This window comes from Bacillus sp. AM1(2019), from assembly GCF_009906915.1.
Lineage (GTDB): Bacteria > Bacillota > Bacilli > Bacillales > Bacillaceae > Bacillus > Bacillus velezensis.
This window is the reverse complement of the sequence record NZ_CP047644.1, coordinates 3,916,201-4,146,886: the sequence shown is the minus strand read 5'-3', so window position 1 is coordinate 4,146,886 and position 230,686 is coordinate 3,916,201. Positions and strand designations below refer to the sequence as shown.

The following is a 230,686-nucleotide window of genomic DNA, read 5'->3' as shown; positions in this document are numbered from 1 at the left end:
CCATGAGAAAAGGGCGTAAAAAGCAGATCAAAAAGACAGCGGAATTATTGGATAGAGCGCTTAAAGATGAGCGCACAAAAGATATCGTGAAGCCTCATTATCGGCAAATCACAAACTTGCTTGAGCAGGAGGAGCCGGATTTTTTCCCTGAATTGATACAAAACGGCTCAGCCATCACACACGGTGATCTTCATATGCAGAATATCTGCACCCACGATGCGTCCGGACATGAACCGTGGGATATTCAATTCATCGATTGGGAATCCGCAAAATACGCGCCGGTTTGGTTTGATATGACGGTGCTGGTTGAAATTCTGCTTGGTTTCAGAAAAGATTGGAGCCGGCACGCAGAAGATATTCGAACGTATTGCGTAAAAGTGTATACGAAAGAAATGAAAAAGCGGGGTATTCATTTTCAGACCCCTCCTATGACGCTTTATAAAATGGCTTATTTGCAGAGAACACTTGAGAAAGGGCTTCATACCCAATTGCGGAGAATCTTCGACAATCGGGGAGGAGAACTGCTGCCGTATCATGTTGACAAAGTGTCAAAATGGGGACGGGAATTAGGATTATAAGTTTGAGAGAGGGGGAGCGGATGTGAAAGAAGAGATCGGCAAGCCGAACGGTCTGGTGCCTCTTGCCTTATTGCGCGTCATGGATCAATTTTACGGGATCGAACATCAAAGTGAGCCAGAGATGCTGTATTCGTTCTGTGCGGAAGGAAAAAGCTCCCCCAAACGAAAAAAGCCATTGCGTATTCTGTACGCAACCTTTCTCCGTTACCCGAATGTCGGAGGGTTGGCGAGTTATATCACATCAATTAAGACGGGTTTTGAGCGCATCGGTCATCAGGCGGATGTCATCTCGCCGCTCCAAATGCCGCCATCTTTTTTTCAGGAAGATATCCCGCGGGCCGCTGACGAGATCAGAGCGTTTCTTGTTGGCAGATACGGCGCCGCAAACGAAAAGTTTGTGAAGAATCTCAGCTATTTATATGTCTTTCAAAGATTTTTGAAGGAGAAAGACTTAGAACAATATGACCTGTTTCACGCGCAGGATTTATTTGCGGTATTTTTGCTGGGATACCTTAATCAAACGTATCAGCGTCCTCTTTTTTTCACGCCGCACGGACATTTTACGAAAAGCCGGATGAAGTTTCATAAAATCCAAAAGGGTTCAATAGAAGAGGCATATTTCAGTGAAATAGAAAGGCAGGGTATTCGGGCTTCGGATAAAATCATTACAATCAGCGACTCCTTTCACGAGCCCTTGCTGGAGTACGGAGCGAAGGAGGCTCAGCTGACGACTGTTCATACCGGCATTGACATTCAGGATGCCCCTGAGTCAAAACGTGCTGAAAAGCTCGTGATTGCGTGCGTTTCCCGTCTGACCGAGCGAAAAGGACATGATGTGATGCTGGACGCTCTCGCCCGCATCCGGCACCATTTATCCGGAGTTGATATATGGATCATCGGAGACGGAAACATGAGAGGGTTTCTGGAGGAAAAGAAACGGAAACTGGGCCTCACAAATGTGTTTTTCTTCGGAAAACGACGTGATGTGCCGGCGCTTTTGGCTGAATCATCTATATTTGTCCTGCCGACATTGAATGATAATTTCCCTATAGCGATCATCGAAGCGATGTTCTCAGGTCAAGCCATTGTCGCAACTGACTGCGGAGGAATCCCTGAGATGATCCGGCATGAGGACACAGGGCTTATCTGTCAGCCCGGCAACAGCCGCGAACTTGCTGATGCTCTCGTAATGCTGATTACGGATCAGTCTCTCAGGGAACGGCTTGGAAAAGAAGCGCGCTCCTATGCCGGCCGTCATCTGCGTCAGGAACTGATGGTTTCAAAAATAGAAAGTATTTATCAATCATTTTTCTGAATGATACCGGCGCCGCATGGCAGGTGCTTCCAAGAGCAAAATAAAGAGGCCGGCGTTTAACTATCCAGCCTCTTTGCGAACTATTTTTTCATCTCATACAGAGTCTGCTGACTTTGTCCGCCCGGGCCGCCTGTCATTCCTTGCCGGGCTGAGCTTGTTTTTCCGGTGCTGTATTGGTCAGCTGAGATTTTTGTGCCGTTCTTTTTAATCCATGAGACAAGCTTGGTGTTGCCTGAACTGTTTCCGGATAATAAGAAATACTTCACTTTTCCATCATCAACAAGTTTTTTCAGCTGTGAGACGGTTAAAATCGGATCGGTTCCGTTAAAGCCTCCGAGTGCCATGACTGATTCATTCGTATGGATGATATAAGGCGCCGCAGTCACCGTGGTGAGCGTTGCAAACAGATATTCCTCACCTGTCTGATGTTTTTTCAAATAAGACAGCAGGCCTGTATCCACTTCAGAGGTGAACATATTGCCGCCGTTTGAGCTTTTCAGCTGCGGGCCGGATTCAGGTATGACGCTGTTTCCGCCGTAAAGGATCGGCGTGGCTGACCAGTACAGCGGCGTGAGCATCAACACACACATGGTGATCACGGTCAGTTGTCTGCCGAACGGCTTGTATTTCATCACAATGAGGGCAATGACAGTGCCGAGCCCCAACAGTCCGAGGATGTACATCCAAGCGCTGCCGATCTGGTTTGTATACCCGCTTACGATGAAGACCTGAAAACCGGCGGTGAGAAAGACACCCGCAGGCAGCAGCCAGCCCGTCCAGCCTTTATCATGCTTGTATAAATCATATAAGGCCCGCCAGCCGATTCCGGAAAGGGCTGCGATCGGAGGCGCCAGCATGATTAAGTAGTACGGATGGAAAAAGCTTGCGATGCTGAAGAAACCGGCGGCAGGCACAAGCCATGCTGTCCAAAACATCGTTTCTTTCATTTCCTCCGCTTTTTTCCGGCGGTTTCTGTACCAGCTTATGACGGCGCCGAACAAACCGGTGAGCGCAAAAGGCAGCATCCAGCTGATTTGCCCCGATAATTCAGATTGGAAAAGCCTGAGCGCACCCGGGGTACCGTTGCCGTACATGTTCATACTCATGCTTTTTCCGCCGCCGGGGCCTTGTGAGCCGCCGTTTTGTGCCGGAGGAGTTCCGCTCCCTTGCGGTAAGGCCGCGTTCTGTCCGGATGGCTGCCGGGGCATTTGAACCTGCCCGTTTTTTCCTTGAGGAGCGCTGCCGCCCATTGCCGGGCTGTTCGTTCCCGGAGGCTGCATGCCCATCCCTTCCTGCATCACGCTTTTTCCGCCGGTCATGCTGCCGTGAGAAAGGCCCGTCGTCTGCCCGAGCAGCCGTTCTGTCCCGTTATATCCGAATGCCAGCTCCAGCACGGAGTTTGTCTGGCTGCTGCCGACATAGGGGCGGCTTGATGCGGAAATGGAATCAACGGCTGCCGCCCATGAGACGGAGAGCGCCAGTAGAACGGCTGAAGAAGCGAGAAGGGAGATCAGTTTTTTCTTAATGGATGTGTGTGATGCAATGAGATAAAAAAGCAGAAAAGCCGGAAGCACGATGTAGGCCTGCATCATTTTCATATTAAAGGCAAGACCGACAAGTGCGAATGCGGATAAGAGCCAAATGATTTTGCCGCGTTTCACCGCGCGCATCAAACACCAGGAACCGAGAAGCAGTGTAAAGACGAGCATGCTGTCGAGATTATTCGTCCGGCTGACGGCCGCCGCAATCGGCGTCAGCGCCATGACAAAAGCGGCGATTCTGGCCGCGCCCGTGCCGAACGAAGGCTTTATCATGAAATACAGCAGCAGAACGGAACCGAGCCCCGCCAAGGCCTGAGGAAGAATCACGCTCCATGTATGTACGCCGAAGACCAAAGCGAAAATCGTTTGAATCCATAAAGCGACAGGCGGTTTGTCTACCGTGACAAAGCCGGACGGGTCAAAGGATGCGTAGAAGAAGTTGTGAAAGCTTTGCGTCATGCTTTTGACGGCAGCCAAATAATACTGGTTGGCGGCATCATCCTGCCAAATGCCGTACATATTCAAAGCCGCTGCTGCTGATAAAATACCGATAAGAACGATGTCCAGTCGTTTTGTTTTCAATGGTTTCACCTCTTTTGTGACCCCATTGTAAAAAATAAATATGAAAAAGTTATGAATAAACGATAACGATTCAAAGAATGTTTTACCAAAATTTTCTTCACGAAAAAAAGAGGCGGAAAGCCATCGCTTCCGCCTCCCGCACATATATATGAGAGAGCAGCCTTTATTTGTGATCGTTCTCTTTTTGGATTTCAGCTAATTTGGCAAGCAGAATGTGCTGAGGCATGTGCATGATTCTCTCAAGCGGCATATTCAGTGATTCTGCGAGTTTTTGCGCCGTTTCGGCGGAAATCTGCAGCGGTTTCATGTGATCACTCCTTCCGTTTCTTTATTGTACTAAAATCAGAAATCGATCGTAAGAGGATATGACAAAGGAATGGAGGTTTGAAAAGCGGGGCTTTATAACAGAATGGGGGAGGTTTTTTATGCAATCGCCATTGATGTTATTACAGCTGAAGCTGGCTGATTATCAGAAAAAAGCCGCAGAACTGCGGACAATTGACGAATTTATCATACTGAAACAGACATTGCAGGACATGATGAAAGTATTCGCCGCCTGTGAAGAATGGGAGCTGTATCAAAAAACGGCCGATCTCATGGCGCAGACGGTGCTGCACATCCGTTTCATCGAATAAGAAAAGCCCTCGCTCGGGCGAAGGCTTTTCTTAAAAGGACCGTTCTTCTTCAATGTTTTTATGCTGATCATAAATGACAAGCTTAGACGGGCTGTTCTCTTTAGCCGTCTGCTCCGCTTTCTCGATCGCCGCGTCCTTCGATGTATAAAGAGCCGTCGGCGCCACATTTTCCACCTTCACAAACCATCCGTCCGCATCAACACTGGGTGTTACTGCATATGTTTTCATCCTTCTTACCTCCTGGTTTCGGTTTATTTATCAGTTTCCCGGCATTCAGAATGGCGAAACACGCAGCCGCTGTTTAACAAATACAGGGAAAGCGATATTTTTCTATTCTTTTTCTTGAGAAATGGTAAAATGGAGTTTGGATATTTTTTAAGGAGAGGACGGTGCTTAGCATGACAGACCTTCTGAATGATCGGCTGCCGCCGCAAAACATAGAAGCTGAGCAGGCCGTGTTAGGTGCTGTTTTTTTACAGCCGTCTGCGTTAACACTGGCTTCTGAAGTGTTGATTCCGGATGATTTCTACAGAATGTCACATCAAAAAATTTACAATGCCATGCTCGTGCTCGGAGACCGCGGTGAACCGGTTGATTTGGTCACGGTAACGTCAGAGCTTGCGAATACCGATTTGTTAGAAGAGGTGGGAGGCGTCTCTTACCTGACGGACATCGCGAATTCCGTTCCGACAGCGGCTAATATAGAATATTACGCGAAAATCGTTGAGGAAAAATCCATTCTCCGCCGTTTAATCAGAACGGCGACCTCGATCGCTCAAGACGGGTATACGCGCGAGGATGAAGTTGAAGATTTATTAAGCGATGCGGAAAAAACGATTATGGAGGTCGCGCAGCGAAAAAATTCGGGCGCCTTCCAAAATATTAAAGACGTGCTTGTGCAAACATACGACAACATTGAGCAGCTTCACAACCGGAAAGGCGATATTACCGGGATTCCGACTGGTTTTATCGAGCTTGACCGGATGACAGCGGGGTTTCAGCGGAATGATTTGATTATTGTCGCGGCCCGTCCGTCTGTGGGGAAAACAGCGTTCGCCTTAAATATTGCGCAAAACGTGGCCACCAAAACGGATGAGAGCGTCGCGATATTCAGTCTTGAGATGGGTGCCGAGCAGCTTGTCATGCGTATGCTCTGCGCCGAAGGGAATATTAACGCCCAAAATCTCAGAACGGGAAATCTGACGGAAGAAGATTGGGGCAAGCTGACGATGGCGATGGGAAGCCTGTCAAACAGCGGTATCTTTATAGATGACACCCCCGGCATCCGCGTCAGCGAAATCCGTTCAAAATGCCGCCGGCTGAAGCAGGAAAACGGATTGGGCATGATTTTAATTGACTACTTGCAGCTCATTCAGGGAAGCGGCCGTTCAAGCGACAACCGCCAGCAAGAGGTATCGGAAATTTCACGGGCGCTAAAAGCGCTGGCGCGGGAGCTTGAAGTCCCGGTCATCGCCCTGTCTCAGCTCTCCCGGGGTGTTGAGCAGCGGCAGGATAAACGTCCGATGATGTCAGATATCCGTGAGTCGGGAAGTATTGAGCAGGATGCCGACATCGTCGCCTTCCTGTATCGTGATGATTACTATGATAAAGAATCCGAAAACAAAAACATCATCGAAATCATTATCGCCAAACAGCGTAACGGCCCGGTGGGCACCGTCTCACTGGCTTTTGTGAAAGAATACAATAAGTTCGTAAACCTGGAACGGCGCTTTGATGACGGCGGTGTTCCGGCAGGTGCGTAAAGCCTCAAGCAATGTCTTGAGGCTTTTTTTCATCCGAAAGAATGAGAGAATGCCGTCCGTTCGGCAGACGAAATAAAGAAAGCGCTTTTATATAATGACATTAAGGGAGGAATGATGATGACAATGGAATTTCCGCAATTTCAAGCGGCACAAATCCGGATTGCCCGGCCGACCGGACAGCTCAAAGAAATCATCAGGTTTTATGAAGAGGGCCTCGGACTGAAGAGGATCGGCAGCTTTTCCGGACATGAGGGCTACAGCGGTGTCATGTTCGGCCTGCCCCATACGCAATACCACTTAGAATTCACCGAAGAAACCGGTTCGTCTCAGCCGGCACCCGTTCCGCACGGCGACAGCCTGCTTGTCTTTTACATCCCTGATCAGCAGGAGGTCATTCGCATCAGCACGAAATTAAAGCAGATGGGATATGAGGAGAAAGCACCCGAAAATCCGTACTGGGAAGAAAAAGGCGTGACCATCGAAGATCCTGACGGCTGGCGGGTCGTCCTGATGAATACAAGCGGCATATAAATGACTGTCTGAAGAACCCTGATTACGGGTTCTTTTTCTTGTTAAAGCATGAAAGTTTCGGGAGTAATAGATAGCAAATGAAATAGAAAACGCTTTTAATCATGTTTAAGGCGAACAAATATAGATTGATAAGATTTAAATGTTCGGATTTACGATTGACTTTCTGTTTCGGCACTGATACACTTAATTTGTTTGAATGAGATATCGTTTTGAAAGGTTAACGGAGGTGCACGGATATATGTCTTCAGTAGTCGTAGTAGGTACGCAGTGGGGCGATGAAGGAAAAGGTAAAATTACAGATTTCCTATCAGAAAATGCAGAAGTGATCGCACGTTATCAAGGCGGAAACAATGCAGGACATACCATCAAGTTTGATGGAGTCACGTACAAGCTTCATTTAATCCCATCAGGAATTTTTTATAAAGATAAAGCGTGTGTCATCGGGAACGGAATGGTTGTTGATCCGAAAGCGCTCGTAACGGAGCTTGCGTATCTTCATGAGCGCAATGTGAGCACGGATAACTTGAGAATCAGCAACAGAGCCCACGTCATTCTTCCATACCATCTGAAACTGGATGAAGTAGAGGAAGAACGCAAAGGGGCCAACAAGATCGGCACAACGAAAAAAGGCATCGGACCTGCTTATATGGACAAAGCGGCGCGGATCGGCATCCGGATCGCAGACCTGCTAGATCGTGACGTGTTTGCAGAAAAGCTTGAACGGAACCTTGAAGAGAAAAACCGTCTGCTTGAAAAAATGTATGAAACGGAAGGCTTCAAAATTGAAGATATTCTGGATGAGTATTATGAATACGGCCAGCAGATTAAAAAGTATGTATGCGATACATCCGTCGTCTTAAATGACGCGCTGGATGAAGGCCGCCGCGTTTTATTTGAAGGCGCTCAAGGGGTTATGCTTGATATCGACCAAGGGACATACCCGTTTGTCACTTCATCCAACCCGGTCGCCGGAGGGGTGACGATCGGTTCAGGCGTAGGCCCGACAAAAATCCAGCACGTCGTCGGTGTATCTAAAGCGTACACAACCCGTGTCGGTGACGGTCCTTTCCCGACTGAGCTGAAAGATGAAACCGGAGATCAAATCCGTGAAGTCGGACGCGAATACGGCACAACGACAGGCCGTCCGCGCCGTGTCGGCTGGTTTGACAGCGTTGTTGTCCGCCATGCCCGCCGCGTCAGCGGAATCACAGATCTTTCTCTGAACTCAATCGATGTGCTGACTGGCATTGAAACATTGAAAATCTGTGTCGCTTACCGCTACAAAGGTGAAGTGATTGAAGAATTCCCGGCAAGTCTGAAAGCTCTCGCAGAGTGTGAACCGGTATATGAAGAAATGCCTGGCTGGACGGAAGATATCACAGGTGCAAAAACATTAAGCGATCTTCCTGAAAATGCGCGCCATTATCTGGAACGCGTGTCTCAGCTGACAGGTATTCCGCTTTCTATTTTCTCTGTCGGTCCCGACCGTTCACAAACGAACGTCATCCGCAGTGTATACCGCGCTAACTAAGAATTTGCAGCAAACAAGCCTCCGGTCACGGAGGCTTGTTTTTTTATGTAGGAAAAAAATAATAGTTTTTTTTCAAAAAAGTAGTTGCCACTTTCGAATGTTCTATGATATTATAAATCTCGTTGTTACGGAACAGCTTCAATAGAGTACTGCAAGAAAGCTTTTGTCTGAATGCTCTATGATACATAATCCGACACATCAAGAGCCATTAGCTCAGTTGGTAGAGCATCTGACTTTTAATCAGAGGGTCGAAGGTTCGAGTCCTTCATGGCTCACCACTTTTTATGGCCCGTTGGTCAAGCGGTTAAGACACCGCCCTTTCACGGCGGTAACACGGGTTCGAATCCCGTACGGGTCATTGATTTACTTTAGCGTTATTGCTAACTCCTTATTTGTCCTCGGAGGGCCGCCACGATACGGCTCTCCGGACAAATTACTGTAAGGTCCGGTAGTTCAGTTGGTTAGAATGCCTGCCTGTCACGCAGGAGGTCGCGGGTTCGAGTCCCGTCCGGACCGCCATTTTACTTTACTTTATAGTATAGAAAAGAAACATCTGGCTCGGTAGCTCAGTTGGTAGAGCAACGGACTGAAAATCCGTGTGTCGGCGGTTCGATTCCGTCCCGAGCCACTTACCCAAACGCATCTGCAATAGTAGGTGCGTTTTTTCTTTTGTTATAAAAAAAGGGAGAGCCGGCTTTTCAGCCGGCCCAGAAGAAGACGTCAAACACTAGACGGCGTTTTTTTTCGTGAGGTTTCAAAAAAATATTATTTTTTAAAAGAAAATAAAAAACATGACAAAAGGATGGCAGTTCAATACGTTTTTGCGCTGTTCTCTTTAATTTTTTTATCTTTTGACCTGAAACCGTTATAATAGACGGGGAACGTTTTTCACGATCCGAATTGTGATCATCATGAAACATCAATAGATGAAATGAAGTCATTCTGGCAGGAGGAAAATCAAGATGATGGATAAGAAAATCCTTGTAGTCGATGATGAAAAACCGATTGCAGATATATTAGAGTTTAATTTAAGAAAAGAAGGCTATGACGTGCATTGTGCGTACGACGGAAACGAAGCCGTGGAAATGGTGGAGGAGCTTCAGCCTGATTTAATTCTTTTAGATATTATGCTTCCGAATAAAGACGGAGTTGAAGTGTGCCGGGAAGTCCGGAAAAAATATGATATGCCGATTATTATGCTGACGGCAAAAGACTCGGAGATTGACAAGGTCATCGGGCTTGAAATCGGAGCGGATGACTATGTCACGAAGCCTTTCAGCACGCGTGAGCTTCTGGCCCGCGTCAAAGCGAACCTGCGCCGCCAGCTTACGGTTGCGCCGGCTGAGGAAGAATCAGCTTCTAATGACATTCATATCGGTTCTCTCGTCATCTTCCCTGACGCTTATGTCGTATCAAAAAGAGAAGAAACGATCGAGCTGACCCATCGTGAGTTTGAATTGCTTCATTACTTAGCCAAACATATCGGACAGGTTATGACGCGTGAGCATCTGCTGCAGACTGTGTGGGGCTATGACTATTTCGGTGATGTGAGAACGGTGGATGTAACAGTGCGCCGCCTTCGCGAGAAAATCGAGGATAATCCGAGCCATCCGAACTGGATCGTCACAAGACGGGGTGTCGGTTATTACTTGAGAAACCCTGAACAGGACTAACCGGCGATGAATAAGGTTGGTTTTTTTCGGTCGATTCAGTTTAAGATCACGCTGATCTATGTGCTTCTCATTATCATCGCCATGCAGATTATCGGCGTGTACTTTGTGAAACAGGTGGAGAATTCTCTTCTCAAGTCCTATGAATTATCCTTAAATCAGCGGATTGACAATCTTTCCTATTATATTGAGCAGGAATATAAAGGAGACAATGACAGCACCGTCATTAAAGATGATGTCAAACGGATTTTGAATGATTTTACGAAAAATAATGAAATACGGGAGATTACATTTGTTGATAAAAGCTATGAGGTCGTCGGTTCTTCGAGGCCTTATGGCGAGGAAATAGCGGGAAAACAGACGACTGACCCGATTTTTAAACGGATTTTCTCAACAAAACAGGCCTATTCAAAAAAATATTATGATCCTAAAAGCAAAAACAGAGTGCTGATTTCAGCAAAACCTGTCGTCACAGAGAATCAGGAAGTTGTCGGCGCGATTTATGTCGTGGCCAGTATGGAAGATACCTTTAACCAGATGAAAACCGTCAACTCGATTCTTGCTTCAGGAACAGGCTTAGCCCTTGTTCTGACGGCTCTTCTCGGTATTTTTCTCGCCCGCACCATTACCCATCCGCTGTCAGATATGCGTAAGCAGGCGATGGAACTGGCAAAAGGGAATTTCTCCAGAAAGGTGCGGAAATACGGGCATGATGAAATCGGTCAGCTCGCAACGACGTTCAACCATCTGACGAGAGAGCTTGAAGATGCCCAAGCCATGACGGAAGGGGAGAGAAGAAAGCTTTCTTCCGTTATCGCGTATATGACGGACGGTGTCATTGCAACGAATCGCAACGGGGCTATTATTCTTTTAAACAGCCCTGCGCTTGAGCTGCTGAATGTTTCACGTGAAACGGCTTTAGAGATGCCGATTACGTCTTTATTGGGCATAAAAGAGAACTTTACATTTGAGGATTTAGTAGAACAGCAGGATTCAATGCTGCTGGAGATCGAACGTGACGATGAAACGACTGTACTGCGGGTGAATTTTTCCGTTATTCAGAGAGAGCACGGAAAAATCGACGGTTTAATCGCGGTTCTTTATGATGTCACCGAACAGGAAAAACTCGATCGGGAGCGCAGAGAGTTCGTTGCCAACGTGTCTCATGAGCTGCGGACACCGCTGACGACCATGCGAAGCTATTTAGAGGCGCTTGCAGAAGGCGCGTGGGAAAACAAAGATATCGCTCCGCGTTTCTTAATGGTGACCCAAAATGAGACTGAGCGCATGATCAGATTGGTGAACGACCTGCTTCAGCTTTCTAAATTCGACAGCAAAGATTATCAGTTTAATCGGGAGTGGATTCATATGATCCGCTTTATGTCACTGATTATCGATCGTTTTGAAATGACGAAAGAACAGCATGTCGAATTTATCCGCGAGCTTCCGGACAGAAATCTGTACGTGGAGATTGATCAGGATAAAGTGACGCAGGTTCTCGATAATATCATTTCTAACGCACTGAAATACTCACCGGAAGGCGGACATGTCACTTTCTCAGTCGATGTGAATGAGAAAGAAGAGCTGCTTTATATCAGCGTAAAAGATGAAGGTATCGGCATTCCGAAAAAAGATGTGGAAAAAGTCTTTGACCGTTTCTACAGAGTGGATAAAGCGCGCACGAGAAAACTCGGCGGCACCGGGCTCGGCCTTGCGATTGCAAAAGAGATGGTTCAGGCTCACGGCGGAGACATTTGGGCCGACAGTGTAGAAGGCAAAGGAACGAAGATTACATTTACTCTTCCATATAAAGAAGAGCAAGAGGATGATTGGGATGAGGCGTGAAAATATAAAAACAGTCATACTGTCAGTGCTGGTCGTCATTAGTCTTGTTTTAACATGGGGAATTTGGACATTCCAGCCCAATTTTTCAGAAGGCACGGCCTCAACCAAATCGACTGTCCGGGAAAAGCATAAAATTGACAAAACGAGCCAAAAAGTGTCGCAAACGGTAAAACCCCGGGATATGTTTATTCATACAAACGGCTCTCATTACAAAGTGAATGATGAGACGCTCTTTAATGACCTGTGGGCGGATTTGCCGCAATGGGAAGTAAAAGGGATGAAGGATATTTCCGATCAATACGACAAGCTCGGTTTTAAAAATTGGCTTTACGGCAGAAACGGCAATTCGGCAAAGCTCGATCTGCAATTCAATGACACCATTCCGATTGATTTCTTCCAAACGATGTTTAAATGGTCGAATCCGTCAATGGAATACAGCTCATTTGACCATATTGTCATTCCGTTTAATGAGAATAAGACGAATAAGAAGATTTACATGGTCTCATACAGCAAGCAGCTGATTTTGGAAGTGACTGTGGAATCGGCGAATTACCGCAATCTGATGAATGAGCTGTACAGCAAAAAGTCGAGTATGCCGTTATACCACCTCTATTCGGTCGGAAAAAGCAAAGAATTTCTCATGCCGAATGCGCGATTTAATATGAAGGAAAAAGAATTTATCACTGAAACCATTAAGACGAACCTGTTTAAGCAGACGCTTTTTAATGATCCGAGCACGGTCAGAGAAGACCCGAATTACAATCGGAATGTGCTGACTGACGGAATCAGCCGTCTGGAAATCAATTCGACACAGCGGCAGATTCAATTCCAGCATCGGAACCTGGCACAAAGCGCTTCTTATCAAACAGGCGAGCTGATTAAGAAAAGTTATAAATATTTAGAGGATACGGGAAGCTGGACGGATCATTATCAATTTTTCAATGTGAGTGATAACCAGCAGCTGAGTTTCTACATGTTTAAAGACCAAATGCCTGTCATCAACAGCACGTCTAAGCCTTTCGGATCCGGACCTGTTTTGACCCTGCAATGGGCCAATGACGAGGTTCTCAGCTACAAGCGGCCGAACTATGTTCTCGGACCGAATCCGATTAAAACAAAAGACGTAAAAATGATGAACGGCAATGAGGTTGTGTCTCTGCTGGAGCAGCAGGATAAATACGACGTGAATAAAATCGACCAGATCTTCCTGTCCTATCAAATGGTCTCTTCATCAACGAATGATCTCGTTGAACTGGAACCCGTCTGGAGTATGAAAATCAACGGGAAGATCGTCCCGATTACGAAAGATCTGCTGGGGAAGGAGGAGGACGATAATGGAGTGGAATAAGACAAAAACGATCTTCATCATTGCCTTCCTCATCCTCGATATTTTTCTCGGCTATCAGTTTTTTGAAAAACGCTCGAGCAGTGAATACGAAGTGATTAAAAATTCAAACGTGGAAAAAGACATGGAGATGGATCATATCACATTCGGCAACCTGTCTTCTGATTCCGCGACGGGCTACCGGCTGACGGCGGGCCAAAAGGTATTTACCGCCGAAGATATTGATGCTTTGAAAGATCAAAAGCCTTTAATGGAGATGCCGGCGGATGATCACAAGGTTACGACGCTGAAAATGAAATTTACCGATCCGGTCGGTTTATCGAAGCAAAAAACGCAGGAGGATGCGGAATCGCTCGTCAGCTCTAAAGTAACCGGCGGTGAAAAATATAAACTGTGGAAAGTCGACAAGGATAAAAAACAAATCATTTTTTACCAGATGTATGACGGCCAGTTTATTTATCAGGATTTTGACTCGTCCACGGATGCGATCGGACAGGTGATTCTGCATCTGAACGATAAAAACGAGGTCGTATCTTACGAGCAGACCATGCTGGAGTCATTCAAGCGAATCCAGACGGAGAGCCTGATTCCTGAGCTTGATGCGGTCGAATTATTGTATTCTCAAAATTACTTAAAAGCGAATTGCGCCGTTAAAAGCGTTAAGTTCGGCTATATTGCCCAATATCCGCTGACAAGTACGCAGGTGCTGGCGCCGGTATGGAGAATTACAATTGAAGATAAGTCAAAAGGGACGAAGAAAAAGACACTGCAAACGTACACTGTGAACGCATTGGAAAGCACAGTCATTGATAACAATCAAAATAAATAATGGAGTGAGACACAATGGGCTTGCAATTTAGCGTGCTTGCGAGCGGGAGTACCGGAAACGCGTTTTATCTGGAGACAGAGGAGCACTCTTTTCTGGTGGATGCCGGCCTGAGCGGTAAAGCGATGGACGGGCTGATGGAGAGAATCGGCCGCAAGATAGACGACGTCGACGGCATCTTTGTCACTCACGAGCACAGCGACCATATTAAAGGGCTCGGCGTCATTGCGAGAAAGTACGGACTTCCCGTCTACGCCAATGAAAAGACGTGGAAAGCGATGGAGAATCAGATCGGCAAGCTGGATACCGGACAAAAGTTTTTGTTCCCGATGGAAAGCGTGAAATCCTTCGGCGGGCTTGATGTTGAGTCATTCGGCGTCTCTCATGACGCGGCCGAGCCGATGTTTTATGTTTTCCACTACCAAGGCAGAAAGCTCGCGCTGATGACGGACACCGGGTATGTGAGCGACAGAATGAAAGGCATTATCCGTTCGGCCAATGTGTTTGTGTTTGAAAGCAACCATGATGTCGGCATGCTGCAAATGGGCAGATACCCATGGAGCATTAAGCGGCGGATTTTAAGCGATGTCGGCCACGTCTCGAATGAAGACGCGGCGCTCGCCATGACTGATGTCATCGGCGACGGCACATCGCGCATCTATTTGGCGCATCTGAGCCAGGACAACAATATGAAGGAACTGGCGAGAATGTCCGTGCAGCAGACATTGGCTGCGAAAGGATTTGTCGCCGGGGAAACGTTTCAGTTATTTGATACCGATCCGAAAATCCCGACGCCGCTGTGCGCCGTGTAATTTTTCCAAATGAATCATGATTATTAATCCGCGATCTGACCCACACTATAAGCAAATCGAGTACTCTTGAAAGGATTTGAGATAGGGTGGATTATAATCGCGATGATGAACAGTACGCCTCCGAACAGCCCCGCCGCAGCAAGAGAGGGTACTTTCTATCAAGTCTGATCGGCGTCATCGTCGGGGCCGCGCTCATGGCTTTCCTGCTGCCGTACTGGACAGGCGGAGACCATGGAGAAAGCAGCAAAAGCACCAGCCAGCGTCTCGGCAGCGAACAGGTGAAAACAGTCAACGTAAATGTCAATGACGCTGTCACGAATATGGTCAGCCGTGTATCAGATTCAGTAGTCGGTGTTCTCAATATCCAAAAGACCGATATTTGGGGAGAGGGCGGCGAAGCGGGAAGCGGGTCGGGCGTCATTTACAAAAAGAACGGAAACACTTCTTATATCGTAACCAATCACCATGTCATTGCAGGTGCGACTGAAATTGAGATCAGCCTGAAGGATGGCTCACGCGTGCCTGCTGAGCTGATCGGGAGCGACCGTCTGATGGATCTCGCCGTGCTGAAGGTGAAGTCTGATAAAATCAAATCGGCCGCCCAGTTCGGCAATTCTGATCAAGTCAAAGTCGGAGAACCGGTCATTGCGATCGGAAATCCGCTCGGGCTTGAATTTGCGGGATCAGTGACACAGGGGATCATTTCAGGCACGGAAAGGGCAGTGCCCGTTGACTCAAACGGCGACGGACAGCCGGATTGGAATGCGGAAGTGCTGCAGACCGACGCCGCGATTAATCCCGGCAATAGCGGAGGCGCTTTGATGGATATATCGGGCAAGGTGGTCGGCATCAACTCAATGAAGATCGCTGAATCCGCCGTTGAAGGCATCGGCCTGTCCATCCCGTCAAAGCTTGTCATTCCCGTTATTCAGGATTTAGAAAAATACGGAGAAGTCAGACGGCCTTTCCTCGGTATTGAGATGAAATCCTTAACGGATATTGCGAGCTACCATTGGAGCCAGACGCTGAAACTTCCGAAAGGCATTAAAACCGGGGCGGTCATTATGGGTGTCGACGCGTTTTCACCGGCCGGAAAAGCGGGTTTGAAAAAGCTCGACGTGATTACCGGGTTCGACGGACATAAGGTCAATGACGTTGTGGATCTCCGTGAGCGCCTGTATCGCAAAAAGATCGGCGACCGTGTGAACATCACGTTCTACCGTTCGGGAAAGAAAAAAACAGCGGAAGTCAAACTGACAGAAGCGGATCGATTACAGAAATAAAAAAACAGCCCGGACATCCGGGCTGTTTTTTATTGATTTATTTGTTAATATTATACTATTATGAAAACGGGGAGGTGAAACACATGAAAACGGCTGATGTGATCATCGTATTGAATGAAATTGAAGGTGAATGTGAAGGAAGAATTATTTTAGAATGCAGAATTTAAGAACATGAAACATGTCATATCAAACGTCCTTTTTCAGGGCGCTTTTTTTATGCCTTTTTTCAGAAGCCATAAAAAAGAACTGAACGTGGGTCACAACACGTTCAGTTAAAAATGGGTATATTTAGAAAAAGGTAGACATGAACTTAGAACTTTGTGATTGAAACAGACTGGTGCTGCTGAATTGAAGCGGCAGATGAAACTGCCGGCAGCTTATTTTTTGTTATTTACAGATGGCTCCGTTTTGAGCGTTTACTTTCACCGTTTGTTCCGTATGGTTTTGGGCAGTGATTTTCACGATGTACTTGTAGACGCCGTTTTCTTTCTTCATTTCAGACGATTTAACAGCGCCTTTGCAATGGCTGAGCGCGATGGAATGCGCTTTTTTAGAAGCGATCATCACTTGTTTTTTCTGCACTTCTTCTTTCAGGACTTTTCCGCTTTTGCCGTCCATGTGGAGCGTATGAAGCTTGCCGTCCTGGCCGAATATGCTGACAACATAGACTGATACGCCGTTTTCTTTTTTCATTTGAGCGGATTTCACAGCGCCTTTGCAATGGCTGAGTGCGAACGATTCCGCTTTTGCACGGGTCATGTGTTGCTGGTTATTCTTTATATCATGTTTGACGATTTTGCTGTTTTTACAATTGATATGGAATGTGTGAAGCTTCCCGTCTTGTCCTGACACCTGAACCACGTAAACCATAGCGTTATGTTCGGTCTTCAGCTCAGAAGACTTCACTGTTCCTTTGCAATTCTTCACGGCGATTTTTTCAGCGCCGGATTTTGAGATGAATTGCTGTTTCTTTTCAATTTGGTGTTTCACGACTTTTCCGCTGGAGCTGTTGACATTGACGGTGTGCTGCTTTCCTTTTACGTCAAGGACGTTGACAACATATACGTAAGCGCCGTTGACTTTTTTCATTTGCGCTGATTGAACGGCGCCTTTGCAGCTGCAGTTTTTCAATGCGGTCTCTTTCGCTTTAGAGATAGAAACGGAAGCCTGCTGTTTCGTTTCCACTTTCGTCTGCGCTGCGTCATCCTTATGAATGACAGCCGCATGCGCTGAAGTTAAAGAACTGATTGAAAGTATGGTCCCCAGTGCAGCTCCTGATAAAACTTTTGTAATTCCCATCATATATTCCTCCTTAAACATTTCATTGTTGGCTTCCCAACTAAGGCTTATTGTAAAGACCCAAACTGAAAACAACATGAATCTAAGCTGAAAACTTCCTGAATTCAGCGGATTTTCAGCTTAGATTCAGTTTTGTTTCAGATAAAAGCGAATAATAGAAGGGGAAGCGAAAAAAATAAACACAGGCTGATACATCTAAGGAGAGACTGCATCATGGATAAGTTGAAAGGCATCAAGGTGCTGATTGTAGACGACGAGCCCGCCATCATTGATTTTTTAACGATGGGGCTTGTCAATGAAGGGTTTGAAGTGATATCCGCGGCAGACGGGATGTCGGCGATGAATCTTGTGAAAACATTTCAGCCTCATATTGCCGTTTTGGACGTGATGATGCCGGGAATGGATGGGCTTGAGCTGTCAAGGATGCTTAAGAAAACAAGCAATACCGCCATCATCATGCTGACCGCGAAGGATGAAGTAGAGTTTCGCGAAAAGGCGCTGATTGAAGGCGCTGATGATTACATGATCAAACCGTTCAGCTTTGAGGAGCTGCTTGCCAGAATTTACGCAAGAATCCGCAACCAGTTTCCGCATCTTTTCGATGAGGTGGTGCTCGGCCCCTTCCGAATCGATGACCGGAGCAGAGAGATTTTTTACAATGAACAGCCTTTGAAGCTGTCCGCCACCGAATATGAACTATTGAAATGTTTAGTGCTCCACCACGGAACGGTTCTCAGCAAAACGAGGATTCTCGATCAGGTATGGGGCTATGATTTTTACGGGGAAGACAATATCGTCGAGGTGTACATCCGTTCTTTGCGCGAAAAGCTGAAGGACAAAGAACACAAGGTGATTCGCACGGTTCGGGGCGCCGGGTACAGGGTGGATCTGGCATGAAACGGCTGTACAGAACCCTGCGATTCCAGCTCCTGTTCAGGTCACTGGCGATTTTGGCCTTGCTGTTATGTTTCATCGGCGGCACTCAGTACATGTTTATGACACGGACGATGTATGAAAATCAGGCGATCAGCATTCAGAGTTATATCAATTCAATGGATCAAAGCGTATGGAGGTCAATCAAAACCCTTGCCCGTTCCGAAACATCGGCTCATCCGAATTTGATTTACCCAGGGGTGACGGTTGCTTTTATCAATCAATCATACAAGATGTCTGTTTTATCAGAAGACCCGCACGCGGGGGCCGCTCCTTCTTTCCCGAAAAAAGTGTATCAGGATGCGCTGACAGATACAATGGCGCTTCACTATCAGGTGGCTCACAATAAGGCGGGTGAGGAAATCATCGTCGTGTTTCAGGCGATTTCCGTTGACGGCAGGCAGGCGGGAGTTGTGCAGATGAGCACGCTGACCCAGCCTCTGAATGATTCGCTTTTCCGCCAGATCAGCATTTTCGCGGTGCTTTCCTTTGCGGCTTTGGTCATCGGACTGTTTGTTTTCTTGCCGGTGATCCGGCTCACACTCAAGCCGCTGTCCCGCATTGTGCGTATGATGGGTGACATTAATGCCGGCAGTCTCGATAAACGGCTGCCGATCGATAGGAAGCAGGCCGAAATTGAGTCATTGGGCATTTCCATCAATCAGATGCTGGAACGGATTGAAACCTCTTTTCAGGCGGAAAAAGAAGCGAAAGAACGAATCCGGCAGTTTGTATCAGATGCATCACATGAGCTGAGAACGCCGCTTACCTCCATTCACGGCTTTATCGAAATTTTAATGCGCGGAGCGGCGGAGAAGCCGGAGCAGAAAGAAAAAGCGCTTCAAAGCATGTACGCGGAATCCGCCAGGGCGAATAAGCTGATAGAGGATCTTCTGTTTCTCGCGAAGATTGACCAGGTGCCGAGCTTTGAAATGAAAAAAGGCGCATTGGGAGACGTCATTTTGGAAATGGAGGCTCAACTGAAGCTGCTCGCGAGAAACCGGAAGCTCGAGTTCTTTGTCGATCAAAAGATAGAAGCCGTTTTTGACAAAGACAAAATGAAGCAGGTCATTCTCAATCTATTTTACAATGCGGTGCAGCATACGGATGAAGACACGGGTGTCATCACCGTCTCCCTGCAGAAAGACGGAGGAATCATGCTTATGATTGCAGATAACGGAACGGGAATCGCTCCGGAGCATGTGCCTCATTTGTTTGACCGTTTTTACAGGGCGGAAACCTCCCGATCCCGTCAATCCGGCGGCGCGGGGCTGGGTCTTGCCATTACAAAAACCATTATCGACAGCCATAACGGAACAATTGAAGTGAAAAGTGAGCAGGGAAAAGGCTCCGTGTTCATCATCCGGCTGCCGGGATAAACCGGGAAGCAGGAAGAAAAATCACAATTTATATATAAATTCTAAATTTTCAAAAAATAACTTGTCCTTTTCCAATATTGGTGATAATATCTAGTTATTGGTAAAGGGGGTGTGTACTGATGAAGATTGAAGAACTTGATCTTGATACAGAAACAGCAAGCTTGGTGCATCGCTGCTAGTAAAGCCGTGACTCCCCTCATTGGGGAGTTATTATCTTTCAGGGGGTATGTCATGATGTCAACGGACTGTAAGCGCTGGAAGTTTAAAGACAGCGTGCAGGTGCTGACCTACACGGCGCATATTATCATTCAATATCGAAAGGCGATTAAGCTTGCGCATACGAGTGAGATCAAAGAGGCGGTTGAACGGCTGACCATCGGCTGTGAAAAACAAGAGCTTTCTGATCTTCTGGGAGAAGAAGCGGGAAACCAGTTTTTCGATGCGTTAATGAAATTGGATGCTTTAATAGAGCCATGGCAAAACGGCCGTGAAGGCCGCATCACTGAAAAGCAGCTGTACCATTTTGAGAAATTCAACCAAAACCCCAATCTGATCCAAAACAGATTAGACGGCAGCAGGGCAGCGATCGTGGGTCTGGGAGGCGTCGGAACGATCATTCTTCAAAACCTTTTGGCGGCGGGCATGCAGCATTTTATTCTCATTGATTTCGATGCCGTATCAGTACATAACCTGAACAGACAATTCGTCTATAATCAATCTTCTGTAGGCAAATTAAAGATCTCAGAATGCAGAGATTATATTGCGGGTATCAATCCCCATGCGGACGCAGCACTTTACCATCAGGAAATGACACAGCCGCAGGACCTGCGTGTGTTAGATCCGTACGAAATTGATATCGTCATAAATGCCGCTGACAAACCCCATAACATTTCTGAATGGGTTTACCGGTATTGTAAGGAGCGGAATATCGCGTTTATGACCGGGGGTGTCGGCAGCTTCAGCGGCCAATGGGGGCCTCTGCTCACGCCTGAATCCTATCAATCCGGCGTCGCCTATGAAAAAAACATGCCGGCCGGACTTCTGAACTGTTACCCCGATGAACCGATCAAAGGTTCCTTAGGAGCGACAAACGGTATTATATCCTCGTTTATGTCTCATGACATTATCACATACCTTGCAGGCGGAAGCCCGAGATCCCTGAATACCCGCATCGGCCTGGACTTTGACGGCCTTCATATTACAGAAACGAAGCTTTCTCAAAAGGAAAGCGCTTTATGAAGACGATGCATCGTACGGCGAGAAAACCGGGCGACCCTCTGAAAATAGAAATCGACACAAGCCCGATACGCTTGAACCCATTAGATACGCAGGATTACACAAGCAAGATGATGTGCAGCATTATGTATGAAAGCCTGCAGGACGGCTATAACTGCCGGATCATCCGCAAAGATCCCCGCACCTGTCAGGTGGACATTCACCCGGACTATTTAGGTGACGCCGAGGGTGTGGTTCAAACGATCATCTATCATCTGACGAAAGAAAATCAAAGCCCCCATCTCGGCAGTTTCCTGAACATAAAACAGGCCGTTCCGTATGTAAAAGGCCTCGTCTCATCCGATCAGCTCGGGGTGAACGTAACAGGCGAAAAACGCTTTGAAGTCACCTTGGACGAGCCGTCTGATGAAATAGAAGCCGTTTTGCAGAGCAGCTTTCTGATTCCGGGGACCGCCGGGGGCGATGTGCCGGAAAACGGCCCGTACCGATTCAAGCGCACGTTTGAGAAGGGGCTGGAATTTGAGCGGAATCCGCAATATAAAATGACGCCCGCGGATCACCGCACGGTTCAGACCATCCAATTTATTTTGAATGATGATCTGGAAAAAAGTATCGGGCTGTACGAAGCGAATCAAACAGACGTGACCTGCCACACCCAATTTCATCATTCAAACATGAGGTATCGGCAGTATGCTGATTTTAAAGAAAATCATTTGCCGATGTTATTTACCTTCAAGGTAAAGGACGACATGCTGAGAACTTTCATTCAGCATTATTTTGATAAACAAAAGCTGGCCGGGGATTTGGGGCATATCATCACACCGACTGATTCACTGATCGGTATATGGGAAAGCGGGAGGACACCGCAGAAAGATCCGCCCCTTTTGACAAAAGAAGAACCGATCCGAATCGTTTATGCCGATTATTATCCCAACGGAGAGATCATTGAAAGGCTGGCTGGTCTGTTTCGGCGGGCCGGAGCGGACGTGTCCGTCTCCCGCGTCAGTCATTTCAATGATTATTACCATATGGATAAAAGCGGGTTTGATATTGAGCTCCATTTGTTCCTGCCGGCTTATATGCATGAGCTGAGCTATATCAAATATTTCATCCGCGACATCAGCGATCCAGAGAAGAAAAAAACGATCATTGATGCCATAGGATCTGAAAAAAAGAAGGAACTTTTTGGGTTATTCGAGAATACAACTCATTATTGCCCAATTTGTTTTGGGAAAAGTCTGTATCTGCAAGATCCATGTATAGAGGGTTTTAGTGTAAAGACTGACGGGCTCCTTTCTGTTCATGATGTTAAATGCAGATAGCTGGAAAGGGGTATTCATTTGCGGAATCGAAATTTGCTTTACTTCTCCGGTTTTTTCGGAAACTTCTTTTTCGAACGGGGAATTTGGATTTTATATTTAACAAGCATGAATTATTCATTATTTCTTGTGGGCATCCTGCAATCGGTCCTGAATTTGGCGATGTTTCTGGCGGAAGTGCCGAGCGGCGTCATCTCGGACAGAATCGGGAGAAAAAAATCGCTCTTGCTCGGCCATTTTATGGTCATTATCTATTTGGTGATGTTCCTGAGCTTCCATAACTTCATCGCCCTCTTCATCGCCCATATTATATACGGTATCGGGCTGACGTTTATATCAGGAACGGATCATGCCTTTTTGTTTGATTCACTGAAAGAACAAGGGAAAGAAAAGTGGTACGGCAAATCCATCGGAAATTATAACGGACTTGTCATACTCGGTCTTGCGATCGCCATGGGCATCGGCGGCTACTTGCAGGAAATATCATGGTCGTATGTGTTTATCGCCGGGATTGTGACTCAGCTGATTGCAATGGCGGTCATTACACAGCTGACGGAAATCAAATTTGAAAACAGTGAACACGAAACGCAGACGGTCGGTGACATCTTAAAAGAAGTCAAAGATTTCTTCAGGCTGAACAAAGCCTTTAAATATCTGGTGCTGTCACTCTCCGTTTTCTTTGCGATTACATCGGTTTTTTATATGTACGGACAAGATCTGTTAAGTCAGGAAGGGCTGTCCGTGCGCAATATATCCATTATTTTTGCGGGACTGTCCATCTTGCAGGCGCTGTGCTCCATCTTTTCTTCCAAGCCGGCGGAAAAATTCACGCCGAGGCGCGTGCTTCTGCTGACATTCTGCATCATCGGGGCGGCCTACCTGTTTATACCTTCGGGCAGTCTGTACGTGACGATTGCAGCTTTTGTCGTCATTAACGCGCTCTATGATGTGATAGAACCCGTATCCAGTCAGGTGGTGAATAATGAGATTCCGTCCAGAACGAGAGCCACGCTGCTGTCCATTATCAGTTTGATGACCTCGCTCTTCATGTTCATTGCCTTTCCGTTTATCGGATTCTTAACGGACTATTTTGATTCAGCTTTGCTGCTGACCGCAATCGGGGTATTATCCATCTTATTGTCGCTGTTTATGATGCTCAGCTTTTACAAACTGAAAGCGAGCGTCGCCATCCAGAATAAAGTCGAGCTTTGAACCAGAATGACAAAGGGATGATGTGAGTTGCTGAATATTCATAATCTTACGGTAAATTTAGCGGGAGATACGATTTTCAAACAAGTTTCTTTTTTCATCAATGAAGGTGAAAAAGTGCTTGTGGCCGGGCCGAACGGTTCCGGCAAAAGCACGCTGTTCAGGGTGCTTTCCGGGGAGCTTGAGGCAGATGAAGGAACAATAGCGATCAACAAAGGGGCGAAGGTCGGTTTGCTGAAGCAGATCGCTGATCCCCATGAGGATCTGACGTTGTATCAATATCTGGAAAAATCGTTTGAAGCTCTAGCGGCGATCCAGAAGGAAATGAAGGCCATTGAGCTGCAGCTTTCGGAACCGATGAGTGATGACGAGCTGACTGCTTTATTGGAAAAGTACAGTCAATACACGGAAACATTTGAGCGGAACAACGGCTACCAGATGCATGCGATGATTGACGAGGTATGCAACGGGCTCAGCCTCAGCGAATTAAAGGATCAGCCGTTTTCAAAGCTGAGCGGCGGCGAAAAAACAAAAGCCGGCCTTGCCGAAATTTTAATCCGCAACGACGACGTTATACTGCTGGACGAGCCGACCAACCATTTGGATGTCCATGCGATTGAGTGGCTTGAAGGGTTTATTAAAAAATCGAACAAAACCATTCTGTTTACGACCCACGATAAAACGTTTGCCGACCAAACGGCGATGAAGGTGCTCGAGATTGACGATACCGAGGTGAAGATTTGGCCTTACGGCTTCAGCGAATACTTGAAAAAGCGGGAAGAATTCATCATCGCCCAGTTTGAGAAATATGAAGAACAGCAGAGAAAAATACAGAAGATGAAGGAATCCATCGCCCAGCTGAGAGATTGGGCCAACCGCTCAAATCCGCCGTCTGTCGGCCTGCACAGACGCGCGAATAATATGGAAAAGGCGCTGAAAAGGATCGAGCTGATCAATAAGCCGGTCCGGACGGAGCAAAAATTAAAAAACGCATTTCAGGAAGCGGGCACCGGTTCAAAAGATATTGTGTTCATTGAAAACGGAAAGGTGACCAACGGATCTTCCCTTTTATATCAAAATGTGAACCTGCGCATAAAGCATAAAGACAGAATCGGCATCGTCGGCAGAAACGGCGTCGGCAAAACAACGCTGATCCGCTGTATCATTGGGGAAAGAGAACTGTCGGACGGCACCATTAAAGTGGGAGAAAATCTTAAAATAGGCTACATTGATCAAAAGAGCCACGTCGGAGATTCGAGTCAGACGATTCTGCAATTTTTTAAAGAAAATCTTCTGACTGAAGAGGGCATGGCCCGGAATATGCTGGCCAAGTACGGATTTTACGGGTCGTCTGTCTTTAAAAAACTTTCCGTCCTGTCAGGCGGTGAGAGAATCAGGCTGAAGCTGTCCATCTTAATGGAAAAAAAGCTGAATGTCCTGATCCTGGATGAGCCGACCAACCACTTGGATATTGAATCTCAGGAAATTCTCGAAAACAGCCTGATGCAGTTTCAAGGCACCATCATCTGCGTTTCTCACGACAGAAACCTGCTGGAGAAGTTCAACAAGATTTTCTGGCTTGAGAATCAGAACGTCACCATCTTTTCAGGTCCATACAGTTACGCCAAACAAAAAAAACGGCAGATTGCCGAATAAAAGGGGAATGGATATGACCATTGACAGACTGACAATCAATGAGTTATCGTACGATCTTTTTGTAAGCGAGTATGCTGATAAGAAACCTTTTATTTTGACGGGGGCAATGGATCACTGGGAATGCAGGCCGTGGACGCTTGAATACATTGCCGAACACTATGGGGACAGAATGGTCACCATCCGGAAATCAGATATCGAAGGGGTCAAAACGTTTAAACAAGTAAAGCTTTCCAACTATATCGAGTACATTGATCAGAATGATGACAAATGGTACTGTGACTGGAATTTTACGCAGCTGAACCAAAATGACTTAGACCTTGTCTATTCCGCACCCGAGTATTTTACAAAAGACACATTGAGAGCGGATGAAGAAACGGGACGGGACTGGAAATGGTTCTTTCTCGGTTCTAAGCAGACAGGCACACCGCTGCATCAGGATTTTAACAACACGCACGCGTGGAACGGCGTCATTTTCGGGGAGAAGGAATGGATCTTCTATCATCCGGACGACTCTCCGTATTTGTACGAAGGAAATATCAATGTCTTTGATGAAAAAGACATTGAGCAAAAACCGCTGGTGCAAAAGGCGTCTCCGATCCGTTTCAGACAAAAGGCGGGAGAAATCATTTACGCGCCGCGCCATTGGTGGCATCAAGTCGAGAATACAGAACATACATTGGCAGTGAGTGAGAACTTTTGGTTTACTGGAGAGCGGCTTGCCAATCAGATATAAACGAAAGGCTGAGGAGCATCTCAGCCTTTTTTTGTATGGATTCATTTCATCCGGTCCAGACCGAATTTTTTCAGGCGGTATTGCAGGCTCTGTCTGCTGATTCCGAGCTCGTTTGCCGTTTTGGATATGTTATTGCCGTGTTTTCTCAGGGTTTTTTCGATCATGTATTTTTCGAAGTTTTCCATTTTGTCTTTTAAATCGGTGCCGGGCTGGGTGCTTGCGGCGGCTTTGGTTTCCGTGTCAGCCGGTTTGATTTTCATCCGGTATTGGTAAGGCAGGTGGGCCGCCGTAATCGTCGTTTCATCCGTCATAAAGTTCATGGCGCCTTCAATCATATGTTCAAGCTCGCGGATGTTGCCCGGCCAGTCATATTCCAGGAAGAATCGCTGCACATCGTCACTGATCGAATCGACATGCATTTGGAACAGGTGATTGTTTTTCTGGATAAAGACTTCGGCCAGAGGCAGAATATCCTCCTTGCGCTCCCGGAGCGGGGGAATGATCAACGTGACAACGCTTAAACGGTAGTATAAATCTTTGCGCAGCCGCTCTTCCGAAATGGCGGTGATCGGGTCTTCATTCATCGTGGCGATGATGCGGACGTCAATCGGTTTGTCCTGCGCTGATCCGATGCGCCTGATTTTCTTTTCCTGAAGGGCGCGGAGCAGTTTTGCCTGCAGGCTGAGATTGAGCGAGTTGATCTCATCGAGGAGCAGGGTGCCTCCCTGCGCCTGCTCAAATAAGCCGGGCTGGTCGATGGCTCCGGTAAAGGCGCCTTTTTTCGTGCCGAATAAAATACTTTCGACCAGGCTATCCGGCAGGGCGGCGCAGTTTTGTGAGATGAACGGGGCGCCTGAGCGCTGGCTGCCGTTGTGAATGCTTTGGGCGAACAGTTCCTTGCCCGTTCCCGTCTCGCCGGCCAAAAGCACCGATGATGATGTGCGGGTTGCCCGTTTCGCGTTTTCAATGACTTCCCGAATGACCGGGCTGTTGCCGAGAATACTGTCAAACGTGTAGCTGTTCTGTTCTTTCCTGTGCATGTTCTCCCTGATCAGCCGTTCGAGCTTGGTGACGTCCTTGGCGATTTCCACGGCGCCCTTGATCTCGCCGTTTTGCACAATCGGGAAGGTGTGGTTGATCGTCGTGATTTCCTGGCCTTTGTTATTGAAATAGCTTTGCTTCACGTTTTTAATCGTTTTGCCTTCTTGAAGGGCCTGAACGAGCGTGCTGTCCTGCTGATTGGAAAACATAAATACATCAGTCAGGTTTTTATGCAGGACGTCCCGTTCATCCATATCTTCAATCTGCATCATTTTCTTATTGTAAATGACGGTGCTGCCCTTTTCGTCCACCACATGCAGCCCGACATCAATCTCTTCCAGAATGCTTTGTAACACGAGTGTGTAAAATTCGCTGGTTGTGTGCAGGTCAATTCCCCCTCTCAATCGTCTTAACATTCATTATTTTAAAATAAATCGAATGGGAAACGCAAAAAAATTTTGCGCTTGGACGATGTTTAAAAATAAATGGAAATTGAGGTAATAAAACCATTGACTTTTTTAGGAAAATGGTTGATATTTAGATATATACTTAAATATCTAAATTATGTATGTATGAGAGGGGGAAAGTTTTTGAATAAAGCTTTTAAAGCACTGGCCGATCCTACAAGGAGAAGAATTTTGGATTTATTAAAGAAACAAGACATGACGGCTGGTGAAATTGCGGAACACTTCGACATGTCAAAACCCAGTATTTCTCATCACCTTACCATATTGAAAAATACTGATTTGGTTCACGATGAGAGGAAAGGCCAATTTATTATGTATTCATTAAATACCACTGTATTACAGGATCTTATAGGCTGGTTCTTTTCTCTGACTGATTCAGAACATGATAATAAGAAAGGCGGGGAATCATGAAAAAATATCTCTTTTCAGCAGGAATCATAGTTTTAACTGTTTTCACATGGGTTTGCACATATTCATCTTTACCGGACAATTTGGCGACACACTGGGGATTAAACGGAAGTGCAAATGATTACCAAACGAAAGCTAATGCGATGATGATGCTTATTGGCATCATGATTATTCTATATATTTTAATGGTTATCATCCCTAAGATTGATCCTAAAAATAACTACAAAACATTTATCCGGCCATATATGGCTATATTTAATACAATGTTTGCGGTTCTGTTTGTCATTAATCTGATTACCATCTTGACCGGTCTGGGATATGATCTCCCTATATCTTATTTAGGAAACTTTATAGTGGGAGTCATTTTCATGGTGTTTGGAAACTTCATTCAGATCGTTAAGCCTAATTTCTTTTTAGGGATAAGAACACCTTGGACGCTGAGCAGTGAAAGAGTTTGGAAGGATACACACAGGGTTAGTTCGAAACTTTTTGTCTTAGCGGGCATGCTCATGATGCTTGCAGCTTTTTTGCCGCCGGTGTATAGAGTGTCAGTCATTTTCATGTCTGCGATCGGCTGTATCATATTATCTTTACTATATTCTTACATTGTATATCAGAGACAATTGAATAAATAACTGTTGAGTAGGAGCAATCTAATTGGATTGCTCCTATTTTGTCAGCGGGAAACGCAAAAAATTTTTGCGCTTGGCTGAAGTTTGCACACAAACTGCCGGAAAATTTTGCGGGAAAAGAAAGAATGTTGGCGAAACATCCCGTTTTTTCGGATTGGCACGGAACTTGCTTTATAAAAAGGGAAAGCAAGATCTAATGTTGAATGATTACAAAACAAGGGGGAATCAGATTATGTCAGCTTTCACAAAATCTCAAGAAATTATCAGCCAAACTTCACATTACGGCGCGAACAACTATCATCCTCTGCCGATTGTTATTTCCGAAGCGCAGGGTGTTTGGGTAAAAGACCCTGAAGGTAATCAATATATGGATATGCTGAGTGCTTATTCTGCGGTGAACCAGGGGCACAGACATCCGAAGATCATTCAGGCGCTGAAGGATCAGGCGGATAAAATCACTCTGACGTCACGCGCGTTCCATAATGATCAGCTCGGTCCGTTTTATGAGAAAACAGCCAAGCTGACCGGAAAAGATATGATTCTGCCGATGAATACGGGGGCGGAAGCCGTTGAATCCGCTGTCAAAGCGGCGAGACGCTGGGCATATGAGGTCAAAGGAGTAGCGGATAATCAGGCGGAAATCATTGCGTGTATCGGCAACTTCCACGGCAGAACGATGCTTGCGGTATCCCTTTCTTCAGAAGATGAGTATAAACGCGGTTTCGGACCTATGCTTCCGGGTATAAAATTAATTCCATACGGAGACGCAGAAGCGCTGCGCCGGGCGATCACACCGAACACAGCCGCTTTCTTATTCGAACCGATTCAGGGAGAAGCGGGCATCGTCATTCCGCCGGAAGGATTTTTACAAGAAGCGGCAGCCATTTGTAAGGAAGAAAATGTACTTCTGATCGCTGATGAAATTCAGACGGGACTCGGCCGCACAGGGAAAACATTCGCGGTTGACTGGGAAAATATCGTACCGGATATGTTCATCTTAGGCAAAGCGCTCGGCGGGGGCGTCTTCCCGATTTCGTGCATCGCGGCGAACCGTGACATTCTCGGCGTGTTTAACCCGGGTTCCCACGGCTCGACATTCGGCGGAAACCCGCTCGCTTGCGCGGTATCGCTCGCATCTCTTGAAGTCCTTGAGGAAGAAGGGCTGGCAGAGCGTTCCCTTCAGCTTGGCCGTTATTTTAAAGAAGAGCTTGAGAAAATTGATAACCCGATCATAAAAGACGTGCGCGGACGCGGCCTGTTTATCGGCATTGAACTGACAGAAGCGGCCCGCCCTTATTGTGAAAAGCTGAAAGGCGAAGGGCTTTTATGCAAAGAAACACATGATACCGTGATCCGTTTTGCACCGCCGTTAATGATTTCCAAGGAAGACTTGGACTGGGCGATCCAAAAGATCACAAACGTGCTTCAAAACGCGTAAAACCTTGATGCGGCAATGCTTTCCCTCGGCTTGTATGGAATTTACAAATAAAAAATTCAGCACACTCTATTTGCGCGGCGACAGTATTTTAGTATAATGTATCTTTATGTACGAAAATGAATTTAATATAACATTCATATACAAATAGAGGCTCTTTGGACAGCAAATCGGTTTCAAAGCACCGGCTTGGTTCCAATACAAGTTGCTGAAGGGGTGCAGAATAGTGAATACAAATCAAAAAGAGAATCAGCTTCAGCGCACAATGAAATCACGCCATTTGTTTATGATTTCATTAGGCGGAGTGATCGGCACCGGGTTTTTCCTGAGTACCGGATTTACAATTAACCAGGCGGGACCGCTGGGCGCGGTTCTGTCTTATCTGGTCGGCGGCTTTATTATGTTTTTGACCATGCTCTGCTTAGGCGAGCTTGCGGTTGCCCTTCCCGTATCAGGGTCGTTTCAGACGTACGCAACCAAATTCATCAGCCCCGCTTTCGGTTTCGCATTCGGCTGGCTGTACTGGCTCGGCTGGGCGGTGACATGCGCCATTGAGTTTTTATCTGCGGGACAATTGATGCTCCGCTGGTTTCCGCATGTTCCCGTATGGGTGTGGTGCCTCGTGTTTGTCGGACTGATGTTTCTTTTGAACGCCATTACCACAAAAGCGTTCGCTGAGTCGGAATTTTGGTTTTCCGGTATTAAAATTGTAGTCATTCTGCTGTTTATTATTTTGGGCGGCGCCGCCATGTTCGGCCTGATTGACATGAAACACGGCGAGCAGGCTCCTTTCTTCTCTCATTTTTATGAGGATGGATTGTTTCCGAACGGCATTAAGGCTATGCTTATTACGATGATTACCGTAAACTTCGCGTTCCAGGGAACGGAGCTGATCGGGGTTGCCGCGGGAGAAAGTGAAAATCCCGAGAAAACGATTCCGCGCTCTATCCGGCAGACGGTATGGAGAACGCTTGTCTTTTTCGTTCTCTCCATCATCGTCATTGCCGGGATGATTCCGTGGAGGCAGGCGGGAGTGGTCGAAAGCCCGTTTGTCGTGGTGTTTGAACAAATCGGTATTCCATATGCCGCCGATATTATGAACTTTGTTATCTTAATTGCGCTGCTCTCAGTGGCCAACTCAGGCCTGTTTGCATCGACGCGTATCTTATATGCTATGGCGAACGAAGGACAAGCCTTTAAATCGCTCGGCAAAATAAATAAACGCGGCGTGCCGATGAACGCTCTGATCGTGACGCTGGCCGTCGCATGCCTGTCACTGCTGTCTAAAGTGGCAGCGCCGGAAACCGTTTATATGTTTCTCTTATCATTAGCCGGACTAAGCGCGCAGGTCGGCTGGATTACGATTTCCCTGTCACAGCTGATGTTCAGACGGAAATACATCCGCGAAGGCGGCAAAGTGGAAGACCTGAAGTTTAAAACACCGCTGTACCCGGTGCTGCCTATTATCGGGCTGACGTTAAACACGGTTGTTCTGATCAGCCTCGCATTTGATTCAGAACAGCGGCTCGCCCTTTATTGCGGCATCCCGTTCATGGCGGTGTGCGTTATCGTCTATCATCTGTATGTAAAAAAGCATAAGCAGTCAGAAAAACAGATAGAGCTTTAAATCTTTTCGTGTCCAAGTCATCTTTGAGAAACCCGCACAGGACAACATACAACATGTTGAGGTGGAAAAACGGATGAACAAGAATATCTCAGTTATTGGAATGCCGATGGATTTAGGACAAGCACGACGCGGAGTAGACATGGGCCCGAGTGCCATCCGCTACGCGCATCTCATTGAACGGTTATCTGACATGGGGTATGCGGTGGAAGACTTAGGCGACATCCCCGTCAATCGTGAAAAACTCAAAAATGATGAAGAGCTGAAAAATCTGAACTCTGTGCTCTCGGGGAACGAGCAGCTCGCCCAAAAGGTGGACAGCGTCATTGAGAATGAGCGGTTCCCTCTCGTCTTGGGCGGCGATCACAGCATCGCGATCGGAACGCTGACAGGAACGGCAAAGCACTATAAACAGCTCGGCGTCATCTGGTACGACGCGCACGGCGACTTAAACACGCTGGAAACATCGCCGTCAGGCAATATTCACGGAATGCCGCTGGCCGTCAGCCTCGGCGTCGGGCACGACACGCTGGTGAATCTGGGCGGGTATGCCCCGAAAATCAAGCCGGAGAACGTCGTCATCATCGGCGCGAGATCGCTTGATGAAGGCGAGCGTGAATACATTAAGGAAACAGGCATGAAGGTCTATACGATGCATGAGATTGACCGCCTCGGCATGACAAAGGTCATTGAAGAAACCATTGACTACTTGTCAGACTGTGACGGCGTTCACCTCAGCCTTGACCTCGACGGCCTTGATCCGAGCGACGCACCCGGCGTAGGCACACCTGTCGTCGGCGGCATCAGCTACCGTGAAAGCCATTTGGCAATGGAGATGCTGTACGATGCCGACATCATCACTTCAGCTGAATTTGTCGAAGTCAACCCGATCCTCGATCACAAAAACAAAACCGGCAAAACAGCGGTCGAGCTGGTGGAATCTTTGTTAGGAAAAAAACTATTATAAAATATGCGCCTCCGCACCTGCGGAGGTTTTTTTGTTGCCACGAGGAAACTAGCGGGCTGCCACCCTCTTTTTGAACCTGTAAATATGATATATTTATTACACAAAATGGGAAAGGGAGGTGTCCTGACAGATGGCTGAAGTGATGGCCCACGAAACAGTTGCGAAAAAAATCAGTGACTGGTATGAGGAAATCAAAAAGCACAACACTGAATCGGCTGAGGCGTTAAGAGAACAACTGCTTACGGATCTGCAAAATATGACACAAAATCAAACGGTGCTCCTTTATTTTAATTTAATTGATTCCCGCTATAAGCTTTTGATGGAAGAGTATGAGAAAACAGACGGCATTTTAAAAACGATCCAGCTGAACGCCGATAAAGAAAAAACAGACCAGATGATTCAATACTATTATTATTTCTTTTCCGGAATGCACGAGTTTTACCGTAAACGGTTTATGAACGCCATTAATTTTTACCGGATTGCTGAAAGCAGGCTTCGGCACATACCGAATGAGATTGAAAGAGCCGAGTTTAATTATCAAGTGGCGATTGCCTACTATGAAATCCGCCAAAACTACTTTGCGATGAACCATGCGGAAAAAGCATTAGAGATCTACAAAGCCAATGAAATGTACGCGGTCAGAGAAGCACAGTGTTTAATGGTGATCGGCTGTAACAGAATGGACTTGTTTCACTATCAGAAAGCCGAAGAGCTCCTGCAGACGGCGGTTCATCAAGCCGCCAAAGCGGGCGATCCGCATATTGAGGCGCTTGCCCACTTTAACGCAGGCATTTGCTATGAAAGACAGGAAAAGCTTGAGGAGGCGCGGGTCGAGTTTGAAACGGCTCTCGATCAAAAGGAGCATTTGCAATCAGCGTATTCGGTGCGGAGTCTGTACATGCTGGCCAGAGTGTTATTGAAACAGGAACAGGCGGATGAGGGCCGGTTTTGGCTGCATAAAGCGCTGAATGCCGCTGAAGAGAAAAACGAGCCCGTATACACCGAAAAGCTGCGCATCTTACAGCATGTCTTTATTGACCGCAATGAAGAAGCGCTTGAATCAGCTTTCGCCGAGTTAAGAAGGAAAGAGCTGTGGAGTGACGTTTCCGACTTGTCGTATCAGGCCGCGGCGCATTTTAAAAAACAGGAGAATTACAAACTGGCGGCGAAGTATTTTCAAGAATCAATTGATGCCAATGACCAAATTTTGAGATTAACGGAGGGGATTCGTAATGAAAACATGTAAATTCATTGTACTCTCAGCAGCCTTGGCAAGTCTCATTTCGATTGGATTATTTGCGCAAACTGGTTCAACGGCACAAGCCGAACAAATCATAAAACCGGCGGAAAACGGAGCCTTCGGATAATACTTCATGATCCCGCTTTCAGTCCGTGTTTTGTAAGGAGTGATTCAATGGCTATCACGCTGCGGCCGATGACAGGACAAGAATTTCAGTCCTATCTCGCTCATTCAACCAAGCATTACGGTGAAGAAAAGGTAAAAGCGGGAACGTGGCTGCCTGACGAAGCGCCGGAATTAGCGGAGCTGGCGTTTGAAGACCTGCTTCCTGACGGCTTGGAGACGGCCGATCACTATTTATGGACGCTGACATTGGACGGAAAGGAAAATGCCGGCTGGCTGTGGCTTCACGCCGATCCGGACCACCCGCAGCAGGACGCATTTATTTATGATTTCGGCCTTCATCCGCCTTTCCGCGGCAAAGGCTATGCAAAAGAGGCACTCGCAAGGCTGGAGGACAAAGCCAAAGACCTGGGTGTCCGCAAGATTTCTCTCCATGTGTTCGCTCATAACGAAACGGCGCGGAAGCTGTATGAGAAGACGGGATTTCTGGAGACGGATGTCATCATGAGCAAAAAGCTGTCATGAAAAGAGGCCCGCACGATGGGCCTCTTTTGTTATTCATCTAACAATGTCATCATGTGTTCCGGATAACGCTCGCCGGCCGCCGTGCCGATCGGAAACATCTCATCCAACCGCGCCTTCACATCCTCGGGAAGCACAATGTCGAGAGCGGCGAGGTTCTCTTCCAAGTAGTGTTTCTTTTTTGTACCCGGAATCGGAATGAGATCATCGCCATTTGCGAGAACCCATGCGAGCGCAAGCTGAGGAGCAGTGATATTCATTTCCCGGGCAATGGCGGTAAGTTTTTGGACGAGCCCTATATTCACCGCCAAATTGTCTCCCTGGAATCTCGGCGTTCTTCTTCTGTAATCATCGGCATCCAGCTGATCGGTCGACATCATCTTTCCGGAAAGAAAACCTCTGCCGAGCGGACTGTAAGGCACAAATGAAATGCCAAGCTCACGGCAGGCGGGCAGCACATGCTCCTCTGCTTCCCTGCTCCATAAAGAATATTCTGATTGAAGCGCGGCAATCGGGTGAATACGGACGGCGCGTCTGATCGTTTCTGCGGAAGCCTCTGACAATCCGATATATCTCACCTTTCCTTCGTCTATCAGCTCCTTCATGGCGCCGACGGTTTCTTCAATCGGCACCCGCGGATCAACCCGGTGCAGATAGTAAAGGTCGATATAATCCGTCCCAAGGCGTTTCAGACTGGCGTCACACGCTTTTTTTACATAATCGGGCCGTCCGTTAATTTCGATAAACTCACCCTTTTCGCTTCGGACATAACCGAATTTCGTCGCGAGGTAAAGCTCCTTTCTGAATGGGGCGAGTGCTCTGCCGACAAGCTCTTCATTTGCACCCAATCCATATTGATCAGCCGTATCAAACAAATTCACGCCGAGATGAACGGCATGATGCAGGGTGGAAATCGACTCTTCCTCACTCTGGCTGCCGTAGTATTCCGACATGCCCATACACCCTAACCCCATTGCGGAAACCCGCATCGAACCGATCGTTCTGTCCTTCATATGTCCTCCCCCTTTCTTGTATGATAACCGGATTTCCTGATATTTGAAAATGTTTTATGCATATGATTTACATATTGTTATAAAATTTTTAAAAATCTGTAAATTATCTATTTTTTTATCGCAATTCCGTCATATAATACAAATGTGGAAAAATTATACTCAAAGAAAAGAGGCGAAGTCATGATGTGTAAAAAGCTTTTCAAAGCCATCCTCCCGTTTGCCCTGTCATTCACCATGGTTCTGTCGTTCTCCGGTTTGAATGTAAAAGCGAAAGAAACAGAAACAGCCCGCTACGCAAAAGAAATCGCAGAGCTTCAGCAGGGCACGACTCCTCAAGACGTTCTCCAATCCGCCAAAGAGCTTGCCAAACAGAAGCACGTTTCAACAGAAGCAATTCTCAAGCAGTTTCATCAAGAAATCACGGCAGACAAGGTGCAAGGAAATGTAATCGCTTCCAAAGAAGGGATCTCTGCGATGGGCGGATCGTCAGGAACCAAAAAACTTCCGAAAAGCACAAAAGGCAATATTTATTACACGAACTCATACACGGCTTATTACAACCACGGGCATGTCGGCATGTATTCATCCGCTGATAAAATTGTCGAATCCGTGCCGGGAGACGGCGTCCGCCAGATTGCTTATAACGGCAGAGAAGTCGAAGACAATTCAATCGTCCAGACCGTAAAAGTCACCGACGCCCAAAAACAAGCCGCCGCTGACTGGGCTGTATCAAGAGTCGGTGATGAGTACTCCTTCAACTTCGTCAATAACAGAAATACGGGCCATGAAGGCGCCAAAAACTGCTCAAAACTGCTGTGGTCGGCATTCCTCTTAAAAGCCGGGATTGATATCGACTCTAACGGCGGCTTAGGCGTATACCCGCGCGACATTACAAGTTCGTCCTACACGGCCACGATTCTGACCATTCACTAAGGAGAACAGCGTGAAAAAAATCATCTGGATACCCTTAGTGATCATCGCCGCCGCAGCGGTCTTATGCTTCTTCTATTTCCGCACGGAAGATCCTGCGGAGGTTGCGAGAGACACATTAAATGACCCTGATTTTCTGGAAGATAAAGAGGCGCTGCTGTATTTCTCCACTGCGGCTGACCAAGATACGTTCGGCGGCGGAAAAAGCTACGCCCTCTTCGCCGATGAAAAAGGACGGCTTTCTTCTTATCACATGAAGGGGCTTGAGCTCGGATCGGCCAAAGTGCATGACGGCAGCGTGCTGCTGGAGGACAAAAAAGGAATCTACACCGTTCAGGGCGGCCTTCACACGTATAAAAGAGCGTACCAGCATACGGGAGACAGCGCGGGATATATCGAACGGGCGAAAGGCTTTTACACGCTGTATAATTCGGGCTACGACAAGAGCGGCGGCAGCTACCGCTCAGAGCTGTACCGCCAGATTGACGGCAAGTGGAAGCAAGACGTCATCCCGCACTATATCCGCGCTTCAGGCTTTTTTAAAGATCATCTTTTCGCACTCACGCCGACAGATGACGAAAAAGGCTATCACGTCCAAGACATTCAGGCCGATAAAGAAAAGCTCCATACAAAATCAATCGCGACATGGACGTACAAAGAAGGCACGTCTGTCGAATCCCAGCTCGCCGCCGACGACAGCGCCGTCTGCTTTGTCACCAGAGGGGAAAAAGCAGATCACATCTATCAAATGGTGAAAGTCATGAAAAACAGCGGCGCCATCAAAACGTATGACATCGCCGCTTATAAAAATGACGAACAGACGATCTATGACTCCATGCCGTTCAGCTTCAAAAAAAGCTTTTTCATGGAGCAGCGCAGCTTCTATTTCGTTGACGGCTTCGGAAACGTGTACCGTATCAACCCTGAGACCGGAAAAAGCAAAAAAGCCTTCAAGCTCCCCGCATCACGAATGAAAGCCGACTTCAAGGAGCTGACCCATCAAAACGGAAAGCTGTATCTGTTCACGTACAGCTACAAAAAGCCCGCCAAAATCGAATCCTTCGACCTGAAAACGGGCAAAAAGCTGAACGACCTGACCATCCCAAACTTAAAAAACATCGTCACGCCGAAAAGCCATCTCAAGCTGTATGATGTGCAGGTGATGGGTGGGTTTTGAAGAGTATAAACATTTCGGAAGAGCTTGCCGCTTTTGGTAAGCTTTTTATAATGAAACGTTACTGCAAGAAAGAAGGTGGTCATTTGAAATCATTCAGTATCTTCTTATTGTTGTCCGTCATTTGTATAACCATTGTTTTTGTCATAATGAATATGTTGATTGGATACCCTGATGTGAGTAACGGGGCATTGATTATGATTGTATATATCGTTGTGACCCTCTTAATCAGGCTATATAACAAGAAGACAGTCGGTGAAGGAGGGAGCCGATGAAGAAAAAGCTTGCCGCGGTGACCGTAACCATTCTTCTGGTTTCCGTGATAACCAACTCTTTTTTAAACGGCGGAAAGCCGGACTGGATCGATGTATGCTGTACGCTGCTGGCGTGTCTATTAGGAATTCTGTTCGTCCTTCGCTTAGAAAAAAGAGAAAACACGTAAAGAGCCGGATGCTGCAAACGCCGGCTCTTTTTGCGCGTGATTTGCCGAATTGTGGATAAAACTCAGCCCGAAGCACTACTAACATGTGTATAAATAGGTTATATTGAAAAGAGAACAATTGCTGCGTGCAAAAGAAAATCGGAGGATGTAACAATGAAAACCGCTTATTATTCTTGTGAAGAACATATCGAAACCGTGCTGGACATGTACATAGATGATCATGAGCTTCCGCCCGAAATCAGAAAAATCGAACATACTAACAGTTTATCCACAGCCTGTGAATTATGTGGGGACACTGCAACATATCTAGTAGGGAACGAATGATCCTACACAAAATACAGAAAAGATATCCACAATTGTGGACAATATATATGAATAACTTGTTTCTAAAGTGGGGATGACCTGTGAATATCAATATTGTGACCATCGGAAAACTAAAAGAAAAATACCTCAAGCAAGGCATTGAAGAATACAAAAAACGACTTTCAGCCTACGCAAAAATCGACATCATCGAACTCCCGGACGAAAAAGCCCCGGAAAACCTGAGCGACCAAGACATGAAAATCGTCAAAGACAAAGAAGGCGAACGCATCCTGGCCAAAATCAGCCCGGACACCCACGTCATCGCCCTCGCCATCGAAGGAAAAATGAAAACATCCGAAGAACTGGCCGATACAATAGATAAGCTGGCGACTTATGGAAAAAGCAAAATCACCTTCGTCATCGGCGGCTCACTCGGCCTAAGCGACGCCGTCATGAAACGGGCAGACGACAAACTGTCATTCTCGAAGATGACATTTCCTCATCAGCTCATGCGGCTGATTTTAATGGAGCAGGTTTATCGGGCATTTCGGATTAATCGTGGGGAGCCTTATCATAAGTAAATGAGGTTTTAATTTTTATAGAAAATAGTCTGCCTAAGCTTTTAGTCGGACTATTTTTGCTATAATAGACATACTAGTCTATTGGAGGTTTTGGTAGTGGAAGAAGTTTTTGTAAGTAGTGTTTCTCAATACATAGAAGAAATAAAAAATTTATCATCTAGAGGTTTTTCTTTTTTTAGAGGACAAGGTTCAAATAAACATCAATTGCTTCCTTCACTTTTAAGGAAGAATGAAAGTGGAATTGATGTGTATGGTACAAATTGTGATAAAAATTTTCAAACCAAATTTAAATCAAAAGCGATTCCTTTTTTAAATAATGTTCCTACTGATGAATTTGAATGGTTATTTATAGCACAACATTACGGACTACCTACTAGGCTATTAGACTGGACATCCAATCCGTTAGTTTCTTTATATTTCGCGGTTGAAAAATCACTAGACGAATATACTGTTGAGAATTATCCAGTTATATGGTCTTTAAATCCTATTGATTTAAATAGTAAAGTTGGTTATTTAGGGAATAGAGTTGATGTACCAAATCTTATGGAAAATGATTCAACTCTAAATAATTGTTTACAAACAAATTATAGGGTTGGAATAAGACTTGATGAAGCAATTTATCCTTTGGCTATTAGTGGACCAGTAAACAACTCCCGTATTGAAGCACAGAAAGGTATTTTTACTTTATTTCCATCGAATGCACTACCGTTAGAAGATTATGAGGGAGCTAGTGAATTTCTTTACAAAATTAATATTCATTATGATTATATACACGAAATTAAGAAAGAACTGTTTAGTTTAGGTATTAGTAAATCAAGTATTTACCCAGAATTATCTAGTATTGCAGATGATATTGTTTTCGAATATAAACAATAGGAGGATATTATGGAAAGTAAATGGAAAGTTGATTCTACTCCAAGTACTAAAACAATTTATGATGTTGTTAATGAAATAGATAAAGGAATGGATGGGACTGGAGGAATAAAGTTAGACCCTGAATATCAAAGGGAATATAAATTCACTGTTTCAGATGAAAGTCTGTTAATTGAGTCATTATTGTTAGGAATTCCTATACCTATAATATATTTATCTTCAGACACAACTAAAATTCCTTATATATCTAATGTTATAGATGGACAACATAGATTGAGAGCCATTTATAGGTTTGTTAAAAATGAGTTCGCTTTAAAGGATTTAGAAAAAATAAATGAATTAAATTTTAAGAAATTTTTAGAGTTACCTACAGATATACAAGCTTCAATTTTACATCAATGTAGTTTAACATTTGAAAATATTCATGTACAGAACAACCCGGAATTAGAAATGGAAATCTTCAAAAGATATAATACTGGTTCACATCCTTTAAGTAGACAAGAAATAAGACATGCGGTTTATAGAAGTGAGGTTAATGATTGGTTAAATCAACAGATAGAAACCTATTATAAGTCAGTTTCACCTTTTAAAAACATATATAATATGACTAAGAAAAGGTTTTCAGATAAAACTGCTCACGAAAATATTCAAACCATGCTTTACATACTAGAAGTTGGACTAGAAAGTAAATATGAAACATCCCCAGAGTATGCAGAAGAGTTTATGAAAAAAAATACTATAACTATAAATCAAGAAATTCAAATTGAGAAACTTTCACTTTTACTAGATAAAGTAAATGATTTCTTTGAAAAAATATATTGCGATTATGGTATTAAATATCCTTTTTCAAAGGAAATTTATGGCGTTGAGAGTAGGAATTACAAAGTACAAATACCTATTTTAATGATTATTACAGATTTCTTGAGAAAATTAATTGAAATAGACGTTGATTTAACTAGTACAGTGAACACAGAAATTATTCTCAAAGTAATATCAAATGTTATGAAGGATTCTTATCTGGAGAATAATTATAAAGGTTCTAGTACAAGACCAGAATTATTAATAGAAACTTCAAATAAACTATTTGAAAAGTTTTCTGAAATTAACCTCATTTAGATACATTGTGGTGAGCCTTATCATAAGTGAGTGAGGTTTTACAATTGATAAAAGAAAAACAAATTTAAGTCGAGCCTTTTGATACAAATTAAGCTAAGAAACATTTTCTTTATCATAGTAAATTTTTTCTTGGATAAAGAATGTTGTGAAAATATTAAAAATGTAAAATATTGATATAAAGTTGATGAACTAGTTCAGCCTCATTAAATCCAAACATTATCATTTGTTAAAAAGCTTCTAGTAAATCTAATTTTGTCTATGAGAAACTCTCGATTATTTAAATACACAAATGCAACTTATAATTCAAGTTTTCTATATATGGATGATGATGGGGGATAGTATGAACGGAAGGAAAGACATTTTAAATGCTTGGATTACGATAGAACAACTATCAGAAGGTTCTATTAATAAAAAAGATAAAGCTCTAAAGCCTTTATATACAGTGGAGAAGGACTGGAATAAGTTTTTTTTAGACTTTTTAACTAAACAAAAAGAACAGCAAAATGTATCAGATAAGTTCTTTAAGAAGTCGGGCTTAGTATTATATTTTGATATATTCAATTTTCAAGAGATTGTTGACATATTGAGGGAGAAATATAAGATCGCCAAGACCTGCGAAGAAGTTAGTAACTCTGACAAATTTACCTTCTCTTTATATTTTGATAACCAATTAAATTTCATAGCAGACAAATTGTTCTATACGATGAGCGGTTATATCCGCCGACATGGCGATTTACCGAAAGATATTTTAAAAGTTGAAAACTCATTTAGAGAAGACTTGAACAGAAAATTTGATGAGGATTTTAATACCGCATTTTCTGAACTCTTACAAAATTATAATGTTACTACAGAAAATTTCCGCTATGCATTTATGAAAAACTTGGATAATGGAGATGTGAATCTACATTCGTTTTTTATTGGAGATCTGAACAAGGCAAAGACAATCACTAATAAAAATTTGGATAGATATTTTAATGGCTTTTCTGGATACAGAAAAAATTTAGATGGTAAAAAAGAATCAACTCATTTTAATTCACATGTTTTCGAGATGATTTTGCAACCTAAATTTTATCCGTTGGGACGTTTCCCCAGTAATCCTAAGTTTGCGCTTTCATTCATGCAACAGGTTGCGGTAAATCTTGCTTTAAATGATGAAAATGATATTCGTAGTGTCAATGGACCGCCAGGAACAGGGAAAACAACACTGTTAAAAGATATTTTCGCTGATTTAGTAGTGCAACAGGCAGCGGAAATTTTACAGCTGTCTGATAAAAATATTCAAGGTAGTCTAGTTTATTGGCAGAGTGCCAAACTTGGTGTTTTACCGGATTCCATTTCAGATAAGAATATTATTGTAGCAAGTTCAAACAATGGGGCAGTCCAAAATATTGTTAAGGAATTACCAAAGAAAGAAAAGATTGCTGACGATTTTCAAAAGCAACTAGAGGAAGCAAATTATTTTAAAGATGTTTCTAATTCTAAATTAACTGGTGAAGGTTTCGGAAAGAATCGCAAGATAAAAAGTGAGCTTTTAAATGAGGATAATTGGGGTACATTTTCGTTGGAAGGCGGAGCGTCAACAAACATTAACAAGTTACTTTTAACCATTGAAGTAATTGAAAAAGATTTAGAAGAAAATTATCAAGCGAATACAGATGTAAGTGTATATCAAGAATTCGCGTGTCTCTATGATGAATTAAAAACTGAAAGAGAAAAAATTCAGGAATATAGCAAGAAAATGTATTCTCTTCAAAAATTTAAAACCAAGCATAAGGAGCAAACCATTGCTTTTGAACAAGAAGTAACAGAGAAACGAGCAAATTTGATTTCACAGGAGGAAGAAGCGCAGCGTGAACTTGAAAGGCTGAGACAAGAAAGCGTAAATCTCCAAAAAAAGTTATCGGATTGTTCCATTGAAATCAAAAATTTGAATGATTTACAAGCTCAAGCTGAACGGAATTATGATGTAGTTACTTCACAAAAGCCAAGTTTTTTATGGTTCCAGAAAATATTTAATAAATCAAAAGTTGAGCAGTATTTCAAAAATCTCAATAATACGAATGCTCATTTAAATCATCTTTCTCAACAAAAGACTATATTGTTGAATGAGCGCATGAAATTCGAAAATGAACTAAAGGTAAATTCCGTTAAAATTGAATATACTCGGCAACAAATTCAGGACACAAAAGCTGATTTCGAACAATGGATGACTACTCAACAAAATGATTTGCAGAAATTGGAACAAGAAATTGCGTTATTAGAAAAACTCAAATTTCAAAGTGGAATAGAAGAACTAGATTTCTCACTATCATATGATGAACTTCAAAAGTCTAATCCATGGTTTACCAAGCGCTTTCGTATTTTACAATCAGAATTATTCATTTCAGCCTTAAAGGTTAGAAAGCAATTCCTGTATGAAAACAGAAAGAATTTGAGAGCGGCAAGAATTATTTGGAATAAACAGTCCGAATACATTGGAAAAGAGAATGGACATCAGTTAATTTCAGAATCATGGCAATGGTTGAATTTTGCTATCCCTGTTGTCAGTACTACTTTTGCTAGTTTTGGCAGGATGTTTAAAAACCTTAATGAAAATTCAATAGGTAACCTATTCATAGATGAGGCAGGCCAAGCACTACCGCAGGCAAGTGTTGGCGCAATTTTTAGAAGTAAAAAGGTTATGGTGGTGGGGGATCCATCACAAATAAAACCAGTGTTGACGTTAGATTCAAATGTCCTGACATTGATTGGAAGGTATTATAAAGTTGATGAAAAGTTTGTCTCTGCTGATGCTTCTACTCAAACGATTGTGGATGCTGCAAGTCAGTATGGTTTCCAAAAAAATGAGGATGAATGGATTGGCATACCACTTTGGGTGCACAGACGTTCAAACTATCCGATGTTTACGATTTCAAATGAAATCTCGTATGATGGGTTGATGGTACAAGGTAAATCAGAAGATGAGTCACAAGGAAAATCACAATGGTATGATTCAACCGGAAAAGCAAATGACAAATTTGTTAAAGAACAAGCTGACTTACTGAAAAGTCTGATTGATAAGCGTTTGCAGGAAAATCCAGACTTAGCGGAAGAAATCTATGTTATATCTCCATTTAGAAATGTGGCTTATAAACTTGCACAAGTTTTAGATGAAATTAACTTTACGAAACGCGAAAATGGGAAAAAAACAAACATCGGAACTGTCCATACTTTTCAAGGAAAAGAAGCAAAAATTGTCTATTTTGTTCTTGGAGCGGACACTAATAGCAGTGGGGCAGCAAGATGGGCTGTTTCTGATCCAAATATGATGAATGTTGCAGCTACACGAGCTAAAGAAGAATTTTATGTTATTGGCGATAAGAAATTGTATGCCTCACTTGGGAGTGAAGTGGCAAATAAAACGATTTCGATTATTGAAGACTATAACAGGTAATCAGCGTTAGTATTCCCGTGGAATGTAACTGGCCTAAAGTCCTTAAAATACCCTTTTTATAGTGATATAGAAAAGTTCGGAGAAAAGTATTCTAGTCATCTGCCAAATTAAAATGAAATGGAAATATCATTTCTAATACTAACCAAGAATATAATAAACTCTATTGTTGAACCGCTTTAAATCATAAAGGTAAACATACACTTTTAATAATCGTGAATCCGATTATTACTGTATTGCTGTTTAAGATTCATTTTAAGATTATTTTCTCGCTTAAACTAAACTTCCGCTCAAACATAATGTTCAAAACCTAAGCTTCCTTTACCTGCTCTCAAGGTACAATAGAGAATAATAGCCTGTTTTCTGCTTATACAATTCATTAAGATATGGATTTATTTTCTACACATGGTAAAAGAAGCAACCTACTGTTGCTTCTCTTTCACCATCTTAATAAAGAGAAAGAAGACAATGAATACGATAAAATAATTCAATGGATTCTTAACGATGCTTATCTCCAGCGAAATTTGTAAGAGAATCCAGAGAATGAAGATGGCTAGTATTGAAGGAATGATGATTTTGTACATGTCGACCACCTTCCATAGTTAGTAAAAGAAAGGGGCGCGGGCCCCTTTTTCTTCATGGTTAAAAGCAAGATGCGGCAGCTCCTGTCATTGCACCGCCAACAGCGCCGGTAATTGCTCCAACGGCACCCGCTCCTACTGTTCCGATGCCGGGTATTGTAACTGTTCCTACAGCAGCTCCTGCGAGACCCAGTGTGCCGCCGCCAGTTACCGCACCACCGCCAGTACCTAAAATACATTTCCCGACTGATTGGGTGCTGATTGAACCGCTCGTTTTTCCAGCGTCTTTGTTTACGACTTTGACTAAAATGCCATTTTTGATTTTTTCATATTTCAGTGTAACGGGGTCACCATTTTTGTCAGTAGAGCTTTTCGGAAGAGCCTGCTCCTCGCCCGTTATGTTGTCTTTTAGGGTTGCATTGCCTTTAGCGTCAATATGAACATCTGCATGATTGAACGTCATCTTCAGCTCACTGTCGTTGAGGTTCTCAACTTTGTATGTAGCTTGGGATGCTGCGGCAGCCGCAGCATGGGGTAAAACCGGGAGGGCAAAGGCACCTACTAGGAATACCAAGGCTGCCAGTTTCACTGCGGTTAGCTTCATTTTGCTTTGCATAATTGATCCTCCTCCTTTGGTTGCCATACTAACAAAGGCATTCTGCTTCTTAAACCCTTACCATATAAAATGATAAAAAATTCACCCAATTTCATCACATTAACCAACAAGGTTTGTATGTTTCCCTTCGAAAGTCATAGGAGAGCAGGGTTCATATCTGATGCGAAGTTATCAAGGAGTAGAACCTAGCTTTTACTACTCTTTCCCCAACCCCAAAAAGAAGCTGTGATTCAAGAATTCCCCCTTGAACCACAGCTTCTTTTCGCATTTCTCATATATCAGTATAAATCCCTTTCCGTCACGGAAACCTAGTGGAAAAGGTTTCTGAAAGGAGGGGGCGTATGATGAAGAGTGAAAAAATTCAAAACAAAACATCTTTGGTTTGGAAGATGGCGATTGCATCTGCTGTTTCGTGGGAAGCGGCAAAACTGGCGGGCTCTGATCACCCGTATTTAGCGCCTCTTTCTGTTATTTTATGTTTGCAGCCAACGATAGATCAGTCGATTCGCTTTTCTTTTCATCGTATTGCGGGAACTGCGATTGGGATCATGCTAACATCCTTTCTTGTCAGTCACTTGCCAATGAATGGCTGGATGCTGGGGCTGTTCCTATTAGGCGGTACTTACATTGCCAAGTTGTTGCGAATAGATGTAACGGTTTTACATCAGGTAGCGCTCACCATTTTATTGGTATTTACCTTTGAACGAAACGCTAAAGATTATGAATTCGACCGAATCATCGATACGGTGATCGGCGTCATCATTGCCATTCTGGTTCACATGTTCCTTTTTCCGCCGGACTACACAAAAAAGGCAGCGGACTCTTTTCAAACATTGGCTCGTCAGCTTTCCGGCACACTTTCAGACCTTTCCAAATGGGTGCAATCAGAGTGGGGACAAGGAAAAGGAAACCTCATGGCGTATAGAATGAACAATCTTCTGCAAGAGCTGCATACGGCAAAAGAGATGCTGCAAACAGCCTCTGACAGCTTAAAATTCAACCCCGTCAGAAAAAAACATAAAAACATCATTTCAAGCTATCAAATTGAGATGCAAAAGTTGAACGCCGGATTTGAGTATCTATCAAATATAGTGAAAACGTTAAAAGAATGGGAAAAAGAGGGGGAGTTATCTTCAAGTGACAAAAGGGAGCTGGGGAATGATTTACAAGTGTTAAGTGAATACTTTGCGGGTTTTAAAGGCATACAGCAGGGTGAAACAGACAATTGGAAACAGAAGGAACAGGACATGTTATTGGAATCTCTCCGTTCCGACATGCTGTCGCACCCGCCGCCCGGTCATAAGGTCTATAAAGACTCTTTTTTTTTAGAAACGAAGAAATTGCTGAAGCGTTTGTAATGTTTTCTGGAAAAAAAGAATATGGATTTACAGATGCAGATATGAGCAGGTAAAACGGGGGACATGAAATGGATGATATACACCGGATTTTGGATGTCATCGCCACTTCTAAAAAAGCTAAGGTACTGGCTACCATTATTAAAACAGAGGGGTCCGCTTATAAGAAAGAAGGGGCTTCGATGCTGATTTTAGGGGATAAAACAAGAGTCGGAATGTTATCCGCCGGTTGTCTGGAAGAAGACCTCGTTGAACGGTCGGAACAGGTCTGGGCTGCAGGAGAGCCGGTGATTGTCCGCTTTGATATGAGCGCGGAAGACGATTTATCCTGGGGACAGGGCATTGGCTGTAATGGTGTTTTGACGGTTTTACTTGAGCCTGTAAAAGGGGAATTGGAACGACATCTGATGACAGTCAAGACATGCTTAGATGAAAAAAAGTCTGTGACCCGAATGAAACGATTCACTAAAACGTTAGAGCCGAAGGAAGATCTGTACATAGTGGAAGACGGCGAAGTGTTTGGAACCGGGGATGTTATGGAACAAGGCCGTATTCAAAAACTGAGACAGACGGAAAAGGGAATCAAGAGGGATGAACATACCTCTGATTTATTTTTTATCCATCAGATGGTGCCAAAACCTTGTTTATATGTCTTCGGAGCAGGGGAAGATGCGAAGCCGTTAGTTTCGTTGGCAGCTCATGCGGGCTTTCATGTGACGGTGATTGACTGGCGTCCCGCTTTATGTCATCACGGCCATTTTCCTGAAGCCGGCCATTTGATAACAGGAGCACCGGAAGAAGTCATGGAAGGCCTGAGCATGACCCAAAGAGATTTTGTTGTCATTATGACGCACAGCTTTCAAAAAGATCAGATCATTTTACATACATTAAAAAACGAGAATGTGTTTTATAAAGGTGTATTAGGCCCCAGAAGGCGCACCGAGCGGCTATTAGGCGGAGCTGAGATTCCGGAGGATATTCATTCCCCTATCGGACTTCCCATCGGGGCACAGGGCCCTGAAGAGATTGCTGTAAGCATTGTCGGCGAGATGATTAAAGAAATGCGAACACAAAGGTCTCTCTTATGAAAACAGCAGCCATTTACCTGGCAGCCGGTACAAGCAGACGCATGGGGACGGATAAGCGAAGTTTATTTCTGAATGGAGTTTCCCTTGGAAGTATGGCTCTTAAAAATGCCTTGTTATCTAAATTAGATCATATTTTCGTTATAACAGGAAAGGGAGATCCGCTGCATTGGCTTTCGGATGTTTTCTTTTTAAATCCTTTATCAAATAAGTGGAGTCAGGCAGAATGTGAGCAAGCGGGTAAGGGCCAAGGCCATTCTATACAATGCGGTGTAAAAAAAGCGGCAGAGTACGAGGCTGACGCCGTTATCATTCTCCTTGCAGATCAGCCGTTTGTCACCGCAGATATCATCAATACGTTAATTGATTCCTATCAAAAGGAGCGCCGCTATTTATTTATCGCCGCTGAAAATCAACATCTTCCCATGCCCCCCATTTTATTCTCCAATCAATGTTTTCCGGTATTGCATCAGTTAAAGGGAGATCAGGGCGCCCGGCATGTGATCCGTGAAAGTATGATCAATACGGGAAAAATGATCAGCTTTCAAGACCCTTTGCTTTTTTATGACGTCGATACAGCTGAAGATTATACGCTGCTGCTGAATAAATTCGGGGAGTGAATGAGTTGGAGTATATCGGGAAGAGTGTCATTCGAAAAGAGGCCCTTGAAAAAGTGACGGGTAAAGCGAAATATACGGATGATTTTCAAGAAACAGGCACATTACACGCAAAAATACTGGTCAGTCCATATGCTCATGCCGATATTGTGTCTATGGACTTTTCAGAGGCTTGGAAGATTCCCGGCGTGAGAGCGATATTGGGTGATGAACCTTTTCCGCTTGCAGGTGAGGAAATTAAAGACAGATCGCCGATTGCTTATAAAAGGGTCAGATACCATGGTGAGCCGGTTGCTGTTGTTGTTGCGGAAAATCCGATTACAGCTAAAAAGGCAGCGGATGCCATCAAAGTATCCTATAAACCTCTTCCCGTCGTCAATTCCCCCCGTGAGGCCTTTCAAAAGGATGCGCCGCTCGTCCATGAAAATGCGGACCGCTATGAGAAGACAAAAGGTGTATTCCCGGTTCCGAAGACCAATATCGCAAACTTGGATAAGGTTAGAAAAGGAAATATTGAAGACGGGTTTAGGGAAAGTGATGTGACAGCAGAATTCCAGATTTCCTTTAACCCTTCTGATCACGCTGCGATGGAAACAAGATGCTCGATTGTTGAAATTCGGGCGGATGAGGAGATTATCATTACCACATCCTCTCAAGCTCCTTTTGCCATTAAAAAATTAATGCAGTGGTATTTTGGAATCGAACCCGGAAAGGTTATCGTCAAAACGCCTTTAGTAGGAGGAGCGTACGGGGGAAAAGCAGCCGTTCAGTTAGAGGTGATTGCCTATTTGGCATCCAAAGCGGTTGGAGGCCGGCCCGTCAAATTGTTTAATACGAGAGAAGAGGATCTGATCACATCTCCCGTTCATATCGGGTTGGATGCCATTGTCAAATTAGGGGCTACAAAGGATGGAATCTTAAAGGCGGCAGACATTCAGTTTTTATTTGATGGCGGAGCGTATTCTGATAAAGGAGTGGACATCAGCCGGGCTGCGGTGGTTGATTGTACGGGTCCGTACGCGATCGATCATATACGGTGTGATTCATATTGTATGTATACGAATCATCCATATCCAAGTGCATTCAGGGGCTACAGCCATGCTGAAGTGTTATTTGCCTTTGAGCGGACGATGGATGTATTGGCGGAAAAGCTGAACATGGACCCGTTAGAACTCCGCTATAAAAATGCCATTCGCCCCGGTGACACCACACCGACTCAAGTTCTTCTCAATTCAAGCACGGTCGGAAATGTGCCGAAGTGCATTGAAAGATTAAAGGAATTAATGAATTGGGACGAGGGACAGCGAATTGAAATCAACGGCCGGAAGATACGGGCGAAGGGAATCAGCTGTATTTGGAAAACCTCAACATTTGATACAAATGCAACGTCCGGGGTGATTCTAACCTTTAATCCCGATGGAAGCATTAATTTGATGTCAGGGGTAGTGGAAATTGGAACAGGGACAAAAACAGTGCTAGCCCAAATCCTGGCGGAACGAATGAAAATGGATATAAGCAAAATTCACGTAAAAATGCTTATAGATACACAAACAACACCCGAGCATTGGAAAACCGTAGGGAGCAGAGGGACGTTAATGGCCGGAAATGCCGTACTGAATGCAGCGGAGGAAGCCATTCGAAAGCTGAAGGACGTGGCATCATGTGTGTTGCGGGTTCCTGTCGAGGAATTGGAAGTGGCCGACGGAAAGGTTTATTTTATAGATCATCCTTCTGTACATGTTGAAATAAAAGACATTGCTTACGGATATACCTTTCCAAATGGAAATACCATTGGCGGCCAAATCATTGCGAGCGGCAATTACACATTAACCCGGATGACGAATTTAGACCGGGAAACGGGAAGAGGGAAGCCGGGACCCGAGTGGGCTGTCGGTGCTCAGGGAATTGAAGTTGAGTTGGATAAACGGGATTATACGTATCGAATTACAAAAGCCTATTCTGTTGTGGATATAGGAACTGTACTGAATGAAAAAGCTGCTAGGGGTCAAGTGATGGGGGGGATGAGTATGGGAATCGCATTTGGAGGAAGAGAAACCTTTGTATTTGATTCATATGGCAGAGTATTAAATCCTCAGCTTAGAACATACCGCCCCCTTCACTATGGAGAGCAGCCTGAATATATCATTGAATTTGTTGAAACCCCGCATGTGATTGCGCCTTATGGAGCGCGCGGCGGCGGGGAACACGGACTGTTGGGGATGCCGGCAGCATTGGGAAATTGCCTTTCCGCCGCTTTAGGTGTCCAATTGAATCAACTTCCTCTCATTCCCGAACAATTATGGAGGACGCAAGAGGGGTGGAAAGATGATACCGTTTGATTTCGACTATTTTAAACCGAAGACCATTCAAGAAACAACCCGCCTGTTTCACTCTCTTGCGGCCGAAAAGAAAACACCAATGTATTATTCCGGCGGCACGGAAATTATCACGTTAGGAAGGCTGAATATCGTCTATACGGATGCGGTGATAGATATGAACGCGCTTCCGGAATTTCAAACCATCCGCTTTTATGAAAATGATCTGGTGATCGGAGCAGGCGTGTCATTAACGAAACTGGAGGAAGAAAATCCATTTCCGCTATTAAGTAAAACAGTCAGTGAAATAGCAGATCGGACGACTCGAAATAAGATCAGCCTGGGCGGAAACATTTGCGGGGGCATCTATTACCGTGAGGCCGTGCTGCCGTTGTTGATTTCTGATAGTTTGATAGGGATTGCAGGGAGAGCGGGGATTCATTACCGTCCCATAAATAAAGTATTTAACAAGGAAATACAATTGCAAAAAGGTGATTTTTTATTTCATGTCGTTGTCGATCGAGCGTACGTTGACCTGCCATTTGTCAGTATCAAAAGAAGACAGCAGTGGAATGTCGGGTATCCATTGGTGACAGTCTGTGCGCTGAAAAAAGATGATGAGATCAGAATGGCCTTCAGCGGCGTATGTCCATTTCCGTTTCGTTCTGCTGAAATGGAGGCTGTGCTTAACGATAAAAGCCGATCAGCAGAAGAAAGAGTGCGCAGGTCTTTACAGTATGTACCCAAACCCGTTCTTGATGATGCAGAAGGCTCAAGTGAATACCGAATATTTGTCTTGCAAAATACAATTTTAGATGCCCTACGGGAATTAGAAGGAGGTCCAAATGTCTGATCCTATTACGTTGAAAGTAAATGGCGAGGAAAGACAGATTACGGTCAGGCCGGCTGATACTTTGTTATTTGCTCTTCGTCTTCGTCTCGGATTAACTGGTGCAAAACCGGGCTGCTTAAATGGGGATTGCGGCGCCTGTACGGTATTAACGGACGGGGTGCCGATGAAATCTTGCTTAATGCTTGCGGCAGAAGGGGAAGGAAAGGACATTACGACGATTGAAGGACTGATCAATACGCCGATTCAAAAGGCCTTTATTGAAAAATTCGCGTTTCAATGCGGTTATTGCACACCGGGTTTTCTCATGAATTGTCATGCTTTAGTGAATACTGAGCCGAATGCAAGTGATGACACGATAAAAAATTGGCTGGAGTCCAATATTTGCAGATGTACGGGTTATAGGGAGATTGAAGAAGCGGTTAAATCCGTTTTACATACAGGGAAACCGTAAAAAAAGAGCCCAGAGAATCATCTCTGAACTCCATATTCTTCACTTCATATACCGATACTCCCGCAGCTTCTCCAAAATCGCCACTTCTTTCATCAGTTCTTCACCGACGTTTGTTTCTTTCACTTTCTTCCGCTCCAGCTCTTTGTCGACTAATCGTTTCACTGTTAAGACGTCGGTTCCGGTGCTCAGCACTTCGGCCTTGGAGTTAAAGTGTTTATGGGCGACGAGCTGCATGCCGTAGGAGTTGTATAAGAGCGTGTAGCCGGCGATGCCTGTTGTGGATTGGTAGGCTTTGGAGAAGCCGCCGTCGATGACGATCATTTTTCCGTTTGCCTTGATCGGATCTTCGCCTTCGATTTCTTTTACCGGTGTATGGCCGTTGATGATATGGCCGTGATCCGGGTTGAGGCCGAATTCCTTCAGGATGTTTCGGCAGGCTGCTTCGTCTTCACGCAAATAGTAATACGGATTTTTCTTTTCTTTATGCGTTTCCTTCTCTTTAATGAAGTATCGCTCAAAGGTTGTCATGGCGCGTTTTCCGAAGAGGGAAGAGTATTCGCCTGTCCATAAGTACCAAGTCATATCTGTCGCCAGATCATCGGTTTCTTCCGGATGGGCGAAGGCTTCTCGTAAGAACCGTTCAAATACATCGAGCAGCTCACGGCCCGCATAAGCTTTATCCTCTATCATCATCGTTTCCATGCTGCCGTTTTCATCGACGGGAATACAGCCGTGAATCAGCAGGTTGCCGTTATATTTTAAATAAAGGCTGCCTTTTTTCATCATAAAATTCATATGGCGGCCCAGCTTTTCGGAGTTCTGAACAGAGAACAGCAGCTTGTCCATGACTTCCGCTTCTTCTTCTAACAGCTCGTCAGGCTGTTTAGGATTCACCGTCGCAAAGCAGGTGTTTTCTAGCTGATATGTTTTTCCGTTCAGCGTGATTTCATTGCGATCATAATCAATCTTTTCCAGTAACAGACGTTCCTCCATATTAAAGTTCGGCCGTCTCTTAATAATCGGGCTCTCAAGCTTGAATTGGATCATCGCGATCGCCTGATGAATTTTTGTGATTTGTTTAATCTCATCTTCCGGTCTGTTTTCGTCCGCTTTCGGGCGGAAAGACGGGTTATCATCGTAATATTTTTCGGCAAGGTTCAATAGCGGTCTCAGATTGATGCCGTAAACGTCTTCAATAATATCCAGATTGTCATAGCGGGCACAGATGCGGATAATGTTTGCCAGGCATACTTTTGAGCCGGAATAAGCGCCTATCCAGAGAACATCATGATTCCCCCATTGAATATCCACTGAATGATAGTTGATCAGTTCTTCCATGATTTTATCCGGCTGCGGTCCGCGGTCATAAATATCGCCGACAACATGCAGATGGTCGACCACCAATCGCTGCGTGCTGTAGGCAAGGCCGGTGATCAGCTTATCGGCCTGGCCGAGCGCAATGATCTGTTCTATGATTTCGGAATAGTATTGTTCCTTGTTGGCGGCTTGTTCTGTTTTGTACAGCAGCTCTTCAGAAATATAAGCAAATTGGGCGGGCAGTGCTTTGCGCAATTTGGAGCGGGTGTACTTGGAAGAACAATAAGAAACGAGCTTAATCATCCGATGAATCGTTTCTTTATACCACTCGTTTAGTGCCTCTTTCGTATCAAAGTCATGTTTGATCAGCTTCAGTTTGTCCTCAGGATAATAGACCAAAGCCGCCAGTTCATCAATTTCTCTATCGTAAATGACGCCGCTGAAAATATCGCGGATCTTCTCTTTTACCCTTCCTGAACCGTTCCGCAGCACGTGCTGGAATGCCTGATACTCCCCGTGCAGATCACTGACGAAATGCTCGGTTCCTTTCGGCAGGTTCAGTATCGCTTTCAGATTAATGATTTCCGTGACCACTTTTTCTTCACAATCGTATTTTTGTGCGAGCAGATCTAAATATTTCGTTTCCAATCTCGTCCATCCCCTTTTTATTTACGAGCAATTGTATGATAAGGTGAATTTAAAGTATGACATAATGTTTACATTATTAGACCTTATATGATAGTACCGCATAACGCCTTTTTGAGACAATGAAAACGGAAAATACGGCGCTTCAGGCATCGGAAATTGGACCGGGATAACGCCGTGAGCTCATCCCCCTATTGACAATGAATTCAGCTTCCATTATAATAAAAAGTTAGCTGATAGGTATTTCTATCAGAAACTCAATACGTAGCAGGCTATGATTGCTGTGGGTCGCACTACAGCAGGAGCGGCTTCTGGAGAGACCGCGGGTTTTCCGCGGCGCCGAAGGGTTCACAATCTCAGGCAAAAGGACAGAAGAGTACCGAATATGTATTTGTCATGCTGTTGATTGTCAGCGGCGCAGATATAATTTGATATTCTTATGACCATGAGATTGGAGGGCATCCAATCTCTTTTTTTATTGGCTTTTTTTGCTCGTCGTTCACTAGAGAGGTAAGGAGGAGTCAGATGTGGAGCAGCGAGAGCTAAAGAGGGACTTATCGAATCGGCACGTGCAGCTGATCGCCATTGGCGGCACGATCGGCACCGGATTGTTTTTAGGGTCCGGTAAGGCGATTCAGCTGGCGGGTCCTTCTATCATCTTTGCGTATTTTATTGTAGGTATTGCGCTTTTTTTCGTCATGCGGGCGTTGGGAGAACTGCTGTTATCTAAAGCGGGCTACCAATCATTAACGGATATTGCCGAGGCGTATTTAGGGCCGCGTGCAGCGTTTGTCACCGGCTGGACCTACTGGTTTTGCTGGATTATGACGGCTATGGCGGATGTGATCGCCGTCGGTGTGTATGTGAAATATTGGTTTGATATTCCGCAGTGGATTCCGGCACTTATCTGTTTGCTCATTTTATTAGGGCTTAATCTGTTAACGGTTAAGATTTTTGGAGAATTGGAGTTTTGGTTCGCCTTAATTAAGGTAGTCACGATTCTCGCGTTAATTGTCATCGGTGTGGTTCTGCTGGTGATTGGGTTCAAAACGCATACCGGAACGGTTTCAGCGGCGAATCTGTGGGAGCACGGCGGCTTGTTTCCGAACGGACTTTCAGGTTTTTTGCTTTCGTTCCAGATGGTGATTTTCGCCTATGTCGGTGTGGAATTAGTGGGTGTGTCGGCGGCGGAAACGTCAAATCCGAAAAAAAATATTCCGTCCGCTATCAATAAAATTCCATTGCGGATTTTATTTTTCTACGTCGGGGCATTGCTCATTCTTTTATGTATTAACCCGTGGATGCAGCTGAATGCGGCGGAAAGTCCTTTTGTGAAGACCTTCAGTCTGGTCGGCATCCCGTTAGCCGCGGGAATCATTAATTTTGTCGTATTAACGTCTGCTGCTTCTGCTTGTAACAGCGGGATGTTTTCAACAAGCCGGATTTTGTATAACTTAAGCAAAACGAAACAAGCGCCTGCAAGTTTTGCGAAGCTGAATAAAAATCATGTGCCGAGCCGCGCATTATGGATATCGGTTATTGTGCTGTCAGCCGGCGCTCTTTTAAGCAAATTGATACCGGAAGCGGCCTTTGGCATCGTGACAACCATCAGCGCGATTTGTTTCATTTGGGTGTGGGGCGTGATTCTTGTCTGTCATATCAGATACAGAAAAACCCGTCCGGACTTACATGCAAGCTCGTCTTTCAAGGCGCCGTTTGCGCCGTTTATCAATTACGCCGTGTTGGCGCTGTTTGCCGTCATTCTGGTGATTATGCTGTTTGCGGATGCAACGCGCCCGGCTTTGCTGCTAACGCCGCTGTGGTTTATTGGATTATTTCTTATCTATCGGGCGAGAGGGAGAAAGACAGATTGAATTGCTTCAGACGGTGTACTGCCATGCAGTACGCCGTTTTTTGTTTTGATTGGAAAGCGGGAATATTTGTTAGAAATCAGGCTATAATGATTGTATAATTTTAAAAAAGTGTATAATTTTAAATTAAGCGAGGTGGTAATATGAAGTATGAGAAGTTATCTAAGCTTTTTTATAAAATGGATGCTGATTCATATGAGAAAGAATGTAAAAAGAGAACAAGCAGCTATGGCAGTTATTCAACATCATTAAACATACGGGGGTTCCGAAAAGGCCGACCCACGGGCGATTCATTTGAGCTATTTTATGTGAATACACATAAACTCATGAAGCTGAATAATGAAGTGTTGTTAAACAGTTCCAAAATTTCATCCCTTATCAGTCAGCTCCCCGAATTTGCCGTCAAACCTTATTTTGATAAATTAATTATTAATGAAGCACAGAGTAATAATGAAATTGAAGGAATCCGCAGTACAAAAAAAGAATTGAAAGAGGCTCTTAAAGCGTTAGAACAATCCGAGCCCTCACATAAGCGGTTTGTCGGATTGATGAAAACATATCAATTTATAGACCGAATTCCGTCGTTTACAAGCATTCATGACTTTAGGGAATTATATGACGAGCTGGTCGCAGATGAAATCGGAGCAGAAGAGGCGCCGGATGGTGAGCTATTCAGAAAAGGCTATGTTGAAGTGAACGATGGGAACATGACCACCCATATCGGCGTTAATTCTGAACAGAAGATAACAGAAGCGCTTGAGGCTTTAATTGCTTATCTTCATGATGAAACACATCCCCAGCTGTATCGTTACATGACAGCTCATTACTACTATGAATACATTCACCCTTTTTATGACGGCAATGGAAGAACAGGACGCCTTATCGTTGGGAGTTATTTGTCCCGATACTTAGAAAAATATTCAGCCATCACTTTTTCTTACGCAGTTAATAAGAACAAAGATAAGTATTATAAGGCATTAGAGGAAATTCCCGCACCTTTAAACCGGGGAGAGCTGACTTTTTATTTAATGGATATGCTGGAATTGCTTCTGTCAGGACAAAAAGGGATTATTGAGGATCTTGAATTTAATTTAATGAAACTGAAACGAATTAGGAACTATATTGATAGCGATCAATGGGCTGATTATAAAGATGAACGTGATATTTTTAATATCATTATCACGATTAATGTATTTGTAAATGATCAGGTTACGCTGTCGGTGCAAGACTTAATGGAGCTCTCAAATAAATCGAGACATAAAATTAACAGAGTAATGGATTATTTAGAACAGCAAGGATTTGTTGAGCTGGTAAGCAGAAGGCCAAAATCTTATAAAATCAGGGAGGATTGTTTAGAGGAGATACTGCCTTCTTAATTCATATTTAAAAAAGCCGCCATATGAATGGCGGCTTTCACATTAATTCCGGATCAAATAATCAAATGCGCCTAAAGCGGCAGTTGCACCTGATCCCATGGAGATAATGATTTGGTTGTACGGGCCGTCTGTGCAGTCCCCTGCGGCAAATAGGCCGGGAACGCTTGTCGCGCCGCTCTTATCGACGATGATTTCGCCGATGCGGTTGCGTTCGACAGTTTCGTCTAACCATTCTGTATTAGGCACGAGACCGATTTGGACGAATACACCTTGAAGTTCAACGTGTTTTTCTTCGCCTGTTTCACGGTCAACGAACGTAATGCCGTTTACGTTTTGATCGCCAGTGATTTCTTTCGTTTGTGCATTTTTGTGCACAGTGACGTTTGGCAGGCTGTAAAGACGTTTTTGCAGGACTTCGTCTGCTTTCAGTTCAGGCGCGAATTCCAGCACAGTCACGTGATTGACGATACCTGCAAGGTCAATCGCCGCTTCGATTCCGGAGTTTCCGCCGCCGATAACCGCTACGTCTTTGCCTTCAAACAATGGTCCGTCACAGTGCGGGCAGTATGCAACACCTTTGTTTTTGAACTCTTGCTCACCAGGTACGTTGACATTGCGCCAGCGGGCACCTGTTGAAAGGATCACTGTTTTACTTTTCAGTACAGCGCCGTTTTCAAGTTCAAGTTCGAAGAGGTCTTTTTTCTCAAGGCGTTTCGCACGCTGAAGGTTCATGACGTCAATATCATAATCTTTCACGTGCTCTTCAAGGCTTGCGGCGAGCTTCGGTCCTTCAGTCGCTTTGACGCTGATGAAGTTCTCGATGCTCATGGTGTCGAGTACCTGGCCGCCGAAGCGTTCAGCGACGACACCGGTGCGGATGCCTTTACGCGCCGTGTAGATCGCCGCGCTTGCGCCGGCAGGTCCGCCGCCGACAACAAGAACGTCAAATGGCTCTTTGTCGGCAAACTCAGACGCATCTGCGCCGCTGCCCATTTTCGCGAGAATCTCTTCGATGGTCATACGGCCGCTTCCGAAAGATTCACCGTTTAAGAAAACAGTCGGAACAGCCATAATGTTTTTGCTTTCTACTTCTTCTTTGAATGCCGCGCCGTCAATCATTGTATGTGTGATATTCGGGTTGAGCACGCTCATCATGTTTAATGCTTGGACGACATCAGGGCAGTTGTGGCACGTCAGGCTGATATAAGACTCAAAGCGGTATTCTCCGCTGATGTTCTTAATCTGGTCAATGACCTTTTGATCAGCCTTAGGCGCTCTGCCGCTGACTTGAAGCAATGCCAGCACTAAAGATGTAAATTCGTGGCCGAGAGGAACACCGGCGAATGTAACGCCTGTGTCTTCTCCGGTACGATTAACGCTGAAGCTCGGTGTTCTGTTTAATTCAGTTTTTTCAACTGAAATTTTAGATGACATGGAAGCCAGCTCGTCAACAAGAGCCAGCATGTCCTTAGAAGTGTCATCGTCACCGGCGCTTACTTTGAGAACAATGTCGTTCTCAATTAGCTGCATGTATTGATTTAATTGTGCTTTGATATTTGCATCAAGTACCAATGGAATGCACTCCTTAGATTTTACCTACCAAATCAAGGCTAGGTGTAAGTGTTTCGCCGCCTTCTTCCCATTTAGCCGGACAGACTTCACCTGGGTTTTGACGAACGTATTGAGCTGCTTTGACTTTGTTTACTAGGTTGCTTGCGTCACGGCCGATACCGCCTGCATTGATTTCAACTGTTTGGATCACGCCATCAGGATCGATGATGAATGTTCCGCGGTCAGCAAGACCAGTTTCTTCGTCAAGAACGTCGAAGTTGCGGGAGATCGTTTGAGATGGGTCACCGATCATTGCGTAAGTGATTTTGCCGATTTTTTCAGAGCTGTCATGCCAGCCTTTGTGTACGAAGTGAGTATCTGTAGAAACAGAGTATACTTCAACACCTAATTCTTTCAGTGCAGCGTATTGTCCTTGAAGATCTTCAAGTTCAGTCGGGCAAACGAAAGAGAAATCCGCTGGGTAGAAGCAGAAAACGCTCCATTGACCTTTCAAATCTTCGTTTGTTACATCGATGAATTCACCGTTTTTGAAAGCTTTTGCTTCGAATGGCAGTACTTCTTTTCCGATTAAAGACATAATATCTTCCTCCTGAAATGTGATTTGAAATATATTAAAAAGACAAAGCATTCACTTTATCTTTCAATAATAATTCTAATTATATATAGATTATTAAATAACATTTATTTTTTGTCAAGCTATATGGGGTATTATTTTCTGCTTTTTTTGCTTCAGACGTTAAAAAACGCCTGGTATAAGCGGTTTGGCGCTGTTTGTCATGTTTAGCGCCGGGCGAAAGGGGGATTCTCAATTGGTGCAGAATAATATCAAGAATCCACCCTCTATATGGTAGTATAAACCAAAGAGGGGACGGTCATGCAAATAAAGTAACTTTGTTCAGGAACACTTTTGTGAATGGGTGTTAGGTTTTAAAAAAAATGATGAGTCCGGTGACTGGAATTTAAAGATATATATTTGTTTTGAACTTATTCAATTATGGATAGCGGATGTTCTCATATTAGCTATACCTCATATATCATCATGAGTGATTTTGAAAGAGATTTAAGTGTGAAATGAAGATGGTTTTACGCAGGGGTGTTAGGAACGCAAAAATAATATAAATATCAAGCCGGTTTTAACAAAGACATTAAATAGGAGTGTAGAAGTTGACCATACCAGGATATCAAGAATTTATGTACCCTTTTTTAAAGATTCTTTCAGATAAAAAGGAGCACAGATTACAAGACTTATACGTGAAATTAGCAAAAGAGTTAAACCTGTCAGAGGAAGATGCAGAAAAATTATTACCCAGCGGAAACCAAAAAGTACTTCATAATCGAATCGGTTGGGTAAGAACATATTTAAGTAAAGCCGGTTTAATCGACATTGTCAGACGGGGTGTTTTTCAGATCACCAGCGAAGGCTTAGAAATAATTAATGACCCGAGTGTCGCCAGTATAGATAATAGATTTCTAATGAAGTATAAGAGCTTTCAGAGATTCAAACAGACGGGTAAAGACAGCAATCAACAGGAAAGTGAGCCGTCGATTACTTCAGAGCCCAGAACTCCCAATGAAATCATTGAACAGAATTATAATGCTGTTAAAAATGAGATTAAAGAAGAGTTACTGAACCAAATATACAAATGTTCTCCTGTCTTTTTTGAAAAACTAGTCGTAGAATTGCTTGTTGCTCTTGGATATGGCGGTTCATTAACAGATGCAGGCACGGCTATAGGGAGATCTGGAGATGGCGGCATAGATGGAGTTATCAAAGAAGACATTTTAGGGCTGGATATGATTTATCTTCAAGCCAAGAGGTGGAAAGATTCTGTTTCAAGGCCGGAAATACAAAAATTTGCGGGCAGCCTGGATGGGAAAAAAGCGAAAAAGGGTGTGTTTATTACTACATCTGTATTTACTGATGGCGCAAAAGAATATGTTAAAGTGATCGATAAAAAAATTATATTAATTGATGGAGAGAGGCTGACGGATTTAATGTTCAACTATAATGTCGGCGTTAGTTTAGAGAATACTTTTGTTATCAAGAGAGTTGACCTGGATTATTTTGAAGAGTGATTAAAAAGAGGTGCTGTTAAAAACAGCACCTCTTTTTCGGAAAAAAATGGATGAGCATCTTTACAATGCTATTTTCGAAACCGATAATAAAAAGACAGATTAAGTAGTGGTAAATCATTCAAACATAATAAAAAAAGGGTGATCAAAAATGGAAGTTAGAAAAACAAAGTTCAATTATTTATACATTGTTTGGTCTGGGCTGACAGTTTTGATTTCTATTATGATCTTCAGAACATTATTTCCTTTGGCGCTTTTTCCAACGGTTCTTCTTTTTTTATCCGTTTACGGATTGTTATTCTTTATGAATTACGGACTTTTTGGAGACTGGAGAAATAGAATAAGGGCCGGGTTAAGGCGCCCGGCAACCATTGGAGAAAAGGAGTACCTTGAAAGGTTAAACGATGAAGTTTTTGTAAGCGTACAAAGACATTATCCTCATGTGAAAAAAGCGGATCTTTTTATAATAGATGATGAGGGTATTAATGCATTTGCACTGGGGTTTAAAACGATAGGATTGACTTCGGCGGCTATGAGAAATTTAAGTGATGGTGAGCTAAAAGCGGTACTGGCCCATGAGTATGCGCATCTTGCTTTTAAAGACACATTACACCTTGTAATGTTTAATTCCAGTTTTACTATTTTGAGTATCGCACTGTTGCCGCTGTATGTGATGGGATTCTTTATATGTTTTATTCTGGGGTTTATTGAAGGGCTTCTGAACGGCGGATCAAATCCTTCTGTGTCTGGGGGGTTATTAAATATATTCTTCAGGCTGGTCGGATGGTGTTACATAACGTACTGCCGTTTGGGATTTTATTTTGTGAATATCGGAAGCAGAGATTTTGAATATCGGGCAGATGAAATAGCTGCGAAAGCGGGTTTCGGAGATGAGCTGTTAGAATTTTTCTATCGGATTGAACGTGAACATATTGACGTTCGAAAAGGTTTTATCGCTTTATTAGCTTCAACACACCCATATACTGCTTACCGAATTGAGAATATTGAATCATTTTTAAACGGTGTCAGACAAGAATATTGATATATTCATTGTCTTTATAACCAAAGGGGGTATGATCATGCAAATAAATAACATTACTTTGTACAGTTGTGCGTTGGAGGAGACGAAACACTTCTATGAACGGGTGTTAGGTTTTTCTTTAATTGATGAGTCCGGTGATTCGTTTACCATCAAGGCGGGGGAAAGTGAGTTGGAATTCAGGCGCGCCGATTCTCACTCTCATCCGACGTATCATTTCGCGTTTAACATTCCGAATAATCGTTTTGATGAGGCGAAGGCGTGGATAAAGGATAAAGTCGTTTTTCAAACGGAAGATGGGGAGGATGAGGTGTATTTCTCTCATATTCAGGCGCGTTCCTTTTATTTCAAAGATCCGTCCAACAATCTGGCGGAATTCATCGCGAGAGAAACATCGCCGCCAAGCGCGGAACATTTTTCGATTGAGTCCGTTCTGAATATCGGCGAGGTGAATCTGACGGCTGCCGAAGTCGTATCAACCGGGAGGGAGCTGCAGCGTTTCGGCATTCCGGTGAGAAAGCATGCGCCTCTTAGGGAAAATGGGTTTCATTTTATGGGTGATTACAATGATGGGGCGTTTTTGCTTTTAGGGCCGAGCGGCCGCCGCTGGATTTTTTCTGATCAGCATGCGGAGTTCCATCCGCTGTCTGTCATTGTGAACGGGACGATCCGCATTGAGGCTGACGGAAAGGGCGGCATTGACATCAGGCGGGCACAGCCGTCATAAAAAAGCCCGGGCTCAAAAGGCCCGGACTTGAGGTCATTATTTATAGACAACACGGGTGCTGCACATGATATCGTGCAGCGTTTTTTTCTCTCCGAAGGCGCCCATGATGAATCCGATATAAAGAATGAGCTTAGATATGATATATGCGAAAGCGCGTCCGAAGGCCTGGCCGATGGATATCCGTCCGCCATCCTCATTGACGACCTTAAGGCCGAGCAATGCTTTTCCCAGTGTCCCCTGCATCTTTGAGGCCGTGAGCAGGCTGAAATATAAGATACTGATCACAAAAGAGCTCGCAAGAATCGGGATGACGCCGAACACCAGAAAAGAGATGTTAAACTGATTTTCGGTCATGAAGGGGTCAGCCGCCGCAACGCCTGCCGCAAATAAAAAAGAGACCATAAATTGAATGATAAAAATCGGAATTCCTATGATGATTTGATCAATGACGTAAGCCAGAAACCGAATCCAAAATCCTGCCGGTCTTTCCATGTATCTTTTTCTCTCCCTTGCTTTAATCTGGAATATTATACGTAATCATTCCGGATTTTGCAACGGAGCTTAAGCTTTTGCGAGCAGCCTCTTTCCCCATGCCAAGCGTCCCATGATCAGCCCGAAAGCCAGAAGGGCAAACATGATGCCGCACCACATCAGCTGATGGATTCCCAAATGTGAAATAAACCAGCCGCCCGCCGCCGTTCCGATGGTGATGCCGAGGTTGGAAAAAGAGACAAACAGGCTGTTGCCGAATTCGGGCGCCTCCTTTGCTTCCGCAGTAAGCCATGTCTGGCTGACAATGAGACCGCCGGAATGAACGGCGCCCCATACGAAGACGAGGACGGCCATCGGCGCGAAAGACGTCCCAAACCCGTATATGAGCAAGTAGGCGGCTGTATAAAGAAGCGGAAACAGGATGACGGTCTTTTTCATATTTTTATATAACAAAGCGCCGAAGACGAAATTCCCGGCTATCATAATCACTCCGAAGCTCATCAGCATAAAGCTGACCCATGTGCCGTTCATATGGGACACCCGTCCGAGGTACTCCGCAAAATAGCTGTAGACAGAAAACATGGCCGCAAAGAGACAGGTGACGGCAGCGATATTGAGCCACAAAGCCGGTTTGCGAAGGATGCCGAGCTGGCTTCTGAAAGACATTTTTTCTGTGACCGGCATGGATGGCAAAAAGAGAAGAATGCCCGTGAATGCGATGAGACTGATGTTAGCGCCGAATAAGAAGGCGGCTTCAAGGGAGAGACGCTCCGCCAGATAAGACGTGAAAGGCACGCCGAACGCAAAGCCGGCGGTGATGCCTGAAAAGACTTTCGTTACGGCTTTTCCGGATTGGCCGGCGGGGACAAGCCGGGCCGCGGCCGCAAGCGCTACAGAAAAGAACACCGGGTGGCATAAAGCCGGAATGATCCGAAACGCCAGCATGACACTGAAATGCGCCGTATACGCGTAGACCGCATTTGAAACGGCAAACATCAGCACCGCCAAAAGCAGAATGACTTTCCGGTTTATGCCTGAAGCAAGCAAGGTCAAAAACGGTCCCGACACAGCGACGATGAACGCGAAAATACTGACAAGCCACCCCGCTTTTGAAGCAGAAATATGAAATCTGTCCGCCACTTGCGGAAGGACGCCGATAATGCCCATTTCGGTCGTGATAATTCCGAAAACCCCTAATGCCAAAAACAGAATGAAGATGGAACTGCTTTTTTTCATTGTTATGTATGCCTCCTTTTATAACTACATATACAGAAAAATAGATATGTTATAACAAAAAAAGCCCTCCTTTCATGGTTATAGCTGGTGCAGAACATAGTCAGCAAAAGCTTTAATTTGTTTTTCATTCCTTCTGTAATAGGTCCACTTTCCGATTCGTTCGGATTCCAGCAGGCCGGCTTTTTGCATGGTCAGCAGGTAGCTGGAGATGACGGACTGCGCAAGCCCCGACTTTGCCTGAATATCACCGACACAAATTCCGGTGCGGAAACTGAGTCCCTGATCAAGATAAGGTCTTTCATCAAAATGGTCTTCCGGGTGTTTAAGCCACGTCATAATATCACTTCGTGTTTTGTTAGATAACGCTTTATGAATCAATATCGGTTCCATAACGTTTATTATATCTATTTTTCTGGATTTGTAAATTCGTTTTTAACAAAACATTCTCAAAATAACTAAATATCGTGCTAAAATATAACATATTATCAGATTACCGGTAAAAAAGCCGGGTTATTGTCAGGAGGATATTCACATGAATCAAAAGAAAAAAGGTGCGGTTGCGGTGACCTTGCTTTCCGCTCTGATGTTTTGTTTATTGCCGGTCCTCGTCTCGCTTTCTCCGCTTGCAGAAACGGGGCCGAACGCGAATCGTTTTAATTCCGCGGGCATGTGGGCCGCCGTCGGTCAGATCCTTGTGATATATGCGGTCCCGCTCATTATGTATATTCTCGGTGTTCGTGGCATGAAAATCATCATGGCTGTTTTTTGCGGAATCGGGCTTATCATTTGCGCGGCTGTCTTGTTGGTGGCGTTATTGACCGCAATTTCCTTAGGGCAGGAGCTGTCTCTTTATTACGGCCTTTTCGTTTGGTCAGGCGCGGCTTTCATCGTCAATGTGGTGTGGTATATTGCTGCGTTTCGATCATCCCCGAAGCATCAGCAGGCTATGTGACATTTGTTCTATAAATCTACCGAAAATACAAATATTTCATAGGATGATTATGGTATGATGAAAGCGGTATAGCAGTTTTTAATAGAAACGGGAGGAACTGACATTGAAAAAAAAGACAGCTTCATTGCGAATGAAAACATTGGCGGCCGGCGCTGCGGTTGCTGCGGCTTTATCTGTGGGAGCGGTTTCTGATCTGCCGGGGGCAAAATGGCTGCATCCGGCGGCTGCTCAAGCTGCGGAAACGGTATTTAAACAAAATCATGCGGCATCCGGTTTCTTGGCGGGACGGTATGACGCGCAGGCGATGTCTCCGACGATGTTCAACTGGTCAAGAGAAAGCCGGTTTACAAGCACTGCCGATGGCGCATTAAAATGGGAAAAGAATGTTCCGGCCAATCCTCAAAACGGTGCGGGAGCCGCGGTTGATGGGGACGGCACCGTATTTATTCAATCAAAAGACGGGAAGCTGACGGCGTATCATCCGGACGGTACTGTGAAATGGGTGACGGAAAACCTCGGGACGACCTATACGCTGACTCCGGTGCTCGGAACAAACGGTGTCATTTATCTTCCTTCTCACGATAAAAAACTATATTTCATCGACAAAGAAACCGGAAACATTTTAACATCGGTTCCGTTGAGCGGAGCGCCTAGTTCCGATGCGGCTATCGGCTCTGACGGCACGCTGTATGTGTCGACGCTGGATAACTATATCTATGCGATTAAACCGACGTCGCCTTCGACATGGACGCAAAAGTGGAAGTTTAAAACAAACGGCGTGGTCGGCTCCGCTCCCGTGTTAGCGTCAAACGGCACGCTGTATACGGCAACGTACAATAATATCTTTTACGCGATCAATTCCGGAACGGGCCAAGTGAAATGGTCAAAAACGACGTCCAACGGGTTTAAAGGCTATCCGGTTATTGATAGAGACGGCACCGTTTACGCCGGAAACCAGGACGGCAATTTATACGCCTATACATCAACGGGTGCTGTAAAGTGGACGTTCCCGTTAAACGGTTTCTCCAGCTCTTCATTAGCGATCGACCATAACGGCAATGTGTATATCGGTTCCGGAAGCGGCGAGCTGTTTTCCATCAGCAAAACCGGCAATATGAACTGGTCTTTCTATACGGACGGGCCTGTGAGAACGGCGCCGCTGATTGATGCGGACGGCAATGTGTACTTCGGTTCTGACGATAAAAATGTCTATGCGGTTGACGCTGACGGTAATGAAAAATGGCGCTATCAAACAGACAGCAATGTCATTTCCTCCCCGGTTCTGGCTGAAGACGGCACGCTCTATGTCGGCACTTATACGAAACTGCTCGCATTCGGGGCAAAAAAATAATAAAAAAGAATCCGCGTCATCTGCGCGGATTCTTTTTTTATTTAGAGGATTGAATAAATACGCCTTTTTCATGAGAAAATTCTTTAAAGCCGTACACACCGTGATATGAACCGATCCCGCTCGTATTGACACCGCCGAACGGAAGGTTGACGTCAGTGAAATGAACGACGACATCATTGACAGAAGCATTGCCGGATGTCGTATGCTGCAGCACATAATCGATCAGCTCCTGATTATGGCTGAATACATACAAGGCAAGCGGCTTGTCCCGTTCAGTGATGTAATCAACGGCTTCACTGATATCTTCGTAATTCATAATCGGCAGAATCGGTGCGAAGATTTCTTCCTGCATGATCTTCATATCAGGCGTCACGTTTGTCAGCACGGTCGGAGAAATCGTGCGGTCATGCGCATCGAATACGCCGCCGAACGCCGTTTTCGCCCCTTTTTCAATGGCGTCATCATACAGGGCTTTGACACGGTTAAAGTTGCGGTCGTTGACAATCTGCGTGAATTTGTTGCGGTCAACCGTATGATCATCCTCCATAAAACCTGCATTGACAATGGTTTGCAGGAGATCTGTAAAGGTGCTCTGCACTTCTTTCTTCATAAGGAGATAGTCGGGTGCGATACATGTTTGCCCCGCATTGACAAATTTGCCGACGGCGATTTTTTTCGCCGCGTCCATCAAATCATAGCCGCTGTCGATGATCGTCGGGCTTTTTCCGCCAAGCTCAAGCGTGACGGACGACAAGTGCTTCGCCGCTGCCGTCATGACGATTTTACCGACATTCGTGCTTCCGGTGAAGAAAATGTGGTCAAACGGCTGGTCGAGCAGTTCTGTGGCGACATCGACCTCACCTTCAAAAATGGCGACTTCTTCTTCGTGAAATGCCTCGCGAATAACTGTCGCGGCGATATGGCTCGTCTCCATCGTAAAATCGGACAGCTTCACAATCGCGCTGTTGCCGGCCGCAATGGCAGCCGCAAGCGGAGCCATCGTCAGCATAAACGGATAATTCCATGGGCCGAGAATTAAGGTGACGCCTTTTGGCTCGTACATTAATACGCCGTCAGCGTCGGGGCTGACGGATGAGCCGACGCGTTTCGGCGCCATCCAGGTGTCGAGATTGTTCATATTATCTTTAATCGCCTTGATCGTTCCCTGCGTTTCCGCTCTTTTCACCTCATGATAAGGCTTGCGGACGTCCCGTCTGATCGCCTCGATGATTTCTTCTTCATGTGCGGTGACGGCATCTAAAAAGCGCTGAAGCTTTTCTCTGCGCTGCCCGGCTGTTGAAGCACGCAGCGTTTTTTGATTTTTTTTCTGAAGCTCAAAGACGCGTTTGATGTCTGCTTTTATATGCTGATCCATCGGTCTTCCTCCTCTGGTTGCTTTTTTGTTTCTTCAGGGCCTATTATAATGTGATGTGTTTTTGCGGCAAAGACAGCGTAAACACATCTATACGTTACCGTACAAATTGCGGTGATCTGTCTAATGAAAGGAGTGTCTCTTATGCCGGATTCTGTGACAACTGACATCAAACAAGCGCTTTTGGCCATGCTTGGAGAGCGGGATATCCGCCGTGTGACCATGAAGGACATCGCCGAACGGTCGCATGTGAGCCGGGGGACACTGTACCTTTATTACGAAGATAAATATGCGATTTTAGAGGATATAGAGGAAGAAATGAAAGACGGGCTGAGCGAAGCGCTTTATGATTCGCTGAAGAATAAAGATGTGCTTCATTTACATGGCGGATGGCAAAAAGTGCATCCGACCCTGTCTTTTGTTGACCGGCATCGGGTGTTTTTCCAAACGATGATGGAACGCAATAAAATGCCCTATTTTCACTTTCATGCTTTTTTAAAAGATGTGTTCCGGCATGATGTGCTGCTGTCACCGGTCAATGCGGATTTCTCACCGACTGAACAGGATATGTACATTCATTACCGCGCGTTATACACGTATGCCATTGTGTTGTACTGGCTGAATGAGGAGCCCGGGGCATCCCCGGAAGCGATCAGCGGACAGGTGTGGGATTTGATTTCTCAAAAACGGTTTTACTGGCTGTTCGGCCGCCGGGTGCCGGAACAAGAAGAAAAAAAGCCCGCCGACCGGCGGGTGGCACGGACGAGGCAGGCCTTGCAAGAGGCTATGATCAGCTTAGCAGCGGAAAAAAAGGATTATGCGGCGATTACGATTTCCGATATTGCCCGTGAAAGCAACCTGCGCCGTGCCACTTTTTATGACCATTATGCCAACAAAGAAGCGTTGCTGAAAACGATCATCCATCAATCATGCCGGGAGCTGATCGGATTATTGACGGTAAAGGGAGATCCTGCTGACTGCTCCATGGAAGAAGCGGAAGCTGCGCTCGTCCGGCTTTTTTCCGCACTGTCGGAAGGCATGCCGCTCGTCCATTTTCTGAGAGAGGGTTCCGGAGTGCCTGACGTCATCCCGGAAATGTTCAGAGCGCTGCAATCGTTTTATCTTCATCAGCCTCTGCACATTCAGGCGGGCAAAAAGCTCTATGCATACTATGTCGCGTCCATGCTCGTCGGTCTGATTCAATATCGCCTTCATGAAGGAAAAGACCATGCGCCGGACATGCTGGCCCGGGAGTTTCTGCAGTTTTTGGATGTGAAGAAGTATCGGGTGATTTTGCTGTGAAGATGATGAAAAAGAACTCCCAAAACAGGGACTGACCCCATAAGATGAGACAAATAAAAACACCTTCAAGTTTGAATACGGATGATTGTTATCCGAAATTAGACTTGGAGGTGTTTTTTCTATGGGGACAAGAGTGAGTTATCCGGTTGAAGCGAAACAGAAGGCTGTAGAAATGAGATTGGCAGGCGTACCTATGAAAGAGATCATGCAGGAGTTGAATATTAAGAATAAGACACAGGTTCAGACATGGGTTAGATGGTATAAGGCTGGTGATACACATCGATTCGAACAGCCTGTTGGAAAGCAATACACTTACGGAAAAGGTCCGGAGTATTCTTCCGATTTAGAGAAACTGCAGGCAGAGATTCGTTACCTGAGACAACAGAATGAAGTTTTAAAAAAGTACAACGAATTGGAAAGGAAGTTGATAGCGAAACGTCAGTCGAACTTGTAGAAATATTGCACAGCACAATGACCGTACAGGATATCTGTATTCATTTAGGTATCTCTCGAGCGTCTTATTATCGTTGGAAGAAGAATCTGATGAAGGATCATCCCAAGCGCCATTTGGAAAAACAAATCGGCACGTTGTGCCGAGAGCACAAGTATCGATATGGATATCGAAAAATCACAGCCATACTAAAAAAGAGAATGTGTATTAACCATAAAACGGTTCAACGTATTATGCAGAAAAATCAATGGCAGTGTCGGGTTAAGGTGAAAAAGCGCAAGAAGGATGGGCAGCCATATGCCGTGGTCGATAATATATTGGATCGGAACTTTCAGTCTGATCGTCCTCTTGAAAAACTAGTAACGGACATCACATATTTGCCTTATGGACAGAAACAATTGTACCTTTCCAGTATATTAGATTTATACAATGGAGAAGTGATTGCTTTTACTATTGGGGATAAGCAGGACACAGCCTTTGTCTTAGACACACTTGATCAGCTACCAATGCTGCCTGAGAACTGCGTGTTACATAGTGACCAAGGTTCTGTGTATACATCTTACGAGTATCAAAAAGCTGTTAAAACAAAAGGCATTACCATGAGCATGTCCCGCAAAGGGACGCCCGCTGATAATGCCTCCATCGAATCGTTTCATTCCTCGCTAAAGTCTGAAACGTTCTATCTTAACAGCATTGATCGAACTACGACTGCCATCGTAGAACGCACTGTCATAGAATACATTCATTATTATAACAATATTCGTATTCAAACCAAACTAAACAACCAATCACCGATAAACTATCGGCAATTGGCTGTTTAAAAGGTGTTTTGACCCCTGTCTCAAAAACGGGGGGCAGTCCCACAGGCGGAGTTCTTTTTTGCTGTTTTCTTCGAGAAGTGCCGCTATGAAGTGTCCGGCGTTATCCCTTATAAAAAAGAAACCTTCCATATGACGCCTGATCAGCATTTTGCCGCCAAACATGACAAATGTCATATTCGAGGCATGATGGCTGCTACTACAAAAGCGTCTGGCGCCCCGTTATACTTGGGATCATAATGAAAAAGAAGGGACATGACATTCATGATCAATCACGCCGCAACTCAAAAACAAGCGTCTTTAAAAAAGCAGGTTGCCGCATTTTCCGGCGCCGATACAAAGCATAGTGTCATTCAGCTTTTCAACACGTTTGTGCCGTTTTTTGCCCTTTGGTTTCTTGCTTACTTCAGCCTCGATGTCTCCTATCTTCTGACCCTCGCCTTTACTGTTATAGCAGCGGGATTTTTGACAAGAATCTTTATTATTTTCCACGACTGCTGCCATCAATCCTTTTTCAAACAAAAGAAGCTGAACCGGCTGTTCGGGTTTATTTCAGGTGTGCTGACACTGTTTCCGTTCCTTCAATGGCAGCGCAGCCACTCCATCCATCATGCGACGAGCAGCAACTTAGATAAACGGGGCACCGGCGATATTTGGATGATGACCGTCAAGGAATACAACGAAGCGTCAGCTTGGACAAAAATACGCTACAGACTTTATCGCAATCCGTTTATTATGTTTATTCTCGGCCCGATTTACGTATTTCTGATTAAAAACCGTTTCAATGTAAAAGGCGCCCGCCGCAAGGAGCGCTGGAACACCTATTTCACGAACGCGGCGATTGTCTTATTGGCTGCTGCGACGTGCCTGCTTGTCGGCTGGGAAAACTTTTTGCTTGTTCAGGGTCCGATTTTCCTTATTTCGGGGTCAATCGGCGTCTGGCTCTTTTATGTTCAGCACACGTTTGAGGATTCTTATTTTGAAGCCGATGAGCATTGGGATTATGTGCAGGCCGCGGTAGAAGGAAGCTCCTTTTACAAGCTTCCGAAGCTTTTGCAATGGCTGACAGGCAATATCGGCTACCATCATGTCCACCACTTAAGCCCGAAAGTGCCGAACTACAAGCTGGAAGCCGCTCATGAGGGGCACGAGCCTTTAAAAAACGTACCGACCATTACGCTTAAAACAAGTCTTGAATCCATGAAATTCCGTCTGTGGGATGAGGACGAAAAGCAATTTGTCACCTTTCGGGAGGCGCGGAAAACACCGCTGCCCCAACCGGTGCCGAAAGAACCTTTAAAGAAAAATGCCTGATATGGCGCGCGGCTCTTTCTCTTATCAGAAAGGGCCTTCTCTTCATACGTGAGGATGCAATGAAGGCGGTGTTTTGATAAAGTGATGGTAGACACAAGCAGTAGAAGGTGGAACAAAGATGAAGAAGTATTTTAAATTTCAAAAACTGAATGGGATTTCTCCTTATATATGGACGATTTTTTTCATCTTGCCTTTTTATTTTATTTTTAAAAGCTCTTCTACCTTTGTCATCGTGGCCGGCATCATTTTCACACTTGTTTTCTTTGGCGCATACCGCTTTGCATTTGTTGCAAAAGGCTGGCCGCTTTACTTATGGGCACTTCTTCTGATCGGCATTTCGACCGGCTCAGTTATGCTGTTCAGCTATATTTATTTCGCCTTCTTTATCGCCTACTTCATCGGCCATATCCGAGACAAAGTTCCTTTTTACATCTTATATTACATTCATATCATCAGTGCGGCGGTTGCCGTCAACTTCAGTCTTGTTCTGAAAAAAGGGTGGTTTTTGACACAAATTCCGTTTATCGTCATTACACTGATCAGTGCCATCCTGCTCCCGCTCACCATTCGAAGCAGAAAGGCAAGAGAGCGCCTTGAGGAGAAATTAGAATATGCAAATGAACGAATCGCCGATCTTGTGAAGCTGGAAGAAAGGCAGCGCATCGCCCGGGACCTTCACGATACACTTGGACAAAAGCTCTCCTTAATCGGACTGAAAAGCGACCTCGCCCGAAAGCTGATATATAAGGACCCTGAACAGGCCCGCACTGAGCTGAAAAGCGTGCAGCAGACGGCCCGCACCTCCTTAAATGAGGTCAGACAAATCGTCTCGTCGATGAAAGGCATCCGATTGAAGGATGAGCTCAGCAATGTTCGGCAAATTCTTGAAGCGGCAGGAATTGAATTTGTGTATGAAGAAAAAGAAGCGCCAAAACATATCTCTTTGCTGAACGAAAACATCGTCAGCATGTGCATAAAAGAAGCCGTCACCAATGTCGTGAAACACAGCGGCGCCAAAGTATGCCGCATCACCATTCAGCAGCTTTGGAAAGAGGTTGTCATTACGGTGGAAGATGACGGCAGCTTTCAATGCAAAGAAGACCGCTTTTTTTCAAAGGGGCACGGCCTGCTTGGAATGAGGGAACGTCTTGAATTCGCAAACGGCAGTTTAGCCATCGATACAGCCGCCGGAACAAAGCTGACCATGAGAATCCCGAATGATTCAAAATCAAAAGAAAAGGATGGTAGCAGATGATCAACATCTTCATTGCCGAGGATCAGCAAATGCTGCTCGGCGCACTCGGTTCACTGTTGAATTTAGAAGAGGATATGACGGTTGTCGGCAAAGGCACAAGCGGCCAGGATGCCATCGATTTCGTGGAAAAACATGCGCCCGACATCTGTCTGATGGATATCGAAATGCCCGGGAAATCAGGTCTTGAAGCGGCAGAAGAACTCAAGGACAGCGGTGTGAAAATCATCATTTTGACGACCTTTGCCCGCTCCGGCTATTTTCAGCGGGCGCTAAAAGCAGGCGTCAGCGGGTACATGCTCAAGGACAGCCCGAGCGATGAGCTCGTCAGCGCCATCCGCAGCGTCATGAAAGGAAGACGCGTCTACGCACCTGAATTAATGGAGGACATCTATAGTGAAGAAAACCCGCTGACCGAACGGGAAAAAGAGGTGCTCGAGCTTGTCGCAGACGGAAAAAACACGAAAGAAATCGCAAACGCCCTCAGCATTAAAAGCGGCACAGTCCGCAATTACGTTTCGATGATCCTTGATAAATTAGAAGTGAAAAATCGGATTGAAGCCATTACCCGATCAAAGGAAAAGGGCTGGTTTAAGTAACCCGCCCTCAGCTTGTTCAGCCAGTGTTTTTGCACTGGCTTGTTTCTTTTTTACCGTCACTCCGTCTCTTCCTTCCACTTCTTATCAATCAGCATTTTTCCCGGCCAAGTGTATGCCATGATGCCGCCGTCTGCGGTGATGTCTTCTCCCGTGACGTAAGAACTGTCGTCTGAAGCGAGGAAGAGCGCGACGGCTGCCATTTCTTCCGGTTTTCCGAGCCGGCCGAGCGGCGTGATCCATTTGTTGGCTTCACGGAACGCTTCGCCCATTTCGTCTTCTGTCGTGCCTGCCAATTTATCAATGAGCGGCGTTTCAATCGTCCCCGGCGATAAGGAATTGACGCGGATTCCGCTTCTGGCGTAATCAATGGCCATCGCTCTCGTCAGGTTCGTGATTCCGCCTTTTGCGGCGTTATAGCCGGAGCGGTCAAGGTCTGCGGCCCGGCCGGACATGGAGGAGGTGTTGATGATGGAGCCTCCTTTTTCGAGCATGAGCGGAATCAGGTATTTGCTGCACAGAAATGTGCCGCGCAGATCGACGGCGATGATCCGGTCAAACAGGTCGACCGGGTATTCATGGACTTTTCCGCCCTCTTGGTCAACACCGGCATTGTTAAACAGAATATCAATTGTTCCGTACTTTTGCTGAATGCCGTCCGCAAAAGACTTTACGTTTTCTTCGTCTGATACATCAAGGTGAAAGGCTTCTGCTTCTCCGCCGTTTTTTCTGATGGCGCTGACGGTTTCATTCAGTTCGCTTTCATTGATGTCACCGCAGATCACGCGGGCGCCTTCATCGGCGAAAATCCGTGCCGTCGCTTGTCCGATGCCTGTCGCGGCCCCTGTGATGATTGCGGTTTTGTCTGTTAATCTTCCCATATTGCGATTCCTCCTTTTTTATATCTGTTCCCGCTGAATAGGGGGATAAACATACGGCGGTCTGTTTCTAAATAGCTATTAAATATGTTAATATTATGTATATACATCATTGGAGGTTTGCATATTTTGAAGATCCAGCATAAGAAGGAGATAGCGTTTTATTGTTATGCCATTGTTCCTATGGGATTTGTGATTTACACCGTTATCTCTATTCTATTTCAGGACATCACATTTCCTCTCACTGTAAGAAATGTTCTGCATGAGTCTTTGCGAAACTTGGGATCTCTTATCTTATTTAGTTTGTTTTTCTACCCGTCATACATATGGATGAAGAAGGAATTCGGCCGCCGGAAAGAAGCAGAGAGGAGAGGATGATCAACATTCTCTCTTTTTTATTGATAAAATGGGTGAAATGAATCCATTAACATGTTAAATTTACAATATATGCATCTGCTAATGCTAGTTGACAATTGTCACTGTATATGATAAATAGATGCTGAAAAGATTTTACATAACATCAAAGCATAATTAAAGGAGAGATCTGAAGTGCGGAAAAAAAAGTTTAAAGCAGAATCCAAGCGATTGCTGGACATGATGATTAACTCCATTTACACGCAGAAGGAAATTTTTCTCCGCGAGTTAATTTCCAACGCGAGCGATGCGATTGACAAAATCTATTACAAGGCGTTAACCGATGATTCATTAACGTTTGATCAAGACAATTACTACATAAAAGTGACGGCGGACAAAGAAGCGAGAACGCTCACCGTCACAGACACCGGTATCGGGATGACAAAAGACGAGCTTGAACAGCATCTCGGCACGATTGCGAAAAGCGGTTCACTCGCTTTCAAGCAAGAAAATGACTCGAAAGACGGCCATGACATTATCGGCCAGTTCGGCGTCGGATTTTATGCGGCGTTTATGGTGGCTGATAAAGTCACGGTGAAAAGTAAAGCGCTCGGCAGTGACGAGGCGTATGTGTGGGAGTCGGAAGGGGCTGCCGGCTACACGATCGCGCCGTGTGACAAGGAAACCGTCGGTACGGAAATCACCTTGAAAATAAAAGAAAACACAGAAGATGAAAGCTATGATGAGTTTTTAGAAAACTACCGCATCAAAGCGATCGTGAAAAAGTACTCTGATTTTATCCGCTACCCGATCAAAATGGAAGAGACGGTCAACAAGCCGAAAGAGGGCAGCGAGAACGAATTTGAAGAAGTTCAGGAAGAACAGACGGTCAACAGCATGGTGCCGATCTGGAGAAAAAACAAAAGCGAGCTGACGGATGAGGATTACGAGGCTTTTTACGCCGAGAAGCATTACGGCTTTGATAAACCGCTGACCCATGTGCATATCAGCGTCGATGGAGCGGTGCGTTACAATTCGATTTTGTTTATTCCGGAAAACATGCCGTTTGACTATTATACGAAGGAATTCGAAAAAGGATTGGAGCTGTACTCCAACGGCGTGCTGATCATGAACAAATGCGCCGACCTGCTTCCGGATCATTTCAGCTTTGTAAAAGGCATGGTGGATTCTGAGGATCTGTCGCTGAACATTTCCAGAGAGATGCTGCAGCACGACCGCCAGCTGAAGCTGATTGCAAAAAACATCAATAAAAAAATCAAAGCCGAGCTGAAGAGCCTGCTGAAGAACAAAAGGGAAAAATACGAATCTTTCTATGAATCTTTCGGCAGACAGCTGAAATTCGGCGTCTATAATGATTTCGGCGCGAATAAAGACGTATTAAAAGATCTGCTTCTCTTCTATTCATCTAAGGAGAAAAAGCTCGTCACTCTGGACGAATATGTGTCCAGAATGCCTGAGGATCAAAAATATATCTATTACGCGTCCGGTGATTCATATGAGCGGATTGAAAAGCTGCCGCAAACTGAAATGGTGGCGGACAAAGGCTACGAGATTTTATATTTCACGGAGGATATTGATGAATTCGCGATCAAAATGCTGACAAGCTATGAGGAAAAAGAGTTCAAATCCGTATCCAGCGCCGACTTAGGCATCGACAGTGACGAAGATGAAAAGCAGACTGAAGCCGAAGAGAACGAATATAAAGACCTGTTCGAAAGCATGAAAGAGATTCTTGCGGATAAAGTAAAGAACGTCAGAGCATCGAAACGTTTAAAATCCCATCCGGTCTGCTTTGCGACAGACGGCGAAGTGACGATCGAAATGGAGAAAGTGTTAAACGCCATGCCTGACAGCCAGCAGGTCAAAGCGGAAAAAGTGCTGGAAATCAACCCGAACCACGAAGTGTTTGAGACGTTAAAGAACGCGCACGGACAAGATCGGGAAAAGCTGGCATTATACACAAACCTGCTGTACAATCAGGCGCTTCTGATTGAAGGGCTGCCGATCCATGATCCGGTCGAGTTTACGAATGACATCTGCAAAGTTATGGTATGACGCTAAAAAGGAATCGCCCGGCGGGGGCGATTCCTTTTTTTATTACAGTGTGCGCTGTTTAAGAATTTGATTTTGTTTGCTGCGCTTCTTTAAGGAGAACCGTTTTTTCAAGTGCGTTTCGATTTCTTCTAAACTTCTGCCCTTCGTTTCAGGAACGATGTAAGCGGCGAAGAAGAAGGATGAGAGGCAAATGACTGAGAATATTCCGAATACCCAGCCGATGCCCATGGCGCTCAGCATAAGCGGGAATACCAGTGAAACGATCAGGTTGGTTGCCGACAGAATCAATGTCGTAAATCCGGTTGCGGCTCCGCGTGCGTTTGACGGGAACAGCTCCGGCATCAGGACCCACACAACGGGACCCCATGTCGCCTGGTAGAAAACGATATAGATGCCGAGAAACAGCACGGTCAGCCAAGCCGTTGAAGCTGACAGGCCGGCCAGAAGGAGAATGGCTGATAGTGACGCCAGGCTCAAGGTAATGCCGACACTTCCCCACATCAGCAGTTTTTTCCGGCCGATCCGGTCAATTAAGATCATGGCGGTGATACACATGATGACGTTTAAGACACCGATGCCCATCGTGCCGAGAACGGACGCCGAAGTGCCGAGTCCGGCCTTTGTAAAGATGGTCGGCGCATAGTAAATCACCGTGTTGATACCGACCGCCTGCTGGAAGATGGCGAGGCCGATCCCGATCAGCAGCATAGGGCGGATCCATTTGGCTTTCAGCAAGCCGAGTGTAGATTCTTTTTTCTCAGCTTCACCTTGTTTCATTTCCGCCAATTCAACGGCGATATCCTCTTTGTCGTGGGTCATTTCCATGACTTGTCTGGCTTCCTGCTCACGGCCGCGTTTGACGAGCCATCTCGGAGATTCCGGCATAAACGCGATTCCGATTAATAAAAGCGCCGCCGGTACTGCCGCGAGACCGACCATCCAGCGCCAAGCTTCAAACGGGGTGAATATGTAATTCACGATATATGCGAGTAAAATTCCGGTTACAATCATTAAGTTATTCAATGTGCCGAGCGTTCCGCGTATTTTTGTCGGCGCCATCTCAGATAGATAAACGGGAACCAGCGCCGTTGAGCCGCCGACGGCTAACCCGAGTATGACACGGGAGATAATCAGCATAGTGACGGTTTGCGAAGCCGCACACGCAAGCGCGCCGATAATAAAAATGAGTGAAAGGACGAAAACCACTTTTCTCCGGCCCCATCGGTCAGAGCATGTCCCGCTTAAGGCGGACCCGAAAATCGCACCGAGCAGCAGCATGCTGACGACCAATCCCTCGGTCAGCGTGTTTAAAGGAATATCATTGTTAATAAATAACAAAGCCCCTGAAATCACACCGGTATCATAGCCGTAAAGCAGCCCGCCTAATGCTCCGAAAAAGTAAATCAGGTATTTTTTGGTGTTTTTCTTCACAGATGATCCTCCTCATCTTTTGGAACGCATAATAGTTTATTTAGATAACTATTTCATTCCCCGAAGAGAAAAATATAAACATAAAAAAAACACGCCCCTTTAAAAGGCGTGTTTTTTTTCTTAGGAAAACAGCTTGTCGATAAACGCGATTTCTTCAGCAGATAGCGTAATGGAGGCTGCTTTCATGTTGTCTTTTAATTGATCCGCGCGTTTGGCGCCCGGAATCAGGATATCGATTTCAGGTCTCGCCAAGTACCAGGCAAGCACGATATGCGCCGTATCGGCATTGTGCTTTTCGGCAATCGGTTTGAGCTGGTTGACTTTTTTGATGTTTTCTTTAAACTGCTCCCCTTGGAAATGCGCCTGATCATTGCGCAGGTCGCCTTCAGGGAAGGTTGTGTTCTCGTCGTATTTGCCGGCCAGCAGTCCGGATACGAGCGGGAAGTACGGAATGAATGAGATGCCGTGTTCTGTCGTATAAGGGAAGAAAGTCTTTTCCGCCTCACGGTTCAGCAGGTTGTATTCTCCTTGAATCACGTCGACTAAGCCGTCTTTATTGGCTTCTTTCAGCTGTTCCAAAGAGAAATTGGATACGCCGATGGAACGGATTTTTCCTTCTTTTTTCAGCTCATTCAATGCTTGAACGGCTTCGTCCTTCGGCGTGTGCTCATCCGGGAAATGGATGTAGAATAAATCGATGTAATCAGTCTGCAGGCGTTTCAGGCTGTCTTCGACCGATTGTTTCAAAAAGGCCGGTGAGTTGTCGAAAACAAAGTCATCGCCTTCTTTTCTGTGAGCGGCTTTTGTGGCGATGAAGACATCCTCGCGGTTGCATTCTTTCAGCACCTCGCCGATTAATTCTTCAGAACGGCCCACACCGTAAATATAGGCGGTATCTAACATGGTAACGCCGCTTTTAATCGCTTCCCGGACCAATTCTTTTCCCGTTTCTTCATTCAGATTCGGATAGAGATTGTGTCCGCCGACCGCATTTGTTCCCAAACCGATCGGAAATACCTTTAGGTCAGTTTTGCCGATTGTTACTTTGCTCATGTTTTCGCCCCCTGAAAAAATTGGATATCATAGCGACTGCCGGAAAAATACGGAAGCGTTCTCTATTAACTATAACGCTATGCCAAGTGAATGTCGATTTGATGCTCTTGGCAATACTTCGTATATTCCTCATCCAGCTGCTGAGAAGTGACGATGCTGTGAAGCCGGTCGAAAGGCGCGTATGTCAAAAGCGTGGATTTGCCGAATTTGGAATGATCCGCGAGCAGATACACTTCGTTCGCCTTTTCGGAAATTCTCTTTTTCACCTCGTATTCCAGTAAGTCGGAATTCGTCAGGCCGTGGGTGATCGTTGTCCCGGTAGCGGACATGAACGCCTTGTTAATGTTGTATTTATTGAGTGTGCTTGGATCATCAATGCCGACAAACGACCTTGTCTTCCGTTTGTAGTTATTGCCGATGATGATCAGGTCGATATTTTTCATGGATGAAGCCGCGTTAATAATATCAAGGCTGTTCGTCAAAACCGTTACATTCTTATCGGGATCAAGCGTCTCCAGCATCGATTTGGTCGTCGTGCCGGAATCAATAAACACAAGATCGTGATCCTCGATAAACCGTGACGCATAGCGGGCGATTTTGATTTTTTCATCCTGATGTTGAATGGTGCGGTTCTCAAAAGGGACGAGCACAGATTTTTCGGCTGATGTCACGCCGCCGTATACCTTTTTGATAACCCCTTTTTCCGCAAGCTTATTAATATCGCGTCTGACCGTGTTTTTAGAGACGTTGAATACCTCGCACAGCTCATCCAGCGAAGTGGCTCCGTGTTTGAGAATGTATTCTTCCATCTCCTGAATCCGCATCAGTTTCATAAAAAAACTCCTTCTAGAATTCTTAAAGTAATTAAAATATATAATAAACACCAGAAGTTAATCAATAGTTACTTAACAAATGATAAAAAAGAGGGATCATCCCCTCCAATTCGACACGGTTCTCCAAGTTCCTGTTTTCCCGATCAAAAAAAGTATGATAAAAATAATGAAAAAATTTTGATTTTTTAGATTGACTTGAAGATGTGTTGGGCTTACAATGTAACCAAGAAATGACCAAAACATAACCTGTAAAATCAAAAGTGAAAGATGTAACCGTTTGCTTTTTTCGGTACATGACCAACTTTTACATGGAAAGATTGGGAGTCACCATCATTTTAGCATTTGTAAGCGTTTAATTCATGTCTTTTATATGTAAAAGATGAATATATTCATCCGTTATTATCCAGCTGAACAGGATGTTTACTATTTAAGGAGGCAATGAGAATGGCAGAGATCAGAAAACTGAAAAACTACATCAATGGTGAATGGGTTGAAAGTAAGACAGATCAATATGAAGACGTTGTCAATCCGGCTACAAAAGAAGTGATGTGCCAGGTCCCGATTTCTACGCGGGAGGATGTGGAATACGCCGTCCGCTCAGCGTCAGAGGCGTTTCAAACATGGTCAAAGACGGCAGTGCCGCGCCGTGCGAGAATTCTATTTAACTATCAGCAGCTTCTCCAGCAGAACAAAGAAGAGCTTGCCCGTCTGATTACTTTGGAAAACGGTAAAAACACGACGGAGGCACTCGGTGAAGTGGGACGCGGAATTGAAAACGTCGAATTCGCAGCGGGCGCGCCGTCACTCATGATGGGCGATTCACTTGCCTCCATCGCGACGGATGTAGAGGCGGCGAACTACCGCTATCCGATCGGGGTGGTCGGCGGTATCGCACCGTTCAACTTCCCGATGATGGTCCCGTGCTGGATGTTCCCGATGGCAATTTCGTTAGGAAACACGTTCATTCTGAAGCCGTCTGAGCGCACGCCGCTGTTAACGGAAAAACTGGCAGAGCTGTTTGAACAGGCCGGTCTGCCGAAGGGCGTCTTCAATGTCGTGCACGGCGCGCATGACGTCGTAAACGGCGTTCTTGAACATCCTGATATTAAAGCCATCTCATTCGTCGGTTCAAAACCTGTCGGCGAGTATGTTTTCAAAAAAGGCAGCGAACATTTGAAACGCGTGCAAGCGTTAACGGGCGCGAAAAACCACACGATCGTGCTGAATGACGCCCACCTTGAAGATACGGTGACAAACATTATCGGCGCGGCATTCGGTTCGGCAGGAGAGCGCTGCATGGCATGCGCGGTTGTGACGGTTGAAGAGGGAATCGCCGATGAGTTTATGGCGAAATTACAGGAAAAAGCAGCGGACATCAAGATCGGAAACGGACTGGATGACGGCGTGTTCTTAGGCCCGGTCATCCGCGAGGACAACAAAAAACGCACGCACAGCTATATTGAAAAAGGCATCGAAGAAGGAGCGAGACTTCTTTGTGACGGACGTGAAAACGCAACGGAAGACGGCTATTTCGTCGGACCGACGATTTTTGACAACGTGACGACGGATATGACGATCTGGAAAGATGAAATCTTTGCGCCCGTTCTGTCGGTCATCCGCGTGAAAAACTTAAAAGAAGCGGTGGACATCGCCAACCAGTCTGAATTTGCGAACGGCGCGTGTCTGTTCACTTCAAATGCGAACGCGATCCGCTACTTCCGTGAGAATATTGACGCGGGAATGCTCGGCATCAACCTTGGCGTCCCGGCGCCGATGGCATTCTTCCCGTTCTCTGGCTGGAAGTCTTCTTTCTTCGGCACATTGCACGCAAACGGAAAAGACAGCGTCGACTTCTATACACGTAAAAAAGTCGTGACGGCACGATACCCGTCTCCTGACTTCAATTGATCTGACAGCCGGCCCGGACGGCTTTGTGATTCCGTCCGGGTTTTCTTTTACCATCCATTAAGGAGGAATAAACATGAGTCATTTGCTGCGCAAACCGCAGGCCGATGAGATTTCTCAAGGCGTGAACATCATACATGACGTCACTTCAGCCAATTCAGACCTCAAATACGTCGGATTTAAAGTCGTTGACCTCACTCCCGGTTCCGCATATACAGAAGATTTGAAAAAGACGGAGTGCTGCATCGTTGCGGTAACGGGAAAAATCACCGTCACTGATTATGATCAGACATTTGAAAGCATCGGCACCCGTGAAAGCGTATTTGAAAGAAAACCGACGGACAGCGTTTATGTGTCCAATGACCGCTCTTTTGGAATCACAGCCGTCAGCGGGGCGAGGGTCGCGCTGTGCTATTCTCCGTCCGAACACCAGCTTCCGACAAAGCTGATTAAAGCGGAAGACAACGGTGTGGAACATCGCGGCAAGCTGGCAAACAAACGAACCGTTCATAATATTCTCCCCGATTCAGATCCATCGGCAAACAGCCTTCTCGTTGTTGAAGTTTACACGGACAGCGGCAACTGGTCGAGCTACCCGCCTCATAAACATGACCAAGACAATCTGCCGGCTGAATCCTTTTTAGAAGAAACCTATTACCATGAAACGGACCCGCCGCAGGGGTTTGTCTTCCAGCGTGTGTACACGGACGACCGCTCGATTGACGAGACGATGACCGCAGAAAATGAAAACGTTGTCATCGTGCCGGCGGGCTATCACCCGGTTGGTGTTCCGGACGGGTATACCTCTTACTACCTGAATGTAATGGCGGGACCGACACGAAAATGGAAGTTTCAAAATGATCCGGCCCATGAATGGATCCTGGAACGCTAACAAGTGAGGAGTGGCAGATAACGATGAAATATACATTTAATGAAGAAAAAGAGTTTGATATTGTCGCGATCGGGCGCGCGTGTATTGATTTGAACGCTGCGGAATACAACCGGCCGATGGAAGAAACGATGACGTTTTCTAAATATGTCGGCGGCTCCCCGGCAAATATTGCGATCGGCAGCGCCAAGCTCGGATTAAAAGCCGGTTTTATCGGCAAAATCCCGGATGATCAGCACGGCAGATTCATCGTTTCTTATATGCAGGGAAAGGGCGTTGATACGTCACAAATGACCGTTGACAGAGAAGGGCGCAAAGCCGGGCTCGCTTTTACGGAAATTCTCAGTCCCGAAGAGTGCAGCATTCTGATGTACCGGGATGACGTGGCGGATTTGTATCTTGAGCCGTCCGAAGTCAATGAAGGCTACATCGCAAACGCGAAAATGCTGCTCGTGTCAGGCACGGCGCTTGCAAAAAGCCCGTCGCGCGAAGCCGTCTTAAAAGCGGTGCATATCGCAAAAAAACATGACGTAAAAGTCGTGTTTGAGCTCGACTACCGTCCGTATACATGGCAATCGGCAGAAGAAACAGCCGTGTACTACACGCTGGCGGCGGAACAATCCGATATCGTCATCGGTACGCGTGACGAATTTGACGTAATGGAAAACCACAGCGGCGGAGATAACGATGAAACCGTCCGCCATTTGTTTGCGCACTCTGCTGACCTTGTCGTCATTAAGCACGGCGTTGACGGATCATACGCATACAGCAGATCGGGAGAAGTTTTCCGGGCGCATGCCTATAAAACAAAGGTGCTGAAGACCTTCGGAGCGGGTGATTCCTATGCGTCAGCTTTCATCTACGGACTTGTCAGCGGCCGGGATATTGAAACGGCTTTAAAATACGGGAGCGCTTCCGCTTCCATCGTCGTCAGCAAACACAGCTCCTCAGAAGCAATGCCGGCTGCCGGTGAAATCATCGAACTGATTGAAGCGCAGCACAGTCTTAACGGTAAATAGAACGTATAAAAGGTGGGATCGTTTGTGGGTAAGACAATTCGCTTAACGACAGCACAAGCGCTGATTAAATTCTTGAACCGGCAGTACATTCATGTTGACGGAAAAGAAGAGCCGTTCGTTGAGGGCATCTTCACGATTTTCGGCCACGGAAATGTGTTGGGGATCGGGCAGGCGCTTGAGCAGGACGCCGGGCACCTGAAAGTCTATCAAGGCAAAAACGAACAAGGCATGGCGCATGCCGCGATGGCATACAGCAAGCAGATGCTGAGAAGAAAAATTTACGCGGTATCGACATCAGTCGGTCCGGGTGCCGCTAACTTGACGGCTGCCGCGGGTACGGCGCTGGCCAATAATATCCCGGTGCTGCTGCTTCCGGCCGATACCTTTGCGACGAGGCAGCCTGACCCGGTGCTTCAGCAGGTGGAGCAGGAATACAGTGCCGCCGTCACGACAAACGATGCGTTAAAGCCCGTGTCCCGCTATTGGGACCGCATCACCCGCCCCGAGCAGCTGATGAGCAGCTTAATCCGGGCATTTGAAGTGATGACAGATCCGGCAAAAGCGGGTCCGGCGACCATCTGCATATCTCAGGATGTAGAGGGAGAAGCATTTGATTTTGATGAAAGCTTCTTTGAAAAACGCGTTCATTACATTGACCGGATGCAGCCAAGCGAGCGTGAGCTGAAAGGCGCCGCGGAGAGAATTAAGGAGAGCAGCCGTCCCGTCATTTTAGTGGGCGGCGGCGCGAAGTACTCCGGCGCGCGTGAGGAATTAATCGCGCTTTCTGAAACATACGGCATTCCGCTTGTCGAAACGCAGGCCGGCAAGTCAACGGTTGAAGCCGATTTCGCCAACAATCTGGGCGGCATGGGCATCACGGGCACACTCGCCGCAAACAAAGCCGCCCGCCAGGCTGATCTGATCATCGGTGTCGGCACACGTTACACGGACTTTGCGACATCCTCGAAAACAGCGTTTGATTTTGACAAAGCAAAATTTTTGAATATCAATGTCAGCCGCATGCAGGCTTACAAGCTTGACGCGTTTCAGGTCGTAGCCGATGCGAAAGTGACGCTCGGCAGGCTGCACGGCTTATTAGACGGATATAAAAGTGCATTCGGCACGGCGATTAAAGATTGGAAAGATGAATGGCTGGCTGAACGGGACCGGCTCGGCAAGGTCACTTTTACACGTGACGCGTTCGAACCGGAAATTAAGAACCATTTCTCACAGGATGTGTTAAACGAGTATGCCGACGCGCTCGAGACTGAGCTGCCGCAAACAACGGCGCTGTTGACCATCAATGACACGATTCCTGAAGACAGCGTCGTCATCAGTTCGGCGGGATCTCTTCCGGGAGATTTGCAGCGGCTGTGGCATTCCAACGTCCCGAATACGTACCACCTCGAGTACGGCTATTCCTGCATGGGGTATGAGGTATCGGGCACGCTCGGCCTCAAGCTGGCCCATCCCGACAAAGAAGTCTATTCACTCGTCGGCGACGGAAGCTTTCTGATGCTGCACTCAGAGCTGATTACCGCGCTTCAATATAACAAAAAAATCAATGTCCTGCTCTTTGACAACTCGGGATTCGGCTGTATCAACAACCTGCAGATGGATCACGGGAGCGGCAGTTATTTCTGCGAGTTCCGCACAGAGGACAATCAGATTTTAAACGTTGATTACGCGAAGGTGGCAGAGGGCTACGGCGCTAAAACATACAGAGCCAATACGGTTGAAGAACTGAAAGCGGCGCTTGAAGATGCGAAAACGCAAGACGTATCCACTTTAATTGAAATGAAGGTTCTGCCGAAAACGATGACGGACGGCTATGACAGCTGGTGGCATGTCGGCGTGGCGGAAGTGTCTGAGCAGGAAAGCGTTCAGCGGGCATACGAAGCGAAAGAGATGAAGCTGAAGTCTGCGAAGCAGTACTAGAGGGGAGGCATCACGATGGGCAAACAAGATATTCTGTGGGGCATCGCTCCCATTGGGTGGCGCAATGACGATATGCCGGAAATCGGAGCCGGGAATACGCTGCAGCATTTGTTAAGCGATATTGTTGTCGCCGGCTTTCAAGGTACGGAAGTGGGAGGGTTTTTCCCTGAACCCTCCGTCCTGAATAAGGAGCTGGCTCTCCGGAACTTACGGATTGCGGGGAAATGGTTCAGCAGCTTTATCATTCAAGACGGTATTGAAAAAACGGCTGAACAATTTACAGAACACTGTGATTATTTGCAGAAAGTCGGAGCGGATGTCGCCACCGTTTCTGAACAGACGTACAGTGTTCAAGGCTTGGACATTGATGTATTTAAGAAAAAACCGCACTTCACAGATGAAGAATGGGATACGCTGTGCCAGGGCTTGAACCGTCTCGGGAAAATCGCTGACGAATACGGGCTGGACATGGTTTTTCATCATCATCTCGGCACAGGCGTCCAGACGGCGGAAGAAGTTGACCGGCTGATGGATGGAACGGACCCGCAGTATGTCCATTTACTTTATGATACCGGGCATGCCTATATCTCGGACGGAGACTATATGACAATTCTCAACAAGCATATGGATCGGATCAGACACGTTCATTTCAAGGACGCGCGGTTTGACATTATGGAGCGGTGCAGACAGGAAGGCAAGTCATTTAGGCAGTCGTTTTTACAGGGCATTTTTACGGTTCCCGGAGACGGATGCATCGATTTTACCGAAGTGTACCGAACGCTCGTCCGTCATGATTATTCAGGCTGGATCGTCATCGAAGCCGAACAAGACCCGGCAGTCGCCAATCCGCTTGAGTACGCGCTGATTGCGAGAAAGTACATCGACAGTGAACTGCTTGATCCTGCAAATTAGAGGGGGACTTATATGAATAGTGCCAAGGCGGAATCAGCTTTCAGCAAAAGGACCATCGCCGCAGCATTAGCAAATTACATTGATGCAGGTTCCATCGTGGCAGGATCAGCGGGTTTATCTATGTGGGTCAGCTACTTGAAGCTGTCCGACAGTCAGATCGGATTGCTCGGCGCCTTCAGCGCAAACGCGATATCAGCGGCCATCGGAGCGCTGCTCGGCGGGTATTTGGCTGATAAGGTCGGCCGAAAAGCTGTATACACAAACAGTATGCTCGTCTACGCCTTAGGAATTTGTTTGGTTTTGTTTGGATTCAACTTTCCCATGCTGTTATGCGGATACATGATTATCGGGATTTCTGTAGGCGCGGATATTACGGCTTCATGGACCATTATCGCGGAAAACGCCCCCGAGAAAAACCGGGCGAGGCATTGCGGAGTGGCGCAGGTGGCGTGGGCCGCAGGAGCCGTTGTGGTTCTGCTGTTATCCGTTTTGGTCGGTGACCTCGGGCTTTTAGGAAATAAAATTGTCTTTGCGCATCTATTGGTGATCGCCCTGATCACATATGTGATAAGAAAGCGTTTACCTGAGTCGGATGCCTGGAAAAACAGTGAAGAGCGGCCTGCCGCCGTGAAAAAAACATCTTATTTTGACCTGCTTCAGCCGAAATTTTTCAAGAACATTTTGTTTTTAATGGGTGTGTTTCTCGTATGGAATCTCGCAGCGGGCGTCATGGGATTCTTCATGCCGTACATCTACCAGCAGGTCGGCGGCGTATCCGCAAATACGGCCAACATTCTGCAGATGGCCCTGTTTATCTTCACCGGGCTCGGCGTCGCCTGTATCTTCATGCCTTTTGCAGATAAATATCGGAAAACGGTGTTCGGAATCTGCGCATTTATGGCCGTTGTCGGCTGGTCGCTGTTTTTACTGCCGTTTCAGGGGCTCCCGATGCTGCTTTTGTTTGTTTTAGCGATCGGCATCAATAACGGAGCCGGCCAGCAGGCGAACTACCAGCTGTGGGCAAGCGAGCTGTTCCCGACAGAATACAGAGCGTCAGCACAAGGGCTCATGTTCTTTCTCGTCCGTATTTCAATCGGCATTTGGAGTTTATTTGTGCCGGTCATCATGTCACAATTCGGCATCGGTTTTATGGCCGGTATTCTGCTCATATGTGTGACGGCCAGTATGATCATCGGGCTTGTCTTCGCGCCGAATACGTCCGGCAAGTCGCTTGAACAGATACAGGAGGAACTTTACGGCGCTCCTCAGGACGGCAGCGAGAAAAGAAAGACGAGAACCATTATTTGATTATCAGAAGGAGTGGCGATCAATGAATTTACGTATAGGTGTTATCGGAACCGGTGCTATCGGAAAAGAGCACATCAACCGCATCACAAATAAGCTGTCCGGAGCGGAAATTACCGCTGTCACAGATGTGAATCAGGAGGCCGCGCAGCAGACCGTTCAGGATTTCAATTTGAACGCCTCCGTTTATCCTGATGACGACAGCCTCCTCGCTGCTGAAAATGTGGATGCCGTCTTAGTGACAAGCTGGGGCCCGGCTCACGAGTCCAGCGTTTTGAAAGCGATTCAGCACGGCAAGCACGTGTTTTGTGAAAAGCCGCTTGCGACAACGGCAGAAGGCTGTATGCGCATTGTCGAGGAAGAAATGAAGACGGGAAAACGATTGGTGCAGGTAGGTTTCATGCGCAGATATGACAGCGGTTACGTTCAGCTGAAAGAAGCGATCGATAACCGCGTGGTCGGCGAGCCGCTGATGATTCACTGTGCGCACCGCAACCCGACAGTCGCATCGAATTATTCAACGGACATGGCCGTCGTCGATACGCTCGTTCATGAAATTGATGTCCTCCACTGGCTCGTCAATGACGACTATGAATCCGTACAGGTCATCTATCCGAAGAAATCAAAAAATGCGCTGCCGCATCTGAAAGATCCGCAGATGGTCATCATCGAAACAAAAGGCGGCATCGTCATCAATGCCGAAATCTACGTGAACTGTAAATACGGCTATGACATTCAATGTGAGATCGTCGGGGAAGTTGGCGTCATCAAGCTTCCGGAACCGTCAAGCATCAGTTTGAGAAAAGAAGGGAAATTCAGCACCGATATCCTGATGGATTGGCAGCGCCGATTTGTGGCTGCGTATGATGTGGAAATTCAAGACTTCATTGATTCGATCCGGAAAAAAGGCGAAGTCAGCGGTCCGACGGCATGGGACGGTTATATTGCCGCGGTGACAACTGACGCGTGCGTAAAAGCTCAGGAATCCGGGCAGAAAGAGCCTGTGGCGCTGCAAGAGAAACCGGCATTCTACCAATCATTTACGACTGTGAACAAATAATAGATCGGGAGTGAAAGAAATGAAACTGGCCTTAGATCCATCCATGTACCGCGATGATTTAACGTTAGAAGAAATGGTCTATAAAACGGCGGAACTCGGATACGAATATATCGAACTGTCCCCGCGCGAGGATTTTTGTCCTTTCTACAAATATCCGAAAGTCGATTCAGCAAAAATCAAACAATTGAAGCGCCTTTTAAAGGATACAGGTGTGAAGCTGTCCTCTCTTCTTCCGCTTTACCACTGGGCGGGTCCTGATGAAGACCGTCGACAGGCCGCCGTGCGCAACTGGAAACGGGCGATCGAAATTGCGGTTGAACTTGAAGTGGATTTGATGAACAGTGAATTCAGCGGTTCAAAATATGATCCTTTGACAAGTGAAGAAAAATTTATCAAATCCATGGATGAACTGCTGCCCGTTTTTGAAAAAGAAGGCGTTAAACTCAATCTTCAGGCTCACCCGTATGATTTTATCGAAACGCACAAAGGTGCGATGGATATGATCCGCGCGCTTGATAAGGATTGGATCAATCTTGTCTACTCGACTGCGCATACGTTCTTCTATGATGACGGAAAAGGCGATATTGCGACCATGTTTGATGAAGCCGGCGACCGCCTTACACATGTTTTATTTGCAGATACTTTTAATCATAAAGCGGCGCACGGCCTGCGCTACATCGTCAACCCGCCTGATGCGAAAGTAACGGTTCACCAGCATTTGGACATCGGGCAAGGCGAGGTTGATTTTGAGACGATTTTCAGAAAGATGAGAGAGATGAAATTCGACGGAATTGCGACGAACGCCGTTTTTGCTTGGGTCGGCGAAAGAGCGGATGAATCAAGCCGGACCACGCTTAAGAAATTAAAGGAAGAACTGGGTATGGCATAAGCTGAGTACGGAGTTCGGCGGAGCGGGGCAAAAAAGCCCTCCAGCCGGACTCCCTTCATATCGAAAACGCGGATGGGAGAGGCTGACATGAAACTTTGCTTTAATGAAGCGACTACGCTGGAGAATTCAAACCTGAAACAGGATTTAGAACTGTGCGAAAAGCACGGCTATGATTATATTGAAATCCGCACAATGGATAAGCTGCCGGAATACTTAAAAGACCATTCACTGTCCGATCTGGCGGAATATTTTCGAACCCATCACATTAAACCGCTTGCCCTGAACGCACTGGTTTTCTTCAACAACCGTGATGAGAAGGGCTATAGGGAGATCATTTCGGAATTCAAAAGCATGATGGAAACATGCAGGACGCTCGGCGTGAAATACGTAGTGGCCGTGCCGCTTGTGACAGAGCGGAAAATCTTGAAAGAAGAGATCAAAAAGAGCAGCATAGAGGTGCTGACTGAGCTTTCGGACATCGCGGAGCCGTACGGCGTAAACATTGCCCTTGAATTTGTCGGCCATCCGCAATGCACGGTCAATACATTTGAACAGGCGTATGACATCGTGAACGCTGTCGGCCGCGATAATGTCGGACTGGTGTTTGACAGCTTCCATTTCCACGCGATGGGCTCCAATATTGAGAGTTTGAAGCAGGCGGACGGAAAGAAAATTTTCATCTATCATATCGACGATACAGAGGACTTCCCGATCGGCTTTTTAACGGATGAAGACCGCGTCTGGCCTGGACAGGGTGCGATTGACTTAGACGCCCATCTGTCAGCGTTAAAAGAAATCGGATTCAATGATGTTGTCTCCGTAGAGCTGTTCAGACCTGAATATTATAAGCTGACTGCGGAGGAAACGATCAAAACGGCAAAGGAAACAACGGAAGCCGTCGTATCAAAATACTTCATGAAGGAGGCGTGAACATGGCTTTTGTCACCATGAAACATCTTCTTGCAGAAGCGAAACGGGAGCATTATGCAGTCGGCCAGTTTAATATCAACGGCCTCCAATGGACGAAGGCGATTCTGCAAGCGGCGCAAAAGGAGCAATCGCCGGTCATCGCCGCGGCTTCCGATCGTCTGGTCGACTATTTAGGCGGATTTAAAACGATTTCCGCCATGGTCGGCGCGTTAATAGAAGAAATGGCGATTACCGTTCCCGTTGTGCTCCATCTTGATCACGGAAGCAGTGCGGAACGCTGCAGACAGGCCATTGACGCCGGATTCAGCTCAGTGATGATTGACGGCTCCCATCATCCGATTGATGAGAACATCGCGATGACAAAAGAAGTCGCCGATTATGCGGCAAAGCAAGGCGTCTCAGTAGAAGCAGAAGTCGGCACGGTCGGCGGCATGGAAGACGGGCTGGTCGGCGGGGTCCGCTATGCCGATATCGCCGAATGTGAGCGGATCGTCAAAGAAACCAATATCGACGCGCTGGCCGCCGCCCTCGGCTCCGTCCACGGCAAATATCAAGGTGAACCGAATCTCGGATTTAAAGAAATGGAGGCTATCTCCCGCATGACTGATATTCCCCTCGTTCTCCACGGAGCATCCGGGATTCCGCAGGATCAGGTCAAAAAAGCCATCACGCTCGGCCACGCGAAAATCAATATCAACACGGAATGTATGGTAGCCTGGACAGACGAAACACGCCGCATGTTTCAGGAAAACGGCGATCTGTACGAACCGCGCGGCTACATGACACCCGGCATTGAAGCCGTGGAAGAGACAGTGCGAAGCAAAATGAGAGAGTTCGGATCAGCCGGTAAAGCCGTAAAACAGCAGGTCGGCTGATGAAAAAGCACTCACAACATCGTGAGTGCTTTCGTATTTCCGTTTATTTCCTTCTTGCGTTTCACCAAAGTATCACAATCAAATCAACCTGTTCAACCTGTTCAACCTGTTCAACCTTTACAGGCCCTTTCAATCCAAGCGAATTGTATACAGCTTGCCCCCTCGTTTACTATAGTTATGAAAACTAGAATTCGTTATTATCCTTTTCTTTATCGATGATGTCGGTAACTTTCTTTTTTGTTGAAATAATCTATAAGACATAAGTTTATACCGCATATACCCTACGTAAGGTCTCGTTTAGTAAAACTTCTTATTCCGTAAACCAGGAGACCGAGACACGTTATTACCATAATTGAGTAAAACAGGAAATTTGATTGAATCGGTGATTCATCTTCGGGTGACATTGCTAACATAGGCTGTGTCCATGGATATACTTGACCTAATGGTGTACTGGCAATAATAATGGCCGGTAATGTAAAAACAATGCTAACAGCGAGTGGTATGCCAAATGTTTTAGACCTGATTGAAACAATAAGCTGCAATAAAATTAATGGTAAACAAGCTAAGATCCCTCTAATTCCATAACCTAGAATTGTAAGTAAAGGAAGACTCCCGCTTATGCCTAACATATAACCGAATCCAATAAATAAGAGGATTAAAATGGACATACTAATGAATATCATGCGGACCACTGTTAGAAACTTTCCCAGAAAGATATCTGAGTGTTTGACTGGTAAGGCTAGAAGCTGTTTCCAACCGCCTCCTGCATGTTCCCCCCTGCAAACAAGGGCGGCGAAAATTCCCACTACGATAGGCAATACAAAAGGGCCCATAAATAAGGCAACTTGTGTCCAAGCCTCTACCCAGGGATTGTCTCCGGGATTCATAAAAAGGTTATAGTTTTTAATAAAGTTAGTGTATGCCAGGGATACACCTAACAAAGGCCCTAATAAGTAGATGATCCATAACTTTGATCGCTTAAGCTTTAAACGTTCTACAAATAAAATGTTTTTCAAGTATTTCGCCTCCTTTTTACAAAGCATCCCGTTTAGCAAAATGAATAGAGCCTAGAAATAATATAATTATCCCTAAGAAAAGGCTAATGCAAAGGTAAGATGAAAGATCTGGGTTATATCCTATACCTTCATACTGCAGAATGACTGTCGAAGATTGACTAGGATAAGCCAGCGGAAACCATCTCGTTGATTGAGCAGCTGCCAAAAACAAACCCATTATAGATGATACTGATCCTACAAGAATTGAGAATGCTTGGTTGCTAAACACCATAGATAACCATATCTGGAATGCCGTTATAGGCAGTACTGTAACTAACATGCTGTAACTATCTCCAAACAAAAGTCCCCAAGGTACACTACCTTCGAATCCTACCAGTTTGCCCAGCAGTACCATGCCGAGCAAGAAGATTGTTGACGAAATAAATAAACTGACTACTAAGCAAATAAATTTACTTACATAAATTCGCGTTCTAGATACAGGAAAAGAAAGGGTTTGCTTCCATCCGTTTGCTTGATGCTCTATATTTGCTATTATTGACGCAGAAAGTGTGGCGGCTAATGGAAAACCCAGACCAAATAACAAACTGTTATCATACAGTAAATACATCCACATTGATCCAGCATGGAACATTTCAGCTTGTTTTTCCACGTATTCAGATCGATAAGTAAGATTTACCAACTCATATGCTATAATGAGTAAGGGAACCAATAAGACTACAATCAATAACGACGAACGTTTCAGTTTTAATTGATCTGCCCATAATAACTTTTTCATAGACTTCCCTCTGTACCGGTTAATTCTAAAAAAATATCCTCAAGTGATCGTGTCTTTTCTTCAAGTCGAAATACAGACAGCCCTGAATGAAGAAGTATGGAATTGATTTCTGAAACGAATTCCGGTTCTGTTTGAGACAGCCACAAATAATTTTTTTGTAAATCAACCTTTAATCCTTTCCTGTTTAATATTGTTTTTGCTTCGATTACGTCACTAACACCGACTTTTAATAGTGGTTTTCTTTTTTGATGTAAACTTGCAATTGAGTCCTGAAAAATCATTTTTCCATTGTTGATAATTCCCACTTGAGTAGCCATTTGATCTATTTCACTCAATAAGTGGCTGGATACAATAACACTCATTCCCGATTTAGGCAATTCTTTAATTAGCTCTCTTATTTCTTGGATACCGGATGGATCTAAACCATTTGTCGGTTCATCCAGAATTAATAAATCAGGACTGCTTAACAGGGCAACTGCAATTCCCAAACGTTGTTTCATTCCAAGGGAATACTCCTTAGTCAGTCGATTTGCTACTTTAGATAACCTTACAGTTTCCAATACTTCATTGACCCGTTGTTCCGGAAGTCCTCGTAACCTCCTAACAGCTTCTAAGTTTTCGTAACCTGTTAAATTACCATAATAAGTTGGAGATTCTACCAGTGACCCGATTCTTTGCAATATCTGCAAACGATTCTTGTTTAGGTTTTGGCCAAAGATTTCGATGTTTCCTTTTGTTGGTTTAATTAAACCTAATAACATTCGGATGGTTGTTGTTTTACCAGCACCATTCGGTCCAAGAAAACCATAAATTTCGCCGCGCCTAATCCTTAAGTTTAATCCATCAACAGAAGTATGCTTTTTATACTTTTTAGTCAGATCGTGTGTTACCACTATTTGATCATTCATTTGTCTCTCACCTCACTTTTATCATAAGCGATGTTCTTTAAACACAAATGAAACTCTTCCTAAACATTCACTTAACGACATCCATGGTTTATTGACTGCATATAGTAAAATTGATTATTTGATAAGAATATTCTGAAATCTAAACAAAAGCTAAATTCTTTCCTTTTCCAACTCTTATGTATTCGATTTCATTTAAAATGAGAAAAAAAGGAGGGTAACTTATGACGTTAGAAGAGAACAAAATCCTCATGGTGGATGATGACGAACATATCTTAAACTTATTAATAACTTGCTTTGAAAAGGAAGGTTTCAGCAATATTTCCACAGCTATGACAGGGAGCGAAACCCTTCTGAAAATCGATCAGAAACTTCCAAATATTATTTTATTAGATGTCATGCTTCCGGACACTGATGGCTTCACCTTATGCAGCAAAATACGCTCGCATACAAATGTGCCGATACTCTTCTTAACGGCAAAAACAACAGATTTAGATAAATTGCAAGGGTTTAGTTTTGGGGGAGATGACTATATTACTAAACCATTTAATCCACTAGAAATTGTAGCTCGTGTAAAAGCCCAATTAAAGAGAACGACTCAACTCTCTTCTTCTTACCCTCTAAAACAGGTATACGATTATGAATATTTTAAAATAGATCCCAATACCGGAAGACTTGTTGTTAACGGGACAAGAATAGATTGCCCTGCTCAGGAAATGAAACTTCTGATTTATTTCTGTGAACATCCCAATCAAATTTTAAGTAAACACCAAATTTATAAAGATGTGTGGGGGGAGTTTTATGGCGGAGATAGTACTGTAATGGTACATGTAAGACGATTACGTGAAAAATTAGAGGAAGACCCGAGCAGACCAAGATGGATTAAAACGGTTCGAGGACAGGGCTATATATTTGAAGCAGAGCTTATAGATGAGGATTTATTTTGAAGCTGAGAAATAGGATAGCATTTTACTTCGTATCGAGACTTTTTTTACTCATGTTTATTTGGGGTCTGCTCATTGTGGGCAGTATCATATTTTTCAGCCTCGTCTTAGGTCAGAATAAAATGGAAACGCCGCACTTATCCTTAAAAAAAATTGTTGACCAAACAGTTGTTGCAGATAAACAATTTTCAATAAATACGAAAGCAAAAGAAGATTTATTAGAGAACCGGATGTGGATTCAAATTTTAGATGAACAAGGAGATGAGGTTTTTTCTTTTAATAAACCTAAAAATATACCTAAGCATTATATTCTTGGAGAGTTAATATCAGATTACATGTATCCTGCCAAAAAAGGTTATCAATTATCTACGTGGTATGAAACGAAAAACAATCAGGATTTAACATGGGTATTGGGAAAGCCGATGGAAAAAAATAACCCTTTTTTCTATTGGGTGAATAACTTGTGGATAGTTTCTATTATTATGGCAGGGATTGTCATTGCAATATTTTACGGAAAAAAACTAGGTGCTCCCCTGCTGTTTATTGTATCTTGGATTGAGAATTTGTCTAAAGAAAAATATGAAGAACCTTATGATTGGAAGTTTCATTCAAGCAAATATAGACATAATAAATCTGGATATAAGACCTATCAAGAATTAATGCAGGCTCTGTCTGAACTTACCTCAACGCTTCAAAGGAATAAGGCTGAGCGAGAATTATTGGAAAAGACACGAGAAGAGTGGATGGCCGGTGTCTCACATGATTTAAAAACCCCTCTTTCGGTTATTAAGGGATATACGGTTCTTTTATCTTCAAATGAATATGAGTGGGAAAATCAGCAAGTGCGTGATTTTTCCTTAATAATGGAAGAACGTGTCGAATATATGGAAAAGCTGATTGAAGATTTCAACTTAACTTTTCAATTGAAAAATGAGTCGCTTCCAATCCATCTTGAAGAAAAAAACGTAGTGAAAGTAATTCATGACACTTTAGAAAAAATGAAGCTGCTACCGGAGTCAGAAAATAAGAGATTCGCTTTAGAATCCAGTCACAATAAGATACTTTTTAATATGGATGAAAGGTACCTAAAGCGCGCAGTTGAAAACTTGATTGCTAATTGTATTAAACATAATCCTCCGGGCACTAAAATAAAGGTCATATTATATCAGGACGTGTTACATGACAATGAAATACAAATTATAATAGAAGACGATGGGATAGGAATGGACGAAGAGACGGTTGAATGTTTATTTGATCGGTATTTCAGAGGGATAAGCGCTTCGTCAAATAACTCAGGGACTGGATTAGGAATGGCTATTGCTCAACAAATTATCAAGGCACATGGGGGAAATATTGATATATATAGTCAGCCGGGAGTTGGCACAAGATTTAAAATGACCTTTCCGAGTCCGCCATCTAAGTATAACAATGTCAATTAGAAATAATCGATCTTACATTGAGAAAGGGAGAAGCGGGTCTTTTATAAAGGCCCGCTTTCTCATGTTGCAGAGAACCGATGAAAGCATTATGATGGGGGCATCAAATAATGAGGGCTCCGAAAAGCCGTATCCTTTTGGAGGATGGTTGCATGAATAAAATCATGATTGTGGAAGATAGTGAAGACATTCGCGGACTATTGCAGAATTACCTTGAAAAATACGGATATCAAACCGTGGCCGCCGCGGATTTCACGGCTGTTCTTGATGTTTTTTTGCGGGAAAAGCCTGATGTGGTGCTGCTTGATATCAACCTGCCGTCTTATGACGGCTATTATTGGTGCCGCCAGATCCGCCAGCATTCTACAAGCCCGATCATTTTTATCTCAGCCAGAAGCGGGGAAATGGATCAGGTGATGGCGATTGAAAACGGCGGAGATGATTATATCGAAAAACCGTTTTCTTATGATATTGTGCTGGCGAAAATCAAAAGCCAGATCCGCAGGGCATACGGAGAGTACGCCGCCAAGCAGGGAGAGAAAGTGGTTGAATATGCCGGTGTGCAGCTATTTGTGGAACGGTTTGAACTGCGCTTTCAGGACGAAAAAAGCGAGCTTTCTAAGAAAGAAAGCAAGCTTTTGGAAGTGCTGCTGGAGCGGGGAGAAAAGGTGACGAGTCGGGACCGTCTCATGGAAAAGACGTGGGACACCGACGTTTTCGTCGATGATAATACGCTTAACGTGTATATCACGCGGCTCAGAAAAAAACTGCGGGAGCTGAATGCGCCTGTTTCCATTGAATCGGTGCGGGGCGAAGGCTACCAGCTGAGGGCGCTGTCATGAAGCTGTTTCTCCGGTCTCATGCCGTGCTGATTCTGCTTTTTCTCCTTCAAGGGCTGTTTGTCTTCTTTTATTACTGGTTTGCGGGTCTTCATTCTTTTTCCCACCTGTTTTACATATTGGGCGTGCAGCTTCTTATTTTGGCGGGTTATCTTGCCTACCGCTGGTACAAAGACCGCGGCGTGTATCATTGGCTCAGCTCGGAGCAGGAAGGGACGGACATCCCGTATCTCGGTTCTTCGGTGTTTTGTTCAGAGCTGTATGAAAAGCAGATGGAGCTGATCCGGCTGCAGCACCAGAAGCTTCATGAGACCGAAGCCAAGCTTGACGCGCGGGTGACGTATATGAATCAATGGGTGCACCAAGTAAAGACGCCGCTGTCGGTCATTAATTTAATCATTCAGGAAGAGGATGAGCCCGTCTTTGAACAAATCAAAAAAGAGGTTCGGCAGATTGAATTCGGGCTGGAGACGCTTCTTTATTCATCAAGGCTTGACCTGTTTGAGCGGGATTTTAAAGTCGAAGCGGTTTCCTTATCAGAGCTTCTCCAATCAGTTATTCAAAGTTATAAACGATTTTTTATTCAATACCGCGTTTATCCGAAAATGGACATTCGCGATGATCATCAGATTTACACCGATGCGAAATGGCTCAAATTTGCGATCGGCCAAGTGGTCACAAATGCGGTCAAGTATTCGGCAGGCAAGAGTGACAGACTTGAGCTGAATGTCTTCCGCGATGAAGACAGGACGGTGCTTGAAGTCAAAGATAACGGTGTCGGGATTCCCTCGCAAGACATCAAGCGGGTGTTTGACCCTTATTACACCGGTGAAAACGGGCGGCGTTTCCAAGAATCTACGGGAATTGGCCTCCATCTCGTCAAAGAAATTACAGATAAGCTCAATCATACGGTGGACATCAGCTCGTCTCCCGGTGAAGGGACTTCAGTTCGATTTTCATTTCTTACAAAAATGTAAGGCTGCGTTAAGAAAACAACATAGCCCGCTTTGTTTCCCCTTGATAACATGGATTTATGTCAAGGGGATTTTTATGTTGAACGTCCCGGCACTACATGAAAGCATCCCAGATCAACAAGAATAAAACCATAAGGAGGATTTTCATGGCGAATATGCTTGAAGTCAAACATATAAATAAAACCTATAAAGGACAAGTGTCCTATCAGGCCTTAAAGCAAATTTCATTTTCAATAGAAGAAGGCGGGTTCACGGCGGTGATGGGACCGTCCGGCTCCGGAAAAACAACGCTTTTGAATATCATTTCAACGATTGACCGTCCGGATTCAGGCGATATCCTGATTCACGGAGAAAACCCGCACCGCCTGAAGCGGACAAAGCTCGCTCATTTCCGCCGCAAGCAGCTCGGATTTGTGTTTCAGGATTTCAACCTTCTGGACACACTGACAATCGGTGAAAATATCATGCTTCCGTTAACGCTTGAAAAAGAAGCGCCGTCTGTCATGGAAGAAAAACTGCACGGCATCGCGGCAAAGCTCGGAATCGAAGACCTGCTCAACAAACGGACGTTTGAAGTATCCGGCGGACAGCGCCAGCGGGCCGCCATCGCAAGAGCGGTCATTCATAAGCCGTCACTCATTCTGGCCGATGAACCGACGGGAAACCTTGATTCCAAAGCGTCAAAAGACGTCATGGAAACGATGCAGAGTCTGAATCAGGATGATCATATCACGGCTTTGATGGTGACCCATGATCCGGTTGCTGCAAGCTACTGCCGCCGCGTCATCTTTATAAAAGACGGCGAACTGTTTAATGAGATTTACCGCGGGGAAAACCGCCAAGTCTTTTATGAGCAGATTCTTGATGTGCTGTCTATGCTGGGGGGAAACGCAAATGACCTTTCTTCAGTTCGCTTATAAAAACGTCACGAGAAACAAAAGGGCCTATCTTGCTTTCTTTTTAAGCAGCGCTTTTTCCGTTTTGATTTTCTTTACCTTTGCGATGTTCCTGTTTCATCCGGCACTAAAGGAAGGCTACCTGAATAATATCGCCAAAAAAGGCTTAACCGCTGCGGAATGGATGATCTTTGTTTTTTCTTTCTTATTTGTTCTGTATTCGGTTAACGCATTTTTGAAATCGAGAAATAAAGAATTCGGCATCCTGCTGATGCAGGGCATCACGCCGGTGCAGCTGAGAAAGCTCATTACGGCGGAAAACATGATCATCGGCGTCATGTCGATCGCAGCGGGGATTATCGGAGGCTTCATTTTTTCGAAAACGTTCTTTACGGTCGGCGCTTATATTTTAGAAATGGACGCGCTGCCTCTGTACATGCCTTGGAAAGCGCTCGGCATTACGGCCGGCGGATTTCTGCTCTTATTTTTCCTTTTATCGCAGTTTACGATCCTTTTTGTCAGATCAAATACGGTGATCAAATTAATAAAGGGCACTGACAAGATCAAGCCGGAGCCGAAGCCGTCCGTGCTTCTGTCTATATTCGGCATCGCCTGCCTGTGCGGCGGGTACGGCATGGTCCTTAAAGGCAATGTCCACGGGACTCAACCGTTCATCATTTTACTGCTTACCGTCATCGGCACGTATTTCTTTTTCAGCCAAAGCAGCATCTGGATTCTGCGCGCGCTGAAGAAGTGGAAAACCTTTTATCTGCGCGGGAAAAATGTCATTTGGGTTTCTGATCTTGTTTATCGTTTAAAAGACAACGCCCGCCTGTTCTTTATTGTCAGCATTATTTCCGCGGTAGCGTTTACGGCGACGGGCGTGCTCGCGATGTACAAATCGACCGTCGGGGCGGAAGAGTCCGCTTATGAGATGGAGTATTTATCTTACAGCGGCAACCCAAAAGAACAGACTCATTTGAAAAAAATTGACCATGAACTGAAAACACACGGCTTTACGTATAAGAAAGACAAAATAAATGTTTCCTATATTCGCTATCAGGAAGGGGATACTGTTCCGCCTGTTTACATGATCAGCGAATCGGATGTGTCAACATACTTCCATGTCAAGCTGAACGGCCTGAAACATGATGAGGCTGTCTATTTCCCGGGTACGTATGACCGGAATTTCAAAAACAAAGCACCGGATCAGCTGAAGCTGCTGAACCAAAAAGGCAAGCCGTCTGACCAAAAACTGACGGTAAAAGAAGTCGAAAAACCGCTGATTTCATTAAATGCCATCATCGCGGTGAACGATCAAACCTTTGATCAGCTTAAATCACTCGGTGAAAAAGCGTCATTATACGGCTACAGCTATGATCATTGGAAAGACAGTCTTGGGATCAGCCAATCCTTGAAAAATGAGATTTACGGCAACTATATCGACGTGCATTCTGATTTTGTGGCAAAAGCCGGCACCTACTATGATACGGTGCAGCTGCCGAGCCTGAGTTTATTTATCGGCCTGTTTATCGCAATTGTATTCTTTGTCGCGGCAGCAAGTTTCTTATATTTCAGGCTGTTCACCGATGTAGATGAGGACCGGGAGCGCTACCGGTCATTAGCCAAAATCGGTCTGAGTGAGCGTGAAATGTCACAAAGCGTGACGATACAATTGGCGATTCTCTTCTTCTTTCCATTTGTCATCGCCGTCATGCATACGCTGTTTGCCTTGAGAACATTGGCCGTGGAAGGCTATTCCGATGTAGCGGGGCCGCTCAGTTTCACTATCGGAGGGTTTTTCATTTTTCAGCTTCTGTTCTTCCTCACAGTGCGGTCAAGCTATTTGAAAAAAATGAACAAGTAAGGGGAGTGTACAGATGAAAAAAGCATTGGCAATCCTGGCCGTCTTGGCGGCCGCTGCCGTCATATTCGGACTTCTCTTTTTTCATAACGATGTTACAGACAGATTTAATCCGTTTATTCACCAGCAAGATGTTTATGTACAGATTGATCGAGATGGCAAACATCTTAGCCCGGGCGGTACTGAGTATACATTAGACGGATACAACGCATCCGGGAAAAAAGAAGAAGTGACCTTTTACGCCGCGAAAGACCTTCGGAAGAACGCGTATTTGAAGGTGAAGGCGAAAGGAAAGTATGTCGAGACCTGGGAAGAAGTCAGGTTTGAAGATATGCCGGGCTCCGTACAGTCAAAATTAAAGTGAACAGGAAAAACGGCACAGTGTCATGACTGTGCCGTTTTTTTTATTTTTTATTTTCTTCAGCCCGTTTGATCAGCATGTCGGTGATGATATCCATCTGTTTGCTGACGGCAATCGGGTCATAAGGATAGAAGGTGTTGAAATCGTTGATAAAGACACGATTGTTTTTTACAGCATCGAGATTTTTCCAAACGGATGAATCTTTCAGACGCTCAAATGTTTTGCTTTCTCCATTCGGATTGTAATCGGTAATGAACATATAATCAGCCGCATATTGAGGGATGACCTCTTGGGAAACCTGTTTCATGGCGCCCGTTTTCATGATGTCTTTTTCAATTTTGGCCGGCGCTTTCAATCCGAGCGCGTTATAAACGGCTTGGCCGCCGCGGCCGGAATTGTCATTGAAAATCCAGATTTCGCCTTTATCCGTCGTTTCATAAAGGCCGACTGTCTCGTCTTTGCCGATCACGTTTTTGAGGCGCTTTTGATTCGCTTCGGCTTTTTTGTTGAAGTCTGCCATAAAGCTTTTGGCTTTATCCTTCGCCCCGGCAATGTCGCCGAATAGGCTGACCGTATCTTTCGTATTCTTTGCGGTGTTAAAAGGAATGACAATCGTCGGTGCGATTTTCGATAGTTTCTCGTATTGGTCATCCTTCATCAGCACAATTAAATCAGGCTTCAGCTGCATCACTTTCTCCACATTGACGGGATTGCCGATGTCTGTGATGTTTTTCAGCTGTTTTTTGATAAACGGATTTTTGAAAGCCCATGAGCCCGCCCCCACGACATTTGCGTCAACGGACAGCAGCTCACCTGCATAAAAGTCAGTGACGATCCGTTTCGGATGTGCGGGTATGTCAATATTTCCTTTTGTTGATTCATATGTACGCATGTCTGTCTTTCCTTTGCCTGATGCCGATCCGTTGTTTTCCTTCGCGCCGCTGCAAGCGCTTAAAGCGAAAACAAGCAGAAGTGCCAGGCCGATCAGCCATGATTGTTTCTTCATAATGATCCCCCTATTCCAGTGATAATGATTATCATTATTAATATAGCAGGAAGACGTCATTCCGTCTATGTTTTTTATAGAAAACCTTCCTTGATTATCCATGTTATAGTAGTAAAGGAGGAGGAATGAATGTTGATTACGAAAAGAGGGACTTGGTGGGAAGTGCTGCACAGCTGGTGGCTGCTGCTGACTTTTGCGCCGTTTGCGCTGACCGCTTTCTTGGCCTTTTTCTATATCGGCTACCGGGCCAAGAACAAAAAATGGCTGAAATACGGACTTATCTATTTTATTATTTTAGCAATTGCTTTTGTGCTGCCGAGCACGCCGGGCGTGTATATCGTGCTGCCTTTATGGGTCATCTCCATCATCCACGGGCTGAAAGTGCGGGCGGCTTATTTGATACAGCTTGATGTGTTTAAACAAAACGTCGAAGCAAGAGCGTTTGAAGCGGTAAGGCATGAGGCGGAAGCAAAATTCGGCGGAAAACCCGCTCATCGCATTGATCTGACAAAACAGAGATAAAAACAAATGACAAAGCCGGTATCTTGCGCTTTGTCATTTGCATGACCGGCCTATTGCTGGTATGAATGCTGCTGAAACGGTGTGTGATGCTGTGTTTGCGGGAATGAAGAAACATTAGCGTTTGCCATCGGTGCAGGCATGTGTCCGCTTACTTCCTGCTGAAGCTGATTGCACACATTTACGATTTGCTGGCATTTCTGAATGGCCGCTTCATGCCCCTGCAGCGCTTGCTGAATGGTATGAACGGCATGCTGTTCATGGTTAAGCATCTGCTGAAGCATTTGAATGTTTTGCTGTTCCTGCTGGAGCATTTGCTTGTACTGCTGACTGCTTTGCTGTGTCTGCTGAATAAGCTGCTGTGCTGTTTGGCGGCATTGCTGCAGCTGATTTCCGCTGTATTGGTTTTGATACATCATGAAGACCTCCCGGAGTGATTGATTTTACACATTTATCATGTGAAAGAATAGGAGAGGCATTCATGCAAGAAAAGGATTCAAATATTTACCTGTTATGTACAGAGCGGAATACAAGGCTCGGGATGGCCTGTCGAGCTTTGTATTCCGGCCCTTTTTCTCAGAAGCCGCCTTCTGTAGCGTGAAAAGGAATATTGAGTCTGTTTTCGACTGCGCGCAGGCGCTGATTCAAACGGTTTAAGCGGCGGGTATGGATTTCAATGGACTGGCTCAGCCGTCTGATCTGCTCATTCATACGCGTGATTTCCCGGTTTTGGCGCTGGTCTTCTTGTGAGAGGCGGGTGAGCTCTCTCGTTTGCTGGGCGTTTTGTCTTTCAAGCTGGGCAACTCTCCGTTCTAAACCTGTCGGCTGCCGCTCTTCGGACTGAGGGGGCGCATAATAATAGCTTTCCTGCTGCTGATACGGCTCATACTCAACGCGGCTCACTTCGTATTCCTGCTGCTGAGGGAAATAGGCAGATGGGGTGTAGTACTGATATGGGTTCATTCATCATTCTCCTTATCTAGTGAAGTCTTTATACACTATGTAGTCAATTGCACAGTGCCACGGCATCCGCCTAAGTTACAGGCGTAAAAAGCTTCAAAGGAAGGTGATCATGTTGCGGAACATACGGATTTTCATCATGACGGTTCTTGTTTTCGGATGCGTCATGATAACAGGCTGCTCGCAAAAGAAAGCAGACGATACCCCTTTTTATTACGGGACATGGGATGCGGGGCTGAAACCGGGCCCGATGGACGGGGTCAGATCTGAAACCGTCACGTTTACGAAAGACAGCGTGCTGACTAAGCAGGTCATTCAAGGCCGCGGCGAGGTTGCCATGCCCTCAGATGTGTACAAGGTGATCGCACAAAACACGGACGGGACGATCGAGATTGAATACCTCGGCCATCCGCACCCCGTCAAAAGCACGTTGAAAAGAGGAAAAAACGGTACGCTCATTTGGAAGATATACGGAGAAACAAAAACAATGACAAGAATAAAAACCGGCGGGGAGGATGCACATGAGAAATAAGGCTGCCGACAGACTCGTTTTGACGGGTGTCATCGTACATATCATTCAATGGTTTTCACTGTTATGGTTATTTTTTATGCTTTTTGATCAGTTCGGGCGTTTTACCATTTACAATCCCAATGTCGTCAACGGCAGCATGCAGTCTTTTTCATTCTTTGATATGATGCGCGCTCTTCTGTTTTCCGGCACGCTGCGGAATACGCTTCTGCTGTTTCTGTTTGCGGCAATGCTCATTTACTTGTGGGTGAACGCTCTGTTTATCCTGCTGGAAATCGTTTCTTATATCATGATCAGGCGGAACAGCCGTTCATTATGGGCATACTTTCCCGCAGCGATGGGAATAAAGCTTGCCCTTCTGGACATAGCGGCCGTCCCTTTCTTTGCGGCGGGGCTGATGCTCTTGAAGCAGAAAACAGATGACGGCGGCGAACAAGCTGACAAGGGGAAAAGACGGCCCCGCATCCGGAGGCAGGCCCGGTATACGAAGAGAAGGCGGAGAAACTCGTCCGTTTGATTTTTCATTGAAACGAAAAAACGATATGATGAAAGCATAAGAAGAAAAGGATACAAAGGAGATGCAGGATGTACAAGTTAATCGCAATAGATATGGACGGAACACTACTAAACGATCATCATGAAGTGACGGCTGAAGTCCGCGGGGCGCTTGATGCCGCCAAAGCGGAAGGGGTCAATATCGTCCTGTGCACGGGCCGGCCGATCGGCGGCGTGCGTCGGTATTTGGAAGAGCTGAACTTACAGGAAGAAGGCGACTTTGTGATTGCCTATAACGGCGCACTCGTCCAAAATACGTATACAAACGGTGTCGTGGCCGAGCAGTCATTAGGTTATGAGGATTTGAAGTCGCTTTACGAGCTGAGCTTACAGCTGGATACTCCGATGCATTACTTTGACACAGCCAATCTGTACACGCCGAACCGGGATATCAGTGAATACACGGTATACGAATCATACATTACGAAAGTGCCGCTTCATTTCCGCACGATCGATGAAGTGCCGAAGGATATTCTGATTCCGAAAGTCATGTTCATTGACGATCCGGACAAGCTGGAGAAAGCGATCGCTTCCATTCCGGAATCATTCAAAGAAACATACACAATGGTCAAAAGTGCGCCATTCTTCCATGAGATTCTTCACCCGAAAGTCAGTAAAGGAAACGCGGTTAAGCTGCTGGCCGAAAAACTCGGCATTGAACAGAAAGACGTCATGGCAATCGGCGATAACGGCAACGACATGTCCATGATTCAGTGGGCCGGCTGCGGTGTGGCAATGGCCAATGCCATCCCGGAAGTAAGGGAGATTGCCGATTTTGAAACAAAATCAAATAACGAACACGGCGTGGCGCATGCGATTCAGGAGCTTGTGCTGAAAAAATAGGCACCCCATCAGAGGGTGCTTTTTTACCGCGTGTTTTGGTGATATGATAAGCGGAGAGGGGAGGCGCGACATGGATCGTGAAAAACAGCAGCTCAGCATAGAAGCGGCAAAACTATATTATCAATCAGATTACAGCCAGCAGCAGATCGCCGAACGGCTTGATCTGTCACGCCCCACCGTTTCAAGGCTGCTTCAGTACGCAAAGGAAAAAGGGTATGTGCAAATTCGCGTCATGGACCCGTTTGAGGACCTGGACGAACTCGGCGCGAAGCTGGAAGAAAAATACGGGCTGCTTGAGGCGCACGTCGTCTTTTCTCCAAGCGACGATTACCAGGCCATTACACATTACTTAAGCCGCTATGGCGCAGACTATATGCATAAAACCGTAAAGGACGGCGATATACTCGGCGTAAGCTGGGGGACGACGATGTACCAGATCGCAAGCCGCATGGAGCCGAAGCAGGTAAAGAGCGTTGAAGTCGTACAGCTGAAAGGCGGCATCAGTCATTCCAATGTCAATACGTATTCGTCAGAAACGATTCAGCTGTTCGCCGAAGCATTTCAGACCATGCCGAGGTATTTGCCGCTGCCGGTTATATTTGACAGCGCCGATGTGAAACAGATGGTCGAGCGGGACAGACATATTAAGCGGATCATTGAAATGGGCAGACAAGCCAATATCGCCCTGTTTACGGTCGGAACCGTCCGGGATGAGGCGCTGCTTTTCAGACTCGGCTATTTCCGGGAAGAAGAGAAACAATTGCTGAAAGCACGCGGAGTCGGCGATATTTGTTCGCGCTTTTTTGACGAGGAAGGCAGGATTTGCAGCAGCAGCATTAACGGCAGGACGATCGGAGTCGAGCTCAGCGACTTGAAAATGAAAGAGCGTTCGATTCTGGTGGCGGGCGGCAGCAGAAAATGCAAGGCCATTCACGGTGCCCTGAAAGGAAAGTACGCCAACGTTTTGATTACCGATCAGCATACGGCCAAAAAACTCATTCAAGAATTGTGACAATTCATGAACATAATTTCAATTACCAATTTACATATGTTCAAAATTCGGTTATTCTAAACGTATCCTAGGAAAAAGGAAGTGCATACAATGTCAATTGCAAGTCAAATAGACCATACTGCTTTGAAACCGCATACACAAAAAGCGGATATTTTACAACTGATAAAAGAAGCAAAAGAATATAAATTCGTTTCCGTTTGTGTAAACCCGACTTGGGTCAAACTCGCAGCGGAGGAACTGAAAGGCACTGGAGTTGACGTTTGCACCGTTATCGGATTTCCTCTCGGCGCAACGACATCGGAAACAAAAGCATTTGAAACGAAGGATGCCATCTCAAAAGGGGCAACTGAGGTTGACATGGTCATCAATATCGGCGCATTAAAAGACGGCGATGATGAAGCGGTTGAAGCTGATATCCGCGCGGTAGTTGAAGCAGCTGATAAAAAAGCGCTCGTCAAAGTGATCATCGAAACATGCCTTTTGACAGATGAAGAAAAAGAGCGCGCGTGCCGCTTGGCGGTATCCGCAGGCGCAGATTTCGTCAAAACGTCTACCGGTTTTTCTACAGGCGGGGCAACGGCTGAAGACATTGCTCTCATGAGAAAAACAGTCGGACCGGACATCGGGGTCAAAGCATCAGGCGGCATCAGAACAAAAGCTGATGTTGACAGCATGATCGCTGCGGGCGCGAGCCGGATCGGCGCAAGTGCGGGCGTCTCTATCGTGAGCGGCGGAGACAGCGGCAGCAGCGACTATTAATCAGCAGTGCGGAAGCTGAAAGCTTCCGCCATCCTCTTTCTTTGTTGATGCATAAAAAATTGTAAGCGAATACAAATAAAAGGAGAACACATATGAAGTATCTCATCGGAATTATCGGAATCATTGTGTTTTTAGGTCTTGCCTGGCTTGCCAGCAACGGCAAAAAAAGAATCAGAATCCGGCCGATCGCCGTCATGCTCGTGCTGCAGCTGATTCTCGGTTATATTCTCCTCAACACCGGTATCGGGAATTTTCTTGTCGGCGGTTTTGCAAAAGGATTTAACTACTTGCTGGAATATGCATCAGAAGGGATTAACTTTGTATTCGGCGGGCTTGTGAATGCGAAACAGACGACGTTCTTCATGAGCGTGCTTCTGCCGATCGTTTTTATATCCGCTCTAATCGGAATTCTGCAGCATTGGAAGGTCCTCCCCTTCATCACGAAGTATATCGGTCTTGCGTTAAGCAAGGTGAACGGAATGGGGAAAATCGAATCTTACAACGCTGTTGCATCCGCGATTTTAGGGCAATCAGAAGTCTTTATCAGTTTGAAAAAACAGCTCGGTTATCTTACTGAACAGCGCTTATATACGCTTTGCGCGTCCGCAATGTCGACGGTCTCAATGTCGATCGTCGGTTCTTACATGATGATGCTGAAGCCTGAATACGTCGTGACGGCGCTTGTGCTGAACTTATTCGGCGGATTTATCATCGCTTCTATCATCAACCCGTACACCGTCAGCAAAGAAGAGGATTTGATCGTCGTTCCTGAAGAAGAAAAGCAATCCTTTTTTGAAGTGCTCGGTGAGTATATAATGGATGGATTCAGAGTCGCCGTCGTCGTAGCGGCGATGCTGATCGGATTTGTCGCACTCATTGCCCTGGTCAACGGCGTTTTTAACGCGGTCTTCGGCATTACATTCCAGGCGCTGCTCGGATATGTATTCGCGCCGTTTGCGTTTTTAACCGGTATTCCGTGGAATGAAGCGGTGAGCGCCGGAAGCATTATGGCGACGAAAATGGTATCGAATGAATTTGTGGCGATGCAGACACTCTCATCCGGCGATTTCCATTTCAGTGCGCATACACAGGCAGTGGTATCTGTATTCCTTGTCTCATTCGCGAATTTCTCCTCTATCGGAATCATTACCGGTGCGGTGAAAGGGCTGCATGAAAAACAAGGAAACGTCGTCGCGCGGTTCGGGCTGAAGCTGCTGTACGGCGCAACACTCGTCAGCTTCTTGACAGCGGCGATCGTCGGATTGATTCACTGAACATAAATGAAGGACAGGTGATAGATCATGAGAATGGTAGATCTTATTGTAAAAAAACAAAATGGAAAAGAACTGACAACAGAAGAAATTGAATTTTTCGTAAAAGGATACACGGACGGAAGCATCCCTGATTATCAGGCAAGCGCACTGGCTATGGCGATTTACTTTCAGGATATGACAGATCAGGAGCGCGCAGATCTGACAATGGCGATGGTGAATTCAGGAGAAACGATTGATCTCTCCGCCATTGAAGGCATTAAGGTCGACAAGCACTCTACGGGCGGGGTCGGCGACACGACAACTCTCGTACTCGCACCGCTCGTCGCGGCGCTCGGCGTTCCCGTTGCTAAAATGTCCGGCCGCGGTCTCGGCCATACGGGGGGAACCATTGATAAGCTGGAAGCGATCGAAGGCTTCCACGTGGAATTATCAAAAGATGAATTCATCAAGCTTGTGAACCGCGACAAAGTAGCCGTCATCGGACAAAGCGGCAATTTGACGCCTGCCGATAAAAAGCTGTATGCGCTGCGTGATGTAACGGGTACGGTGAACTCCATCCCGCTGATCGCAAGCTCAATTATGAGTAAAAAAATCGCCGCCGGAGCAGATGCCATCGTGCTTGACGTCAAAACGGGAGCCGGCGCGTTTATGAAAACGGATGAAGACGCCGTGAACCTCGCCAAAGCAATGGTCCGCATCGGAAACAACGTCGGCCGCCAGACGATGGCCGTGATTTCTGACATGTCGCAGCCGCTCGGCTTTGCGATCGGGAATGCCCTGGAAGTACAGGAAGCCATTGATACATTAAGAGGGGAAGGCCCTGAAGACTTAAACGAACTCGTCCTCACGCTCGGCAGCCAAATGGTCGTATTGGCGAAAAAAGCTGAGACATTGGAAGAAGCGAGAACGAAGCTGCAGGAAGTCATGAAAAACGGCAAAGCGCTTGAAAAGTTCAAAGAGTTCCTGAGCAATCAGGGAGGAGACGCTTCTGTCGTTGACGATCCGTCCAAACTTCCGCAGGCGGCGTACAAAATTGACGTTCCGGCAAAAGAAGCGGGTGTCGTTTCAGAAATCGTCGCTGACGAAATCGGCGTCGCAGCGATGCTGTTGGGCGCGGGACGTGCGACAAAAGAGGACGAAATCGATCTTGCCGTCGGCATTATGCTCCGCAAAAAAGTCGGTGACAACGTCGAAAAAGGCGAGCCGCTCGTCACCCTTTACGCCAACCGCGAAAACGTTGACGACGTGACCGCCAAAGTCTATGACAACATCCGCATCTCAGAAAAAGCGGAAGCGCCGAAACTGATTCATACGCTGATTACGGAATAAGAGAAGAAAGGCACATACCTCATCAGTATGTGCCTTTTTTTATGGCATGGTTTTATCCAAATGAATGTCACGGACGGATTGTTTCGGCTGTTTCTTTCTCAAAAAACGAATGAGATAGCACAGGATCATACAAGGAATTCCGCAGAAGAGGGCGATTCTTTGATTGGGATCAAATGCAAGGCCTACGCATGAAGCGAAACATAAGATCACAGCGGCGATCGGAACGAGAGGGTATAACGGTGTGCGGAAGGTCAGATCCGAGACGCGTCCGCCGTTTTTCACATAATGTTTTCGAAATAACAGCTGAGACAGGGCGATGCTCATCCATACCACGACGCCAGCAAATCCGGCTATTGCCACAAGCACCACGTAGACCGTGCCCGGGGCGGCGATGCTTGAGATCAAGGATATGCAGGAAACGGCCATGCTGGCGAGCAGAGCATTCAGCGGAATGCCTTTCGGCGTGACTTTTTTGAACCGGGCGCTGATCATGTTTTCATTCGCAAGAGACCACAGCATCCGGGTGGAAGCATACAGTCCGGAGTTGGCGACCGAAAGCAAAGCCGTTAAAATCACGAAGTTCATGATATCTGCGGCGTATGGGATACCGATTTGGGAAAAGACCGCGACAAACGGACTTTCAATCACACCGGCTTCCCTCCAGGAGATCAGTCCGGACAGCACAAAAATGGCGCCGATAAAAAAGATGACCGTTCTCCAGGCGACATTTCGGATCGAACGCGGAATATCTTTTGCCGGATTGGCGGTTTCACCCGCGGTAATTCCGATCAGCTCCGTCCCTGAAAAGGCGAAACTTACGGAAATCATTGCGATGAAAACCGCAAGAAAGCCGTTCGGAAACAGCCCGCCGTGTGAGGTGAAATTTGACAGCATCGGAGCTTCACCCGAACCGTGCAATGAAATCAAACCGAACATCGCGGCGCCGCCTAAGATGATAAATAAAAGGATGGTAACGATTTTGACGCTGGAAAACCAAAACTCTGTTTCTGCAAACAATTTAACGGAGAATGCATTGGCGGCAAAAAGGAGAGCCGCGAAAATCGCGCTCCACATCCAGACGCTGCTGTGGGGAAACCAGCGCTGCATGAGGATACCGGAAGCTGTAAACTCCGATCCCACCGTCACCACCCAATTCACCCAATACATGATACCGACCATAAAACCCGTGGACGGCCCGATAAACGTTGTCGCATACGTTTGAAATGAACCGGTCACAGGCATGGCTACTGACAATTCTCCGAGACACTGCATGACAAGATACATCATCAAGCCGCCGATCAGGTAAGCGGCGATCGTCCCGCCCGGCCCGGCCTGGCTCAATGTATACCCTGTGCTCAAAAACAGCCCCGTGCCGATGACCCCTCCCAATGAAATCATAAATAAGTGCCTGCTTTTCATCGTGCGCTTTAGTTGATTGCCGCCTTGATCAACATCCATCGTGATCTCCCCCTTTTGCGTGGCGTGAGAATCTTCCGGCAGCCGAGAGCACGCGTGCCGGATTTGACTTTAACGTGACAATTTAAATCCCTTTAATGCATGTAAAATGACGTGTGCGGCTGCCCGGCTTGTCATATCGCGAAAATCAAGTGTCGGATCAACCTCAACGATCTCAATACCTGAGATGTCAGCCTCCTGGGCTAAAAACCTGACCGCCTGAAGCAGTTCTTCGGTATACAGACCTCCGGGGCCGATCGCAGGACAGCCGGGCGCATGAGCTTGATCCAGCACATCCATATCAACCGAAATAAAAATGGCGTCGGCTCTTTTTTGAACGGCCGGCAAGACCTCTTGTATCGTTCGGAGGAGCCCTTTCTCCCGGATCATCTCCATTGTATGCACGTCTGCCTGCCGCTCTTTTACATATTGTTCATATGCCAAGCTGTTGCTGAACTCCCTGATTCCAAGCTGAATCAGGTTTTGTCCGCTTATGATATTTTCATCTAACAGCCGGCGGAATGGCGTGCCGTTTGTCGGCCCTCCGTCTTCTGTGTTGCGGACGTCGTGGTGGGCGTCGAATTGAAAGACGGCCGTTGTTCCTTTCGTTTCCGCAATGGCTTTAATGGTGGAATAACTGATGGAGTTGTCGCCGCCGAGAATGAAGGGCACCCAGTCAGGCTGATCCGTCAGAATATCATAAATGGTCCGATAAATGTGTTCGTGAGATGTGACGACATCCGTGACGTGAATCTGAATATCGCCGATATCGTACAGATGGTCAATGACATGCTCCCGCAGCTCCGCGGAATATGCGGAAATGCCGCCGAGCGCCCGGCGGATCGCACCGGGTGCAAAGCAGGCGCCGGAATGGCTGATTGACGACTTAGAAAGCGGAACGCCGATCAAAGCCGGCCCTTTGATCGTTTGTCCCGCCCACGCTTCCGTCACATCGCCGATCCTTGTCACATGGCGGTCGTTGAAGAGGGAGCCGGCTTTTTGCAGAAACGGATACTTATCCAAGAGCGGCTCCCTCCCTTGAAACGACCGTCTTTCCGTTCTTGATGACACGGCGGACATGATTGACGCCGTAATGATACGGGATATACATGTAATTCGGCGCTTCCCAAATGACAATGTCAGCCGCCCGTCCGGCTTTAATTTGTCCGGCCTCTTCGCCTTTTCCGATCGCATACGCGGCATTAACGGTGACAGCGTGCCAGATTTCTTCTGCGGTCATTTTTAAATGAAGCGCGGCAATCGACATAATGAGCTGGAGATTTTCCGTCGGTGAGCTGCCCGGGTTGAAGTCAGTCGCCAAACTGACCCGTACGCCCGCATCAATCATCTTCCGGGCTCTCGCATAAGTGTGTTTGCCGAGATAGAAAGTCGTGCCCGGCAGCAGGACGGCGATCGTTCCGGACTCCGCTAGCTTTTCGATGCCTTCGTCAGACGCCCCCACCAAATGATCGGCAGAAACAGCATGCAGTTCTGCCGCCAATTCCGCGCCGCCGAGCGGGTCAATCTCATCAGCATGGATTTTCAGGCCGAAACCAGCTTCAGACGCCTTTTTCAGGTAGTTCCGCGACTGGCTGACGGTAAAGACGCCTGTTTCTGTGAAAATATCGGCAAATTGCGCGAGGCCTTTTTCTTTTATGTCAGGCAAAAGCTGCAGCATGCGATTCAGAAATTCGTCAGGGCTGTTCCGGTACTCAGGCGGAATGGCGTGTGCTCCCATAAAGGTCGTGACGAGGTCGACCGGCTGGCGCTCACCCAGTTTTTTCGCCGCGGTCAGCTGTTTCAGCTCCGTGTCTTTGTCGAGTCCGTACCCGCTTTTTACTTCCGCGGTTGTGATGCCGTATGACAGCATGCGTCCGAGGTGAAAAAGCCCTTTTTCAATCAGTTCTTCTTCGGAGGCGGCTTTCGTGTCTTTGACCGTTGACAAAATACCGCCGCCTTGCGCCAGAATATCCAAATAAGACATGCCCTGAATTTTTAAATTCAGTTCTTTTTCGCGGGACCCTCCGAATACAAGATGGGTATGGGGATCGACGAGGCCGGGGGTGACGAGCCGTCCCCCGCAGTCGATAATGTCTCTTGCCTCGTATCCTTTCTCCGCTCCTTGATGTCCGGCAAAAACAATGCGCTCGTCGTGAACGCCGATGACGGCATCTTCCGTGACATGAAGATCCTGCATGCTCCCGCCGGATCGGGGGCCGCCGGATTCCATCGTCAGCAGCTGGCCGATGTTGGTGAGTATGGTATCTATTTGTTTCGGCATGTTACCGCTCCTTTTTCATCGGTATCATAATGTCTTGTTCCTCGGCGACTTGAACCGCTTTTTCATAACCTGCGTCCGCATGGCGGATGATGCCCATACCCGGATCGCTTGTCAGAACGCGGGAAAGCCGTTGTTCCGCAAGGATGCTGCCGTCAGCGACCGCGACCATTCCCGCGTGAAGGGAATACCCCATGCCGACGCCCCCGCCGTGGTGAAAAGAAACCCAGCTTGCGCCTGATGCCGTGTTGATCAGCGCGTTCAGCACCGCCCAATCGCCGACCGCGTCGCTTCCGTCTTTCATCGCTTCTGTTTCCCGATTCGGAGAGGCGACAGATCCGCAGTCTAAATGGTCTCTTCCGATGACAATCGGGGCTTTCAGCTCGCCGTTTCTGACCAATTCATTGATGGCGAGCCCCATCTTTTCCCGTTCACCGTAGCCGAGCCAGCAAATACGGGACGGCAGGCCTTGGAACGTGACTTTTTTCTGCGCCATGTCAATCCAGCGGTGAAGGGCTTGATTTTCTGGAAACAGCTCTTTTAATAAAGCGTCCGTGCGGTAGATATCTTCAGGGTCGCCGGACAGCGCAGCCCAGCGGAACGGCCCTTTTCCTTCACAAAATAAAGGCCGGATGTAGGCGGGAACGAATCCCGGAAAATCAAAAGCATCGGCGAGCCCCTCATCTTTGGCAGCCTGGCGGATATTGTTGCCGTAATCAAAGACGATAGCCCCTTTTTTCTTGAAGGCGAGCATGGCTTCCACATGCTTTTTCATACTCTGCCTGGAAAGCATTACGTATAATTCAGGCTGATCCCGGCGCAGGCGGTCGGCCTCTTCAAGTGAGTATCCTGCCGGAATATAGCCGATCAGCGGGTCGTGAGCGGAAGTCTGATCGGTCACGATGTCAATATGGACGCCGCGGTTCAAAAGCTCATGATGCACCTCTGCCGCATTGCCGAGAAGGCCGATCGATAAAGGCTCTCCGGCTTCTCTGGCAGCTTCGGCCCAGCGCAGCGCTTCGTCAATTGATGCGGTTTTCCGGTCGCAATAGTTTGTTTCTATCCGTTTATCAATCCGTGTTTCATCCGCTTCAACGGCGATGACGACGCCATCATTCATCGTGACGGACAGCGGCTGGGCGCCTCCCATTCCGCCAAGTCCGGCCGTCAGCGTAAGGGTTCCTTTCAGACTGCCGCCGAAATGCTGTCTCGCAAGCTCCGCAAAGGTTTCATAGGTGCCTTGCAAAATACCTTGTGAACCGATATAAATCCAGCTGCCGGCCGTCATTTGCCCGTACATCATCAGTCCTTTTTTCTCAAGGTCATGGAAATGCTCCCAATCCGCCCATTTCGGCACGAGGACCGAATTAGCCAGCAGGACGCGGGGCGCGCGGCTGTGCGTGCGGAACAGTCCGACCGGTTTTCCGGATTGGATCAGCAGTGTTTCATCATCTTTTAACGTTTTGAGGGAGCGCTCAATTGTGTGAAAAGCTTCCCAGTTTCGCGCGGCCTTGCCTATGCCGCCGTATACGATCAGATCCTCCGGCTTTTCGGCAACCTCCGGGTCAAGGTTGTTTCGGAGCATGCGAAGCACGGCTTCCTGCTCCCATCCTAAGCATTCAAGTTCGGTGCCGCGGCCGGCGCGGATTGATTTCTTTACATCAGTCATCTTGTAAGTCCCCCTTCATTGGTCATCAGTTTTTGGTGATGCTCATTCGGCAGAAAAGACTCCTTTTTCAGCCAGTCACTCAGATGTTCGATGTCATAAGAAAACACGCGGTCTTCTTGTATGGACGGCACGATGTTTCTCATTTCGAGATAGAGCTGTTTTGTGTACGAGGCGCAATATTCCGCACCCCGGTATTCCACGGCCTGCAGCGCGCAAATGGCTTCAACGGCAAGCACCCGTCTCGTATTCGCGATGATCTGGTAGGCGTGCCTTGAGGCGATGGTTCCCATGCTGACGTGATCCTCCTGGTTTGCCGATGAAGGAATGGAATCGACACTGGCGGGATGGGCCAGGGTTTTATTTTCTGACACGAGGGAGGCCGCCGCATATTGCATGATCATCGCTCCGGATTGTAAGCCGGGCTGAGGGCTCAGAAAGGGCGGCAGGTCATTCAGCTGCGGATTCACAAGCCGTTCAATACGGCGTTCAGAAATATTCGCAAGCTCGGCCGCCGCTACTTTGAGAAAATCCATGGCAAAGGCGATCGGCTGTCCGTGAAAGTTTCCGCCTGAGATGATTTTGGCGCCGTCTTCGAAAATGAGCGGGTTATCTGTCGCGGCATTCATCTCAATTTCTAATTTTTCTTTTACATACGCTAATGTCTGCCATGATGCGCCGTGGACCTGAGGAATACAGCGGATCGAATAGGCGTCCTGGACACGCAGCTCCCCTTGGACGGTCGTCAGTCTGCTGTCTGACAAGTAATAGCGGATTCGCTCTGCGACATCCATCTGTTCCTGATATCCGCGGGCGGCATGAATGTCCTCGTCGAACGCATCGATAATGCCCTGAAGGCCTTCGATCGTTAAGCTCGCGATCCGTTCCGACTGATAGGCCAGCTTTTCGGCCTCGAGGTAAGCGATCAGCCCCATCGCGGTCATGGCCTGCGTTCCGTTGATCAGCGCGAGTCCTTCCTTAGAGGTCAGGACGGCCGGCTGAAGGTTTGTCTGTTCTAAAGCATGAGCTGTCGGCATCCGGGCCCCTTCGTAAAAGACTTCGCCTTGACCGATAAGCGCCAGTGCGAGATGAGAAAGCGGCGCCAAATCCCCGCTCGCCCCCAGTGACCCTTGCTGCGGGATGACCGGGTGAATGCGTTGATTGAGATACGCGAGCAGTTGATCAATCAGCTCAGTCCGCACGCCGGAAAAGCCTTTCAGCAAGGCATTGGCTCGCAAAAGCAGCATGGCCCGCGATACAGATTCCGGAAATGGATCACCGACGCCGCACGCGTGAGAAAGAATCAGATTCAGCTGCAGATCCGCAGCGTCTTCTTTTTGAATCAGCACATCGCTGAACTTGCCGAATCCCGTCGTAATCCCGTAAATGGTCTTCTCTTCTTGAACGATCCGTTCAACCGCCGCCCTGCTTTTTTTCACACGTTCCATGCTTTCGGCAGATGCTTGAACCTTCTCAAAATCAAACAGCACACGCTGGGCATCTGCGGTTGTCAGTGAGGAACCGTCTAACGTCACCATCATTTCAACCCCTTTTCCTTTACTTTGGTAAAGCGCCCATACAAAAAGGAGCTATGCCATGAAAATGATGTTTCACGCATAGCCCCCTATCATCTGAATCTATGGGCTGATTCATATGTGATTAATTCCGACTCCGAATGTTTCGTGCTCTAGCCCCTTAATCGGAGCTCCGATCGTGCCGTAAAGTGAAACGGCGATCCAATCGCCTTCCGCCTCGCTTTCATACGGATTTCCCCGCAAGACGGCAAACTTCAGGCCCACAGTACGAAGCAGCGAGCCAAGCAGCATTTCGCCCCGCGTCACTCCGTGCAAAGCTTCCATTGTGGCATGATACAGCGCATGTGATTCGCGATAACCCTCAGATTGAATGACGCCGCTCTTTTTGGAAGCGGTTTCAATTGCAGCTACCACCTTATGCGCATCCATTGAACCCACCCTGCCGAGACAGACTTTCCAGCCGTCCCGTTCCAGCCGGCTGATCTGCTGGTTTTCTTCAGTCTCATGAAGCAGAAGAAGGACGGACAGTCGCCCGATGCGGCGGTCTTTGTGTAAGGTCATATATGCTTCACTCAATTCTTAAATATTCTGATAACTAGTAACTGTTTTTTATATTAAGTGTTTGCGAATCAGAAGTCAAAACTTTTTTTCCAGTCTTTCACAAATCAGATTGCTATCGAAGTAAAGCGGTACATCGTGAAGCCGGCGCTGTTGATCACATATTTCCGCCATCCGCGTCATAAAATGGAGCGTTGTCTTGAAAGCGTTTTAAGAAAAGAAGAGAGCGAGGAGATTTCAGAAAATGAAAACCAGTTTCTTTCGTGTGTGCCTGGTCTCGGCAGCGGTCATCGGGTTCACTCTGCCGCAGGCAAAAGCCCAGCATCCGGTTTTTTCAGAGGTCAGCGTGCATGATCCGTCCGTCATCAAAACAGGCGATACATATTATGTATTCGGCTCGCATTTGGCTTCCGCCAAGTCGAAAAACCTGATGCAGTGGCAGCAGATATCTTCAAGCGTCAATCCCAATAATCCCCTGATCCCGAACGTCTACACCGAATTAAAAGAGACATTCGACTGGGCCCAGTCTGATACGCTGTGGGCGCCGGACGTCGCCCAGCTGGCTGACGGGAAATATTACATGTACTATAACGCCTGTAAAGGAGACTCGCCGCGATCCGCTCTCGGTGTCGCCGTGAGTGACAAAATCGAAGGACCCTACAAAAACAAAGGCATCTTTTTGAAATCAGGCATGGAAGGAAAAAGCGAAGACGGCACGACGTATCATGCAAACGTTCACCCGAACGTCGTAGATCCGCAAACGTTTTTTGACCATAAAGGCAAGCTCTGGATGGTGTACGGCTCTTACTCCGGCGGAATTTTCATACTGGAAATGAATCCGAAAACCGGTTTCCCGCTCCCTAACCAAGGCTACGGAAAAAAACTGCTCGGCGGAAATCACAGCAGAATCGAAGGCCCGTACATCAGCTACAATCCGGAAACGAAATATTACTATCTGTATCTGTCATTCGGCGGACTTGACACAGCCGGCGGTTACAATATGCGTGTGGCGCGCTCTAAAAATCCGGACGGTCCGTACTATGACGCCGCAGGTCATAACATGCTTGATGCTAAAGGAAAAGACGGCAGTTTCTTCGACGACAAAGCAATTGAACCGTACGGGGTTAAACTCATGGGCGGCTATAGCTTCGCCTCACAATCTGAAAAAGGCACGGGCTACGTATCGCCGGGACACAACTCCGTGTTTTACGACGGGAAAACGAAACGATCATACCTCATTTTCCACACCCGTTTCCCGAACAGAGGAGAAGAGCATGAAGTCAGAGTGCATCGGCTGTACATGAACAAAGACGGATGGCCCGTTGCAGCGCCATACCGCTATGCGGGAGAACCGGATTCACACATATCGGCGGCCGCTGCATCCGGAATCTACAAACTCATCCAGCACGGAAAAGACATCACAGCTACGATCAAAACCCCAAAAAACATCCGGCTTAACAACGACGGCACCATTTCCGGGGAAATGACCGGAACCTGGACAATAACGGACAGCAGCAAAGCCCGAATCAACCTGAACGGCACAAATTATGACGGCGTCTTCCTGAAAGAATGGGACTCAGCGAGAGAGAAGGAAGTTGTGACGTTTAGTGTGCTGAGCGGTGATGGGGAGGCTGTTTGGGGAGTGAAGTGACTTTGCAATGCATTTGTAAGTACTAGACTAGTTTTATCCAAAAGAGATATAATAAGTATGTATATGCAATTAACGCAAATCTAATTCTTAAACTTTAGTCCTTGAATAATGTTTTTAAAATAGGAGGGAAGTTCTATTCTTGTATACAAAGATCGTTTGTTTAATAATATTATACTAAATCCATATAACAAAGGAAGAAGAAAGCTAAAAGTGATTACTGCTTATGCTTCCCCTGCTTTTTTACATCATGTACTATATGCACTTAATGAAATTGAAATTGAAATGTACATCGGTATGACTAAATATCAGCCAATAACAGTATGGGATCACAAAGAATACTTAAAAATGGCGAGTGAAACTAATAGATTAAGTGTAAATTATTTTTATGGAGAGAGACCTGTCCACTCTAAAATTATTTATTGGGAGCAGGAGGGATTATTTGCATCAGAACTAGCTTTTGTTGGATCTGCAAACTTTACTAGAAATGGCTATGTTAATTATAGCGAAATAATGACAGAGGCTGATCCCATAGAAATAGGCAATATTTTTGAAGATATTGGAGAGTATATAGATTTTAAGCATCCTAATATTGAAGAGTATATTACATTTACATATCAGTCTGATTTAAAAAGCTCAGAAAAAGAAGGGTCTGGGTTAGGGAAAATAGTAAAAGAAAAAGAATATAAACATTTTGATTTTCCGTTAACTATTAAAAGTGATAGAAGGAAGATTCATCAAAAATCAGGGTTGAATTGGGGACAGCGTCCGGATAGAGAGTCGAACCAAGCCTATATCCCTATTCCTAAAGAAGTTTATACAACTGACTTTTTTCCAGATAAGAAAATGCAATTCAATTTGATAACAGATGATGGAGAGAGTTTTACATGTGTAGTAGCGCAAGAAAACAATAAAGCTCTTGAGACACCAGAGGATAATAGCATACTGGGAAAATACTTCAGAAAAAGACTCAACGTACCATTAGGCAGTTTTGTTAGGGTTGAAGATTTAGATAGGTATGGGAGACATCATGTCACCATATATAAAATAAATAATGAAACTTATTTTATGGATTTTAGCTAAGGGAGAAATATAATGATTCGATCTGGAATAAGTAAGGTTGAGAAGTTCAGCAGAGTCCTAAAGAGAGAATTAGCAGAAGAGGAAATCAATAAGATAAAAAAAACAGCTGAAGATATGAATGAAAAGATAGGGTTTCCTAATAATGAAACCCGTCAAGGTTTACTGTTTGGACAAGTACAAAGCGGTAAAACAAATAATATGTTGATGACAATTGCTCAAGCCTCGGATAATGGCCATCGTTTATTTATCATACTGACATCTGACAACCTGTGGTTGTATGACCAGACCTTAGAGCGTGTTCAAGAAGCGCTCCCCGGGTTACTTACTCTTGGAAAGGATTCATGGGGAATTGAATCAATGACCTCTAGAATTCAAACAGCGTTAAACCATAACGGAGGAGTTGTTTTAGTTACCACTAAGAATAAAAAAATATTACCTAAAATGCAGGAGTTTATTAAAGAGCACATACCCCCGAATACAAGATCAGTTATATTTGATGATGAAGCAGATCAAGCGAGCTTAAATACGTTTGCCAATACTGAAGTGCAGGATAAATTAAGTGAAGTAAGTGCTGCTATTGTTAACCTTAGAGATTTTTTTAACAATCATGTCTATGTTCAAGTAACCGCTACGCCTCAAGCACTGTTATTACAAGGCGCAAACAAAGAATTCCGACCGGATTTTATTGTGAAATTCAGTCCCGGCGCAGGTTATATAGGGGGAGAAGCGTTCTTTGAAGAAGGTGCTGGTGCTCTCAAGACATTTGCAGACTCAGAGATTGATGACATAATGAACGAAGAATCAGATATTGCTCCCCATACAAAGGGGCTTGCTATCCCTACCGGTTTAAGACAAGCTCTATGCACTTTTTTTATTGGAGCTTCAATTAAAATTTGCAATGGAGAAGGGGCAAATTATACATTTCTTTGTCACGTCAGTCATAAACAGGACGACCATCGAAGGTTAGAGACGATGGTTAATGGTTTTATTACAAGTCTATCTAAGGCTTTGCACGAAGAGAACCATGAAACAGAAAAAAATATTGTATATACTTATTTAAATGAAGCTTATCAAGATTTGGTGCAAACTAACAGCAGGACGCCTTCATTTGAATTAGTTATAGCGGAGCTAGCTGATAATATAACCAGCACGCAGTCACAATTAATTATTTCGGGGAGTCATTTTAAAAAACCCAGATACAGTTCCCCATTTAATATTCTAATAGGAGGAAATAAATTAGGCAGGGGAGTAACAGTTAAAAGGCTATTAGTTACTTATTATGGACGTTCCAGTCAAGCGCCAAAAGTTGATACAATTCTTCAACATGCCAGAATGTATGGTTATAGAGAACGAGATTTAGGTGTGCTAAGATTTTTCACATCGTACTCAATAGCTGAGATTTTTACAGAAGCCTATCTTTCTGAAAAAAGATTAAGAACAGTAATTAATAAGGCTGATTCTAGTGACCTTCAAGCATTAGTTCTATCAAGGACAAAACACTCTTTGCTCAGGCCGACAAGATCAAATGTTATCTATCTGGATTCTGTATTATTTTATATGTCAGGAAAACGCTATTTTCCTAGAAATCCATTGGTAAGTAATGTGGGTTTGCTAGATCAGTTATTAGAAGATTATAAAGATGAGCAAGGGCTGGAAATGATAACGATTCAAAGATTGATAGAAATCGTCAATCTAACTAAGTCTAAGAATATTGAGGGCGGCAGCTGGGATGATGAAGCAATTTTAGCTTGTTTGAAAAATATGAAAGAGATGTATAATAACCGTGGCTATATTGCCGTACGCAGAAACAGAGACATAAAAAAGAATGCCAGAACAATGCTGTCATCTGATGATAATTTATTATTCAATCCGCATGGTCCGACTTTAATTATGTATAAGTACACTGGATCTGCGAATAAAGGGTGGTCTGATGACAAACCTTTATGGGTGCCTAATTTAAGGTTCCCAGATGGAAATACCTATTTTATGTTTTCAACTAATGACATACCGAACGATTAAAAATGCTATAAAAGGACGGGACTGATCTTAACGATCGAACATTGATTAAAAAAGGGGGTCAGTCCCATTTTTTTATTTTTAAACAAATGAAAAACTTGCAAATGTTGTCATTTGCAAGTAACGATTGTATTTTAGATGAGAAATGGAACTTTTTCCTCTTTAACTAACTCTTTAAAAGTCCATTTTGGCTCAATGGAGTCATATTCAATTCCAGCAAACGTTTTTAGTATCGCTTCTGCAATAATTTGAGCAGCTTTTGGAGGGACAGCCATACCGATTTGCTGTCTTACCTTTTCTTTCTTTCCTTCAAATACAAAATGATCAGGAAAGGTTTGCAAGCGTGCCCGTTCTCTATTTGTTAAGGCGCGGGGCTCTTCCCAATGGTACACGTGAGTGCCGCCGCCGCCACTTCCAGTCACCGTATAAGATGGTTCATCCGGATGAAGACGTTTATAAATCTGACTCATTCGGGCACCTTTCACTTTAAGTCGTAATTCTTCCGGGATGCCCTCATACCAGGCGTTCTTTCCGGGAGGAATATAGTTCAGCATCTCAATAGTTTTTTGATTATGTTTCGTAGGCTCATGATTTTCAGTAAAATCAAGAATAGGCGGATTATTGAGTGCATCGTATGCAGTAACATACTGATTTGGAGTAGTAGGAGCAGGAATTTTAAATTCTAAATTCTGGTCTTTTCTGATACCTACTATAATAATACGGTGTCTTTTTTGCGGTACGCCGTATTCCTCAAATTTATATAAGTGAGGAGTGATTGTATAACCCATCCCCGCTTCTCCCAGTTCCCTCAATATCTGAATAAAAGCTTTACCTTCATTTGCACTTTGCAGACCGCCCACATTTTCAGCAATGAAAAATTTCGGGTTATGATAATTGAGCACCTTTACACCATATGAGTAAAGAGGGCCGTAATCGCCGCTCATTCCTTTATGTTCTCCAACTATACTGTAATCATTGCAAGGGAATCCAAAGGCTAATGCATCTATAGGAGGGAGGCTTTCTATATCCAATTCTTGTACAGGACCCTCAATTACTGACGGATCATCAATATTTTTGCAGATATTTTTTCTGTATGTTTTACATGCAGATTCGTCATAATCATTAGACCACTCATGTTTTATGCTGTATTCATTACCGGAACTGTCAACGACACGGGCACTTGTAATTCCTAAAGACAGTCCTCCTGGTCCGCTGAACAATTCTCCTTTTCGGAAGATCATATAAAAACCTCCATTTGTTGATCTCATACACATTATAAACTATAACACATCTTAACGCTAAAAAGAGAACGTTTGTTTCGCGAATTTAAAAGGAGAAAACTTTTGTTTTAATAGAAGATTTAAATGTTTTCATTGAGGGAAAACTTTTACAAATCGGGAGGGGAATCGTATGGCTGACACTCATACAAAAGAACAAAGAAGAAAGAATATGCAGGCGATTAAAGCAAAATCAAAATTAGAAGATAAAGTATCCGCAGCCTTATGGAACAGGGGGCTGCGATTCAGAAGAAATGTTTCATCTCTTTTTGGTAAGCCAGATATAGCTATTAAAAAATACAAAATTGTTATCTTTGTTGATTCTTGCTTTTGGCACGGATGCAGCTCTCACGGAAATCAGCCAAAAAGCAACAAAGTGTATTGGGAGAAAAAACTGAAGCGGAATAAGGAAAGAGATCAAAAGGTTACTTCCTACTATATAAAACATGGCTGGCATATATTAAGGGTTTGGGAACATGCTTTTAAAGAGAATTTTGAAAGAACAATAGATGAGATAGAAACTTTTATAAAAACGAATATGTAAATAACTGATTATAAATTTTTCCGGTGATAAATAATTCCTTTTTCTTATTCATCCAAATAAACCCATAGTGTAACATGAAAATAGTCTATAATGCCCGAAATTTACAAGCGAGGTGTTTACTTATACTAGCAGAGATGAACGCATTACATTCGGCAAGAGCCGACTTTGATATAAAACAAGAGCACATTCATGCCTTGAAACAAGTCAGACATGAAATAACAAATTTGCAGATATCAACCATTTGATCAGTCAGCCTCATTTATCCCTGCATACGTGGAAAGGGAGCCATGCAAAGGCCTTTGAAGAGTGTCGCGAAGATATGGCACATGCCTGGGCTGATATCAAAAAGGACCAGGTGAACGGGATAATTGAACGCATTAATGAAAAGATTTCTATATTAGAGGGTGACGTGCATACACTTCAGCACAGAATACGATCAATTGAGAATGAGATCCGAAAACAAAAAGAGAAGAGATGAGGTGCGATATGGGACAGGAGATCAAGATGGATTTCCATATGATAAAGCAGGGGACAAACTGAAGCTGTATCAAGCCCATTTAATAAATTAATTGTAGAAGAAGCTAACCGGCAGTACAGTTGCGGGTGGATTTTTCTCACGCTGACTGTCAGAAATGTAGCAGGAGAAGAGCCGAAGTCTAAGATTTCTGACATGATGAAAGGGTTTAATCGTCTCATGAAATACAAAAGGGTCGATACAGCGGTACTTGGCTATTTTAGAGCTTTAGAGATTACTAAAAATCATGAAGAAGATACATATCATCCGCTTTTTCATGTGTTATTGCCTGTGAAGAGAAGTTATTTTGGCAAAAATTATATCAAGCAGGCAGAATGGACAAGTCTTTGGAAAAGGGCGATGAAACTGGACTATACGCCGATTGTTGACATTCGAAGAGTCAAGGGAAGAGCTAAAATTGATGCTGAGCAAATTGAGAGCGATGTGCGGGAAGTCATGATGGAGCAAAAAGCAGTTCTCGAAATTTCTAAATATCCTGTTAAGGACACGGATGTGGTGCGTGGCAGCAAGGTGACGGATGATAACTTAAATACTGTGTTTTACTTGGATGATGCGCTTTCTGCGCGAAGGCTGATCGGGTACGGCGGCATTTTGAAGGAGATAGGAGATACATAAAGATCTGAGATCTGAACCTTGAAGATGCGGAAGACGGCGATCTGGTTAAGATTGATGAGGAAGACGATGAGGTGGCAAACAGCGCTTTTGAGGTCATGGCTTATTGGCATCCCGGCATCAAAAATTACATAATCAAGTGAAAGGGAGCAGGCCATGTGGCTTGCTCTCTTACTTTGTGGAACCGTTATTCAATACAAGCAGAAACGATGGCCGTAATGCCAAAGAAGTCCATTATCGCCTCTTTTATTTCAGGGCTGGCTTTTGAAGCTGCTTTGGAGACTGCTTTGTTCCAAGCGGTTTTTTTACTGCGGTATTTTTTCTTGTAATAATTGTAGTACTGATATGTTTTAGTGACGAATGTCTTTACTCCACCCAAGGCTTTTATTGCCTTTTTGATCTTTAACAATTTTGCAGGAGCGAAAGCTAGGCTGGCAAGTGCGGTACCAACAGCACTTATACAACCTAGGACACCTTGAGTCTTGAATGGTTTGTCCGATTGATGAAGCTCAGTTGCAGCGGCGTTCATATCATTGATTAGCGATTGATCATCGATGTTATTTCTGAACCAATCTAAAATTGCATCAGAACCTTGGTTGACCACTGAGTCAGGTATGTTTTCAATTGCGTATAATGCTTTTTGACTAGAAAGCAAACTTGAAAATTCTTTTTCGAGATTAGTGTCTCGAACTAATGATTGATTATTCGGTGATTCAGCGGCTTCAGCGGCTGTCGTTCCAAGGATTGAAAATAAAAACACTGAAACAACTGCCAAAATAATTTTACTTCTGTACTTTAGAACAAATTTCATATTATCCCCCTTTTTTACTTGAAAATACCTTGTAAATTATAAACCATTTTACCGCTTGATTCCATTGCGGAAATTGTGTCATGATGGATTTAGGTATATAAAGTGTTTAACAGAAAGAGTGAGGGGATCAGCAATGAGTGACAAAAAATATGAATCTATACACTGGTTTGCGTCAGTACTAGCGTTTTTATTAATAATTTTGAATAGCTTTTTTACAAAAATTGAGGGTGTAACTGTTGGTATTGCGATTGTATACATAGTGATCATGGGAATTGTTAGGAGTACATGGAAAAAAGCTAAAATAGATTAAGCAGGCCTTCAGGCCTGTTTTTTTATTGCGGTGCAAAAGAGAGAAAATTGTTATGCATGAGTGAAAAAATAAAAAAGTGGACTCGGTGAAAGTCTCCTTTTTTGTAACACGCCTGACGGAAATCGAGAGATTTAGCATGTACACAGGGTTGTGTGTATAAGTGCGCCATTTTCCGTGTGTTCTATTTCCAAAATTGCCACTACTTTTTTTGTTTAGTGGCTGCGATCATTCTTTGTGTCTCTAGCGACTTCCGTAATGCCGCAGTGAGTGTCTCGTGTCTTTCATGCTGTCTTTTTTCGAATTGTTCCATCCGTTCCGCCATTCTTTGGTTGAATTCTTCCTGTCGCTTCATGAATTCCACCAAAGGATTGTCCTTTAGCGATGTAGCGGTATCCGATATGGTCAGTTTTGAACGATACAGGCTTGCTATATGCTTTACCGTTTCGTCGAGTGAGTGTCCATTGATCTTAGTCATTGTACATAGATACTCTAAAGTCTTTACGTCATCTTCGGTATAGAGTCGCCATCCTTTCGAATCTTTATTGAACGAGTAGCCTTGTTCTTCAAGCATACTGGCATACTTGCGGACAGTCACCGGCTCTATACCGAGGTGTTTTGCGACGTCCTTGGACGATAATTTGACTCCCATATCCATCACGAATCACCTCGTAAAATAGGTTCGCTATGGCGAGGTCAGACACCTTTAAGTGTTGCACCCTTTATTATGATTTGAGTTGTTTTGAAAAGGGTGCATTTTAAAAGGCGCTGCATACCTAAACGAGAGGAAAAATCCAGTTATGACAGGGGACTGACTGGGTTCTTTTGTGTTTGAGTTTGTTTTGGAATTTAGGAGCGGTCACGGAGTGCCCAGTTATACGCACCAAATAAATTGGGGCGTACTGGCGAAAATGACCCGCAGGGCCTTTTGATAAAGAGGAGGGGGTAGTAATGCAAGAGATTGATTTTGAAACAGGGATGAAATATGTAAGAGCAACCCTTGGCTTTGAGGGCTTAGTGCTGACGGAAGAAGAGGAAAAGCTCTTAGAAAGGCGGTTTCATGGAGAAATCACAGAAGAAGAATACATACGAAAAGCGCTAGAGCTGTCTTATTCCGGTAGTTCAAAATAAGGGATGTGAAGTTTTCGAGGGGTTGGGAAGGAGCCGAAAAAATGAATGTTGATAAGAAGAGGGAAATCCAAAGAAAATATAAAGAGCAAATGCGAAAGAAAAAAGTGACCTACACTGTAGAAGCAGTGGTTGTTACTGCGATTGTTGTTGTGTTAATTATTTTTTTGAATTGCGTTATTAAAGGATTTTAGGGAAGCAAGCGAATAGGGCGTGAGTCAACGGTAACCGGACCGTAGGGAGGATTAAGGAGTTGACTCACTCAGCGCCACCCGAACCCTTTTAGAATGAAAAAACGCTACGGCTATATCTATGTCGACCGCGGCAATGACGGAAAAGGCACGTTTGAAAGAAAGAAGAAGAAAAGTTTGGTTTGGTATAAAGACGTCATCGCCACAAACGGAGAAAGTCTGTAAGCGCAATGTTCCGGAGAAAGCCGGCAAAATTGACATTCAGCAAAGAGAGGAGGACAATAAAAGCAGAAAGGCGGGATTCATATGTTTAAAAAAATTCTTGCAGCAGTAGACGGTTCAGACATGAGCGGCAAAGCTTTGGACGCAGCGATCCATCTGGCGAAAGAACAGCAGGCTGAACTCACCATTCTCTATGCGGGACGTGAAGCCGTTGTCTCCACATCAGCCTTAACAGGGATTGTCTATGTTCCGGAAAACTTCATTGAAGACATCAAACATGAAGTCGAGCAAAAAGGAGCGGCCATTCTGGAAGATGCCAAGCAGAAAGCGGCAGAAAGCGGAGTAAACGCGGAAAGCCTGTACGTCCAAGGCGAACCTGCGCATCAAATTTTAAACATAGCGAAAGAACAGCATTTCAATCTGATTGTCGTCGGAAGCCGCGGAATCAGCGGATTTAAAGAAATGATGCTCGGAAGCGTGAGCCATAAGGTCTCACAATTGTCTCCTTGTCCTGTACTGATCGTTCATTAAACGGAAGACCCTGCTGATGCGGGGTTTTTTTAATGAGAAGAGACCGCCGGCTTTCGAAAAATAGGATGAAATCTTCCTCTGAATCAAGTAAAATGGCTGTTAGTATTTGTCTGAATAAACAGTCAATGATATGGGGGAAGCAAAACAATGCAAGCTGAACAAACATCAAATGCCGTCATCAAAATGGTCATTTCCATGGTCATTTTCGGATCAATCGGCTTTTTCTCGGAACATACGAATGTGCCTTCAATTGAACTGGTCTTTGTGAGATGTCTGTGCGCCTCATTGTTTCTGGGCGTTTGCTGGTTTGGTTCCGGACGGTACCGGACCGAACAATGGAACCGGCGTGAGGTACTGCAGACACTGGCCTGCGGATTTTTTCTCGTGCTGAACTGGGTGTTTTTATTTAAATCATTTGAGGAGACATCAGTGACGATAGCGATTTCCGTTTATCATTTGGCTCCGGTTCTCGTCCTTCTTCTAGGGAGCCTTATATACCGGGAGAAACTGCATATTGTGTCCGTCAGTTCCATCGTGATTTGTTTTCTGGGCACCGCCCTGATTTCCGGCATCAACGGAAGTACATCATTTTCTCAGCTGATGGGATCGGGTATTATTTGGGCCGTGCTGGCCGCCCTTTTTTATGCTTTTACGACACTGGCCGGGAAAGGCATCAACAGCCTCAGCCCATACGCCGTCACCTGTTTGCAGACCGGATTGGGCGTTATCATTCTTCTTCCGTTCGTCCGTTTCGGCGCTTTTTCTGATTTGTCGCATGTGAACTGGATCATGATTGTGTCGACCGGTATCATTCATACGGGAATTGTGTATTTGCTCTTTTTTGACAGCTTGCGGTTTTTATCCACCCGGTTTATTTCAATCATCGTATTTCTTGATCCGGCGGTGGCGATTGTGCTTGACACCGTATTTACGGGATTTCGCCCCGACCTTTATCAATCTTTGGGGATTGTATTGATTTTTGCGGGAATGGCGCTGTCCCTGATTCGAAAGCAAAAAGCCGTGCCGGCGGAAACTCAGGCAGACAGCACCCGTATATAGGCGGCCGTACCGGCTGTTTTTTTTGTTTTGGGGCTTTTCAGCTATAACGAAAAAGCAGACAAACAGATCATGGAAAAAGAGGATAGTAATTGTATAATACTTCTTGTGTTTACAATTTAAGAAATTAAAGGAGTGAAGGGCATGATAAAGAAGACGCGTCATCTCGCTTTCTTGGCTGCACTCGGCTTTGCGCTTTGTCTGGCCATCGTATGTTCCGCATCAAAGCAGGCAGAAGCGGCAGCGGCTTATCCGGATGTGATGCAGGGACTTACCGGATTCGCGGGCAATGCGAAGGATCATAACGGAAAAGCAAAATCCGCCGTAACGGGAGGCCAGGGCGGCCCCGTCGTCTACGTCAGCAATCTCAATGATTTGAAAAACAATGCGGGCGGAACGGATCGCAAAACCATCGTCATCACAAGTGATATTTCTTCCCCGGGTAAAGCCGTTGTGACAGTCGGCGCCAATAAAACCATCGTCGGCTCTTATACCAGCCACAGGCTGACCAACATCTATCTGACCACCGGCTCCGGCTCAAACAATGTGATTTTCAAAAATCTCATTATCAGCCATAGTGCCGCCATTACGGGCAACAACGACATTCCGATGTACATAGCGAACGGACAGAATTACTGGATTGACCACGTGTGGTTTGAAGGACACAGCTACAATCCGAACAGCCACAGTGATTTGGGAAAGCTTCTGTATGTCGGCGCCAAAGCGGATTTTGTGACGCTGTCTAACTCTAAATTCACAGACCATCTGTACGGGCTGATTCTCGGTTATCCGAATGATGATAACGAAGGACGCAATTATATCGGCTATCCGCATATGACGATCACCAACAACTATTTTAATAACGTCTATGTGCGTTCACCGGGCCTGATGAGATACGGCTATTTTCACGCGAAAAACAACTATGTGACCAATTTCAATTTAGGATTCACCATTCATACAAACGCGACTGTCTTCTCAGAAGCCAACTATTTCGGTAACGGAAATGAAAAAGGCGGAATGATAGACGACTACGGGACGGCCCAATTCACCGACACCGGTTCATTCCCGTCGCTCAAGGCCCCGAAATCACCGCGCACCGGCTGGAATCCGAGATCAAATTACAGCTACGGCACCCTTTCAGCCCAGGACGCCAAAAACTTCGCCCAATCTTACGCGGGAGCGCAAAATACAAATCTCCGCTATCCATAATACGAAAAACCGCCGGCTGCCGGCGGTTTTTTTATATGAATAAAAGGTTCAAAATCCCTATAATCCTTAAAATAACCTTAAATACCTAGGAAAATATTGATAAACAATTTCAATAATATTACTATTGTTAAGCCTATATTACAAAAGAAGGAGGAGAACCTATGAAAATAGGAAAAAAGAACAAGTGGAAAAAATGGCTGGCCGGCACTCTTGCGGCAACGCTGATGATTTCCATTGCGCCTGCCGATGTATTTGCGGCAGAAACGCGTGAAAAACAAGATCAAGCGAAAACCGCCGCCATTCCGGCCGCAGACCCGGAAAAAGATCTTCCGGCGGAAAAAGCAACTGAGCAGATGCCTTTTGATCAAAAAGATATCAATCAAGACGGTGAGATCACGTCTGAAAGAACTGAGAATTCAAAGCTTTACTATGAAGGCGAGGGTGTGTACAAACAGGAAATCTACACAGACCCCATTCATACGAAAGAAACCGCCAATGCGGACTGGGAAGACGTTTCTCCTGAATTGAAAACCGGCTCAAAGGAAGTCGGAACGGAGAATACAGTGCTGAATTCCGATTTTCTGAAGCAAATGAAAAACGGATTATACGCTACATTTGAACACGATGATCATAAGCTCACATACTCATTAACCGGCGCAAAAGGCCCCGATCAGGCTGCAATCACTCCGACAGATGCCTCAGCAAAAGTAAGGGAAGACAGCAACGAGCTTACGTATCAGCAAGTGTTTCCTGCAATTGATTTACAAACCTACACATTTAACGAAAACATAAAAGAAGACCTTGTGCTTCATAAATATGAAGGCTACAATTCCTTCACCTTTCAAATCAAAACCGATCTTCAGGCTAAAGAACAGGAAGACGGCTCGATCGCGTTTTCTGATGATAAAGACAATGTCGTCTACACCGTGCCGAAGCCCTTTATGACCGACTCAGATCTCGACGAAAAGTCAGGTGAAGTCAACAGGTCAGAAGATGTCAGCTTTAAGCTTGAAAGAAACAGCGAAGGCTACTTGCTTCATGTAACGGCCGATGAAAAATGGCTGAAAGATCCCAAGCGGGTTTATCCGGTATCTATTGACCCTTCAACATCAGTATCTGTGTCATCCGATACCTTTGTCATGAGCGCGTACCCGACGACAAACTACTCTGCCGCATCGCAGAAATGGGATGCCGGATTGAAAGCGTACGTGCTGAAAACTGGATATTATGACGGCACAACCGGAACGAACTACGCTTTTATGAAGTTTGATAATCTAAAGCCGATCAAAAACATGACGGTGACGAAAGCGACGCTCAAAGCGTACACAGCCCACTCCTATTACGGATCAAAAGCGACGGGGCTTTGGCTCGACACCGTTAACAGCAATTACGACAATGCCAAGATTACGTGGAAGAACAAGCCGGGCTCCAAAAACATCGGCAAAGCCGAGGTCTATAAAGGCCAATGGGCAAGCTTCGATGTCACCTCCGCAGTCAAGTCGTGGAACAGCGGCGGCGCCAATTACGGCTTTAAGCTTCACGCAAACGGCAACGGAAAAGAATATTGGAAGAAGCTGATGTCATCAGCAAACTCTGCTAAAAAACCATACATTGAAGTGACATACACAATTCCGAAGGCGGACACGCCGTCTGTCAAAGCGTATCATAACGGAGATTCGACAGGATTTTTCAATATCAGCTGGAAAAAAGCTGAAGGCGCCAAAAGCTATAAAGTCTGGCTTTATAACGGGAAAGAATATCAGGCCATTCCGGTCGGCAATGCAACCTCTTGGAGCACAAAAGGAAAAAACATCTGGCCGACAAAAGCGGAAATCGACTCCGGCAAATATAAGCTGCATACAGACGGAAAAGGCGGAAGTGAATTAGCGCTTAATCCTTCGCCGGTCTATAAAAACGCCGGCGGCAGCTATCCGGCAAGTAAAAATTACTGGGTCGCGGTCAGCGCGGTGTTTGACCAGGGAGAAGGCGCCATGTCTGCGGCCGCCAAGCCCGTCATTCCGAATATTGGAAGAGTTCAGAAACCGAGCACGAAAGGCTTTAATAACAACAACGCCACAGGCTGGTTTGATCTTTCCTGGAAAGCCGTATCAGGCGCAGCCGGGTATAAAATGCAAGTCTTTAACGGCAAAGGCTTTGAAACGCTTGACCTCGGAAATAAAACATCCTGGTCCACAAAAGATCAAAACATCTGGCCGACAAAGGCGGAAATCAGCGCCGGAAAATATGCGCTTCACCTGAAAGACAAAAAAGGCGCGGAATTGCCGATCAACCCGGGCCCCGTTTATAAAAACGCCGGAGGAGATGCGAACCGGAAAACCTACGGATTTAAAGTCATTGCTTATAACAAAGACGGAGAAGCGATCGCCTCACCGGAAGCGAGTCCGGCGCTGCCTGATATCGCAAAGCCGAAAAACCTGACAGGCTATGTCTATACGAACACGAAATCGAGCCAAACGGGTTATGTCAATCTCATATGGGATAAGGTCAAAAACGCCAAAGGCTACAAAATCAACATTTACAACGGAAAAGACTATCAATCATTCGATGTCGGGGATACCGATCATTGGACGACCCAAAACAAACGCATCTGGCCGTCAGCTGATGAAGTGAAAGCGGGAAGATTCCAGCTTCACACGGACGGAAAGGGCGGCGAACTGGCGCTTGACCCTTCACCTGTTTACGATAACGCAAACGGCAATTACAAAGGGAAGAAGAACTATTCCTTCACGCTGACCGCCTATGACGCAAACGGTGACAGCCTACCGACGGCACCTTTTAACCCTGTTTTCCATGAAGGGGCGGAATTCCTCGGAACGGAAGAATTCTGGTCTATTATCGACATTCCGGACGGACAGCTGAACGGCGCGACGGGAAATGTCATCGTCAATGAGGAAGATATGTCAATCGACGGACGCGGGCCGGGGCTCGGGCTCTCCCGGACATTCAACAGCCTTGACAGCTCTGACCATATGTTCGGCCAAGGCTGGTATGCCGATGCGGAAACGTCGATCCTTTCTGAAGACGGCAGAGCCGTTTATATTGATGAGGACGCGACAACACATGTCTTCACGAAAAAATCTGACGGCACGTATCAGCCGCCGACGGGCGTTTATCTCGAACTGACGGAAACAAGCGATCAATTTGTATTAAAAACAAAAGATCAGACGAACGCTTATTTCAGCAAAAAAGGCGGCAAGCTCCAAAAAATCGTTGACGGACACAACAACACAACCGTATACGAATATAACGACAGCAATCAGCTGACCGCCATAACAGACGCATCAGGGCGCAAGCTGACATTTACCTATGATGAAAACGGCCATGTCACATCTCTTACAGGGCCGAAAAACAAAAAGATTTCATATTCATATGACAAAGACCTTCTCAAAAAGGTGACGGATACTGACGGCAGCGTCACAAGCTACGACTATGATGCCGAAGGGCGCCTCGTCAAGCAGTATTCCGCAAACAGCACGGGTGATAAACCGCTGTTCACTGAATACCAATACAGCGGCCACCGTCTGACCAAAGCCGTCAATGCGAAAAAAGAAACGTACGACTACAGCTATGACGCGGACAAAAAAACGCTGCTCATGACGCAGCCGAACGGCCGCAAAGTGCAGTACGGCTATAATGAGGCGGGCAACCCGATTCAGATGATCGATGATGCCGAAGGGCTGAAAATCACGACCAACACTGTATACGAAGGCAACAACGTCATTCAGGACACCGATCCGAACGACGCAGATGCGGGCAAAGCGACAGAAAGCTATCAATATGATAAAGACGGCAACGTCACAGCCGTAAAAGACAACTACGGCACCGAAACGTATCAGTACAACAAAAACAATGACGTAACGAAAATGAAGGATACCGAGGGGAACATCACTGATATTGCGTACGACGGACTTGATGCCGTTTCTGAAACGGATCAAAGCGGAAAATCCTCATCCGCCGCCGTGTATGACAAGTACGGAAATCTCATTCAATCAAGCAAAGAGCTGGCAGCTTCGGCGAGCCTGCTGAAAGACGGCAGCTTTGAAGGAACAAAGCTGGGCTGGAATCTCACTGTTACGAGAGACAGCGGAAGCATCGCGTCTGTAAAAGCAAGAAGCGGCGCGCTGTCCGGACAAAAAGCATTGGAGATCTCGTCACAATCCGCTTCAGCCGGAACAGAGCACGGCCATGCGTCCGCAACGCAGGAAGTGCAGCTAGAGCCGAATACGACGTATACACTCAGCGGCCAGATCAAAACGGATCTGACAAAGGCAAGAGCGTATTTCAACATTGATCTGCGTGACAAAGACCAAAAACGCATTCAATGGATTCACAATGAATCAGGCGCATTAGCCGGAAAGAATGACTGGACGAAACGGCAGATCACCTTTACAACACCGGCCAATGCAGGAAAAGCCATCGTCTATATGGAAGTGGATCATAACGACAAGGACGGTAAAGGAAAAGCGTGGTTTGATCAGGTTCAGCTGGAAAAAGGCGAAGTCTCTTCAAGCTATAACCCGGTGCAAAACAGCAGTTTCACGGCCAAAACAGATGGCTGGAGCACAAGCGGAGCCGCCGCTGACCTTGATGAAGGCTTCGATGATGACAGCTCATTAAAAGCGTCCCGCACAAATGCATCACAAGCCAATGCGGCCGCAAAACAAACCGTTACGCTAGGCCAAAGCGCGGACGATAAGCCGGTATATATCACGCTGACGGGGATGTCCAAGGCTGACGGCGTAAAATTAACGAACGACAATGATTACGCTCTTCAGGCTGACGTCACTTATGCGGACGGCACGACGGGCGTATACACCGCCAAATTCCCGCAGGGGACACAGGAATGGAACCGGGCGGCGGCAGTCATTCCGAAAACAAAGCCGATCAATAAAATCGAACTCAGCATTCTGTTCCAAAAAAGCGCCACAGGAACGGCGTGGTTTGATGATATCCGTTTAATCGAAGGAAGCATCCTGACGAAAAACACCTATGACGAAAAAGGAAACTACGTCACAAAAGAAGAAGACGAACTAGGGTATGCAAGCACTGCTTCATATGACGAGACTGGAAAGAAAATGTCTGAAACCGACGCGAAAGGCGAAACAACCGCCTACGAATACGATCAGGCCGACCAGCTGACAAAGCTGACCCTGTCAAACGGCACATCCATCCTTCACAGCTATGACAAGGAAGGAAATGAGCTGACAAAAACGATTCGGGCCGGCGCGGACCAGACCTATCAATATGAATATGACGTCATGGGCAAGCTCGTCAAAACAACCGACCCGCTTGGCAATGTACTGAAGAGTGAATATGACGCCAACAGCAACTTGACGAAAACCGTTTCCGCCAACGGCAATGAAGTGTCGCTGACCTATGACGGCACCGACCGGGTTAAGTCAAAAGCGTATAACGGCACTGAAAAATACAACTTTACCTATGACAAAAACGGCAATGAAACGTCGGTCACGAACAAAGAACAAAATACAACGAAAAAACGCACCTTTGACAACAAAAACCGCCTGACCGAATTAACCGACCGCGGCGGCAGCCAAAGCTGGACGTATCCGGCTGATTCGGATAAGCTGAAAACTTTCTCATGGAGCCACGGCGGCCAAAAAGGAACAAACAGCTTTACGTACAACAAACTTGATCAAATGATTGAAATGAAAGACGGCACTTCAGCCTATACATTTGATTATGATGAAAACGGCAATGTCCAGACATTCATCAGCGGAAATGAAGTCGGCACGAGCTTCTCATATGATGAGCGGAATCTTGTCAGCTCTCTTCATATCGGAGCGAAAAACGGCGGCAGCATCTTCCGGGAAAGCTATGAATACGACGCCAACGGCAACCGCACGGTCATCGACAGCTCAGCGGGCGGAAAGGTGCAGTACGAATACGGCAAGCTCAACCAGCTCGTCAAAGAAACTCATGAAGACGGCACCGTCATTCAATATACGTACGACGGCTTCGGCAACCGGACAAATGTTACTACCACAAAGGACGGCGCAAGCAAATCAGTCAACGCATCCTTCAACATCATGAATCAGCTGACGAAGGTGAATGACGAAGACCTGTCCTATGATAAAAACGGCAACCGCACATCCGACGGCAAATTCACATATACGTGGGACGCGGAAGACAACCTGACAGCCGTAACGAAAAAAGGCGAAGACAAGCCGTTCGCAACATACAAATATGATGAAAAAGGAAACAGAATCCAAAAAACCGTCAACGGAAACGTCACAAACTACTTCTACGACGGAGACAGCTTGAATGTCCTGTATGAAACAGACGCAGACAACAACGTCACAAAATCATACACGTACGGTGACAGCGGCCAGCTGTTATCCTATACAAAGAACGGCAAGAAATATTTCTATCACTACAACGCACACGGCGACGTCATCGCCATCACAGACAGCACCGGAAAAACCGTTGCCAAATATCAATACGATGCATGGGGAAATCCGACAAAAACCGAAGCGAGCGACGAAGTAAAAGACAACCGCTACCGCTACGCAGGCTACCAATACGACGAAGAAACCGGCCTGTACTATCTCATGGCCCGCTACTACGAGCCAAGAAACGGCGTATTCTTATCACTAGACCCAGACCCGGGCAGTGACGGCGATTCTTTAGATCAGAATGGATATGCATACGGAAACAACAACCCGGTGATGAACGTCGATCCTGACGGGCATTGGGTGTGGCTAGCCATTAACGCCGGCTTTGCGGCTTATGATGGATATAAAGCATATAAATCAGGTAAAGGATGGAGAGGTGCAGCCTGGGCTGCGGCTTCGAACTTTGGTCCTGGGAAGTTATTTAAGGGTGCTAAAAGGGTTTACAGGTTTGCAAAATCTGGTAAAAACTTCAATTGGAAACATATCAAAAAAGATCATGGACCTAAGTCAAAAGCCCGAATGCCAAATGGCCAACCGAAAAGCAAGTTTAGAAGTGCTAAAACTCTTAGAAGAACAACAAAGGCAACAGCTAGAACTAAACCTGCATACACTCAGAAAGATGGTAGGACAGTACATTATAAAAAGTTTAAAAAGCCTATAGGAAGAAAAACGAATGGTCGGCATACTTATACTGTAAAGGTTGTTAAGTCCGGAAGGTATGTTGTAACAAGCTATCCTTATTGAAATTTATAAAAGGAGAGACAGATTCTATCTGTCTTCCTTTTCAGATACAGGAGAGGATGTCATCCATGGATGAATTAAAATTTAGAGATTTGAATGTAAAAGTAAATGAGGAAGACTCAGTTCTGCTAACGTTGACTGAATCAGAAATAATTGTCCTAACAAAAAAAGAAATTGATTATGGCAACAAATATATTAATCAAATTGATCTGTATTGTAATACGAATGGACAATTCCTGAATAGCTTTAGCATACAAACAAATGAACAAGTTATAAACGTGCAAAAAGTTAGCGATACTTTTTTACTTTTAATAGATAAAGAGTACGAGGACGGAGTTCGAAATGTTGATCCCAACATATATTTGTGGAGTCCACTTAAAGGTTTCTACCAATCTTTTTATGCTGGAAGATACGTTAATTCAATGATAATAGATCAAAATAAGAATCTATGGGTCGGATATGATGAAGCGGGCATATTTTCTTGCGTTGATTCCGAATTAAGCACGAAAGGAATTAATAAATTCGTTTTTAAAAATGGACTATATGAATTATGTGCTCGTGACGTTAATCCATATATTGTTGACCAGTACTATTCTACATTTGTAGATAAAGATGCAATCTATTTGTATTACAGATCAATGAGTGAAAATTACTTGCAAAAATTAAACTTTCTTGGAGAAACATTGGAACGAATTGAGATTGAAATAGAGTGTGCTTCATGCGTAATATCCGAAACATCTAGTTATTTTTTCATTCGTGATGAGGATTCTTATAATATTGAGATAGCTCTGAAGACAAATAATATGCAAAGCTATACAAAACAAATAATAATGGATGAGAATACTGCAGAAAGTATCAGTTTTACACATGTAGCATCATATAAAGATAAATGTGCAGGGATTGATATTAACAACAACCTTTTTCTGTTAAGTAGTTTCTGATACCTTCCATGGGATTCTTCGAGAACTGGTAAGCTAAAGGAATACTATTAAAAATTTAAATACTACTAATATATCTAATAAAGTCCGAGGATATATAATCTTAAGAAGCGGTATAAAAGAAAGAAGGCCGTTCTATTGGGATATTGGGAAGAAGAATATAAAAACAAGAAAGTTTTACTTAGTGATGAAGGCTTAGATATATGTTTTGATGCTGTAGAAAAATTTTGTGAACGATATAAGAGAGAGATGGGCAGAGAACCGATATTAGAAGAATTCTTAGCAACTTTAGTTACCGTAATGAATACAAATGGAGATTCTTCTTTCACAGAGTTAGTTGATAAGCGAATAGTAGAAATAAAGCCAACGACCAGGAAAGTGAAACCAATAGCTAAAGTAACACCGGGAGCTGTTATTCAAATACCTTTGGATAAGATCGGGAAGTATACTTATGCTTGGGTCATTGAAGGTGATCTATCAAAAAATAAAGACGATGACATTCTTATTCAGTATTATAATATTTTCACTGAAAATACACTTAGCAGAGAAGAAACCGTTCGTCTAATGAAAGAAGAAAATAAGAAAATATTTGCGGCTAATACCGGGCACACAGGTTTTCTGCAAGGAGATTGGAAAGTAATATCCAAGATGCCTCAAGAGATAATAGAGAAAAACAGTCATTCTCAATTAAAATTTGTTTTATATGAAGACGGTAAATATCTCATAAGTGAAGGCGATTCATTTGCATCAGAAGATGAATTAGCAGAGGCAGATGAGAAAACAGGCAAGGACATCCCTAACCCATTAGGTATATTTGGACATTCATCTGTAGAATCTATTCTCTATAAATATTTTGCAGGAATGTCAATGGAAGAAATCATAAAGAATGAATTGTAAAAGACTGATTCCTTACATTCTTGCAATTAATGTTAAAGGATACTTACTGTACAGATACTGACAGTAGTAAATGTTTTGAATGCTGAACGAGACATAATATGAAAAAAATCAACCTGAATTCTATTGCACAGAAAGAGATCTTACAAATAGAAAAACAATTTGAACGAATCACATTAAACAAAAATAGAAAACAATCAAGAAAAGTTTAGAAAAATGGGATTGAAAATTGAAGCTGCTTTTGGAAGAGTCGGAGATGAAAAAGAATTAGGAAACGAAGTACAGCCCTCAGATTGTTTTGAGAATAGTTATAACTCATTAATATTTTTTTCTATAGCTTATTTGGATGGTAATGACTTTCATGATAATGAAGACGGCTATTGTATAGACCATTTAGACATATGGATTTGTGAAAGAAGGTTGTTTTCGGGGAAAGTGGGATATTTAACAGATTTAGAAAGTGAAGAGGAAATAGCAAAAGAAATCCAAGATAAGATAAATCAATTGTTTTTAGAAGCTACAGATATAATAAAAATATTAAAAGAGTAATTTATGGCTTCTTTTAGTTATTTTTAGAGAAGAGATTTAGAGAGGTTACCAACCTCTCTTATCTTATATGATAAAAACCAAACTACACACGGAACACGTGGGAATAACATATCGCTGAGACGAAGTAAAAGACAAGCGCTACCGCTAACAGGCTACCAATACGACGAAGGAACTTATTCTATCTCATACGGTTTACAGTGTATAAAAGATAGAAGGAGAGAATTAAATGTACTATTTTTATGAAATATCAACTCTCAATGACTATGATTCGGTTGAAAAAGAGTATAAAACAATAGAGGATTTAATATTTGTTATATTAAAAAATATGGAAAATAAACAATACGCAATGTATTCTTACTCTGTTTCAAATAAAGATAGTGATACTTGTATATTCTCAGCGAGCTTAAAAACAAATACTTTGTTTAATAAAAAAATCTCTTTTATGAAAACCTCAGCAGAAGAGTACAAAAATACAATAGTTGCGCATGAAAATATAATCTTATTGGAAAAAGATGTTGAGTTAAAAGATATATTAAATGGAGCCCCTTTAGCAGAGAAAACAATTATTAAAGATTTACTGCATTATGTTCTTTATCATATAGAAATAACAGATTCCGAGACAATCAGAATAGGATCTAGACATAAGGAAAATATTATAAACATTATCAAATGATGGCATTAAATAAAAAAAGATGAGCCTGTTGATCATCTTTTGGTTAACAGGCTTTTTAAAAAAAATTATAGATAATAAGTGGGTAGGTGATTAGAACTGAGAAAGTAAAAGGTGACAATCGATTTAAACTTAGCTTGAATTCCAGAGCGTCATTCAAATCATTTACTACTAAATTAAAGCTATTAAGTAGAGAACGAGGAGACAGCATGGCCAAAATCGGAGACGGTTGTCTGGAACTTGAAATAACACCGAGAAGGTATCATGAGGCGAAGGATGATCCATTTATCTCAACAACGTTTGAACTGTTGGAACATAATAAAGCAATCGCCCGCGATTACTCTGCCGTTTTATTAGAAAGTGAATATAAAATGCTGATATCAGATATTGAAGCATTATCAGCAGGCAATCAAGACAGGATACGTTTAGAAACAATTGAACCATTTTTTATACTAAGTATTGATAAAGAAAACGAACATTACAGATTTATCATTAGATTTATGGAAAATCATTCAAATATAACCTTCTATAAATTGAACTGTAATGAAGAAAAGCTAGAAATTTTCGTGAAGACTTTAAAATCAGATCTCAAAGACTCCAAAACTTTATTAGGGAGATAAACGATGTACAAGACAATTAATGAATGGGTAGATTATATAGACGGAGGGTGCGCTGTCCTTCATTTTGACTTTCATGTGTTTAAAAAAGAGCTTTCACTTAAGATTCAGGTCGTTGAAAATAAAGCCGAATGTACGCATAACATTCTTTTTCAAAATGCAGCATCTGTTTATTTTAGTGCAGATATTGGTGATATGAGATTAGAAAAAATAGATCCGGAAGAATACAATTGGAAAGTATTTGAGATGAGTTACCACCCGGAAGGAATCGGTAATCTATCAAATGCTGTAATTCCGGAGTATCAATCAAATGCTAATTTTCTCATTGACATGAACAGAATGCTGATTGCTATAGAAGCTGAAACAGTTCGCTTTGATGATCAATCATTTTATGCGTATCATTCGAAATCATAAATAAACAAATAAGAGAGGTCCCCAGCCTCTCTTTTCTTACATAACGAAACCGTTTACGGAGGTAAACATGAACACTCCTTTAAATATACAAAAAGAATCATTGAGGGCTATAGGGAATCTGGGTGTGATTAATCCGCTTAAATACAATTCGATTTATTCATGTGATCTAGTGAGTAAAGATACTTTTTCTCAATTAATGAATGACTTAGAGTTCGAAACAGCTCTAATAGAAGTAATGGCATTTCCTTCTTTTATTGAAGAGTGGAAGAAGAAGGTTGAAAAGAAAATGATAAATATGAATACTGTATCGAAAAAGTTCATTCATATTGAATGTGCCCTAACCAAAGAACAATTGATGGCAGATCACTTATTAGATGAATTATATTTTTTATCATCGATCAATGATTTTGTTGTTATAATAGCAAACCCTGCCAAAAATAAGTCCTACATGAACCTGAACACTCAAAAGGTTGATGTAACTACTGAAAATAATGAAAAAATCATTTGGTTTGAATACGATGCAGCAAATTTATATATCATTGATTAATTTAATATAAATTCCTGATTCTTAATCTATGGAGTGTTGCTGATGTTAGAACTTATCGCGGAGCGGGTTGGGTCATATAAAAGAGAGCACATCATTTATTTCAATGCGGGCCGGGATGATCAAGTATTTATTGTGTCGGTGCACGATCACAAAGTAATATTGGAGGTTATGAAAGACAGCTCTCTTTTAATCAAAAAAGAGTTACACGGATTTTCTGAAGATGCCCATTTCTATCTGGTTGATTCGTATGATAACACAATCGTGATCGTTTACCTGGAAAATCATACGTGTCAATTGGCTGCATACTGCGTAAACAGTAATAAAATCAATCCTATTTGTTCTTTTCTATTAAGCGCTAATGTATTTCTTCTGGGTGAGGATGGATTACTATGGATCGGATTAACGGACGAGGGTATGTATGATGAGAGAAATCCTCAAGGAAAAGCGATATTTGCTTTTCATGCAGAAGACAGAACGTTTTATTTTGAAGACGATTTTAAAGAAATGATGCATGAATGCTATGCCGTACAATCGATCAAATCTGATTTGTATGTATGTTTCGAGGGAGAGGATTGCTGTATCATCGGGCATTATCAGATTGGACGGGACAGAATTCGTACTGTTGCAGAATATGTGCTGGACGGCGATCAATACTCCTATTGTGACCAGATGTCCGTTTCGAAAAATAGGGTGCTGCTGATACAGAATCACGAGGATAACCTATTTGCATTTCATGAAGAGAGCAAAGGGTTATCAGAGGCTGACGTCATGATACACGGTATTGATAGAAAAGGAAAAACAACGTACAGAGCCGTACAGGACCGCATGTTTATCTTTCATGATAACGATTTATATCTGGTAAAGTTTTGATCAATCCTATACAGATGGCTTTTTACAGCCATCTGTATATCAATTTACAGAGTGCGATCGATAAAAATATCACCCAAGACTCAAGGGGCAATGACATGAAAATAAAAATGAATAAGATAGTCGAAGAATCAGTAAAAGGATGTTTTTGTCATTTTGATAACTGCGGGCATCTGTATCTCGGACGGCATCAGAATGACGGGCTTTCGTTTACGATCATCGATGAATCAGGTGATATTCGAGTGATTCTGAGATGTTAAGATCCAACAGATATTCTTTAAATGCTGACGTCATCCGAAACCTGAAATTATACAAAAAAGAATTAGAGGGTCCGCTGCCTTCAGATACAGGGAGATTCGAAGAAGACTTTGAGGGGGTTGCCTGCGCGGGGGATTTTTATGAGTATTTCGCGCTTGTCTGCGGCAGCTTAGATTTTGTTTTGGCGAATAAACAAATGCCTAAGCGCCAGCGTAAAGCCTTATATAAATCCTTTTTTGAGCTGTATCCTCAATATGCGCATCTGGAAAATGCTTTAACGGATTATCCGGAGCTCAGCCGGGAAATCGGGCGGCATGAACGGGTGAGAGGGCTGTTGGTCAGCATTTTAAACAAGAAAGGCAGGCTTCTGACGTGAAAGAACCAACAATAGCAGAATGTCTGAAGAAGGCTGATCTGATCCTGAACGGTCAATCGACGAGGGGAGAAGTGTCGGATTGGGCGTCTGAGTATGTGAGTGCAGATGATCCGGCGGTTGAGGATGAAAACGTTTGGGAGATGCTCGTGTATTTGAGCGGGTTTGATCTGAAAGATTCGCCTGATTCGTATCTGCATACGATTGAAGAATTAAAAGATTTGATGCAGACATATAAAGAAATTCATGGGGGCTTGTAAAGAAAATTCATTTGAGTCAGACATGCCAATTCAGCTGAAAAAAAGGAGGCACAAAATGGAGTGGCACAAACATGAGAAAGCAGTTATGCTTCGGCCGGATTCGCCGGGTTGTTTTGAATTGACGGAGTTTACGTTCTCTACCGGGTATAACGAGTATTATGATAAAATCCCGGTGTTTGAGCTGAAGCTGACTGATGGGCAGTATGATGCCGTGCTGCGTTTTGAGGGTGTGAGGGCTGCCCGGCTGGATGATCTTGAAAGCATCACCGACATCCATCTGGATATCAGCCCGGTCGACGGCGGCTGGGAATCGATCCGCTACTATGTCGATGACGGGGAAGGAAGCATGAGCTTTTATTGCGCCAAATGGGTCGTGCTTGACATGAAGAAAAAGCAGTCCCCGAATGTTCCGGCAAAACGTCAGGGTAAAGCAGCGGCGTTTCGCGTATAATGAGGGGAGCCGGACAGAGAAGGAGTTTAGTCATGAATGAGTTTAATGAATACGCGATCAGCCCCGATATCCAACGGGCGCTGAAAGGATTGCAATACACCGAGCCGACTGAAGTGCAGCGGCGCGTCATCCCCGCCGCGCTGCAAAAAAAAGACCTCGTCGTCAAATCGCAGACGGGCAGCGGCAAAACCGCGGCTTTCGGCATTCCGATCTGTGAGCTTGCGGAATGGGAGGAAAACAAACCGCAGGCGCTGATTTTAACGCCGACCCGCGAGCTTGCGGCGCAGATTAAAGAAGATATCACGAATATCGGCCGTTTCAAACGGATAAAAGCCACGGCGGTTTTCGGAAAAGCTTCTTTTGACAAACAGAAAACCGAACTGAAGCAAAAAAGCCACGTCGTTGCCGGAACGCCGGGGCGTGTGCTTGATCATATAGAGAAAGGGACGCTGCCGCTTGAACGGCTGGCGTATGTGGTGATTGACGAAGCGGATGAAATGCTGAATATGGGATTTATTGAACAGGTGGAAGCCATCATTCAGCATCTGCCGAAAAACAGAGTCACCATGCTGTTTTCAGCGACGCTGCCGGATGACGTCGAGAAGCTGAGCCGCACATATATGAAAGACCCTGAATTGATTGAAGTAAAAGCGGAAGGCCTGACGACAAAAGACATTGAGCATTTTGTCACCAGAACAGAAGAAGAGGACAAAACATCTTTGCTGCGTGATGTCCTGATCACCGAAAACCCGGACAGCTGCATCATATTCTGCCGGACAAAAGAAAGAGTCATCCAGTTAACCGATGAACTGGACAGGCTGGGCTACCCTTGCGATAAAATTCACGGCGGCATGGTGCAGGAAGACCGCTTTGACGTCATGAATGAATTCAAGCGCGGCGAGTTCCGCTATCTCATTGCGACCGATGTTGCCGCCAGAGGAATTGATATTGAAAACATCAGCCTCGTCATCAATTATGATATTCCGCTTGAAAAAGAAAGCTATGTGCACCGCACCGGCAGAACGGGGCGCGCCGGACACCGCGGACGGGCCGTCACGTTTGTGACACCGTCTGAATCGCGGTTTCTGAATGACATTGAGACATATATCGGTTTCCGCATCCAGAAGCGGGAGGCGCCGTCTGAGAAAGAAACAGCGGAACGGAAAGCGGCTTTTGCGGAAAAATTGAACGCCCGCCCCGATGTCAAAACAGACAAAAGCGAACAGTTAAACAAAGACATCATGAAGCTGTACTTTAACGGCGGGAAAAAGAAAAAACTCAGAGCGGTCGATTTTGTCGGAACAATTGCGAAAATCGACGGCGTTTCAGCTGATGATATCGGGATTATCACGATTCTGGACAACGCATCGTACGTCGAAATTCTGAACGGCAAAGGCCCGCACGTTCTTGACATCATGAAAAATACGACGGTCAAAGGCAAAAAACTGAAAGTCCATAAAGCCAAGAAATAAAAAAGAAAGCCTGCCGCGTGCAGGCTTTTTTTACGTCGTCTCCTCGGGGACGAACGCAAGGATGCCAATCCCGATTACAAACAAAATGATCAGGCTGAACACGGCGGCTGACGAATTTCCGGTCAGCTGGGCGGTGACGGCAATCAAAAGCGGGCCGATAATCGAAGCGAACTTGCCGAAAATATTATAAAAGCCGAAAAACTCATTGGCGTTCTGTTTGGGGAGAAGCTTGGCAAAGTAAGAGCGGCTCAGCGCCTGAATACCTCCTTGGGAAGTGGCGACAAGCATAGCCAAAACCCAGAAATCAAAAGCGGAATCCATAAAATAAGCATACGTGCAGACAATTATATACACGCCGATTCCGGCATAAAGCATCGTTTTTCCTTTAAACCGTTCGGCCAGCCGTCCGTACAAAATCGAAAAAGGCGCGGCGACGACCTGTGTGACAAATAAAACAATCAGCAGATTTGCCGCGCTGATGCCGAGGTCAGCCCCGTATGACGTGGACATCGTAATGATGGTGCCGACCCCGTCGATGTAGAAGAAATAGGCGAGCAGAAACAAAAACAGCGCCCGGTGCTTCCTGATCTGCTTCAGCGTGCCGGCCAGCCGTATAAAACTGCTGAGTACAAGCCGCGGCTCCCTCTCGATATAATAGCGCTGGCGGACGCGGAAAAGGAGCGGGATCGAAAACAACCCCCACCATGCCGCCGTAATCAAAAAGGCAATGCGGCCGGCAGCCTGGGCGGACAGCGGAATCACCTCCGCTTGTGCTGAAAGAATGACGGCAATGCTGAGGAGAAAAGGTATCGTGCTGCCAATATAGCCCAGTCCAAATCCCCTGGCGGACACCATATTCATCCGCTCCTTTGCGGCCACATCAACGAGAAACGCATCATAAAACACATTAGACCCGGCAAAGCCGATCGTGGAAATCGTATAACAAATTAATAACAGCATCCAAGATTCGCCGGGAATCAAAGCCAGCGCGGCTGTGCCCGCCACACCGATCAGAAGAAAGAAGGCAAAAAACCGTTTCTTGCATCCTTTGTAGTCGGCAATCGTACCTAAGACGGGGCCGAGCATCGCCAAAATAAAAGTCGCGGTTGCAATCGTATAGCCCAAATAAGCGGTAGAATCAGCCGCGCTGACACCGTTTTCCGCTGCCGCGGCTTTAAAAAACAAGGGGAACACCGCCGTCATAATAATGACCGAATAAGCTGAATTGGCCCAATCATACAGCATCCAGCTGCTTTCTTCTTTCGAAAACCGTTTCATCACACACGCTCCTTCCCAAAAACCGGTTCTCTGCATTATATGCGCCGCTGCCTCATCGTTGGACAAAGATTTCTGAACGGCGTTTTCTGATTGACATGGAGATATTGACCTAGTTCAAAAAGAATGTACAATCAAGGTGCAGCAGGTAAATGGTCAGGCGGGAGGGAGACAGAATTGAAGATTGCGAAAGTCATTAATAATAATGTCGTCAGTGTGCTCAAAGAAGGCAATCAGGAATTGGTCATCATGGGCCGGGGCATTGCTTTTCAAAAGAAAACGGGAGACCCGGTAGATGAAGCCCGCATTGAGAAAGTGTTCACGCTCGATAACAAAGATGTATCCGAAAAGTTCAAAACCCTTTTGTATGATATCCCGATCGAATGTATGGAAGTATCCGAAGAGATTATCAGCTATGCGAAATTACAGCTCGGCAAAAAGCTCAATGACAGCATCTATGTGTCGCTGACCGACCATATTAACTTTGCCATCCAGCGCAACCGAAAAGGGCTGGATATCAAAAATGCCTTACTGTGGGAAACGAAACGGCTGTACAAAGACGAATTTGCAATCGGCAAACAAGCGTTGGCCATGGTAAAAAACAAGACTGGCGTGTCTCTGCCGGAGGATGAAGCAGGCTTTATTGCGCTGCATATTGTCAATGCCGAGCTGAATGAAGAGATGCCCAATATCATCAACATTACAAAAGTCATGCAAGAGATTTTGAGAATCGTAAAATACCATTTTAAGATTGACTTCAACGAGGAATCACTTCACTATTATCGGTTTGTCACCCACTTAAAGTTTTTCGCGCAGCGTCTTTTTAACGGCACACATATGGAAAGCCAGGACGACTTTTTGCTGGAGACAGTGAAAGAAAAGTACCATCGGGCGTATGAATGCACGAAGAAAATCCAAACATGCATTGAGAGGACGTATGAACACAAGCTCACCAGTGACGAGCTGCTGTATTTAACGATTCACATAGAAAGGGTAGTCAAATAAGCATAATGAAAGCGTTGGCATTTTTTTCTTCATTCACATATGATCTTGCTAGGATTGATACTGATAAGCAGGCAAAACCTAAATTACAATGAGCGCTGATCATTTCTGTTTGTGCTGATGGTAATTTAGGTTTTTTTAAGATTCATTATTATCATTATTCTGACCGATGTCCCCTTTTAACAGAATCATGTATGATCAATAAAGAAATCGCTTTCAAAGAAAGGGGAATGCCGACATGTTTTATCGTATGAAACGAGTGCTGCTGCTTCTTGTCACTGGATTGTTTTTGAGTTTGTGTGCCATCACTTCTACTGCATCAGCTCAAACAGGCGGATCGTTTTTTGAACCTTTTAACAGCTATAACTCCGGATTATGGCAAAAAGCAAATGGTTACTCCAATGGAGATATGTTCAACTGCACGTGGCGTGCAAATAATGTATCCATGACGTCATCAGGTGAAATGCGTTTGGCGCTGACAAGCCCGTCTTATAACAAGTTTGACTGCGGGGAGAACCGCTCCGTTCAAACCTATGGCTATGGACTTTATGAAGTCAGAATGAAACCGGCTAAAAACACAGGGATCGTTTCATCGTTCTTCACTTATACAGGTCCAACGGATGGCACTCCTTGGGATGAGATTGATATCGAATTTTTAGGAAAAGACACGACAAAGGTTCAATTTAATTATTATACAAATGGCGCGGGAAACCATGAGAAGGTTGCGGATCTCGGATTTGACGCGGCCAATGCCTATCATACGTATGCGTTCGATTGGCAGCCAAACTCTATTAAATGGTATGTCGATGGGCAATTAAAACATACTGCGACAAGCCAAATCCCGACAACACCGGGAAAGATCATGATGAACTTGTGGAATGGGATAGGTGTCGATGACTGGCTCGGTTCCTACAATGGTGTAAATCCGCTATACGCTCATTATGACTGGGTGCGCTATACAAAAAAATAATGTGCAGAAAAGGATTTCCGCCAACGGAAATCCTTTTTTAATTAAAACGAAATAATCCCAATCAAAAGCGCCGCAATCGTCATCACAATCGTTGTTCCCACGGCCCATTTAATAGTGAATTTTTGATGATCGCCAAAGCTGACACCCGCCATTCCGACCAATAGATAGGTGGATGGCACAAGCGGGCTGAGCAGATGCACCGGCTGGCCCAGCAAGGAGGCTCTTCCGATTTCAGCGGCGTCTATTCCGTAAGCGGAAGCGGCTTCGGCGATGATGGGAAGGACACCGAAGTAAAAGGCGTCATTCGACATGAAAAAGGTGAAAGGCATGCTGGCAATCGCAGTGATCAACGGCAGATGCGGGCCCATGGCATCAGGGATGAGGGAAACGAGAGAATGCGCCATCGCATCGACCATTTTTGTGCCGGAGAGAATGCCTGTGAATATGCCTGCCGCAAACACCATTGAGACAACGTTTAACGCATTACCCGCATGCGCTGAGATCCGTTTCTGCTGCTCTTTGACATTTGGATAGTTGACCATCAAGGCGATGGCGAACGCGATCATAAAAAGAACAGGGATGGGAAGCAGGCTGGTGATCAGCGCGGCCATCAGAGCGACAGTCAGCAGCAGGTTGAACCATTGGAGAGCGGGACGCTTCAGCGGTGTCGCCTCCGGATCAGAAGACGGCGCGTGTTCAATCGAAATGATGCCGAGCCGCTTCCGTTCTTTTTTTCCGAGGAGATAAGCAACGGCGATCACCCAGAGAACGCCGGCGATCATAGCGGGAATCAGCGGCGTAAAGACTTCCGACGTGTCCAATTTCAAGGAAGCCAAAACCCTCGCCGTCGGCCCGCCCCACGGAATAATATTCATGACCCCCGAACCGAGCATCGCAATTCCCGCCAGCACCAAACGGTTCATGCCGAGCCGTTTGTAAAGGGGCAGCATTGCCGCAATCGTAATCATATACGTTGTTGTCCCATCTCCGTCCAGCGAAATGGTCATCGTCAGAACCGCTGTGCCGATGGCGATTTTTAACGGGTCCCCTTTGACAAGCGATAGGATTTTGGCAATGAGGGGATCAAACAGACCTGAGTCAATCATAATGCCGAAATACAGGATGGCGAATAACAGCATGATCCCGGTAGGAGCGAGGTCTGTAACGCCTTGAATCATCATCTCGCCGAGATCTTTGCCAAATCCGCTGATCAGGGCAAACACAACAGGAACGACAATCAAAGCAATAAGAGCGGAAAGCCGGTTAGACATAATAAGATACATAAAGACAATCATCATCACAAAACCGAGTATGGCAAGCACGATATGACCTCCCCTGTTCAACAGCTGTATTAGTAAGCGCTTTCACGATTTATTTCTGTGAAAATGGCTTATTTCAAAATGTGTATGACCGCATATGTAAATACAGACCTAAAATCCTAATGAGCGGATCAGCAGTTTATATGAAGAACGCCGCGGGTAAATGTGCTGTAGAATGTTTCGTTTTAAAAGGGGGAACTGACATGAGTGATGATCAAAACAAACGAGTAAATGAACACTCAAAGGACGAACAGCTGGAGCAGTACCGGTCTGATAACAGCGGCAAAAAAATGACGACCAATCAGGGGCTTCGCGTGTCTGAGGATGAGCATTCTTTAAAAGCGGGCGTCCGCGGCCCCACGCTGATGGAGGATTTTCATTTTCGTGAAAAAATGACGCACTTTGACCACGAGCGGATTCCGGAACGGGTCGTTCATGCGCGCGGGTACGGCGTTCATGGGCATTTTCAGGTGTACGAACCGATGACGGAATATACACGGGCGAAATTTTTGCAGGACCCGTCCGTCAAAACGCCTGTTTTCGTCCGTTTCTCAACAGTGGCGGGCTCCAAGGGGTCAGCCGACACCGTCCGTGACGCCAGGGGATTTGCGACGAAGTTTTATACTGAAGAAGGGAACTATGACCTCGTCGGAAACAATATTCCGGTGTTCTTCATTCAGGACGCAATCAAATTCCCGGATCTCGTTCACGCCATAAAACCGGAACCGCACAATGAAATGCCGCAGGCCGCGACGGCTCATGATACGTTCTGGGATTTTGTCGCAAACAATCCTGAATCCGCGCACATGGTCATGTGGACGATGTCTGACCGCGGCATCCCGCGAAGCTATCGGATGATGGAGGGCTTCGGCGTGCATACGTTCCGTTTCGTCAACGAGAAAGGAAAAGCGCGCTTTGTCAAATTCCACTGGAAACCCGTGCTCGGCGTTCATTCCCTCGTATGGGATGAAGCGCAGAAAATTGCCGGGAAAGATCCCGATTTCAACCGCCGTGACCTGTGGGAAACGATTGAAAACGGCGGCAAAGTCGAGTATGAGCTCGGTGTTCAGATGATTGACGAAGAAGATGAATTTAAGTTTGATTTCGATATCCTTGATCCGACGAAGCTGTGGCCGGAGGAGTTGGTTCCCGTCAAGCTGATCGGAAAAATGACCCTTGACCGCAATCAGGACAATGTCTTTGCGGAAACGGAACAGGTCGCCTTTCACCCGGGAAATGTCGTGCCGGGCATTGATTTCACCAATGATCCGCTTCTTCAAGGCCGGCTTTTCTCTTATACAGATACACAGCTCATCCGTCTTGGCGGGCCGAATTTTCACGAGATTCCGATCAACCGGCCGGTCTGCCCGTTCCATAACAACCAATACGACGGCTACCACCGGATGACGATTAATAAGGGCCCTGTCGCCTATCATAAAAATTCCCTGCAGAACAATGATCCGTCGCCGGCCTCAGAAGAAGAAGGCGGATACGTTCATTACCAGGAAAAAGTAGAAGGCAGAAAAATCCGCCAGCGCAGTGAGAGCTTCAATGATTATTTTTCTCAGGCCAAGATGTTCTGGAACAGCATGTCTACCGCCGAGAAAGAACATATCATCTCCGCGTTCTGTTTTGAAGTCGGAAAAGTGAACAGCAAGGGTGTGCAGCAGCAGGTGGTTGATGTCTTCAGTCACGTCGACGCCGGGCTAGCCGAGCGTGTTGCGAAAGGAATCGGCGTGAACCCGCCGCCGAAGGATCGTGAATCTGATGAAACGTTCACTTCCCCGGCCTTAAGCCAGGAAAACACGGTGAAGACGGCAGCGACAAGGCAGGTTGCGGTTTTAACCGACCACGGGTTTTCTGATGAGAAAGTCAAACAAGTGCTTGATGCATGCAAACAGGCGGGAGTCAGAGCCGATATCATCAGCCCCGCGCTTGGGACCGTGAAGGGAGAAAACGGCACGGAGCTCGAAGCGTCAGCCACTTTCCTGACAGCGGATTCCGTCCTGTACGACGCTGTTTTCATTCCGGGCGGAAAACAAAGCACAGACAGCCTCAAAGCCCAAAAATCGGCCAGAGACTTCGTTAACGAAGCCTTCAGCCATTACAAAGCGATCGGCGCCTCCGGTGAAGGAAAAGAACTTCTCGCCCTCGCCGCCGGAACCGAAAACGGCCCCGGCCTTGTTCCGGACGGAAACTGCGAACAATTTCTGAAAGCCGTGGCTGAGCATCGGCATTGGGACAGAAACATATAAGAATAGTCAAAAGTACCCTGTTAAGGGTGCTTTTTTTTTAGTTTATCAGAAATGAGAAAATTAAGATCACTCCGCCTAGTAATAACTCATTAGTTGAGTCTATTATGGGGTACTTCGGCATATCCAACCCCTTAAAAACTAAAAAGAATGAAGTCTTAATATAAATATGATAAAGTAATAAAAAAAGATAATAGCGGAGCTAAACATATGAATCAAAAACAACTCGAAGAATATTACCGGCGTGACGAAAACATGATGATTTTGGTGTTTGCCCAATGGTGCGTCAATCATGACCTTGATCCGATGGCCATTTACAGCAAGGCTTACCCCGGACAGCCTTTAAACGAAGAGCTGCGAAAAACGGCTGAAGAACTTGTCGTGCCGAAGGAGGAATCAGAACGGATTCCTGATCAAACCGTTATCGGCGTTTTGGAGATGTTCGGCAACTCCGATTTGGCGGAAGCCGTTTATGAAGCCATTGCGCAAAGACCTTCACGGTAAAAGAGGCGTGGATTTTCCATGTCTCTTTTTTTATGGAGAAAATGTGAAAGAAGGCCCAGAAACAATTTGCTGATCTGCGCTGTCTATAGAGTGTAATCCGTTTTCAAAAAGGGAACGGTAATGAAAAGGAGGAGTTGTGATGAAAAAGGCATTCAAAATGATGGCGGCTGTGCTCTTAACCGTGCTGACAGCCGCGCCGTTCGGAGGTTTCGCGCCTTCAGCCGAAGCCGCGCAAACCGCAAAGCCCGTTGTCAAAAGCCATACGTATAAGCATGTAAAGCAGCTGACATACCCCGAGGTCACAAATACGGGAAACGCATCTTTTGAAAAGAAAATCAATCAGGACTTTAAACGTTATATTGAACAATCGTACAAAGAATATGTGAAAAACAAAAAAGACGGTGAGAAACAAGGCTACAAAGCGGAATACCAGGCAGATTTCAAGGTGAAGTATAATCAAGACGGCAAGCTCAGCATTCAGACGGAAGACTACAGTTACACAGGCGGCGCACACGGGCTGACATCCGTTCAGACCTTTAATTACGACTTGGCCGCAAAAAAACGGGTCACACTCGATAATGTGCTGAATACAAAAACGAAAGCTAACAAGACGAGAGACTATCTTTACGGTTACATCAAGAAACATGATGATCTGTTCGATCAGGACGTTAAAAAACAGGAGATCATCCTGAATAACGAAAGACCTTTCTTCTTTACGAAAAACGGCATTGCCGTTGTGTTCGGACAATATGATCTCGGACCGTACGCGGCAGGAATCCGGGACGTTTTCGTACCTGCATCCGTCTATCAATAAAAAAAAGCGATATCACTCCAAAACGGAGCGGTATCGCTTTTTTTCTATTACCAGACAAACAATCCGACAATCGCCGCGCTCAATAAGGAAACGGCAATTCCGCTGACAAGCAGCTTCCAGACGTTTTTTCCGATGATGGCTGATTTTTCACCATCAAGCAGAGATTGATAAGATCCGTAGATCATACCGATGGTGCTGAAGTTTGCGAATGATGTCAGGAATGTCGTAGCCACGGCAATCGTGTGCGGCGGAAGTGAATTCAGCTGCCCTTTCAGATCGGCCATTGCCACAAATTCATTCGTCGCGAGCTTGATGCCCATCAGCTGTGCGACATACATCGCGTCATGTCCGCCTAATCCGAGAAGGAAGGCAAACGGACTGAAGATGTATGAGAAAATCTTTTGAATGGTCAAACCGTGCATGAACAATCCGAGTACGCCGTTTAACGCGGCCGTTAACGCCACATATCCGATCACCATCGCTAAAATGACAATGACCATGTTCATGCCGACAAGCATACTGTTAGAGATTGTGGAGAAGAAGTCTTTTTTCTCCGCTTTTGAAGGAACGTAAATAATATCATCCTCTTTAGAAACGTCCACGGGATTCAGCATATTGGCGATTAAAAGGGCGTTTAAGCAATTCAGCGGGATGGCTGTAAACACATAAGTGGACGGAACCATCGTCAAGTACGATCCGATGATCGAGCCGCTGATGCTGCTCATGCTCATCAGCCCGAATGTCAGAAGCCGATTGTTGCTGACGGCGGCAAGCTGCTGGCGGATGACGGCTAAAGCTTCCGTATTTCCTAAAAACATCATCTGGATGGAGAAAAAGCTCTCCAGCTTCGGCAGACGGGATATTTTAGAAATCAGCCAGCCGATTTTATCAATGAGCCACGGCAGAATACCGAAATACGACAGCATATCAAAGAAGGTCACGACGAAGATAATCGGCAGCAATGCGCTGAAGAAAAAATCAACCGTCGGATTGGCCATAACAGACGGAAAAGCGAACGCAATCCCTTGACTGGCGCAGGAAATCAGCCATGTAAAGAACGCGCCGATCTTCCCGATGACAAAGCCGCCGACTTTTGTCCCTAACATAAACCAAGTAATCAGAAACTCAAAGACGAGGAGCATGACAATCGGACGCCATTTAATCTTCTTCTTGTTGGGAGAGCATAAGAAAACAACAGCCATGACAACAATGAGACCGACAATGTTCAATAAAAAGTACATGTGAGCAACTCCTATAAGGGTATTATGGAAATAAAAAAAGCTCTTATTCGTCACAAATTCCTGAAAGCCAGAAAGTGTGATAAATAAGAGCCAAAAGAAAAGAATAGACAGCGTCATATGCTTTTCACTCGTTCAAATTTATGCAAACTTTCTTGTAGTCTAGTCTTTTACGGCACTAGGTAGAAACAATCAGACCATATTACTGATCATATACAAGAATAACGATATTACATGAGATAGCAGTATTTTATCGTTTCAATTTTTGAAAATCAACCTTTTTAGATATTTTCAAAATAATAAATTTATATTATAAATAAAGAAAATAAAGGATGTTCATAAGTAATTGGATAATAAAGGTTTAAAATACCCCCAAAAACCGTTCCGGTTCATTGTAAAGACGGGATGCAGCTGATAAAATGGATCTGAGGGCACAGCCTTCAAAAGACGGCAGAAAAGGGGTCATTTTCGTGATCATTCAGTTCATTCGTTACAGATAATGAGAGGTATAGATAAATAGGTTAAACCTTCCAATTTGGCGAGGTTTATTTGTCTATGCCTTTTTCATTTCATCGGAATAACGAATGAATGAGGTGTTTTTTTTGACGTCTATAAAAAGAAAACGCGCGGAATTACTGCAATCATGCCAGTCCGTGTTCAGGTGTCCGCTATGCCGGTCGGCCATGGCGGTCTCACAATACAAAAGCTTGATTTGCGGACAGGGGCATACATTTGATATATCAAAACAAGGATATGTGAATTTCCTCAATAAATCGGTCAAAACCCGCTATGACAGGCAGCTGTTCGAAGCGAGACGCGAGCTTTTTGACAGCCGGGAATTTTTTGGGCCGGTTCAAAAGGAGATCGCCGCCGTCATCAGCCGTAAGCAATCTCCGCATAAACCGGCGGCGATATTGGATGCGGGGTGCGGAGAAGGCTCTCATTTAGCCGCCGTATGCAAATTGCTTCAGCCCGCTTTTTCCGTGACGGGAATCGGCATTGATCTCTCGAAAGAAGGTGTGCTGCACGCCGCAAAGGCCTTCGGGAATCATATGGTGTTTGCCGTCGCTGATGTGGCGGATGCGCCGTTTGCCGACAGCTGTTTTGATGTCGTAATGTCCGTTTTATCACCTTGGAATTACAAGGAATGCAGCAGGCTTTTAAAAAAGGGCGGCACAGTCATTAAAGCGGTGCCGCGGCGTGATTATTTGAAGGAAGTAAGGGAATTCTTCTTCGGAGACAGTCCTCGGCGGAATGACACCGCCGATTCTGCGGCCGGACGATTCCAAGCGGGCTTTCAAACCTTTGAGCGCAAACCGCTGTGTTACACGAAGACCTTATCGCAGCCTGACCTCGAGCGGCTTGTGAAAATGACGCCCTTAACATGGAAATGTAATGATGACAGCATCCGGCGGTTTATCAGCCGGAAAGAGGCTGCTGTCACGATAGATATCGATATTTTAATCGGAACCGGTCCGCTGTAAAACAGAAAAGACACGCTAAACGCGTGTCTTTTTTTATTTCCAGACTTCACCGGCAATGTTGACGACATGGCGCAGTTTCGCCCATTGCTGTTCTTCTGTGATCAGGTTTCCTTCCTCAGTGGAGGCGAATCCGCATTGCGGGCTGAGGCAAAGCTGATCCAGGCTGACATATTGTGAAGCTTCTTCAATCCGGCGTTTAATCGCGTCCTTGTCTTCAAGTTCGCCATGTTTCGACGTAATCAATCCAAGCACAAGCTGAAGATCAGAGCGTTTGACATAGCGGAGCGGTTCAAAGCCGCCGGAGCGGGAATCATCATATTCCAGGAACAATCCGTCAAGGTCAAGCCCGTCAAAAATCGTTTCAGCCGCTGCATCATAGCCGCCTTCAGCCGTCCATGTGGATTGGAAGTTGCCGCGGCAGATATGCATCGTAACCTTCAGATCGTCAGGGCGGTCCTTGATGGCGTCATTAATGGAAGCGGCAAACAGCTTGCGCAGCTCATCCGGCGTTGTGCCGAAAGCTTCAATCTGACGAAGCCCCGCTTCCGATAAGAAAACGGCCCATGCGGTGTCATCGAGCTGAAGGTAGCGGCACCCGGCGTCATAGAAAGCTTGAATCGCTTTTTTATACGCCTTTGACACATCGTGCTGAAATTGTTTGTAATCATTCTGGTAGGACGCTTTTTCCAATTTTCCGCGGAAAAACAGCATATTCGGACTTGGGATGGTCATTTTCGGAACAGCATCGCCGGCAATGCTGTGCAGGAATTTATAATCTTCGAGCATCGGATGCTGAGAAAAATCAATATCTCCCGTTACTTTAATGCCGCGCGCTTTCGTCTGTACGTTGTGAAACTGAATGCCGCTTTCAGGCGTAAATGCTTCGACGCCGTCTAAGTTTTCGAGAAAATCAAAATGCCACCAGGCACGGCGGAATTCGCCGTCAGTCACGACATTGAGGCCGGTTTCTTTCTGCTTTTCCACACTGCGGATGATTTCTCTGTTTTCGATTTCGCGCAGCTGTTCTGCCGAAATCTCACCCGCCGCTCTTTGCAGGCGGGCTTGCTTCACAGCCGCCGGCCGCAGCAGGCTTCCGACCTGATCCGCGCGAAACGGCGGGTTTTTTCTTAGAAGCGTATGCAATGGTTGTTCTGTGTTTTGCTGTGACATGAACGATTCCTTCTTTCCTGATGAAATATAAAAAGCTCTTCCCTCGGATAGGGAAGAGCTTGCGTCCGCAAATCTCAACCTTATCTTCAGGATTTAGCACCATTCTGCTGAACAGCGGTTGCCGGGTATCATAGGGCCAGTCCCTCCACCTCTCTTGATAAGGAAATATGCTATTTTTCAGAATAAACTGTAATACTCTTAATCTTAGTATATTATCTTATATTGTCAATATATTTCGATAAATATTTTTATTTGTCACCCTCAAATAGAATCATATCTATCACAATGGCGATCGCGAGACAAAGAACGATATCCTCTTCCTTTTCAATCTGCAAATGATAGGAATCGCCCCAGCTCATCCATGATTTGGTGACGGTCATCCGGTTTGATTTTCCGTCTGTCACTTGAAAATTCCGGCCCCACACATCGCCGGTAAGATCCCAGCCGAGTCCGGAAATTTCAAATTTCGGTTTGAATAACGTGACTTTCTTGATGACTTGGCAGACGGGTTTGCCGCTGACGGAAATCTCGTAACGGGGAACGAGCGACATCAGTTTCTGATTGACGCTGGCGAGCGTGCGGCCGTCCAAATCAGTCAGCTTCAGTTCATCACCGAATGAAAACAGCTTTCCTTCAACATTGTAGACTTCTTTCCCGCTTTCAAGAAACACTTGAAAACGATTCTTAAACGTAAACATCCGCTCTTTGATATAAAAATGGTACATAAAAAAACTCCTTTTTTATGTTGTACGAAAAAAGGAGGCGGATGGTTTCATATCGGCCGGGTGCATAAAAAAAAGGCTGCCGATTTTGCGGCAGCTGTCGTTTTTATGATAGCGGCATCCGGCGTTTTTGACGGATCGCATTTAAATCAATGATGTTATTCGTGTCGGCAGCTGTCACCAGCGGGCTTGTCTTTGGCGTTTTCCGGCGGTTGTCCTTACTGAAAGAGAAAACAAGATACCCTGTCAAAGCAGCAAAAATAAGTAGCATCATTTTACATACCTCCCAAAAAAAGTTTTGGTATTATTATTGTACGAAAAAACAAACGAAAAGTATTCAAATAATTGTCACTTTTTTAAAAAATAACGTCATTTTCCGTAAAAATGACTAGGGGTTGAAGAAAATTTGCTCTTGTTGTGGTTCTATAGATTGTATCGGCTGATGAATGATGATCGTTTATATAACTTTTTCACTATTTTTTGTAAGAGTCTAATTAACCACTTCGTTGTTTTCGTTTGCCTTGTGTTATTCAGTACCCTAAAAAACCTTATCATATGCAAAATAACTGCTTCTAACAGATGACTGCGGAATGACAGCGCTTTCTTTATTTTTTTAAAGAAAACGAGATGTTATCTTAAAAAAATCGTTTGAACATTTTCCGCAGCTTTTTAAAAGGGTTTGATTTCGTCTCCAGAACACGCGGGTCTTTTAAGGTTTTTTTCAATTCTTTCGCTACAGTCCCTCTTGCCATAGTCTTCACTCCTTCTTTCCATTTCATACCTTATATACGGAAAGAAAGAAGGAAAGGTTTCATGTGAAAGAAAAAAACCAAAGCAGGGGGCTTTGGTTTTAAGCGCGCTCTTCAAAGAGCCTGGCGATTTCAACAATGACGTTTACCGCCTTTTCCATATGATCGACGGAAATGTATTCATATTTTCCGTGGAAGTTTTGGCCGCCCGTAAAAATGTTCGGTGTCGGCAGCCCCATGTAAGAGAGCTGTGATCCGTCGGTTCCGCCCCGGATCGGTTCGATAATCGGTTCGATGTCGAGGTTTTTCATGGCTTGATAGGCGACATCGACTATCTCTTTGACCGGTTCGATTTTTTCTCTCATGTTGTAATATTGATCACGCAGTTCAAGCTTGATGCTTTCCTTGCCGTATTTGGCCGCCAGCGCATCGGCGGTTTTCTGCATATATTCTTTTCGTTCTGCAAAGCGGTCTCTGTCAAAGTCTCTGATGATGTACGACAGGGCGGCTTCAGAAACGTCTCCGTTCATGGAAAGTAAATGATAGAAGCCTTCATACCCTTCCGTATATTCCGGCGCTTCTTCTTTCGGCAGCGCGTGATGAAATTCCATCGCGATTTTTGAAGCGTTGACCATTTTGTTTTTCGCCGTTCCCGGGTGGACGCTTTTTCCGTAACAAGTCAGCTTTGCGGCGGCTGCGTTAAAGCTTTCATATTGCAGTTCGCCGAGGGGGCCTCCGTCTATCGTGTAGGCGAATGCGGCGTTGAAGCGGCCGACATCGAATTTGTGAGGGCCTCTGCCGATTTCTTCATCGGGCGTGAACGCAACCCGGATCGTTCCGTGTTTGATGTCCGGATGTTTGATCAAGTACGCCATTGCCGTCATGATTTCGGCAATGCCCGCTTTGTTGTCGGCTCCGAGCAGCGTCGTGCCGTCTGTTGTGATCAGCGTCTGGCCTTTATAGCGGGAGAGCTCCGGGAATTGCTCAGGCGACAGGACGACATTGAGTTTGTCATTCAAAACGATATCATGTCCGTCGTAGCTCTCAATAATCTGAGGATTCACATTTTTTCCGGTAAAATCGGTCGCGGTGTCCACGTGAGCCAGAAAACCGACAGTCGGCACGTCTTTATCCGTATTTGCCGGCAGAGTCGCCATGACGTACCCATTGTCATCGACTGTGATTTCTGTCATGCCGATCGACTTTAATTCATCTGCCAGCATGTTGGCCAATGTCAGCTGGCCGGGGGTTGAAGGGCAGTTTTCATTGTTTTCGTCAGACTGTGTATCGACTTTTACGTAAGAGGTAAAGCGTTCAATGATTTCATTTTTCATACCGTCATCTCCTTTGTCTTATCTTACCATGCGCGGGGGAGGGATTTCTATTTCACAACCGGTTTGATTCGAGGGCTCTCTGTTTTACGCGAATGAAAACAAATTATGAAGAAACGATGACTAAACGATTAAACTTTTTGGAAATGGATGTTTGAGAAAGAAAAAACCGATATAATATGGTCAATTCATTCAATAGAGGAGGCTTTCTTCATGGCGATTTTAGTGACAGGCGGAGCGGGTTATATCGGAAGCCACACATGTGTCGAGCTGTTAAACGGCGGCTATGACATCGTGGTTCTGGATAATCTGTCAAATAGTTCACCGGAAGCATTGGAGCGTGTGAAAGACATTACCGGAAAAGGGCTTGTGTTTTATGAAGCGGATCTCCTTGACCGTGATGCCGTTCACCGGGTGTTTGCTGAAAATGAGATTGAAGCCGTCATTCATTTTGCGGGATTAAAAGCGGTCGGTGAGTCTGTGGCTGTTCCGCTCCGTTATTATCATAATAATCTGACGGGGACGTTTATTTTATGTGAAGCCATGCAGGCACACGGTGTGAAAAAAATCGTCTTCAGTTCTTCAGCGACGGTTTACGGCGTTCCGGAAACAACGCCGATCACTGAGGATTTTCCATTAAGCGCGACCAATCCTTACGGGCAGACAAAGCTGATGCTGGAACAGATTTTACGCGATCTGCATAAAGCGGACTCTGAATGGAGCATTGCGCTGCTCCGCTACTTTAATCCGTTCGGCGCGCACCCGAGCGGCCGGATCGGAGAAGACCCGAACGGCATCCCGAATAATTTAATGCCGTACGTCGCCCAAGTCGCTGTCGGCAAGCTTGAGCAATTGCAGGTGTTCGGCAATGATTATCCGACAAAGGACGGCACCGGCGTGCGGGATTACATCCATGTCGTTGATCTTGCCGAGGGCCACGTCAGAGCGCTTGAGAAGGTGCTGAACACAACAGGCGCGGATGCCTATAATCTCGGCACGGGAAGAGGCTACAGCGTTCTTGAGATGGTCAAAGCGTTTGAAAAAGTATCAGGAAAAGAAGTGCCGTACCGTTTTGCCGCCCGGCGCCCGGGAGACATCGCCGCATGCTTCGCAGACCCGGCAAAAGCGAAGGCTGAATTAGGCTGGGAAGCAAAGCGCGGGCTTGAAGAAATGTGCGCCGACTCTTGGAAGTGGCAGTCCTCCAATGTGAACGGGTACCAAAAGGTGTAAAAGAAAGAGACCTTCAAATGGTGAAGGTCTCTTTTATTACGGTCATTATTTAATTTTCACTTCAACATCGTTGCTGAACTTTAATTTCCAAGTGCCTTTAGAGTATGCGTTTTTATCAACTTCAAAAGCTTTTACGTCAGTAACTTTAATGTTCGGGTTCAAGTCACTTAAAATTTTACTGTTGTCTACTTTTGTTTCTGTTGCATAGCTTGAAGAAGCATCAATATCTGAATCATAGGATGTTCCTTTAGAATCTACTAATTTCGCTCTTGGAATGGAGAAAGAGCTTAACGGCTTGTTTGAAACATTTTTAACTGTGTATTGAACAGCTACGATAACGCCGCCGTCAGACGCTTTTTTCTCGACAAATTGAGAGCCTACTGAATCTCTTTTTTCCACTTTGGTAACAGTAACTTCAGTTTTCTCAGTCTTAACAGTGTCACCGATGTTATACAGTTTTTCCTTGGATTCCGCAGCTTTTGAAGACGCGGTTTTAGATGATGAAGATCCGCCTCCGCCGCCGATGTTTACGAGAATGATAATAACCACTACTGCCAGAAGCAATGTGATAATTTTATGTCTCATAAAAAAGTTTCTCTGATCTTTACCGCAGTTTGGGCATTTTTTAACGCCTTTAGCGATTTCTTTGCCGCATGCCTTACAAGACACCAGGTTGCCTGCCATAATATTTCCTCCTATGTAAACTATTTCTTAAAAACTACATACTATAATGCCTGTAAAATAACCTATAGTCAATAATATTTTGAGAAAAAAAGTATTTTAATGGTTTTTTAGTCATGTATTTTAAAGGCCTTTTTTAGTATCGGCAGATCGTTCGAATTTTTTATAGGTTTATTGAAAAAAGAGTGGTTGAACATGTTCGTGATTTCCCGTATAATCTTGAAAGATATACAAAAACTGAACATAAAAAACAGTGGTTTTCTAGGGTTCCGCAATGCTGAATTGGTCTGGACCGAGAGAAAACACACAGCAGGTTCCTGCTGTGACACGTTGGGATAAAAGCCCGGGAGTTTCTGCTCTTTTAATGAAGAGTGCTCTCCCGGGCTTTTTTGATTTTATATAAAGGGAGTGTCTGGGATGAAAAAGAGATTGCTGGATGTGCTGATGCTGATTATTGGGGCTTTTATCTTTGCTTTGGCCGTTAATTTATTCGCCATTCCGAATGATCTTGGAGAGGGCGGGGTAACGGGAATCACCCTGATTTTGTACTATGTGTTTGAATGGTCGCCCGGGGTGACGAATATCATTTTGAACGGGATCTTATTGATAATCGGATACAAATTTTTAGACGGAAAAACAACGCTTTATACGATCATTACCGTTGTCGCCAACTCACTGTTTCTGCATCTGACGCATGATTGGCACTCGCCTTCACATGAACTCATTATTAATACTATTTTTGCGGGTGTGTTTGCCGGTGTCGGAATCGGGATCATTATTCGAGTCGGAGGCACGACTGCGGGTTCTGCCATTTTGGCGAGGATTGCGAACAAATATCTCGATTGGAATATCAGCTATGCGCTTTTGTTCTTTGATCTGATTGTCGTCTTCAGTTCTTATTTCATCATCGGTGCGGAAAAAATGATGTTTACCATTGTCATGCTGTACATCGGAACGAAGGTGATGGACTTTATCATTGAAGGCCTGAATACGAAAAAAGCGGTGACGATTATATCTGAGCATAAGCACGAAATCGCTGAACAGGTTAATACGCTTATGGACAGAGGGGTTACGCTGCTGTCGGGTAAAGGAAATTACACGGGGCAGTCGAAGGAAATTTTATATATCGTCATCCAGAAACAAGAGCTTTCCATGCTCAAAAAAATTATTAAAAGCTGTGATACAAAAGCGTTTGTCATTGTTCATGATGTGCGTGACGTCTTTGGTGAAGGCTTCGTCGATATCTCTAAATAAAAAGGATCCCTCTGCCGGCGCGGAGGGTTTTTTTCTTATGCCGGCAGAAGCTGTTATGATCCGTTTCCCGGGAAATAGCCTGAAAGCTGTTTCTTAAAACGAAGTGGATACAATCGGCCGGACGTTTTATACTGAAAATATGATAGAGCGATAGAGAGGAGCGCATATGAACCCGTTATTGGCAATTTACCCGAGGGCTGTGTTGTCTGATACGTGCTGTACGGCGGAGGATGTCTTTTGCTTTTATGATGAGAAAAGGCGGGTCTATGTCGCCATTCCGAAGGAGGATATCACCCCGAAGGAGAAACTGCTTCTGGAATCACTTTTGGCGCCCGCTGAAGAAAAAGGCGTTTTTTTTCCGGAGACGGCGGCAGCAAAGAGGTGGCGGCGGTTTCTGCTGGAAGAAGGCCCGGTGCCTGATGTCAAGGAGCTGCGTGTCCGTTTTATCCATTATGACTTATTGGGAGAACGGGACTGGGGGGCATTTACAGAAGCGCTGCGCCATTTCTGGCCGGTTTCATATACAGTTGTCCGGACGGGAAGGGATCAGGGCGTGATTGTGGAGGAAGAAAAGCTGGAAGCGCCAGATTCGGATGACATCGCATCTTTTGTGAAGATTCTCGAAGGCGATTTTTATTTCAGTGTCCGTTTTTTCATCGGAAGGTATTATGGCGCGGGAGAACGTCTGCGCCTTCATTATCGGAGAGAACAGCAATATTGTCAGATTGGCCGGCGTCATCTCCCGCAGCTGAGCACGCTGACCGCGGAAACGGTATTTCCGGCTATGCTCATGGAAGAAAGCAGAGAAAAGCTCTCAGCCTTGCTTCACGAAGAAGCGGTGCTGCTGTTTCAGAAAGAACCGGAGCTGAAGCATACGATTCAGACTTTTATTGAACATAACTCGAACATGTCGCTCACATCGAAAAGACTGCATTTGCACCGCAACAGTCTTCAATATCGGATTGATAAATTTGCGGAACGCTCGGGTATTGATATTAAGACATATCGGGGCGCCCTGCTGGCTTATTTCATTTGTCTGCAGTATGAAAAATCACATTAAATGGGAAATGTGCACGAAGGCAGCGGACTTTTTTTATGAACATTGCCTATATCCGCCTCCGTCTGACGCTGTTACAATCCTATTAAAGAAAGCGTTTACAAAAAGGAGGAGATGACATGGCGGAACTTCGGCTGGAGCATATTTATAAGTATTACGATCAAAAAGAAGCGGCTGTCGATGATTTTAACCTTCATATTAAAGATAAAGAGTTTATTGTGTTTGTCGGTCCGTCGGGGTGCGGCAAGTCGACAACATTACGGATGGTTGCCGGGCTGGAAGACATTACGAAGGGCGATTTCTATATCGGTGACACGAGAGTGAATGACATCGCTCCTAAAGACAGGGATATCGCCATGGTGTTTCAAAACTATGCGTTATATCCGCACATGACGGTCTATGATAATATCGCTTTCGGTCTGAAGCTGAGGAAGATGCCGAAACCTGAGATAAAAAAACGGGTCGAAGAAGCGGCGAAAATGCTGGGGCTCACAGAGTATCTGCACCGCAAACCGAAGGCGCTCTCCGGCGGGCAGCGGCAGCGGGTTGCATTAGGCCGGGCGATTGTCAGGGACGCCAAAGTGTTTCTAATGGATGAGCCGCTGTCAAATCTGGACGCAAAGCTTCGGGTGCAGATGCGGGCAGAAATTATTAAGCTGCATCAAAGGCTGCAAACAACCACAATCTATGTGACGCACGACCAAACAGAAGCACTGACGATGGCGACACGCATCGTCGTCATGAAGGACGGAAAAATTCAGCAGATCGGCACCCCGAAAGACGTGTATGAATATCCCGAAAACGTATTTGTCGGCGGGTTTATCGGCTCCCCAGCGATGAACTTTTTCAAAGGAAAGCTGACGGACGGCGCCATTCAGATCGGTTCAGCCGCTCTCAGCGTGCCGGAAGGGAAAATGAAAATGCTCCGGGAAAAAGGGTATGCCGGCAAAGATGTTATCTTCGGCATCCGCCCGGAAGACATACATGACGAGCTGATTGTGGTAGAATCCTATAAGAATTCATCCATCACAGCTAAAATCAATGTCGCGGAATTGCTCGGGTCAGAAATTATGGTTTATTCCCGGATCGGGGATCAGGATTTTATCGCCCGGATTGACGCCCGCCATGACATTCATGCCGGTGAAGAATTGACCGTCGCTTTCGACATGAATAAAGCTCACTTTTTTGACAGTGAAACAGAAATCAGAATCCGCTCATAACGCAAAGCCGGACAGCTGGATGTCCGGCTTTTTTGATGTAACAATTTATGACGCATAACCGATATAAAAAGTAAATAGAAGACAGAAAGCAGGAAAACGATGAAACGCATGATCATGTGCGTGTGCCTTTTGGCTGCCGTGTTTACGCTTGCCGCCTGCTCGGGCCATGAGGCAAGCGCCGAACAAAGCATTCCGAAGGCAGAAGCGCACCACGATAAAAAGTCTGTAAAGCGCCAAATCAAAAAAGAGCCGGATACGTCCGCCTGGGTTCAAACGAAAGGAACGGCAAGACTGCCGATTCTGATGTACCACAGCATTTCTGAGGGAAACAGCCTGCGTGTGCCGAAGGAAGAATTCCGGCAGCATATGAAGTGGCTTCATGATCACGGCTATTATACGATGACTCCTGAAGAGGCCTATCTGATGCTGACGGAGGATAAGGAGCCGCGTGAAAAATGTGTTCTGATCACATTTGATGACGGCTATACCGACAATATGAAAGCGGCCTATCCCATTTTAAAGAAATACAAGATGAAAGCGACAATCTTTATGATCGGAAACTATATCGGGCATAAGAATCATCTGACGGAGAAGCAGATGAAGGAGATGGCCGCCCACGGCATTTCCATTCAGAGCCATACGATGAACCATCTCGAATTGAACGGGCTCACACCGCAGCAGCAGCGACGTGAAATGAAGGACTCTAAGCGTTTATTTGATCAAATGTTCGGGCAGCGGACGTCTATGATCAGCTACCCTGTCGGACGATATAATAAGGAAACATTAAAAGCCGCCGCCGCGTCAGGCTACCGTATGGCGGTCACGACGGAGCCGGGAGCGGCGTCAAGAGATCAGGGGCTTTACGGGCTTCACCGCGTCCGTGTATCGCCGGGCATGTCCGGGGCGGCATTCGGCTCTTATATTCAAAATGTGATGAAATAACAGAGCCTCCGCATATGCGGAGGCTTTTTTCAGTTTAATAGAATTGATGAAGCAGCAGAAGGGTGACACTCACGGTAATCGCTCCGCCGATTCTGGTCGACACTTGGGCGAACGGCATAAGCTCAAGCCGTTCAGCGGCGCTCAAGATCGCGACGTCGCCGGTGCCGCCCTGGCCGGAATGGCAGGCATTAATAATCGCCGTCTCAATCGGGTACAGATTCAGCCATTTTCCGGTCAGAAAACCGACGGCCATCATCGTGACGACGATTGATAAAATGGTAATGATGTTGCTGATCGTAAACGCCGCAATCAGCTTGTCCCACGGTGTCATTGAAACGCCGATCGCAAATAAGAGCGGATAGGTCACAGCTGTCGAGAAAAAGCGCGAGACGCCGAAGGCTCCGTTTTCAATCGAAGCCGGCGCCAGCCTGAACAGCTTAATGAGAACGGCAAGGACGAGCATCACGACAGGAGCCGGAAGCTGAAAGAAATCATGCGCCAGCATGCCGACCAAATAGAGGGATACCGCTAAAATACCGCCCGAAGCGAAAAAGGACAAATCAAACGTTTTATCATTGGCCGGCTGTTCCAATGCGGGAGCGGAATGATCAGACTTATCAACCTTCCCGTTGCCCGTCCATTCCGGTTTGCGTTTCCCGATGACATTCAGCAAACCCGATAACATAATGGCGCACAGGCTGCCGAGCATGATGGACGGCAGCACAAGCGCAAAGGCGTCTCCCTGGGACATCGGCATAATATCGGAGTAGCCGATGGATAAAGGAATCGCGCCTTCACCGACACCCCCCGCCATAATCGGAACGACAATATAAAGCAGCGTGTGCTGAAAGCCGAGCCCGAGCAGCGTCCCGACGCATAAGCCGACGATGGCGGCCGCGATCGAGCCGGCGATCAGCGGAATAAAAATCTTGACGAAAGCTTTGACGAGCGTCTCTCTTTTCATCCCGAGAATACTGCCGACGACGATACCGGCAATAAATAGATAGAGAAAGTTGGAGCTTTCTGTGAATTCTGTTGTTGAAGTAATAATGTCTTTCGGAAGCAGGTGGTAGTAGACGACAGCGGATGGAATAAAGGTTGCGAGAATCGCAGGGCCGCCGATGGACCGCACGATCGGAATGGATTTTCCGATCTGGCCGAAGGTAAATCCGAAAAAACTCATGACGGCAATTGATGTCAGAATGTCGCTTTTTACATCACGGCTCATGACAAACACCGTAATAAGCAAGAAAAGCAGGATATAGATAGGAAGAGGAATAATGCCGATTCTTATATTCATTGCTCTGGCAAACCAGTTATCAGTCCGTTCCTGTTTTTGGATTGAATCCGTTTGCAATTTTGGTTGAAGTTCTCCCATGCTTGTTCCCCCAGTCGTTATGTAGTGAAAAAATATCCCCATTTAAAGTATACTAAAAAATTTAAATTGTTCATATATTATGAATTTACTAGAGGACATGCTTTCTTCACATTTTCTTTCTCAAAATGGCGATTTGGCGGGCTTTTTCGCCGAGAAAAGCATTTTGTTCGCCACACGAATAAAAAAGAGGTACGATATCAAAGGGACAAATATCCTAGGCGCTGACATAAAATCTCTACAAATCCGACAATAATCGGTCACAATTTCAGCCTTATTTTAGGTATATTGATCTTTTTTTTTAGGCTGAATCGTTGTAAAGTAATGATATTGAATCATTTCTATGACAGCCGCTGTCCCCCAGGGTGTACAGGCTGATATTTCAATAGTTTTGACGAATTTGTGAAACATTGAGCAAATATATCATTTTTTGTGAAATACCGAGCAATGATCTCGTTATGTTTGTGAAATGTTGAGCAATTTACCAGATTGGAGGAAAAACATCATGAGTGAGTTGGTATTAGCCCGCATTCAATTTGCATCTACAACATTGTTTCACTTCTTGTTTGTGCCTTTGTCTATCGGGCTTGTGTTTATGGTTGCTTTGATGGAGACGCTTTATGTTGTCAAAAAACAAGAGACCTATCTCAAAATGGCTAAATTTTGGGGGCATCTCTTTTTAATTAACTTTGCTGTCGGCGTCGTCACAGGGATTCTTCAGGAATTCCAGTTCGGTCTGAACTGGTCTGATTATTCCCGTTTTGTCGGAGACGTATTTGGAGCTCCGCTTGCGGTTGAAGCGCTTTTGGCGTTTTTTATGGAGTCTATTTTTATCGGATTATGGATTTTCGGCTGGGACCGTTTATCTAAAAAAGTGCATTTGCTTTGCATTTGGCTTGTGTCCTTCGGAACGATTATGTCATCTTTCTGGATTTTGACGGCAAACTCATTCATGCAGGAGCCGGTCGGCTTTGCGATTAAAAACGGCCGCGCGGAAATGAATGATTTCGGGGCGCTTTTGACAAATCCTCAGCTTTGGGTTGAATTCCCTCACGTCATTTTCGGGGCGCTTGCGACGGGTGCTTTCTTTATCGCCGGTGTCAGCGCATTTAAATTATTGAAGAAAAAAGAAGTGCCTTTCTTCCATAAATCTTTCAAGCTTTCGATGATTGTCGGTCTGATCGCCGGTATCGGCGTTGCGTTCAGCGGACATATGCAGGCTGAGCATTTAATGGAATCGCAGCCGATGAAAATGGCCGCCAGTGAAGCGCTATGGGATGACAGCGGTGATCCTGCCGCGTGGACGGCTTTTGCGAATATTGATACGAATAAAGAAAAAAACACATCAGAAATTTCAATTCCTTACGCACTCAGCTACTTGGCTTACCAGAAGTTCAGCGGCAGTGTGAAAGGGATGAAAACACTTCAAAAAGAATACGAAAAAACGTACGGAAAAGGCGACTATATCCCGCCTGTTAAAACGACGTTCTGGAGTTTCCGCATTATGGCGGGAGCGGGCGCGCTTATGATTTTTGCCGCGATTGCCGGCTTTATTCTGAACCGCCGCAAAAAGCTTCATACGAGCAAGTGGTATTTACGGGGCATGATCGCACTGATCGCATTCCCATTCATTGCGAACTCTGCCGGTTGGATTATGACTGAAATCGGCCGCCAGCCGTGGACGGTCATGGGACAATTGACGACCGCACAATCCGTTTCTCCTAACGTAACGACGGGATCTCTGCTGTTTTCAATTATCAGCTTCGGCGTCATGTACTTGATTTTAGGCGCTCTGCTTGTTTTCCTATTCGTTCGTGAAATTAAAAAAGGTGCGGACCATGATGATCATAAGGATGTTCCTGTATCAACGGATCCGTTCAGTCAGGAGGTCTACCATGGGGTCACTTCATGATCTTTGGTTTATACTCGTTTCAGTTTTGTTTGTCGGATTTTTCTTTTTAGAGGGTTTTGATTTCGGTGTCGGCATTTCGACCCGATTTCTTGGCCATAATGAATTAGAACGCAGAGTGCTGGTTAACACCATCGGCCCGTTCTGGGATGCGAATGAGGTGTGGCTTATCACAGGTACGGGAGCGATCTTCGCGGCATTCCCGAACTGGTATGCGACGATGCTGAGCGGATATTACATTCCGTTTATCATCATTCTTCTTGCCTTGATGGGGCGCGGCGTGGCATTTGAATTCCGCGGCCAAGTGAATAATCTGAAATGGGTCAAAACATGGGACTGGGTGATTTTCTTCGGCAGCCTTATCCCGCCATTTGTATTCGGACTTATTTTCACAAGCTTGTTCCGCGGTGTGCCGATTGACGGACATATGAACATTCACGCAGGTTTTTCAGATATTGTGAACGTGTATTCCGTTCTTGGCGGAGCAGCCGTCACCCTTCTTTCATTCCTGCACGGTTTAATGTTTATCACCCTGCGCACGATCGGTGATTTACAAGAGCGTGCGAGAAAAATGGCAAAACGCGTAATCGGTGTTATCTTTCTTGTTGTACTTGCTTTCTTTGCGATGTCTGCATACGATACGGATATGTTTACACGCCGGGCAAACATCACGATTCCGGTATTCGTGCTGATTGTCATCTGCAACGTTCTTGCCGTTGTGTTCATGAGCAAGAAAAAAGACGGCTGGGCATTCGGTATGACCGGCGCGGGTCTTGCTTTGACAGTTGCGATGATTTTTATCTCTCTGTTCCCGCGCGTCATGGTCAGCTCGCTGAAAAGCGCGTATGACTTAACAGTAGCTAACGCGTCTTCCGGTGATTATTCACTTAAGGTCATGACAATTGTCGCACTGACTCTGCTGCCGTTTGTTATCGGCAGTCAGATCTGGAGCTATTATGTCTTCCGGAAACGCGTCAGCCATAAGGAGCCTATGACTTATTAATGGGAAAAGACCTGTTTCTTTATAAAGGAATGAAGCGGATTCTTGCGATCATTACGGGATTAACGATTATACAAACGGCCGCCATCATCTTGCAGGCGGAATGGCTGAGCCAGGCGGTAACCGGATTATTTAACGGGAAGCGGATTGCTTCTCTTTATCCGGTTATCGGCTTTTTCCTGCTTGCGTTTTTGGTCCGGCATGCGGTGACAACGGTCCGGCAGAAAATCGTGTACCAATATGCCGCACAAACCGGCGCAGACTTAAGAAAAAGATTTCTTGAGCAATTGTTCCGTCTCGGCCCCCGCTTTGCGAAAAAAGAGGGGACGGGCCGGATGGTGACGCTGGCGATGGAAGGCATCAGCCAGTTCCGCCGTTATTTAGAGCTGTTTCTGCCGAAAATGGTCAGCATGGCGATTGTACCGGCGGCCGTTGTTATTTACGTGTTTTTTCAGGATAAAACATCGGCATTGATTCTGATTCTTGCGCTTCCGATTTTGATTGTATTTATGATTCTGCTCGGACTTGTCGCACAGAAAAAAGCCGATCGCCAATGGAAGTCCTATCAGACGCTTTCCAATCATTTCGTGGATTCGCTTCGCGGACTGGAGACATTGCGGTTTTTAGGATTAAGCAAATCACACAGCAAAAACATCTTTCATGTCAGTGAGAGATACCGTAAGGCGACGATGAGCACGCTCCGGGTCGCGTTTTTATCATCATTCGCCCTGGATTTCTTTACGATGCTGTCGGTGGCGACAGTGGCGGTGTTTCTCGGCTTGCGGCTGATAGACGGACAAATTCTGCTCGGACCGGCACTGACCGCGCTCATTCTCGCGCCTGAATATTTTCTCCCGGTCCGCGAAGTGGGAAATGATTACCACGCGACGTTAAACGGGCAGGAGGCGGGGAAAACCATTCAAACGATTTTGGCGCAGCCCGGTTTTAAAGAAGAAAAGCCGCTCGAACTTGATACGTGGACTGACGGGGATGAATTACAGCTTACGCGTTTGTCCGTCCGAGAATCGATGTCTGAATTTCATCTGTCCTTTAAAGGGAAGAAGAAAATCGGAATTATCGGGGAAAGCGGTTCGGGAAAATCGACACTCATTGATGTGCTGGGCGGCTTTTTAGAGCCTGCGTCCGGTGAGATCAAGGTAAACGGTGAATCCCGCTCGCATCTGCAGTCGGACGGCTGGCAGAAGCAGCTGCTTTATATTCCGCAGCATCCGTACATTTTTGATGACACGCTTTTGAATAATATCCGGTTTTATCATCCTGATGCTTCCCGTGAGGAAACGGCGCGCGCCGCTGATTCAGCGGGTCTTTCCGGACTGATCCGTGATCTGCCCGGCGGCCTTGACGGCCGGATCGGCGAGGGCGGACGGGCGCTTAGCGGAGGGCAGGCTCAGCGTGTCGCGCTGGCCAGAGCCTTTTTAGGAAACCGGCCGATTCTCCTTTTGGATGAGCCGACCGCTCACCTTGATATTGAAACAGAATATGAAATAAAAGAAACGATGAAAGACCTGTTTGAAAACAAACTTGTTTTTCTGGCCACTCACCGTCTTCACTGGATGCTTGAGATGGACGAAATTATCGTGCTTGATGACGGCGCGGTGGCGGAAATCGGCACCCACGACGAATTGATGGCGAAACAAGGCGTATACGCCAAACTTGTAAAGGCGCAACTGGGGGAAAGAACATGAGAAAAGAAGAATGGATTCTGCCGTATATAAAGCAAAATGCCCGTTTGTTTGTTCTTGTGATTTTTTTAGGCGCGGTGACGATTTTTTCGGCGGCCTTTCTCATGTTCACTTCCGGTTTTTTAATCTCTAAGTCGGCGACAAGGCCTGAGAATATCCTGCTGGTGTACGTTCCGATTGTGGCCGTGCGCACCTTCGGGATTGCCCGTTCAGTCTCACGGTACGCCGAGCGTCTGACGGGGCACCATATCATTTTGAAAATCGTGTCCGACATGAGGGTGCGGCTTTACAATATGCTGGAGCCGGCCTCGCTCATGCTTTCATCCCGTTTTCGGACGGGCGACATGCTCGGCATTTTGGCTGAGGATATTGAGCATTTGCAGGATGCGTTTTTAAAAACGATTTTCCCGGCGGTTTCCGCTTTGCTGCTGTATGCGGCCTCCGTTATCGGACTCGGCTTTTTTTCCTGGCCGTTTGCCGCTTTTGCGGCGATTTACCTGTTTATATTGGTTGTATTGTTTCCGGTTGTGTCGCTTCTTGTGACGAGAGCGAAAAACATGAGGCTGAAAAGCGGCCGGAATATGCTCTACAGCCGGCTGACAGATGCCGTGCTCGGCGTGAGCGACTGGATGTTTTCGGGACGCCAGGCGGCCTTTATTTCCTCTTATGAAGAGAAAGAGAAGGCATGGTTTGACCTTGAAAGCAAACGTCAGCGGTTTACAAGATGGCGTGATCTCGCCGCGCAATGTCTTGTCGGCGGCTTCATATTGATCATGCTGTTCTGGACGGCGGGTCAGTATGCGGACGGCAGCATCGCCAACACGATGATCGCGGCCTTTGTGCTTGTCGTATTTCCATTGACGGAGGCGTTTCTGCCCTTTTCGGATGCGCTGACGGAAGTGCCTTCTTATCAGGATTCCATCAAAAGAATGAGTAAGGCGGCTCCGGAGCTGCGAAGTCGTGAGGTGAAGCAGACAGATGAGAAACTGGATGTATCTGATGTGACACTTACATTTGATAACGTGACGTTTTCTTATGATCAGCACAGTCATGTGCTTGACCGTTTTTCCTTCACTCTCCGCCAAGGTGAAAAAATGGCGCTGCTCGGCAGGAGCGGTTCCGGTAAGTCGACCTCTCTCGCTTTAATTGAAGGCGCCTTAGTTCCCGATTCGGGCAAAGTGATGCTGAACGGGCTGGAAACTGCGGCCGTGCAGGAGCAGATTTCCTCAGCGGTGGCCGTTTTGAATCAGAAACCTCATCTCTTTAACACGAGCATTATGAACAATATCCGGCTCGGAAACGGTAAGGCGAGTGATGAAGATGTTAAGCGTGCGGCGCGGCAAGTGAAGCTGCATGATTATATTGAATCACTGCCTGACGGATATGAAACGTCCGTGCAGGAGACGGGGATTCGTTTCTCAGGCGGGGAACGGCAGCGGATCGCGCTTGCCCGTATTCTGCTCCAAGACACGCCGGTCATTATCCTTGATGAACCGACGGTCGGCCTTGATGCGGTCACTGAACGCGAATTGCTTGATACGATTTTTGATGTCTTTAAAGAGAAAACGATCCTCTGGATTACACACCATTTAGCGGGTGTGGAAACAGCTGATAAAATCGTCTTTTTAGAAAATGGAAAAGCAGAAATGGAAGGAACCCATCAAGAGCTGCTTGCAGAAAACGAACGGTACCGGAAGCTTTACCGTCTTGATGTTCCGATCAGAACATAAACAGCCGCAAACGAGCGGCTGTTTTTTTGTGCGGTTTAAAATCTCTTCTTGTTTGGAATATAAATAGGAGACAGAAGAGGAGGTACAGAGATGAATATAATGGATTGGACGGAACAGGATGTGAAAGATACGCTGCCGAAACGGGAGGCAGACAGCCATAAAGGAACGTTCGGGACGGCGTTATTGCTGGCCGGGAGCGAAGACATGCCGGGAGCCGCCCTTCTGGCCGGATTGGGTGCGATGAGAAGCGGCGTCGGCAAGCTTGTCATCGGTACATCGGCAGGCGTCATCCCGCTTATCGTCCCGGTGCTGCCGGAAGCGACGTACTGGCGGGACGGCTGGAAAAAAGCCGCGGCGGGCCAGCCCGGGGAAACCATCCGGGCCGCTGCCATCGGGCCGGGCCTTCCTCAAACAGACGAAGTGCAGCAGGCGGCTGATCAGCTGCTTTCTGCCGATTATCCCGTCATACTGGACGCGGGCGCCATTACGAAAAGAACCTATCCAAAGAGGAAAGCCCCCGTGATCTTGACGCCTCATCCCGGCGAATTTTCCAGAATGACAGGCCTTCCGATTCAAGAGATTCAGCAGAACAGAGCGGGATATGCCGCGGAATGGGCGGAGCGGCTTCATGCCACGATTGTCCTGAAAGGAAACGAAACCATTATCGCTTTTCCCGACGGGGAATGCCGCAGGAATACAACCGGAAACGGCGCGCTTGCAAAAGGCGGGACCGGCGACACGCTGACGGGAATGATTCTCGGCATGCTGTGCTGTCATCAAGACCCGAAGCATGCCGTATTGAACGCCGTCCGCCTTCACGGCGAATGTGCGGAATTATGGACGAAAGAGCGCTCCGCCCATACCTTATTGGCGCACGAACTTTCTGAACTGCTGCCGCGTGTATGGAAGGAATATGAATAAAGAAAAGGCGTCTTCATAAGGAAGGCGCCTCTTTTTGTTTTACCCTTGATTTCATCAGGACATAATACAGCAGCGACGGAACGGCCAGGCCGACGACCCAGGCAATGTCGCCTCCGCCGAATATTTCAGCGAGCGGTCCGATGTAAAAGGATGTATTGATGAACGGGATTTCTAATATAATCGACAAAACGAAGGCGGCCGCTGTAATCCAATTGACCCTGCCGTATTGCCCGTTGACGTCAAACATCGATTTGACGTGGTATTTTCCGCGGCGGATAAAATAGTAATCCACGAGGTTGATCGCCGTCCATGGAATTAAGAAATAACTGATGAAAAAGATGAAATTTAAAAACAGTTCCATGAAATTGCTTTGGCCCAAGAGACTTAATACAGTACCCGCTGCCGTCACACAAAGGATCATTACCACTCTCGTTTTCGGCGTCACCTTCAGTTTTAAAAACGGCTCCAAAGTAGTCGTGGTTGACATAAAGGCTCCGTATAAATTAAAGACGTTGATCGCCATTTGTCCGAACAGGACGATGATCAGCATAATAAAGGAAAACGGACCGAACAATCGGACAATCTCATTTCCCGCATTAGCGGTAAAGTCCGGGAGCGCTGTCGTCAAAATGGCGCCGAGAAGCATCATCCAGATGGAACTGACTGACGTACCTGCGTAGCTGTACCAAAAGGTATGCGATGCCGGTGTTTTGACCGGCAGATAACGGGAATAATCTGCGACATATGGCGCATATGCCAGCTGCCATGTGGCCACCGCGCTGACCGCCACTAGGAAAACAGGCAGGTCTAATGAGCCGGGCACCCAGCTTCCTGAAGGAATCGGCAGTTGAAAAATAAGAATCGTTGCAGCAAAAAAAACGGCAAAGGAGGTCCAAGAGAGGATTTTCTGCATTTTGTGAATCAGATCATGACCGTAGATCGTGAGTAAAAAACAGATGGCGCTTAAGCCGATAATACACCATGAAGCCGGAATCGGTACAAAGCTGCTCAATGTACCGGCTGCGAGAATCGTACTGCTCGCAAAGAAGCCCAGGTAGATAAACATGACCAAAAAGAGGGGCAGAATCGCTCCGATCACGCCGAATTGCGCGCGGCTTTGAATCATTTGCGGAATTCCGAGCTGAGGTCCTTGTGCGGAATGAGACGCCATAAAGATTGCGCCGATAAAGGTCCCGATAATAATGGCGGCGATACTCCAAAAGAGATCGAGTCCCATTGTAACGGGCAGTGTGCCTGTGACTAACGTCGTAATATGCATATTAGCCCCGAACCAGACGGGGAATAAATCTTTAGCCTTTCCGTGTCTTTCGTCATGCGGAATATGTTCAATCGTTCGCCTTTCTACTTTCAATAGATAATCTCCTCCGTATGTTCTTCTTTAACATAAAAACATAGCTTAACAGATTGACCTGCCGTTTACAAATTCCAGCATGCAGGAAAAACATTGTAAAGCCTCGCTGACAGCCGTTCAAAAGTTTTTTTGGAAAACGGAACAAACACTGCCGCCAAAGCGATTTGCCAGGGTTTAAAAGGCATGGATATGCTTACGGACTAATATGTATTAAGGAGAAATGTGTCAATCTTTTGACGAATGGAGCCATTATTCGTTAAGCTGAAAGAATAGTTTACTTTGTGTAAATTTCATTAATGAAAAGGGGATGGATGATATGTGTACAAGTCTTACATTGAAAACGACAGACGGTAATCACCTATTGGCGCGAACGATGGATTTTGCATTTCAGCTCGGTACGGACGTCGTGCTTTACCCTCGTCAGTACAGCTGGAAAAGCGAAGCTGACGGCAGGATGCATAAGACGAAATACGCATTTATCGGCATGGGGAGAAATCTCGGCAATGTTCTGTTTGCCGATGGCGTAAATGAAAAGGGGCTGTCGTGTGCGACGCTGTATTTTCCGGGCTTTGCGGGATACGAGAAAGCGGAACGGGAGGGCACCTGTCACATCGCTCCTCATGAGTTTGTCACCTGGGCCTTATCAAACTGTGAATCTCTTGAAGACATAAAGGAAAAGCTCTCAATGCTGACGATTGTAGAGAAGAAGTTAATGTTATTGGATACGGTGCTGCCTCTTCATTGGATTTTATCAGACCGCACGGGCGGCTGCATTGTCATCGAGCCGACACCGGAGGGAATGAAAGTATATGACAACAAACCCGGAGTGATGACCAACAGTCCGGAATTTCCTTGGCATGTGACCAATCTGCGCCATTATATCGGAATCAGGCCGCAGCAGTCAGAAAGCAAAACATTGGGCGGAATGACATTAACCGCTTTCGGCCAAGGATCTGGAACGATCGGGCTTCCCGGTGATTACACGCCGCCATCCCGATTCATCAGAGCTGCTTATCTGAAAGAGCATTTAGAGCCTGCCGCTCATGAAACGGATGGCGTTACAGCCGCTTTTCACGTGCTGTCCAATGTGAATATTCCAAAAGGCGCGGTGATCACAGAGGAGAATGAAATTGATTATACGCAGTATACGTCGGTCATGTGCTGTGACAGCGGTAACTACTACTTTCATCTGTACGACAACCGGCAGATTCACAAAGTAAGTTTATTCCATGAAGATCTTGAACGTCCGGAGCCGAAAGTATTTGCGGCCGCGGCGGAGCAGAATATACAGGAGCTGAATTAGCCCAAAAAAAAACAGGACGCGATTGTCCTGTTTTTTTATTTAATACGGATCAGACGGATGGCTTTCCTGTTCAGCCTGCTTTGCAGCCTGTTCCGTATCAGTAGTGCCGATCGGCCCGTTGCTGTTGTTTTCGGAAACCTTTTTCAGCCCTTCCGCAACACGTTTTCCGTAGTCCGGATCAGCTTTTGTGAAATTCTCAATCATTTGATCCTGAATGTCTTTCCGGCAGGAAGAAAGCGTATTGACCAAGTTTGTGATCAATTCGTTCCGTTCAAATTCCGAAAATCTGCGGTATGTTTCTCCGGCTTGGCCGAAATGATTCGACCGGTCGATCGCTTCCCGCTTCACATCGCCTTCGACATGAGGTGTATGGTCTTTCCCATCCTGCTTTGCTTCGTTGAGTCCTCCCATAATGGACGGCTCATAGTTGACATGCGGGTTTTGTCCTTCTGCCCGATCGACCCGATACTGCATTTGCCCGCCTTCCTGGTTGGTGGCGACATGCTTTTTCGGCGAGTTGATCGGAAGCTGCAGGTAATTTGCGCCGACCCGGTACCGCTGGGTATCTGAATAGGCGAATGTCCGCCCCTGAAGTAATTTGTCATCTGAAAAATCAAGGCCGTCCACAAGCACGCCCGTTCCGAATGAGGCCTGTTCCACCTCGGCATGGTAGTTTTCCGGGTTTTTGTTCAGAACCAATTTACCGATCGGCTTCCAAGGGAAATCGTCTTTATACCACAGCTTGGTCGGATCAAGCGGATCAAAATCCAGCTCGGGGTGTTCGTCATCAGTCATGATTTGCGCATACACTTCCCATTCAGGGTAATCGCCTTTTTCAATCGCTTCATACAAATCCTGTGTCGCATGGTTAAAGTTTTTCCCCTGAATCTCTTCCGCTTCCTTCTGTGTCAGGTTGCGGATGCCTTGTTTCGGTTCAAAGTGATATTTGACGAGCACGGCTTTTCCTTCTTCATTGACCCATTTGTAGGCATGGACGCCTGAGCCCTGCATCTGCCGGTAGTTGGCCGGGATGCCCCACGGCGAAAACAAGAAAGTGATCATATGAGTCGCTTCAGGTGATTGGGAAATGAAGTCGAAAATACGCTCGCCGTCCTGAATGTTCGTAACGGGATCAGGCTGAAATGCGTGCACAAGATCCGGGAACTTCAGCGGATCACGGATAAAAAAGATTTTCAGGTTGTTGCCGACCAGATCCCAGTTGCCGTCTTCGGTATAAAGCTTAACGGCAAAACCCCGGGGATCACGCAATGTTTCCGGGGAATGCTTTCCGTGGTTGACGGTAGAAAACCGCACAAACGCCGGAGTTTTCGTTCCTTTCTTTTGAAACACTTTCGCTCTTGTGTATTTAGAAATCTCCTCGTCTCCAAAACTTCCGTAGGCCTCAAAGTATCCGTGTGCGCCGGCGCCGCGCGCGTGAACGACGCGCTCGGGAATCCGTTCGCGGTCAAAGTGGCTGATTTTCTCCAAAAAATCATAATTCTCCAATGTCGTCGGTCCTCTATTGCCGACTGTCCTGACATTCTGGTTGTCAGTGACCGGATGGCCCTGCCGGTTTGTCAGCGTGTCTTCTGACTCGCCTTTACCGGTCGTCTTACTGGAAAGCGTTTCTTCGCTGTTTTTGTTATTTTCCATTGTTGAACCCTCCTTTTTGAACGGTAACAATATGCCCAGCAGAGCCGTTTTTTAAAACCGATTTTCAAAAGAAGCGGTTATTCCGCGATCGGCGTCAAAGATCCGCCGTTCCATATTTCGCCCTTGTTCAGTGTCCAGCTGTTTTGATAAAGGCTTTGCGCGCCTTGATTGGCCGCCGGACTTAATTGTTCATCCCATGTCAAAAAGTACGTGGTCTCGGGATACTTTTGCCTGATCGCATTGATAAAAGCAGCATAATCAAAGCTTCCGATATTGCCGGACGGACCGGTTTCGGCAAAGGCAAACGGTTTTTTCAGAGACAGCATTTCATCATAGCCTGATATCGCATACGGATCAGTGAAGTAAGCGTCCAGACCGGTAATATCCACATAAGATGAGCCTGGGTAGAAGTCTGTTTTAAAGTCTCTGTTGGCATCCGGCGAATACACCCACAAAAGGTTATCCAATCCTCTTGTCTCTGTCATATAGCGGTATATCTTCTTGTAAAGCTCTTTGTACAGCGAGATTCTTTCCGTGTCTTTTTGGTTGTAGCCTGTCAGCCCCCACCAGAACCACTCGCCGTTCATTTCGTGAAGCGGCCTGAACAGAACGGTGACGCCTTGATTTTTCAGCTGAGTAAGGCCGTCGGCGATTTTGCTGAGCAGCGCCTCAAGCCGTTTTCCTTCAACAGTTGAAGGGTCCAGGATGTTTTTGTACTGGCTGTTTGAGATGGCCGTTTTATAGTTTCCGGATGGAAAAGCCGGATTTGCGAGATGCAGGCTGACCTGAGGGAGGCCGCCGCTTTTCCAGTATGAGATTAAGCTGCTGTTGCAGCTGTAATCGATAGAATCGGTGATATCCGCTGTTTCCAGCCATCCTCTCCCATAGTCACAGCCGTAGATGGCGGGAGACTGTCCCGTCGCGTTTTTCAAGCGGTTTTCCTCTGTCATTGAAAAAGTGACATCGCTGTACCCGCCGAACGCACCGGACATGACCCTGTTTTCTGAACGGTTGGGCAGGTGCGCCAGCCAGTTCATGATATCTTTTGTCGTCTGCTGGGCATTTGGGTTGACGGGATAAACGGTGTGAGCCGATATCGGACTGGCGGCTCCTAAGAGTAATAAAACGATAGACAGGCAGACTGCTAACTTTTTGAGCATAAAAAAGACCTCCTGATTTTTAAGATGATGAAGGATGTGAAACGATAACCTCACAATCTCCTTCTATAACAAAATCTCCGGAATCCGCCGGCACGATAAAGTGATCGCCTTTGTGAATGGGGCATCCATCCAGTTCTCCGCGTCCTTTAATGACGCTTGCGAGTAAATAACGGCCGGGTGCGGGGAATGATGCTTTCCCGCTCACATCCCATTGATAAACTGAAAAGAAAGGTGTTTCGGCAAGTGTTGTAATAAGAGCATTTCCGATCCGATGCTTTGTGCTTTTTACATTTTCATCGGTATGCGGAATACTTGTTACGTCAATTGCTTTCTGAAGATGAAGCTCGCGTTTATTCCCGTTCCCATCCGTCCGGTCATAGTCGTAAAGCCGGTAGGTGGCATCAGAGCTTTGCTGGATTTCAAGAACGAGCGTACCTTCACATAAAGCGTGCAGTGTGCCGCTCGGGACATAGAAAAAGTCGCCGGGCTTAATGGGGATGCGGCGGAGCAGGTGATCCCACTCGTTTCGTTCAATGTGCCGAACGAAGTCTTCTCTCGTTTGGGCGCGGTGCCCTAAAATGAGCTCCGCCTCTTTTTTGCAGTCCAATATGTACCAGCATTCCGTTTTTCCGAGTTCTCCGTTTTCATGCCGATGTGCATATACGTCATCCGGATGAACCTGTACGGATAAGTCCATATTTGCGTCGAGAATTTTTGTGAGCAGGGGAAAGGCTTCTTCTTTCGGATGTCCGAACAGGTCAGGGTGTTCATTCCAGAGACGATGTAATGATGTTCCGGAAAAAGGCCCGTTCCGCAAGATGGATGTGCCGTGCGGATGAGCTGAAATCGCCCAGCACTCTCCCGTCCGCTCAGAAGGAATTTCATACCCGAATGTATCGCGCAGCTTCGTCCCGCCCCATAATCTTTCTTTAAAAACCGGTTCCAAAAATAAGAGTTTCGTCATTTTTCCGCCTCCCGGTTTGCCGCCTCTAATGCGCGCTCCGCCAATACGAGCGAACCGGCCGCTCCGGAGTGAATGCCTAATTGAGGGGGGACGATGCGGTTTTCAATGTCGGGCAGATCAATATATTGATTCAGCCGCTTTTTTACGTGCTGACGGATAGAAGAGAACAGCTGCCGCTGCTTCATGACGCCTCCGCCGAGAATAATCTTTTCCGGCGAAAGTATGAGAATATACTGCACAAGCGCTTCGGCAATATAATAGCCCTCAAGCTCCCACACTTCCTGCTGATCCGTGAGCAGAACTGCTTTTTTCCCCCAGCGTTTCTCAATGGCGGGGCCTGCCGCGAGGCCTTCCAGGCAATCTGTATGGTAAGGGCAATTGCCTTTGTAGCCGTCGTCCGGATGTCTTCTGACGTAAATGTGACCCATTTCAGGATGAGACAGCCCTTGAACAAATCTTCCGTTCATAATGGCGCCCGCGCCGATGCCTGTGCCGACCGTCAAATAGAGGCAGCTGTCCGCGTTTTTGGCCGCGCCGAAAGAAGCTTCTCCGAGCGCCGCCGCATTAACGTCGGTGGTGAAGCCTGCGGGAATATCAAGAGCGCTTTTGATCGTTTGAAGAATAGGGCAGTTCCGCCAGGCTGTCTTCGGCGTCGCGGTGATGCACCCGTATGTTTGACTGTCGGGACGGATATCAATCGGTCCGAACGACCCGATGCCGATGGCTTCTATCGGGAAATCTTTAAAGTAACGGATGACCTGTCTGAGTGTGTCATCCGGTTCTCCCGTCGGAAACTCTGCTCTGTCCAGAATGGTGCCGTCTCTTTGTCCGGCGGCACAGACAAATTTCGTGCCGCCGGCTTCAATACCTCCAAGCATGGCTGTACCTCCTCATCTGTTAAAATCCGTTTTGATCGGAAACGGCTTTGAACCAGCGGCCGCTTTTTTTGACGGTCCGTTCGCCCCCGTTTTCCAGATTGACAGATACAAAGCCGTAGCGGTTTTTATAAGCATTTGTCCAAGACCAGTTGTCCATAAAAGTCCACAGATGATAGCCTTTTACATTTGAACCTTCTCCGATGGCCCGATGCACCCATTTGAGATGTTCCCGAATAAATTCAATCCTGTAATCATCCTGAATGATGCCGTTTTCATCGCGGAAGCGTTCCTCGCCTTCAACTCCCATGCCGTTCTCGGAAATAAAACATTCGATATTTCCGTAATGTTCTCTGAGATTGGTGAGAATGTCATAGATTCCTTTTTCGTATATTTCCCACCCGCGGTGAGGGTTCATTTTCCGTCCGGGCATAACATACGGATCGAAGAAACGCTCAGGCAGGAAAGGGGCGTGCGGATTCGGAACATGTTCTTTTGCCTTGACGCGTCTCGGCTGGTAGTAGTTCACGCCTAAGAGGTCAACCGTATGCTCCTGAATGAGGCGGAGATCTTCTTTCTCGTAACGCGGGAGAAAGCCTTCCGCCTTGAGAATCTCGACAAGCTCCTCAGGAAATTCGCCCTTTACGGCGGGATCTAAAAATGAGCGGTTGAAAAAGGCGTCGGCAATCCGGGATGCTTTCAGATCTTCAGGGTGTGAGCTTCTCGGATAAGAAGGCGTCAGATTCAGAATGATTCCGATTTGTCCGTCCTGTTTCAATTCTCTGTAGGCTTTGACAGCCCTTGCATTCGACAGCAGGGTATGGAAGCCGGCCTGCACCGCTTCTTGAAAATTAACGTGATTCGGATAGTGAAAGTCGTATAAGTAGCCGCCTTCAATCGGCACAATCGGCTCGTTGTGAGTGAACCATTTTTTCACTTTGTCACCGAATAGCGAAAAGCATGTTTTGGCGTAATGTTCAAACGCGTCAACGGTGTCCCGGCTGACCCAGCCCCCCTTACGCTGAAGGGCGAGAGGCATGTCAAAGTGAAACAAATTGACAAACGGCTCAATGCGATGGGCAAGCATTTCATCGATGACGTCCTGATAAAACGCGACCGCTTTCTGATTGACCTCTCCAGTTCCGTCCGGAATCAATCTTGACCAGGAAATAGACAGCCGGAAGGAGTTGTGGCCGATTTCTTTCATCAGCCGGATATCCTCCTTATATTGATCGTAAAAACGTGACGTGTCGCCGGGGCCGACGCCGTTAAAAAAACGGCTCGGCTCTTTTTCATACCAGTAATCCCATATGTTTTGGCTTTTTCCGTCTCTGTCAGCGGCGCCTTCTGTTTGGGTGGCGGAGGCGGAAGACCCCCACCAGAATCCTTCCGGAAAACGATATTGAATATTTGAATCAGTCAATTGATTTCTCTCCCTTACTGCGATTTTGATTACATACTCATGCTGTCATCCCGGGCATGCTGCTCGGTCTCAGCTTCTTTTTCCTTTGCCATGTTTAATTTGTCCAGCGCTTTAAGAAACGGGAACCAGATGACAAACACAATACAGAGGTTGACCAGCTGCATAATGCCGCCCATGACGGAATTGGTCGCCATAATCCCGTTAATGAAAAGGGGGACGGTCCAAGGCACGGTCACGCCGGTAGGAGGGGGCACGATCCCCGCCGACATGGCCAGGTAGGTGACAAGGGTGACAACCATCGGTGCGATGACCCACGGAATGATAATGATCGGGTTCATCACGATCGGCAAACCGAAAATAACCGGCTCATTGACGTTGAAAATGCCCGGCGCGAGACCGAGTTTGGATATCTGTTTCATCTGTTTGCTTTTCATAAAAAGCAAGATGGCGATCACTATGGCCAATGTCATTCCGGTTCCGCCCATTCCGACGGTGTAAATCTCCATAAACGGCTTAGAAATAATATGGGGAATCTCTTTTCCCGCTGTATACGCAGCCAAATTTTCGACCTGTAATGTATTCCAAATCGGGTCCATCACGGAATTGATAATGATTTGTCCGTGAAGTCCGAAAAACCATAAAATCTGAATAAAGAAAACAGCGATTAATGTAGGAATGATGCCGCTTCCAAGTCCGACAAGCGGGGCTTGAACCGTATGATAAATGACATCATGCAGATTGGTGTGAAAGATCTGGGTGACAGCCGCATTGATCAAGAGGAAGACGGTAAGCGTGATAAAAGCCGGAATCAATGCGGCGAACGATTTAGCAACAGCCGGAGGAACACCGGCAGGCATCTTAATCGTTAAGTTTCTCTGGACGATTCTTCTGTAGATTTCACCTGACAAAAAAGCGGTAATCATGCCGAGAAACATTCCTTTTGCTCCAAGCCGGTCAACCGGAATGACGCCTGCGACCGCTTTGCCCGTTTCCGGCTCTAAAACGAACGGGGTGAGCAGCAGAAAAGAAACCAATGCGATCGCTCCGCCGAATACGGCCTCCACATCGTAGCTTTTGGAAAGGTAATAGCCGATCCCGAAGACGACAAAAATGGACATGATCCCCATCGTCGCCGTCGAAGCGCCGCCAAATCCGGATTGAAAGACAGACAGTGCGGAGCTGCTCATGATTTTGTTTAAAAACGGCAGGTTCGTCAGCACGACGAACACCGAACCGAAAATGGTCAGCGGAAACGCCAGCATAAAAGCATCCCGTAAGACTTGCAAGTAGCGGTTATTGTTTAATTTGCCCGCGATCGGAACAAGGAATTGGCTGATTTTCTCAAACACGTCTTCACCCCCGGCTTTCTATAAATTTTTCGATTGAAATAAGTCGAGCATTTCTTTAACGAGCTCTTTCATAGAAAGCGCTGACATTAAGTGGTCTTCGGCATGCATAAAAAGCAGAGAGACATCCGTCTTGGCGCCGCCGGCTTCTTTTTGAATCATCTGAAAATGGATGTCGTGCGCTTTCCCCAGTTCTTCTTCAGCCTTTGTCAGAAAGGTGTCTGACTCATCTGGCCGGCCGTCTTTATAAGCGCGTATCGATTGAATAATACAGCTGCGGGCATTACCGCTGTGAAGAATCAGCTGAAAACTGATCTGTTCATCCGTGTACGTTTCCATGCTTATCGCCTCCTTTATTTGTTCTCAATCAAGGCAACGGCCTGTTCGTATGCTTTTTTGCCGTCTCCCATGCCGTAAGCCATCATGTCAATCACATCAATGGTGATGTGAAGCGGGTCCGCCTCTTTTTGAAGCTCACCTTTTAAAAAACTCATCTGCGGGCCGATCAGTACGACGTCTGCATCTTTCATCGCTTCTTTTGCTTTATCCTGTCCGACTGCCCAAATCTCGGCTTCCTCACCGATGGAGCGGGCGTAATTCTGCATTTTCGTAACAAGAAGGCTGGTGGACATGCCTGAGCTGCAGGCTAATAAAATTCTTTTCATGAGAATCCCTTCTTTCATAAAGTTAAAACGTTTTCATGAATATTATAATCTTTTGAAATTAAATGTCTATACTTTTAAAATATAAAAGTTTTACTTTTCGGATTTTTGACACAAAAAAACCTTTTAAGATTCAACTTAAAAGGTTTTTCATCTCAAGCGAGCCATAACAGCCATAAATAAAGTCCGATCAGGGTGATGAATAACGTCGGAATGGTTAATATCAGACCTGTCTTGAAATACATTCCCCAGGAAATTTTCACGTTTTTCCGGCTTAGCACGTGGAGCCATAACAATGTCGCCAGCGATCCGATCGGCGTGATTTTCGGCCCGAGGTCCGAACCGATAACATTCGCGTAAATCAATGCTTCTCTCATCAGCCCGTGAGTGTCCGTTCCGCTGATGGCTATGGCGTCAATCATCACCGTCGGCAGGTTATTCATAACGGAGGACAGGATCGCAGCGATAAAACCCATTCCGAGTGTGCCCGCAAACAGTCCGTGATCCGCCGCTTTCTGAATAAGCTGAGAAAGAAAATCCGTCAGTCCGGCATTCCGCAAGCCGTACACGACAACATACATGCCGACAGAAAAAAACACGATGGCCCACGGGGCGTCCTTGATGACTTGTTTTGCAGGGACGGCGGGGCTTCGCTGCGCCAGAATGAGAAAAATAACCGCGATGGAGCCGGCAACGAAGGACACAGGGATCGACAGCAGCGCACTGACGAAATACCCAATCAATAAAACGGCCAGGACACCCCATGATAACCGGAAAAGGCGTTCATCCTTAATCGCGGATGCCGGATGTTTCACAAGACCGGTGTCATACCGTTTCGGAATGTTTTTTCTGAAATAGAGATACAGCACCAAAATGCTTGCCGCCAGAGAAAAAAGGTTGGGCACCAGCATGCGTGATGCATATTCAATGTACCCGATATGAAAGTAATCGGCGGATACAATATTGACCAAATTGCTTACAACGAGCGGAAGCGAGGTGGTGTCGGCGATGAATCCTCCGGCGATAATAAACGGAAAAACCAGCTTTTCAGGTAAATTCAAAGCCCGCACCATCGCCAGTACGATCGGCGTCAAAATGAGCGCCGCTCCGTCATTGGCAAACAGGGCGGAGACAACAGCCCCTAAGACCGACACATAGAGAAACATCCGCAGCCCGCTGCCTTTGGCCGCCATGGCCATATGCAGCGCGGCCCACTCAAAAAAACCGATGCTGTCAAGAATCAATGAAATGATAATAATGGCGATAAAGGCAAGTGTCGCATTCCAGACGATTCCCGTCACTTCCGCGATATCGTGCAGGCTGACTGCTCCGGCGATCAAAGCGAGGACCGCTCCGCCGCAGGCAGACCAGCCGATTGATACATGTTTCGGCTGCCATATGACAAACACAAGTGTCAGCACAAAAATCAGCGCTGATAAAACCGCAACTCCCAAGAATATATCCCCCTTACCGGCATGTAACAGTGACTTCTTTTTGCCGCAATGTCTGTAAAACTTCGTCCTTTTCATCTATCTGCTGCAAAATCGAGCAAACCAGCGCGTATTCCGGACCGGACGGATGAATGGCATAGTACCGCCACTGGCCCTCGCGTCTTTCCCGCACAAGGCCGGCGTTCTTTAATTTCCGCAAGTGCTGGCTGATGCCGGGCTGACTTATATCAAAAATAGCCGTCAGCTCGCAGACACAATATTCCTTATCCTCCAGAAGCTTCAGCATCAAAAGCCTCGTCGGGTCGCTTAGAAGCTTGAGGCACTGGCTGATCCCTCCGGAACTTAAAGCATGATGCCGCCGTTCCATGCGCTCACTCCTTTTTCACACTATTATATAAGCGGTTGTTTATATAAGTAAACGACAATATAAAAAAGCCGGCCTTGCACTTTTTGCAAAACCGGCTCATGTTTATTTTTGGAACATTTTTTTCGCTTCATCCATTGCTAATTTATTTCCCAGTGCTGAATAATCAAGCCAAGGCTGATCGGCAATTTTATAGACGTGGTTTGCTTTCACGGCCTTCAGCCCTTTCCATACAGCGCTTTTTTGCAATTCTTTATAGGCTTGCTGTGACTTGTCGTCTCTGTTAACGACGACGAAAATCGCATCTGCGTTGTAATCAGGCAGCACTTCTTGAGAAATGACTTCATAAGGGCGGGAGGTGTTCATTTCTTTAATGCCGTCAGCCGGTTTCAGCTTCAGATCGTCAAACAGAATCGGTCCCATCGGGCGGCGTGTGCTGAAGACGCGAAGCTCTTTTGCGTTCACGCGGATCGCCATGACTTTGGCGTTTTTCCCTAATTCCTTATTTATCATGGATTTGACTTGTTTTGTTTCATCTTCGTAATCTTGAATAAACGTTTTCGCTTCTTTTTCACGCTTGACGATTTTTCCGATGTCTTTTAAATGATCGCGCCATGTGCCTTTATCAAGGTCGAAAACGTGTGTGTTTCCGATTTTCTTGTATTTTGACACATCTTTTCCCGCAAATTCTTTATCAAGATAAATGTTGTCAGGGTTCAGCTCAAGTAAAGCTTCCATATCCGGATCTGAGGCAGGGCCGAGTTTTTTCGTGTCTTTCAGCTGATTTTTCACATGAGGGAGAAAATCTTTTAATTCTCCGCCCACGACGGAACCGGCAGGTGTAACGCCGAGAGCCAGCAGATCATTTGTCAGGTGAATGGACATCGAAGCGATTTTATGATCGCCGGATTTCTTTTTTGACTCCGGCTGTGTTGAATCGGATTGGCAGGCAGCCAGTAAGAAAATACACATGAAACTGACGAGCGCAATTATTTTTTTCATGGGAATACTCCTTGTTTTATGATTTGATTTTCATGACGAGATAGAGAAAATACGGCGCGCCGATGGCTGCCGCAACCACGCCGGCCGGAATGGCGTTCGGCTGAAACAAAGACCGGCCGATGGTGTCTGCCGCGACAAGAATGACAAGTCCGATTAATCCCGCAATCGGAATAATATGCTGATGCATGGTACCGACGAGCCGTCTTGCCAAGTGAGGGGCGGCAAAGCCGATAAAGCCGATTCCGCCGGCCATCGCGACGCTCGCGCAGGACAAGCCGACCGCTATGGCGATCAGCATGATCCTTTTTCTCTGCACGTGTGCGCCGAGCCCCGCGGCTGCCTGGTCACCGAGCATTAAAATATTCAAAGAGCGGGCGTTCAGCCATGCAAGCGGTGCGAGAATGCCGATCCAGGGCAATAGCGACCACACGTGAATCCAATCCCTGCCCCAGACGTTTCCCACCAGCCAGCGGGAAGCGAATGTATAAGTTTCTTCATTCAGGCGCAGCGACATAAACAATGTAACGGCGCTGAAGCCCGCGGAAACGGCGATCCCGACTAACAGCATACGGATCGTTAAAAAACCGTTCAGCCTGTCGTACGTAAGCACTACAATCAGCAGGGCGGCGAGTGTTCCGCCCGCAAACGTAAACAGCGGGATGAACATCGACGCCTGCGCCTCCAGGGAATGAAAGAATGTGATATACATCATCAAACCGAAGGAAGCGCCGGCATGCAGTCCGAGAATGCCCGGATCGGCAAGCGGATTTCGGGATACACCCTGCAAAATAGCGCCCGACACTCCTAAACCGATGCCGGCCAGCATCGTCACCAGAATCCGGGGAAGCCGGTAATCGAATAAAACGGTTGTGCTTTGAAACGTGCCGTATCCGAACAGCGTTTTTCCCACGGTGAGAGGAGAAAGCCGGAATGAGCCCGTATGCAGCCCGATCAGAATCATGCAAACGGCGATGACCAGCAGAATGAGTCCTGCCGCCGCCGCTTTTTTTGTTTCTTTCTGTACTTTCATTTATAAGTCTCTCCCTTCCTTGCGGGCAATATAAAGAAAGAAAGGGACACCGACAAGTGCGACCATAATGCCTATCGCCAATTCCCTCGGGGGACTGACCGTGCGCGAGGCCAGGTCGGCCAAAATCAATAGAATCGCGCCGAGTAACGCGGACATCGGAATAATCAGCCTGTACGTAACGCCGACGATCTTTCGCGCGATATGGGGAATGACCAGCCCGACGAAGCCGATCGCGCCGGCAGCGGAAACAGACACACCGGCAAGAACGACGGCGATCATTAATCCGGCGGCACGCGTCAGCGCCGTGTTCACCCCTAAATTCGCCGCCACGTCATTTCCCATTGAGAGAAGGGTGACGGACCGGCCCATGAATGTCGCGAGAATGATGAAGACCGCAATCACGGGAACAAGGACTTGTAAATGAGCCCACTTGATCCCTGACACCCCGCCGGCGTACCAGAAGGCCAAATCCTGGCTTAAATCGTAATAAATCGCCACACCGGTACTGAGTGAATGTAAAAGAGCGGCCACGACCGCCCCGGCAAGCGTCACCTTTAAAGGCGTCATGCTGCCTTTTCCCGCCGCACTGATAAAGAAAATCAAGCCGGTGCTTGCCAGTGCTCCCAAAAATGACATCACCATCAGCAGGGCGTATGACAAATGAGGGAAAAAAGCAAAGCTGAGCGCAACAACAAACATGGCGCCCGCGTTTACGCCTAAGACACCCGAATCGGCAAGCGGGTTTCTCGTGACACCCTGCATGAGGGCGCCGGCTGCAGCAAAAGCGGCTCCTGTAACGGCCGCCCCGAGCACCCTCGGAAGACGCAATTCATGAATGATCTGCTGGCCCGTTATGTTCGGATTATAATCAGCAACAGCCGACCAAACCGTATGTAAAGTAATGTCTTTCGCGCCGAATGAGACAGCAAAAAAAATAGATACAAGCAGCCCGATCACCGCGATCAGGAAGAAAACCCCGTTTTTTAAGATGCTGATCAGACGGTTTGCGGACGTGACAGAATCGCTCAAAAATCAATTCACCTACTTTTATGATCATTGTCCGGTATTTATTGAATATGAGAATCATTTTCATTTGAACCATCATATTATACCGAGCTGATTTTCAAAACGCAATAGAGCGTTCAACAATGATGTCCTTTTTTTCTCTCATGTTTATATTGTAAAAAAGAAGTGAAAAACGTGAAAGAGGAAATCGCTATATTCAGAAAGGAGGGAGGCAAATGGCGGGAGAACGAAAGCCTTTGCCGATTGAATTTTACCAGAGACCGTCAGTGGAGCTTGCCCCTTTATTGCTCGGCTGTCTCTTGGTGAAGGAGACGGACGAGGGAACGGCTTCAGGTTTTATCGTGGAAACGGAAGCTTATATGGGAGCGGATGACCGGGCGGCGCACAGCTTCGGCAACCGGCGCACGAAACGGACGGAAATTATGTTCCATGAGGCGGGCCGCATTTATACATACGTCATGCACACTCATACATTAATGAACGTCGTCGCCGCGGACATCGGCATTCCGCAGGCCGTGTTAATCAGGGCGGCGGAGCCTCATGAAGGACAGTTCCTGATGGAGAGCAGGAGACCGGGCAGACCCCCGAGAGAGCGGACAAACGGCCCGGGAAAACTGACGAAGGCGATGGGCATTTCAATGAACGACTACGGCGGCATGATCACGGAACCGCCGCTGTATATTACGGAGGGCTTTGCGCCCGAGCATATATCAACAGGCCCGAGAATCGGGATTGACAACAGCGGAGAAGCCCGGGATTATCCGTGGCGCTATTGGGTGACGGGGAACCGGTATGTCTCACGCTGACCATGTTTATAAACGCTGATAAGAGGGGAAAGACAAGGTAAAAGAAAGGGGATTCAGACATTGAAAAAATTTTTCAAAACGATTATCAAATGGGCGCCCGTCATCTATCCGATCATCAGAAAAATCATAAAAGAACGGAAGGCATCTAAGCGGAACCGCATGTCCGCATCCCGAACAGCCGGCTGATCCGGCTGTTTTTTTACGGGCCTGGCATCGGATTGCCGCATTGACTTGAAATCCTCCCCATTATAGAATTTACATACATTTACCCTTCCTCATTCTTTTTGCCCATTTTTCACGTCTGCATCTGATCTGATAGGAGGTTTTTCTCATGCTTCATGGGCGGCTTCGTGAACTTCTGCGCTTGCTTTTAGCTGCTGAAACACCGGTTACAAGCTCAGTCATCGCTGCAAATGTAAAGGTAACGACGCGGACGGTCCGCAATGACATAAAGGAACTGCAAACCATTGTAGAAAAACACGGCGCATCCATTCAATCTGTCAGAGGGAGCGGCTATAAGCTGCTGATCCGGAATGAGCAGCCGTTTAAAAACTGGCTTCAGGACAATTTCCAGCAGAACAGCACCGTGCCGATTTTTCCCGGTGAACGGTTAGATTACCTTATGAAAAGAATGCTTCTGGCCGACGGCTACCTCAAGCTGGATGACTTGGCGGAAGAACTGTTCATCAGTAAATCCACACTTCAATCTGATTTAAAAGAAGTCAAAAAACGGCTCCGCCCCTATGACATCATTTTGGAAACAAGGCCGAACTACGGCTTTAAGCTGCGCGGCGAAGAGCTCCGCCTCCGTTATTGTATGGCGGAATACTTAGTGGACGACCGCGAGCCAGAGCCTGATCTCCTGAGTGAAAAGGCCGGTATTCTGCCGAAAGACGACATTCACGTGATCCGCACAGCCATTATGAAGCAGGTTCGAAACCATAAGATCCCGCTTTCTTTCTTCGGCCTGAACAATCTCATCATCCATATCGCCATTGCCTGCAAACGAATCCGGACAGAAAACTATGTATCTCTCATCCCGGAAGATCTTCATGATATTAAGCTTGAAACAGAATATCAGTCAGCGGAAGCCATCGTAAAAGAGCTTGAATCTGCGCTTTCGGTCACCTTTCCCGAACAGGAAACCGCCTATATCGCCATTCACCTGCTCGGGACAAAGCGCATGACCCAGTCACAACTGGAAGGAAAAGAGCTTACAAGGCTGATAGACGGGGAAACCAGCCGTTTGACGGAGGCCATGATCGAAGCCATTGAGCGGGAGCTGAAGCTCGGAATCACGGACGACAATGAGCTGAAAGCTGGTCTTGCGCTCCACATCAAGCCGGCGATTAACCGAAACCGGTACGGAATGAACCTGAGAAACCCGATGCTCTCCGCCATAAAGGAAAATTATCCGCTCGCATTTGAAGCGGGAGTGATTGCGGGAATCGTGATCAAGGAGCAAACCGGCATTGATATTCATGAAAATGAGATCGGATATTTGGCGCTTCATTTCGGAGCCGCCATTGAAAGGAGAAAGACGGAACGGCCGCCTAAACGCTGTCTGATTGTCTGTGCGTCCGGCGCCGGAAGCGCGCAGCTTTTAAGAGAAAAGCTCCGTTCCCGGTTCGCAAAGCGTCTTGAAATCGTCGGAACGGCTGATTACTGCAGCCTTGACCAGCTTTCCTTTGAGTCGATTGATTTTGTGGTCAGCACAGTGCCGATCAAAAAAGACCTGCCCGTTCCCGTATTGAAGGTTCATACGCTGTTGGGCGGCGGGGATTTTACAAAAATCGACGCCATGCTGGAAGAAAAGCGGGAACAATTGAACTTTCTGAAACCGGAGCTGGTATTTTTGCAGCAGGATCTGGAGACGAAGGAGGACGTCATCCGTTTTCTCGGACAGAAGGTTGCAGAAGCCGGCCTCGCTTCTGATTCTCTGACCGATTCTATTTTTGAAAGGGAAGCGATTTCTCCTACGAGTTTCGGCAATCTTACGGCGATTCCGCACCCGCTCGTTCCGCAGACAGACACGACGTTTTGGGCGGTATGCACGCTGAAGAAACCGATTGACTGGGCGGATAAGCGTGTCCAATTTGTCTGCCTGCTCTGCGTCGAGAAAGAAAGCAAAGCCGACCTCCAGCATATGTACAAATGGCTCGGCGGCATGTTAGATGATCCGGCCGCGGTAAGCCGTCTCTTAAAATGCACAACCTATCAGGAGGTTTTACGAGTATTCAGAGACAAACGATCAGAGAAAGACCGGGATACACCTTTTTTCCGTTAGCAGCGGAAAAAGCCTGAGTAGTTATGAAAGCGATTTCATAATATGATGGTACTAACATCGAGACATACAAAATACCAAACTTTCAGGAGGTCTTTTACATGAATATATTACTCGTTTGTGCAGCAGGGATGTCAACAAGCTTACTCGTCACCAAGATGGAAAAAAGCGCGCAGGAACAAGGAAAAGAATATAAAATCTGGGCGGTGTCAGGCGATTCAGTCAACCAGCATATTGATAAAGCGGACGTATTGCTGCTTGGGCCTCAAGTCCGTTATTTGCTTCCGCAGCTGAAAAAATTGGGTGAATCAAAAGGAGTGCCGGTTGAAGTCATCAATACCGTCCATTACGGCACTTGCAACGGAGCGGAGGTTCTGAAATCAGCGGAACAGCTCGGAAACGCATCGTAGAAAGGGGCGGGCCGTGTGAATAAGGTGAACCAGTTTTTAGAAGAGAAAGTCATGCCCATTGCCGGAAAAATTGCCTCCCAGCGGCATCTGCAAGCATTGCGTGACGGGATCATCCTCACCATGCCGCTTATCATCATCGGTTCGTTTTTTCTGATCATCGGCAACCTGCCGATTCCGGGATATGCGGATTTCATGGCAAAGACGTTCGGAAGCGCCTGGTCTCAAAAACTGCAATATCCGGTTGATGCGACCTTTGAAATCATGGGTCTTGTCGCCGCTTTCGGAATCGCCTACCGCCTGGCCGAAAAATACGGGGTGGACGCATTATCGGCCGGTGCGATATCTTTGGCGGCGTTTCTCTTGGCAACGCCGTACAAAGTTCCGTTTCTGCCTTCCGGCGCCAAAGAGGAAATCATGGTCGGCGGCGGCATCCCGCTGTCTCTCATGGGAAGCAAAGGGCTGTTTGTCGCGATGATCATCGCCATGCTGTCGACGGAAATTTACCGCTTGATCATCCAGCGGAATTTCGTCTTCAAAATGCCGGACGGCGTGCCTCCGGCGGTCAGCAAATCGTTTGTCGCCTTAATTCCCGGCTTTGCCGTCATCTTTCTGATCTGGGGTGCGCGTTTAATTGTCGAAGCGACGCCGTTTGAAAGCCTTCATAACATTGTAAGCGTTGTACTGGGGACGCCGCTCTCGATTCTTGGGCGAAGTCTCGGCGGAAGCCTGATAGCCGAAGCGGTTCAAATGCTCTTGTGGGCGTGCGGATTACACGGGGCGAACATAGTCGGCGGCGTCATGGCGCCGATCTGGTTCGGAGCGATGGATGCCAACCGGATTGCGTTTCAGGCGGGCGATGCGCTTCCGAATATTTTCACCCAGCAGTTCTTTGAAATCTGGATCAACATCGGCGGAAGCGGCGCGACACTGGCGCTCGTGGTCACCATGTTTCTCCGTTCGCGAAGCAAGCAGATGAAGCAGCTTGGGAAACTCGCCATCGGGCCGGCCGTCTTTAATATTAATGAGCCGATTATTTTCGGAATGCCGATCGTCATGAACCCGATGCTTCTCATTCCGTTCATTATCACACCGCTTGTCACACTGGTCCTTACCTATATCGGCATGAGCACCGGCCTCGTCGCCAAACCTGCCGGCATTGCCGTCCCATGGACGATGCCGCCGATTTTCTCCGGCTATCTTGCCACGGGCGGAAAAATATCAGGGGCTGTCATGCAGGCGATTAACATCATCACAGCCTTTATCGTGTACTATCCGTTCTTCAGAATGTGGGATTCGCAAAAGCTGAAAGAAGAAAACGAACTTGAACAATCGCAGGCGCCAGCCGTACAGGGAGACGAAAAAGCCGTGCTGTAGAGAAAGGGAGTGAAACACATGAATGAAAAAATGGAACAGACCATTTTTCAGATCATCCTGCATGGCGGCAACGGCAGAAGTGCATCAATGGAAGCCATTGCCGCCGCAAAGCGGGGGGACAGAGCCATGGCGGAGGAAAAGCTTCAGGAAGCCGCAAGGGAACTGACCGAAGCTCATCATTACCAGACAGAATTGATCCAAAATGAAGCCGGCGGAGAAAAAACAGACATGACGCTTTTGATGGTGCATGCGCAAGATCATTTAATGAATGCCATGACCGTGAAAGACTTGGCCGCTGAGTTAGTCGAGATTTACGAAAAAGTGAGTCTGCAAGGGGGAGCAAAAATATGACAAAAGGAATTAAAATTGTAACGATCGGCGGAGGTTCAAGCTATACACCGGAGCTTGTGGAAGGCATCATTAAGCGCTATGAGGAACTGCCTGTCAGAGAATTATGGCTCGTCGACATTCCTGAAGGCGAGAAAAAACTCAATATCGTCGGCACGCTTGCAAAACGCATGGTCGAAAAAGCGGGTGTTCCGATAGAGATTCACCTGACGCTTGACCGGAGAGAAGCCTTGAAGGATGCGGATTTCGTAACGACTCAATTCCGCGTCGGCCTTCTTGAGGCCCGCGCCAAAGACGAACGGATTCCGTTAAAATACGGCGTAATCGGCCAGGAGACAAACGGTCCGGGCGGTTTATTCAAAGGGCTGCGCACCATCCCGGTTATTCTGGAAATCGCGAAAGACATCGAAGAGCTTTGTCCGAATGCATGGCTCGTGAATTTCACAAACCCTGCCGGCATGGTTACCGAGGCCTTGCTCCGCTACTCGAATCTCACAAAAGTCGTCGGCCTCTGCAATGTGCCGATCGGCATTAAAATGGGCGTCGCAAAAGCATTGGACGTGGATGTCAGCCGGATCGAAGTGCAATTTGCCGGGCTGAATCACATGGTCTTCGGATTAGATGTTTTCTTAGACGGCGTCAGCGTGAAAGATCAAGTCATTGAAGCCATGGGAGACCCGAAAAACGCCATGACGATGAAAAATATTTCAGGAGCGGAATGGGAGCCTGAATTCCTGAAGGCGCTCGATCTGATTCCTTGCGGTTACCACCGCTATTATTTCAAAACGAAAGAAATGCTCGAGCAAGAAATAGAAGCGTCACAGACGGAGGGCACACGCGCCGAGGTCGTGCAGAAGGTTGAGAAAGAACTGTTCGAACTGTACAAAGATCCGAATCTCGCCATCAAACCGCCGCAGCTTGAAAAACGGGGCGGAGCGTACTACAGTGACGCGGCCTGCAACCTGATCAGCTCCATCTATAATGACAAACATGATATCCAGCCCGTCAATACGATAAACAACGGCGCGATCGCCAGCATTCCGAATGACTCAGCGGTCGAAGTGAACTGTGTCATGACGAAAGACGGTCCGAAACCGATCGCCGTCGGTGATCTGCCGGTGTCTGTCCGCGGACTCGTCCAGCAAATCAAATCATTTGAGCGCGTCGCCGCTGAAGCAGCCGTCACGGGAGATTATCAAACGGCGCTACTTGCGATGACGATCAACCCTCTCGTCCCGTCAGACTCCGTGGCAAAGGCCATTCTGGATGAAATGCTTGAGGCCCACAAAGAACATCTGCCTCATTTCTTTAAGTCGATTGAAGCATAAGAGCAGTAAAAAAAAACCCGGATTCGCTTCCGGGTTTTTTGCTTATTTTGATTCGCTTAGTGAGGCGACTTCCGTCGTCCAGCCGAACACGTCGGCTTCCGCGCCTTTTTGAATGCCTGTAATGGTATCGTACAATTTCTTCGAGATCTCTCCGGTTTCACCGCTGCCGATGACAAGACTTTCATCATTCCAGATCAGTTCGCCGACCGGAGAAATGACCGCCGCCGTACCGGTTCCGAATGTTTCTTCCAATCGGCCGTCACGATGCGCCTGGATGATTTCATCGATCGAAATCTTCCGCTCAGACACAGTCAGTCCCCAATGTTTGAGAAGGGTGATGACAGAATTTCTCGTAATTCCTTCAAGAATGCTTCCGTTCAGCTCCGGCGTCACGATCTCGCCGCTGATTTTGAAGAAGATGTTCATGCTGCCGACTTCTTCGATGTATTTTTTCTCAATGCCGTCAAGCCATAAAACCTGGGAAAATCCCTTTTCTTCCGCAACCTGCTGCGCTTTCAGACTTGATGCGTAGTTGCCGGCGGTTTTCGCGTTTCCGGTGCCGCCTTTGACGGCGCGCACGAATTCGTTTTCCACGGCGATTTTCACCGGTTTAATGCCTTCTTTGTAATAAGAGCCGACCGGGGAAAGAATGATAAACAGCTTGTACGTATGGGATGCCGCTACACCGAGGAAAGGCTCAGTCGCAATAATAAACGGACGGATATAAAGGGAAGTGCCTTCCGCTTTCGGAATCCAGTCTTTGTCGATGGCTACGAGCTGTTTCAGGCCTTCAAGAACAAGCTCTTCATCAATGAGCGGGATGCAAAGGCGGTCATTTGACTGGTTCAGGCGCTCCATATTTTTCTCCGGTCTGAACAGAAGCACTTCCTGATCCTTCGTTACATACGCTTTAAGCCCTTCAAAAACGGTTTGGCCGTAATGATAAACCATGGCCGCAGGATCCATTGAGATGGACTGATAAGGGATAATTCTCGGATCGTACCAGCCTTGATCAGCATCGTAATCCATAACAAACATATGGTCGGTGAAAATTCTGCCGAACGCAAGGTCATGGGGGTCCGGTTTCGGTTTTTTGGCTGAAGTCAATTCAACACGAATGTCTTGTTTCATAATGTTCTGTCTCCCTATTGGTGTTATTGTCAAACTTATTTGAAAATAATTTATATTCTATTGTATACCTTCAACAAATATTCGCAATAGTTTTCCTCAAATTTGTGAAAAAATCAAATCACATAAAAAGCAGGGGAGAGAATGCCCCCTGCGTGTTCGTTTTTACGTATTCTGTCATCACCGTGCTCAGTGAACCGTCACCTTGCCGGTTTTGTAAAACTGCTCCATTGCTTTATCGACGTACACCCAGCCTTTCCAGGCGATATGGATGGTGTCTTTCATAAAGTACGGATCATATTCGTGCCCGGATAAGTCGGCAACCTGAAAGCCCTTCGCTTTAATTTGCTTAGTGACTTTTTTGTAGTAATCAGTCCGGCCTTTTTTCGGGAAGCCGGTGTAGTCATACCATTTTCCGTTGACCGGAATAACCACGAACATCGGTTCAGCGCCGGCATCTTTCAGAATGTCCAGCATATCCTCAAAGTCGTGATATTCGACTGATTTGGCGTACGTTCTTCCTTTGTTGATCCCTTTCACTCTCTTTACTTTCTTCTTAATCTTTTTATAAGAAGCGTCATCGATATAGAAAGGATTGGACTTGGAGCTCCGTTCTCCTAATTGCGCGGCGGCTGTTTTTAACTCTGACCACGATTTCCCTTTCAGGTTTTCAGAGATCGTCCGTTCAGGGCCCTTGGTTTCTCCCATTGAATAATAAAGATCTTTTTTCTCAAGCAGAGAATAATAAGCTTTGGCAGCCGGCATGACCGCTTTCACTTTCCATGATTGTCCGTTGACCATTCCCTTGTACAATTCAGAAAGGACGGCATCATGCTGAACGACTTTAAAACGGAGCATGCGCTTCATCATGTTCTTTTTGACCGCGGGATCAATCTGGTTATTAAATGCTAAATCCAATGCCTGAAGTGATGAAAAATTCGGCGCAAAGTGCTGTTCATCAGAACCTTTTTTGATAAACCATTGCGGAGAAACAATGAATACCAGCTTTTTGCCTTTCAGCTGCTGATAATGCGCCGCAAAGTTCACGGCGTGTATCAAGGATTGGTCCCCGCCTTTTCCGACAAGATAAGGCGTAAAGCCTTGGTTGTTTACTTGGAAATAGTTGGACGGATGAAACTCATCCAGTCTTGAAAGCTCGGAAGAACCGAAAATCGGCAGATACTTCGAGTCTTCGAACATTTTATTTTGCAGATAGAGCCCCTGGAACATATTCGGATTTAAGGCTGCCGCCGACTCTTCGACACGTTTTTCAGGAATGAAGCGCGTAAGCCATGAAGCCGGAACTGCGATAGCTCCGACAAACAGGACGAACGCTAAAATAATTGGTCCAAAGAAACGCTTTTTCATTTACTTCAACTCAGTCAGTTTGTTTACAATGTTGTTTGGCGTATTCCACTCGTCACGGTCAAATTCAGTGATCGGCACTGTAATGCCGAAGCGGTTTTCGATGGCGACAAGCAGCTCTACAGTTCCGAAAGAATCAAGCAGTCCTTCTTCAAAGATTTCAATATCAGGATTTTCTTTCACAGCGTCCTCCTGACAAACTTCAGCTAATACGTCTAATACTTCCTGTTTAAATTCCATGTGTTTTCAATCTCCTTTAGTGATGAAATGGTTTTCCTGAGAAAATATAAAATCCGAAACATACGAAATGGAATGTGATGACGATGGCTAAAAAGGCCGTAAAACGATTGGCGGGCAGCCACTTGTATTTCTTATTCCATTTCTCAAAAAAGTTATACCCGGTCATTAATACGGCGTGGTACAGGCCGTATACAATATATTGCAGGGCGAGTCCGTGCCAGACGCCCATCAGCATGAACAGCAGGAAATACCCGATGTTCGAGACGGCCATCCGGTTCTTTATCCATTTTTTCTTTGTCATCCAGAAAACAAAGCGCATAAATACGTAGTCTCTGAACCAGAAGGATAAGGACATGTGCCAGCGGTTCCAGAAGTCTTTAATGTTTTTGCTGATAAACGGCTTATTAAAGTTTTCCGGAGATTTGATGCCCATGATATAGCTTACACCGACGGCAAACATCGTGTAACCCGCAAAATCAAAAAACAGGTACAAGCTGTATCCGTACATGTACAGCACATTACCCCACAGTTTGCTGTGGGTGATATGGGACAGATTCATAATGAAATACGTGTTAATCGCATATCCGATAATGAATTTGTATAAGAAACCGATAAAAATTTTATGAATGCCGGTATACAGTAAATCAGCGTATTCTCCCTTTGTCCATACTTTCTGTTCGTCCTTGGCAAATCTGCGGTATCTGTCGATCGGACCGGAAGAAATGGTCGGGAAAAACATAATAAAGTACAAAAGGCGGTGAAGCGGCATTTTTTCTTTAATCAGCCCGTCTCTCGTTTCCATGATCAGCTGGACGCCTTTAAATGTCAAATAAGAAATTCCTAAGAAACTGATCAGGTTATGAACCGGGTGATGAGGCACCGGCGGAAAGAAAAACGGCCATAATTTAGATAAAAACAGGGGTAAAATGGACGCGATCACGGCCATACTGAAGACAAAGCCGCTGTTGGCTTTCAGTCTGTAAGCGAGATAACCCCTGATTAAAAGCACCTGCCACAGCGTAAAGATACATAGTGCGATCACGCCGTGCAGATCATGCGCGAAAATCAAAGCCAATACGATGATGGATATAAACATGTTGTATCCTTGGAATCTCTTGCCGTTCAGCCCTAAAATAATCGTCGGCAAAAGAAGGATTCCAAGTAAGATAAAGAAGAAAAACGAGCTGTAAGGCGTCATACAAGAACCTCTTCGCCAATGCGTTTACGGTCGATTTTTCCGTTCGCAGTCATTTGAATGTGATCCTGATAAATGAATTTTCTCGGAATCATGTAGGCCGGAAGCGAAGCGGCCAGTTCTTTCTTAATGGCGCTTGTCAGCTGGAATTCTTTTTCAAAATCATGTTTTTCAGGTACGATGGCGGCAATTAAATATTCGACAGGTCCGTTAGGCTGATACGGGATGACAACCGCCGTGCGCACATATTGAGACTGCCTTACATGTACTTCGATTTCCTCCAGCTCCATGCGGTAGCCGTGAAGCTTAATCTGGAAATCAAGGCGTCCTTGGCAGAAAATCTGACCATCCTGAACATAACCGGCATCACCCGTGTGATATGCCCACTGGCCGTCGATCGGGAAAAACGCTTTTTCCGTCAGAGAAGGCTCTCCGAGATAGCCTTTGCTCACGCTCGGGCCCGCGATGATGATTTCCCCTTTTTCTCCGTCCGGAAGCTTATTCCCGTTTTCATCCATGATGAAGATATTCATATCGGGTTTTGCAAAACCGACGGGCAGAGATTCATGTTCATCGATGATCTGCTGCGTAATTTCAACGGAGGTGACGGCAACCGTTGTTTCAGTCGGGCCGTATGTATTGAATACGCGGGCCTTCGGAAAACGGTTTAACAGTTCCTGTGCCACGGCAGCCGGAAGCGCTTCTCCGCAAAACATAAATACTTCTGTCTCAGGCAGGAGCTCCTGCGTAAAGCCGGGGTCCATCAGACACATTTGGACGAAAGACGGCGTCGATGTCCAGACGTTCAGTTTGGATTTCTCCAGCTCTTCAAATAGTACTTTCGGTTTATTGATTTTGTCTTTCGTTACGCAATGCAGCGTACCTCCCGTTTGAAGCGAAGGGAAAATGTCCATGACAGATAAATCAAAAGAAAACGGCGCTTGGTTTAAGAATGTCTTACCATCGCCCACAGGAAAATCCCTGCAGATCCAGTCAGTGAAGCTTTGCAGGTTATCAGCCGATATCTGCACGCCCTTCGGATTTCCCGTGCTGCCGGACGTGTAAATAATGTAAAATGTGTCCAGCTCTTTTACCCAGTTCTCACGGCTGAGGTCTGCATCTCCGTCAGCTGCAAGCTCTTCGGGCGTAACGGTTTTAATCAGATTGCTTCCCGTATCGACTGCATCGCCCGATACGCTGATAAGCAGCTCTGCGCCTGAGCTTTCAATGATTTTGACGATCCGCTCCGCCGGAATGGAAACATCGACAGGGATGTAAGGGCGGCCCGCTTTGACGCTTCCTAAGAAAGAAACGATCATATTCGGCTCCATATGTCCGTAAACCAGGACAGGCGCTTTCGAACCGTCAGCTGTATGTTTTTGAATGCCGGACGCAACCCGCTCCGACAAATCCCATAATTCCCCGTAAGTGAGGGAATGATCTAAGGAACGAAACGCTTCGGCCTGCGGCTTGGCGTCTGCGTATGTTTTTATAGCATCAAGTAGTTTCATAGTTATCCTCCCCGATTAGAAATCGTTGTAAATATAAGTGCCGGTATTCGCTGTATGAAATCCATACATCCAAAAGAGCAATACTAATATCAGAAAATAAAAGCCCGTATGAAACGTCCATTTGATCAATGTATTTTCATAAGCACGTTTTAATTTTTGCATCATATTCAAAATTCCTTCCCCGCGTATTCAATAATTACACCAGTATATGACGATTAGATTAACAAAAAGTTTCAAAATATGTCTAATATCCTAAGCTTAAAATTTCCTTAAAAATGAATGAGAAACAAAAGGATGGAAAACACGCATGTATAAATTGGCAAATGATCATACTAAAAAGGCGCTGTTCAGGCGGGATTTTTAACTTATCGTAAATATAAACGAGGTAAAAAAATTTTGGCGGCTTTTTCTTACGCAGGCTTGAGCCGAACCCCAATGGAGAAGGGCGAAAAGCCGTTTCCGGCAGGATAGCCGATAAAGCGCCGCATCTTGTGAAATGAGGAAGAAATTATTATGATAGATAAGGTAGCAGAAAACGTGAAAACCCCAATTCAACACTACTGTTATCGGCTGACTGTGAAAGCCTTTTAATAGAAAGGAAGAGGAAAATGAATCAAAACAATATGGGGGGCAGCCAAAAGACGCCCGAGAAAGAAAGCATGGGCCGCATTTTGTGGCAGCTAACCCGCCCTCATACATTGACGGCATCGTTTGTGCCCGTACTTCTCGGCACCGTATTGGCGATGTTTTACGTAAAGGTTGATTTCCTGCTGTTTTTGGCCATGCTGTTTTCCTGCCTTTGGATTCAGATCGCCACGAACTTATTCAATGAATATTACGATTTTAAACGCGGTTTAGATACGGAGGATTCCGTCGGTATCGGCGGAGCGATCGTCCGCCACGGCATGAAGCCGAAAACAATTCTGCAGCTGGCGCTCGGCTCTTATGCGATTGCCCTCGTGCTCGGTGTTTATATCTGCATAAGCAGCAGCTGGTGGCTTGCGGTTATCGGCCTTGCCGGCATGCTGATCGGCTATCTGTATACGGGCGGCCCGCTGCCGATTGCGTATACACCGTTCGGGGAACTGTTCTCCGGCATTTGCATGGGCTCTGTATTTGTCCTTATTTCTTTCTTCATTCAGACAGGCAGAATTAATGAACAGAGCATTTTGATTTCCATCCCGATTGCCATCTTGGTCGGAGCGATTAACCTGTCCAACAATATCCGTGATATTGAGGAAGATAAAAAGGGCGGACGTAAAACGCTGGCCATTTTGATGGGGCATAGAGGAGCCGTCATGATACTGGCCGCATCTTTTGCCATCGCTTACATCTGGATCGTCGGTCTTGTCATCATGGGTTACACAAGCCCGTGGCTGTTCCTGGTCTTCCTGAGCGTGCCGAAACCCGTTCAGGCCGTGAAAGGCTTTGTGAAAAACGAAATGCCGATGAACATGATTATTGCGATGAAATCAACGGCGCAAACCAATACATTTTTCGGATTCCTGCTTTCAATCGGACTCCTGATCAGTTATTTCCGCTGATCAAATGAAAAGGCAAATGCCATAACCGGCATTTGCTTTTTTTTATGAAATAATCTTCATGATTTTGTAAAGAACCTGACTGAGGACTGACCCGTCTTATATACGGACAGCAAAGCAAGGAGATGAAAAAAATGGACTTGTCAACAGCCCATATGGATGATTTGAAAACGGTCATGGAAGATTGGAAAAATGAATTATTAGTTTATAAATTCGCTTTAGATGAGCTGGATACGAAGTTTTCGATCATCAGCCAGGAATATAATTTGATTCACGGGCATAACCCGATCGAGCATACAAAATCACGCGTAAAAAGTTTCGAGAGTATCGTCAATAAACTGATGCGCAAAGGCTGCGATGTGACGACGCAGGAAATGAAAGAGCATATTCATGATATTGCGGGTGTCAGGATTATCTGTTCCTTTATTTCCGATATTTATAATGTCGCTGAGGTTTTGAAGCAGCATAAGGACCTGAAGATCGTAAAGGTGAAGGATTATATCAAACATCCGAAGCCGAACGGCTACCGCAGCCTGCATTTGATTATTGAAATTCCCGTTTATTTGACGAATCGTGTGGAATATGTGAAGGCGGAAATTCAAATCCGCACCATCGCCATGGATTTTTGGGCGAGTCTTGAACATAAAATTTATTACAAATTAAATAACGAAGTCCCAAAGCATCTGACCGACGAGCTGAAGGAAGCGGCGGACATCGCCCATTATTTAGACGAAAAGATGCTTGGGATTAAGAAAGAAGTCGATTAAACGATTGACGCATCACAAACAGCCGGACCGCTTTTATGTGCAGTCCGGCTGTTTATTTATCCGTTTACGCGCAGCTGTACAAATTTTCGCTTGCCCACCTGAATCGTCATGCCGTCTTCTGCGGTAATGACGGTATGAAGGGCATCCGTTTTCTCCCCGTTCACTTTGACTCCGCCGTTTTGAATCATACGGCGTGCTTCGCTTTTTGAAGAAAAGAGTCCAATCGTGACGAGCAGCTCAATAAGGGGCACGGTCTTTTCTCCGTCCCATATGACGGTTTTCATATCTTCAGGCAGGCTGTTTTGCTGGAAGACACGTTTGAAATGCTGTTCTGCCGCATCCGCCGCTTTCCTGCCGTGGTACATTCTGACGATTGTACCCGCTAAGATCATTTTGGCATCTCTCGGATGAAGCTTTCCTGATTCCAAATCCTTCTCCATCTGTTTTTTCTCCGCAGGCTCTAAGTCTGTCGCTAAATGAATATATGTTTTCATCAGGCTGTCCGGCAATGACATCGTTTTGCCGTACATGTCGTTCGGATGCTCGTCAATACCGATGTAGTTGTTTTTTGATTTAGACATTTTTTCAACGCCGTCAAGACCCTCCAAAAGCGGCATGAGGATGACGACCTGCTTTTCTTTTTTGTAGCGTTCTTGGAAATGGCGGCCCATCAGCACGTTAAAATGCTGGTCCGTACCGCCGAGTTCGATATCGCTTTCGAGAACGACAGAATCGTAACCCTGCATCAGCGGGTAAAAGAATTCGTGAAGTGAGATCGGTTTTTGCATGGCGATGCGCTCCTCAAAGTCGTCGCGCTCCATCAGACGGGCGACAGTAATTTTCCCCGCTAATTCAATCACATCTTCCAGATTCAATGTCTTCAGCCATTTTGAGTTGCAGTGAAGTTCAACTTTGTCTTGATCCAGCACCTTGCCAAACTGTTCAAAGTAGGTTTTGGCATTGTGCTGGACTTCTTCATCAGTCAGCTGTTTTCTGGCTTGCGACTTCCCCGTCGGATCACCGATTTTTCCGGTAAAGTCCCCGATAACAAGCTGTATGATATGGCCGTTTTCTTGAAATTGGCGCAGTTTGTTTAACACGACGGTATGGCCCAAGTGGACGTCGGGTGCGGACGGATCAAGGCCGAGTTTAATGTTCAGCGGCTTGCCGGATGTCACTGATTTGGCGATTTTATTTCTCAATTCTTCAGGCGGTATGACGTCCGCGGCGCCGGTCATGTACAAATCCAGCTGCCTTTGCACTTCTTTTTCCTGATCATTCGTTAAAGTGATTGATTCCATCTTTTACATCCTCCTTTTTTTAGCCAAACAAAAAAGCCGCATCCCAAAAGGGACGTGGCTGTATGCACGCGGTACCACCCTGATTGAAGACGACGTCTTCCGCTCATTCGAATAACGGTTTCCCGTTCTTTGCTGCTGAAGTTCACAAAGAAAGCTCAGGGAGGTAATTCACGTTTGTCTTTGTGCCGGCTTGCACCATCCGCCGGCTCTCTGAAACAGGGAGACAATCCGTTACTGATTCCCGTCATAGCTGCTATGTTATGAAATTGTCAGCGATTTTTTGCAGCAGGGCGGACAGCGTTTTTTGTTCCTGTTTATCCAGACAGGCCGTCAGTTCAATTTCCCCCTGATGAAAGTCGGGGTAAAGGTCTTCAATAACCTTTCTGCCCTCATCGGTAATACTGACGAATACAAGCCTGCGGTCTCTTTTGTTCGTTTGTCTGCTGCATAAGCCCTTCTTCTCCAAAGTGTTCAGGACATTGCTCGCCGTCGCCGCGGTAATTCCGGATAGAGCGGCTATCCTTCTTGTATCAAGCGTTTCCCATTCACAAAGGTCATACAGAATGGAAAACGCCGTCCATGATAATTTGTGTGCCGACAGCACCTCTTTCTCCATTTTTACACGGAGCTGCTGGGCGGACCGATAGAGTGCAGCGGCAATATAGGCCGCCTCTTTGTTTCGGTCGGATAGATCGGAAAAAGGCCTGTTCGGCTTCTTATTGTCTGATCCGGCATCGTTGCGATTCGTCAATGGCGTCTTGCTCCTTATTATTGTCAGAATCATTAGCTATGAAATGAATTTTAACAGAGAATGCAAAAGATATCAAATCGCAAACAGCACATTCCCGCAGAAAAAATGTGTAAGATCGAGGTTTACTTTTTAAAAAAAGGGAAAGACATTTGTACAACAAAAAGGGAGATGAATATCAGTGGGAAAGAATGAAACAATGCATATCGTATCATGTGCCGATGATCATTATGCTCGTCATTTGGGTGGGATGTTCGCTTCTTTATTGATGAATATGGATAAAACAAGGGATGCGAAATTATATGTGATCGACGGCGGAATTACTTCCGAAAACAAGGACAAGCTTGAACAGACCGCGATGTCATTCGGGACACCGCTTGAATTTTTAGAAGTAGACGCTGATCAATACAAGCATGCAGTCGAAAGCAGCCACATTACAAAAGCGGCTTATTACCGCATTTCCATCCCTGATTTAATTAAGGATGAGTCCGTAAAGCGGATGATTTACATTGATTGCGATGCAATTGTGATGGAAGATATTTCGGTTTTATGGGACTTGGATATTTCCCCGGCAATAGTTGCGGCGGTAGAAGACGCCGGACAGCATGAAAGACTGAAAAAAATGAATATCAGCGACACTGCCAAGTATTTTAATTCCGGCATTATGATTATAGATTTCGAACCTTGGAGAAGACAGAATATTTCCGAAAAGGTGATTGATTTTATCAACGAAAACAGCTCGGAGGATTTTCTCGTGTTTCATGATCAGGACGCGCTTAACGCGATCTTATATGATCAATGGCATGAACTGCATCCGCGCTGGAACGCGCAGACGCATATTATCATGAATGAGAAAACGCCTCCTGAACTGATCGACCGTATCCGTTACAGAGAAACACGTGCCGAACCGGCCATCGTCCATTTCTGCGGCAGCGACAAGCCTTGGAATACAGGCACCTCGCACCCGTATCGTGATCATTATTTCCGATATATGTCCTTTACGAAATGGAACACGATTGACCGCCCGGCCATGAACCAATAGGCAGGTGTGATGAAAACGCTTGTGAAGCCGCTATCCGGCTCTCAAGCGTTTTTTTTATTATTTCACCCGAATCGCACGCACGCGTTTTTGCAGACTGGTCTTTTCGGCAGACGGCTTCAACCGGCTGACTGCCGTTTGCGCCGCTGATTTTGCTTTTTTCGTCTTGGTTTTTTCAGCCGCTTTTACTTTGTCTCTAGCCTGTTGCCGGTTGAGTTTATCTTTTATCCGGTCAAGCCGTTTTTCCAGAGCGGTTTTTTCTTTTCCCGGCTGGATTTCGCTGACTGCTTTTTGGGCTTTTGCGGTGCTGGCCTCAGAGGTCTTTTTTTCCGCCTGCTTGACGCTGGCCTCAGCTGTTTTCAAAAGGCTTGAGTTGACAGCGTTAAGCCGCTTTTGCAGCCCTTTTTTCTCTGAACCGGCCGGTAATTTGCGGATGGCGCTTTGTGCGGCATTGACGGCGGTTTTTTTCTTTTGTTTTTCGGCAGTCCGGACTTTGTCTCTTGCGTCCGTCACATTTCTTGCCGTCTGGACTTTATTGATCCGCGCCTCGAGAGCGGTTTTTCCCTTTGACTTGGACAGCTTGCTGACTGCCGTTTTTGCTTGATTGATATCTGCCTGTTTTTTCGTCTTTTCCGCTTTTATTACGGCCCGTTCGGCGAAACTCTTTTGCTTTACGTGATATTGCACCAGGCCGTACCCGAATCGGCTGTCACGTCCGGGAGCGCCCAGATCTTTGATGTTTTGCTGCATCTGCTGCCGGAGCTGTGTATTTGTTTCCTCGGGATATTTCTGCCTGAGCAGCGCGAACATGCCGGTGACGTGCGGCGCGGCTTGAGATGTGCCGTCAGCCGCGGCGTACATTTGATTCAGATACGTGCTCGTAATATTGGTGCCGGGTGCGGCAAATTCAATTTGTTTTCCGGTCGTGGAAAAAGCCGCGAGACCGTTTTTTTCAGTTGACGCTGAGACTGCCGTTACGCTGCTGTAGGCACCCGGATAATTGACGGGTTTTTTGTTGCCGTCGTTTCCTGCGGCGGCTACGATCACGATTCCTTTTTTGTATGCTTTGTCTACGGCGTCGTGAAGAATTTTGCTGTCTGCGTTAGTTCCGAGGCTCATATTGATGATGTCCATTTTGTTGGCGATCGACCAGTCGATCGCTTTAAGAAGGCTTTTAAGATCGCCTGCACCCTTTCTGTCTAATGCCTTAACCGCATATAACCGGACATCCGGCGCGATGCCGTCAATGCCGTATCCGTCATGTTTGGCCGCAATGATTCCGGCGACATGCGTCCCGTGTCCGTTGTCATCTTTGTATGAGGAAGTATAGCTGACTGCGGAATAGCCTCCGGCAATGGAAAGGTCATCATGAGGGTAAATGCCGCTGTCAATGACAGCCACTTTCACCTTTTTTCCCGTCAAGCCTTCTTTCCACGCCTGCTTGACCTGAGTCGGTTCTATATCCCATTGCGGCAGCGCGTAACTGCTGCTTTGGGCCGCTGATAACGGGCGGATATCAGAACCGCCTGCTGCCTGAAAGGATACATTGTCTTCTACATATAAGATGTCAGGGTCCTGTTTCAGGTCTTTCACCGTTTGTGAATCGGCTGACACGGCGACTGCCGGGAGATGCTGATAGGTCTGTTCCACATCCGCTCCGCTGTCTATGGCGGATTCCTTGCCGTTTTGATTTTTGTACACCACGATAACGTCCCGGTCGTGCGTCTCGGCGTGCGCGGGCGCCGCGGCAGAAAACAGGCCGACGCACAAGGCCGCGGCCATTATCGGTTTCAGGATGTGATACATTGTGATTCCCCCTTTTTCTTTATATATCGGCAGTGCGGAATTCTTTTTTTCCTGAGGGATAAGGAAAATTTCTGTATGCAAATGTAAGCGTTTCCAAAATATGATGGAGAAAATGCTTTAAGACATCTGCGCAATGAACTCAAAAAGGGGGTTTTTGATAAATGAGTACGTTCAATCGGGTCATGGAAGAAAAAATCATGCCTGTCGCCGGAAAAGTCGCCGGTCAAAGGCACTTAAGAGCTTTGCGGGACGGCATTATTTTGACTATGCCGCTTATCATCATCGGATCGGTTTTTCTGATTCTGACGAGTCTTCCGATTCCCGGTTATGCCGATTTTATGGCTGGTCTTTTCGGTGAAAATTGGGTTGAAAAGCTCGGGTATCCCGTGAATGCGTCCTTTGACATTATGGCGCTTGTCGCCGCCTTTGGGATTGCCTACCGGCTTGCGGAAAGCTATGAAGTGGATGCCCTGTCGTCGGGAGCCATTGCCCTTGCCGCCTTTTTATTGGCGACGCCGTATCAGATTCCGTTTATTCCTGACGGCTCGGCAACAGAGATTATGGTGGGAGGCGGCATTCCGATTTCGCTGCTCGGAAGCAAAGGTCTGTTTGTCGCGATGATCATTGCAATGCTGTCAACGGAAGTGTACCGGTTTATCATACAAAGAAATATCGTTATTAAGATGCCTGACGGAGTGCCGCCTGCGGTCAGCAAATCGTTCGTTGCGCTCATCCCCGGTTTCATTATTATTACGCTTGTATGGCTGGCCCGTCTGTTTATTGAAATAACTCCTTTTAAAAGCCTCCACAATGTCGTAGGCGATCTGCTGGGCACCCCGCTGTCTATTCTGGGCGGGAGTCTCGGCGGAAGTCTTATCGCCGAATTCGTGCAAATGCTGCTTTGGTCGTGCGGCATACACGGCGCGTCCATTATCGGCGGCGTCATGTCGCCGATCTGGTACGGGGCGATGGACGCCAACCGTTTGGCTTTTCAGGCGGGAGAAGCGCTGCCGAGCATTTTTACGACACAGTTCTTTCAAATATGGATTAATGTCGGCGGAAGCGGAGCGACGCTTGCCCTTGTGCTGACCATGCTTGTGCGCTCCAGAAGCAAACAGATGAAACAGCTCGGCCGACTCGGCATCGGACCCGCGATCTTTAACATTAACGAGCCGATTATTTTCGGGATGCCGCTCGTCATGAATCCGCTGTTAATCGTGCCTTTTATCATCGCACCGCTCTTGACCATTACGGCGACGTACATCGGGATGAGCACGGGAATGGTGGCAAAACCGGCGGGAATCGCCGTGCCGTGGACGATGCCGCCGCTGATATCCGGTTATTTGGCGACGGGCGGGAAAATCTCCGGTTCAGTCATGCAGCTGATCAATCTCCTGATTACATTTATCATCTATTATCCGTTTTTCCGAATTTGGGATCTTCAAAAATGGAGAGAGGAACGGGCGGCGGAACAAAACGTCACAGAAGAAACATAAAAAAACGGGCGCTTTCGCCCGTTTTTTTTAACGCTGGAAAAATTCGATCCATTCGCCGTCAGGTCCTTCAATGTAAAAGTAGCGATATCCGTTCGGAAGCGTCGTGATTTCTTCATCAATGAATACGGCGCCCTGACGCTTTGCATGTGTGAACTCCGCCGCGATATCTTCAGTTAATAAAGCGACATGGTGAACTTTTCCTTCTGCGGGAAGCTCGCTGCTGTAGCCCTGGATCAGCTCAATTTCTGTCTCCGGCCCTTCTTGAAAGCCGAGAAAGGCAAGTTCAATAATGCCGTTCGTATGAGTGATACGATCCTTTAACGTCATACCGAGAACGTCTTGGTAAAAGGCGATGGATGTTTCAATATCTTTGACCATAATGCCTGTATGGTCGATTCTTTTGGCTGTCATGGTTTTCCCCCTGTTTTGAATTTTTCGGGACAATGCGGTGTTGATCATGTTTTATGGTACGATAAGAGAAAGCAAAACGAAAGAGGAATGCACAATGAAGCTACTTACAGTGAAAGATACATTTGCCGGAAAGCTGAAAAAAGGATTCCCCCTGATTGAAAAAGACGCTCTGTCCGGAAGCTCGGCTCATTTAACAGAGGGCGATCTTTTTGATGTGACATCCGAGAAGGGTGAATTTATCGGAAAAGGCTATTACGGTTTGCAGAATAAAGGAGTCGGCTGGGTGCTGTCCCGCGCGAGAGATGAACGGATCGACGGACGTTTCTTTCTGGACAAGCTGAAAAAAGCGGCTGAAGCAAGAGCCCATCTGTTTAAGGCGCCCGATACGACGGCGTTCCGGCTTTTCAACGGTGAGGGCGACGGCATCGGCGGCGTCACGATTGACTTTTATGACGGTGATCTGCTGATTCAATGGTACAGTAAAGGCATTTACGCTTATAAGGACAGCATGATTGAGGCGATTGACGGACTGGAGCTTTCTTATAAAGCGATCTATGAAAAGAAACGATTCGATACGGCCGGGCAATACGTGGAAGACGACGATTTTGTCAAAGGCGAAAGAGGAGATTTTCCGGTCATTGTTCAAGAAAACGGCATACAGTACGCGGTGGATTTAAACGATGGGGCGATGACGGGCATTTTCTTAGACCAGCGTCATGTGCGCAAAGCGATTCGGGATAAGTATGCAAACGGCAGACGGGTGCTGAATACGTTCTCTTATACGGGGGCATTTTCCATCGCGGCGGCGCTTGGCGGAGCTGAGAAAACGACCAGCGTCGATGTCGCCAACCGCAGTCTCGCAAAAACGATTGAACAGTTCAGCGCCAACGGAATTGATTATGAGGCGCATGACATTAAGGTCATGGATGTTTTCAAATACTTCGGCTATGCGGCGAAAAAAGGGCTGGAGTTTGACCTCATCATCCTTGATCCGCCTTCTTTCGCCCGCACAAAAAAACGGACGTTCAGCGCGGCGAAAGATTATAAAAACCTGCTGAAGGAAACGATCGCCATCACTGCAAAAAACGGCATCATCATCGCTTCGACAAACAGCAGCGCCTTCAATATGAAGAAATTTAAAGGCTTTATAGAGACCGCCTTTAAAGAAACAAATGAGCGTTACGACATTTTGGAAGAATATACGCTTCCGGAAGATTTCAAAACGATTCCCGCGTTTAAAGAAGGGAATTATTTGAAGGTTGTTTTCTTGCGGAAAAAATAGGATGATCATTTATAGCGTGGAAAGAGGGGAAAAGAAAACCCTCTTCCATCGCTTTAATACGGGATAAAATAATCTTCATATCTTACTGTTTAAAGAAACAACCCGCTATTACTTAGTATCTCATCTGTGCCAAGTAAAGTGGCCTCACTAATGCCCACATTGTTGGTTTTCATGAAGGATTGCACCGCTTGGTAGCCAACCGCATAACCTGCAAACGGTGATAAGCCGACAGGCTGATAACCTTGTTCGGCTGCAAAGGTGTCACCAAACATGTAACTGCTGACCTCAGCAAACCCTTTCACATTTAATGAGTCTTTGATAATTTCTTTTGAGTATTCTAAGTCTTCTTTTTCAAAAGAAGTAACCCAGGGACCTAACAGAGCTTCTCCGTAAAGTTCTTTGGCAAACGATTCTGCCAGCCCCTCTATAATTAAGTAATCCCCAACCGTTACGTTCCCATAATCCCAATTGAAATACGAAAAACGAATATTATGATGAAATTCATGTGCGATTACAGCAGGCAGTCTCGGTATGTTATATGAATTGGGGAATATTGAAACTTGAATAAATCCCGGAATTCCTCCGAATCCACAATACCCTCTATGTAACTCAAGCTTTTTTTGATTAGCCAGATACATCCCAAACCTTATTTCATCAGCATTTATTTTTAAGCGGTTTTGTTTGATAAATTCTACACAATGAGTTAAAGTGCCATATGCAATTTGAAGAGCTTGAATTTCTTTTAGATTCTCTAATGCTTTTCTTCCGGTTTCCGTATCAAATATGCTCAGATAGCCCAGCATATTTGCAGCCATGATTACATCATATCCGTTAGGCTGCTTTGCCTTTAAGGGAACATTCATCTTTTTCCACATATCTTCAAAAGGTTTCATCATTGAATACCGATAATAATCTTCTCTATTTTCAATCATTGAAAATAACGTTTCGTATTGCCCAATTGTATCCTCGATAATGATTTTAATGGGTACCACCCTTTTTTTGGTTATCTATATAAATTGTAATGGCATCACTCATGAGCTTCGCCAACCCTTCACCATACCGGTCGATGTTCTTAGTGAAGCGTTTATCTTCGATATAGAGTTGACCTAATCCGTAAAAGGCATCAAAAGAATATTCACCAAAATTTTCATTGAGAAAATCAAACCACTCTTTGATAGCTGTTTGTACGTCTGGGGACTTGGGAGATTGGTTAATAAGGAGTGCAAATTTATTGAACATTGCAGTCCACTTATCAGATAAATCTTTTTGCTCACCATCAGTCATGTTTTTCAATCTAATATTTACCTTATCGACAGGATGATCACCCCACCGTTTGCGAGCTTCTTGTTCATAAAGATTATGATTGAAGTTCATTCCCTCAAACCGCTCTTTGTTCGTCATGCAAATCTCTCCCATCATATGTTTGATTGATTTATCGATGGTTGCAATCATCTTATCGACTCTATTCCGTTTCTCAATCAACATTTTCTTTTGTAAAATTAATGCCTCCCTCCGGTTAAATGAAGGACTATTAATGATTTCTTTAATCTCTTTTAAGGAGAAATCGAGCTCCTTGAAAAATAGTATCTGCTGCAGCTGTTCAAGATTCTCTTCAGAATAAAGCCGATAACCGGAATCGGTCGTTTCCTGAGGAGTCAATAATCCAATTTGATCGTAATGATGGAGAGTCCGTATGCTTACTCCAATCAGTTCAGCTACTTCTTTTACTTTCATACCCATCACGTTTGCCGCCTCCTTAATGGCTACTCTAAAGTATTACGCAGCGTAAGAGTCAATAGTTGGATAAAGATTTTTTGTATATAAAGGGAGAACATATGAGGATTTCATTGCTGAAATTAAAGAAAAAAAGCCGGGCGTGAAGCTCCGGCTTTTTTCTATTCAATAATGTGCTGGACCCGGCCGATTCGCCCGTCTTCAAGGCGGACCTTAATGCCGCGCGGGTGGAAGCTTGAGTTCGTCAAAATATCCTTCACGATTCCTCTTGTCAGCTTTCCTGAACGCTGATCGGCTTTCAGGACGATATCGACTTCAAGTCCTTTTCTGATGCTGCTTCGCTGCTGGCCGTTCATATGACACATCCGTTCTTCAGTCTTTTCACTTCATATCTTATCATATCGTGTTTTCGTCTTTTTATGAAGGACAGACAAATCAATCCTTCATAGCAAATAAAAAAAGACCGCTCTGTAAGGAGCAGTCTTTTATGACATAAACGAAAGCAAAATCGGGGCCGCGCACAGTGTCATAATCGCGGCGAGAATCATGGACACGCTTGAGATCGTTCCTGATACGGAGCTGAGCTCAAATGCTTTAGATGTTCCCGCTCCGTGCGCGCTGGTTCCGAGCAGCACGCCCCGGGCAATTTCGTTATCAATGCGGAAATAGCGGATGACCATCGGCCCGATGATCGTTCCCAATAAAGCCGTTAAAATGACGAAAACCGCTGTAACGGCCGGCATCCCGCCGATCATTTCTGAAACGTTCATGGCAATCGGCGTCGTCACGGATCGCGGCACGAGACTGTCGACTAAGCTGCTGCCGAGATGGAACCATTTGGCGATAAAGGCCGTTGACAGAATGGCGATACATGAACCGACCGCTACGTTCAAAATAATTTCCACGGCGTATTTCTTTAAAATCGGGAAATATTTATAAAGCGGGATGGCGAACGCCACTGTTGCCGGCTGAAGCATATCGGTCAGCAGTCCGCCGCCGAGATTGTATGTCTGATACGGGACATTGACAAGAAGCAGCAGTACGACCAAAACAGCGGGCGTAATCAGAAGCGGCGACGTATACACCCGCGGAAAACGAGTGTAGAGTTTTTTCGCGCCCAAATATACTAAGACAGTTAAGAATAAACTTATGATTCCGATGAACACGTTTGTTTTTTCTCCTTTCTTTTTGCTATCAGCTGTGTAAGCGAACCTGTTGAAACCATCACGACAAATGTGCTGATGACGACGACAAGTAAAATGCTTACGCCGAATTTAGACATAATATCTCCGTATTCAATCACTCCGACGGCAGACGGGATGAAAAACAGCAGCAGCTCACCGAGGAGCCATGCTGCGCCAAGCTCAATCCATTCAAGTTTGATAATCTTGAAATGCAATAATGTGAAAAGAATCACAATCCCGATTATACTGCCGGGAATATTTATATGAAGAGCCGCCGTGACCCAATTGATCAGACGCGCAAATATAAACAGCAGAGCGATTTGAATAACGGTAAGCAGCAATTTTTTCATAATGATGCCTCCCTTATATTTATATTGTACAGAAGGTTTTGCTATAGGTAAAATACATATAAAGAATAATGTGTATTCCTTTTGTCTATAGAAAGGATGAAATGTAATGGATATCCGGCACTTAACGTATTTCTTGGAAGTGGCCCGTTTGAAAAGCTTTACGAAGGCTTCACAGTCGCTGTATGTTTCACAGCCGACAATCTCAAAAATGATTAAAAACCTGGAGACGGAGCTCGGCATTAAGCTGTTTTACCGCAATGGCCGGCAAGTTGAACTGACTGACGCCGGGCAGAGCATGTATGTGCAGGCGCAGGAAATCACAAAGTCATTCCAAAACCTGACGTCAGAGCTGAATGATATTATGGAAGTGAAGAAAGGGCACGTCCGCATCGGTCTTCCGCCGATGATCGGGTCCGGCTTTTTCCCGAGAGTGCTCGGTGACTTCCGCGTCACATATCCCGATGTGACGTTTCAGCTTGTTGAGGACGGCTCTATTAAAGTGCAGCAAGGGGTGGAGGACGGCTCGCTTGATATCGGGGTCGTCGTGCTTCCCGCGAATGAAGAAATTTTTCATACGTTCACAATCGTCAAGGAAACCCTTATGCTCGTCGTCCATCCGTCACATCGGCTCGCTGACGAGAAAGAATGCAGTCTTCACGAATTGAAAGAAGAGCCGTTCATATTTTTCAGGGAGGATTTTGTCCTTCATAATCGAATTATGACGGAATGCGTGAAAGCCGGATTCAGGCCGCACGTCATTTATGAAACGTCACAGTGGGACTTTATCAGCGAAATGGTATCGGCCAATCTCGGCATCGGCCTCTTGCCGGAAAGAATCTGCCGCGGTCTTGATCCTGACAAAGTCAGAACCATTCCGCTCGTTCATCCGGTCATTCCGTGGCATTTAGCCATCATTTGGCGGAAAGACCGCTATATGTCCTTTGCCGCCAGAGCCTGGCTGGAGCATACGAAATCGTATTTATGGAATCCGAAAAAGAGAAAAAAGGATGATTAAGCATGGACGCACAAACCGCAGCTCAACACTTGAGTAAAGTGCGGGATCAAAACCCGCTCGTTCACAGTATCACCAATAATGTCGTCACGAACTTCACCGCTAACGGACTGCTCGCGCTCGGCGCATCGCCCGTTATGGCTTATGCAATTGAGGAGGCCGCCGACATGGCGAAAATCGCAGGAGCGCTCGTCCTGAATATAGGCACCCTCAGTTCGGCGTCGGTTGAAGCTATGATCGCAGCCGGAAAATCGGCCAATGAAAACGGTGTTCCGGTCATTTTTGATCCGGTAGGCGCCGGCGCCACGCCGTTTCGGACGGCATCAGCCCGCAAGATCATACAGGAGGTCCGCTTGTCCGTCATTCGCGGAAATGCCGCGGAAATCGCCAATATTGCCGGCGCCCCTGATTGGAAGATAAAAGGCGTGGATGCGGGGGAAGCCGGAGGAGATGTGGTTCAGCTCGCTAAGACGGCTGCAAGCAGGATGAAGACGGTCATTGCAATTACCGGAAAAACCGACGTCATCTCCGACGGCACCGGCACATATGCCGTACATAACGGTGATAAACTGCTGACGAAGGTGACGGGGGCGGGATGCCTGCTGACGTCTGTAATCGGAGCCTTCTGCGCAGCGGAGAAGGACGTTCTGCAAGCGGCCGTTTCAGCCGTTTCTGTATACGGAAGCGCCGCTCAGCTTGCCGCTCTGGACACCTCCCATAAGGGGCCGGGCAGCTTCCAGATTGAGCTTTTAAACAAGCTGGCAAGCATCTCCGAACAAGAAGCGGCCGAGCTTGCTGCAATTGAAAGGGTGACAGAAAAATGACGCGTATTTCTCGGGAAATGATGAAGGATATGTTATCGGTTTATTTTATTATGGGATCAAACAATACAAGCGCAGACCCCGTTTCCGTGGTGAAAAAAGCCATTGAGGGCGGCGCTACGCTTTTTCAATTTCGGGAAAAGGGGAGCGGTTCTTTAACAGGGGATGAACGTGTCCTGTTCGCGAAGCAGGTGCAGGATGTCTGCAGGCAGGCCGGGATTCCTTTCATCATTAATGATGATGTCGAATTGGCCTTGCGCCTTGAGGCGGACGGAGTGCATATCGGACAGGATGACGCAGACGCCGAAGAAACGAGAGCGGCAATCGGCGATATGATTCTCGGTGTGTCAGCACATAACGTCTCCGAGGTGAAGCGGGCGGAAGAAGCCGGAGCCGATTACGTCGGAATGGGCCCGGTCTATCCGACTGAAACAAAAAAAGATGCTGAAGCTGTGCAGGGCGTTACATTGATTGAAGAGGTGCGGCGTCAGGGCATCACCATTCCGATTGTAGGAATCGGCGGCATTACGGCTGACAACGCGGCGCCCGTCATTGAAGCGGGTGCAGACGGCGTCAGCATGATCAGCGCCATCAGCCAAGCCGAAGATCCAAAAGCGGCGGCGCGCAAGTTTTCAGAGGAAATTCAGCACTCCAAAGCAGGGCTGTCCCGATAGGGCGGCCCTTTTCTTGTGTGCGCAAAAAGGCAGTGACGGACCTTGGAGAATATAAGCCGTATGTCAAGAACAGGGCAATCAGCTTGCAATATCGACCGAAGCGTTTGACGGCTCTATCGCTTCTCTTAAAGTGACGCCTGAACCAATCACCACCGGCGCCGAAGGCTTAAAAGCCCTCTATAAAACAGTGAAAAGCGCGCAGTGAGAGATCATTTCGAGGTCACGGAAAAACTTAATGCGGAATTCAGCGAATTTGAAGTTTTGATGTCGAAATACAAAACGTGCGATCAATCGTATACGTCCTGTGATACATTAAGTACAGATCAAATCAGAGAGATAAGCACGAAGCTGACGGCCCTTTCTGAAACCATGTCGAAGATTGCCGATGTGCTTTAAAAGGAGTTAAGACACAGCATGAGTGATGAACATAACAAGGAAAAACAGATCCACAGACGGGATGTCCTGAAGTGGGGCGCCATCGCGGGCGCCGCCGTTGCTGTCGGAGCGAGCGGCCTCGGAGGACTCGCGCCGCTCTTCAAACCGGCGGCCACCGCTTCAAAGAAGAATGATGAAAAAAGGGATCGTGATCAAATCGTTCCTTTTTACGGAAAGCACCAAGCAGGAATCACAACGGCGCATCAGACGTATGTGTATTTTGCGGCGCTTGATGTCATGTCAAGCGACAAAGCCGATGTCATCTCCCTTTTCAAACATTGGACAAGCCTGACGCAGCTGCTGACTTCAGGCGCCGTCCCGTCAGGCGAACAGAAAAATAAAGATATGCCTCCGCAGGATACCGGGGAGTCGCAGGATCTGGCACCGGCGAATTTGACCGTTACCTTCGGCTTCGGCCCCGGGTTTTTCGAGAAAGACGGGAAAGACCGCTTCGGACTGAAGGATAAAAAACCGAAGCACCTCGCCGATATTCCGCCGATGCCTAACGACAAGCTCGATAAGAAACAAGGCGGCGGTGATATCGTCATACAGGTCTGCGCGGATAATGAACAAACGGCGTTTCACGCGGTGCGAAACCTGATGAAACTGGCATCCGGCGTGTGCGAAGTCCGCTTCCTCAATAAAGGTTTCTTAAGCGGCGGGAAAAACGGAGAAACACCGCGCAACCTCTTCGGATTCAAAGACGGCACCGGCAACCAAAGCACGAAGGATGAAAACATGATGAATTCGATCGTTTGGGTTCAATCAGGGGAGCCGGACTGGATGACGGGCGGCACGTACATGGCGTTTAGGAAAATTAAGATGTTTTTAGATATATGGGACCGTTCATCCTTGAAGGAACAAGAGGACACGTTCGGGCGGGTGAAAAGCTCGGGCGCGCCTTTCGGACAAAAAAAGGAAACCGATCCCGTGAAGCTGAATCAAATTCCCGCCGACTCGCATGTCAGCGTGGCAAAATCAACCGGCAGACAGATTCTGCGCCGGGCATTTTCCTATACGGACGGAATTGATCCGAAGACGGGCTATGTTGACGCAGGCCTGCTGTTTATCTGCTTTCAAAAAGACCCGGACCGCCAATTTGTCCCGATGCTGAAGGCTTTGGCGGCAAAGGATGCGCTGAATGAATACACACAAACGATCGGCTCTTCCTTATTCGCCTGTCCCGGCGGCTGTAAAAAAGGAGAATATATCGCCCAAAGGCTGCTGGAATCGTGACACCTTCCATATGGAGGGTGTTTTAAAAAAAACACTTGTAACTATATATGTTACAACTTAGAATGAATAGGAAAGGAGACTTACAATGACACTGCAGATTAAAGTATATTCTGATTATGTATGTCCGTTTTGCTTTGTCGGCAAAGCGGCGTTTGAAGAAGCAATCAAGGACAAGGACGTACAGGTGGAATGGATGCCGTTTGAATTGCGTCCGAGCCCCTCGCCGAAACTTGATCCGGTGAATGATCCCGCCAAGCGGCAGATGTGGAAAAACTCCATTGAGCCGATGGCGCAGTCGTTAGGCGTTGACATCACGTTCCCCCGCGTGTCACCGCATCCTTACACGGATTTGGCATTTGAAGGCTTGCATTTCGCAAAGGAACATGGGAAAGGAAGCGAATACCATACACGCGTTTTTCAGGCGTTCTTTCAGGAAGAACAAAATATCGGTGACGTTGGCGTGCTGACAAAGCTTGCGGAAGAAGCAGGACTTGACGGCGCTGCCTTCAAAGAGGCGCTTGAGACAAGATCGTACAGACACGTACAGCGGGAAGCGCTCCGCCATGCTTATGAGGAAGCCGGCATTACGGCAGTGCCGACGTTTATCATCGGCGATGAGAGAATCCCTGGCGCGGCGGGAAAGGAAACCTTTGAACAAATCATTGAGCGGGAACTGAATAAACGTTAACCCGTAAAAAGCCCTCTCGATCAGCGAGAGGGCTTTGCCATATAGTGTTTGACAAATGTTTGTCTGTCCGCTTCATATGCCGCGGCGTCAAATGAGTCGCCGCAAAAATGAAGGCACCAAGGGTCTTTTTGGCAGGCGACGCCGACTTGATAGCCGTGTTTTTGAAATTCAAGCGACTGTGATGTGTCGTAAAAATGAAAGCCGCGGAACAAATCCTCCCGCCACTCCACGTCATATTGAGCCGCCATTAACAAGCCGTCAATGGCGTCAGCGGGCGTAAACAGGCCGTCTTCATCACCGTGCTCAAAGTCCAAGGGGTGATAAGCATTCCCCCGGTATTCAATCACTTTTCCCATCCGCTCTCCGCTTTCCCACCAAATGCCGTTCGGCGGCAGGGTTTTGCAGCCGGCGACACCGAGAAGGCCGAGCTCCTGATGAGATTGAAAGATATGAAGCATGTCATGAAGGAAATGCTGATGAATGATAAAAGTATCCTGATGCAGATAAATTTTATATTTGGAGGGGTGTTTAAGCGCTTTGTTGTAGGACGAGGCCATGCTTGCTGAATCGTATATCGGCATGATATCAACGGAGTATGAAGGGGGGACGGTAAGCTGCATGATATGGCTTTTGCACCGGGAGTACAGCGACTCGTCATTCACACAGACGACAAACAGAAATGAATGTGAATCCATTACATGCTCCTCTCGGCCTCAATCACATATTGATACGCCGATGCTTCTGTCATAAAGTCATGCCTTATGCCAAGCTGTACGCATACTTCGTGCAATGATGCGATGGCTTTGTGGTAAGTGGGGTGATCAACGCGGATCGCCTCAATGCGTTTCACCTCATAGCCGGCGGCTTTAAATAATGAAAGCATCTCTTCACGGGTAAAAAAACGCAGGTGGGTCTGATCCATTAATCCGGCGTCACTGTAAGTCCATTTGCCGGCTAAAAGCTCCAGCACCACTGAGATGTGGCCGACATTCGGTATGCATGCAAGCACCGTGCCGTCTTTTTTTACATAAGGACGAAGCTTTTTCAGCACGGACCACGGGTCGATAAGATGCTCAAGAACGTCTCCGAACAGCATGCAGTCGAATTGCTCTGATTCGTACGGAAGAATGGCGGATTCAATGTCGCCGCAAAGCACGTGGCTCAATTTGCTTTCCGCCTTTTTTGCGGCTTCGGGATACGCTTCAATGCCGTAAACCGTTATTCCGCGGTCTTCGATCGCCGCTCCTAAATTGCCTGTGCCGCAGCCGACATCAAGCACTGTCCGCCAGTTTTCGTCTATTTTGTTCAATAAATAAGGATTCAGGCCTTCGTAGTAGTTCTGTTGTTTTTCATCATAATAGGGATTCGTATCCATCTGTGTATCACCTCATAAATGGGCATATACACAAGATATGCAGCGGGGGGATCTCATATCACCATGTTTGGCTGTTCAATTGCGGAATGCGGACGGGAATGGTTGTCCGGTATACGGTTTGTTCTCTGATTCCCCTCTTATTGCGGATGTTCCTTTGAAAACTCGGGTGCGGGCGGACTGTGGCAGGTCATATAGTAAAAGGATCCGCCTGTAAATCTTACCGCTGGCGGATGGTGTTTTTCATTGGTGTTTTTTTCTTCACCGCTTTTTCAGTATTTAAGAAGCGCCTCACATCGTCAATGTGCAAACCCATGATTCTAGCCTCTTGAATTAACAATTGCCAATCTTGATCTATATCTTTCATTACATGAGTTTTCATAAGAACCTCCAATTGAAAAATTGATTTGCCCAGCTACAGCAGCCAATGTATAACAAATATCACACATAGTTGGCCGGTAATCCCAAATTGAAGATGAATTCACCTACCTATTCCCTAAGAAAATGACTGAAATAACCAAAATCCTTCAAGAATTCTTACATATAATAATAAACAAATAAATACTGACTGGATAGTATGCAAATAAAAATAAATCATATGACCTATTAACATTTACCCTCAAAGCGTCGACTAGCATATTCTTTTTGCATAAAAAATACCGCAAAAGAATGATTCGGTGTAAGATAAAGTGAATGATCAAACAGCTGGGGTAAAAAATGAAAAAAAACAAATTTCAAATTAAGAGAGAAGAAACATTTGAAAGTTTTATTGACGCAGGCCTTCATCTCCTGATTGAAAGAGCTTACGATTCAGTCTCAATCGATGACATCAGTAAAGCGGCGGGTTTCAGCAAAGGCGCGTTTTACGTTCATTTTGAAAGCAAGGAAGATTTTCTGAAGCATTTATTAGACAGGCGTCAGATTAAAAAAAGGATCATCACCGGCTATCTCGACGAATTAGAAAAGCAAACCGCGCGGCCGTTGACGCTTTGTGAAGCTGCGGCAAGCGCGGCCAGCCTGTTGATGCGGTTTGTAAACAGCAAGCCTGCCTGGAATGTTGTGTCTTTTGCCGTTCATATGCCTACTTACAAAGTCGTCAGTGAATATGAAGCTTATATCCGTCTTTATAAGTTATGGATAGAAGAAAGCACCATGTACATAAATTGGCTCAAATCGAGAAATTTAATAGAAGACCATATAGATACCGAGCATACCGCTAAAATGATGTGCGCGCTCATCGACGGGATGATTAAGCAATCCAATGTGCTGGGAAGGCCGGTTACTTTCCGCAGCATGTTTGACGCGCTTTATGTTTTTGTCAGCGGCAGAAAATCAGGGTAACGTTCTTCTTGATTTGACAAAAGGTTTAGAAAAGTCTTTCAGAAAGCGAGGAACTGCCATGCGCTACAGAGAAATTATGATGTATATCATTATGGGGATATTCACGACCATCGTGAATATCGTCAGTTTTTACATTCTGACGTCGGCATTTGAGATGGATTACAAGGCGGCGACTGTCGCTGCTTGGGTTCTGTCCGTTCTATTTGCATATGTCACGAATAAACTGTATGTATTTCAGCAAAAGACCGCGGGGATGCGGAGTCTGATGAAAGAATTGACGGCCTTTTTCAGCGTGCGGGTATTGTCTCTCGCCATCGATCTCGCCATGATGATTCTTCTGGTCAGTCAATTTTATATGAACGAAACGTTGGCGAAAATCGCCGATAACGTCATTATCGTAGTCGTCAACTATGCGGCCAGCAAGTGGATTGTCTTCAGAAAAGCAAAAGAAGAGGGCGTGTCATAACGGTTTCTTTCCGCGCCCCGGGGGAAAGTGTAATGGTGAAAGGGGATGCGTATGAAGCACAAAATAAAGAAAGCGTTTGCTGATGTATTCGGGGAATCGGAGGACCTGCGCATTTTCTTTGCGCCCGGCAGAGTGAATCTCATCGGAGAGCATACGGATTATAACGGGGGCCACGTCTTTCCGTGCGCGCTGACGATCGGTACATATGCAGCTGTCCGGGAGAGAGGGGACAGGCTCGTCAGAATGTACTCTCATCATTTTAAAGAAGCGGGCATAAAGGAATGCAGTCTCGATGATATCCGCTATCAAAAAGAGGACGGGTGGGCCAACTATCCGAAAGGGGTCATGGCGGAATGTCTCAGCAGCGGTTTTTCCCTTCCGCACGGCTTCGATATTGTGTTCTGGGGAAACATCCCGAACGGCGCGGGGCTGTCATCTTCGGCTTCCATTGAACTTGTTACGGCGGTCATTCTCAAGGAATGCCATGAGCTTGAGGCGGATATGCTCGACTTGGTGAAGCTCGCTCAGACGGCGGAAAATTCCTTTATCGGCGTCAGCTGCGGAATGATGGATCAATTCGCCATCGGAATGGGAAAGAAACATCATGCGATTCTGCTGAATTGCGGGACGCTCAGCTTTGAATATACAAAACTCGGGCTGTCGGGGCTGTCGATCGTTATTGCAAATACCAATAAAAAACGAACGCTTGCAGACTCAGGCTATAATACGAGGCTCAAGGAGTGCGGGGAAGCGCTTTGTGATCTTCAGAAGCATCTTTCCGTTCAATCACTGGGAGAGCTGACCCCTTCCGCTTTTGACGCCCATGCGGAGCTGATTCAGAATGAAGTGAACAGACGCCGGGCGAAACACGCCGTCTATGAAAATCACCGCACAATAGAGGCCGCCGACATGTTCAGTAACAATCAGCTTCATCATATCGGTGAATTAATGAGGGATTCGCATCTCTCTTTACGCGATGATTACGAGGTGACGAGTCATGAGCTGGATACACTGGCTGAAGCGGCCTGGCGCCACGGCGGGGTGATCGGATCAAGGATGACGGGAGCCGGTTTCGGCGGCTGTACAGTCAGTATCGTCAAGGACGATGCGGTTTCGGATTTTATTGAAACGGCAGGGGCCCGCTATGAGGAGAAGACAGGGAGAAAAGCTGACTTTTACACGGCGGATGTCGGAGCCGGAGCGAGAGAACTAAAGGGGGATGACGATGGCAATTGAGCGGCACGTGGAACGTTTAATCCGGTACGGATTGCAAAAAGAGCTGATTTCCTATCTTGATATTGAATATACAAGAAACCGTTTATATGAAGCTTTGCATATCACCCATCCGGAGGTTTCAGAACAGAAAGAAAATGAATCGGCGGCATCATTGCCGGACATATTGGCCCCGATTTATGAATGGGCGGCAGAAACGGGCCGGATTGCAGCCGGTACAGACACCTATCGCGACCTGCTGAGCGCGAAGATCATGGGCTGCTTTGCCCCGCAGCCGTCCGAGATTGTCCGTCGTTTTGAAGAAACAAAGGCGGTGCACGGGCCGGAGCAGGCGACAAAGGCGTTTTACCGATTTTCAGAGGATATGTATTATATCCGTTCGGACAGAATACAGCGGAATGTCGGGTGGGCGGCTGAGACGGCTTACGGAAAGCTGGACATCACGATCAACCTTTCAAAACCGGAAAAAGATCCGAAAGCAATTGCCGCTGCCAAAGAGCAGCCTCAATCCGATTATCCGAGATGTGTTCTTTGTAAAGAAAATGTCGGGTACGAGGGGAGACCGGATCACCCGGCGCGTCAAAACCTTCGTGTCATTCCGGTAATTCTTGGCGATGAGCAGTGGTTTCTGCAATTTTCTCCGTATGTGTATTACCGGGAGCATTGCATCGTTTTGAAAGACCGGCACGAACCGATGAAGATCAGCAAAAAAACGTTTGACCGGCTGCTGTCGTTCGTCAGCCAGTATCCTCATTATTTTCTCGGTTCCAATGCTGACTTGCCGATTGTCGGCGGCAGTATTTTAAGCCACGACCATTTTCAGGGGGGCAATTATGAATTCCCGATGGCGCGGGCGGAGACAGAAAGCCGGTACAGGCTGCCTGACTATCCGAAAACGATGTTGGGAATTGTGAAGTGGCCGATGTCGGTCATCCGCCTGCAAAGCGGGAGCGCGTCTGAGCTTTCCGGCGCGGCGGATGCCATCCTGCGGGCGTGGCGCGGTTATTCCGATGAGGCGGCTGATCTCCTCGCCTTTTCAGGAGAAACACCGCACAATACAATTACGCCGATTGCCCGGCGGAGAAACGGTTTATTCGAATTAGATCTCGTCCTCAGAAATAACCGCACCTCTGATGAGCATCCGCTGGGAATTTTTCATCCCCATCAGGAAGTTCATCACCTGAAAAAAGAAAATATCGGACTGATTGAGGTAATGGGGCTTGCGATTCTGCCGGGCCGCCTTGAACAAGAAATGAAATACACGGCTGAAGCGCTGTGCTCACCGGACCCGGAAGCGGTCTTAACGGCAGGCCCTTCTGCGGCAAAGCATAAAGATTGGGCGCTCAGTGTGCTGCATAAGCGGAAGATAACGAAAGAAAACGCGGAACAGATTCTGAAAGAGGAAATCGGCCATGCCTTTGCGCGGATACTGGAGCATGCCGGCGTCTTTAAACAGACAGAAGAAGGCAGAGCGGCTTTCCGGCGGTTTATCCGCCATTTGGGCGCTCTACCGGAAAAAAGCCTCATCCCATAAGGGGGACTGACCCCATAAGATGAGACAAATAAAAACACCTTCAAGTTTGAATACGGATGATTGTTATCCGAAATTAGACTTGGAGGTGTTTTTTCTATGGGGACAAGAGTGAGTTATCCGGTTGAAGCGAAACAGAAGGCTGTAGAAATGAGATTGGCAGGCGTACCTATGAAAGAGATCATGCAGGAGTTGAATATTAAGAATAAGACACAGGTTCAGACATGGGTTAGATGGTATAAGGCTGGTGATACACATCGATTCGAACAGCCTGTTGGAAAGCAATACACTTACGGAAAAGGTCCGGAGTATTCTTCCGATTTAGAGAAACTGCAGGCAGAGATTCGTTACCTGAGACAACAGAATGAAGTTTTAAAAAAGTACAACGAATTGGAAAGGAAGTTGATAGCGAAACGTCAGTCGAACTTGTAGAAATATTGCACAGCACAATGACCGTACAGGATATCTGTATTCATTTAGGTATCTCTCGAGCGTCTTATTATCGTTGGAAGAAGAATCTGATGAAGGATCATCCCAAGCGCCATTTGGAAAAACAAATCGGCACGTTGTGCCGAGAGCACAAGTATCGATATGGATATCGAAAAATCACAGCCATACTAAAAAAGAGAATGTGTATTAACCATAAAACGGTTCAACGTATTATGCAGAAAAATCAATGGCAGTGTCGGGTTAAGGTGAAAAAGCGCAAGAAGGATGGGCAGCCATATGCCGTGGTCGATAATATATTGGATCGGAACTTTCAGTCTGATCGTCCTCTTGAAAAACTAGTAACGGACATCACATATTTGCCTTATGGACAGAAACAATTGTACCTTTCCAGTATATTAGATTTATACAATGGAGAAGTGATTGCTTTTACTATTGGGGATAAGCAGGACACAGCCTTTGTCTTAGACACACTTGATCAGCTACCAATGCTGCCTGAGAACTGCGTGTTACATAGTGACCAAGGTTCTGTGTATACATCTTACGAGTATCAAAAAGCTGTTAAAACAAAAGGCATTACCATGAGCATGTCCCGCAAAGGGACGCCCGCTGATAATGCCTCCATCGAATCGTTTCATTCCTCGCTAAAGTCTGAAACGTTCTATCTTAACAGCATTGATCGAACTACGACTGCCATCGTAGAACGCACTGTCATAGAATACATTCATTATTATAACAATATTCGTATTCAAACCAAACTAAACAACCAATCACCGATAAACTATCGGCAATTGGCTGTTTAAAAGGTGTTTTGACCCCTGTCTCAAAAACGGGGGGCAGTCCCAAGGGACGAGGCTTTTTTTTATCCTCTGCTTCTGGCGATCAGGCTGAATAAGAATACCACGATCGCAGCTCCGATGATTGCCGGAATGATGGCAAAGCCGGCAAGGTGAGGACCCCATGTGCCGAGCAGTCCGTGCCCGATCCATGCGCCGATCAGACCGGCGATCATGGACCCGATGATTCCTCCGGGCATAC

The 230,686-nt window shown here is 46.0% G+C and carries 219 protein-coding genes, 4 tRNA genes, 3 pseudogenes, 4 riboswitches and 1 other annotated feature (2 of these 231 running past the window's edge); of the genes and pseudogenes, 150 read left to right on the top strand and 76 right to left on the bottom strand.

Annotated features, from left to right (window positions below; all coding sequences use genetic code 11):
• On the top strand, nucleotides 1-578 hold the 3' portion of the coding sequence (locus GNE05_RS20600) for a phosphotransferase (RefSeq protein WP_103526414.1). 478 nt of this gene lie to the left of the window's left edge; the window shows 578 of its 1,056 coding nt (coding positions 479-1,056); its start codon lies off the left edge, out of view; its stop codon occupies nucleotides 576-578.
• Nucleotides 579-600: 22 nt separating this feature from the next.
• Nucleotides 601-1,893 carry a glycosyltransferase family 4 protein gene (locus GNE05_RS20595; RefSeq protein ID WP_021494625.1) on the top strand — a complete coding sequence of 431 codons (1,293 nt, stop codon included), beginning with the start codon at nucleotides 601-603 and terminating at the stop codon, nucleotides 1,891-1,893.
• Nucleotides 1,894-1,973: 80 nt separating this feature from the next.
• Here the strand turns inward: GNE05_RS20595 and GNE05_RS20590 are convergent, their stop codons facing one another.
• On the bottom strand, nucleotides 1,974-4,016 hold the full coding sequence (locus tag GNE05_RS20590; protein ID WP_160183171.1) for an ArnT family glycosyltransferase: 2,043 nt from the start codon (nucleotides 4,014-4,016) through the stop codon (nucleotides 1,974-1,976).
• A gap of 163 nt (nucleotides 4,017-4,179) precedes the next feature.
• Entirely contained in the window at nucleotides 4,180-4,323 is a 144-nt protein-coding gene (locus tag GNE05_RS20585; protein WP_014306172.1) for a YycC family protein, read from the bottom strand.
• Between the two features lie 118 nt (nucleotides 4,324-4,441).
• Here GNE05_RS20585 and GNE05_RS20580 point away from each other — a divergent pair, with 118 nt between their 5' ends.
• Nucleotides 4,442-4,651: a hypothetical protein gene (locus GNE05_RS20580; protein WP_015418617.1), complete on the top strand. Its 210-nt coding sequence runs from the start codon at nucleotides 4,442-4,444 to the stop codon at nucleotides 4,649-4,651.
• Nucleotides 4,652-4,681: 30 nt separating this feature from the next.
• On the opposite strand, the gene GNE05_RS20575 is transcribed toward GNE05_RS20580, so the two are convergent.
• Nucleotides 4,682-4,879: a DUF2188 domain-containing protein gene (locus tag GNE05_RS20575; protein WP_007407900.1), complete on the bottom strand. Its 198-nt coding sequence runs from the start codon at nucleotides 4,877-4,879 to the stop codon at nucleotides 4,682-4,684.
• Nucleotides 4,880-5,049: 170 nt separating this feature from the next.
• Between GNE05_RS20575 and dnaB the strand changes: the two genes are divergently transcribed.
• The 13 genes from dnaB to GNE05_RS20510 all read left to right on the top strand — a co-directional run bounded on the left by dnaB (nucleotide 5,050) and on the right by GNE05_RS20510 (nucleotide 16,257).
• Nucleotides 5,050-6,414, top strand: a complete 1,365-nt coding sequence (gene dnaB / locus GNE05_RS20570) for a replicative DNA helicase (RefSeq protein ID WP_004393100.1) — start codon at nucleotides 5,050-5,052, stop codon at nucleotides 6,412-6,414.
• A gap of 117 nt (nucleotides 6,415-6,531) precedes the next feature.
• Nucleotides 6,532-6,945: a VOC family protein gene (locus GNE05_RS20565; protein ID WP_154817803.1), complete on the top strand. Its 414-nt coding sequence runs from the start codon at nucleotides 6,532-6,534 to the stop codon at nucleotides 6,943-6,945.
• A 238-nt stretch (nucleotides 6,946-7,183) separates the two neighbouring features.
• On the top strand, nucleotides 7,184-8,476 hold the full coding sequence (gene purA / locus GNE05_RS20560) for an adenylosuccinate synthase (protein ID WP_014419343.1): 1,293 nt from the start codon (nucleotides 7,184-7,186) through the stop codon (nucleotides 8,474-8,476).
• 202 nt (nucleotides 8,477-8,678) lie between these two features.
• Nucleotides 8,679-8,754 (top strand) — tRNA-Lys (locus GNE05_RS20555).
• Between the two features lie 8 nt (nucleotides 8,755-8,762).
• Nucleotides 8,763-8,834 (top strand) — tRNA-Glu (locus GNE05_RS20550).
• Between the two features lie 84 nt (nucleotides 8,835-8,918).
• Nucleotides 8,919-8,995 (top strand) — tRNA-Asp (locus GNE05_RS20545).
• A gap of 36 nt (nucleotides 8,996-9,031) precedes the next feature.
• Nucleotides 9,032-9,104: transfer RNA gene (locus GNE05_RS20540), tRNA-Phe, on the top strand.
• A 337-nt stretch (nucleotides 9,105-9,441) separates the two neighbouring features.
• A complete protein-coding gene (gene walR, locus GNE05_RS20535; RefSeq protein WP_004393104.1) occupies nucleotides 9,442-10,149 on the top strand; it encodes a cell wall metabolism DNA-binding response regulator WalR in 708 nt (235 codons plus the stop codon).
• A gap of 6 nt (nucleotides 10,150-10,155) precedes the next feature.
• On the top strand, nucleotides 10,156-11,991 hold the full coding sequence (walK, locus tag GNE05_RS20530) for a cell wall metabolism sensor histidine kinase WalK (protein ID WP_004393106.1): 1,836 nt from the start codon (nucleotides 10,156-10,158) through the stop codon (nucleotides 11,989-11,991).
• Nucleotides 11,981-13,339, top strand: a complete 1,359-nt coding sequence (yycH, locus tag GNE05_RS20525) for a two-component system activity regulator YycH (protein WP_014419341.1) — start codon at nucleotides 11,981-11,983, stop codon at nucleotides 13,337-13,339. The genes walK and yycH overlap by 11 nt, the downstream gene beginning before the upstream one ends.
• Nucleotides 13,326-14,165 carry a two-component system regulatory protein YycI gene (locus GNE05_RS20520; RefSeq protein WP_014419340.1) on the top strand — a complete coding sequence of 280 codons (840 nt, stop codon included), beginning with the start codon at nucleotides 13,326-13,328 and terminating at the stop codon, nucleotides 14,163-14,165. The genes yycH and GNE05_RS20520 overlap by 14 nt, the downstream gene beginning before the upstream one ends.
• 14 nt (nucleotides 14,166-14,179) lie before the next feature.
• Nucleotides 14,180-14,974, top strand: coding sequence for an MBL fold metallo-hydrolase (locus tag GNE05_RS20515; RefSeq protein ID WP_004393110.1), 795 nt, complete (start codon nucleotides 14,180-14,182; stop codon nucleotides 14,972-14,974).
• Between the two features lie 86 nt (nucleotides 14,975-15,060).
• On the top strand, nucleotides 15,061-16,257 hold the full coding sequence (locus tag GNE05_RS20510) for a S1C family serine protease (RefSeq protein ID WP_022554034.1): 1,197 nt from the start codon (nucleotides 15,061-15,063) through the stop codon (nucleotides 16,255-16,257).
• A 387-nt stretch (nucleotides 16,258-16,644) separates the two neighbouring features.
• Here GNE05_RS20510 and GNE05_RS20505 read toward each other — a convergent pair whose 3' ends face one another.
• Nucleotides 16,645-17,556, bottom strand: coding sequence for a PepSY domain-containing protein (locus tag GNE05_RS20505; RefSeq protein ID WP_021494633.1), 912 nt, complete (start codon nucleotides 17,554-17,556; stop codon nucleotides 16,645-16,647).
• Between the two features lie 213 nt (nucleotides 17,557-17,769).
• Here GNE05_RS20505 and GNE05_RS20500 point away from each other — a divergent pair, with 213 nt between their 5' ends.
• The 7 genes from GNE05_RS20500 (at nucleotide 17,770) to GNE05_RS20470 (ending at nucleotide 26,021) form a co-directional block, all read left to right on the top strand.
• Nucleotides 17,770-18,453, top strand: a complete 684-nt coding sequence (locus GNE05_RS20500) for a response regulator transcription factor (protein ID WP_160183170.1) — start codon at nucleotides 17,770-17,772, stop codon at nucleotides 18,451-18,453.
• Nucleotides 18,450-19,868: a sensor histidine kinase gene (locus GNE05_RS20495; protein ID WP_115941202.1), complete on the top strand. Its 1,419-nt coding sequence runs from the start codon at nucleotides 18,450-18,452 to the stop codon at nucleotides 19,866-19,868. The genes GNE05_RS20500 and GNE05_RS20495 overlap by 4 nt, the downstream gene beginning before the upstream one ends.
• 231 nt (nucleotides 19,869-20,099) lie before the next feature.
• Nucleotides 20,100-21,107 (top strand): ThiF family adenylyltransferase, encoded by a 1,008-nt coding sequence (locus GNE05_RS20490; protein WP_160183169.1) that lies wholly within the window; start codon nucleotides 20,100-20,102, stop codon nucleotides 21,105-21,107.
• A complete protein-coding gene (locus GNE05_RS20485) occupies nucleotides 21,104-22,426 on the top strand; it encodes a periplasmic substrate-binding domain-containing protein (protein WP_160183168.1) in 1,323 nt (440 codons plus the stop codon). Before GNE05_RS20490 ends, GNE05_RS20485 begins: the two co-directional genes overlap by 4 nt.
• A gap of 18 nt (nucleotides 22,427-22,444) precedes the next feature.
• Complete coding sequence (locus GNE05_RS20480; protein ID WP_012118887.1) at nucleotides 22,445-23,635, top strand: MFS transporter; 1,191 nt, start codon at nucleotides 22,445-22,447, stop codon at nucleotides 23,633-23,635.
• Nucleotides 23,636-23,662: 27 nt separating this feature from the next.
• Nucleotides 23,663-25,288, top strand: coding sequence for an ABC-F family ATP-binding cassette domain-containing protein (locus GNE05_RS20475; RefSeq protein WP_160183167.1), 1,626 nt, complete (start codon nucleotides 23,663-23,665; stop codon nucleotides 25,286-25,288).
• A gap of 13 nt (nucleotides 25,289-25,301) precedes the next feature.
• A complete protein-coding gene (locus tag GNE05_RS20470) occupies nucleotides 25,302-26,021 on the top strand; it encodes a cupin-like domain-containing protein (RefSeq protein WP_160183166.1) in 720 nt (239 codons plus the stop codon).
• A 41-nt stretch (nucleotides 26,022-26,062) separates the two neighbouring features.
• Here GNE05_RS20470 and GNE05_RS20465 read toward each other — a convergent pair whose 3' ends face one another.
• On the bottom strand, nucleotides 26,063-27,478 hold the full coding sequence (locus tag GNE05_RS20465; protein WP_050556574.1) for a sigma-54 interaction domain-containing protein: 1,416 nt from the start codon (nucleotides 27,476-27,478) through the stop codon (nucleotides 26,063-26,065).
• A 174-nt stretch (nucleotides 27,479-27,652) separates the two neighbouring features.
• On the opposite strand from GNE05_RS20465, the gene GNE05_RS20460 reads away from it, so the two are divergent.
• The 8 genes from GNE05_RS20460 to GNE05_RS20430 all read left to right on the top strand — a co-directional run bounded on the left by GNE05_RS20460 (nucleotide 27,653) and on the right by GNE05_RS20430 (nucleotide 34,483).
• Nucleotides 27,653-27,940, top strand: a complete 288-nt coding sequence (locus tag GNE05_RS20460; RefSeq protein WP_015240946.1) for an autorepressor SdpR family transcription factor — start codon at nucleotides 27,653-27,655, stop codon at nucleotides 27,938-27,940.
• Nucleotides 27,937-28,572, top strand: coding sequence for an SdpI family protein (locus GNE05_RS20455; protein WP_063093748.1), 636 nt, complete (start codon nucleotides 27,937-27,939; stop codon nucleotides 28,570-28,572). Before GNE05_RS20460 ends, GNE05_RS20455 begins: the two co-directional genes overlap by 4 nt.
• Nucleotides 28,573-28,801: 229 nt before the next feature.
• Nucleotides 28,802-30,007, top strand: coding sequence for an ornithine--oxo-acid transaminase (locus tag GNE05_RS20450; RefSeq protein WP_160183165.1), 1,206 nt, complete (start codon nucleotides 28,802-28,804; stop codon nucleotides 30,005-30,007).
• A gap of 223 nt (nucleotides 30,008-30,230) precedes the next feature.
• Nucleotides 30,231-31,631: an amino acid permease gene (locus GNE05_RS20445; protein WP_160183164.1), complete on the top strand. Its 1,401-nt coding sequence runs from the start codon at nucleotides 30,231-30,233 to the stop codon at nucleotides 31,629-31,631.
• Between the two features lie 73 nt (nucleotides 31,632-31,704).
• Complete coding sequence (gene rocF / locus GNE05_RS20440; protein ID WP_007407883.1) at nucleotides 31,705-32,595, top strand: arginase; 891 nt, start codon at nucleotides 31,705-31,707, stop codon at nucleotides 32,593-32,595.
• Between the two features lie 130 nt (nucleotides 32,596-32,725).
• Complete coding sequence (locus GNE05_RS20435) at nucleotides 32,726-33,841, top strand: response regulator aspartate phosphatase (RefSeq protein ID WP_053104163.1); 1,116 nt, start codon at nucleotides 32,726-32,728, stop codon at nucleotides 33,839-33,841.
• Nucleotides 33,828-33,962: a hypothetical protein gene (locus tag GNE05_RS21440; protein ID WP_007407881.1), complete on the top strand. Its 135-nt coding sequence runs from the start codon at nucleotides 33,828-33,830 to the stop codon at nucleotides 33,960-33,962. The genes GNE05_RS20435 and GNE05_RS21440 overlap by 14 nt, the downstream gene beginning before the upstream one ends.
• A gap of 47 nt (nucleotides 33,963-34,009) precedes the next feature.
• Entirely contained in the window at nucleotides 34,010-34,483 is a 474-nt protein-coding gene (locus tag GNE05_RS20430) for a GNAT family N-acetyltransferase (protein WP_012118883.1), read from the top strand.
• A gap of 29 nt (nucleotides 34,484-34,512) precedes the next feature.
• Here the strand turns inward: GNE05_RS20430 and GNE05_RS20425 are convergent, their stop codons facing one another.
• Nucleotides 34,513-35,493, bottom strand: coding sequence for an aldo/keto reductase (locus tag GNE05_RS20425; protein ID WP_053573864.1), 981 nt, complete (start codon nucleotides 35,491-35,493; stop codon nucleotides 34,513-34,515).
• 183 nt (nucleotides 35,494-35,676) lie between these two features.
• Here GNE05_RS20425 and GNE05_RS20420 point away from each other — a divergent pair, with 183 nt between their 5' ends.
• The 8 genes from GNE05_RS20420 to GNE05_RS21335 all read left to right on the top strand — a co-directional run bounded on the left by GNE05_RS20420 (nucleotide 35,677) and on the right by GNE05_RS21335 (nucleotide 44,345).
• Nucleotides 35,677-36,426 (top strand): YiiX/YebB-like N1pC/P60 family cysteine hydrolase, encoded by a 750-nt coding sequence (locus GNE05_RS20420; protein WP_160183223.1) that lies wholly within the window; start codon nucleotides 35,677-35,679, stop codon nucleotides 36,424-36,426.
• 10 nt (nucleotides 36,427-36,436) lie between these two features.
• Entirely contained in the window at nucleotides 36,437-37,600 is a 1,164-nt protein-coding gene (locus GNE05_RS20415) for a hypothetical protein (RefSeq protein ID WP_160183163.1), read from the top strand.
• A 268-nt stretch (nucleotides 37,601-37,868) separates the two neighbouring features.
• Nucleotides 37,869-38,039 (top strand): hypothetical protein, encoded by a 171-nt coding sequence (locus GNE05_RS21095; protein WP_004393146.1) that lies wholly within the window; start codon nucleotides 37,869-37,871, stop codon nucleotides 38,037-38,039.
• Nucleotides 38,040-38,192: 153 nt separating this feature from the next.
• Nucleotides 38,193-38,363 carry a CxxH/CxxC protein gene (locus tag GNE05_RS20410; RefSeq protein WP_004393147.1) on the top strand — a complete coding sequence of 57 codons (171 nt, stop codon included), beginning with the start codon at nucleotides 38,193-38,195 and terminating at the stop codon, nucleotides 38,361-38,363.
• Nucleotides 38,364-38,443: 80 nt separating this feature from the next.
• Nucleotides 38,444-38,923 (top strand): 23S rRNA (pseudouridine(1915)-N(3))-methyltransferase RlmH, encoded by a 480-nt coding sequence (rlmH, locus tag GNE05_RS20405; RefSeq protein WP_160183162.1) that lies wholly within the window; start codon nucleotides 38,444-38,446, stop codon nucleotides 38,921-38,923.
• A 96-nt stretch (nucleotides 38,924-39,019) separates the two neighbouring features.
• The gene (locus GNE05_RS20400; protein WP_014722065.1) at nucleotides 39,020-39,799 is read left to right on the top strand and encodes an FRG domain-containing protein; all 780 of its coding nucleotides are present in this window, start codon (nucleotides 39,020-39,022) and stop codon (nucleotides 39,797-39,799) included.
• A gap of 9 nt (nucleotides 39,800-39,808) precedes the next feature.
• Complete coding sequence (locus GNE05_RS20395; protein WP_014419324.1) at nucleotides 39,809-40,912, top strand: DUF262 domain-containing protein; 1,104 nt, start codon at nucleotides 39,809-39,811, stop codon at nucleotides 40,910-40,912.
• Nucleotides 40,913-41,252: 340 nt separating this feature from the next.
• Nucleotides 41,253-44,345: an AAA domain-containing protein gene (locus GNE05_RS21335; RefSeq protein ID WP_021494649.1), complete on the top strand. Its 3,093-nt coding sequence runs from the start codon at nucleotides 41,253-41,255 to the stop codon at nucleotides 44,343-44,345.
• Between the two features lie 419 nt (nucleotides 44,346-44,764).
• On the opposite strand, the gene GNE05_RS20380 is transcribed toward GNE05_RS21335, so the two are convergent.
• Both GNE05_RS20380 and GNE05_RS20375 read right to left on the bottom strand, forming a co-directional pair.
• The gene (locus GNE05_RS20380; protein WP_004393168.1) at nucleotides 44,765-44,926 is read right to left on the bottom strand and encodes a hypothetical protein; all 162 of its coding nucleotides are present in this window, start codon (nucleotides 44,924-44,926) and stop codon (nucleotides 44,765-44,767) included.
• Between the two features lie 58 nt (nucleotides 44,927-44,984).
• Nucleotides 44,985-45,539, bottom strand: a complete 555-nt coding sequence (locus tag GNE05_RS20375; RefSeq protein ID WP_064108051.1) for a hypothetical protein — start codon at nucleotides 45,537-45,539, stop codon at nucleotides 44,985-44,987.
• A 341-nt stretch (nucleotides 45,540-45,880) separates the two neighbouring features.
• Here GNE05_RS20375 and GNE05_RS20370 point away from each other — a divergent pair, with 341 nt between their 5' ends.
• The 6 genes from GNE05_RS20370 (at nucleotide 45,881) to GNE05_RS20345 (ending at nucleotide 52,215) form a co-directional block, all read left to right on the top strand.
• Nucleotides 45,881-46,897 carry an FUSC family protein gene (locus GNE05_RS20370; protein WP_160183161.1) on the top strand — a complete coding sequence of 339 codons (1,017 nt, stop codon included), beginning with the start codon at nucleotides 45,881-45,883 and terminating at the stop codon, nucleotides 46,895-46,897.
• A gap of 68 nt (nucleotides 46,898-46,965) precedes the next feature.
• Nucleotides 46,966-47,982 (top strand): XdhC family protein, encoded by a 1,017-nt coding sequence (locus tag GNE05_RS20365; RefSeq protein ID WP_160183160.1) that lies wholly within the window; start codon nucleotides 46,966-46,968, stop codon nucleotides 47,980-47,982.
• Nucleotides 47,979-48,599: an NTP transferase domain-containing protein gene (locus tag GNE05_RS20360; RefSeq protein WP_160183159.1), complete on the top strand. Its 621-nt coding sequence runs from the start codon at nucleotides 47,979-47,981 to the stop codon at nucleotides 48,597-48,599. The genes GNE05_RS20365 and GNE05_RS20360 overlap by 4 nt, the downstream gene beginning before the upstream one ends.
• Nucleotides 48,600-48,604: 5 nt before the next feature.
• A complete protein-coding gene (locus GNE05_RS20355) occupies nucleotides 48,605-50,935 on the top strand; it encodes a xanthine dehydrogenase family protein molybdopterin-binding subunit (protein ID WP_160183158.1) in 2,331 nt (776 codons plus the stop codon).
• Nucleotides 50,922-51,764: an FAD binding domain-containing protein gene (locus tag GNE05_RS20350; protein WP_160183157.1), complete on the top strand. Its 843-nt coding sequence runs from the start codon at nucleotides 50,922-50,924 to the stop codon at nucleotides 51,762-51,764. Before GNE05_RS20355 ends, GNE05_RS20350 begins: the two co-directional genes overlap by 14 nt.
• Nucleotides 51,757-52,215 (top strand): (2Fe-2S)-binding protein, encoded by a 459-nt coding sequence (locus GNE05_RS20345; protein ID WP_015418586.1) that lies wholly within the window; start codon nucleotides 51,757-51,759, stop codon nucleotides 52,213-52,215. Before GNE05_RS20350 ends, GNE05_RS20345 begins: the two co-directional genes overlap by 8 nt.
• A gap of 39 nt (nucleotides 52,216-52,254) precedes the next feature.
• Here GNE05_RS20345 and fbp read toward each other — a convergent pair whose 3' ends face one another.
• Nucleotides 52,255-54,180, bottom strand: coding sequence for a fructose-1,6-bisphosphatase (gene fbp, locus GNE05_RS20340; protein ID WP_014419314.1), 1,926 nt, complete (start codon nucleotides 54,178-54,180; stop codon nucleotides 52,255-52,257).
• A gap of 298 nt (nucleotides 54,181-54,478) precedes the next feature.
• Nucleotides 54,479-54,559: riboswitch (glycine riboswitch) on the top strand.
• 145 nt (nucleotides 54,560-54,704) lie between these two features.
• Between fbp and GNE05_RS20335 the strand changes: the two genes are divergently transcribed.
• Together GNE05_RS20335 and GNE05_RS20330 are read left to right on the top strand one after the other, a co-directional pair.
• Entirely contained in the window at nucleotides 54,705-56,051 is a 1,347-nt protein-coding gene (locus tag GNE05_RS20335) for an amino acid permease (RefSeq protein WP_014419313.1), read from the top strand.
• 140 nt (nucleotides 56,052-56,191) lie between these two features.
• Nucleotides 56,192-57,424, top strand: a complete 1,233-nt coding sequence (locus GNE05_RS20330; protein ID WP_160183156.1) for a Fic family protein — start codon at nucleotides 56,192-56,194, stop codon at nucleotides 57,422-57,424.
• Nucleotides 57,425-57,466: 42 nt separating this feature from the next.
• Here the strand turns inward: GNE05_RS20330 and ahpF are convergent, their stop codons facing one another.
• Complete coding sequence (gene ahpF / locus GNE05_RS20325) at nucleotides 57,467-58,996, bottom strand: alkyl hydroperoxide reductase subunit F (RefSeq protein ID WP_007614902.1); 1,530 nt, start codon at nucleotides 58,994-58,996, stop codon at nucleotides 57,467-57,469.
• 13 nt (nucleotides 58,997-59,009) lie between these two features.
• Entirely contained in the window at nucleotides 59,010-59,573 is a 564-nt protein-coding gene (gene ahpC / locus GNE05_RS20320; protein WP_004393188.1) for an alkyl hydroperoxide reductase subunit C, read from the bottom strand.
• Between the two features lie 587 nt (nucleotides 59,574-60,160).
• On the opposite strand from ahpC, the gene GNE05_RS20315 reads away from it, so the two are divergent.
• The 3 genes from GNE05_RS20315 (at nucleotide 60,161) to GNE05_RS20305 (ending at nucleotide 62,835) form a co-directional block, all read left to right on the top strand.
• Complete coding sequence (locus GNE05_RS20315) at nucleotides 60,161-61,072, top strand: restriction endonuclease (RefSeq protein ID WP_061861690.1); 912 nt, start codon at nucleotides 60,161-60,163, stop codon at nucleotides 61,070-61,072.
• A gap of 148 nt (nucleotides 61,073-61,220) precedes the next feature.
• The gene (locus GNE05_RS20310; RefSeq protein WP_061861689.1) at nucleotides 61,221-62,111 is read left to right on the top strand and encodes a M48 family metalloprotease; all 891 of its coding nucleotides are present in this window, start codon (nucleotides 61,221-61,223) and stop codon (nucleotides 62,109-62,111) included.
• A gap of 37 nt (nucleotides 62,112-62,148) precedes the next feature.
• Nucleotides 62,149-62,835, top strand: a complete 687-nt coding sequence (locus tag GNE05_RS20305) for a VOC family protein (protein ID WP_114354736.1) — start codon at nucleotides 62,149-62,151, stop codon at nucleotides 62,833-62,835.
• 36 nt (nucleotides 62,836-62,871) lie between these two features.
• Here GNE05_RS20305 and GNE05_RS20300 read toward each other — a convergent pair whose 3' ends face one another.
• From GNE05_RS20300 to GNE05_RS20290, 3 genes are all read right to left on the bottom strand, one after another.
• On the bottom strand, nucleotides 62,872-63,327 hold the full coding sequence (locus tag GNE05_RS20300) for an RDD family protein (protein ID WP_014419310.1): 456 nt from the start codon (nucleotides 63,325-63,327) through the stop codon (nucleotides 62,872-62,874).
• 69 nt (nucleotides 63,328-63,396) lie between these two features.
• The gene (locus GNE05_RS20295) at nucleotides 63,397-64,563 is read right to left on the bottom strand and encodes an MFS transporter (protein ID WP_160183155.1); all 1,167 of its coding nucleotides are present in this window, start codon (nucleotides 64,561-64,563) and stop codon (nucleotides 63,397-63,399) included.
• A 78-nt stretch (nucleotides 64,564-64,641) separates the two neighbouring features.
• Nucleotides 64,642-64,953: an ArsR/SmtB family transcription factor gene (locus GNE05_RS20290; RefSeq protein WP_160183154.1), complete on the bottom strand. Its 312-nt coding sequence runs from the start codon at nucleotides 64,951-64,953 to the stop codon at nucleotides 64,642-64,644.
• 142 nt (nucleotides 64,954-65,095) lie between these two features.
• On the opposite strand from GNE05_RS20290, the gene GNE05_RS20285 reads away from it, so the two are divergent.
• Both GNE05_RS20285 and GNE05_RS20280 read left to right on the top strand, forming a co-directional pair.
• The gene (locus tag GNE05_RS20285; protein ID WP_004393203.1) at nucleotides 65,096-65,515 is read left to right on the top strand and encodes a DUF5391 family protein; all 420 of its coding nucleotides are present in this window, start codon (nucleotides 65,096-65,098) and stop codon (nucleotides 65,513-65,515) included.
• 130 nt (nucleotides 65,516-65,645) lie between these two features.
• Nucleotides 65,646-66,866, top strand: coding sequence for an outer membrane protein assembly factor BamB family protein (locus GNE05_RS20280; RefSeq protein WP_089072494.1), 1,221 nt, complete (start codon nucleotides 65,646-65,648; stop codon nucleotides 66,864-66,866).
• Nucleotides 66,867-66,903: 37 nt separating this feature from the next.
• Here GNE05_RS20280 and GNE05_RS20275 read toward each other — a convergent pair whose 3' ends face one another.
• Entirely contained in the window at nucleotides 66,904-68,241 is a 1,338-nt protein-coding gene (locus GNE05_RS20275) for an aldehyde dehydrogenase family protein (protein ID WP_160183153.1), read from the bottom strand.
• A gap of 141 nt (nucleotides 68,242-68,382) precedes the next feature.
• Between GNE05_RS20275 and GNE05_RS20270 the strand changes: the two genes are divergently transcribed.
• The 5 genes from GNE05_RS20270 to GNE05_RS20250 all read left to right on the top strand — a co-directional run bounded on the left by GNE05_RS20270 (nucleotide 68,383) and on the right by GNE05_RS20250 (nucleotide 73,974).
• On the top strand, nucleotides 68,383-69,540 hold the full coding sequence (locus tag GNE05_RS20270) for a TetR/AcrR family transcriptional regulator (RefSeq protein WP_160183152.1): 1,158 nt from the start codon (nucleotides 68,383-68,385) through the stop codon (nucleotides 69,538-69,540).
• 121 nt (nucleotides 69,541-69,661) lie between these two features.
• Nucleotides 69,662-70,812 (top strand): IS3 family transposase gene (locus GNE05_RS20265; RefSeq protein WP_099566475.1). Its coding sequence is split into 2 segments (ribosomal slippage): nucleotides 69,662-69,935 and nucleotides 69,935-70,812, totalling 1,152 coding nucleotides; the frame shifts between segments, so codons are not numbered across the junction.
• 261 nt (nucleotides 70,813-71,073) lie between these two features.
• Entirely contained in the window at nucleotides 71,074-72,123 is a 1,050-nt protein-coding gene (locus GNE05_RS20260; RefSeq protein ID WP_061862603.1) for a Delta(5) desaturase DesA, read from the top strand.
• 118 nt (nucleotides 72,124-72,241) lie between these two features.
• A complete protein-coding gene (locus GNE05_RS20255; protein ID WP_021494663.1) occupies nucleotides 72,242-73,378 on the top strand; it encodes a sensor histidine kinase in 1,137 nt (378 codons plus the stop codon).
• Nucleotides 73,375-73,974, top strand: a complete 600-nt coding sequence (locus tag GNE05_RS20250; protein ID WP_007407848.1) for a response regulator transcription factor — start codon at nucleotides 73,375-73,377, stop codon at nucleotides 73,972-73,974. The genes GNE05_RS20255 and GNE05_RS20250 overlap by 4 nt, the downstream gene beginning before the upstream one ends.
• A 56-nt stretch (nucleotides 73,975-74,030) precedes the next feature.
• Here GNE05_RS20250 and GNE05_RS20245 read toward each other — a convergent pair whose 3' ends face one another.
• The gene (locus GNE05_RS20245) at nucleotides 74,031-74,852 is read right to left on the bottom strand and encodes an SDR family oxidoreductase (protein WP_022554010.1); all 822 of its coding nucleotides are present in this window, start codon (nucleotides 74,850-74,852) and stop codon (nucleotides 74,031-74,033) included.
• 126 nt (nucleotides 74,853-74,978) lie between these two features.
• Between GNE05_RS20245 and GNE05_RS21330 the strand changes: the two genes are divergently transcribed.
• Nucleotides 74,979-75,227, top strand: a complete 249-nt coding sequence (locus GNE05_RS21330) for a hypothetical protein (RefSeq protein WP_014306134.1) — start codon at nucleotides 74,979-74,981, stop codon at nucleotides 75,225-75,227.
• Between the two features lie 171 nt (nucleotides 75,228-75,398).
• Complete coding sequence (gene htpG / locus GNE05_RS20235; RefSeq protein ID WP_007614881.1) at nucleotides 75,399-77,279, top strand: molecular chaperone HtpG; 1,881 nt, start codon at nucleotides 75,399-75,401, stop codon at nucleotides 77,277-77,279.
• Nucleotides 77,280-77,321: 42 nt separating this feature from the next.
• Here htpG and GNE05_RS20230 read toward each other — a convergent pair whose 3' ends face one another.
• The 3 genes from GNE05_RS20230 to GNE05_RS20220 all read right to left on the bottom strand — a co-directional run bounded on the left by GNE05_RS20230 (nucleotide 77,322) and on the right by GNE05_RS20220 (nucleotide 80,596).
• A complete protein-coding gene (locus GNE05_RS20230) occupies nucleotides 77,322-78,710 on the bottom strand; it encodes a sugar porter family MFS transporter (protein WP_007407844.1) in 1,389 nt (462 codons plus the stop codon).
• 120 nt (nucleotides 78,711-78,830) lie between these two features.
• Nucleotides 78,831-79,763 carry an aldo/keto reductase gene (locus tag GNE05_RS20225; RefSeq protein WP_007407843.1) on the bottom strand — a complete coding sequence of 311 codons (933 nt, stop codon included), beginning with the start codon at nucleotides 79,761-79,763 and terminating at the stop codon, nucleotides 78,831-78,833.
• A 77-nt stretch (nucleotides 79,764-79,840) separates the two neighbouring features.
• Entirely contained in the window at nucleotides 79,841-80,596 is a 756-nt protein-coding gene (locus GNE05_RS20220) for a DeoR/GlpR family DNA-binding transcription regulator (RefSeq protein WP_007614879.1), read from the bottom strand.
• Between the two features lie 444 nt (nucleotides 80,597-81,040).
• Here GNE05_RS20220 and iolA point away from each other — a divergent pair, with 444 nt between their 5' ends.
• The 10 genes from iolA to iolJ all read left to right on the top strand — a co-directional run bounded on the left by iolA (nucleotide 81,041) and on the right by iolJ (nucleotide 92,318).
• Nucleotides 81,041-82,504: a methylmalonate-semialdehyde dehydrogenase gene (gene iolA / locus GNE05_RS20215; RefSeq protein ID WP_014419295.1), complete on the top strand. Its 1,464-nt coding sequence runs from the start codon at nucleotides 81,041-81,043 to the stop codon at nucleotides 82,502-82,504.
• 73 nt (nucleotides 82,505-82,577) lie between these two features.
• The gene (gene iolB, locus GNE05_RS20210; protein WP_160183151.1) at nucleotides 82,578-83,393 is read left to right on the top strand and encodes a 5-deoxy-glucuronate isomerase; all 816 of its coding nucleotides are present in this window, start codon (nucleotides 82,578-82,580) and stop codon (nucleotides 83,391-83,393) included.
• Between the two features lie 23 nt (nucleotides 83,394-83,416).
• Nucleotides 83,417-84,409 carry a 5-dehydro-2-deoxygluconokinase gene (iolC, locus tag GNE05_RS20205; RefSeq protein ID WP_014419293.1) on the top strand — a complete coding sequence of 331 codons (993 nt, stop codon included), beginning with the start codon at nucleotides 83,417-83,419 and terminating at the stop codon, nucleotides 84,407-84,409.
• Nucleotides 84,410-84,433: 24 nt separating this feature from the next.
• On the top strand, nucleotides 84,434-86,347 hold the full coding sequence (gene iolD / locus GNE05_RS20200; protein WP_014419292.1) for a 3D-(3,5/4)-trihydroxycyclohexane-1,2-dione acylhydrolase (decyclizing): 1,914 nt from the start codon (nucleotides 84,434-84,436) through the stop codon (nucleotides 86,345-86,347).
• Nucleotides 86,348-86,362: 15 nt separating this feature from the next.
• Nucleotides 86,363-87,259, top strand: coding sequence for a myo-inosose-2 dehydratase (iolE, locus tag GNE05_RS20195; protein WP_022554006.1), 897 nt, complete (start codon nucleotides 86,363-86,365; stop codon nucleotides 87,257-87,259).
• Nucleotides 87,260-87,271: 12 nt separating this feature from the next.
• Entirely contained in the window at nucleotides 87,272-88,567 is a 1,296-nt protein-coding gene (locus GNE05_RS20190) for an MFS transporter (protein ID WP_160183150.1), read from the top strand.
• Nucleotides 88,568-88,589: 22 nt separating this feature from the next.
• Nucleotides 88,590-89,624, top strand: coding sequence for a bifunctional inositol 2-dehydrogenase/D-chiro-inositol 1-dehydrogenase (locus GNE05_RS20185; protein ID WP_160183149.1), 1,035 nt, complete (start codon nucleotides 88,590-88,592; stop codon nucleotides 89,622-89,624).
• Between the two features lie 19 nt (nucleotides 89,625-89,643).
• Complete coding sequence (locus GNE05_RS20180; RefSeq protein ID WP_007407833.1) at nucleotides 89,644-90,513, top strand: sugar phosphate isomerase/epimerase family protein; 870 nt, start codon at nucleotides 89,644-89,646, stop codon at nucleotides 90,511-90,513.
• A gap of 87 nt (nucleotides 90,514-90,600) precedes the next feature.
• Nucleotides 90,601-91,443 (top strand): 2-keto-myo-inositol isomerase, encoded by an 843-nt coding sequence (gene iolI / locus GNE05_RS20175; RefSeq protein ID WP_160183148.1) that lies wholly within the window; start codon nucleotides 90,601-90,603, stop codon nucleotides 91,441-91,443.
• 2 nt (nucleotides 91,444-91,445) lie between these two features.
• Nucleotides 91,446-92,318: a 6-phospho-5-dehydro-2-deoxy-D-gluconate aldolase gene (gene iolJ, locus GNE05_RS20170; protein ID WP_160183147.1), complete on the top strand. Its 873-nt coding sequence runs from the start codon at nucleotides 91,446-91,448 to the stop codon at nucleotides 92,316-92,318.
• A 281-nt stretch (nucleotides 92,319-92,599) separates the two neighbouring features.
• On the opposite strand, the gene GNE05_RS20165 is transcribed toward iolJ, so the two are convergent.
• Genes GNE05_RS20165 through GNE05_RS20155 form a run of 3 tightly spaced genes read right to left on the bottom strand, consistent with a single transcriptional unit; the run spans nucleotide 92,600 to nucleotide 95,017 of the window.
• Complete coding sequence (locus tag GNE05_RS20165) at nucleotides 92,600-93,334, bottom strand: ABC transporter permease (protein ID WP_021494674.1); 735 nt, start codon at nucleotides 93,332-93,334, stop codon at nucleotides 92,600-92,602.
• A 16-nt stretch (nucleotides 93,335-93,350) separates the two neighbouring features.
• Complete coding sequence (locus GNE05_RS20160; RefSeq protein WP_160183146.1) at nucleotides 93,351-94,109, bottom strand: ABC transporter permease; 759 nt, start codon at nucleotides 94,107-94,109, stop codon at nucleotides 93,351-93,353.
• Nucleotides 94,106-95,017: an ABC transporter ATP-binding protein gene (locus GNE05_RS20155; RefSeq protein ID WP_160183145.1), complete on the bottom strand. Its 912-nt coding sequence runs from the start codon at nucleotides 95,015-95,017 to the stop codon at nucleotides 94,106-94,108. The genes GNE05_RS20160 and GNE05_RS20155 overlap by 4 nt, the downstream gene beginning before the upstream one ends.
• Before the next feature lie 221 nt (nucleotides 95,018-95,238).
• Between GNE05_RS20155 and GNE05_RS20150 the strand changes: the two genes are divergently transcribed.
• The 7 genes from GNE05_RS20150 to GNE05_RS20120 all read left to right on the top strand — a co-directional run bounded on the left by GNE05_RS20150 (nucleotide 95,239) and on the right by GNE05_RS20120 (nucleotide 102,331).
• Nucleotides 95,239-95,961: a response regulator transcription factor gene (locus tag GNE05_RS20150; protein WP_160183144.1), complete on the top strand. Its 723-nt coding sequence runs from the start codon at nucleotides 95,239-95,241 to the stop codon at nucleotides 95,959-95,961.
• Complete coding sequence (locus GNE05_RS20145; protein WP_061861686.1) at nucleotides 95,958-97,397, top strand: sensor histidine kinase; 1,440 nt, start codon at nucleotides 95,958-95,960, stop codon at nucleotides 97,395-97,397. Before GNE05_RS20150 ends, GNE05_RS20145 begins: the two co-directional genes overlap by 4 nt.
• A 149-nt stretch (nucleotides 97,398-97,546) precedes the next feature.
• Nucleotides 97,547-98,236, top strand: a complete 690-nt coding sequence (gene yxdJ / locus GNE05_RS20140) for a two-component system response regulator YxdJ (RefSeq protein WP_021494677.1) — start codon at nucleotides 97,547-97,549, stop codon at nucleotides 98,234-98,236.
• Nucleotides 98,233-99,210: a two-component system sensor histidine kinase YxdK gene (gene yxdK / locus GNE05_RS20135; RefSeq protein WP_061861685.1), complete on the top strand. Its 978-nt coding sequence runs from the start codon at nucleotides 98,233-98,235 to the stop codon at nucleotides 99,208-99,210. The genes yxdJ and yxdK overlap by 4 nt, the downstream gene beginning before the upstream one ends.
• Before the next feature lie 143 nt (nucleotides 99,211-99,353).
• Nucleotides 99,354-100,127, top strand: coding sequence for an ABC transporter ATP-binding protein YxdL (gene yxdL, locus GNE05_RS20130; RefSeq protein WP_007614823.1), 774 nt, complete (start codon nucleotides 99,354-99,356; stop codon nucleotides 100,125-100,127).
• Nucleotides 100,102-101,970, top strand: coding sequence for an ABC transporter permease YxdM (gene yxdM, locus GNE05_RS20125; protein ID WP_160183143.1), 1,869 nt, complete (start codon nucleotides 100,102-100,104; stop codon nucleotides 101,968-101,970). Before yxdL ends, yxdM begins: the two co-directional genes overlap by 26 nt.
• A 13-nt stretch (nucleotides 101,971-101,983) precedes the next feature.
• Nucleotides 101,984-102,331 (top strand): YxeA family protein, encoded by a 348-nt coding sequence (locus GNE05_RS20120; RefSeq protein WP_060562329.1) that lies wholly within the window; start codon nucleotides 101,984-101,986, stop codon nucleotides 102,329-102,331.
• A gap of 40 nt (nucleotides 102,332-102,371) precedes the next feature.
• Here GNE05_RS20120 and GNE05_RS20115 read toward each other — a convergent pair whose 3' ends face one another.
• Entirely contained in the window at nucleotides 102,372-103,334 is a 963-nt protein-coding gene (locus tag GNE05_RS20115) for an iron-hydroxamate ABC transporter substrate-binding protein (protein ID WP_043020879.1), read from the bottom strand.
• A gap of 129 nt (nucleotides 103,335-103,463) precedes the next feature.
• Here GNE05_RS20115 and GNE05_RS20110 point away from each other — a divergent pair, with 129 nt between their 5' ends.
• Nucleotides 103,464-103,856, top strand: a complete 393-nt coding sequence (locus tag GNE05_RS20110) for a hypothetical protein (RefSeq protein ID WP_007407824.1) — start codon at nucleotides 103,464-103,466, stop codon at nucleotides 103,854-103,856.
• A gap of 50 nt (nucleotides 103,857-103,906) precedes the next feature.
• Here GNE05_RS20110 and GNE05_RS20105 read toward each other — a convergent pair whose 3' ends face one another.
• Entirely contained in the window at nucleotides 103,907-104,269 is a 363-nt protein-coding gene (locus GNE05_RS20105) for a hypothetical protein (RefSeq protein ID WP_007407823.1), read from the bottom strand.
• Between the two features lie 160 nt (nucleotides 104,270-104,429).
• Entirely contained in the window at nucleotides 104,430-104,816 is a 387-nt protein-coding gene (locus tag GNE05_RS20100; protein ID WP_061861682.1) for a hypothetical protein, read from the bottom strand.
• Between the two features lie 109 nt (nucleotides 104,817-104,925).
• On the opposite strand from GNE05_RS20100, the gene GNE05_RS20095 reads away from it, so the two are divergent.
• The 7 genes from GNE05_RS20095 (at nucleotide 104,926) to GNE05_RS20065 (ending at nucleotide 111,114) form a co-directional block, all read left to right on the top strand.
• Nucleotides 104,926-105,345 carry a lipocalin family protein gene (locus tag GNE05_RS20095; protein ID WP_021494681.1) on the top strand — a complete coding sequence of 140 codons (420 nt, stop codon included), beginning with the start codon at nucleotides 104,926-104,928 and terminating at the stop codon, nucleotides 105,343-105,345.
• On the top strand, nucleotides 105,335-105,859 hold the full coding sequence (locus GNE05_RS20090; RefSeq protein WP_015240896.1) for a hypothetical protein: 525 nt from the start codon (nucleotides 105,335-105,337) through the stop codon (nucleotides 105,857-105,859). The genes GNE05_RS20095 and GNE05_RS20090 overlap by 11 nt, the downstream gene beginning before the upstream one ends.
• 68 nt (nucleotides 105,860-105,927) lie before the next feature.
• Nucleotides 105,928-106,740, top strand: a complete 813-nt coding sequence (yidA, locus tag GNE05_RS20085; protein ID WP_015240895.1) for a sugar-phosphatase — start codon at nucleotides 105,928-105,930, stop codon at nucleotides 106,738-106,740.
• Between the two features lie 70 nt (nucleotides 106,741-106,810).
• The gene (locus GNE05_RS20080) at nucleotides 106,811-107,752 is read left to right on the top strand and encodes a DNA-binding transcriptional repressor DeoR (RefSeq protein ID WP_007407818.1); all 942 of its coding nucleotides are present in this window, start codon (nucleotides 106,811-106,813) and stop codon (nucleotides 107,750-107,752) included.
• 90 nt (nucleotides 107,753-107,842) lie between these two features.
• Nucleotides 107,843-108,511 carry a deoxyribose-phosphate aldolase gene (deoC, locus tag GNE05_RS20075; protein WP_160183142.1) on the top strand — a complete coding sequence of 223 codons (669 nt, stop codon included), beginning with the start codon at nucleotides 107,843-107,845 and terminating at the stop codon, nucleotides 108,509-108,511.
• A 92-nt stretch (nucleotides 108,512-108,603) separates the two neighbouring features.
• A complete protein-coding gene (locus GNE05_RS20070; RefSeq protein WP_004393280.1) occupies nucleotides 108,604-109,785 on the top strand; it encodes a NupC/NupG family nucleoside CNT transporter in 1,182 nt (393 codons plus the stop codon).
• A gap of 27 nt (nucleotides 109,786-109,812) precedes the next feature.
• Nucleotides 109,813-111,114, top strand: a complete 1,302-nt coding sequence (locus GNE05_RS20065) for a pyrimidine-nucleoside phosphorylase (protein ID WP_071182079.1) — start codon at nucleotides 109,813-109,815, stop codon at nucleotides 111,112-111,114.
• A 39-nt stretch (nucleotides 111,115-111,153) separates the two neighbouring features.
• Here the strand turns inward: GNE05_RS20065 and GNE05_RS20060 are convergent, their stop codons facing one another.
• The 6 genes from GNE05_RS20060 to hutP form a co-directional block, all read right to left on the bottom strand.
• Nucleotides 111,154-112,572 carry an amino acid permease gene (locus tag GNE05_RS20060; protein ID WP_014419271.1) on the bottom strand — a complete coding sequence of 473 codons (1,419 nt, stop codon included), beginning with the start codon at nucleotides 112,570-112,572 and terminating at the stop codon, nucleotides 111,154-111,156.
• Nucleotides 112,573-112,641: 69 nt separating this feature from the next.
• Nucleotides 112,642-113,592, bottom strand: a complete 951-nt coding sequence (gene hutG / locus GNE05_RS20055) for a formimidoylglutamase (RefSeq protein ID WP_072176812.1) — start codon at nucleotides 113,590-113,592, stop codon at nucleotides 112,642-112,644.
• A complete protein-coding gene (gene hutI / locus GNE05_RS20050; RefSeq protein ID WP_160183141.1) occupies nucleotides 113,585-114,850 on the bottom strand; it encodes an imidazolonepropionase in 1,266 nt (421 codons plus the stop codon). Before hutI ends, hutG begins: the two co-directional genes overlap by 8 nt.
• 1 nt (nucleotide 114,851) lies before the next feature.
• On the bottom strand, nucleotides 114,852-116,516 hold the full coding sequence (gene hutU, locus GNE05_RS20045) for a urocanate hydratase (RefSeq protein ID WP_156735370.1): 1,665 nt from the start codon (nucleotides 116,514-116,516) through the stop codon (nucleotides 114,852-114,854).
• A complete protein-coding gene (hutH, locus tag GNE05_RS20040; RefSeq protein ID WP_160183222.1) occupies nucleotides 116,513-118,051 on the bottom strand; it encodes a histidine ammonia-lyase in 1,539 nt (512 codons plus the stop codon). Before hutH ends, hutU begins: the two co-directional genes overlap by 4 nt.
• Nucleotides 118,052-118,162: 111 nt before the next feature.
• Nucleotides 118,163-118,609: a histidine utilization transcription antiterminator HutP gene (gene hutP / locus GNE05_RS20035; protein WP_004393292.1), complete on the bottom strand. Its 447-nt coding sequence runs from the start codon at nucleotides 118,607-118,609 to the stop codon at nucleotides 118,163-118,165.
• Between the two features lie 241 nt (nucleotides 118,610-118,850).
• Here hutP and GNE05_RS20030 point away from each other — a divergent pair, with 241 nt between their 5' ends.
• From GNE05_RS20030 to GNE05_RS20020, 3 genes are all read left to right on the top strand, one after another.
• Nucleotides 118,851-120,257: an arabinan endo-1,5-alpha-L-arabinosidase AbnB gene (locus tag GNE05_RS20030; RefSeq protein ID WP_160183140.1), complete on the top strand. Its 1,407-nt coding sequence runs from the start codon at nucleotides 118,851-118,853 to the stop codon at nucleotides 120,255-120,257.
• A gap of 156 nt (nucleotides 120,258-120,413) precedes the next feature.
• Nucleotides 120,414-121,337 carry a restriction endonuclease PLD domain-containing protein gene (locus GNE05_RS20025; RefSeq protein ID WP_053285303.1) on the top strand — a complete coding sequence of 308 codons (924 nt, stop codon included), beginning with the start codon at nucleotides 120,414-120,416 and terminating at the stop codon, nucleotides 121,335-121,337.
• 12 nt (nucleotides 121,338-121,349) lie between these two features.
• Entirely contained in the window at nucleotides 121,350-123,356 is a 2,007-nt protein-coding gene (locus tag GNE05_RS20020) for a Z1 domain-containing protein (RefSeq protein ID WP_053285304.1), read from the top strand.
• Nucleotides 123,357-123,487: 131 nt separating this feature from the next.
• On the opposite strand, the gene GNE05_RS20015 is transcribed toward GNE05_RS20020, so the two are convergent.
• A complete protein-coding gene (locus tag GNE05_RS20015; protein WP_053285305.1) occupies nucleotides 123,488-124,594 on the bottom strand; it encodes a DNA cytosine methyltransferase in 1,107 nt (368 codons plus the stop codon).
• 169 nt (nucleotides 124,595-124,763) lie between these two features.
• Here GNE05_RS20015 and GNE05_RS20010 point away from each other — a divergent pair, with 169 nt between their 5' ends.
• Both GNE05_RS20010 and GNE05_RS20000 read left to right on the top strand, forming a co-directional pair.
• On the top strand, nucleotides 124,764-125,174 hold the full coding sequence (locus tag GNE05_RS20010; RefSeq protein WP_032875610.1) for a very short patch repair endonuclease: 411 nt from the start codon (nucleotides 124,764-124,766) through the stop codon (nucleotides 125,172-125,174).
• A 559-nt stretch (nucleotides 125,175-125,733) separates the two neighbouring features.
• Nucleotides 125,734-126,464, top strand: a pseudogene (locus tag GNE05_RS20000) (protein rep); the annotation flags it as partial.
• A gap of 44 nt (nucleotides 126,465-126,508) precedes the next feature.
• On the opposite strand, the gene GNE05_RS19995 reads toward GNE05_RS20000, so the two are convergent.
• On the bottom strand, nucleotides 126,509-127,132 hold the full coding sequence (locus GNE05_RS19995; RefSeq protein ID WP_032875613.1) for a hypothetical protein: 624 nt from the start codon (nucleotides 127,130-127,132) through the stop codon (nucleotides 126,509-126,511).
• A 133-nt stretch (nucleotides 127,133-127,265) separates the two neighbouring features.
• Between GNE05_RS19995 and GNE05_RS19990 the strand changes: the two genes are divergently transcribed.
• On the top strand, nucleotides 127,266-127,442 hold the full coding sequence (locus GNE05_RS19990) for a hypothetical protein (protein WP_024085988.1): 177 nt from the start codon (nucleotides 127,266-127,268) through the stop codon (nucleotides 127,440-127,442).
• Between the two features lie 199 nt (nucleotides 127,443-127,641).
• Here GNE05_RS19990 and GNE05_RS19985 read toward each other — a convergent pair whose 3' ends face one another.
• Nucleotides 127,642-128,097 carry a MerR family transcriptional regulator gene (locus GNE05_RS19985; protein WP_053285306.1) on the bottom strand — a complete coding sequence of 152 codons (456 nt, stop codon included), beginning with the start codon at nucleotides 128,095-128,097 and terminating at the stop codon, nucleotides 127,642-127,644.
• Between the two features lie 293 nt (nucleotides 128,098-128,390).
• Between GNE05_RS19985 and GNE05_RS19980 the strand changes: the two genes are divergently transcribed.
• The 20 genes and pseudogenes from GNE05_RS19980 (at nucleotide 128,391) to GNE05_RS19900 (ending at nucleotide 147,261) form a co-directional block, all read left to right on the top strand.
• Nucleotides 128,391-128,570 (top strand): hypothetical protein, encoded by a 180-nt coding sequence (locus GNE05_RS19980; protein ID WP_042635622.1) that lies wholly within the window; start codon nucleotides 128,391-128,393, stop codon nucleotides 128,568-128,570.
• A 41-nt stretch (nucleotides 128,571-128,611) separates the two neighbouring features.
• On the top strand, nucleotides 128,612-128,761 hold the full coding sequence (locus GNE05_RS21090) for a hypothetical protein (RefSeq protein WP_201741790.1): 150 nt from the start codon (nucleotides 128,612-128,614) through the stop codon (nucleotides 128,759-128,761).
• A gap of 93 nt (nucleotides 128,762-128,854) precedes the next feature.
• A pseudogene (locus GNE05_RS19975) lies at nucleotides 128,855-128,983 on the top strand (family 1 glycosylhydrolase); the annotation flags it as partial.
• 81 nt (nucleotides 128,984-129,064) lie between these two features.
• Complete coding sequence (locus tag GNE05_RS19970) at nucleotides 129,065-129,511, top strand: universal stress protein (protein WP_021494690.1); 447 nt, start codon at nucleotides 129,065-129,067, stop codon at nucleotides 129,509-129,511.
• Between the two features lie 147 nt (nucleotides 129,512-129,658).
• Nucleotides 129,659-130,570 (top strand): DMT family transporter, encoded by a 912-nt coding sequence (locus tag GNE05_RS19965; RefSeq protein ID WP_032867892.1) that lies wholly within the window; start codon nucleotides 129,659-129,661, stop codon nucleotides 130,568-130,570.
• 141 nt (nucleotides 130,571-130,711) lie between these two features.
• Nucleotides 130,712-131,776 (top strand): polysaccharide lyase family 1 protein, encoded by a 1,065-nt coding sequence (locus GNE05_RS19960; RefSeq protein WP_061046551.1) that lies wholly within the window; start codon nucleotides 130,712-130,714, stop codon nucleotides 131,774-131,776.
• A 161-nt stretch (nucleotides 131,777-131,937) separates the two neighbouring features.
• A complete protein-coding gene (locus tag GNE05_RS19955; RefSeq protein WP_160183139.1) occupies nucleotides 131,938-138,954 on the top strand; it encodes a DNRLRE domain-containing protein in 7,017 nt (2,338 codons plus the stop codon).
• A gap of 65 nt (nucleotides 138,955-139,019) precedes the next feature.
• Nucleotides 139,020-139,892, top strand: a complete 873-nt coding sequence (locus tag GNE05_RS19950) for a hypothetical protein (RefSeq protein WP_099567206.1) — start codon at nucleotides 139,020-139,022, stop codon at nucleotides 139,890-139,892.
• Nucleotides 139,893-140,027: 135 nt separating this feature from the next.
• Nucleotides 140,028-140,786, top strand: a complete 759-nt coding sequence (locus GNE05_RS19945; protein WP_160183138.1) for an Imm26 family immunity protein — start codon at nucleotides 140,028-140,030, stop codon at nucleotides 140,784-140,786.
• Nucleotides 140,787-140,999: 213 nt separating this feature from the next.
• The gene (locus GNE05_RS21085) at nucleotides 141,000-141,332 is read left to right on the top strand and encodes a hypothetical protein (RefSeq protein ID WP_201741800.1); all 333 of its coding nucleotides are present in this window, start codon (nucleotides 141,000-141,002) and stop codon (nucleotides 141,330-141,332) included.
• Between the two features lie 226 nt (nucleotides 141,333-141,558).
• Nucleotides 141,559-142,005, top strand: coding sequence for a hypothetical protein (locus GNE05_RS19940; RefSeq protein ID WP_160183137.1), 447 nt, complete (start codon nucleotides 141,559-141,561; stop codon nucleotides 142,003-142,005).
• Between the two features lie 206 nt (nucleotides 142,006-142,211).
• Nucleotides 142,212-142,622, top strand: coding sequence for a WapI family immunity protein (locus tag GNE05_RS19935; RefSeq protein ID WP_160183136.1), 411 nt, complete (start codon nucleotides 142,212-142,214; stop codon nucleotides 142,620-142,622).
• A gap of 3 nt (nucleotides 142,623-142,625) precedes the next feature.
• Nucleotides 142,626-143,033 carry a YxiG family protein gene (locus GNE05_RS19930; protein ID WP_160183135.1) on the top strand — a complete coding sequence of 136 codons (408 nt, stop codon included), beginning with the start codon at nucleotides 142,626-142,628 and terminating at the stop codon, nucleotides 143,031-143,033.
• A 67-nt stretch (nucleotides 143,034-143,100) separates the two neighbouring features.
• Nucleotides 143,101-143,580: a hypothetical protein gene (locus GNE05_RS19925; RefSeq protein WP_160183134.1), complete on the top strand. Its 480-nt coding sequence runs from the start codon at nucleotides 143,101-143,103 to the stop codon at nucleotides 143,578-143,580.
• Between the two features lie 42 nt (nucleotides 143,581-143,622).
• Complete coding sequence (locus GNE05_RS19920) at nucleotides 143,623-144,450, top strand: hypothetical protein (protein ID WP_160183133.1); 828 nt, start codon at nucleotides 143,623-143,625, stop codon at nucleotides 144,448-144,450.
• A gap of 95 nt (nucleotides 144,451-144,545) precedes the next feature.
• A complete protein-coding gene (locus tag GNE05_RS21080) occupies nucleotides 144,546-144,707 on the top strand; it encodes a hypothetical protein (RefSeq protein ID WP_172869695.1) in 162 nt (53 codons plus the stop codon).
• Nucleotides 144,701-145,081 carry a YxiJ family protein gene (locus GNE05_RS19915; RefSeq protein ID WP_160183132.1) on the top strand — a complete coding sequence of 127 codons (381 nt, stop codon included), beginning with the start codon at nucleotides 144,701-144,703 and terminating at the stop codon, nucleotides 145,079-145,081. Before GNE05_RS21080 ends, GNE05_RS19915 begins: the two co-directional genes overlap by 7 nt.
• Nucleotides 145,078-145,338, top strand: a complete 261-nt coding sequence (locus tag GNE05_RS19910; RefSeq protein WP_160183131.1) for a DNA-binding protein — start codon at nucleotides 145,078-145,080, stop codon at nucleotides 145,336-145,338. Before GNE05_RS19915 ends, GNE05_RS19910 begins: the two co-directional genes overlap by 4 nt.
• Before the next feature lie 55 nt (nucleotides 145,339-145,393).
• Nucleotides 145,394-145,789, top strand: coding sequence for a hypothetical protein (locus tag GNE05_RS19905; protein ID WP_022553987.1), 396 nt, complete (start codon nucleotides 145,394-145,396; stop codon nucleotides 145,787-145,789).
• 32 nt (nucleotides 145,790-145,821) lie between these two features.
• The gene (locus GNE05_RS19900; protein ID WP_160183130.1) at nucleotides 145,822-147,261 is read left to right on the top strand and encodes a DEAD/DEAH box helicase; all 1,440 of its coding nucleotides are present in this window, start codon (nucleotides 145,822-145,824) and stop codon (nucleotides 147,259-147,261) included.
• A 30-nt stretch (nucleotides 147,262-147,291) separates the two neighbouring features.
• On the opposite strand, the gene GNE05_RS19895 is transcribed toward GNE05_RS19900, so the two are convergent.
• Nucleotides 147,292-148,542 carry an MFS transporter gene (locus GNE05_RS19895; protein ID WP_160183129.1) on the bottom strand — a complete coding sequence of 417 codons (1,251 nt, stop codon included), beginning with the start codon at nucleotides 148,540-148,542 and terminating at the stop codon, nucleotides 147,292-147,294.
• 171 nt (nucleotides 148,543-148,713) lie between these two features.
• On the opposite strand from GNE05_RS19895, the gene licT reads away from it, so the two are divergent.
• Complete coding sequence (licT, locus tag GNE05_RS19890; protein WP_160183128.1) at nucleotides 148,714-149,541, top strand: BglG family transcription antiterminator LicT; 828 nt, start codon at nucleotides 148,714-148,716, stop codon at nucleotides 149,539-149,541.
• A gap of 235 nt (nucleotides 149,542-149,776) precedes the next feature.
• The gene (gene bglS, locus GNE05_RS19885; protein WP_017418586.1) at nucleotides 149,777-150,508 is read left to right on the top strand and encodes a beta-glucanase; all 732 of its coding nucleotides are present in this window, start codon (nucleotides 149,777-149,779) and stop codon (nucleotides 150,506-150,508) included.
• Between the two features lie 41 nt (nucleotides 150,509-150,549).
• On the opposite strand, the gene citH is transcribed toward bglS, so the two are convergent.
• A complete protein-coding gene (gene citH, locus GNE05_RS19880) occupies nucleotides 150,550-151,830 on the bottom strand; it encodes a citrate transporter CitH (RefSeq protein WP_021494706.1) in 1,281 nt (426 codons plus the stop codon).
• A gap of 200 nt (nucleotides 151,831-152,030) precedes the next feature.
• On the opposite strand from citH, the gene GNE05_RS19875 reads away from it, so the two are divergent.
• The 3 genes from GNE05_RS19875 (at nucleotide 152,031) to GNE05_RS19865 (ending at nucleotide 155,397) form a co-directional block, all read left to right on the top strand.
• Nucleotides 152,031-154,082: a catalase gene (locus GNE05_RS19875; protein ID WP_160183127.1), complete on the top strand. Its 2,052-nt coding sequence runs from the start codon at nucleotides 152,031-152,033 to the stop codon at nucleotides 154,080-154,082.
• 207 nt (nucleotides 154,083-154,289) lie between these two features.
• A complete protein-coding gene (locus GNE05_RS19870; protein ID WP_029972958.1) occupies nucleotides 154,290-154,583 on the top strand; it encodes a hypothetical protein in 294 nt (97 codons plus the stop codon).
• A 139-nt stretch (nucleotides 154,584-154,722) separates the two neighbouring features.
• On the top strand, nucleotides 154,723-155,397 hold the full coding sequence (locus GNE05_RS19865) for a DUF3298 and DUF4163 domain-containing protein (RefSeq protein WP_021494710.1): 675 nt from the start codon (nucleotides 154,723-154,725) through the stop codon (nucleotides 155,395-155,397).
• Nucleotides 155,398-155,444: 47 nt separating this feature from the next.
• On the opposite strand, the gene GNE05_RS19860 is transcribed toward GNE05_RS19865, so the two are convergent.
• On the bottom strand, nucleotides 155,445-156,638 hold the full coding sequence (locus GNE05_RS19860) for a NupC/NupG family nucleoside CNT transporter (RefSeq protein ID WP_014419242.1): 1,194 nt from the start codon (nucleotides 156,636-156,638) through the stop codon (nucleotides 155,445-155,447).
• A gap of 135 nt (nucleotides 156,639-156,773) precedes the next feature.
• Nucleotides 156,774-156,874, bottom strand: a riboswitch (purine riboswitch).
• A 363-nt stretch (nucleotides 156,875-157,237) separates the two neighbouring features.
• Between GNE05_RS19860 and GNE05_RS19855 the strand changes: the two genes are divergently transcribed.
• Nucleotides 157,238-158,119, top strand: coding sequence for a methyltransferase domain-containing protein (locus tag GNE05_RS19855; RefSeq protein WP_014419241.1), 882 nt, complete (start codon nucleotides 157,238-157,240; stop codon nucleotides 158,117-158,119).
• Nucleotides 158,120-158,152: 33 nt separating this feature from the next.
• Here the strand turns inward: GNE05_RS19855 and GNE05_RS19850 are convergent, their stop codons facing one another.
• The 4 genes from GNE05_RS19850 to pepT form a co-directional block, all read right to left on the bottom strand.
• Complete coding sequence (locus GNE05_RS19850; protein ID WP_029972954.1) at nucleotides 158,153-159,289, bottom strand: 5-methyltetrahydropteroyltriglutamate--homocysteine S-methyltransferase; 1,137 nt, start codon at nucleotides 159,287-159,289, stop codon at nucleotides 158,153-158,155.
• A gap of 77 nt (nucleotides 159,290-159,366) precedes the next feature.
• Nucleotides 159,367-159,453, bottom strand: a riboswitch (SAM riboswitch).
• A gap of 84 nt (nucleotides 159,454-159,537) precedes the next feature.
• Nucleotides 159,538-160,014 (bottom strand): LURP-one-related/scramblase family protein, encoded by a 477-nt coding sequence (locus GNE05_RS19845; RefSeq protein WP_022553977.1) that lies wholly within the window; start codon nucleotides 160,012-160,014, stop codon nucleotides 159,538-159,540.
• Between the two features lie 103 nt (nucleotides 160,015-160,117).
• The gene (locus GNE05_RS21075; RefSeq protein ID WP_003150808.1) at nucleotides 160,118-160,285 is read right to left on the bottom strand and encodes a hypothetical protein; all 168 of its coding nucleotides are present in this window, start codon (nucleotides 160,283-160,285) and stop codon (nucleotides 160,118-160,120) included.
• Between the two features lie 576 nt (nucleotides 160,286-160,861).
• Nucleotides 160,862-162,094, bottom strand: coding sequence for a peptidase T (gene pepT, locus GNE05_RS19840; protein WP_014419238.1), 1,233 nt, complete (start codon nucleotides 162,092-162,094; stop codon nucleotides 160,862-160,864).
• A gap of 210 nt (nucleotides 162,095-162,304) precedes the next feature.
• On the opposite strand from pepT, the gene galE reads away from it, so the two are divergent.
• A complete protein-coding gene (galE, locus tag GNE05_RS19835; RefSeq protein ID WP_014419237.1) occupies nucleotides 162,305-163,321 on the top strand; it encodes a UDP-glucose 4-epimerase GalE in 1,017 nt (338 codons plus the stop codon).
• Nucleotides 163,322-163,366: 45 nt separating this feature from the next.
• On the opposite strand, the gene GNE05_RS19830 is transcribed toward galE, so the two are convergent.
• Nucleotides 163,367-163,906 (bottom strand): DUF4352 domain-containing protein, encoded by a 540-nt coding sequence (locus GNE05_RS19830; RefSeq protein ID WP_119834765.1) that lies wholly within the window; start codon nucleotides 163,904-163,906, stop codon nucleotides 163,367-163,369.
• Between the two features lie 346 nt (nucleotides 163,907-164,252).
• A riboswitch (guanidine-I (ykkC/yxkD leader) is annotated at nucleotides 164,253-164,354 on the top strand.
• A 65-nt stretch (nucleotides 164,355-164,419) separates the two neighbouring features.
• Here GNE05_RS19830 and GNE05_RS19825 point away from each other — a divergent pair.
• The 4 genes from GNE05_RS19825 (at nucleotide 164,420) to GNE05_RS19810 (ending at nucleotide 168,475) form a co-directional block, all read left to right on the top strand.
• Nucleotides 164,420-165,256 (top strand): YitT family protein, encoded by an 837-nt coding sequence (locus tag GNE05_RS19825; protein WP_003150818.1) that lies wholly within the window; start codon nucleotides 164,420-164,422, stop codon nucleotides 165,254-165,256.
• Nucleotides 165,257-165,422: 166 nt separating this feature from the next.
• The gene (locus GNE05_RS19820; RefSeq protein ID WP_160183126.1) at nucleotides 165,423-166,316 is read left to right on the top strand and encodes a PucR family transcriptional regulator; all 894 of its coding nucleotides are present in this window, start codon (nucleotides 165,423-165,425) and stop codon (nucleotides 166,314-166,316) included.
• Between the two features lie 116 nt (nucleotides 166,317-166,432).
• Nucleotides 166,433-167,533 carry an ABC transporter ATP-binding protein gene (locus tag GNE05_RS19815; RefSeq protein WP_160183125.1) on the top strand — a complete coding sequence of 367 codons (1,101 nt, stop codon included), beginning with the start codon at nucleotides 166,433-166,435 and terminating at the stop codon, nucleotides 167,531-167,533.
• 99 nt (nucleotides 167,534-167,632) lie between these two features.
• Nucleotides 167,633-168,475 carry a polysaccharide deacetylase family protein gene (locus tag GNE05_RS19810; RefSeq protein WP_160183124.1) on the top strand — a complete coding sequence of 281 codons (843 nt, stop codon included), beginning with the start codon at nucleotides 167,633-167,635 and terminating at the stop codon, nucleotides 168,473-168,475.
• Between the two features lie 34 nt (nucleotides 168,476-168,509).
• Here the strand turns inward: GNE05_RS19810 and GNE05_RS19805 are convergent, their stop codons facing one another.
• On the bottom strand, nucleotides 168,510-169,853 hold the full coding sequence (locus tag GNE05_RS19805; protein ID WP_012118784.1) for a citrate/malate transporter CimH: 1,344 nt from the start codon (nucleotides 169,851-169,853) through the stop codon (nucleotides 168,510-168,512).
• A 502-nt stretch (nucleotides 169,854-170,355) separates the two neighbouring features.
• Here GNE05_RS19805 and GNE05_RS19800 point away from each other — a divergent pair.
• The 5 genes from GNE05_RS19800 (at nucleotide 170,356) to GNE05_RS19780 (ending at nucleotide 177,113) form a co-directional block, all read left to right on the top strand.
• Complete coding sequence (locus tag GNE05_RS19800; RefSeq protein WP_007614697.1) at nucleotides 170,356-171,762, top strand: cytochrome ubiquinol oxidase subunit I; 1,407 nt, start codon at nucleotides 170,356-170,358, stop codon at nucleotides 171,760-171,762.
• The gene (gene cydB, locus GNE05_RS19795) at nucleotides 171,746-172,762 is read left to right on the top strand and encodes a cytochrome d ubiquinol oxidase subunit II (RefSeq protein WP_014722010.1); all 1,017 of its coding nucleotides are present in this window, start codon (nucleotides 171,746-171,748) and stop codon (nucleotides 172,760-172,762) included. The genes GNE05_RS19800 and cydB overlap by 17 nt, the downstream gene beginning before the upstream one ends.
• Nucleotides 172,762-174,465 carry a thiol reductant ABC exporter subunit CydD gene (cydD, locus tag GNE05_RS19790; protein ID WP_094296195.1) on the top strand — a complete coding sequence of 568 codons (1,704 nt, stop codon included), beginning with the start codon at nucleotides 172,762-172,764 and terminating at the stop codon, nucleotides 174,463-174,465. Before cydB ends, cydD begins: the two co-directional genes overlap by 1 nt.
• Nucleotides 174,462-176,192: a thiol reductant ABC exporter subunit CydC gene (cydC, locus tag GNE05_RS19785; RefSeq protein WP_110124433.1), complete on the top strand. Its 1,731-nt coding sequence runs from the start codon at nucleotides 174,462-174,464 to the stop codon at nucleotides 176,190-176,192. Before cydD ends, cydC begins: the two co-directional genes overlap by 4 nt.
• 90 nt (nucleotides 176,193-176,282) lie before the next feature.
• A complete protein-coding gene (locus GNE05_RS19780) occupies nucleotides 176,283-177,113 on the top strand; it encodes an NAD(P)H-hydrate dehydratase (protein ID WP_052827997.1) in 831 nt (276 codons plus the stop codon).
• Nucleotides 177,114-177,126: 13 nt separating this feature from the next.
• On the opposite strand, the gene GNE05_RS19775 is transcribed toward GNE05_RS19780, so the two are convergent.
• Nucleotides 177,127-178,485, bottom strand: a complete 1,359-nt coding sequence (locus GNE05_RS19775; RefSeq protein ID WP_061861666.1) for a purine-cytosine permease family protein — start codon at nucleotides 178,483-178,485, stop codon at nucleotides 177,127-177,129.
• Between the two features lie 316 nt (nucleotides 178,486-178,801).
• Between GNE05_RS19775 and GNE05_RS19770 the strand changes: the two genes are divergently transcribed.
• A complete protein-coding gene (locus tag GNE05_RS19770; RefSeq protein WP_014419228.1) occupies nucleotides 178,802-179,788 on the top strand; it encodes a choloylglycine hydrolase family protein in 987 nt (328 codons plus the stop codon).
• Between the two features lie 39 nt (nucleotides 179,789-179,827).
• Here GNE05_RS19770 and katX read toward each other — a convergent pair whose 3' ends face one another.
• The 13 genes from katX to GNE05_RS19705 form a co-directional block, all read right to left on the bottom strand.
• Nucleotides 179,828-181,441: a catalase KatX gene (gene katX / locus GNE05_RS19765; RefSeq protein ID WP_014419227.1), complete on the bottom strand. Its 1,614-nt coding sequence runs from the start codon at nucleotides 181,439-181,441 to the stop codon at nucleotides 179,828-179,830.
• Between the two features lie 77 nt (nucleotides 181,442-181,518).
• Complete coding sequence (locus tag GNE05_RS19760; protein ID WP_095060350.1) at nucleotides 181,519-182,601, bottom strand: glycosyl hydrolase; 1,083 nt, start codon at nucleotides 182,599-182,601, stop codon at nucleotides 181,519-181,521.
• Between the two features lie 19 nt (nucleotides 182,602-182,620).
• Entirely contained in the window at nucleotides 182,621-183,565 is a 945-nt protein-coding gene (gene manA / locus GNE05_RS19755) for a mannose-6-phosphate isomerase, class I (protein ID WP_160183123.1), read from the bottom strand.
• Nucleotides 183,562-184,443: an ROK family protein gene (locus GNE05_RS19750; RefSeq protein ID WP_154817776.1), complete on the bottom strand. Its 882-nt coding sequence runs from the start codon at nucleotides 184,441-184,443 to the stop codon at nucleotides 183,562-183,564. Before GNE05_RS19750 ends, manA begins: the two co-directional genes overlap by 4 nt.
• Nucleotides 184,444-184,462: 19 nt before the next feature.
• Complete coding sequence (locus GNE05_RS19745) at nucleotides 184,463-185,863, bottom strand: glycoside hydrolase family 1 protein (RefSeq protein WP_160183122.1); 1,401 nt, start codon at nucleotides 185,861-185,863, stop codon at nucleotides 184,463-184,465.
• Nucleotides 185,864-185,892: 29 nt separating this feature from the next.
• Entirely contained in the window at nucleotides 185,893-187,212 is a 1,320-nt protein-coding gene (gene celB / locus GNE05_RS19740; protein ID WP_021494724.1) for a PTS cellobiose transporter subunit IIC, read from the bottom strand.
• 18 nt (nucleotides 187,213-187,230) lie between these two features.
• Nucleotides 187,231-187,548: a PTS lactose/cellobiose transporter subunit IIA gene (locus GNE05_RS19735; protein ID WP_003150849.1), complete on the bottom strand. Its 318-nt coding sequence runs from the start codon at nucleotides 187,546-187,548 to the stop codon at nucleotides 187,231-187,233.
• Nucleotides 187,549-187,562: 14 nt separating this feature from the next.
• Nucleotides 187,563-187,874, bottom strand: coding sequence for a PTS sugar transporter subunit IIB (locus tag GNE05_RS19730; RefSeq protein WP_022553971.1), 312 nt, complete (start codon nucleotides 187,872-187,874; stop codon nucleotides 187,563-187,565).
• 152 nt (nucleotides 187,875-188,026) lie between these two features.
• Nucleotides 188,027-189,325: an arsenic transporter gene (locus GNE05_RS19725; RefSeq protein WP_072176906.1), complete on the bottom strand. Its 1,299-nt coding sequence runs from the start codon at nucleotides 189,323-189,325 to the stop codon at nucleotides 188,027-188,029.
• Between the two features lie 13 nt (nucleotides 189,326-189,338).
• Nucleotides 189,339-189,689 (bottom strand): ArsR/SmtB family transcription factor, encoded by a 351-nt coding sequence (locus GNE05_RS19720; protein ID WP_014419219.1) that lies wholly within the window; start codon nucleotides 189,687-189,689, stop codon nucleotides 189,339-189,341.
• Between the two features lie 102 nt (nucleotides 189,690-189,791).
• Nucleotides 189,792-190,688, bottom strand: a complete 897-nt coding sequence (locus GNE05_RS19715) for an ABC transporter substrate-binding protein (RefSeq protein ID WP_014419218.1) — start codon at nucleotides 190,686-190,688, stop codon at nucleotides 189,792-189,794.
• A 16-nt stretch (nucleotides 190,689-190,704) separates the two neighbouring features.
• Nucleotides 190,705-191,718, bottom strand: coding sequence for a FecCD family ABC transporter permease (locus tag GNE05_RS19710; protein WP_021494727.1), 1,014 nt, complete (start codon nucleotides 191,716-191,718; stop codon nucleotides 190,705-190,707).
• Complete coding sequence (locus GNE05_RS19705) at nucleotides 191,719-192,717, bottom strand: FecCD family ABC transporter permease (protein ID WP_042635747.1); 999 nt, start codon at nucleotides 192,715-192,717, stop codon at nucleotides 191,719-191,721. It abuts the gene before it with no gap.
• Nucleotides 192,718-192,959: 242 nt separating this feature from the next.
• On the opposite strand from GNE05_RS19705, the gene GNE05_RS19700 reads away from it, so the two are divergent.
• The 7 genes from GNE05_RS19700 (at nucleotide 192,960) to licH (ending at nucleotide 199,294) form a co-directional block, all read left to right on the top strand.
• Nucleotides 192,960-193,550 (top strand): DNA-3-methyladenine glycosylase, encoded by a 591-nt coding sequence (locus tag GNE05_RS19700; RefSeq protein WP_017418624.1) that lies wholly within the window; start codon nucleotides 192,960-192,962, stop codon nucleotides 193,548-193,550.
• 51 nt (nucleotides 193,551-193,601) lie between these two features.
• Complete coding sequence (locus tag GNE05_RS21320) at nucleotides 193,602-193,736, top strand: hypothetical protein (protein ID WP_369719122.1); 135 nt, start codon at nucleotides 193,602-193,604, stop codon at nucleotides 193,734-193,736.
• A gap of 145 nt (nucleotides 193,737-193,881) precedes the next feature.
• Complete coding sequence (gene licR, locus GNE05_RS19695; RefSeq protein ID WP_061861658.1) at nucleotides 193,882-195,837, top strand: transcriptional regulator LicR; 1,956 nt, start codon at nucleotides 193,882-193,884, stop codon at nucleotides 195,835-195,837.
• Nucleotides 195,838-195,935: 98 nt separating this feature from the next.
• The gene (gene licB, locus GNE05_RS19690; protein WP_003150863.1) at nucleotides 195,936-196,244 is read left to right on the top strand and encodes a PTS lichenan transporter subunit IIB; all 309 of its coding nucleotides are present in this window, start codon (nucleotides 195,936-195,938) and stop codon (nucleotides 196,242-196,244) included.
• 15 nt (nucleotides 196,245-196,259) lie between these two features.
• Complete coding sequence (gene celB, locus GNE05_RS19685; RefSeq protein WP_160183121.1) at nucleotides 196,260-197,618, top strand: PTS cellobiose transporter subunit IIC; 1,359 nt, start codon at nucleotides 196,260-196,262, stop codon at nucleotides 197,616-197,618.
• A gap of 18 nt (nucleotides 197,619-197,636) precedes the next feature.
• Entirely contained in the window at nucleotides 197,637-197,969 is a 333-nt protein-coding gene (gene licA, locus GNE05_RS19680; protein ID WP_003150867.1) for a PTS lichenan transporter subunit IIA, read from the top strand.
• Nucleotides 197,966-199,294: a 6-phospho-beta-glucosidase LicH gene (gene licH / locus GNE05_RS19675; RefSeq protein WP_072176908.1), complete on the top strand. Its 1,329-nt coding sequence runs from the start codon at nucleotides 197,966-197,968 to the stop codon at nucleotides 199,292-199,294. The genes licA and licH overlap by 4 nt, the downstream gene beginning before the upstream one ends.
• Before the next feature lie 42 nt (nucleotides 199,295-199,336).
• Here licH and GNE05_RS19670 read toward each other — a convergent pair whose 3' ends face one another.
• The 6 genes from GNE05_RS19670 to GNE05_RS19645 form a co-directional block, all read right to left on the bottom strand.
• A complete protein-coding gene (locus GNE05_RS19670; RefSeq protein ID WP_025650062.1) occupies nucleotides 199,337-200,428 on the bottom strand; it encodes a branched-chain amino acid aminotransferase in 1,092 nt (363 codons plus the stop codon).
• A 183-nt stretch (nucleotides 200,429-200,611) separates the two neighbouring features.
• The gene (gene dltD, locus GNE05_RS19665; RefSeq protein WP_007407736.1) at nucleotides 200,612-201,790 is read right to left on the bottom strand and encodes a D-alanyl-lipoteichoic acid biosynthesis protein DltD; all 1,179 of its coding nucleotides are present in this window, start codon (nucleotides 201,788-201,790) and stop codon (nucleotides 200,612-200,614) included.
• Nucleotides 201,791-202,027, bottom strand: a complete 237-nt coding sequence (gene dltC / locus GNE05_RS19660; protein WP_003150875.1) for a D-alanine--poly(phosphoribitol) ligase subunit 2 — start codon at nucleotides 202,025-202,027, stop codon at nucleotides 201,791-201,793.
• Between the two features lie 16 nt (nucleotides 202,028-202,043).
• Nucleotides 202,044-203,225 (bottom strand): D-alanyl-lipoteichoic acid biosynthesis protein DltB, encoded by a 1,182-nt coding sequence (gene dltB, locus GNE05_RS19655; RefSeq protein WP_015240830.1) that lies wholly within the window; start codon nucleotides 203,223-203,225, stop codon nucleotides 202,044-202,046.
• Nucleotides 203,222-204,733: a D-alanine--poly(phosphoribitol) ligase subunit DltA gene (dltA, locus tag GNE05_RS19650; RefSeq protein ID WP_134986742.1), complete on the bottom strand. Its 1,512-nt coding sequence runs from the start codon at nucleotides 204,731-204,733 to the stop codon at nucleotides 203,222-203,224. Before dltA ends, dltB begins: the two co-directional genes overlap by 4 nt.
• A 15-nt stretch (nucleotides 204,734-204,748) precedes the next feature.
• Nucleotides 204,749-204,898, bottom strand: a complete 150-nt coding sequence (locus tag GNE05_RS19645; protein WP_003150882.1) for a teichoic acid D-Ala incorporation-associated protein DltX — start codon at nucleotides 204,896-204,898, stop codon at nucleotides 204,749-204,751.
• A 443-nt stretch (nucleotides 204,899-205,341) separates the two neighbouring features.
• Here GNE05_RS19645 and GNE05_RS19640 point away from each other — a divergent pair, with 443 nt between their 5' ends.
• On the top strand, nucleotides 205,342-206,277 hold the full coding sequence (locus GNE05_RS19640; RefSeq protein WP_014419209.1) for a 1,4-dihydroxy-2-naphthoate polyprenyltransferase: 936 nt from the start codon (nucleotides 205,342-205,344) through the stop codon (nucleotides 206,275-206,277).
• 131 nt (nucleotides 206,278-206,408) lie between these two features.
• Entirely contained in the window at nucleotides 206,409-207,041 is a 633-nt protein-coding gene (locus tag GNE05_RS19635; protein ID WP_007407732.1) for a GTP pyrophosphokinase YwaC, read from the top strand.
• A gap of 56 nt (nucleotides 207,042-207,097) precedes the next feature.
• On the opposite strand, the gene tyrS is transcribed toward GNE05_RS19635, so the two are convergent.
• Both tyrS and GNE05_RS19625 read right to left on the bottom strand, forming a co-directional pair.
• Nucleotides 207,098-208,342, bottom strand: a complete 1,245-nt coding sequence (tyrS, locus tag GNE05_RS19630; RefSeq protein WP_088056380.1) for a tyrosine--tRNA ligase — start codon at nucleotides 208,340-208,342, stop codon at nucleotides 207,098-207,100.
• 45 nt (nucleotides 208,343-208,387) lie between these two features.
• Nucleotides 208,388-208,599: a binding site (T-box leader), on the bottom strand.
• Nucleotides 208,596-209,093 (bottom strand): MarR family winged helix-turn-helix transcriptional regulator, encoded by a 498-nt coding sequence (locus GNE05_RS19625; protein WP_160183120.1) that lies wholly within the window; start codon nucleotides 209,091-209,093, stop codon nucleotides 208,596-208,598. (Overlaps the previous feature by 4 nt.)
• A gap of 178 nt (nucleotides 209,094-209,271) precedes the next feature.
• On the opposite strand from GNE05_RS19625, the gene GNE05_RS19620 reads away from it, so the two are divergent.
• The gene (locus tag GNE05_RS19620; protein WP_038461681.1) at nucleotides 209,272-210,132 is read left to right on the top strand and encodes a glycosyltransferase family 8 protein; all 861 of its coding nucleotides are present in this window, start codon (nucleotides 209,272-209,274) and stop codon (nucleotides 210,130-210,132) included.
• Nucleotides 210,133-210,189: 57 nt separating this feature from the next.
• On the opposite strand, the gene GNE05_RS19615 is transcribed toward GNE05_RS19620, so the two are convergent.
• Nucleotides 210,190-211,935, bottom strand: coding sequence for a S8 family peptidase (locus GNE05_RS19615; protein ID WP_022553964.1), 1,746 nt, complete (start codon nucleotides 211,933-211,935; stop codon nucleotides 210,190-210,192).
• A gap of 161 nt (nucleotides 211,936-212,096) precedes the next feature.
• Here GNE05_RS19615 and celB (GNE05_RS19610) point away from each other — a divergent pair, with 161 nt between their 5' ends.
• A complete protein-coding gene (celB, locus tag GNE05_RS19610) occupies nucleotides 212,097-213,431 on the top strand; it encodes a PTS cellobiose transporter subunit IIC (protein ID WP_007407728.1) in 1,335 nt (444 codons plus the stop codon).
• Between the two features lie 27 nt (nucleotides 213,432-213,458).
• Here celB (GNE05_RS19610) and GNE05_RS19605 read toward each other — a convergent pair whose 3' ends face one another.
• A complete protein-coding gene (locus GNE05_RS19605; protein WP_014419203.1) occupies nucleotides 213,459-213,842 on the bottom strand; it encodes a glyoxalase GlxA in 384 nt (127 codons plus the stop codon).
• Between the two features lie 94 nt (nucleotides 213,843-213,936).
• On the opposite strand from GNE05_RS19605, the gene GNE05_RS19600 reads away from it, so the two are divergent.
• Nucleotides 213,937-215,124 carry a class I SAM-dependent rRNA methyltransferase gene (locus tag GNE05_RS19600; protein WP_160183119.1) on the top strand — a complete coding sequence of 396 codons (1,188 nt, stop codon included), beginning with the start codon at nucleotides 213,937-213,939 and terminating at the stop codon, nucleotides 215,122-215,124.
• Between the two features lie 89 nt (nucleotides 215,125-215,213).
• On the opposite strand, the gene GNE05_RS19595 is transcribed toward GNE05_RS19600, so the two are convergent.
• The 5 genes from GNE05_RS19595 to GNE05_RS19575 all read right to left on the bottom strand — a co-directional run bounded on the left by GNE05_RS19595 (nucleotide 215,214) and on the right by GNE05_RS19575 (nucleotide 218,392).
• On the bottom strand, nucleotides 215,214-216,116 hold the full coding sequence (locus GNE05_RS19595) for a DUF2268 domain-containing putative Zn-dependent protease (protein ID WP_134986833.1): 903 nt from the start codon (nucleotides 216,114-216,116) through the stop codon (nucleotides 215,214-215,216).
• A complete protein-coding gene (locus GNE05_RS19590; RefSeq protein ID WP_160183221.1) occupies nucleotides 216,103-216,864 on the bottom strand; it encodes a MerR family transcriptional regulator in 762 nt (253 codons plus the stop codon). The genes GNE05_RS19595 and GNE05_RS19590 overlap by 14 nt, the downstream gene beginning before the upstream one ends.
• Nucleotides 216,865-217,019: 155 nt before the next feature.
• On the bottom strand, nucleotides 217,020-217,214 hold the full coding sequence (locus GNE05_RS19585) for a YwbE family protein (protein WP_003150901.1): 195 nt from the start codon (nucleotides 217,212-217,214) through the stop codon (nucleotides 217,020-217,022).
• A 129-nt stretch (nucleotides 217,215-217,343) separates the two neighbouring features.
• Entirely contained in the window at nucleotides 217,344-218,024 is a 681-nt protein-coding gene (locus tag GNE05_RS19580) for a CidB/LrgB family autolysis modulator (RefSeq protein ID WP_007407726.1), read from the bottom strand.
• The gene (locus tag GNE05_RS19575; protein WP_160183118.1) at nucleotides 218,006-218,392 is read right to left on the bottom strand and encodes a CidA/LrgA family holin-like protein; all 387 of its coding nucleotides are present in this window, start codon (nucleotides 218,390-218,392) and stop codon (nucleotides 218,006-218,008) included. Before GNE05_RS19575 ends, GNE05_RS19580 begins: the two co-directional genes overlap by 19 nt.
• 106 nt (nucleotides 218,393-218,498) lie before the next feature.
• Here GNE05_RS19575 and cidR point away from each other — a divergent pair, with 106 nt between their 5' ends.
• The 6 genes and pseudogenes from cidR (at nucleotide 218,499) to GNE05_RS19545 (ending at nucleotide 223,258) form a co-directional block, all read left to right on the top strand.
• Entirely contained in the window at nucleotides 218,499-219,407 is a 909-nt protein-coding gene (cidR, locus tag GNE05_RS19570; protein WP_003150908.1) for a cidABC operon transcriptional activator CidR, read from the top strand.
• A 2-nt stretch (nucleotides 219,408-219,409) separates the two neighbouring features.
• Nucleotides 219,410-220,228, top strand: a complete 819-nt coding sequence (gene thiM, locus GNE05_RS19565) for a hydroxyethylthiazole kinase (RefSeq protein WP_160183117.1) — start codon at nucleotides 219,410-219,412, stop codon at nucleotides 220,226-220,228.
• A complete protein-coding gene (gene thiE, locus GNE05_RS19560; RefSeq protein WP_021494737.1) occupies nucleotides 220,225-220,899 on the top strand; it encodes a thiamine phosphate synthase in 675 nt (224 codons plus the stop codon). Before thiM ends, thiE begins: the two co-directional genes overlap by 4 nt.
• 76 nt (nucleotides 220,900-220,975) lie before the next feature.
• Nucleotides 220,976-221,295 (top strand): annotated as a pseudogene (locus GNE05_RS19555) (Efem/EfeO family lipoprotein); the annotation flags it as partial.
• Nucleotides 221,296-221,313: 18 nt separating this feature from the next.
• Nucleotides 221,314-222,570 (top strand): iron uptake transporter deferrochelatase/peroxidase subunit, encoded by a 1,257-nt coding sequence (efeB, locus tag GNE05_RS19550; RefSeq protein WP_160183116.1) that lies wholly within the window; start codon nucleotides 221,314-221,316, stop codon nucleotides 222,568-222,570.
• 85 nt (nucleotides 222,571-222,655) lie between these two features.
• A complete protein-coding gene (locus GNE05_RS19545; protein ID WP_160183115.1) occupies nucleotides 222,656-223,258 on the top strand; it encodes a DsbA family oxidoreductase in 603 nt (200 codons plus the stop codon).
• A 20-nt stretch (nucleotides 223,259-223,278) separates the two neighbouring features.
• On the opposite strand, the gene GNE05_RS19540 is transcribed toward GNE05_RS19545, so the two are convergent.
• From GNE05_RS19540 to GNE05_RS19530, 3 genes are all read right to left on the bottom strand, one after another.
• Nucleotides 223,279-223,953: a glycosyltransferase family protein gene (locus GNE05_RS19540; RefSeq protein ID WP_017418646.1), complete on the bottom strand. Its 675-nt coding sequence runs from the start codon at nucleotides 223,951-223,953 to the stop codon at nucleotides 223,279-223,281.
• Nucleotides 223,953-224,633 (bottom strand): class I SAM-dependent methyltransferase, encoded by a 681-nt coding sequence (locus GNE05_RS19535; RefSeq protein ID WP_065180323.1) that lies wholly within the window; start codon nucleotides 224,631-224,633, stop codon nucleotides 223,953-223,955. Before GNE05_RS19535 ends, GNE05_RS19540 begins: the two co-directional genes overlap by 1 nt.
• Nucleotides 224,634-224,850: 217 nt before the next feature.
• Nucleotides 224,851-225,012: an anti-repressor SinI family protein gene (locus GNE05_RS19530; protein ID WP_003150917.1), complete on the bottom strand. Its 162-nt coding sequence runs from the start codon at nucleotides 225,010-225,012 to the stop codon at nucleotides 224,851-224,853.
• A 335-nt stretch (nucleotides 225,013-225,347) separates the two neighbouring features.
• Between GNE05_RS19530 and GNE05_RS19525 the strand changes: the two genes are divergently transcribed.
• From GNE05_RS19525 to GNE05_RS19505, 5 genes are all read left to right on the top strand, one after another.
• A complete protein-coding gene (locus GNE05_RS19525) occupies nucleotides 225,348-225,971 on the top strand; it encodes a TetR/AcrR family transcriptional regulator (RefSeq protein ID WP_014419191.1) in 624 nt (207 codons plus the stop codon).
• Between the two features lie 79 nt (nucleotides 225,972-226,050).
• Nucleotides 226,051-226,437 (top strand): GtrA family protein, encoded by a 387-nt coding sequence (locus GNE05_RS19520; RefSeq protein ID WP_032863872.1) that lies wholly within the window; start codon nucleotides 226,051-226,053, stop codon nucleotides 226,435-226,437.
• A 51-nt stretch (nucleotides 226,438-226,488) separates the two neighbouring features.
• Nucleotides 226,489-227,673, top strand: coding sequence for a galactokinase (locus GNE05_RS19515; RefSeq protein ID WP_022553959.1), 1,185 nt, complete (start codon nucleotides 226,489-226,491; stop codon nucleotides 227,671-227,673).
• The gene (galT, locus tag GNE05_RS19510) at nucleotides 227,663-229,204 is read left to right on the top strand and encodes a UDP-glucose--hexose-1-phosphate uridylyltransferase (RefSeq protein WP_160183114.1); all 1,542 of its coding nucleotides are present in this window, start codon (nucleotides 227,663-227,665) and stop codon (nucleotides 229,202-229,204) included. Before GNE05_RS19515 ends, galT begins: the two co-directional genes overlap by 11 nt.
• 96 nt (nucleotides 229,205-229,300) lie before the next feature.
• A protein-coding gene (locus GNE05_RS19505; protein ID WP_099566475.1) for an IS3 family transposase occupies nucleotides 229,301-230,451 on the top strand; the annotation gives its coding sequence in 2 pieces (ribosomal slippage) (nucleotides 229,301-229,574 and nucleotides 229,574-230,451; 1,152 coding nt in all).
• Nucleotides 230,452-230,510: 59 nt separating this feature from the next.
• On the opposite strand, the gene GNE05_RS19500 is transcribed toward GNE05_RS19505, so the two are convergent.
• Nucleotides 230,511-230,686 carry the 3' portion of a GlsB/YeaQ/YmgE family stress response membrane protein gene (locus GNE05_RS19500; protein ID WP_014419187.1) on the bottom strand. It continues 70 nt past the right edge of the window, so only the last 176 of its 246 coding nucleotides appear in the window; the start codon falls outside the window, past its right edge; it ends in the stop codon at nucleotides 230,511-230,513.

Bases quoted from the DNA above. Each gene is read 5' to 3' on its own strand.
- GNE05_RS20585 (WP_014306172.1), bottom strand. From the start codon at position 4,323: ATGAAACCGCTGCAGATTTCCGCCGAAACGGCGCAAAAACTCGCAGAA.
- GNE05_RS20580 (WP_015418617.1), top strand. From the start codon at position 4,442: ATGCAATCGCCATTGATGTTATTACAGCTGAAGCTGGCTGATTATCAG.
- GNE05_RS20575 (WP_007407900.1), bottom strand. From the start codon at position 4,879: ATGAAAACATATGCAGTAACACCCAGTGTTGATGCGGACGGATGGTTT.
- dnaB (WP_004393100.1), top strand. From the start codon at position 5,050: ATGACAGACCTTCTGAATGATCGGCTGCCGCCGCAAAACATAGAAGCT.
- GNE05_RS20565 (WP_154817803.1), top strand. From the start codon at position 6,532: ATGACAATGGAATTTCCGCAATTTCAAGCGGCACAAATCCGGATTGCC.
- purA (WP_014419343.1), top strand. From the start codon at position 7,184: ATGTCTTCAGTAGTCGTAGTAGGTACGCAGTGGGGCGATGAAGGAAAA.
- walR (WP_004393104.1), top strand. From the start codon at position 9,442: ATGGATAAGAAAATCCTTGTAGTCGATGATGAAAAACCGATTGCAGAT.
- walK (WP_004393106.1), top strand. From the start codon at position 10,156: ATGAATAAGGTTGGTTTTTTTCGGTCGATTCAGTTTAAGATCACGCTG.
- yycH (WP_014419341.1), top strand. From the start codon at position 11,981: ATGAGGCGTGAAAATATAAAAACAGTCATACTGTCAGTGCTGGTCGTC.
- GNE05_RS20520 (WP_014419340.1), top strand. From the start codon at position 13,326: ATGGAGTGGAATAAGACAAAAACGATCTTCATCATTGCCTTCCTCATC.
- GNE05_RS20515 (WP_004393110.1), top strand. From the start codon at position 14,180: ATGGGCTTGCAATTTAGCGTGCTTGCGAGCGGGAGTACCGGAAACGCG.
- GNE05_RS20505 (WP_021494633.1), bottom strand. From the start codon at position 17,556: ATGGGAATTACAAAAGTTTTATCAGGAGCTGCACTGGGGACCATACTT.
- GNE05_RS20500 (WP_160183170.1), top strand. From the start codon at position 17,770: ATGGATAAGTTGAAAGGCATCAAGGTGCTGATTGTAGACGACGAGCCC.
- GNE05_RS20495 (WP_115941202.1), top strand. From the start codon at position 18,450: ATGAAACGGCTGTACAGAACCCTGCGATTCCAGCTCCTGTTCAGGTCA.
- GNE05_RS20490 (WP_160183169.1), top strand. From the start codon at position 20,100: ATGATGTCAACGGACTGTAAGCGCTGGAAGTTTAAAGACAGCGTGCAG.
- GNE05_RS20485 (WP_160183168.1), top strand. From the start codon at position 21,104: ATGAAGACGATGCATCGTACGGCGAGAAAACCGGGCGACCCTCTGAAA.
- GNE05_RS20470 (WP_160183166.1), top strand. From the start codon at position 25,302: ATGACCATTGACAGACTGACAATCAATGAGTTATCGTACGATCTTTTT.
- GNE05_RS20465 (WP_050556574.1), bottom strand. From the start codon at position 27,478: ATGTTAAGACGATTGAGAGGGGGAATTGACCTGCACACAACCAGCGAA.
- GNE05_RS20455 (WP_063093748.1), top strand. From the start codon at position 27,937: ATGAAAAAATATCTCTTTTCAGCAGGAATCATAGTTTTAACTGTTTTC.
- GNE05_RS20450 (WP_160183165.1), top strand. From the start codon at position 28,802: ATGTCAGCTTTCACAAAATCTCAAGAAATTATCAGCCAAACTTCACAT.
- rocF (WP_007407883.1), top strand. From the start codon at position 31,705: ATGAACAAGAATATCTCAGTTATTGGAATGCCGATGGATTTAGGACAA.
- GNE05_RS20435 (WP_053104163.1), top strand. From the start codon at position 32,726: ATGGCTGAAGTGATGGCCCACGAAACAGTTGCGAAAAAAATCAGTGAC.
- GNE05_RS21440 (WP_007407881.1), top strand. From the start codon at position 33,828: ATGAAAACATGTAAATTCATTGTACTCTCAGCAGCCTTGGCAAGTCTC.
- GNE05_RS20430 (WP_012118883.1), top strand. From the start codon at position 34,010: ATGGCTATCACGCTGCGGCCGATGACAGGACAAGAATTTCAGTCCTAT.
- GNE05_RS20425 (WP_053573864.1), bottom strand. From the start codon at position 35,493: ATGAAGGACAGAACGATCGGTTCGATGCGGGTTTCCGCAATGGGGTTA.
- GNE05_RS20420 (WP_160183223.1), top strand. From the start codon at position 35,677: ATGTGTAAAAAGCTTTTCAAAGCCATCCTCCCGTTTGCCCTGTCATTC.
- GNE05_RS21095 (WP_004393146.1), top strand. From the start codon at position 37,869: ATGAAGAAAAAGCTTGCCGCGGTGACCGTAACCATTCTTCTGGTTTCC.
- GNE05_RS20410 (WP_004393147.1), top strand. From the start codon at position 38,193: ATGAAAACCGCTTATTATTCTTGTGAAGAACATATCGAAACCGTGCTG.
- GNE05_RS20395 (WP_014419324.1), top strand. From the start codon at position 39,809: ATGGAAAGTAAATGGAAAGTTGATTCTACTCCAAGTACTAAAACAATT.
- GNE05_RS21335 (WP_021494649.1), top strand. From the start codon at position 41,253: ATGAACGGAAGGAAAGACATTTTAAATGCTTGGATTACGATAGAACAA.
- GNE05_RS20380 (WP_004393168.1), bottom strand. From the start codon at position 44,926: ATGTACAAAATCATCATTCCTTCAATACTAGCCATCTTCATTCTCTGG.
- GNE05_RS20375 (WP_064108051.1), bottom strand. From the start codon at position 45,539: ATGCAAAGCAAAATGAAGCTAACCGCAGTGAAACTGGCAGCCTTGGTA.
- GNE05_RS20370 (WP_160183161.1), top strand. From the start codon at position 45,881: ATGATGAAGAGTGAAAAAATTCAAAACAAAACATCTTTGGTTTGGAAG.
- GNE05_RS20365 (WP_160183160.1), top strand. From the start codon at position 46,966: ATGGATGATATACACCGGATTTTGGATGTCATCGCCACTTCTAAAAAA.
- GNE05_RS20360 (WP_160183159.1), top strand. From the start codon at position 47,979: ATGAAAACAGCAGCCATTTACCTGGCAGCCGGTACAAGCAGACGCATG.
- GNE05_RS20350 (WP_160183157.1), top strand. From the start codon at position 50,922: ATGATACCGTTTGATTTCGACTATTTTAAACCGAAGACCATTCAAGAA.
- GNE05_RS20345 (WP_015418586.1), top strand. From the start codon at position 51,757: ATGTCTGATCCTATTACGTTGAAAGTAAATGGCGAGGAAAGACAGATT.
- GNE05_RS20330 (WP_160183156.1), top strand. From the start codon at position 56,192: ATGAAGTATGAGAAGTTATCTAAGCTTTTTTATAAAATGGATGCTGAT.
- ahpC (WP_004393188.1), bottom strand. From the start codon at position 59,573: ATGTCTTTAATCGGAAAAGAAGTACTGCCATTCGAAGCAAAAGCTTTC.
- GNE05_RS20310 (WP_061861689.1), top strand. From the start codon at position 61,221: ATGGAAGTTAGAAAAACAAAGTTCAATTATTTATACATTGTTTGGTCT.
- GNE05_RS20305 (WP_114354736.1), top strand. From the start codon at position 62,149: ATGCAAATAAATAACATTACTTTGTACAGTTGTGCGTTGGAGGAGACG.
- GNE05_RS20300 (WP_014419310.1), bottom strand. From the start codon at position 63,327: ATGGAAAGACCGGCAGGATTTTGGATTCGGTTTCTGGCTTACGTCATT.
- GNE05_RS20295 (WP_160183155.1), bottom strand. From the start codon at position 64,563: ATGAAAAAAAGCAGTTCCATCTTCATTCTGTTTTTGGCATTAGGGGTT.
- GNE05_RS20290 (WP_160183154.1), bottom strand. From the start codon at position 64,953: ATGGAACCGATATTGATTCATAAAGCGTTATCTAACAAAACACGAAGT.
- GNE05_RS20285 (WP_004393203.1), top strand. From the start codon at position 65,096: ATGAATCAAAAGAAAAAAGGTGCGGTTGCGGTGACCTTGCTTTCCGCT.
- GNE05_RS20280 (WP_089072494.1), top strand. From the start codon at position 65,646: ATGAAAACATTGGCGGCCGGCGCTGCGGTTGCTGCGGCTTTATCTGTG.
- GNE05_RS20275 (WP_160183153.1), bottom strand. From the start codon at position 68,241: ATGGATCAGCATATAAAAGCAGACATCAAACGCGTCTTTGAGCTTCAG.
- GNE05_RS20270 (WP_160183152.1), top strand. From the start codon at position 68,383: ATGCCGGATTCTGTGACAACTGACATCAAACAAGCGCTTTTGGCCATG.
- GNE05_RS20260 (WP_061862603.1), top strand. From the start codon at position 71,074: ATGATCAATCACGCCGCAACTCAAAAACAAGCGTCTTTAAAAAAGCAG.
- GNE05_RS20255 (WP_021494663.1), top strand. From the start codon at position 72,242: ATGAAGAAGTATTTTAAATTTCAAAAACTGAATGGGATTTCTCCTTAT.
- GNE05_RS20250 (WP_007407848.1), top strand. From the start codon at position 73,375: ATGATCAACATCTTCATTGCCGAGGATCAGCAAATGCTGCTCGGCGCA.
- GNE05_RS20245 (WP_022554010.1), bottom strand. From the start codon at position 74,852: ATGGGAAGATTAACAGACAAAACCGCAATCATCACAGGGGCCGCGACA.
- GNE05_RS20225 (WP_007407843.1), bottom strand. From the start codon at position 79,763: ATGAGCAAAGTAACAATCGGCAAAACTGACCTAAAGGTATTTCCGATC.
- GNE05_RS20220 (WP_007614879.1), bottom strand. From the start codon at position 80,596: ATGAAACTGATGCGGATTCAGGAGATGGAAGAATACATTCTCAAACAC.
- iolA (WP_014419295.1), top strand. From the start codon at position 81,041: ATGGCAGAGATCAGAAAACTGAAAAACTACATCAATGGTGAATGGGTT.
- iolB (WP_160183151.1), top strand. From the start codon at position 82,578: ATGAGTCATTTGCTGCGCAAACCGCAGGCCGATGAGATTTCTCAAGGC.
- iolC (WP_014419293.1), top strand. From the start codon at position 83,417: ATGAAATATACATTTAATGAAGAAAAAGAGTTTGATATTGTCGCGATC.
- iolE (WP_022554006.1), top strand. From the start codon at position 86,363: ATGGGCAAACAAGATATTCTGTGGGGCATCGCTCCCATTGGGTGGCGC.
- GNE05_RS20190 (WP_160183150.1), top strand. From the start codon at position 87,272: ATGAATAGTGCCAAGGCGGAATCAGCTTTCAGCAAAAGGACCATCGCC.
- GNE05_RS20185 (WP_160183149.1), top strand. From the start codon at position 88,590: ATGAATTTACGTATAGGTGTTATCGGAACCGGTGCTATCGGAAAAGAG.
- GNE05_RS20180 (WP_007407833.1), top strand. From the start codon at position 89,644: ATGAAACTGGCCTTAGATCCATCCATGTACCGCGATGATTTAACGTTA.
- iolI (WP_160183148.1), top strand. From the start codon at position 90,601: ATGAAACTTTGCTTTAATGAAGCGACTACGCTGGAGAATTCAAACCTG.
- iolJ (WP_160183147.1), top strand. From the start codon at position 91,446: ATGGCTTTTGTCACCATGAAACATCTTCTTGCAGAAGCGAAACGGGAG.
- GNE05_RS20160 (WP_160183146.1), bottom strand. From the start codon at position 94,109: ATGAAAAAGTTATTATGGGCAGATCAATTAAAACTGAAACGTTCGTCG.
- GNE05_RS20155 (WP_160183145.1), bottom strand. From the start codon at position 95,017: ATGAATGATCAAATAGTGGTAACACACGATCTGACTAAAAAGTATAAA.
- GNE05_RS20150 (WP_160183144.1), top strand. From the start codon at position 95,239: ATGACGTTAGAAGAGAACAAAATCCTCATGGTGGATGATGACGAACAT.
- yxdJ (WP_021494677.1), top strand. From the start codon at position 97,547: ATGAATAAAATCATGATTGTGGAAGATAGTGAAGACATTCGCGGACTA.
- yxdK (WP_061861685.1), top strand. From the start codon at position 98,233: ATGAAGCTGTTTCTCCGGTCTCATGCCGTGCTGATTCTGCTTTTTCTC.
- yxdL (WP_007614823.1), top strand. From the start codon at position 99,354: ATGGCGAATATGCTTGAAGTCAAACATATAAATAAAACCTATAAAGGA.
- yxdM (WP_160183143.1), top strand. From the start codon at position 100,102: ATGACCTTTCTTCAGTTCGCTTATAAAAACGTCACGAGAAACAAAAGG.
- GNE05_RS20120 (WP_060562329.1), top strand. From the start codon at position 101,984: ATGAAAAAAGCATTGGCAATCCTGGCCGTCTTGGCGGCCGCTGCCGTC.
- GNE05_RS20115 (WP_043020879.1), bottom strand. From the start codon at position 103,334: ATGAAGAAACAATCATGGCTGATCGGCCTGGCACTTCTGCTTGTTTTC.
- GNE05_RS20110 (WP_007407824.1), top strand. From the start codon at position 103,464: ATGTTGATTACGAAAAGAGGGACTTGGTGGGAAGTGCTGCACAGCTGG.
- GNE05_RS20105 (WP_007407823.1), bottom strand. From the start codon at position 104,269: ATGTATCAAAACCAATACAGCGGAAATCAGCTGCAGCAATGCCGCCAA.
- GNE05_RS20100 (WP_061861682.1), bottom strand. From the start codon at position 104,816: ATGAACCCATATCAGTACTACACCCCATCTGCCTATTTCCCTCAGCAG.
- GNE05_RS20095 (WP_021494681.1), top strand. From the start codon at position 104,926: ATGTTGCGGAACATACGGATTTTCATCATGACGGTTCTTGTTTTCGGA.
- GNE05_RS20090 (WP_015240896.1), top strand. From the start codon at position 105,335: ATGAGAAATAAGGCTGCCGACAGACTCGTTTTGACGGGTGTCATCGTA.
- yidA (WP_015240895.1), top strand. From the start codon at position 105,928: ATGTACAAGTTAATCGCAATAGATATGGACGGAACACTACTAAACGAT.
- GNE05_RS20080 (WP_007407818.1), top strand. From the start codon at position 106,811: ATGGATCGTGAAAAACAGCAGCTCAGCATAGAAGCGGCAAAACTATAT.
- deoC (WP_160183142.1), top strand. From the start codon at position 107,843: ATGTCAATTGCAAGTCAAATAGACCATACTGCTTTGAAACCGCATACA.
- GNE05_RS20070 (WP_004393280.1), top strand. From the start codon at position 108,604: ATGAAGTATCTCATCGGAATTATCGGAATCATTGTGTTTTTAGGTCTT.
- GNE05_RS20065 (WP_071182079.1), top strand. From the start codon at position 109,813: ATGAGAATGGTAGATCTTATTGTAAAAAAACAAAATGGAAAAGAACTG.
- GNE05_RS20060 (WP_014419271.1), bottom strand. From the start codon at position 112,572: ATGGATGTTGATCAAGGCGGCAATCAACTAAAGCGCACGATGAAAAGC.
- hutI (WP_160183141.1), bottom strand. From the start codon at position 114,850: ATGCCGAAACAAATAGATACCATACTCACCAACATCGGCCAGCTGCTG.
- hutU (WP_156735370.1), bottom strand. From the start codon at position 116,516: ATGACTGATGTAAAGAAATCAATCCGCGCCGGCCGCGGCACCGAACTT.
- hutH (WP_160183222.1), bottom strand. From the start codon at position 118,051: ATGGTGACGTTAGACGGTTCCTCACTGACAACCGCAGATGCCCAGCGT.
- hutP (WP_004393292.1), bottom strand. From the start codon at position 118,609: ATGACCTTACACAAAGACCGCCGCATCGGGCGACTGTCCGTCCTTCTT.
- GNE05_RS20030 (WP_160183140.1), top strand. From the start codon at position 118,851: ATGAAAACCAGTTTCTTTCGTGTGTGCCTGGTCTCGGCAGCGGTCATC.
- GNE05_RS20020 (WP_053285304.1), top strand. From the start codon at position 121,350: ATGATTCGATCTGGAATAAGTAAGGTTGAGAAGTTCAGCAGAGTCCTA.
- GNE05_RS20015 (WP_053285305.1), bottom strand. From the start codon at position 124,594: ATGATCTTCCGAAAAGGAGAATTGTTCAGCGGACCAGGAGGACTGTCT.
- GNE05_RS20010 (WP_032875610.1), top strand. From the start codon at position 124,764: ATGGCTGACACTCATACAAAAGAACAAAGAAGAAAGAATATGCAGGCG.
- GNE05_RS19995 (WP_032875613.1), bottom strand. From the start codon at position 127,132: ATGAAATTTGTTCTAAAGTACAGAAGTAAAATTATTTTGGCAGTTGTT.
- GNE05_RS19990 (WP_024085988.1), top strand. From the start codon at position 127,266: ATGAGTGACAAAAAATATGAATCTATACACTGGTTTGCGTCAGTACTA.
- GNE05_RS19985 (WP_053285306.1), bottom strand. From the start codon at position 128,097: ATGGATATGGGAGTCAAATTATCGTCCAAGGACGTCGCAAAACACCTC.
- GNE05_RS19980 (WP_042635622.1), top strand. From the start codon at position 128,391: ATGCAAGAGATTGATTTTGAAACAGGGATGAAATATGTAAGAGCAACC.
- GNE05_RS21090 (WP_201741790.1), top strand. From the start codon at position 128,612: ATGAATGTTGATAAGAAGAGGGAAATCCAAAGAAAATATAAAGAGCAA.
- GNE05_RS19970 (WP_021494690.1), top strand. From the start codon at position 129,065: ATGTTTAAAAAAATTCTTGCAGCAGTAGACGGTTCAGACATGAGCGGC.
- GNE05_RS19965 (WP_032867892.1), top strand. From the start codon at position 129,659: ATGCAAGCTGAACAAACATCAAATGCCGTCATCAAAATGGTCATTTCC.
- GNE05_RS19960 (WP_061046551.1), top strand. From the start codon at position 130,712: ATGATAAAGAAGACGCGTCATCTCGCTTTCTTGGCTGCACTCGGCTTT.
- GNE05_RS19955 (WP_160183139.1), top strand. From the start codon at position 131,938: ATGAAAATAGGAAAAAAGAACAAGTGGAAAAAATGGCTGGCCGGCACT.
- GNE05_RS19950 (WP_099567206.1), top strand. From the start codon at position 139,020: ATGGATGAATTAAAATTTAGAGATTTGAATGTAAAAGTAAATGAGGAA.
- GNE05_RS21085 (WP_201741800.1), top strand. From the start codon at position 141,000: ATGGGATTGAAAATTGAAGCTGCTTTTGGAAGAGTCGGAGATGAAAAA.
- GNE05_RS19940 (WP_160183137.1), top strand. From the start codon at position 141,559: ATGTACTATTTTTATGAAATATCAACTCTCAATGACTATGATTCGGTT.
- GNE05_RS19935 (WP_160183136.1), top strand. From the start codon at position 142,212: ATGGCCAAAATCGGAGACGGTTGTCTGGAACTTGAAATAACACCGAGA.
- GNE05_RS19930 (WP_160183135.1), top strand. From the start codon at position 142,626: ATGTACAAGACAATTAATGAATGGGTAGATTATATAGACGGAGGGTGC.
- GNE05_RS19925 (WP_160183134.1), top strand. From the start codon at position 143,101: ATGAACACTCCTTTAAATATACAAAAAGAATCATTGAGGGCTATAGGG.
- GNE05_RS19920 (WP_160183133.1), top strand. From the start codon at position 143,623: ATGTTAGAACTTATCGCGGAGCGGGTTGGGTCATATAAAAGAGAGCAC.
- GNE05_RS21080 (WP_172869695.1), top strand. From the start codon at position 144,546: ATGAAAATAAAAATGAATAAGATAGTCGAAGAATCAGTAAAAGGATGT.
- GNE05_RS19915 (WP_160183132.1), top strand. From the start codon at position 144,701: ATGTTAAGATCCAACAGATATTCTTTAAATGCTGACGTCATCCGAAAC.
- GNE05_RS19905 (WP_022553987.1), top strand. From the start codon at position 145,394: ATGGAGTGGCACAAACATGAGAAAGCAGTTATGCTTCGGCCGGATTCG.
- GNE05_RS19900 (WP_160183130.1), top strand. From the start codon at position 145,822: ATGAATGAGTTTAATGAATACGCGATCAGCCCCGATATCCAACGGGCG.
- bglS (WP_017418586.1), top strand. From the start codon at position 149,777: ATGTTTTATCGTATGAAACGAGTGCTGCTGCTTCTTGTCACTGGATTG.
- GNE05_RS19875 (WP_160183127.1), top strand. From the start codon at position 152,031: ATGAGTGATGATCAAAACAAACGAGTAAATGAACACTCAAAGGACGAA.
- GNE05_RS19870 (WP_029972958.1), top strand. From the start codon at position 154,290: ATGAATCAAAAACAACTCGAAGAATATTACCGGCGTGACGAAAACATG.
- GNE05_RS19865 (WP_021494710.1), top strand. From the start codon at position 154,723: ATGAAAAAGGCATTCAAAATGATGGCGGCTGTGCTCTTAACCGTGCTG.
- GNE05_RS19860 (WP_014419242.1), bottom strand. From the start codon at position 156,638: ATGTACTTTTTATTGAACATTGTCGGTCTCATTGTTGTCATGGCTGTT.
- GNE05_RS19850 (WP_029972954.1), bottom strand. From the start codon at position 159,289: ATGTCACAGCAAAACACAGAACAACCATTGCATACGCTTCTAAGAAAA.
- GNE05_RS19845 (WP_022553977.1), bottom strand. From the start codon at position 160,014: ATGTACCATTTTTATATCAAAGAGCGGATGTTTACGTTTAAGAATCGT.
- GNE05_RS21075 (WP_003150808.1), bottom strand. From the start codon at position 160,285: ATGATGCTACTTATTTTTGCTGCTTTGACAGGGTATCTTGTTTTCTCT.
- pepT (WP_014419238.1), bottom strand. From the start codon at position 162,094: ATGAAAAATGAAATCATTGAACGCTTTACCTCTTACGTAAAAGTCGAT.
- galE (WP_014419237.1), top strand. From the start codon at position 162,305: ATGGCGATTTTAGTGACAGGCGGAGCGGGTTATATCGGAAGCCACACA.
- GNE05_RS19830 (WP_119834765.1), bottom strand. From the start codon at position 163,906: ATGAGACATAAAATTATCACATTGCTTCTGGCAGTAGTGGTTATTATC.
- GNE05_RS19825 (WP_003150818.1), top strand. From the start codon at position 164,420: ATGAAAAAGAGATTGCTGGATGTGCTGATGCTGATTATTGGGGCTTTT.
- GNE05_RS19820 (WP_160183126.1), top strand. From the start codon at position 165,423: ATGAACCCGTTATTGGCAATTTACCCGAGGGCTGTGTTGTCTGATACG.
- GNE05_RS19815 (WP_160183125.1), top strand. From the start codon at position 166,433: ATGGCGGAACTTCGGCTGGAGCATATTTATAAGTATTACGATCAAAAA.
- GNE05_RS19810 (WP_160183124.1), top strand. From the start codon at position 167,633: ATGAAACGCATGATCATGTGCGTGTGCCTTTTGGCTGCCGTGTTTACG.
- GNE05_RS19805 (WP_012118784.1), bottom strand. From the start codon at position 169,853: ATGGGAGAACTTCAACCAAAATTGCAAACGGATTCAATCCAAAAACAG.
- GNE05_RS19800 (WP_007614697.1), top strand. From the start codon at position 170,356: ATGAGTGAGTTGGTATTAGCCCGCATTCAATTTGCATCTACAACATTG.
- cydB (WP_014722010.1), top strand. From the start codon at position 171,746: ATGGGGTCACTTCATGATCTTTGGTTTATACTCGTTTCAGTTTTGTTT.
- cydD (WP_094296195.1), top strand. From the start codon at position 172,762: ATGGGAAAAGACCTGTTTCTTTATAAAGGAATGAAGCGGATTCTTGCG.
- cydC (WP_110124433.1), top strand. From the start codon at position 174,462: ATGAGAAAAGAAGAATGGATTCTGCCGTATATAAAGCAAAATGCCCGT.
- GNE05_RS19780 (WP_052827997.1), top strand. From the start codon at position 176,283: ATGAATATAATGGATTGGACGGAACAGGATGTGAAAGATACGCTGCCG.
- GNE05_RS19770 (WP_014419228.1), top strand. From the start codon at position 178,802: ATGTGTACAAGTCTTACATTGAAAACGACAGACGGTAATCACCTATTG.
- katX (WP_014419227.1), bottom strand. From the start codon at position 181,441: ATGGAAAATAACAAAAACAGCGAAGAAACGCTTTCCAGTAAGACGACC.
- GNE05_RS19760 (WP_095060350.1), bottom strand. From the start codon at position 182,601: ATGCTCAAAAAGTTAGCAGTCTGCCTGTCTATCGTTTTATTACTCTTA.
- manA (WP_160183123.1), bottom strand. From the start codon at position 183,565: ATGACGAAACTCTTATTTTTGGAACCGGTTTTTAAAGAAAGATTATGG.
- GNE05_RS19750 (WP_154817776.1), bottom strand. From the start codon at position 184,443: ATGCTTGGAGGTATTGAAGCCGGCGGCACGAAATTTGTCTGTGCCGCC.
- GNE05_RS19735 (WP_003150849.1), bottom strand. From the start codon at position 187,548: ATGGAAACGTACACGGATGAACAGATCAGTTTTCAGCTGATTCTTCAC.
- GNE05_RS19730 (WP_022553971.1), bottom strand. From the start codon at position 187,874: ATGAAAAGAATTTTATTAGCCTGCAGCTCAGGCATGTCCACCAGCCTT.
- GNE05_RS19720 (WP_014419219.1), bottom strand. From the start codon at position 189,689: ATGGAACGGCGGCATCATGCTTTAAGTTCCGGAGGGATCAGCCAGTGC.
- GNE05_RS19715 (WP_014419218.1), bottom strand. From the start codon at position 190,688: ATGAAAAAAATAATTGCGCTCGTCAGTTTCATGTGTATTTTCTTACTG.
- GNE05_RS19710 (WP_021494727.1), bottom strand. From the start codon at position 191,718: ATGAAAGTACAGAAAGAAACAAAAAAAGCGGCGGCGGCAGGACTCATT.
- GNE05_RS19700 (WP_017418624.1), top strand. From the start codon at position 192,960: ATGGCGGGAGAACGAAAGCCTTTGCCGATTGAATTTTACCAGAGACCG.
- licR (WP_061861658.1), top strand. From the start codon at position 193,882: ATGCTTCATGGGCGGCTTCGTGAACTTCTGCGCTTGCTTTTAGCTGCT.
- licB (WP_003150863.1), top strand. From the start codon at position 195,936: ATGAATATATTACTCGTTTGTGCAGCAGGGATGTCAACAAGCTTACTC.
- licA (WP_003150867.1), top strand. From the start codon at position 197,637: ATGAATGAAAAAATGGAACAGACCATTTTTCAGATCATCCTGCATGGC.
- licH (WP_072176908.1), top strand. From the start codon at position 197,966: ATGACAAAAGGAATTAAAATTGTAACGATCGGCGGAGGTTCAAGCTAT.
- dltD (WP_007407736.1), bottom strand. From the start codon at position 201,790: ATGAAAAAGCGTTTCTTTGGACCAATTATTTTAGCGTTCGTCCTGTTT.
- dltC (WP_003150875.1), bottom strand. From the start codon at position 202,027: ATGGAATTTAAACAGGAAGTATTAGACGTATTAGCTGAAGTTTGTCAG.
- dltB (WP_015240830.1), bottom strand. From the start codon at position 203,225: ATGACGCCTTACAGCTCGTTTTTCTTCTTTATCTTACTTGGAATCCTT.
- dltA (WP_134986742.1), bottom strand. From the start codon at position 204,733: ATGAAACTACTTGATGCTATAAAAACATACGCAGACGCCAAGCCGCAG.
- GNE05_RS19645 (WP_003150882.1), bottom strand. From the start codon at position 204,898: ATGATGCAAAAATTAAAACGTGCTTATGAAAATACATTGATCAAATGG.
- GNE05_RS19640 (WP_014419209.1), top strand. From the start codon at position 205,342: ATGAATCAAAACAATATGGGGGGCAGCCAAAAGACGCCCGAGAAAGAA.
- GNE05_RS19635 (WP_007407732.1), top strand. From the start codon at position 206,409: ATGGACTTGTCAACAGCCCATATGGATGATTTGAAAACGGTCATGGAA.
- tyrS (WP_088056380.1), bottom strand. From the start codon at position 208,342: ATGGAATCAATCACTTTAACGAATGATCAGGAAAAAGAAGTGCAAAGG.
- GNE05_RS19615 (WP_022553964.1), bottom strand. From the start codon at position 211,935: ATGTATCACATCCTGAAACCGATAATGGCCGCGGCCTTGTGCGTCGGC.
- celB (WP_007407728.1), top strand. From the start codon at position 212,097: ATGAGTACGTTCAATCGGGTCATGGAAGAAAAAATCATGCCTGTCGCC.
- GNE05_RS19605 (WP_014419203.1), bottom strand. From the start codon at position 213,842: ATGACAGCCAAAAGAATCGACCATACAGGCATTATGGTCAAAGATATT.
- GNE05_RS19600 (WP_160183119.1), top strand. From the start codon at position 213,937: ATGAAGCTACTTACAGTGAAAGATACATTTGCCGGAAAGCTGAAAAAA.
- GNE05_RS19590 (WP_160183221.1), bottom strand. From the start codon at position 216,864: ATGGGTATGAAAGTAAAAGAAGTAGCTGAACTGATTGGAGTAAGCATA.
- GNE05_RS19585 (WP_003150901.1), bottom strand. From the start codon at position 217,214: ATGAACGGCCAGCAGCGAAGCAGCATCAGAAAAGGACTTGAAGTCGAT.
- GNE05_RS19575 (WP_160183118.1), bottom strand. From the start codon at position 218,392: ATGAAAAAATTGCTGCTTACCGTTATTCAAATCGCTCTGCTGTTTATA.
- cidR (WP_003150908.1), top strand. From the start codon at position 218,499: ATGGATATCCGGCACTTAACGTATTTCTTGGAAGTGGCCCGTTTGAAA.
- thiM (WP_160183117.1), top strand. From the start codon at position 219,410: ATGGACGCACAAACCGCAGCTCAACACTTGAGTAAAGTGCGGGATCAA.
- thiE (WP_021494737.1), top strand. From the start codon at position 220,225: ATGACGCGTATTTCTCGGGAAATGATGAAGGATATGTTATCGGTTTAT.
- efeB (WP_160183116.1), top strand. From the start codon at position 221,314: ATGAGTGATGAACATAACAAGGAAAAACAGATCCACAGACGGGATGTC.
- GNE05_RS19545 (WP_160183115.1), top strand. From the start codon at position 222,656: ATGACACTGCAGATTAAAGTATATTCTGATTATGTATGTCCGTTTTGC.
- GNE05_RS19540 (WP_017418646.1), bottom strand. From the start codon at position 223,953: ATGGATTCACATTCATTTCTGTTTGTCGTCTGTGTGAATGACGAGTCG.
- GNE05_RS19535 (WP_065180323.1), bottom strand. From the start codon at position 224,633: ATGGATACGAATCCCTATTATGATGAAAAACAACAGAACTACTACGAA.
- GNE05_RS19530 (WP_003150917.1), bottom strand. From the start codon at position 225,012: ATGAAAACTCATGTAATGAAAGATATAGATCAAGATTGGCAATTGTTA.
- GNE05_RS19525 (WP_014419191.1), top strand. From the start codon at position 225,348: ATGAAAAAAAACAAATTTCAAATTAAGAGAGAAGAAACATTTGAAAGT.
- GNE05_RS19520 (WP_032863872.1), top strand. From the start codon at position 226,051: ATGTATATCATTATGGGGATATTCACGACCATCGTGAATATCGTCAGT.
- GNE05_RS19515 (WP_022553959.1), top strand. From the start codon at position 226,489: ATGAAGCACAAAATAAAGAAAGCGTTTGCTGATGTATTCGGGGAATCG.
- galT (WP_160183114.1), top strand. From the start codon at position 227,663: ATGGCAATTGAGCGGCACGTGGAACGTTTAATCCGGTACGGATTGCAA.